The 230,686-nt window shown below is 35.8% G+C and carries 224 protein-coding genes, 4 tRNA genes, 1 pseudogene and 2 CRISPR repeat arrays (2 of these 231 cut by a window edge); of the genes and pseudogenes, 150 read left to right on the top strand and 79 right to left on the bottom strand.

Annotated features, from left to right (window positions below):
* The 5 genes in view from hisG to proB are tightly spaced (at most 36 nt apart) and all read left to right on the top strand, a layout consistent with a single transcriptional unit that may run on beyond the window.
* Positions 1-460, top strand: partial view of an ATP phosphoribosyltransferase gene (hisG, locus tag V4D30_RS05250; RefSeq protein WP_353683275.1) — the 3' portion only. Its footprint begins 419 nt before the window's first position; 460 of the gene's 879 nt are visible here — the last part of the coding sequence; its start codon lies beyond the left edge, outside the window; the stop codon is at positions 458-460.
* Between the two features lie 13 nt (positions 461-473).
* Positions 474-788, top strand: coding sequence for a 50S ribosomal protein L21 (rplU, locus tag V4D30_RS05245; RefSeq protein ID WP_353683274.1), 315 nt, complete (start codon positions 474-476; stop codon positions 786-788).
* A gap of 1 nt (position 789) precedes the next feature.
* Positions 790-1,059: a 50S ribosomal protein L27 gene (gene rpmA / locus V4D30_RS05240; protein ID WP_353683273.1), complete on the top strand. Its 270-nt coding sequence runs from the start codon at positions 790-792 to the stop codon at positions 1,057-1,059.
* Between the two features lie 36 nt (positions 1,060-1,095).
* Positions 1,096-2,094, top strand: a complete 999-nt coding sequence (gene obgE / locus V4D30_RS05235) for a GTPase ObgE (RefSeq protein WP_353683272.1) — start codon at positions 1,096-1,098, stop codon at positions 2,092-2,094.
* Entirely contained in the window at positions 2,091-3,188 is a 1,098-nt protein-coding gene (proB, locus tag V4D30_RS05230; protein WP_353683271.1) for a glutamate 5-kinase, read from the top strand. The genes obgE and proB overlap by 4 nt, the downstream gene beginning before the upstream one ends.
* On the opposite strand, the gene V4D30_RS05225 is transcribed toward proB, so the two are convergent.
* The 6 genes from V4D30_RS05225 to V4D30_RS05200 all read right to left on the bottom strand — a co-directional run bounded on the left by V4D30_RS05225 (position 3,175) and on the right by V4D30_RS05200 (position 8,521).
* On the bottom strand, positions 3,175-4,251 hold the full coding sequence (locus V4D30_RS05225; RefSeq protein ID WP_353683270.1) for a DUF763 domain-containing protein: 1,077 nt from the start codon (positions 4,249-4,251) through the stop codon (positions 3,175-3,177). The genes proB and V4D30_RS05225 overlap by 14 nt on opposite strands.
* Before the next feature lie 253 nt (positions 4,252-4,504).
* On the bottom strand, positions 4,505-4,771 hold the full coding sequence (locus V4D30_RS05220) for a hypothetical protein (RefSeq protein WP_353683269.1): 267 nt from the start codon (positions 4,769-4,771) through the stop codon (positions 4,505-4,507).
* Positions 4,737-5,162 carry a flagellar export chaperone FliS gene (fliS, locus tag V4D30_RS05215; RefSeq protein ID WP_353683268.1) on the bottom strand — a complete coding sequence of 142 codons (426 nt, stop codon included), beginning with the start codon at positions 5,160-5,162 and terminating at the stop codon, positions 4,737-4,739. Before fliS ends, V4D30_RS05220 begins: the two co-directional genes overlap by 35 nt.
* Positions 5,159-6,487 (bottom strand): flagellar filament capping protein FliD, encoded by a 1,329-nt coding sequence (fliD, locus tag V4D30_RS05210; RefSeq protein ID WP_353683267.1) that lies wholly within the window; start codon positions 6,485-6,487, stop codon positions 5,159-5,161. Before fliD ends, fliS begins: the two co-directional genes overlap by 4 nt.
* Positions 6,488-6,898 (bottom strand): flagellar protein FlaG, encoded by a 411-nt coding sequence (locus V4D30_RS05205; RefSeq protein ID WP_353683266.1) that lies wholly within the window; start codon positions 6,896-6,898, stop codon positions 6,488-6,490.
* A gap of 60 nt (positions 6,899-6,958) precedes the next feature.
* Entirely contained in the window at positions 6,959-8,521 is a 1,563-nt protein-coding gene (locus V4D30_RS05200; protein ID WP_353683265.1) for a flagellin, read from the bottom strand.
* Positions 8,522-9,054: 533 nt separating this feature from the next.
* Here V4D30_RS05200 and V4D30_RS05195 point away from each other — a divergent pair.
* Genes V4D30_RS05195 through V4D30_RS05170 form a run of 6 tightly spaced genes read left to right on the top strand, consistent with a single transcriptional unit; the run spans position 9,055 to position 14,870 of the window.
* On the top strand, positions 9,055-9,279 hold the full coding sequence (locus V4D30_RS05195) for a NifU family protein (RefSeq protein ID WP_353683264.1): 225 nt from the start codon (positions 9,055-9,057) through the stop codon (positions 9,277-9,279).
* Positions 9,280-9,283: 4 nt separating this feature from the next.
* The gene (locus V4D30_RS05190) at positions 9,284-10,489 is read left to right on the top strand and encodes an N-acetylmuramoyl-L-alanine amidase (protein WP_353683263.1); all 1,206 of its coding nucleotides are present in this window, start codon (positions 9,284-9,286) and stop codon (positions 10,487-10,489) included.
* A complete protein-coding gene (locus V4D30_RS05185; RefSeq protein WP_353683262.1) occupies positions 10,490-12,043 on the top strand; it encodes a D-aminoacylase in 1,554 nt (517 codons plus the stop codon).
* Positions 12,040-12,681, top strand: coding sequence for a type 1 glutamine amidotransferase (locus tag V4D30_RS05180; RefSeq protein ID WP_353683261.1), 642 nt, complete (start codon positions 12,040-12,042; stop codon positions 12,679-12,681). The genes V4D30_RS05185 and V4D30_RS05180 overlap by 4 nt, the downstream gene beginning before the upstream one ends.
* A gap of 4 nt (positions 12,682-12,685) precedes the next feature.
* A complete protein-coding gene (locus V4D30_RS05175) occupies positions 12,686-13,759 on the top strand; it encodes an AI-2E family transporter (RefSeq protein WP_353683260.1) in 1,074 nt (357 codons plus the stop codon).
* Positions 13,752-14,870: a hypothetical protein gene (locus V4D30_RS05170; protein ID WP_353683259.1), complete on the top strand. Its 1,119-nt coding sequence runs from the start codon at positions 13,752-13,754 to the stop codon at positions 14,868-14,870. Before V4D30_RS05175 ends, V4D30_RS05170 begins: the two co-directional genes overlap by 8 nt.
* On the opposite strand, the gene uvrA is transcribed toward V4D30_RS05170, so the two are convergent.
* Positions 14,859-17,600: an excinuclease ABC subunit UvrA gene (uvrA, locus tag V4D30_RS05165; RefSeq protein ID WP_353683258.1), complete on the bottom strand. Its 2,742-nt coding sequence runs from the start codon at positions 17,598-17,600 to the stop codon at positions 14,859-14,861. The two genes, V4D30_RS05170 and uvrA, sit on opposite strands and share 12 nt — an antisense overlap.
* Positions 17,601-17,666: 66 nt before the next feature.
* Here uvrA and V4D30_RS05160 point away from each other — a divergent pair, with 66 nt between their 5' ends.
* The 8 genes from V4D30_RS05160 to V4D30_RS05125 all read left to right on the top strand — a co-directional run bounded on the left by V4D30_RS05160 (position 17,667) and on the right by V4D30_RS05125 (position 23,889).
* Entirely contained in the window at positions 17,667-18,209 is a 543-nt protein-coding gene (locus V4D30_RS05160) for a DUF2148 domain-containing protein (RefSeq protein ID WP_353683257.1), read from the top strand.
* Between the two features lie 207 nt (positions 18,210-18,416).
* The gene (locus V4D30_RS05155; RefSeq protein WP_353683256.1) at positions 18,417-20,075 is read left to right on the top strand and encodes a tetratricopeptide repeat protein; all 1,659 of its coding nucleotides are present in this window, start codon (positions 18,417-18,419) and stop codon (positions 20,073-20,075) included.
* Complete coding sequence (gene ispE, locus V4D30_RS05150; RefSeq protein ID WP_353683255.1) at positions 20,075-20,920, top strand: 4-(cytidine 5'-diphospho)-2-C-methyl-D-erythritol kinase; 846 nt, start codon at positions 20,075-20,077, stop codon at positions 20,918-20,920. The genes V4D30_RS05155 and ispE overlap by 1 nt, the downstream gene beginning before the upstream one ends.
* Before the next feature lie 4 nt (positions 20,921-20,924).
* Positions 20,925-20,996, top strand: a tRNA-Gln gene (locus V4D30_RS05145).
* Between the two features lie 46 nt (positions 20,997-21,042).
* Positions 21,043-21,987 (top strand): ribose-phosphate pyrophosphokinase, encoded by a 945-nt coding sequence (locus V4D30_RS05140; protein ID WP_353683254.1) that lies wholly within the window; start codon positions 21,043-21,045, stop codon positions 21,985-21,987.
* A gap of 11 nt (positions 21,988-21,998) precedes the next feature.
* Positions 21,999-22,643 (top strand): 50S ribosomal protein L25, encoded by a 645-nt coding sequence (locus V4D30_RS05135; RefSeq protein WP_353683253.1) that lies wholly within the window; start codon positions 21,999-22,001, stop codon positions 22,641-22,643.
* Positions 22,644-22,648: 5 nt separating this feature from the next.
* The gene (gene pth / locus V4D30_RS05130) at positions 22,649-23,218 is read left to right on the top strand and encodes an aminoacyl-tRNA hydrolase (RefSeq protein ID WP_353683252.1); all 570 of its coding nucleotides are present in this window, start codon (positions 22,649-22,651) and stop codon (positions 23,216-23,218) included.
* Positions 23,215-23,889: a zinc dependent phospholipase C family protein gene (locus tag V4D30_RS05125; protein WP_353683251.1), complete on the top strand. Its 675-nt coding sequence runs from the start codon at positions 23,215-23,217 to the stop codon at positions 23,887-23,889. The genes pth and V4D30_RS05125 overlap by 4 nt, the downstream gene beginning before the upstream one ends.
* Before the next feature lie 9 nt (positions 23,890-23,898).
* Here V4D30_RS05125 and V4D30_RS05120 read toward each other — a convergent pair whose 3' ends face one another.
* The 5 genes from V4D30_RS05120 to atpB form a co-directional block, all read right to left on the bottom strand.
* Positions 23,899-24,753: a M48 family metalloprotease gene (locus V4D30_RS05120; protein ID WP_353683250.1), complete on the bottom strand. Its 855-nt coding sequence runs from the start codon at positions 24,751-24,753 to the stop codon at positions 23,899-23,901.
* Positions 24,750-25,217, bottom strand: a complete 468-nt coding sequence (locus V4D30_RS05115; RefSeq protein WP_353683249.1) for an SH3 domain-containing protein — start codon at positions 25,215-25,217, stop codon at positions 24,750-24,752. Before V4D30_RS05115 ends, V4D30_RS05120 begins: the two co-directional genes overlap by 4 nt.
* A complete protein-coding gene (locus tag V4D30_RS05110) occupies positions 25,214-27,301 on the bottom strand; it encodes a CHASE2 domain-containing protein (RefSeq protein WP_353683248.1) in 2,088 nt (695 codons plus the stop codon). Before V4D30_RS05110 ends, V4D30_RS05115 begins: the two co-directional genes overlap by 4 nt.
* A gap of 66 nt (positions 27,302-27,367) precedes the next feature.
* The gene (locus V4D30_RS05105; RefSeq protein WP_353683247.1) at positions 27,368-27,703 is read right to left on the bottom strand and encodes a F0F1 ATP synthase subunit C; all 336 of its coding nucleotides are present in this window, start codon (positions 27,701-27,703) and stop codon (positions 27,368-27,370) included.
* A gap of 20 nt (positions 27,704-27,723) precedes the next feature.
* The gene (atpB, locus tag V4D30_RS05100; protein ID WP_353683246.1) at positions 27,724-28,401 is read right to left on the bottom strand and encodes a F0F1 ATP synthase subunit A; all 678 of its coding nucleotides are present in this window, start codon (positions 28,399-28,401) and stop codon (positions 27,724-27,726) included.
* 110 nt (positions 28,402-28,511) lie between these two features.
* Here atpB and V4D30_RS05095 point away from each other — a divergent pair, with 110 nt between their 5' ends.
* Together V4D30_RS05095 and V4D30_RS05090 are read left to right on the top strand one after the other, a co-directional pair.
* The gene (locus V4D30_RS05095) at positions 28,512-29,414 is read left to right on the top strand and encodes a metal-dependent hydrolase (protein ID WP_353683245.1); all 903 of its coding nucleotides are present in this window, start codon (positions 28,512-28,514) and stop codon (positions 29,412-29,414) included.
* A gap of 56 nt (positions 29,415-29,470) precedes the next feature.
* Positions 29,471-30,037 carry a radical SAM protein gene (locus V4D30_RS05090; RefSeq protein ID WP_353683244.1) on the top strand — a complete coding sequence of 189 codons (567 nt, stop codon included), beginning with the start codon at positions 29,471-29,473 and terminating at the stop codon, positions 30,035-30,037.
* Here V4D30_RS05090 and V4D30_RS05085 read toward each other — a convergent pair.
* Positions 30,034-31,278 (bottom strand): replication-associated recombination protein A, encoded by a 1,245-nt coding sequence (locus tag V4D30_RS05085; RefSeq protein WP_353683243.1) that lies wholly within the window; start codon positions 31,276-31,278, stop codon positions 30,034-30,036. The two genes, V4D30_RS05090 and V4D30_RS05085, sit on opposite strands and share 4 nt — an antisense overlap.
* Positions 31,275-32,483, bottom strand: coding sequence for an HD-GYP domain-containing protein (locus tag V4D30_RS05080; protein ID WP_353683242.1), 1,209 nt, complete (start codon positions 32,481-32,483; stop codon positions 31,275-31,277). Before V4D30_RS05080 ends, V4D30_RS05085 begins: the two co-directional genes overlap by 4 nt.
* 52 nt (positions 32,484-32,535) lie before the next feature.
* Here V4D30_RS05080 and pgeF point away from each other — a divergent pair, with 52 nt between their 5' ends.
* The 3 genes from pgeF to aroF all read left to right on the top strand — a co-directional run bounded on the left by pgeF (position 32,536) and on the right by aroF (position 34,492).
* On the top strand, positions 32,536-33,210 hold the full coding sequence (gene pgeF / locus V4D30_RS05075; RefSeq protein WP_353683241.1) for a peptidoglycan editing factor PgeF: 675 nt from the start codon (positions 32,536-32,538) through the stop codon (positions 33,208-33,210).
* An 8-nt stretch (positions 33,211-33,218) separates the two neighbouring features.
* Positions 33,219-33,292: transfer RNA gene (locus tag V4D30_RS05070), tRNA-Pro, on the top strand.
* A 186-nt stretch (positions 33,293-33,478) separates the two neighbouring features.
* Positions 33,479-34,492 (top strand): 3-deoxy-7-phosphoheptulonate synthase, encoded by a 1,014-nt coding sequence (gene aroF, locus V4D30_RS05065; RefSeq protein WP_353683240.1) that lies wholly within the window; start codon positions 33,479-33,481, stop codon positions 34,490-34,492.
* Here the strand turns inward: aroF and V4D30_RS05060 are convergent.
* Positions 34,489-34,755, bottom strand: coding sequence for a SemiSWEET transporter (locus V4D30_RS05060; RefSeq protein ID WP_353683239.1), 267 nt, complete (start codon positions 34,753-34,755; stop codon positions 34,489-34,491). The two genes, aroF and V4D30_RS05060, sit on opposite strands and share 4 nt — an antisense overlap.
* Positions 34,756-34,800: 45 nt before the next feature.
* Here V4D30_RS05060 and V4D30_RS05055 point away from each other — a divergent pair, with 45 nt between their 5' ends.
* The 7 genes from V4D30_RS05055 to V4D30_RS05025 all read left to right on the top strand — a co-directional run bounded on the left by V4D30_RS05055 (position 34,801) and on the right by V4D30_RS05025 (position 40,071).
* A complete protein-coding gene (locus tag V4D30_RS05055; protein WP_353683238.1) occupies positions 34,801-35,643 on the top strand; it encodes an HDOD domain-containing protein in 843 nt (280 codons plus the stop codon).
* On the top strand, positions 35,640-36,881 hold the full coding sequence (locus V4D30_RS05050; protein ID WP_353683237.1) for a sensor domain-containing diguanylate cyclase: 1,242 nt from the start codon (positions 35,640-35,642) through the stop codon (positions 36,879-36,881). The genes V4D30_RS05055 and V4D30_RS05050 overlap by 4 nt, the downstream gene beginning before the upstream one ends.
* Before the next feature lie 131 nt (positions 36,882-37,012).
* Entirely contained in the window at positions 37,013-37,798 is a 786-nt protein-coding gene (gene rpsB / locus V4D30_RS05045) for a 30S ribosomal protein S2 (protein WP_353683236.1), read from the top strand.
* Between the two features lie 12 nt (positions 37,799-37,810).
* Positions 37,811-38,404, top strand: coding sequence for a translation elongation factor Ts (gene tsf, locus V4D30_RS05040; RefSeq protein ID WP_353683235.1), 594 nt, complete (start codon positions 37,811-37,813; stop codon positions 38,402-38,404).
* Positions 38,397-39,149, top strand: a complete 753-nt coding sequence (gene pyrH, locus V4D30_RS05035; protein WP_353683234.1) for a UMP kinase — start codon at positions 38,397-38,399, stop codon at positions 39,147-39,149. The genes tsf and pyrH overlap by 8 nt, the downstream gene beginning before the upstream one ends.
* Entirely contained in the window at positions 39,121-39,678 is a 558-nt protein-coding gene (frr, locus tag V4D30_RS05030; RefSeq protein ID WP_353683233.1) for a ribosome recycling factor, read from the top strand. Before pyrH ends, frr begins: the two co-directional genes overlap by 29 nt.
* The gene (locus V4D30_RS05025) at positions 39,679-40,071 is read left to right on the top strand and encodes a TraR/DksA family transcriptional regulator (protein ID WP_353683232.1); all 393 of its coding nucleotides are present in this window, start codon (positions 39,679-39,681) and stop codon (positions 40,069-40,071) included. It begins immediately after the preceding gene.
* On the opposite strand, the gene truA is transcribed toward V4D30_RS05025, so the two are convergent.
* Positions 40,065-40,829 carry a tRNA pseudouridine(38-40) synthase TruA gene (gene truA / locus V4D30_RS05020; RefSeq protein ID WP_353683231.1) on the bottom strand — a complete coding sequence of 255 codons (765 nt, stop codon included), beginning with the start codon at positions 40,827-40,829 and terminating at the stop codon, positions 40,065-40,067. The two genes, V4D30_RS05025 and truA, sit on opposite strands and share 7 nt — an antisense overlap.
* A 236-nt stretch (positions 40,830-41,065) precedes the next feature.
* Here truA and V4D30_RS05015 point away from each other — a divergent pair, with 236 nt between their 5' ends.
* The 4 genes from V4D30_RS05015 to V4D30_RS05000 are packed head-to-tail and all read left to right on the top strand — an operon-like array spanning position 41,066 to position 47,284.
* Positions 41,066-41,647, top strand: a complete 582-nt coding sequence (locus tag V4D30_RS05015) for a TetR/AcrR family transcriptional regulator (RefSeq protein ID WP_353683230.1) — start codon at positions 41,066-41,068, stop codon at positions 41,645-41,647.
* The gene (locus V4D30_RS05010; RefSeq protein WP_353683229.1) at positions 41,644-42,771 is read left to right on the top strand and encodes an efflux RND transporter periplasmic adaptor subunit; all 1,128 of its coding nucleotides are present in this window, start codon (positions 41,644-41,646) and stop codon (positions 42,769-42,771) included. The genes V4D30_RS05015 and V4D30_RS05010 overlap by 4 nt, the downstream gene beginning before the upstream one ends.
* Positions 42,771-45,899 (top strand): efflux RND transporter permease subunit, encoded by a 3,129-nt coding sequence (locus V4D30_RS05005; RefSeq protein ID WP_353683228.1) that lies wholly within the window; start codon positions 42,771-42,773, stop codon positions 45,897-45,899. Before V4D30_RS05010 ends, V4D30_RS05005 begins: the two co-directional genes overlap by 1 nt.
* Positions 45,896-47,284: an efflux transporter outer membrane subunit gene (locus V4D30_RS05000; RefSeq protein WP_353683227.1), complete on the top strand. Its 1,389-nt coding sequence runs from the start codon at positions 45,896-45,898 to the stop codon at positions 47,282-47,284. The genes V4D30_RS05005 and V4D30_RS05000 overlap by 4 nt, the downstream gene beginning before the upstream one ends.
* Positions 47,285-47,302: 18 nt before the next feature.
* Here the strand turns inward: V4D30_RS05000 and V4D30_RS04995 are convergent, their stop codons facing one another.
* The 4 genes from V4D30_RS04995 to V4D30_RS04980 form a co-directional block, all read right to left on the bottom strand.
* The gene (locus tag V4D30_RS04995) at positions 47,303-48,427 is read right to left on the bottom strand and encodes an ABC transporter permease (protein WP_353683226.1); all 1,125 of its coding nucleotides are present in this window, start codon (positions 48,425-48,427) and stop codon (positions 47,303-47,305) included.
* The gene (locus V4D30_RS04990; RefSeq protein WP_353683225.1) at positions 48,424-49,551 is read right to left on the bottom strand and encodes an ABC transporter permease; all 1,128 of its coding nucleotides are present in this window, start codon (positions 49,549-49,551) and stop codon (positions 48,424-48,426) included. Before V4D30_RS04990 ends, V4D30_RS04995 begins: the two co-directional genes overlap by 4 nt.
* The gene (locus tag V4D30_RS04985) at positions 49,551-51,260 is read right to left on the bottom strand and encodes an ATP-binding cassette domain-containing protein (protein ID WP_353683224.1); all 1,710 of its coding nucleotides are present in this window, start codon (positions 51,258-51,260) and stop codon (positions 49,551-49,553) included. Before V4D30_RS04985 ends, V4D30_RS04990 begins: the two co-directional genes overlap by 1 nt.
* A gap of 113 nt (positions 51,261-51,373) precedes the next feature.
* Positions 51,374-52,324, bottom strand: a complete 951-nt coding sequence (locus V4D30_RS04980; protein WP_353685143.1) for an efflux RND transporter periplasmic adaptor subunit — start codon at positions 52,322-52,324, stop codon at positions 51,374-51,376.
* A 182-nt stretch (positions 52,325-52,506) separates the two neighbouring features.
* Between V4D30_RS04980 and yedE the strand changes: the two genes are divergently transcribed.
* Genes yedE through V4D30_RS04960 form a run of 4 tightly spaced genes read left to right on the top strand, consistent with a single transcriptional unit; the run spans position 52,507 to position 55,204 of the window.
* Entirely contained in the window at positions 52,507-53,595 is a 1,089-nt protein-coding gene (gene yedE, locus V4D30_RS04975; RefSeq protein ID WP_353685142.1) for a YedE family putative selenium transporter, read from the top strand.
* Positions 53,596-53,598: 3 nt separating this feature from the next.
* Positions 53,599-53,817, top strand: coding sequence for a sulfurtransferase TusA family protein (locus tag V4D30_RS04970; RefSeq protein ID WP_353685141.1), 219 nt, complete (start codon positions 53,599-53,601; stop codon positions 53,815-53,817).
* Between the two features lie 11 nt (positions 53,818-53,828).
* On the top strand, positions 53,829-54,368 hold the full coding sequence (locus tag V4D30_RS04965; RefSeq protein ID WP_353685140.1) for a DUF3343 domain-containing protein: 540 nt from the start codon (positions 53,829-53,831) through the stop codon (positions 54,366-54,368).
* Positions 54,353-55,204, top strand: coding sequence for an NAD(P)H-hydrate dehydratase (locus V4D30_RS04960; protein WP_353685139.1), 852 nt, complete (start codon positions 54,353-54,355; stop codon positions 55,202-55,204). Before V4D30_RS04965 ends, V4D30_RS04960 begins: the two co-directional genes overlap by 16 nt.
* On the opposite strand, the gene V4D30_RS04955 is transcribed toward V4D30_RS04960, so the two are convergent.
* Positions 55,193-56,098 (bottom strand): tetratricopeptide repeat protein, encoded by a 906-nt coding sequence (locus V4D30_RS04955; protein ID WP_353685138.1) that lies wholly within the window; start codon positions 56,096-56,098, stop codon positions 55,193-55,195. The two genes, V4D30_RS04960 and V4D30_RS04955, sit on opposite strands and share 12 nt — an antisense overlap.
* A gap of 93 nt (positions 56,099-56,191) precedes the next feature.
* Here V4D30_RS04955 and V4D30_RS04950 point away from each other — a divergent pair, with 93 nt between their 5' ends.
* Positions 56,192-56,872 (top strand): glycosyltransferase, encoded by a 681-nt coding sequence (locus tag V4D30_RS04950; RefSeq protein WP_353685137.1) that lies wholly within the window; start codon positions 56,192-56,194, stop codon positions 56,870-56,872.
* Positions 56,838-58,796 (top strand): 6-pyruvoyl-tetrahydropterin synthase-related protein, encoded by a 1,959-nt coding sequence (locus tag V4D30_RS04945; protein ID WP_353685136.1) that lies wholly within the window; start codon positions 56,838-56,840, stop codon positions 58,794-58,796. The genes V4D30_RS04950 and V4D30_RS04945 overlap by 35 nt, the downstream gene beginning before the upstream one ends.
* Position 58,797: 1 nt before the next feature.
* Here the strand turns inward: V4D30_RS04945 and V4D30_RS04940 are convergent, their stop codons facing one another.
* Genes V4D30_RS04940 through V4D30_RS04925 form a run of 4 tightly spaced genes read right to left on the bottom strand, consistent with a single transcriptional unit; the run spans position 58,798 to position 64,063 of the window.
* A complete protein-coding gene (locus tag V4D30_RS04940; protein ID WP_353685135.1) occupies positions 58,798-59,877 on the bottom strand; it encodes a prepilin-type N-terminal cleavage/methylation domain-containing protein in 1,080 nt (359 codons plus the stop codon).
* A gap of 37 nt (positions 59,878-59,914) precedes the next feature.
* Positions 59,915-62,047: a tetratricopeptide repeat protein gene (locus V4D30_RS04935; protein WP_353685134.1), complete on the bottom strand. Its 2,133-nt coding sequence runs from the start codon at positions 62,045-62,047 to the stop codon at positions 59,915-59,917.
* Between the two features lie 2 nt (positions 62,048-62,049).
* On the bottom strand, positions 62,050-63,141 hold the full coding sequence (locus tag V4D30_RS04930) for a hypothetical protein (protein WP_353685133.1): 1,092 nt from the start codon (positions 63,139-63,141) through the stop codon (positions 62,050-62,052).
* 10 nt (positions 63,142-63,151) lie between these two features.
* The gene (locus V4D30_RS04925) at positions 63,152-64,063 is read right to left on the bottom strand and encodes a hypothetical protein (RefSeq protein ID WP_353685132.1); all 912 of its coding nucleotides are present in this window, start codon (positions 64,061-64,063) and stop codon (positions 63,152-63,154) included.
* A gap of 686 nt (positions 64,064-64,749) precedes the next feature.
* On the opposite strand from V4D30_RS04925, the gene V4D30_RS04920 reads away from it, so the two are divergent.
* Positions 64,750-64,911 (top strand): hypothetical protein, encoded by a 162-nt coding sequence (locus tag V4D30_RS04920; RefSeq protein ID WP_353685131.1) that lies wholly within the window; start codon positions 64,750-64,752, stop codon positions 64,909-64,911.
* On the opposite strand, the gene V4D30_RS04915 is transcribed toward V4D30_RS04920, so the two are convergent.
* Complete coding sequence (locus tag V4D30_RS04915) at positions 64,908-65,462, bottom strand: PEGA domain-containing protein (RefSeq protein ID WP_353685130.1); 555 nt, start codon at positions 65,460-65,462, stop codon at positions 64,908-64,910. The genes V4D30_RS04920 and V4D30_RS04915 overlap by 4 nt on opposite strands.
* A 356-nt stretch (positions 65,463-65,818) precedes the next feature.
* Here V4D30_RS04915 and V4D30_RS04910 point away from each other — a divergent pair, with 356 nt between their 5' ends.
* The 3 genes from V4D30_RS04910 to V4D30_RS04900 all read left to right on the top strand — a co-directional run bounded on the left by V4D30_RS04910 (position 65,819) and on the right by V4D30_RS04900 (position 70,546).
* Positions 65,819-66,055 (top strand): hypothetical protein, encoded by a 237-nt coding sequence (locus tag V4D30_RS04910; protein WP_353685129.1) that lies wholly within the window; start codon positions 65,819-65,821, stop codon positions 66,053-66,055.
* Between the two features lie 103 nt (positions 66,056-66,158).
* Positions 66,159-69,563: a DNA polymerase III subunit alpha gene (dnaE, locus tag V4D30_RS04905; protein ID WP_353685128.1), complete on the top strand. Its 3,405-nt coding sequence runs from the start codon at positions 66,159-66,161 to the stop codon at positions 69,561-69,563.
* A complete protein-coding gene (locus tag V4D30_RS04900; RefSeq protein ID WP_353685127.1) occupies positions 69,560-70,546 on the top strand; it encodes an acetyl-CoA carboxylase carboxyltransferase subunit alpha in 987 nt (328 codons plus the stop codon). The genes dnaE and V4D30_RS04900 overlap by 4 nt, the downstream gene beginning before the upstream one ends.
* Here the strand turns inward: V4D30_RS04900 and V4D30_RS04895 are convergent.
* Positions 70,526-71,116 (bottom strand): RNA ligase partner protein, encoded by a 591-nt coding sequence (locus tag V4D30_RS04895; protein WP_353685126.1) that lies wholly within the window; start codon positions 71,114-71,116, stop codon positions 70,526-70,528. The genes V4D30_RS04900 and V4D30_RS04895 overlap by 21 nt on opposite strands.
* Positions 71,113-72,426: a tetratricopeptide repeat protein gene (locus V4D30_RS04890; RefSeq protein ID WP_353685125.1), complete on the bottom strand. Its 1,314-nt coding sequence runs from the start codon at positions 72,424-72,426 to the stop codon at positions 71,113-71,115. The genes V4D30_RS04895 and V4D30_RS04890 overlap by 4 nt, the downstream gene beginning before the upstream one ends.
* A gap of 179 nt (positions 72,427-72,605) precedes the next feature.
* Between V4D30_RS04890 and V4D30_RS04885 the strand changes: the two genes are divergently transcribed.
* Positions 72,606-72,678: transfer RNA gene (locus V4D30_RS04885), tRNA-Ala, on the top strand.
* 30 nt (positions 72,679-72,708) lie between these two features.
* On the opposite strand, the pseudogene V4D30_RS04880 reads toward V4D30_RS04885, so the two are convergent.
* A pseudogene (locus V4D30_RS04880) lies at positions 72,709-72,930 on the bottom strand (tyrosine-type recombinase/integrase); the annotation flags it as partial.
* A gap of 834 nt (positions 72,931-73,764) precedes the next feature.
* Here V4D30_RS04880 and V4D30_RS04875 point away from each other — a divergent pair.
* Positions 73,765-74,088, top strand: coding sequence for a hypothetical protein (locus V4D30_RS04875; RefSeq protein ID WP_353685124.1), 324 nt, complete (start codon positions 73,765-73,767; stop codon positions 74,086-74,088).
* Here V4D30_RS04875 and V4D30_RS04870 read toward each other — a convergent pair.
* The 6 genes from V4D30_RS04870 to V4D30_RS04845 all read right to left on the bottom strand — a co-directional run bounded on the left by V4D30_RS04870 (position 74,066) and on the right by V4D30_RS04845 (position 77,382).
* Positions 74,066-74,248 carry a transposase gene (locus tag V4D30_RS04870; protein WP_353685158.1) on the bottom strand — a complete coding sequence of 61 codons (183 nt, stop codon included), beginning with the start codon at positions 74,246-74,248 and terminating at the stop codon, positions 74,066-74,068. The two genes, V4D30_RS04875 and V4D30_RS04870, sit on opposite strands and share 23 nt — an antisense overlap.
* Before the next feature lie 401 nt (positions 74,249-74,649).
* Positions 74,650-74,886 (bottom strand): protein-export chaperone SecB, encoded by a 237-nt coding sequence (locus V4D30_RS04865; protein ID WP_353685157.1) that lies wholly within the window; start codon positions 74,884-74,886, stop codon positions 74,650-74,652.
* Positions 74,887-75,095: 209 nt separating this feature from the next.
* Positions 75,096-75,545: a helix-turn-helix transcriptional regulator gene (locus V4D30_RS04860; protein ID WP_353685123.1), complete on the bottom strand. Its 450-nt coding sequence runs from the start codon at positions 75,543-75,545 to the stop codon at positions 75,096-75,098.
* A complete protein-coding gene (locus V4D30_RS04855; RefSeq protein WP_353685156.1) occupies positions 75,542-75,628 on the bottom strand; it encodes a hypothetical protein in 87 nt (28 codons plus the stop codon). Before V4D30_RS04855 ends, V4D30_RS04860 begins: the two co-directional genes overlap by 4 nt.
* A 77-nt stretch (positions 75,629-75,705) precedes the next feature.
* Positions 75,706-76,425: direct repeats of the CRISPR family, unit length 36 nt; unit sequence GTCGCAATCCCTTTTAAATGAGGTCAAGTTTCCTAC.
* Positions 76,426-76,707: 282 nt separating this feature from the next.
* Positions 76,708-76,875, bottom strand: a complete 168-nt coding sequence (locus V4D30_RS04850) for a hypothetical protein (protein ID WP_353685122.1) — start codon at positions 76,873-76,875, stop codon at positions 76,708-76,710.
* A gap of 231 nt (positions 76,876-77,106) precedes the next feature.
* Complete coding sequence (locus tag V4D30_RS04845; RefSeq protein ID WP_353685121.1) at positions 77,107-77,382, bottom strand: hypothetical protein; 276 nt, start codon at positions 77,380-77,382, stop codon at positions 77,107-77,109.
* Between the two features lie 197 nt (positions 77,383-77,579).
* On the opposite strand from V4D30_RS04845, the gene V4D30_RS04840 reads away from it, so the two are divergent.
* Positions 77,580-77,900 (top strand): tetratricopeptide repeat protein, encoded by a 321-nt coding sequence (locus V4D30_RS04840; RefSeq protein ID WP_353685120.1) that lies wholly within the window; start codon positions 77,580-77,582, stop codon positions 77,898-77,900.
* 234 nt (positions 77,901-78,134) lie between these two features.
* Positions 78,135-84,641: direct repeats of the CRISPR family, unit length 30 nt; unit sequence GTTTCAATTCCTCATAGGTAGGCTCGCAAT.
* A 451-nt stretch (positions 84,642-85,092) separates the two neighbouring features.
* Here V4D30_RS04840 and cas2 read toward each other — a convergent pair.
* The 9 genes from cas2 to tsaA form a co-directional block, all read right to left on the bottom strand.
* The gene (gene cas2 / locus V4D30_RS04835; RefSeq protein ID WP_353685119.1) at positions 85,093-85,356 is read right to left on the bottom strand and encodes a CRISPR-associated endonuclease Cas2; all 264 of its coding nucleotides are present in this window, start codon (positions 85,354-85,356) and stop codon (positions 85,093-85,095) included.
* The gene (cas1b, locus tag V4D30_RS04830; protein ID WP_353685118.1) at positions 85,356-86,348 is read right to left on the bottom strand and encodes a type I-B CRISPR-associated endonuclease Cas1b; all 993 of its coding nucleotides are present in this window, start codon (positions 86,346-86,348) and stop codon (positions 85,356-85,358) included. Before cas1b ends, cas2 begins: the two co-directional genes overlap by 1 nt.
* Before the next feature lie 76 nt (positions 86,349-86,424).
* A complete protein-coding gene (cas4, locus tag V4D30_RS04825; protein ID WP_353685117.1) occupies positions 86,425-86,916 on the bottom strand; it encodes a CRISPR-associated protein Cas4 in 492 nt (163 codons plus the stop codon).
* 5 nt (positions 86,917-86,921) lie between these two features.
* Positions 86,922-89,264, bottom strand: coding sequence for a CRISPR-associated helicase Cas3' (cas3, locus tag V4D30_RS04820; RefSeq protein ID WP_353685116.1), 2,343 nt, complete (start codon positions 89,262-89,264; stop codon positions 86,922-86,924).
* Positions 89,239-89,958, bottom strand: a complete 720-nt coding sequence (cas5b, locus tag V4D30_RS04815) for a type I-B CRISPR-associated protein Cas5b (RefSeq protein ID WP_353685115.1) — start codon at positions 89,956-89,958, stop codon at positions 89,239-89,241. Before cas5b ends, cas3 begins: the two co-directional genes overlap by 26 nt.
* A gap of 9 nt (positions 89,959-89,967) precedes the next feature.
* Positions 89,968-91,017 carry a type I-B CRISPR-associated protein Cas7/Csh2 gene (gene cas7b / locus V4D30_RS04810; protein ID WP_353685114.1) on the bottom strand — a complete coding sequence of 350 codons (1,050 nt, stop codon included), beginning with the start codon at positions 91,015-91,017 and terminating at the stop codon, positions 89,968-89,970.
* 33 nt (positions 91,018-91,050) lie between these two features.
* On the bottom strand, positions 91,051-92,757 hold the full coding sequence (locus V4D30_RS04805; RefSeq protein WP_353685113.1) for a TIGR02556 family CRISPR-associated protein: 1,707 nt from the start codon (positions 92,755-92,757) through the stop codon (positions 91,051-91,053).
* 40 nt (positions 92,758-92,797) lie between these two features.
* Entirely contained in the window at positions 92,798-93,562 is a 765-nt protein-coding gene (gene cas6 / locus V4D30_RS04800) for a CRISPR-associated endoribonuclease Cas6 (RefSeq protein ID WP_353685112.1), read from the bottom strand.
* A 20-nt stretch (positions 93,563-93,582) separates the two neighbouring features.
* On the bottom strand, positions 93,583-93,990 hold the full coding sequence (tsaA, locus tag V4D30_RS04795; RefSeq protein ID WP_353685111.1) for a tRNA (N6-threonylcarbamoyladenosine(37)-N6)-methyltransferase TrmO: 408 nt from the start codon (positions 93,988-93,990) through the stop codon (positions 93,583-93,585).
* Between the two features lie 435 nt (positions 93,991-94,425).
* On the opposite strand from tsaA, the gene V4D30_RS04790 reads away from it, so the two are divergent.
* Genes V4D30_RS04790 through V4D30_RS04750 form a run of 9 tightly spaced genes read left to right on the top strand, consistent with a single transcriptional unit; the run spans position 94,426 to position 102,142 of the window.
* Positions 94,426-94,776: a molybdenum cofactor biosynthesis protein MoaE gene (locus V4D30_RS04790; RefSeq protein WP_353685110.1), complete on the top strand. Its 351-nt coding sequence runs from the start codon at positions 94,426-94,428 to the stop codon at positions 94,774-94,776.
* Positions 94,757-96,037: a M48 family metalloprotease gene (locus V4D30_RS04785; protein ID WP_353685109.1), complete on the top strand. Its 1,281-nt coding sequence runs from the start codon at positions 94,757-94,759 to the stop codon at positions 96,035-96,037. Before V4D30_RS04790 ends, V4D30_RS04785 begins: the two co-directional genes overlap by 20 nt.
* Positions 96,038-96,050: 13 nt before the next feature.
* On the top strand, positions 96,051-96,326 hold the full coding sequence (locus tag V4D30_RS04780; protein ID WP_353685108.1) for an acylphosphatase: 276 nt from the start codon (positions 96,051-96,053) through the stop codon (positions 96,324-96,326).
* A 53-nt stretch (positions 96,327-96,379) separates the two neighbouring features.
* Entirely contained in the window at positions 96,380-97,126 is a 747-nt protein-coding gene (locus V4D30_RS04775; protein WP_353685107.1) for an outer membrane protein assembly factor BamD, read from the top strand.
* Positions 97,127-97,762, top strand: coding sequence for a bifunctional precorrin-2 dehydrogenase/sirohydrochlorin ferrochelatase (locus V4D30_RS04770; RefSeq protein WP_353685106.1), 636 nt, complete (start codon positions 97,127-97,129; stop codon positions 97,760-97,762).
* A complete protein-coding gene (locus V4D30_RS04765) occupies positions 97,752-98,699 on the top strand; it encodes a Gfo/Idh/MocA family oxidoreductase (protein WP_353685105.1) in 948 nt (315 codons plus the stop codon). The genes V4D30_RS04770 and V4D30_RS04765 overlap by 11 nt, the downstream gene beginning before the upstream one ends.
* Positions 98,683-99,783, top strand: a complete 1,101-nt coding sequence (locus V4D30_RS04760) for a DegT/DnrJ/EryC1/StrS family aminotransferase (protein ID WP_353685104.1) — start codon at positions 98,683-98,685, stop codon at positions 99,781-99,783. The genes V4D30_RS04765 and V4D30_RS04760 overlap by 17 nt, the downstream gene beginning before the upstream one ends.
* Entirely contained in the window at positions 99,765-100,895 is a 1,131-nt protein-coding gene (gene lpxB / locus V4D30_RS04755) for a lipid-A-disaccharide synthase (RefSeq protein ID WP_353685103.1), read from the top strand. Before V4D30_RS04760 ends, lpxB begins: the two co-directional genes overlap by 19 nt.
* Positions 100,877-102,142, top strand: coding sequence for a 3-deoxy-D-manno-octulosonic acid transferase (locus V4D30_RS04750; protein WP_353685102.1), 1,266 nt, complete (start codon positions 100,877-100,879; stop codon positions 102,140-102,142). The genes lpxB and V4D30_RS04750 overlap by 19 nt, the downstream gene beginning before the upstream one ends.
* Here V4D30_RS04750 and V4D30_RS04745 read toward each other — a convergent pair.
* Positions 102,132-103,100: a potassium channel protein gene (locus tag V4D30_RS04745; RefSeq protein WP_353685101.1), complete on the bottom strand. Its 969-nt coding sequence runs from the start codon at positions 103,098-103,100 to the stop codon at positions 102,132-102,134. The two genes, V4D30_RS04750 and V4D30_RS04745, sit on opposite strands and share 11 nt — an antisense overlap.
* Positions 103,101-103,349: 249 nt before the next feature.
* On the opposite strand from V4D30_RS04745, the gene V4D30_RS04740 reads away from it, so the two are divergent.
* Genes V4D30_RS04740 through V4D30_RS04705 form a run of 8 tightly spaced genes read left to right on the top strand, consistent with a single transcriptional unit; the run spans position 103,350 to position 111,262 of the window.
* Positions 103,350-103,712, top strand: coding sequence for a hypothetical protein (locus tag V4D30_RS04740; RefSeq protein WP_353685100.1), 363 nt, complete (start codon positions 103,350-103,352; stop codon positions 103,710-103,712).
* Between the two features lie 2 nt (positions 103,713-103,714).
* A complete protein-coding gene (locus tag V4D30_RS04735) occupies positions 103,715-104,401 on the top strand; it encodes a hypothetical protein (protein WP_353685099.1) in 687 nt (228 codons plus the stop codon).
* The gene (ccsA, locus tag V4D30_RS04730; protein WP_353685098.1) at positions 104,401-105,207 is read left to right on the top strand and encodes a cytochrome c biogenesis protein CcsA; all 807 of its coding nucleotides are present in this window, start codon (positions 104,401-104,403) and stop codon (positions 105,205-105,207) included. Before V4D30_RS04735 ends, ccsA begins: the two co-directional genes overlap by 1 nt.
* A complete protein-coding gene (gene hemA / locus V4D30_RS04725; RefSeq protein ID WP_353685097.1) occupies positions 105,204-106,478 on the top strand; it encodes a glutamyl-tRNA reductase in 1,275 nt (424 codons plus the stop codon). Before ccsA ends, hemA begins: the two co-directional genes overlap by 4 nt.
* On the top strand, positions 106,465-107,406 hold the full coding sequence (hemC, locus tag V4D30_RS04720; protein ID WP_353685155.1) for a hydroxymethylbilane synthase: 942 nt from the start codon (positions 106,465-106,467) through the stop codon (positions 107,404-107,406). The genes hemA and hemC overlap by 14 nt, the downstream gene beginning before the upstream one ends.
* Before the next feature lie 32 nt (positions 107,407-107,438).
* Positions 107,439-108,965 (top strand): uroporphyrinogen-III C-methyltransferase, encoded by a 1,527-nt coding sequence (gene cobA / locus V4D30_RS04715; protein WP_353685096.1) that lies wholly within the window; start codon positions 107,439-107,441, stop codon positions 108,963-108,965.
* The gene (gene hemG / locus V4D30_RS04710; protein ID WP_353685095.1) at positions 108,947-110,296 is read left to right on the top strand and encodes a protoporphyrinogen oxidase; all 1,350 of its coding nucleotides are present in this window, start codon (positions 108,947-108,949) and stop codon (positions 110,294-110,296) included. Before cobA ends, hemG begins: the two co-directional genes overlap by 19 nt.
* Positions 110,297-110,335: 39 nt before the next feature.
* On the top strand, positions 110,336-111,262 hold the full coding sequence (locus V4D30_RS04705) for an AEC family transporter (protein WP_353685094.1): 927 nt from the start codon (positions 110,336-110,338) through the stop codon (positions 111,260-111,262).
* A 30-nt stretch (positions 111,263-111,292) separates the two neighbouring features.
* On the opposite strand, the gene V4D30_RS04700 is transcribed toward V4D30_RS04705, so the two are convergent.
* Positions 111,293-113,860 (bottom strand): PEP/pyruvate-binding domain-containing protein, encoded by a 2,568-nt coding sequence (locus V4D30_RS04700; protein WP_353685093.1) that lies wholly within the window; start codon positions 113,858-113,860, stop codon positions 111,293-111,295.
* Positions 113,861-113,984: 124 nt separating this feature from the next.
* Here V4D30_RS04700 and V4D30_RS04695 point away from each other — a divergent pair, with 124 nt between their 5' ends.
* Genes V4D30_RS04695 through V4D30_RS04685 form a run of 3 tightly spaced genes read left to right on the top strand, consistent with a single transcriptional unit; the run spans position 113,985 to position 117,187 of the window.
* On the top strand, positions 113,985-114,506 hold the full coding sequence (locus tag V4D30_RS04695; RefSeq protein WP_353685092.1) for a CBS domain-containing protein: 522 nt from the start codon (positions 113,985-113,987) through the stop codon (positions 114,504-114,506).
* A gap of 18 nt (positions 114,507-114,524) precedes the next feature.
* Positions 114,525-116,237 (top strand): ArsB/NhaD family transporter, encoded by a 1,713-nt coding sequence (locus V4D30_RS04690; protein WP_353685091.1) that lies wholly within the window; start codon positions 114,525-114,527, stop codon positions 116,235-116,237.
* Positions 116,238-116,254: 17 nt separating this feature from the next.
* Complete coding sequence (locus V4D30_RS04685) at positions 116,255-117,187, top strand: universal stress protein (RefSeq protein WP_353685090.1); 933 nt, start codon at positions 116,255-116,257, stop codon at positions 117,185-117,187.
* A 50-nt stretch (positions 117,188-117,237) separates the two neighbouring features.
* Here the strand turns inward: V4D30_RS04685 and V4D30_RS04680 are convergent, their stop codons facing one another.
* Positions 117,238-117,648: a hypothetical protein gene (locus V4D30_RS04680; RefSeq protein ID WP_353685089.1), complete on the bottom strand. Its 411-nt coding sequence runs from the start codon at positions 117,646-117,648 to the stop codon at positions 117,238-117,240.
* Between the two features lie 12 nt (positions 117,649-117,660).
* Entirely contained in the window at positions 117,661-118,572 is a 912-nt protein-coding gene (locus tag V4D30_RS04675) for a sulfite exporter TauE/SafE family protein (protein ID WP_353685154.1), read from the bottom strand.
* A 196-nt stretch (positions 118,573-118,768) separates the two neighbouring features.
* On the opposite strand from V4D30_RS04675, the gene V4D30_RS04670 reads away from it, so the two are divergent.
* Entirely contained in the window at positions 118,769-119,227 is a 459-nt protein-coding gene (locus tag V4D30_RS04670) for a response regulator (RefSeq protein ID WP_353685088.1), read from the top strand.
* 1 nt (position 119,228) lies between these two features.
* Here the strand turns inward: V4D30_RS04670 and V4D30_RS04665 are convergent, their stop codons facing one another.
* The 5 genes from V4D30_RS04665 to V4D30_RS04645 are packed head-to-tail and all read right to left on the bottom strand — an operon-like array spanning position 119,229 to position 124,775.
* Positions 119,229-119,858, bottom strand: coding sequence for a hypothetical protein (locus tag V4D30_RS04665; protein ID WP_353685087.1), 630 nt, complete (start codon positions 119,856-119,858; stop codon positions 119,229-119,231).
* Complete coding sequence (locus V4D30_RS04660; protein WP_353685086.1) at positions 119,855-120,232, bottom strand: response regulator; 378 nt, start codon at positions 120,230-120,232, stop codon at positions 119,855-119,857. The genes V4D30_RS04665 and V4D30_RS04660 overlap by 4 nt, the downstream gene beginning before the upstream one ends.
* A complete protein-coding gene (locus V4D30_RS04655) occupies positions 120,229-121,932 on the bottom strand; it encodes an ATP-binding protein (RefSeq protein WP_353685085.1) in 1,704 nt (567 codons plus the stop codon). Before V4D30_RS04655 ends, V4D30_RS04660 begins: the two co-directional genes overlap by 4 nt.
* Positions 121,933-121,969: 37 nt before the next feature.
* On the bottom strand, positions 121,970-123,313 hold the full coding sequence (locus V4D30_RS04650) for a sigma-54 dependent transcriptional regulator (RefSeq protein ID WP_353685084.1): 1,344 nt from the start codon (positions 123,311-123,313) through the stop codon (positions 121,970-121,972).
* A gap of 1 nt (position 123,314) precedes the next feature.
* Positions 123,315-124,775: an ATP-binding protein gene (locus V4D30_RS04645; protein ID WP_353685083.1), complete on the bottom strand. Its 1,461-nt coding sequence runs from the start codon at positions 124,773-124,775 to the stop codon at positions 123,315-123,317.
* Positions 124,776-124,941: 166 nt separating this feature from the next.
* Between V4D30_RS04645 and V4D30_RS04640 the strand changes: the two genes are divergently transcribed.
* A complete protein-coding gene (locus V4D30_RS04640; protein ID WP_353685082.1) occupies positions 124,942-125,109 on the top strand; it encodes a hypothetical protein in 168 nt (55 codons plus the stop codon).
* Between the two features lie 23 nt (positions 125,110-125,132).
* Here V4D30_RS04640 and lon read toward each other — a convergent pair whose 3' ends face one another.
* Positions 125,133-127,136, bottom strand: coding sequence for an endopeptidase La (lon, locus tag V4D30_RS04635; RefSeq protein WP_353685081.1), 2,004 nt, complete (start codon positions 127,134-127,136; stop codon positions 125,133-125,135).
* 153 nt (positions 127,137-127,289) lie between these two features.
* Between lon and V4D30_RS04630 the strand changes: the two genes are divergently transcribed.
* From V4D30_RS04630 to V4D30_RS04610, 5 genes are all read left to right on the top strand, one after another.
* Positions 127,290-127,712, top strand: a complete 423-nt coding sequence (locus V4D30_RS04630) for a hypothetical protein (protein WP_353685080.1) — start codon at positions 127,290-127,292, stop codon at positions 127,710-127,712.
* Between the two features lies 1 nt (position 127,713).
* A complete protein-coding gene (locus V4D30_RS04625; protein WP_353685079.1) occupies positions 127,714-128,007 on the top strand; it encodes a hypothetical protein in 294 nt (97 codons plus the stop codon).
* Positions 128,008-128,029: 22 nt separating this feature from the next.
* Entirely contained in the window at positions 128,030-129,115 is a 1,086-nt protein-coding gene (locus tag V4D30_RS04620) for a sulfite exporter TauE/SafE family protein (RefSeq protein WP_353685078.1), read from the top strand.
* A gap of 80 nt (positions 129,116-129,195) precedes the next feature.
* Entirely contained in the window at positions 129,196-130,044 is an 849-nt protein-coding gene (locus V4D30_RS04615; RefSeq protein WP_353685077.1) for a universal stress protein, read from the top strand.
* Positions 130,045-130,635, top strand: coding sequence for a hypothetical protein (locus tag V4D30_RS04610; protein WP_353685076.1), 591 nt, complete (start codon positions 130,045-130,047; stop codon positions 130,633-130,635).
* Here the strand turns inward: V4D30_RS04610 and V4D30_RS04605 are convergent.
* The 6 genes from V4D30_RS04605 to V4D30_RS04580 all read right to left on the bottom strand — a co-directional run bounded on the left by V4D30_RS04605 (position 130,624) and on the right by V4D30_RS04580 (position 136,642).
* Positions 130,624-131,328, bottom strand: coding sequence for an ABC transporter ATP-binding protein (locus V4D30_RS04605; protein ID WP_353685075.1), 705 nt, complete (start codon positions 131,326-131,328; stop codon positions 130,624-130,626). The two genes, V4D30_RS04610 and V4D30_RS04605, sit on opposite strands and share 12 nt — an antisense overlap.
* Positions 131,328-132,071, bottom strand: coding sequence for an ABC transporter ATP-binding protein (locus V4D30_RS04600; RefSeq protein ID WP_353685074.1), 744 nt, complete (start codon positions 132,069-132,071; stop codon positions 131,328-131,330). Before V4D30_RS04600 ends, V4D30_RS04605 begins: the two co-directional genes overlap by 1 nt.
* 11 nt (positions 132,072-132,082) lie before the next feature.
* Positions 132,083-133,039, bottom strand: a complete 957-nt coding sequence (locus tag V4D30_RS04595) for a branched-chain amino acid ABC transporter permease (RefSeq protein ID WP_353685073.1) — start codon at positions 133,037-133,039, stop codon at positions 132,083-132,085.
* A 1-nt stretch (position 133,040) separates the two neighbouring features.
* Complete coding sequence (locus V4D30_RS04590) at positions 133,041-133,919, bottom strand: branched-chain amino acid ABC transporter permease (protein ID WP_353685072.1); 879 nt, start codon at positions 133,917-133,919, stop codon at positions 133,041-133,043.
* Positions 133,920-133,974: 55 nt separating this feature from the next.
* Entirely contained in the window at positions 133,975-135,177 is a 1,203-nt protein-coding gene (locus V4D30_RS04585; protein ID WP_353685071.1) for an amino acid ABC transporter substrate-binding protein, read from the bottom strand.
* A 61-nt stretch (positions 135,178-135,238) separates the two neighbouring features.
* Positions 135,239-136,642: an NAD-dependent malic enzyme gene (locus V4D30_RS04580; RefSeq protein ID WP_353685070.1), complete on the bottom strand. Its 1,404-nt coding sequence runs from the start codon at positions 136,640-136,642 to the stop codon at positions 135,239-135,241.
* Between the two features lie 77 nt (positions 136,643-136,719).
* Here V4D30_RS04580 and sdhA point away from each other — a divergent pair, with 77 nt between their 5' ends.
* From sdhA to V4D30_RS04555, 5 genes are read left to right on the top strand one after another with little or no spacing between them, the layout of a single operon-like run.
* Positions 136,720-138,453 (top strand): succinate dehydrogenase flavoprotein subunit, encoded by a 1,734-nt coding sequence (gene sdhA, locus V4D30_RS04575; RefSeq protein ID WP_353685069.1) that lies wholly within the window; start codon positions 136,720-136,722, stop codon positions 138,451-138,453.
* Positions 138,453-139,172, top strand: coding sequence for a succinate dehydrogenase iron-sulfur subunit (locus tag V4D30_RS04570; RefSeq protein ID WP_353685068.1), 720 nt, complete (start codon positions 138,453-138,455; stop codon positions 139,170-139,172). The genes sdhA and V4D30_RS04570 overlap by 1 nt, the downstream gene beginning before the upstream one ends.
* Entirely contained in the window at positions 139,169-139,513 is a 345-nt protein-coding gene (gene sdhC / locus V4D30_RS04565; protein WP_353685067.1) for a succinate dehydrogenase, cytochrome b556 subunit, read from the top strand. The genes V4D30_RS04570 and sdhC overlap by 4 nt, the downstream gene beginning before the upstream one ends.
* On the top strand, positions 139,513-139,827 hold the full coding sequence (gene sdhD / locus V4D30_RS04560; protein WP_353685066.1) for a succinate dehydrogenase, hydrophobic membrane anchor protein: 315 nt from the start codon (positions 139,513-139,515) through the stop codon (positions 139,825-139,827). Before sdhC ends, sdhD begins: the two co-directional genes overlap by 1 nt.
* An 18-nt stretch (positions 139,828-139,845) precedes the next feature.
* Positions 139,846-141,057 (top strand): type II secretion system F family protein, encoded by a 1,212-nt coding sequence (locus V4D30_RS04555; RefSeq protein WP_353685065.1) that lies wholly within the window; start codon positions 139,846-139,848, stop codon positions 141,055-141,057.
* Here V4D30_RS04555 and bioF read toward each other — a convergent pair.
* A complete protein-coding gene (bioF, locus tag V4D30_RS04550) occupies positions 141,023-142,198 on the bottom strand; it encodes an 8-amino-7-oxononanoate synthase (RefSeq protein WP_353685064.1) in 1,176 nt (391 codons plus the stop codon). The genes V4D30_RS04555 and bioF overlap by 35 nt on opposite strands.
* A gap of 43 nt (positions 142,199-142,241) precedes the next feature.
* On the opposite strand from bioF, the gene mraZ reads away from it, so the two are divergent.
* The 18 genes from mraZ to V4D30_RS04460 are packed head-to-tail and all read left to right on the top strand — an operon-like array spanning position 142,242 to position 162,309.
* On the top strand, positions 142,242-142,724 hold the full coding sequence (gene mraZ, locus V4D30_RS04545) for a division/cell wall cluster transcriptional repressor MraZ (RefSeq protein WP_353685063.1): 483 nt from the start codon (positions 142,242-142,244) through the stop codon (positions 142,722-142,724).
* Positions 142,714-143,592 (top strand): 16S rRNA (cytosine(1402)-N(4))-methyltransferase RsmH, encoded by an 879-nt coding sequence (rsmH, locus tag V4D30_RS04540; protein WP_353685062.1) that lies wholly within the window; start codon positions 142,714-142,716, stop codon positions 143,590-143,592. Before mraZ ends, rsmH begins: the two co-directional genes overlap by 11 nt.
* On the top strand, positions 143,589-143,882 hold the full coding sequence (locus V4D30_RS04535) for a hypothetical protein (protein ID WP_353685061.1): 294 nt from the start codon (positions 143,589-143,591) through the stop codon (positions 143,880-143,882). Before rsmH ends, V4D30_RS04535 begins: the two co-directional genes overlap by 4 nt.
* Before the next feature lie 2 nt (positions 143,883-143,884).
* Positions 143,885-145,615, top strand: a complete 1,731-nt coding sequence (locus V4D30_RS04530) for a penicillin-binding protein 2 (RefSeq protein ID WP_353685060.1) — start codon at positions 143,885-143,887, stop codon at positions 145,613-145,615.
* Positions 145,612-147,081, top strand: coding sequence for a UDP-N-acetylmuramoyl-L-alanyl-D-glutamate--2,6-diaminopimelate ligase (locus V4D30_RS04525; RefSeq protein ID WP_353685059.1), 1,470 nt, complete (start codon positions 145,612-145,614; stop codon positions 147,079-147,081). Before V4D30_RS04530 ends, V4D30_RS04525 begins: the two co-directional genes overlap by 4 nt.
* Before the next feature lie 3 nt (positions 147,082-147,084).
* The gene (gene murF / locus V4D30_RS04520; protein WP_353685058.1) at positions 147,085-148,428 is read left to right on the top strand and encodes a UDP-N-acetylmuramoyl-tripeptide--D-alanyl-D-alanine ligase; all 1,344 of its coding nucleotides are present in this window, start codon (positions 147,085-147,087) and stop codon (positions 148,426-148,428) included.
* Positions 148,418-149,503 (top strand): phospho-N-acetylmuramoyl-pentapeptide-transferase, encoded by a 1,086-nt coding sequence (gene mraY, locus V4D30_RS04515; protein ID WP_353685057.1) that lies wholly within the window; start codon positions 148,418-148,420, stop codon positions 149,501-149,503. The genes murF and mraY overlap by 11 nt, the downstream gene beginning before the upstream one ends.
* A 4-nt stretch (positions 149,504-149,507) precedes the next feature.
* Entirely contained in the window at positions 149,508-150,497 is a 990-nt protein-coding gene (locus V4D30_RS04510) for a D-alanyl-D-alanine carboxypeptidase family protein (RefSeq protein WP_353685056.1), read from the top strand.
* The gene (gene murD / locus V4D30_RS04505; RefSeq protein WP_353685055.1) at positions 150,469-151,917 is read left to right on the top strand and encodes a UDP-N-acetylmuramoyl-L-alanine--D-glutamate ligase; all 1,449 of its coding nucleotides are present in this window, start codon (positions 150,469-150,471) and stop codon (positions 151,915-151,917) included. The genes V4D30_RS04510 and murD overlap by 29 nt, the downstream gene beginning before the upstream one ends.
* Positions 151,914-153,089, top strand: coding sequence for a putative lipid II flippase FtsW (gene ftsW / locus V4D30_RS04500; protein ID WP_353685054.1), 1,176 nt, complete (start codon positions 151,914-151,916; stop codon positions 153,087-153,089). Before murD ends, ftsW begins: the two co-directional genes overlap by 4 nt.
* Positions 153,086-154,195 carry an undecaprenyldiphospho-muramoylpentapeptide beta-N-acetylglucosaminyltransferase gene (murG, locus tag V4D30_RS04495; RefSeq protein ID WP_353685053.1) on the top strand — a complete coding sequence of 370 codons (1,110 nt, stop codon included), beginning with the start codon at positions 153,086-153,088 and terminating at the stop codon, positions 154,193-154,195. The genes ftsW and murG overlap by 4 nt, the downstream gene beginning before the upstream one ends.
* Positions 154,182-155,552 (top strand): UDP-N-acetylmuramate--L-alanine ligase, encoded by a 1,371-nt coding sequence (gene murC / locus V4D30_RS04490; RefSeq protein ID WP_353685052.1) that lies wholly within the window; start codon positions 154,182-154,184, stop codon positions 155,550-155,552. Before murG ends, murC begins: the two co-directional genes overlap by 14 nt.
* Entirely contained in the window at positions 155,549-156,436 is an 888-nt protein-coding gene (gene murB, locus V4D30_RS04485; RefSeq protein WP_353685051.1) for a UDP-N-acetylmuramate dehydrogenase, read from the top strand. Before murC ends, murB begins: the two co-directional genes overlap by 4 nt.
* Positions 156,433-157,344, top strand: coding sequence for a D-alanine--D-alanine ligase (locus tag V4D30_RS04480; RefSeq protein WP_353685050.1), 912 nt, complete (start codon positions 156,433-156,435; stop codon positions 157,342-157,344). The genes murB and V4D30_RS04480 overlap by 4 nt, the downstream gene beginning before the upstream one ends.
* A complete protein-coding gene (locus V4D30_RS04475) occupies positions 157,334-158,041 on the top strand; it encodes an FtsQ-type POTRA domain-containing protein (RefSeq protein ID WP_353685049.1) in 708 nt (235 codons plus the stop codon). The genes V4D30_RS04480 and V4D30_RS04475 overlap by 11 nt, the downstream gene beginning before the upstream one ends.
* 10 nt (positions 158,042-158,051) lie before the next feature.
* Positions 158,052-159,326, top strand: a complete 1,275-nt coding sequence (gene ftsA, locus V4D30_RS04470; protein ID WP_353685048.1) for a cell division protein FtsA — start codon at positions 158,052-158,054, stop codon at positions 159,324-159,326.
* A gap of 21 nt (positions 159,327-159,347) precedes the next feature.
* Positions 159,348-160,685, top strand: coding sequence for a cell division protein FtsZ (gene ftsZ, locus V4D30_RS04465; protein ID WP_353685047.1), 1,338 nt, complete (start codon positions 159,348-159,350; stop codon positions 160,683-160,685).
* Complete coding sequence (locus tag V4D30_RS04460; protein ID WP_353685046.1) at positions 160,669-162,309, top strand: radical SAM protein; 1,641 nt, start codon at positions 160,669-160,671, stop codon at positions 162,307-162,309. The genes ftsZ and V4D30_RS04460 overlap by 17 nt, the downstream gene beginning before the upstream one ends.
* On the opposite strand, the gene V4D30_RS04455 is transcribed toward V4D30_RS04460, so the two are convergent.
* Both V4D30_RS04455 and V4D30_RS04450 read right to left on the bottom strand, forming a co-directional pair.
* The gene (locus tag V4D30_RS04455; RefSeq protein ID WP_353685045.1) at positions 162,275-163,444 is read right to left on the bottom strand and encodes a radical SAM protein; all 1,170 of its coding nucleotides are present in this window, start codon (positions 163,442-163,444) and stop codon (positions 162,275-162,277) included. The two genes, V4D30_RS04460 and V4D30_RS04455, sit on opposite strands and share 35 nt — an antisense overlap.
* Positions 163,434-164,759, bottom strand: a complete 1,326-nt coding sequence (locus V4D30_RS04450; RefSeq protein WP_353685044.1) for an MBL fold metallo-hydrolase — start codon at positions 164,757-164,759, stop codon at positions 163,434-163,436. Before V4D30_RS04450 ends, V4D30_RS04455 begins: the two co-directional genes overlap by 11 nt.
* A 165-nt stretch (positions 164,760-164,924) precedes the next feature.
* Here V4D30_RS04450 and V4D30_RS04445 point away from each other — a divergent pair, with 165 nt between their 5' ends.
* Positions 164,925-166,052, top strand: coding sequence for a cysteine desulfurase family protein (locus tag V4D30_RS04445; RefSeq protein WP_353685043.1), 1,128 nt, complete (start codon positions 164,925-164,927; stop codon positions 166,050-166,052).
* 13 nt (positions 166,053-166,065) lie between these two features.
* On the opposite strand, the gene recN is transcribed toward V4D30_RS04445, so the two are convergent.
* Positions 166,066-167,700 (bottom strand): DNA repair protein RecN, encoded by a 1,635-nt coding sequence (gene recN, locus V4D30_RS04440; protein WP_353685042.1) that lies wholly within the window; start codon positions 167,698-167,700, stop codon positions 166,066-166,068.
* On the bottom strand, positions 167,697-168,572 hold the full coding sequence (gene dapA / locus V4D30_RS04435; protein ID WP_353685041.1) for a 4-hydroxy-tetrahydrodipicolinate synthase: 876 nt from the start codon (positions 168,570-168,572) through the stop codon (positions 167,697-167,699). The genes recN and dapA overlap by 4 nt, the downstream gene beginning before the upstream one ends.
* 139 nt (positions 168,573-168,711) lie before the next feature.
* Between dapA and thrS the strand changes: the two genes are divergently transcribed.
* The 7 genes from thrS to mnmE are packed head-to-tail and all read left to right on the top strand — an operon-like array spanning position 168,712 to position 174,675.
* The gene (gene thrS / locus V4D30_RS04430) at positions 168,712-170,601 is read left to right on the top strand and encodes a threonine--tRNA ligase (protein ID WP_353685153.1); all 1,890 of its coding nucleotides are present in this window, start codon (positions 168,712-168,714) and stop codon (positions 170,599-170,601) included.
* A 17-nt stretch (positions 170,602-170,618) separates the two neighbouring features.
* A complete protein-coding gene (gene infC, locus V4D30_RS04425) occupies positions 170,619-171,125 on the top strand; it encodes a translation initiation factor IF-3 (protein WP_353685152.1) in 507 nt (168 codons plus the stop codon).
* Between the two features lie 59 nt (positions 171,126-171,184).
* Positions 171,185-171,385 (top strand): 50S ribosomal protein L35, encoded by a 201-nt coding sequence (gene rpmI, locus V4D30_RS04420; RefSeq protein ID WP_353685040.1) that lies wholly within the window; start codon positions 171,185-171,187, stop codon positions 171,383-171,385.
* Positions 171,386-171,400: 15 nt separating this feature from the next.
* Positions 171,401-171,541, top strand: a complete 141-nt coding sequence (gene rpmH / locus V4D30_RS04415) for a 50S ribosomal protein L34 (RefSeq protein WP_012545609.1) — start codon at positions 171,401-171,403, stop codon at positions 171,539-171,541.
* Positions 171,523-171,747 (top strand): membrane protein insertion efficiency factor YidD, encoded by a 225-nt coding sequence (gene yidD, locus V4D30_RS04410; protein ID WP_353685039.1) that lies wholly within the window; start codon positions 171,523-171,525, stop codon positions 171,745-171,747. Before rpmH ends, yidD begins: the two co-directional genes overlap by 19 nt.
* Positions 171,748-171,751: 4 nt before the next feature.
* Positions 171,752-173,296, top strand: coding sequence for a membrane protein insertase YidC (yidC, locus tag V4D30_RS04405; protein WP_353685038.1), 1,545 nt, complete (start codon positions 171,752-171,754; stop codon positions 173,294-173,296).
* On the top strand, positions 173,293-174,675 hold the full coding sequence (gene mnmE / locus V4D30_RS04400) for a tRNA uridine-5-carboxymethylaminomethyl(34) synthesis GTPase MnmE (RefSeq protein ID WP_353685037.1): 1,383 nt from the start codon (positions 173,293-173,295) through the stop codon (positions 174,673-174,675). Before yidC ends, mnmE begins: the two co-directional genes overlap by 4 nt.
* Here mnmE and V4D30_RS04395 read toward each other — a convergent pair whose 3' ends face one another.
* The gene (locus V4D30_RS04395) at positions 174,676-175,557 is read right to left on the bottom strand and encodes a peptidyl-prolyl cis-trans isomerase (protein WP_353685036.1); all 882 of its coding nucleotides are present in this window, start codon (positions 175,555-175,557) and stop codon (positions 174,676-174,678) included. It abuts the gene before it with no gap.
* 100 nt (positions 175,558-175,657) lie between these two features.
* Here V4D30_RS04395 and V4D30_RS04390 point away from each other — a divergent pair, with 100 nt between their 5' ends.
* The 14 genes from V4D30_RS04390 to V4D30_RS04325 all read left to right on the top strand — a co-directional run bounded on the left by V4D30_RS04390 (position 175,658) and on the right by V4D30_RS04325 (position 191,858).
* Entirely contained in the window at positions 175,658-176,428 is a 771-nt protein-coding gene (locus V4D30_RS04390) for an MlaE family lipid ABC transporter permease subunit (protein ID WP_353685035.1), read from the top strand.
* Positions 176,425-177,180, top strand: coding sequence for an ABC transporter ATP-binding protein (locus V4D30_RS04385; RefSeq protein WP_353685034.1), 756 nt, complete (start codon positions 176,425-176,427; stop codon positions 177,178-177,180). Before V4D30_RS04390 ends, V4D30_RS04385 begins: the two co-directional genes overlap by 4 nt.
* On the top strand, positions 177,161-177,604 hold the full coding sequence (mlaD, locus tag V4D30_RS04380) for an outer membrane lipid asymmetry maintenance protein MlaD (protein ID WP_353685033.1): 444 nt from the start codon (positions 177,161-177,163) through the stop codon (positions 177,602-177,604). Before V4D30_RS04385 ends, mlaD begins: the two co-directional genes overlap by 20 nt.
* Positions 177,585-178,931: a TolC family protein gene (locus V4D30_RS04375; RefSeq protein ID WP_353685032.1), complete on the top strand. Its 1,347-nt coding sequence runs from the start codon at positions 177,585-177,587 to the stop codon at positions 178,929-178,931. The genes mlaD and V4D30_RS04375 overlap by 20 nt, the downstream gene beginning before the upstream one ends.
* Before the next feature lie 14 nt (positions 178,932-178,945).
* Positions 178,946-179,554, top strand: a complete 609-nt coding sequence (locus V4D30_RS04370; protein ID WP_353685031.1) for an ABC transporter substrate-binding protein — start codon at positions 178,946-178,948, stop codon at positions 179,552-179,554.
* A 1-nt stretch (position 179,555) separates the two neighbouring features.
* On the top strand, positions 179,556-180,041 hold the full coding sequence (locus tag V4D30_RS04365) for a response regulator (RefSeq protein WP_353685030.1): 486 nt from the start codon (positions 179,556-179,558) through the stop codon (positions 180,039-180,041).
* Entirely contained in the window at positions 180,034-182,859 is a 2,826-nt protein-coding gene (locus tag V4D30_RS04360; protein WP_353685029.1) for a valine--tRNA ligase, read from the top strand. The genes V4D30_RS04365 and V4D30_RS04360 overlap by 8 nt, the downstream gene beginning before the upstream one ends.
* 9 nt (positions 182,860-182,868) lie before the next feature.
* Entirely contained in the window at positions 182,869-183,348 is a 480-nt protein-coding gene (locus V4D30_RS04355; RefSeq protein WP_353685028.1) for a hypothetical protein, read from the top strand.
* Positions 183,349-183,355: 7 nt separating this feature from the next.
* On the top strand, positions 183,356-184,213 hold the full coding sequence (nadC, locus tag V4D30_RS04350) for a carboxylating nicotinate-nucleotide diphosphorylase (protein WP_353685027.1): 858 nt from the start codon (positions 183,356-183,358) through the stop codon (positions 184,211-184,213).
* Entirely contained in the window at positions 184,210-185,238 is a 1,029-nt protein-coding gene (gene purM, locus V4D30_RS04345; protein WP_353685026.1) for a phosphoribosylformylglycinamidine cyclo-ligase, read from the top strand. The genes nadC and purM overlap by 4 nt, the downstream gene beginning before the upstream one ends.
* On the top strand, positions 185,235-186,398 hold the full coding sequence (locus V4D30_RS04340; RefSeq protein WP_353685025.1) for a PAS domain-containing sensor histidine kinase: 1,164 nt from the start codon (positions 185,235-185,237) through the stop codon (positions 186,396-186,398). Before purM ends, V4D30_RS04340 begins: the two co-directional genes overlap by 4 nt.
* On the top strand, positions 186,385-187,794 hold the full coding sequence (locus V4D30_RS04335) for a sigma-54 dependent transcriptional regulator (RefSeq protein ID WP_353685024.1): 1,410 nt from the start codon (positions 186,385-186,387) through the stop codon (positions 187,792-187,794). Before V4D30_RS04340 ends, V4D30_RS04335 begins: the two co-directional genes overlap by 14 nt.
* Before the next feature lie 250 nt (positions 187,795-188,044).
* Positions 188,045-191,104, top strand: coding sequence for a formate dehydrogenase-N subunit alpha (gene fdnG, locus V4D30_RS04330; RefSeq protein WP_353685023.1), 3,060 nt, complete (start codon positions 188,045-188,047; stop codon positions 191,102-191,104).
* Positions 191,105-191,114: 10 nt separating this feature from the next.
* Positions 191,115-191,858 carry a 4Fe-4S dicluster domain-containing protein gene (locus V4D30_RS04325; RefSeq protein WP_353685022.1) on the top strand — a complete coding sequence of 248 codons (744 nt, stop codon included), beginning with the start codon at positions 191,115-191,117 and terminating at the stop codon, positions 191,856-191,858.
* 35 nt (positions 191,859-191,893) lie between these two features.
* Here the strand turns inward: V4D30_RS04325 and V4D30_RS04320 are convergent, their stop codons facing one another.
* Entirely contained in the window at positions 191,894-192,868 is a 975-nt protein-coding gene (locus V4D30_RS04320; RefSeq protein WP_353685021.1) for a radical SAM protein, read from the bottom strand.
* A gap of 17 nt (positions 192,869-192,885) precedes the next feature.
* On the opposite strand from V4D30_RS04320, the gene hemW reads away from it, so the two are divergent.
* On the top strand, positions 192,886-194,025 hold the full coding sequence (gene hemW, locus V4D30_RS04315) for a radical SAM family heme chaperone HemW (RefSeq protein WP_353685020.1): 1,140 nt from the start codon (positions 192,886-192,888) through the stop codon (positions 194,023-194,025).
* On the opposite strand, the gene V4D30_RS04310 is transcribed toward hemW, so the two are convergent.
* Positions 193,961-195,127, bottom strand: a complete 1,167-nt coding sequence (locus tag V4D30_RS04310) for a PDZ domain-containing protein (RefSeq protein WP_353685019.1) — start codon at positions 195,125-195,127, stop codon at positions 193,961-193,963. The two genes, hemW and V4D30_RS04310, sit on opposite strands and share 65 nt — an antisense overlap.
* Positions 195,094-196,476: a tRNA lysidine(34) synthetase TilS gene (tilS, locus tag V4D30_RS04305; RefSeq protein WP_353685018.1), complete on the bottom strand. Its 1,383-nt coding sequence runs from the start codon at positions 196,474-196,476 to the stop codon at positions 195,094-195,096. The genes V4D30_RS04310 and tilS overlap by 34 nt, the downstream gene beginning before the upstream one ends.
* An 80-nt stretch (positions 196,477-196,556) precedes the next feature.
* Here tilS and V4D30_RS04300 point away from each other — a divergent pair, with 80 nt between their 5' ends.
* A complete protein-coding gene (locus tag V4D30_RS04300; protein ID WP_353685017.1) occupies positions 196,557-197,294 on the top strand; it encodes a thioredoxin fold domain-containing protein in 738 nt (245 codons plus the stop codon).
* On the opposite strand, the gene V4D30_RS04295 is transcribed toward V4D30_RS04300, so the two are convergent.
* Positions 197,284-198,174, bottom strand: a complete 891-nt coding sequence (locus tag V4D30_RS04295; protein ID WP_353685016.1) for a selenium metabolism-associated LysR family transcriptional regulator — start codon at positions 198,172-198,174, stop codon at positions 197,284-197,286. The genes V4D30_RS04300 and V4D30_RS04295 overlap by 11 nt on opposite strands.
* Before the next feature lie 67 nt (positions 198,175-198,241).
* Here V4D30_RS04295 and V4D30_RS04290 point away from each other — a divergent pair, with 67 nt between their 5' ends.
* From V4D30_RS04290 to V4D30_RS04180, 23 genes are all read left to right on the top strand, one after another.
* On the top strand, positions 198,242-199,033 hold the full coding sequence (locus tag V4D30_RS04290; RefSeq protein ID WP_353685015.1) for a hypothetical protein: 792 nt from the start codon (positions 198,242-198,244) through the stop codon (positions 199,031-199,033).
* Between the two features lie 15 nt (positions 199,034-199,048).
* Positions 199,049-199,369, top strand: a complete 321-nt coding sequence (tatB, locus tag V4D30_RS04285) for a Sec-independent protein translocase protein TatB (RefSeq protein WP_353685014.1) — start codon at positions 199,049-199,051, stop codon at positions 199,367-199,369.
* A 6-nt stretch (positions 199,370-199,375) separates the two neighbouring features.
* Positions 199,376-200,167, top strand: a complete 792-nt coding sequence (tatC, locus tag V4D30_RS04280) for a twin-arginine translocase subunit TatC (protein WP_353685013.1) — start codon at positions 199,376-199,378, stop codon at positions 200,165-200,167.
* On the top strand, positions 200,151-200,414 hold the full coding sequence (locus V4D30_RS04275; protein ID WP_353685012.1) for a hypothetical protein: 264 nt from the start codon (positions 200,151-200,153) through the stop codon (positions 200,412-200,414). Before tatC ends, V4D30_RS04275 begins: the two co-directional genes overlap by 17 nt.
* On the top strand, positions 200,411-201,460 hold the full coding sequence (gene ychF / locus V4D30_RS04270; protein ID WP_353685011.1) for a redox-regulated ATPase YchF: 1,050 nt from the start codon (positions 200,411-200,413) through the stop codon (positions 201,458-201,460). Before V4D30_RS04275 ends, ychF begins: the two co-directional genes overlap by 4 nt.
* A 16-nt stretch (positions 201,461-201,476) precedes the next feature.
* Positions 201,477-203,111 carry a methyl-accepting chemotaxis protein gene (locus V4D30_RS04265; RefSeq protein WP_353685010.1) on the top strand — a complete coding sequence of 545 codons (1,635 nt, stop codon included), beginning with the start codon at positions 201,477-201,479 and terminating at the stop codon, positions 203,109-203,111.
* A 22-nt stretch (positions 203,112-203,133) separates the two neighbouring features.
* Positions 203,134-203,224 (top strand) — tRNA-Ser (locus V4D30_RS04260).
* Between the two features lie 15 nt (positions 203,225-203,239).
* Positions 203,240-203,848: a DedA family protein gene (locus V4D30_RS04255; RefSeq protein WP_353685009.1), complete on the top strand. Its 609-nt coding sequence runs from the start codon at positions 203,240-203,242 to the stop codon at positions 203,846-203,848.
* 54 nt (positions 203,849-203,902) lie between these two features.
* A complete protein-coding gene (locus V4D30_RS04250; protein WP_353685008.1) occupies positions 203,903-204,475 on the top strand; it encodes a 2-oxoacid:acceptor oxidoreductase family protein in 573 nt (190 codons plus the stop codon).
* Positions 204,472-204,759 (top strand): 4Fe-4S binding protein, encoded by a 288-nt coding sequence (locus tag V4D30_RS04245; protein WP_353685007.1) that lies wholly within the window; start codon positions 204,472-204,474, stop codon positions 204,757-204,759. The genes V4D30_RS04250 and V4D30_RS04245 overlap by 4 nt, the downstream gene beginning before the upstream one ends.
* A complete protein-coding gene (porA, locus tag V4D30_RS04240) occupies positions 204,759-205,940 on the top strand; it encodes a pyruvate ferredoxin oxidoreductase (RefSeq protein WP_353685006.1) in 1,182 nt (393 codons plus the stop codon). Before V4D30_RS04245 ends, porA begins: the two co-directional genes overlap by 1 nt.
* Before the next feature lies 1 nt (position 205,941).
* A complete protein-coding gene (locus V4D30_RS04235; RefSeq protein WP_353685005.1) occupies positions 205,942-206,898 on the top strand; it encodes a thiamine pyrophosphate-dependent enzyme in 957 nt (318 codons plus the stop codon).
* A gap of 98 nt (positions 206,899-206,996) precedes the next feature.
* Positions 206,997-207,374, top strand: coding sequence for an NADH-quinone oxidoreductase subunit A (locus V4D30_RS04230; RefSeq protein WP_353685004.1), 378 nt, complete (start codon positions 206,997-206,999; stop codon positions 207,372-207,374).
* Positions 207,371-207,970: an NADH-quinone oxidoreductase subunit B family protein gene (locus tag V4D30_RS04225; protein ID WP_353685003.1), complete on the top strand. Its 600-nt coding sequence runs from the start codon at positions 207,371-207,373 to the stop codon at positions 207,968-207,970. The genes V4D30_RS04230 and V4D30_RS04225 overlap by 4 nt, the downstream gene beginning before the upstream one ends.
* A complete protein-coding gene (locus tag V4D30_RS04220; protein WP_353685002.1) occupies positions 207,939-208,478 on the top strand; it encodes an NADH-quinone oxidoreductase subunit C in 540 nt (179 codons plus the stop codon). The genes V4D30_RS04225 and V4D30_RS04220 overlap by 32 nt, the downstream gene beginning before the upstream one ends.
* On the top strand, positions 208,462-209,655 hold the full coding sequence (gene nuoD / locus V4D30_RS04215) for an NADH dehydrogenase (quinone) subunit D (RefSeq protein WP_353685001.1): 1,194 nt from the start codon (positions 208,462-208,464) through the stop codon (positions 209,653-209,655). Before V4D30_RS04220 ends, nuoD begins: the two co-directional genes overlap by 17 nt.
* Positions 209,655-210,656 (top strand): NADH-quinone oxidoreductase subunit NuoH, encoded by a 1,002-nt coding sequence (gene nuoH / locus V4D30_RS04210; protein ID WP_353685000.1) that lies wholly within the window; start codon positions 209,655-209,657, stop codon positions 210,654-210,656. Before nuoD ends, nuoH begins: the two co-directional genes overlap by 1 nt.
* A gap of 7 nt (positions 210,657-210,663) precedes the next feature.
* A complete protein-coding gene (locus V4D30_RS04205; RefSeq protein ID WP_353684999.1) occupies positions 210,664-211,260 on the top strand; it encodes an NADH-quinone oxidoreductase subunit I in 597 nt (198 codons plus the stop codon).
* Positions 211,244-211,756, top strand: a complete 513-nt coding sequence (locus V4D30_RS04200) for an NADH-quinone oxidoreductase subunit J (protein WP_353684998.1) — start codon at positions 211,244-211,246, stop codon at positions 211,754-211,756. Before V4D30_RS04205 ends, V4D30_RS04200 begins: the two co-directional genes overlap by 17 nt.
* The gene (gene nuoK, locus V4D30_RS04195; RefSeq protein ID WP_353684997.1) at positions 211,753-212,055 is read left to right on the top strand and encodes an NADH-quinone oxidoreductase subunit NuoK; all 303 of its coding nucleotides are present in this window, start codon (positions 211,753-211,755) and stop codon (positions 212,053-212,055) included. The genes V4D30_RS04200 and nuoK overlap by 4 nt, the downstream gene beginning before the upstream one ends.
* Position 212,056: 1 nt before the next feature.
* Positions 212,057-213,958, top strand: coding sequence for an NADH-quinone oxidoreductase subunit L (gene nuoL, locus V4D30_RS04190; RefSeq protein WP_353684996.1), 1,902 nt, complete (start codon positions 212,057-212,059; stop codon positions 213,956-213,958).
* A 13-nt stretch (positions 213,959-213,971) separates the two neighbouring features.
* On the top strand, positions 213,972-215,585 hold the full coding sequence (locus V4D30_RS04185; RefSeq protein ID WP_353684995.1) for an NADH-quinone oxidoreductase subunit M: 1,614 nt from the start codon (positions 213,972-213,974) through the stop codon (positions 215,583-215,585).
* Positions 215,582-216,958: an NADH-quinone oxidoreductase subunit N gene (locus V4D30_RS04180; RefSeq protein WP_353684994.1), complete on the top strand. Its 1,377-nt coding sequence runs from the start codon at positions 215,582-215,584 to the stop codon at positions 216,956-216,958. Before V4D30_RS04185 ends, V4D30_RS04180 begins: the two co-directional genes overlap by 4 nt.
* An 8-nt stretch (positions 216,959-216,966) precedes the next feature.
* Here the strand turns inward: V4D30_RS04180 and V4D30_RS04175 are convergent, their stop codons facing one another.
* The 7 genes from V4D30_RS04175 to V4D30_RS04145 form a co-directional block, all read right to left on the bottom strand.
* Positions 216,967-217,383: a universal stress protein gene (locus V4D30_RS04175; protein WP_353684993.1), complete on the bottom strand. Its 417-nt coding sequence runs from the start codon at positions 217,381-217,383 to the stop codon at positions 216,967-216,969.
* Complete coding sequence (locus V4D30_RS04170) at positions 217,380-218,237, bottom strand: universal stress protein (protein ID WP_353684992.1); 858 nt, start codon at positions 218,235-218,237, stop codon at positions 217,380-217,382. Before V4D30_RS04170 ends, V4D30_RS04175 begins: the two co-directional genes overlap by 4 nt.
* A 17-nt stretch (positions 218,238-218,254) precedes the next feature.
* Entirely contained in the window at positions 218,255-219,019 is a 765-nt protein-coding gene (locus V4D30_RS04165; RefSeq protein WP_353684991.1) for a TIGR02186 family protein, read from the bottom strand.
* A 1-nt stretch (position 219,020) separates the two neighbouring features.
* Positions 219,021-219,935: a sulfite exporter TauE/SafE family protein gene (locus V4D30_RS04160; RefSeq protein WP_353684990.1), complete on the bottom strand. Its 915-nt coding sequence runs from the start codon at positions 219,933-219,935 to the stop codon at positions 219,021-219,023.
* A 14-nt stretch (positions 219,936-219,949) separates the two neighbouring features.
* Positions 219,950-220,414 carry a hypothetical protein gene (locus V4D30_RS04155; RefSeq protein ID WP_353684989.1) on the bottom strand — a complete coding sequence of 155 codons (465 nt, stop codon included), beginning with the start codon at positions 220,412-220,414 and terminating at the stop codon, positions 219,950-219,952.
* A gap of 120 nt (positions 220,415-220,534) precedes the next feature.
* Entirely contained in the window at positions 220,535-221,872 is a 1,338-nt protein-coding gene (locus V4D30_RS04150; protein ID WP_353684988.1) for a sigma-54 dependent transcriptional regulator, read from the bottom strand.
* Positions 221,841-223,421 carry an ATP-binding protein gene (locus tag V4D30_RS04145; protein WP_353684987.1) on the bottom strand — a complete coding sequence of 527 codons (1,581 nt, stop codon included), beginning with the start codon at positions 223,419-223,421 and terminating at the stop codon, positions 221,841-221,843. Before V4D30_RS04145 ends, V4D30_RS04150 begins: the two co-directional genes overlap by 32 nt.
* Positions 223,422-223,550: 129 nt before the next feature.
* On the opposite strand from V4D30_RS04145, the gene V4D30_RS04140 reads away from it, so the two are divergent.
* From V4D30_RS04140 to V4D30_RS04130, 3 genes are read left to right on the top strand one after another with little or no spacing between them, the layout of a single operon-like run.
* Positions 223,551-224,639, top strand: coding sequence for an efflux RND transporter periplasmic adaptor subunit (locus tag V4D30_RS04140; protein ID WP_353684986.1), 1,089 nt, complete (start codon positions 223,551-223,553; stop codon positions 224,637-224,639).
* Positions 224,639-227,716, top strand: a complete 3,078-nt coding sequence (locus tag V4D30_RS04135) for an efflux RND transporter permease subunit (protein WP_353684985.1) — start codon at positions 224,639-224,641, stop codon at positions 227,714-227,716. The genes V4D30_RS04140 and V4D30_RS04135 overlap by 1 nt, the downstream gene beginning before the upstream one ends.
* Positions 227,717-227,750: 34 nt before the next feature.
* A complete protein-coding gene (locus tag V4D30_RS04130; protein WP_353684984.1) occupies positions 227,751-228,233 on the top strand; it encodes an adenosine-specific kinase in 483 nt (160 codons plus the stop codon).
* A 15-nt stretch (positions 228,234-228,248) separates the two neighbouring features.
* On the opposite strand, the gene amrS is transcribed toward V4D30_RS04130, so the two are convergent.
* Together amrS and V4D30_RS04120 are read right to left on the bottom strand one after the other, a co-directional pair.
* Positions 228,249-229,259 carry an AmmeMemoRadiSam system radical SAM enzyme gene (amrS, locus tag V4D30_RS04125; RefSeq protein ID WP_353684983.1) on the bottom strand — a complete coding sequence of 337 codons (1,011 nt, stop codon included), beginning with the start codon at positions 229,257-229,259 and terminating at the stop codon, positions 228,249-228,251.
* Positions 229,256-229,522 (bottom strand): DUF2934 domain-containing protein, encoded by a 267-nt coding sequence (locus V4D30_RS04120; protein WP_353684982.1) that lies wholly within the window; start codon positions 229,520-229,522, stop codon positions 229,256-229,258. The genes amrS and V4D30_RS04120 overlap by 4 nt, the downstream gene beginning before the upstream one ends.
* 233 nt (positions 229,523-229,755) lie before the next feature.
* On the opposite strand from V4D30_RS04120, the gene V4D30_RS04115 reads away from it, so the two are divergent.
* Together V4D30_RS04115 and V4D30_RS04110 are read left to right on the top strand one after the other, a co-directional pair.
* Positions 229,756-230,457 (top strand): methyltransferase, encoded by a 702-nt coding sequence (locus V4D30_RS04115; protein WP_353684981.1) that lies wholly within the window; start codon positions 229,756-229,758, stop codon positions 230,455-230,457.
* A gap of 80 nt (positions 230,458-230,537) precedes the next feature.
* Positions 230,538-230,686, top strand: the start of a protein-coding gene (locus tag V4D30_RS04110) for a 4Fe-4S binding protein (protein ID WP_353684980.1). The gene runs 514 nt beyond the window's last position; the window shows 149 of its 663 coding nt (coding positions 1-149); the start codon lies at positions 230,538-230,540; the stop codon falls past the right edge of the window.

Here is a 230,686-nt window from a genome sequence, read left to right as displayed (position 1 = left end):
TGAGGTTTACTTTTCATGGGGTGCCACAGAGGTCAAGCCTCCTTATCTTGCTGATGCAATAGTTGATTTAACTGAAACAGGTGCCTCTTTAAAGGCAAATAAATTACGCGTTATTGAAACAATTCTTGAGTCAACCACCCGTTTTATTGCCAATAAGAATGCGTGGAAAGACCCATGGAAAAAGAAAAAAATGCAGGATATAGCAATGCTTCTTCAGGGTGCTTTACTGGCTGAAGAAAAAGTGGGACTTAAAATGAATGTTCCGAAAGACTCCCTCAAAAAAGTACTCAGCTTGCTTAATTCTCTGCATTCTCCTACAATTTCCCAGCTTTATGATGAAAACTGGTATGCAGTAGAGGTTATAATAAATGAAAAAAGAGTGAGAGAGCTTTTACCAAAGCTTAAAGAGGCAGGTGCTTCAGGATTTGTTGAGTATCCATTGAATAAAGTAATTCCATGAGGAGGTGTTTTTCATGTACGCCATTATAGAAACAGGTGGGAAACAGTTTAAGGTTAAAGTGGGAGATGTATTAAAAATTGAAAAACTTAATGTTGAACCAGGAAATGAAGTAATGTTTGACAGGGTGTTACTTTTTCAGGGTAATGAAGGAGTTAAAATAGGCTCTCCCTACATTGAAGGACTGAAAGTAAAAGCTCAGGTGATCGAAACTGCAAAGGATAAAAAGGTCCTCGTTTACAGACCTCCATCAAAAAAGGCTGTTCATAGACTTAAAGGTCACAGACAATGGTATACTAAAGTAAGGATAAAAGAAATCATAGGAGGATAAAATGGCACATAAAAAAGGTGTTGGAAGCTCAAGAAATGGAAGAGATAGTCAGGCTAAAAGACTTGGTGTAAAAAGATTTGGTGGCCAGTTTGTAAAAGCTGGAAATATCCTCGTTCGTCAAAGAGGAACGAAGTTTCATCCCGGAGCTAATGTAGGTGTAGGCTCTGATTATACTCTTTTTGCATTGATTGATGGAGTTGTTAAATTTGAAAGAAAAGACAGGCAAAGACTGAAAGTAAGCGTTTATCCTGTCACAGAACCTGCCCAATAAAACTCTGGGGTGGCTAATGCCACCCTCTTCAATCCTATGCAATTTGTTGACTATGTAAAAATCTATGTGAAAGCCGGTGATGGTGGAAGAGGTTGTATTAGCTTCCGGAGAGAAAAGTATGTTCCAAGAGGAGGACCTGATGGCGGAGATGGTGGCAAAGGAGGAGATGTAATAATTCAGGCTTCCTGTGAACTCCATACACTTCTTGATCATAAATATAAAAAAACATACAAGGCACAAAAGGGACAACACGGTAAAGGCAGTAATATGAAAGGCAGAGACGGAGAAGACTTGATAATAAAAGTGCCTGTTGGAACAGTTGTAAAAGATGCTGAAACAGAAGAGATAATTGCTGACCTGGACGAGGAAGGCAAACAGGTAGTTGTGGCAAAAGGTGGCAGAGGAGGATTTGGCAATGCCCATTTTGCAACTCCTACAAATCAGGCTCCAAGATATGCTCAGCCAGGTGAAAAAGGGGAGGAAAGATGGATAATTCTTGAGCTCAAACTTCTCGCAGATGTGGGACTCATCGGACTTCCAAATGCTGGGAAATCAACATTAATTTCTGTCATAAGCTCTGCTCGTCCCAAAATTGCCGATTATCCTTTCACAACTCTTAATCCAGTTCTTGGAGTTGTAAAGTATGGTGAATATCAGAGCTTTGTTGTTGCTGATATTCCAGGACTGATAGAAGGTGCTCATCAAGGTGCAGGACTGGGGCATCAATTCTTAAGACATGTGGAAAGAACTTCTCTACTTTTACATCTTGTTGATGTATCAGATTTCTTAGAGTCTGATCCAGTGGAAGATTTTGAAAAAATTCAGAAAGAACTTGAACTCTACAACCCTGCTCTTACAAAAAAACCCTTTGCAGTGGTTGGGACAAAGATTGATATTGCATATAAGGCAGAAAGATTTGACAGGCTTAAAGAGTACTGTGAGAAAAAAGGAATTGATTTTTTTCCTGTAAGTGCTGTAAAAAAAGAAGGAATTGACAACCTTCTTAAGTATCTTTCAGAAAGGTTGAAAAGATGAGAATTGTTGTAAAAGTAGGAAGCAATCTTTTAACTGACAAAGCAGGATGCATTAATCAAAGAAGAATTTTTTGTCTTGCAAGGGAGGTAGCAGAACTCCATAATAAATTAGTAGAAATCGTAATTGTTTCATCTGGTGCCATTGCATCAGGGCTTAAAAAGCTTGGACTTAAAACAAAACCCAGAGAAATACGGAAAAAACAGGCAACTGCTGCAGTTGGACAGCCTCTTTTGATGTGGATGTATGAAAAGTATTTCTTAAAATTTAAAAAACACATAGCTCAGATTCTTCTTACAAGAGATGACCTGAGCGACAGGACTCGCTATGTAAATGCAAAGAATACGATTCTCACGCTTCTTGAGATGGGTATAATTCCAATAATTAATGAGAATGATACAGTAGCAACCGATGAAATAAAATTTGGTGATAATGATCAGCTTGCAGCTCTTGTTGCAGGGCTTGTTGAAGCAAATCATTTAATAATTCTATCAGATGTTCCAGGACTATACACTTCAGATCCAAAAAAAGACTCTGATGCCAGATTAATAAAACATGTAAAAGAATTCTCAAAAGAGCTTACTGAAATAGCAAAACCAACAAGCACGGGATATGGAACTGGAGGAATGTATTCAAAGGTTATTGCTGCCAAAAAAGCAACTTCCTTTGGAATCCCTGTTCATATTGTAAGTGGCAGAAAATATGGAAATATTAAAGCAGTGATTGAGGGAAAACAGGTGGGCACATTCTTTGAGCCTGTGAAGGAAAAGGTTACTTCAAGAAAAGGATGGATCGCCTATGCAACAAGGTCTAAAGGAAATCTTTACATTGATGAAGGTGCTGTAAAAGCTTTGCTTAAAGATGGGAAAAGTCTTCTTCCGTCGGGAATTAAAAAGGTGGAAGGAGATTTTGATGTGGGAGATGCAGTTTACTGCATAGATGAAAAGGGTGAGAAAATTGCAAAGGGACTGGTTAACTACTCGTCCTGTGAAATAAAACTGATAAAAGGGAAAAAATCCTCAGAGATTGAGAAAATTCTTGGATATAAATACGCAGATGAAGTAATTCACAGGGACAATCTTGTTATACTTGTGTAATTTTTACCAATCTTCTTAATGCTGCGAGCTTTTCACTTCTTTCTACTTTTGCTTCTTCAATTGCTTTTTTTAAAATCTCAATCGTTCTATCATAAAGGGTTCTGTCCACAGGATAAGGAGTTCTGTCCTTTCCTCCATGGGCAAAACTAAAACGGGCTGGATCTTTAAAGCTCAAAGGAGTTCCATACAAAAGCTCACAGGTAAGTGCGAGAGCTCTTAAAGTTTTTGCTCCCACTCCTTTTATCTCAAGAAGAGATTCAAAGTTTGATGGCTGTTTTTCATAGGTCTGAAGAAAGATTTTGTAAAAATTTTCAGGATTTATATCAGATAAACTCACCATATGCCTTTCTGGAAGGCTGAGTTCTCTAATTTTCTTCATCTCTTTAATAATTTTTTCAGGATTTTCGCAGGAAAGTATAGTTGCTGCTTTTCTTAAATCTGCTGCTTCCTTTGCAGTAAAATTTAATGCTGGTATTTTTACATCACAACAGACTGCCTCATGGGGTTCTTCAACAAAACTTTTAAGAGTAAAACTGAGCCAGTGATATCTTCTTGCTGTCTGGAGGGTTTCATTCATTCCCTGCTGAATAACGCACCAGTGCCCTTCTGCAGTAAAAACTATTGTATGATGATAAAGATTGAATCCATCCTGAACTGCCACATTGTCAACTTTTGCTGAAAGTCTACTTGCATATATAAATGGCTGCGGAGCAAAGCCAGAGTATTCAGCATAGTTTATTATTTCCTGTGGAGCCTGTAAGGCTTTCTTTGCTTTACCTCCTGCAATAAATAATCCAAATTCATGTTCAACTCCTCTTAATGCTTCCTTCAGTGCTCCTGTAACGGTGGTGGTCACACCGCTACTGTGCCAGTCAAATCCAAGAACACAGCCAAGACATTGAAACCAGTAAGGATCAGAAAGTCTTCTCAGGAGTTCTTCTCTCCCAAGCTCTATTATCATTAGCTCAACTATTGCTCTTGAAAGAGCAACCATTCTTTTAAATAGCCAGTAGGGTGCTTTTCCACTGTGAAGAGGCAGATTTGCTATTCCTGTTTTCTGCATAATTTATTATAAAATATAAAACAATTAAAAACTTCAAATCAGAGGTTACGGTGCGAAAAAGAATTTTGAAAAATGCTAAATGTAAATACTGCAAAAGCACCATTTTGATATTTTTTTACTGAAGCAGGATCGTGCTCTGCTGTAGTGAGTGCGGAGCAGAATTTAAAGTCTCTGAATATCTTGAAGAAATTGATGAAGAAACATGGGAGCTTATATCAAGACGCTCCTGTGATAGAGCATAAATGTATTACCTTTAACTGAGATATTCTTTTCCTGCCTGAATTTTTTTCAGTTCATCAGCTAGATTTCTTCTCTTTTCCTCAGAAAGCTCATTTAGATAAGCCAAAACCCTGTCAATTGCTTGCAGTTCTTCAAAAGGCAAGGTTTTCATATCCTCAGCATTGATCTCTTTAACAATTGAGAGAGCTTCTTCATAGCGATTCTCCTCAAGGGCAATCTGAGCCTTAATGAGGAGATTCCTTACCTTAGAAGGCTGTTGCACAGAGTTTTTCTTTTTCATACGTTGATTCCTTTAACTGTTTTTTTACATCTTCCCATGCTGCCTTGAGATTCTCTAAAATTTCTATGCATTTTGAGATTGTCTCAACATCGTTAAATAAGTTTGCCCTTACAAGCTCTCCTGCTATTGTTGTATAAATTATACTTAATTTTTCAGCAATTTCTCCACCCCGCTGTCTGTCAAGAATATCATTGAGATAATACATTATATCAGTTGCTCTGTTCAGTTCAGTAGCCTTTTTCTTTACGAGTTCTGGGTCATCAATCCCTTTAATTATTGAATCCTTTGCAATATTGAGGGAAACAATTGTTCTTTCATAAAGCATTGTTATAAGCTCAAGAGCATCTGCTCCCATAACTCTGCTCTGTAAATAGGCATCTACATAGTTCATTTACTACCTCCCTTTGTCATTTCTGAAAGTGTTGTCATAAAGTCCTGAAGTTTTGTATTTATTTGATTCATCTGGTATACAAATGATTCAAGCTGGGCATACTCCTGCCTAAGTCTCTCTTCGTATTTTGCAAGATACTCCTGCATGCTGGATATTTTGTCATCAATTGAATTAATTTGGGATTCTTCCTGAGCTTCATATGTTTTTATGGCAGAAGCCCATCCAGTAAGTGAAGTGCTGAATGAGTTTTTTATTGTGTTCATAATGTTTTTTAACTTATCAGGATCTGATGATTGCAAAGATTGAACTGCATCGCTGTTTATCGAAATTGTTCCATCTTTGTCAGAGTAATTTATTAAACCAGCACTGATAAGAGGATCAAGTAGCCTTGAAAATCCTGTTTTGATTGTTATAATTGCACTGTCGCCCTGAAACTGCGCACCTTTAGCAGTCATTGAGTTTACAAGAGATATAACTGAATTATAATAATTTGCAAAGCTATTAAGAGTGCTGCTTACCTGTGAGTAGTCTTCACTTACTGTTAATGTGGCAGAACCTGTCTTTTTTACTGTAACATTAAGTCCTGTAAGCAGTCCTGTAAATGTATTTGTTGGGCTTGTTACAGGAGTTGTTGAGCTTCCTATGGTTATTGATGCATTCTGTGCGTTTTGAATCGGACTGTCAAGGCTACCAAGCTCTGAAGGAAGCCCAGTTGCTTCAATAACATAGGAAGAAGTGGCTGTATTTGTTTCCTTTGTTGAGTTTGCAGGATTTGCTTCTGTGAGTAATAGCCTATAGTCTGTTCCAGTATAGTAAACTGAGGCTTTGATGTCGTTTTGAGCTGAATTTATACTGTTTACGAGATCCTGAAGCGTTTGCCCTGCAGAGTAATTTATACTGTATGTTACATAGTTTGAGTTATCAGTCCAGTATTTAAGTGTTAATGTTCCTGATGAGGAAAATGTGCTGGTCAGGGAGCTTAAACCAAGCGTGGTGTTTCTCATTTCTGTCTGAGCAAGCTTATTTACTGTTATATTCATTGTAAGGTCTGGAGTGTCTGATGTGGCTGTTGCTTCCAGAACCGTTGTATCTGAGGTAGTTGCTTTTTTTGTATTAAAGATGCTGTCTATGTTAAGACTGCTGAGAAAACTCTGTATATCATTGAGTGCACCATAAAGATTAGTAAGGCTTGATGCCTTTGCCTGAAACAATGCTTTTTTCTGAGTAAGCTCTGTTATAGGCTGCTGCTTTATCTGCATGAGCTTGTCAATTATTGCTCCTGTATCAAGTGTTCCTGTAAGTCCTGAAATGTATAAATCAGCCATTTATACCTCCCTGGAGTAAAATACTCCTCTTAATTCTTCCATTCTTTTTAAAATCTCCACAATCCATTCGGGTGGAATCTGACGGATCACTTCCTCTGTTCTCATATCAATAATCTTTGAAATTGGCATCTGAAGTTGCTGGTCTATGTCTATCTGTAAATACTTTTCAAGCATACTGAATTTATGCCTGATTTCGTCCATCATTTTGTTTAATTCTTCCTGCGATATTGTTACTTTCTGTGTGTTCTGACTCTGGTCAATAGCATTCTGGTTGTTAGCTCTGTTTATATTTGTCTGGAGATTTATATTTGCCTGGATGTGTAGAGGATTCTGCAAATTCATAATGTCTGCTTCTGTCTGTCTATAGGGATTTATTATTATATTGTCTTTTTCTATTCCATCCACCCTCATATCTGACTCCCCTTAAAAAAATTAAAGAGGGGGATATAATCCCCCCCTCTCTCTCAGATATTATCTCAGAAGCTGAAGCACAAGCTGAGGCAGAGCATTTGCCTGAGCAAGCATTGCTATACCTGCCTGCATTCTTATCTGCATTGTTGTAAATGTGCTCATCTCAGCTGCAAAGTCTGTGTTACGGATGACATTTTCAGCTTCCTTTGTGTTATCGTAGGATGTTTTCTGTCCATCCCATATTGCCTGGAGATTGTTGATCACAGAACCAATCTGGGTACGGACTCTGTCAACCTTTTTAATTGCAGTATTTGCAATATCAATTGCAAGCTCAGCTCCAGAATTGGTTGTTACATCAATACTGTTGAGATTATAGAAGCTTCCATTACCTGTAGCTGCAACTCCGAGTCCTGCAGTAGCAGTGCTTATACCGGTGAAATTGTAGTTATATGCATCTGTTCCAGCAATTGTCAGATTACCAACTCTAACAGCAGAGCCTGTAGTTGAGCCAGCTGCTGTTCCACTGTAAGCTACTGTTCCTGAGGCACCCTGAAGAAGCGTGGAAAGATCAACAGAAGGTCCTGCAGTAGCAGAACCAGTAGCTGTTGATATAACCTCTACTCCTATTGTTTCTCCAGTTGTTGTAAGGACAAGCTTATTTCCTGAGTTGGAAGCTGTTATATTAAGACCCAGGGTTGAAGCCTGTGTGTTTATCTGAGAGACAAGCTGATCAAGAGTAAGAGTTTCTCCAGAATTTACTGTAACAGCAATTGCACTTGCAGAATTAGTATTACTGCCTACATAAAATCGTATAGTAGCAGACTGGTTTGTTCCTGCCTGAATATTGCTGAATTGTGTGCTTGCTGTAGAGGTATTTGTTGCTCTTGCAGAAATTCCTGCTGCCTGTAATGTAGAGTTATTGTTTATTGCATTTGCTATTGCCTTTGCATCAACTGCACCAGTATAGCTAAGATATGACGAACCTGTAAGACTTACACCAGCTACAGTCACTGTATCAGCAGATGCATCATACTGCCAGTTTCCCGTGATCAAGCTTGCGTAGGCTGTTGTAGCACTTGATGTAACCTGACCACTTCCCTGAACTACATATGCACCGATGTTTGAGGCTTTTACATTTGTAATGCTTGTTGTAATTGTCTGGTCTGCTCTTGGTCCATAATGAATAACCTTGTTTGCAAATGTTCCATCAAGAAGTTTGATTCCGTTGTACTCTGTATCTGTGGCTATTTTTTGAATAGCATCAACGAGATTTCTAATATCACTCTGAAGTGCTGCACGAGCGTTCGGATCGTTGATGTCATTTGCAGCAGACTGTGCCTTCGTGTAGATTGTCTGAAGCTTGTCAACAATCTGGCCTACATTTGCTTCTGCAATCTGAAGTGCACTTATACCAGTCTGAATATTGCGATTACCCTGATCCAGTGCTGCGCCAACTGTTGCAAGCTGGTCTGCAATAAACAGACCTGCTGCATCGTCAGCTGCGCTTAAGATTCTCTGACCTGTGGAGATTCTTAAAAGGGACTTGTTCATTGCCCTTTCGTTCTGTAAAAGGGCTGTGTGTGTTACTGTTGCTTCTGCATTGAAGTTAATTCTTAATGCCATGTTTTTAAACCTCCATGTTTAGTTTTAAGGACGCCTCCTGCGTCCAGACAGGACAGAGTGAGTTTTCTACTTCACCTCCTTTCCACTCTGCTGTTTTGATTTTATATATCGGTGAATTTTTGAAAAAGTTTAACATTAGTTTTTGAAGTTTGAATTTCAAATCATTCATAGGGCAACTGCCTGAAAGATGCCTCAATCGCTGTGTGAGGTCTTTGACCATAACTTCAATGCACAGTTGAGAAAATATTTTACAAATAATGTATAATTAATAAAAAAAACAGAGGCTGTTCAATAATGAAGCTTTACTTTGTCATCCCGAGGCGAAGCAAGTGTTCCTCTTTACTAAAAAAAGAGGGGATTGTCACGCCCGACTTTGTCGGGCTCACAATGACAAAAAAAGAGTTGTCATTCCGAGCCGAAGGCGAGGAATCTCCTCCTTAGTTTGGAGGGAATTGAAACTTAAGCAGGCTTGCAAATTTTTGATTTTCAAGAGTTTGCAAGCTTTGGAACAGAAAAAACAGAGGAGGTTTTTTATGATTGACAGAGGAAAGGTTGAGCAAGTTCTTGGCAAAATCAGAGTCGGGCTTATGGCAGACGGAGGCAACATTGATCTTGTTGATATTAAAGATGACGTAATTTACGTAAAGTTAAAAGGAGCATGCGGAACATGTCCAATGGCAACACTTACTCTTAAAAACTGGGTTGAAAAGACTCTTAAAAGTGAGATTCCAGAGGTTAAAGAAGTTGTAGCTGTTTAATGGAATGTTGAGATTTTTCATAGTTCTATCCATTTTTGTTTTTTTAACGCTCACTGCTTTTTCTGCTTCTGCACAGGAAAAGATTCAAGTTAAAGATATAAGATTTTATGAGCTTTCTGAAAGATTAAGGGTAGTAATTGAAACCACAGGAATTTCTGAGTTTGTAAAGGGTGAGCTTAAAAATCCTGAGAGACTTTTCTTTGATATAAAAAATGCCTCACTTAGTAAAGAGTTAAAAAAAGAGTATTCAGTAAATAGCCCTGTCGTAAGCAAAATTCGCACAGGGCAGTTTGATGCCAATACAGTAAGAGTTGTTTTTGACCTTAAAAGAGCTGATTATGAGTTTAAAATCATTCAGCTGGAAGATCCTTTCAGAATGGTGATTGATATATATCCAAAGGGAAGCAATAAATCATCAATAAAATCTGATGATAGGGAAGCAAAAACCACACTGAAGCGAAAAATTGTTATTGACCCCGGGCATGGAGGTAAGGATCCTGGTGCAATTGGACCTTCAGGATTGAAGGAGAAAGATGTTACGCTTGATATTGCTCTGAAAGTTAAAGAACTCTTGAAAAGTGATCCCTCCTTTGAAGTAATCCTTACAAGAGACAGAGACATTTTTATACCACTCAATGAAAGAACAGAGATTGCAAACAGACTTCAGGCTGATCTTTTTATTTCCATTCACGCAAATGCCTCTCCCAATTCTTATGCTCGGGGAATAGAAACATATATTCTCAACTGGACCGATGACGAAGAAGCAATAAGAGTGGCAGCAAGAGAAAACGCTATTTCAATTAAAAAAATGAAGCAGTTAAAAGGTGAACTTGGATTTATGCTGGCTTCTCTTGAAAGAGAAGCAAAAAGGGACAGTTCTGTTCGGCTTGCAGGATATGTTCATAATTCACTAACTGAAAGTTTAAAGTCTGCCTTTTTAAGGCATGACAACGGAGTAAAAGGAGCTCTTTTTTATGTGCTTGTGGGAGCTCAGATGCCTTCCTGTCTTCTTGAAGTATCTTATATCAGCAATCCAGAAGAAGAAAAACTTCTGAGCAGTGACTCATACAGAATGCAGATAGCTCAGTCAATTGTGGAAGGAATAAAGAACTACTTTATGCATAAAGAGCAGATTAAAAAGGTAAAATACACAAAGCACAATTCATCAAAAACTAAACTAAATGGTCAAAAGCGAAAAAAGGCAATTTAAATGGATTTATTCATAGAAAAAGCTTTGATAGTTAATGGAGTTGGCAGTCCTGCCTTTGAAGCTAACATAGGAATAAAAAAGGACAGAATAGTTTACATCGGTAAAGAAAAGTACTCTGCCAGGAGAATTATAAAAGCAAAAGAGTTAATTCTTTCACCAGGTTTTATTGATACCCACTCCCATTCTGACTTCACAATTCTTGCAGAACCATCTGCTGAAGGAAAAATAACGCAGGGAATCACAACAGAAATAAATGGCAACTGCGGAGTATCAGGATTTCCAATGTTTGGTGAAGTTTTTGAAAGGAGGCTTTCGGAAATAAATCAGCTCGGGCTAAAACCATGGAATGAGTTTCAGCAGTACATTGATTTATTGAAAAAAGCATGTCCTTCAATTAATTTTGTCACTTTATGCGGACACGGTAATATTCGTGGTTATGTAATTGGCTACAAAAATTTAAAAGCACAGAAAAAAGAGATAAATAAGATGAAAAAAATTCTGAAATCCCATCTTGTTATGGGAGTTAAAGGTCTTTCAACAGGATTAATATATCCACCAGGAATTTTTGCTGACACAGAAGAACTCATTGAACTTGCAAAAACCTTAAAACCCTTTAAAGGAATTTATGCCACCCATATGAGAAGTGAAGGCGAAAGGCTTCTTAGTGCAGTAGAAGAAGCAATTTTAATCGGGATGAAAGCTGGAATTCCGGTTCATATATCTCATCTAAAGACATCAGGTAAAGAAAACTGGTGGAAGCTCAGCTCAGTTTTTGAGATTATAGAGAAGGCACAAAATCAGGGAGTAAGAGTAACTGCAGATAGATACCCATACATCGCTTCACAAACAGACCTTGATGCTTTTCTGCCCTCATGGATAATTGAAGGAAGCCGGGATGAGATCATGCAGAGACTGAAAAATAAAAATGTAAGGCATCAAATCAAAAAATATCTTAAACAGCGGGGAGTGGAATTTCTAAACAGTCTTTTAATTTCTGATGTTGCCTTTGATGGTGACAGAGCTCTGGAGGGCAGGAGGTTGGGAGAGCTTGTAGATATTGAAAATGCTTCTCAGTTTATATGCGATTTACTGATTCGCTCCAATCTTCAGGTGGGAGCAATATACTTTGGAATGAGCGAGGAAAATCTTGAAAAAATTCTTTCCAGACCCTATGTTATGATAGGAACTGACAGCTCTGCAAGAAGCTCAAAGGGGATTACAAGACAGGGAAAACCTCATCCAAGAGGTTTTGGGAGTTTTCCAAGATTTATAAAAAGATATATTTTTGATAAAAAGATATTAAGCCTTGAAGAGGCAATAAGAAAAATTAGTTTCCTGCCAGCAAAAACTTTCAGAATAGAAAAAAGAGGGGCTATAAAGGAAGGCTACTTTGCAGATATTGTTATTTTTGATCCTGCTGAGATTGAAGACAGAGCCACCTTTGAAGATCCTTTTAATATTTCAAAGGGGATCAAATATGTAATTGTAAATGGAGAAGTTGCTGTAATTGAAGGTTCTTTAACAGGAAAAAGAAGTGGAAGAGTTCTTTTATGAAAGTTGTTGGAGTCACATGTAGCATTGATGAAAAAAAGATTTACTTAAACAGGGATTACATACAGAGCATTGTCAGAGTCGGACTTACTCCATTAATAATCTCACCTGATATGACAGAAAAAGTAATTGACAGTATTGATAAAATTTCAGGACTCATAATATCTGGTGGTGGAGATATAAATCCAGAATTTTATGGAGAAAAAAATACTGCCTGTAAAAGTCTTGTTCCTGATGAGAGGGTTATGGCAGAGATGAAGCTTCTTAAGATATTTATTCAGACTAAAAAACCTGTTCTGGGAATATGCTATGGAATGCAGCTTATGAATGTTTTTTTAGGAGGAAATCTCTGGCAGAATATTGAAACTGATATAAATCATACAGAAGGCGGTCATGAAATTCAGGTAATTGATGATTTTTTATTGAAAAAAGGCATTTATAAAGTAAATAGCGCACACCATCAGGCAGTTAAAACTCCTGGTAAAGGTCTTGAGATATTCTGCATTGCAAAAGATAAAGTTATTGAAGGAATCTATCTTAAGGGGCATCCTTTTTTTGTAGGAGTTCAGTGGCATCCAGAAAGAGATTCATCTGAAGCTTCATGGAAGATTTGGCAGAGTTTTTCAAAAAAGATAAAATAAAAATATGAGCCCTTCAAAAAAATACAGACTCTCTCTTGAAAGAAGCTTTTATATCTGGATTTTATTGTTTTTTATCGGTATTCTTGGTTATCTTAATTTTCAGATACTTAAGTCTTTTTTTGCTTCCCTTGGCTGGGCTACAGTTATTGCCCTTGTATTTCATCCTGTTTTTGATTTTGTAAAAAAATTTTTAAAATATCAAGGATTGTCAGCATTTGTAACAATTCTGCTCATAATACTCCTCTTTCTTTTTCCTTTTGTTTTTATATCCTATCAGATAATAGTTGAAGCAGGAGAGCTTATAAAAAAAGTAAATCTTCCAGAACTTGTAAATAATATAACAACAAATCCTATGCTGGCAAAAATAGTTGAAAAACTCAGTTTTATTACTGCAGGAGATGTCTCATCTATGGAGAATTTAATTAAAAATGAAATCGGAAATTTAATGAAAGAAGGAGCCTTAAGAATTGCACACGGATTTGGTGATATTGTAACTCTGTTTATCAATCTTATCTTAACTTTTTTTATTGCCTTTTTCTTTTTAAAGGATGGAGAAAGTTTTGTAAAAAAAATTGGCGAGTTTTTACCCTTTGCTGAGACAGATAAAGTCACCATAAGAAAACAGATAAAAAACATAATTTATACTACCTTTTATGGAGGTATTCTTATAGCAATGCTTCAGGGCACAATTATTGGAATAACCTTTTATCTTCTCGATATTCCTTCAGCAACGCTGTGGGGATTTGCGACTGCTGTAGCATCTTTTATCCCTGTGCTGGGAGCTTTTGCTGTATGGGGTCCTGCTTCTGTTTATTTGCTGCTTAAGGGTTATATTTTAAAAGGATTAATTCTTGTAGTTGTTGGAGCACTGGTAATAAGCTCAATTGATAATGTTTTGAAACCTGTAATAATAAAAGGCAGAGTAAGATTACCACTTATTTTTATATTTCTCTCTGTTCTTGGTGGTATCAAGGTTTTTGGACTTATTGGATTTATAATTGGACCGCTTGTTTTTAGCCTTTTTGTTTCCCTTCTGGAGATTTTAAAGAACTTTATAGGAGGTGCTGAAAATGTTTGAGAGAAAGGATTTAGAAAGACTTGAAAAGTTCAGATTTGAAGATGCCTTTGTTGTAAGTCTTTTTCTTAATGTTTCTCCACAGGAGAGAAAAAAACAGGCTTATCTGTCAAAATTTAAAAATCTTGTAAAAGCTTTACCAGAAAAAACTCAGAGCTCTGTCAAAGAAGACATAGAAAAAATAGAGAGTTTTCTTCAGAGCGAAAGAGAATCTTTTAAAAAGTCTCTTGTTATTTATAGCTGCAGTAAAAAAGAGCTTTGGGTAAGGTATGATTTAAATGTGGAGCTTAAAGAGGATTTAATAGTTGATAGAACTCCTTACACAAGCCTGCTTTTTGATTTACTTGATAATTATCAGAAATATGGCGTTGTTCTTGTTGACAAACGCACAGCAAGAGTTTTTTTAGTTTTTCTTGGAGACATTGAAGAGTATGGCGTGATTGAACATGAAGATGTTCCTGGTAAGCATAAGAAAGGTGGATGGTTTGCATTGGCAGAGAAGAGATATGAAAGACACATTGATTACCATGTAAAAATACATCTTAAGGATGTTGTGGATAAGTTCGGAGATTTTCTTAAAGACAAAGAGATTAGAAGACTTATTGTTGCAGGTCCTGATGAAGCAATTTCCCATTTGATGAATATGATTCCTGATGAAGTGAAACTAAAAATAGTAGGAAGGGCAAACATTGAAAAACATGCTTCAAAGGAAGAAGTTTTGAAAAAAGTGCTTCCAATCATTGAAGAATATGAAAAATCTAAGGAAAAAGAGACAGTTTCCGAGCTTATTACAAGGGCATTGAAAAATGACAACTCTGTCACTGGAATTGATGATACTCTGAAATATTTAAGAGAAAGAAGAGTGATGAAACTTGTTATAGCTAAGGATTATGAAGTAGAAGGTTTTGTATGTGAAAACTGCGGTTTTGCAACAACTCAGCCTGTTGAATGCTGTATGGAATGTGGTGACTGCGTAATGAAATCTGATAACTTACTGGAAAAGGCTACAGAAATGGCAATTGAGCAATCTGCCCTTGTTGAGGTTGTAAAGGATGAAAAAGACAGACAGAGACTTATTGAATATGGTGGTATCGGTGCCTTCTTAAGATTTTAAGTGTTCTCTTAAATATTTTGCAGTGTAGGAGTTTTTGACTTTAAGGAAATCATGGAGGTTACCTTCATAGATGAGGTAACCTCCTTCGTCTCCGCCTTCAGGTCCAAGATCAACTATCCAGTGAGCCTCTGCTATTACTTGAAGATTGTGTTCAATTATAATTACTGTAGCTGATTTATCAATGAGTCTTTTCACGATGTGGAGAAACTTCTTTATATCTTCATAATGAAGTCCAACGGTTGGCTCATCAAGAATGTAAATAAAACCTTTAAGGCTGGACTTTCTTGATGTGATTGAATTAAGAATTTCTTCACAGATTTTAATTCTCTGTGCCTCACCACCTGAAAGAGTTGTAGCAGGCTGTCCTAATCTCAGATAACCAAGACCGAGTTGTCTCACAATATTTATTTTTTCTCTTAATGTAACATCATCACAAAAAAATTCATAGGCTTCATCAAAGCTCATTGATAAAACTTCATGGATGTTTTTGTCTCTGTATTTTACTTCCAGCACTTCTTTTTTAAATCTTTTCCCTCCGCATTCCTCGCATGGTAAAAATAAATCTTCAAAAAAATACATCTGAACTCTTATGAATCCTTCACCTTTGCAGGTTGGGCATTGACCTTCTGCACTGTTTACAGAAAAGGCACCAGAGGACAGTCCTCTTACTCTGGCATCTCTTTGAGAGGCAAATATGTCACGAATTTTGCTGTAAAGCCCGAGATATGTAACTGGCATTGATTTTGGTGTTTTTCCAATGGGAGATTGATCAATGAGTTTTATTGTTTTAATATTTTTTATTCCTTCAATACTATCAAATGAAAGGGGCTCTTCATTGTCAAGACCGAGCTTATTTGCTATTGCTTTATAAAGGGTATCAACAACAAGAGAGCTTTTTCCTGAGCCTGAAACTCCTGTTACCACTGTAAGAGCATTCAGTGGAAAATGAACTGTGATGTTTTTGAGATTATGACCCCGTGCATTTTTTAAAGTGATGAATTCTTTGTAAAGCCTGGGAAATTTGCTAATCCAATGCTCACTATTTTCTTTAAGATAATTGGCAGTTGGTGTATTCATTTTTAAAAAATTCTTCATTTTTCCAGAGTAAACTACTTTGCCACCAGAACTACCACCTCCTGGACCGAGTTCTACTATCCAGTCTGCTTGTTTTATTACATCTCTGTCATGTTCCACAACTATTACTGTATTTCCATAATCTGTAAGCTCTTTCATAACTTTAATAATTCTATCAGTGTCTCTTGGATGAAGTCCTACAGTTGGTTCATCAAGAACATAAAGCGTTGCTGTAAGCTTATTGGAAAGCTGATTTGATATATTAAGTCTCTGGTACTCTCCCCCAGAAAGAGTTTTAATCTGCCTGTCAAGAGTTAAATAACTGAGCCCAACTCTTTCAAGAAAATCAAGCTTTTCAGAAATCTGTTTTAAAGGTTCTTCTGCGATCTTTGCCTGTTCATTAGAAAGTTTAAGTGATTGAATCCATTTTTTAAGCTCCTTTACAGACATAAAGTTTAAATCACCGATGTCAACTCCATCTATCTTAAACATCAATGCTTCTTCCTTTAATCGCTTTCCTTTACAGACTGGACACAAAGAAGGCTTTCTAATTCTTGAGAGAAAAACTCTTACATGAACCTTGTATCTTTTTCTTTCAAGTTCCTCAAGAAAATCATTAACTCCGTAGAAATACTGATTCCCTGTAAAAATAAGATTTTTGTGCACATCTGGTAAAGCTCTGTAGGGAATATTTACATTAATTCCTGAAAGCTTTGCTCCTTTGATAAGCTGCTGTTTCCACCATCTTAGTGATGGTCTTTCCCATATTTCAATAGCTCCTTCAGAAAGTGAAAGCTCTTTGTCAGGAATAATAAAGCTTTCATCATATTTGAGTACGTAACCAAATCCTTTGCATTCAGCACAGGCACCATGTGGATGATTGAAGGAAAAAAGAAGCGGAGAGGTTTCTGGAGCTTTTATACCGCATTGAGGGCATACTGCCTCAGAGGGGAAACTAAGCAATATATTGTCTGGGGCAATGTAAACTTTAACATTCCCCATCTTGCAAGCTATTTCCACTGAATCATTAAGTCTTGAAATATCTGAAATGCGCAGCCTGTCAACAATCACCTTTTTCAATTTTTCATGAAATTCTGAAAGCTCTTTTACCACTGGATTACTATTTTCATATGTGAAAACTCTTGAAAAACCAAGTTGAATAAGTTTTTCCACGGATTCTTCACTTTCAAATATTATAAATGCTCTTTTGCCAGAGTAGTTTTCTAAGAGTTCCTGAACGATCTTTGAAGGGCTCCATGCTTTTATTTCTCTTCTACATTCTGGGCATATGGGAATTGCTATTTTGGAAAAGATTATTCTCAAATAATCGTAAATTTCAGTATGAGTTCCAACAGTTGCTCTTGAGCCTTTAACAGGATTCCTCTGCTCAAGAGCTATAGAGGGTCTTAGATTGTCAATTAAATCAACATCCGGTCTTGGAAGTTTTTCTATAAAAACTCTTGCATAACTTGACATGCATTCAATAAATCGCCACTGACCCTCAGCATAGATTGTGTCAAAGGCAAGAGATGATTTGCCAGAACCTGAAATTCCTGTAATTACAGTTAATTTATTGTGAGGTATGGTTAACTCTATGTTCTGCAGATTATTCTGTCTTGCTCCCTTAATTATGAGATAATCCTCCACTTTGCTCATGAGCATCTTTTATTTTAACTGTATGATAAAATATTTAATCAACATTAACTTGAAGGAGGTATTACAATGAAACTTAATCCAGAAAAAGAAGCAGTGGAAGCTGTAGCAAAAATAATGCTAATTTCAGCAAGAACAGCACCTAAAGCAAAGGGAGATGATGAGATTGTTACAGGAATTGTTACTCAGGAAGAAAAGGAAGCGATTGCCAGAGAGATGGAACTGCTTGGAGAGAAAGAAACTCATAAATTTTTCAAAAGAGATGCTCAGAATGTAAGGGATGCTGAAGGATTAATTCTTGTTGGGCTGAACTTTAAAAAACCTGCTGGAGTAAACTGCGGTGCCTGTGGTTATGACTGCAGTTCAATCCTTAAGCAAAAGACATATGAGGTTGAATATTCAGGACCTGTATGCACAATCAGGGCAATTGATCTTGGTATTGCAATAGGCTCACTTGTTTCAGTTGCCAAAGAATTGGGAGTTGACAACAGGGTAATGTATTCTGTGGGTGTTGCCGCAAAAAAACTTGGAGTTATGGAGGCACAGATTATACTCGGTATCCCGTTAAGCATAAAGGGGAAAAATATTTTCTTTGATAGAAAGCCTGTATAAAATGGTATAATTAATTTAGAGCATGAAGCTCTAAAAAACCTCATGAAGAGGTTTAAAATCCCTATGAAAGGGAGGTGCCAAGATGATTAAGAAAGTTTCAGGAAAGGCAATGCCTACCTGTAAATGCAAAGGTTCCTGCTAAGTTTAAAAAAAGGGGGAGAAAGTCTCCCCCTTTTTTTATTGCTTCAGAGTATGCCATAATATTTTATGCGATATGTTTTATTTCTAATTTTTATTTTTTTTCTTTTTATTTCCATCCCAGCAAATGGAGAAGTTTATTTTAATTTCATGGCTGGATATTATGCCAGCATAAACGGAGACTTAAATAAAGCAATTGACTTTTACAAAGAAGCATTAAAAGAAGACCCATTATCAAAACTTCTTAAAGTACTTTTAGCTGATTCATATCTAAAGATTGACGAACTGGAAACAGCAAAAAACTACATCAATGAAGTATTAAAGGAAGACCCTGAAAACACAAAGGCTTTACAGGTTCTTGCTTCCATCTATGTAAAGGAAAAAAAAGTTAATGAAGCTATTGGAGTATATGAAAAGATTCTAAGTCAATCGCCAAACAGGATTGAAATGCTTTCAAAAATCGGGAATTTATATCTTATCTCCCAGAAGTACGATAAAGCTATTGAAACCTTTAAAAAAATACTGAAAGAAGACCCTGACAACACGATGGCTTTACACTTTCTTGGAGTAATTTATATTGAAAAAAAGGATTTTCAATCAGCCCGGGAGACTTTTAGAGCGATTCTTCAGCTTAATCCTGATTATGAGCCTGCATATACAAATTTAGGAGCAGTTGAGGAGATTTCAGGAAACTTTAAAGAAGCTGAGAAATATTTCAAAAAAGCATTAGAACTTAATCCTGAAAATCTTTTTGCAAGAGAACGCTTGATAAATCTGTATCTTTCCCGGAAATCATACGGAGAAGCAATAAAAGAACTTGAAACACTGAAAGAACAAAAATCAGAGGCAGAGCAGATCCATGAAAAGCTTGCTATTCTTTACTTGCAGACAAAACAGTATGAGAAAGCTCAGGAAGAGCTTGAGTATCTCCTGAAAAAACATCCAGATGATCTGAATCTTATGTATTATCTTTCCTTAGTTTACATTGAAACAGGAAAACTATCAGAGGCTGAAAAGATACTGAAAAGAATTATTTCAATCAATCCAAGGCAGATAAATGCCTTTTTAAATCTTGCTACAGTTTATTTAAAACAGAAAAATCTTAAAGAAGCCTTAAATATTTATGATGAAACTCTTCGGTTTGCAGATAATGTGCCGGAAATTTATATTTATGCCACAGAAACTGCTATGGATTTAAAGGATTATCAAAAAGCAAGACATTATATTGAAGAAGCGCTCAGTAAATTTCCTGATAATGTTGATGTGAACTTTACTGCAGGGGTTGTTTTTGACAAACTTGGTAGATTTGAGGAAACAGAAAAATTTATGAAAAAGGTTATTTCTTTTAATCCAGAGCATGCCGAAGCTCTTAATTATCTTGGATACAGCTATGCTGAAAGAGGCATTAATCTGAAAGAGTCTCTATCAATGATAGAAAAAGCAGTAAAACTGAAACCCAACAATGGATACTATCTTGACAGTCTTGGATGGGTTTACTTCAAACTTGGAGACAATAAAAATGCTTTAAAGTATCTTCTTGAAGCAATAAAATATGTAAAAGATGACCCAGTAATTCTTGAACACCTTGGAGATGTTTATAAAGAACTCGGAGATTTTAAAGAAGCTCTTCAGAGTTGGCAGGAAGCATTAAAACATAATGAAAAAGAAGAAGGTTTAAAAGAAAGAGTAGAAAAAAAGATAAAAGAAATTCAGCTTTTAATTAAATAATGCTTACCTTTAAAGCATTTGCTAAAATAAACTGGTCGCTTTCAGTTTTAAGAAAAAGGCAGGATGGTTACCATGACATTATTACATTAATGCATGCCATAGATCTGCATGATACCCTGATTTTTAAATCTTCGGAAAAAATAGAAATTGAAACAAACCTGCCATTAAAAAAGGAAAATAATCTTGTATACAAGGCAATTCAGGCATTACGGGAATACACTGAAATAAAAAAAGGTGTTCATGTTATTCTAAAAAAGGAAATCCCGATAGGTGCAGGTCTTGGTGGAGGCAGTTCTGACGCAGCTGTTACTCTTAAAGCTTTAAATGAACTGTGGCAGCTCAATCTGGACATAAAAACACTCCATGAGATAGGAAGCTCAATTGGCAGTGATATTCCTTTTTTCTTTTATCTTCCAGTATGTATTGTGGAAGGAATTGGTGATATAGTTAAACCTTTAAAAATTCAAAAATCTTACACGCTTTTACTGGTTAAGCCAGATTTCAGCATTTCTACAAAGTGGGCTTATGAATCTTTAAATCTGGAAACTCAATTGACAACAGAATACGAAAAAATAAATAATAATATTTGGCAGTTGTATAATCTACTCTGTAGTGGCGATATTAATAGTTTTCAGTTGTGGAATGATCTTGAAAATACTGTTTTAGGAAAGTATCCTGAGATAGAAAAAATTAAAAGAAAATTGATTGAAGCTGGCGCTAAAAAAGCTCTGATGAGCGGAAGCGGCTCTACAGTGTTTGGAGTGTTTAACAATGAGGCTGATGCTAAAAAAGCATTGAAAAGTTTTGAAGGATACTGGTGTAAAGTGGTGCAGACCCTTTGTTGACTTTTGGGGAGTCGCCAAGCGGCAAGGCAGCGGATTTTGGATCCGCCATTCGCAGGTTCGAATCCTGCCTCCCCAGTAAAAAGCCCTCAGAGAGAGGGTAATTTTATTTTAAGGAGACGGGAATGCCTGATGGTATTAAGTTAATAACTGGAAATGCAAATCCTGAACTTGCTAAAAAGGTTAGTGATTATTTACAAATTCCTTTAACTGAAACCATTGTTAGCACTTTCAGTGATGGTGAAATAATGGTTCAAATCAAGGAAAATGTGAGGGGTTCTGATGCCTTTGTTATTCAGTCCACCTGCACACCTGTAAATCACAACATCATGGAGCTACTTTTAATGATTGATGCATTAAAAAGAGCTTCTGCTGGAAGAATTACAGCGGTTATTCCATATTACGGCTACGCAAGACAGGACAGAAAAGCTCAGCCAAGAGTTCCCATATCAGCAAAACTTGTTGCAAACCTTATTACAGTTGCTGGAGCAAGCAGAGTTTTATCCATTGATTTACACGCTGGTCAGATTCAGGGATTTTTTGATATTCCTGTGGATCATCTTTTAGCTACGCCTGTAATCCTTGATTATTTAAAGAAAAACAATCTTCTAAACAATATCATTGTTGTCTCACCTGATGCAGGTGGAACAGAAAGAGCAAGAGCCTTTGCTAAAAAGATTAACGCACCTCTGGCAATAATAGACAAAAGGCGTGATGCTCCAAATGTCTCAAAGGTAATGCATGTAATAGGAGATGTAAAAGATAAAGATGCTTTAATAATTGATGATATGATTGATACAGGTGGAACATTGGTTCAGGCTGCGGAAGCATTAAAAGAAAAAGGTGCAAAAAGAGTCTTTGCTGCATGCACTCATGCAGTGCTTTCAGGTGCTGCAATTGAGAGACTTAATAATTCAGTGCTTGAAGAAGTTATAGTTACAGACACAATTCCTGTTCATGACAAAAAAGATAAGTGCTCAAAAATAAAAGTTCTCACTGTTGCTCATCTTTTAGGTGAAGCGATAAAAAGAATACATGAAGAAACTTCTATAAGTTCACTATTTGTGTAAGGAGGAATAGTATGGAAAGATTTGTTCTAAATGCAGAAAAAAGAGAAAGGACAGGAAAGGGAGTAGCAAGACAGTTAAGGAATAAAGGTATAATTCCCTGCGTTGTTTATAAAGGAGGGTATTCTGTTCCTGTCCAGATAAGGGCAAAAGAGATTCTTCCATTTATGAACATTGCCACAAGAGAAAAATTATTCGTTACTCTTAAACTGAATGGAGAAGAAAAACAGGCAATACTTCAGGACTATCAGATTGATCCAGTTAGTGGAAAACTTTTACATGTTGATTTTTTGGAAGTAAGTGCCACTGAGAAAATCAGAGTTACTGTTCCTGTTGTTCTTGTTGGTGAACCAATAGGAGTTAAACAGGACAAAGGTGTGCTTCAACACGGAATTTCAGAAATTGAAATTGAGGCAATTCCTGAGAAGATACCAGGTCATATTGAAGTTGATGTCTCTAACTTAAAAGTATGGGATGCAATACATGTTAGAGATATCAAGTTTGAAGAGGGAATAAAAGTTATTTCAGATCCAGATGAAGTTATTGCTACAATTACATTAGAAGAGGAAGAAATAGAAGCAGCTGCGCCTGTAGAAGAAACACCTGAACCTGAAGTTATAAAGAAGGGCAAGAAAGCTGAAGAAGAGGAAGAAAAATAAATTGAATGATTATAATTGTTGGACTGGGAAATCCTGGAAGAAAATATGCAAATACACGACACAATGTGGGTTTTATGATAGTTGATGAACTTGCCAGAAAGCTTAGTGTAAAGTTTAAAGAAAAAAATGATTACTTAATAGCAGAGACAAAGATTAACGATAAAGATATAGCAATTGTAAAACCACTAACCTACATGAATTTAAGTGGAAGAGCTGTAAAAAAGCTGGTAGATGAAAAAGTTTTACAGTCTCTTCCTTCTTCCCTGATTGTTGTCCATGATGATGTTGATCTACCCTTAGGCAAAATAAAAATAAAAAGGAATGGTTCGTCAGGAGGACATAGAGGAGTGCAATCAATCATTGAAAACATTGGAACAAAAGATTTTATTAGAGTAAAACTGGGAATAAGTAAAGACCCTGATCAGGATACATCGGATTATGTTCTGAGTCCTTTTAAAAAAGAAGAAACGGCAATACTAAAGGAGAGAATTGCTTTAGCAGCAGACTCAATTATTGCTATAATTACTGAAGGTGTTAATAAAGCAATGAATATTTACCATCAGGCTGACAGATGAGATGGCTTTTTTTAATTATTATTTTTATATTTTTACCTGAGCCTTCCTATGCATGGGGACCGCTTACTCATACTTATCTTTCAGGGCAGATACTTTCTCTTTCAGGATTGGTGACTGCAGAGGTTTTAACAATTATAAAACTTTATAAAGATTATTTTATTTATGGCAACATTATTCCTGACACAGTAATTGGCAAAAAATATCTGCCTCAGGAAAAAAATCCCCATTCGTGGAAAACAGGTTTTATGCTTTTAAACAGGGCAAAGACACCTGAAGAAAAATCTTTTGCCTACGGATTTTTAACTCACTTAGCAGCAGATGCAGTGCTTCACGATGAGATCAGAGAATTGAATTCCTTTCAACATATTATTTTTGAAATAAAAGCAGATAGAATAGTTGACAGATTTTACTGGCTTCAAATAATGAGCATTAACAAGAGAGTTAAAAAGATAAGTGAAAGATTTTTTGAACAAACCCTGGTGAATCCTGTTTCTATGAAAACTTCAAAAAAAATATACAAGTCATTGATTTTCCTGTCAGCGTTCAATACAGGCGAATTAAAAAATCCTGAAGCATTTGATATTTTTCATTTAAAGTCTTTGACTGCTATGGTAGAAATTCTCAATCATGGAGAAAATTCAAAAATAATAAGCCTTCCACCATATAACTAATTTACAATTTCAGTTTTTTACAAAAGATCTGAATCTCTGTGTTCTTTTCTTAAAGAGATTTAAATCTACACTCACTGAAGTAAGTTTATCTTTGAGATTATTTATTCTATCATCAGGTTGCGGATGTGTTTTGAAAATCCCTGTTCCATAGGCGGTAGTGTATTGTTTCAATCTCTCAAGAACATTCATTAATGCATGAGGATCATATCCTGCTTTTGAAAGATATAGCAAAGCAGCTTCATCTGCTGAATACTCCTGTGTTCTGCTATAACCATTTACAACAAGAGTTTTAACTATATCGTCCACTGAGCCTTCAAAGATATTTACAAGCCTTACCAGTTCTTCAGAACCAAACTGTCTTGCTGCTTTTGTGCCAATAATTGTGAGTGCCTCTGTCCATCTTGCCTGTTTAATTGAGTTTATTCCATCACGATGATTTATATGGGCAATTTCATGTGCAAGTATTGCAGCAAGCTCATCTTCATTCTGTGCAAGCTTAATCATTCCTTCTGTAATCAATATTATGCCTCCTGGGCAGGCAAAAGCATTTATTTCGTTACTGTTTAATACTGCAAAGTGATAACCTCCATATGTAAAAGGCTTTTCAGAATGCAAGGCGATTGTCTTGCCGATTAAATTTATATATCTCGTTAGTTCCAGATTCTCATAAAGGGGATAGGACTGTAAAAGTCTTGCTGCAACAGCTCTTCCCACATAGTATTCTTCTTCATCAGATATGGGTCTTGCTGCTTTTTCAGTTGCCTGAATAGTGGTAAATGTCATATCCAGAACTTTATTTATATCAACATTCTGACATGAACACAGGCAAAACAGTAAAACTAATACAATGATAAACTTCTTCATTGTGGTTCTGAGAGTCCTCCGTTTTTTATGAAAGATATTATTTCCCTTTCAGGAATGCTGTATTTTTCAATTCTATCAACAAGGTCATAGGGCATCTTCGGATGATTGCTTCTGTATTGCCTTTCAACCTGAGGATTAAAGCCTTTTCCAGCAAGAGTTATCTCGCCCTCTGAAGGAGTTGTGGAAGTAGTATAAGTTTCATAACTCGTAACAGTTCTTTTTTCAACTGCGGTTTTATGTATGTATCCTGATATATTTTTAAACTTAACCCTGTACCAGTCCTTTTGTCTCCCGATTACATTGAGTATATCTCCATATCTTACATAGGCTTTTACAGGTGCAAAAAATTTTGGAGACTCCCTTATTGCATTTTCCTTTGTGATAACAGTAATTGTTTCAGCCCATGACAGGGTAGTAAACAGAAAGAATAAAGCAGCCACATTGAATACTATTCTTGACTTCATTTTTCTTCAATTTTAATAATAAACCAATCTTTTGTCAACTGTTGAGCATCGGCAATTTCTTCTATTCTGTTTAAATAAAACCTTGATGGAAAATCTTCAGGAAAATCTTTTACAAGAGAAAGAAAAACTTCCTTTGCTTCATCCCATCTTTGTTGTCTGAAAAGTAAATATCCGGTATTATAGTTTTCAACAAGTAGTATTTTTTCAGGGCTTGAATTTCTTCTTTCGCCTAAAATTTCAAATATGCCTATCGGTTTAGCCCTTCCTTTAACTGTTATCACTCCAAGTTGCCTTGCAAGAAAAATATCTGATGTTTTTAAGTATGTCTCCTCACTGATTACAATATTTGTTTTAAAAAACTTGTTTACTCCCTCAAGTCTTGATGCTATGTTTACTGTGTCTCCAACTACAGTATAGTTAAAAAGTCTATCACTACCTATATTACCTACGATTGCATCTCCTGTATGGATTCCTATTCTGATTTTAATTTGTGGGAAACTTTTTTCTGAAAACTCTTTATTTAGCTCACGGAGAGATTCAATGCACTCTAAAGCAGCTCTGCAGGCATTAATCTCATCTAACTCGGTTTTTAAAGGTGCTCCCCAGAAAGCCATAATACAATCGCCAATATATTTGTCCACCACTCCTCCATGTTTAATAACCACTGAGGTTAATGAATTAAGCACTTTATGAAGCATCATTGCTGTGTCTTCTGGTGATAGTCTTTCTGATATAGAAGTAAAGCCTGCTATGTCTGCAAAAAATACAGTAACAGTTTTTTTCTGTCCACCTGGTATTATGGTTTCAGGATGTTCAAGCAAATAATTAACAATTTTTTTATCCATGTACTGGGTAAAAGTTTTTTTTATAAAGCTTTTTTCTCTTCCCTCTGTAGCATAGCTATAAAAAAGCGTGATTATTGAGCTTGACAAGAGGCATACAAAGGATGGTAAAAGCTGTAGATATAAGGAAAATCTGAATAAAATTATGCTAACTGAAAATAAAAATACTGCTACACATAAAAAAACTGTAAGATTTATTTTCATGGAATGCTGTTTCATGAAAGCATAGGGAATTATCAGGGATATAAAAAAAATCAGAACAAAAATATAAAATCTGGGAATGATTTTAATAAAATCCTTATTAACCAGATTTTCAAAAGCTGTGGCATGAATAAATACACCGGGTGTTTTTGAAGACAGAGGTGTAGGCTTGAGATCAAAAAGCCCTGCAGCTGTAAGCCCAATAAAAACGGTCTTTCCTTTAAAAAAATCCTTTTTAATTTTTGAGTTTTGATTTTCTGAGACTGATGCATTAAGAAGCTCTACAAATGAGAAAACATAAAAAGGTTTTTTATCGCTTGAAAACTTTAAAACTAAATTTCCATCATTCAGAGGAATAACCATATTGTCTATTGAAATCTCTTTATTTTTAACAGAAATGCTACTTTTTTGAATAAAGTAACTCATCACAAAACCAGGAATTACATAGTCTTTAACCTTAAAAAATAGAGGCATTCTCCTGTAAATTCCGTCTTCATCAGGAAGAATGCTTACATTTCCAAACCCCTTAGCAGAGTTTTTGAACTCTTCTATCGGAAAGATTACAGAGTTGTATTCATTTTTTAATGGTATCAGATCTTGATAGGCTATTTTCTTCACATATTTTTCATCAAAATTTCTTTTTTCTTTTGATAAAACAACAGGCAGATAAACATTACCTGCTTTCCTGATTGCCTGTGCAAGAATTTTGTCATCTTCAACACCATAAGAGGAGTTCTCAGTAAAAAGTATATCAAGGAAAACAGCATCAGCCTCTGAAAGATACTCAATAACAGGAGCATAAATCTGTCTTGGCCAGGGCCATGTTATTTTTTGTTTGCTTAGTTCATCAATGCTTAATTGATCCACATAAATAAGGCAAATACTGTCAGATTTTTTAGAAGGGGTTAAGTAGTTTGAAAGTAAATCATAAACTTTAAATTCAAAGGGTTTCAAGATGTCTAACAGAAAAATGAAGGAGGAAATAAGAAAGGAAAGAATTGAAAGAATAACCATATTTTTTAATAAACTTTTTCCTTTCACCACTAAGCTCAAAAATAAAGAAGGAGAAGCAAATGCTCCTCCTTCTTTGAAAAAATGAAAGAAAAATTACTTTACAAAAGGATTTGCATAGTAAGTTATAAGAACTATGACAAGTGTGTAAATAACGAGAGTTTCAATCAATGCCAATCCAATGATGAAAGTGGTAAGAAGTTTACCTGCCACTCCAGGATTTCTCGCAGAGCCTTCCATTATTCCTCTCAATCCATGACCCATTCCAATTCCTCCACCAGCTGCTGCAAGACCAATTCCAACCAATGCTCCAAGGCTGGCAAAACCATAGTAATTTAACTTAGCAGCATCTGCAGTAGCTTCTGCAGCAAATACCGTCCCTGCAAAAAGAATTAAGCTAAAAAGTACTAATGCTACCAAAACTTTTTTCATTCCTCACACCTCCTTTCTTTTTAATGATGCTCTTCTACAGCACCGCCAATATAGGCTGCTGTAAGTATCATAAATATATATGCCTGAATAAAGCTAACTGCAGTTCCTAAAATTAAAACAAGAGTAGGAACAAGCAAAGGTGTTAAAACTCCAAGAACCATTAATAAGAGATGTTTACTCATCATGTTACCGAAAAGTCGGACAGAAAGTGTAATAGGTCTTGCGAGATGGCTGATCCATTCTACAATAAACATAAAAGCCATAAAAGGAATTGCATAAATGCTTCTTATAGGACCTAAAAAATGCTCAAGATATCTTATTCCATGAACTTTAAAACCATAAAACTGGTAGATTAAAAATACTGGAACAGCCATTGAGGCATTTGTATTGAGGTTTCCTGTAGGAGATTCAAAACCTGGAATAAGTCCAAATAGGTTGCAGGTAAGAATGTAAAGAAATAAAGTTCCAAGAAGGGGAATAAAAGTTTTCGCATACTTACTCCCAACTGCATCTCGTGCCTGACTTGATAAAAATTCCAGAATAACTTCCATAACATTCTGAATTCCCGAGGGAATTAAAGATAACTTTCCTCTGACAATTAAAGAAACAATGATAAGAAATATAATTGCTAACCAGGAATAACTAACATACGGTGGGATTGAGGGTAACAACATTCCTAAAAAGGTTGGTGCTTCCACTTTATGCCTCCTTTCTCATTTTTGATTAAGTTATAATACATAAATTTTCTTCAAATGTCAAGCACAAAACAAAACTTCTTTTATTTATTTAATTTCTGTTACAATTTTTTATGGATCCCGTTACCCATACCCTTTCTGGATTTGTAGTTGGTAAGACAATAACTAAAAACAAAACCATTTTTGCAATTATTCTTGTTGCATCCATCCTGCCTGATATTGACATTATTTTAAGGTTTCACAGTAGAGAGCTTTTTCTTATGTATCACAGAGGAATTACTCATGGAATTGGAGCATTGTTTTTGTTTCCTCTTTTACCAGGGATAATTTTTCGCAAAAAATTAGGTTTCTTAAAAGCCTATGCCTCTGCATTCATAGCCTATGCAGTTCATCTTTTTCTTGACCTTACAAATCAATACGGAACAAAGATTCTTTCTCCCTTTGACTGGAACTCATACAGTCTTTCTTTAACATTTATAGTTGACCCTTATGTTTTACTGCCTCTTTTGACAGTGGTGGTTCTGTCAATAAAGTTTAAGAAGCATGCAAAATTTTTATATATTTTTTCAATTGTTTTTATTGCTTTATACATTGCAACAAAGGCATATCTTAAAGCAGAGGCAAGAGCTTTTCTTAAACAAAACATTGAAGCACATCAATACAGGGTTTATCCTCTCCCCAATGATTTTTTAAGATGGTGGTTTGTGACAAGGCATTCAGATGAATACATAACTGGATTTGTTGACCTTTTTACAAAGCGAGTTTGTGTTGATGAAAAATACAGAATTAAAAATGACCCTGCCATTATAAAATCAAAAGAAGCTGAAGCAGTAAAAGCTTTGCTTTCCTTTGCAAAACATCCTATAGCTCAACTGAGACATGAAGGCGATGTAACTGTGGTGATCTGGAAAGAGCTTTCCTATGGATTTTTACCTAATGATAGATTTACTGCAAAAGTATGGCTAAAGGAAACCCCGCAGGGTTATAAAATAATAAATGCTACTTTAAAGATATGAAAGTCTGCGAAATCTTTGCAAGCATTCAAGGAGAAAGCTCTCTCGCAGGAATACCTATGATTTTTTTAAGACTTACAGGATGTAACCTTAGATGCACCTACTGTGATACAAAATATGCCTATTATGAAGGTGAGGAGCGTTCAATTGATGAAGTTTTAAAAAAAATTCATTCCTTCCCATTTAAATATGTTGAGATTACAGGAGGAGAGCCCCTTTTGCAGGAGGAAGTTTACGAACTTATGAATGAGCTTGTAAAAACTCATATTGTGCTTCTTGAGACAAATGGCTCTGTATCTCTGGAAAAAGTTAATCCTCAGGTAAAAATAATCATGGACATAAAAACTCCTGGAAGTGGAATGAGTGAGAGAAACTTTCTTGAAAATTTGAATTTTTTAAAAAAAACTGATGAAGTTAAATTTGTTTTAACTGACAGACAAGACTATGAATGGGCAAAGAATTTTATAAAAACCCATAGAATAAAAGCTAAAGAGATTCTTTTTTCTCCTGCCTGTGGAATTCTAAATCCTAAAGAGCTTGCTGAGTGGATAATTAATGACGGGCTTTCAGTAAGGCTGAATCTTCAAATTCATAAATATATTTTTGGTGACAAAAGAGGATTCTAAGGCTTATAATACTTTTTCTTCTCAGGAAGATAGTGCTGCTGCACATAGCCACCATAATCATGGGGATATTTATAACCCTTTCCATGACCAAGCCTTTTAGCTCCCTTGTAGTGAGTATCTTTCAGATGCTCTGGAACTTGAAGGGTGTGCCCTCTCTCAATATCTTTTAAGGCTTCTTCTATTGCCATGTAACAGGCATTACTTTTTGGCGCAAGGGCAACATAAATGGCAGCCTGAGCAAGAATTATTCTCGCCTCTGGCATTCCTACAAATTCAACTGCCTGAGCTGCTGATGTGGCAACAACCAGAGCCATTGGATCAGCATTTCCCACATCCTCACTTGCTGCAATCACTATTCTGCGAGCAATAAAACGGGGATCCTCTCCTGCATAAATCATCTTTGCAAGCCAGTAAACTGTTGCATCAGGATCACTTCCTCGCATACTTTTAATAAAAGCTGAGGCTGTATCGTAGTGTTGATCTCCTGCCCTGTCATAGACAATGTGCTTTTTCTGAATACTTTCTTCGGCAATTCTGATATCAATTCTTATAACACCATCTTCATCAGGTTCTGTGGTTAATACAGCAATTTCAATGGCAGAAAGTGCCTTTCTTGCATCTCCATCTGAAGACTTTGCAATATGAGACATTGCTTCATCAGTAATCTCAATTTTTAAATCTCCAAATCCACGCTCTTTATCAATCAAAGCTCTTTTAAGAATAGTTATAATCTCTTCTTCAGTTAAAGGCTTTAGTTCAAATACATGGCTTCGGGAAACTAAAGCAGAGTTAAGATAAAAAAATGGATTCTCCGTTGTTGCTCCAATAAGGATTATGTTTCCTTCTTCAATATCTGGAAGCAGGGCATCCTGAGAAACTCTATTAAGTCTGTGAATTTCATCTATAAAAAGAATTGTCTTTTCCCCTTTACTGAGCCTTTGTTTTGCTGCAAAAATCTGCTTTCTTATCTCTTCAATATTCAGGGTTGTTGCATTAAGCCACTCAAAATGAGCCTTTGTCTTATTTGCAATAATTCTTGCAAGAGCTGTTTTGCCTGTTCCTGGAGGTCCATATAAAATAAGCGAGGTTATTCTGTCTGAATCAATTGCTCTCCTGAGAAGCTTTCCCTTAGAAATAATATGACTCTGTCCCACATACTCATCAAGATTTCTCGGAGTCATTCTGTAAGCAAGAGGCTCTTTTTTTAAGGGCTCTGAGAGTTTATCAAATAAATCAGTCATTTTATCTTTCCAAGCATCTTTATAAAAGTTTTTAAAAGCTCAGGGTTATAATCTCCTTTTTCTTTAACAATTATGGAAAGAGCAAAATAGGGAGTTAGCGGAGGCTTGTATGGTCTTCGGGTTGTTAAAGCATCATAACAGTCTGCAATTGCTGTAATTCTTCCAAAAAGCTTTATTTCTTCTTCCTTCAAACCAAAAGGATATCCTCTTCCAGAAAGCTTTTCATGATGCTGAAGCACTGCTGTGAGAGATTCCTTAGGAAACTCTTTCTGATTTTCAAGAAGTTCATAACCGAACAAAACATGCTGTTTTATAATATTGTATTCTGTATCATTAAGTTTTCCCTGTTTATTAAGTATTTCATGAGGAATCTGACTTTTTCCTAAATCATGTAAAATTGCACCCATTCCAAGTTTAAACAAAGCATCCCTGTCAAGTCCTATCTGTATCCCCAGCCCAGTAGATAAAACTCCCACATTAACTGAGTGAGTGTAGGTATAGTAATCATAACCCTTTAAACTTAAAAGACTATAAATTGAATCAGGCTCATCAAGAATTGTTTCTATAATATTAGCGACAACTTCGCCTGCCTTTTTTATCTTTTCTCCGCTTCTTGGTTCATTTAAAAGCTCATTTATTAATACTTTGGCGGATTCTTTAATTATCAGCTCTTTTTCTTCAACTCTTTTACTCAGAAATTCAAGGTATTCTCTAAATAAAGGCAAATCCTTTTTTTCAATTAAAATATCTCCTTCCTCAGGAATTGTATCCCCATAAATCATGGATGGCTTTTCCGGTGATGCTTCAACGATTTTTTTGAAGTTAAAATCTTTTAATTGATAAATAGAAAACTCAACTTCAACACCCGGGATTAAAAGATTTCTGTCAATTTGATAGAAATTTTCTTTAAAAAAAGAATAATTTTTAAAAGCTACAGGGGAGTCTAAAACTGATTCTGGCAATGCTCTTGATTTATAAGTATCCAGATCAGACTCTTCAACATAAACATGACTTATTCCTTTTTCTTTTAATACTTCAAGAAAACTGTTTGAAAGAATCGTTGCTTTGTTGAAAATTTTTTTATCTATTCCTGAGTCACGGATGTAGACATCAAATGGTAAAGCTCTGTTGATTTTTAATTCCTCAACAGGGATTTTAATTAGCTGTTTTTCGTTGATCTTTTTTATTTTTGTTGCATAGCCCATTAATTAATTATCTCAAAAAATTCTTAAAAAATGGAACATGCTTTTGTTCTGAATGTATAATAAAACAATGCTCATTTATCCAGAAATATTTAAAGGACTACAGATTGAAGCATTTTTTACAAAAAGGATAGAAAAATTTGAAGATTTTAAAGATTCGCTTCCATTTAAGCTTTATCTTCCTATTCAAAGACATACAGATTCTATAGCAATTTTGAATTCTTACGCTGAGCCATCCATAGCAGACGCAGTGATTACAGATCAAAAAAATCTTTTTATAGGCGTAAAAACAGCAGATTGTCTGGCAGCGCTAATATTTGATCCAGAAAAAAAAGTAATTGGAACAGTTCATGCTGGATGGCGTGGAACAGCAAAGGGAATTTTAAAAAAAACAATCTTCAAAATGAAGGAAATTTGCGGATGTGAGCCAAAAAATCTATTGATTGCTTTTGGACCATACATTAAAGGATGTTGTTATGAGGTAGGGCAGGAAGTCATTGAAGAATTAAGAAAAGAAATTCCTGAAAAAGAATATATTTTAAGAGTAAATGGCAAAAAACATGTTGATATCGGAATAGCAAACCTTCTTCAGGCTATTTCAGCAGGAGTAAAAAAAGAAAACATCTGGATTTCAGAGGACTGCACATATTGTAAAAACAATGAATATGCTTCGTACAGATTTCATGGTAAAAAGGCAGCAAGACAATACGGAGTCATAGGAATGTTATAATATTAAAACGGGGTGTAGCGCAGTCTGGTAGCGCGCACGGTTCGGGACCGTGGTGTCGGAGGTTCAAATCCTCTCACCCCGATAAGGAGTTAAAGGAGAGCTTGAATGGCAGAGAAAATCTATTATTTCTGGTTTGGCTTTTACTTTAACTAATCTGCCTCTGACATTTTAGTCTGGCAGAAAAATTCAAGGCAGACAGGTCAGGGGCAGAGGAAGCCCCTGTTCTGTCTGTCTTTTTTATTTAAAAACTTTAATGGAGGTTTAAAAAATGGTAATCGTAATGAAACCAGAAGCCACAGAGGAACAGCTTAAAGAGGTAATATCCAAAATTGAAGAACTTGGCTACAAACCCCATGTGATCTACGGCACCACAAGAAATGTAATTGGAGCTGTTGGAGATGAAAGGGGCAAATTTATACTTCAGAGCCTTGAGAGTCTTGATGGAGTAGAGGCTGTTATACCGATTCTTAAACCCTACAAGCTTGCCTCAAAGGAAGTAAAAAAGGAAAAAACTGTTATCAAAGTGGGAGATGTGTCAATTGGAGGCAAAGAAGTTGTTATAATCGCTGGTCCCTGTGCTGTTGAAAATGAAGCGCAGATTATTAACACTGCAAAGACTGTAAAATTAATGGGTGCTCATATTTTAAGAGGAGGTGCTTACAAGCCAAGAACCTCTCCATATTCCTTTCAGGGACTCGGCAAGGAAGGGCTTGAATTACTCAAAAAAGCAGGAGAGATCGCCAGAATGCCTGTGGTAACAGAAGTTGTTAATCCTGAACATGTTGACCTTGTCTGCGAATATGCAGACATTCTCCAGATTGGAACGAGAAATGCTCAGAATTTTGAACTTTTAAAAAGAGTGGGACAGGTTCAGAAACCCGTAATACTTAAAAGAGGAATGTCAATGACCATCAAAGAATGGCTTATGAGTGCTGAATATATTCTGAGCGAAGGTAACAGAAATGTTATTTTATGCGAGCGAGGAATCAGAACCTTTGAAACTGCCACAAGAAACACTCTTGATCTTTCAGCTATAGCAGTGCTTAAAGAAGAGACGCATCTTCCTGTAATAGTTGATCCAAGCCATGCAACAGGTTATGCAAAATATGTTCCTTCAATGGCTTATGCTGCTGTTGCTGCAGGAGCAGATGGATTGATGATTGAGGTTCATCCACAGCCTGAAAAAGCCTTTTCTGACGGACCACAATCTTTGAATTTCAGCTCTTTTGGCAGATTAGTTGAAAATCTGAAGCTTTTTACATCGGTTGTAGAAAAGATTTAACCATAGCGGATTTTCATAAAAATAATTGAAAAAATTAAAATTAAAGAAACAAAGTTTGCTAAAATTACAGGTAATTCTTTAATCAAAACTCCATAGAAAAACCAGAGAGTGATTCCTATTGCCAAAAAAATAAACATCGTAAGGGAGACATCTCTGGCGGATTTTGTTTTATAAATTTTCAATGCCTGCGGAACAAGAGCACCTGTTGTTATTATTCCTGCTACAATTCCAATAATGTTATTTAAATTGATTGAAAACTCCATAATTTATATTGTATTATTTAGAATAATTTTAAGCAAGCAAGAACAATGAACTCGACAGGTTATGACATAAGAATTGATATTCAGAAACTTAAAAAACTTCCTACGCTTTCCTATACTGCAGAAAAAATACTTAATTTAACATCAAGACAACTAACGCATCTTGATGAACTTGTCAGCATTATTGAAAGAGACCCACCAATTATGTCAAAGGTTTTAGGTGTTGCCAATATAGTTTATCTTGGAATGTATAAACCTATTACAACTGTTAAAGACGCTCTTCTTAAAATAGGATTTAAAGCTTTGAAAAATATTGCTTTAAGTATATCCATATTCAGCCTTTTTAAGTCATCTCCTGAAAAAGAAAAAAGTTATAAAGAGCTTTTTAAGCATTCTATTGCTACAGGCATAGTATCTCAGGTTATTTCAGAAAAATTTTTGAATGAGCCTTCAGAAGATAATTTCACAGCCGGTGTTCTTCATGATATTGGACTCTTTGCTCTTCATTATGCTTTTTATGAACAGTTTCAGAAAATAGAGGAAGCTTTCAGACAAGTAGATTCTCTTAAAGAAGCAGAAGAAAAAATTATTGGAACAACTCATTCAGAAATAGGAAAGTGGATTGCTGAGTTTTGGGGACTGCCAGAGATAGTCCTGGAGGTGATTCTCTATCATCACGACTTTCCTCAGAAATCATTAAAATATGCAAAAACCGTTGCTATTGTTCAACTCTCCAATTTTATTGCTGAACAGCTTGGTTACTACCCATTTCAAGTTAAGAAGGAGTCTGAATTCTACAAGGAAAGGGTTTATAAAATTTTAAACCTTCCAGAACCAGAGGAGTTAATTCTTGAATTAAAAGAAATTGTCAAGGATGTGGAAAACTTATGAGAGAATTCTTATTAGATCTCGGAAGTCTTTTTAAACTTAAAAATCTGGATAGCTACAGTGATGAAGAGCTAAAACAAATTATTTTAGAACACATTAAAAAACATTCATTTATAGAAGAATCTCTCCTTGAACTGACCGAAGAGTTTGCCTGCAGTACAGAGTTTTCTGTAAGGGTTATATCTTCTATTAATCGGATTCTTGACAGAATTTACAATGACAAAGAGATCTACAGCTTCATATCGTACTGTTTTGATGAGTTTATAAAACTGCTTCCTGTTGAAAATATATCCTTTATGGAAAAACATCCTGAACTGAATCTGCTTGTTTTAAAAGTTGCCTCAGGTAAAATTAAACTGAAAGATTTCAAAAAGAAAATATTCAATATTGAGAATACTCTGGCAGGCGCGGCTTTCAGAGATGGTAGTTTTATTTACGCTCCTGATGTAAAAAAAGACGAAAGATTTGATCCAAAACTTTCCACACTTCCTATAGGATCAGTTTTATCCGTCCCTGTAAAATTCCAAAACAAAATAATCGGTGTGATTAACTTTTCCCATCCTGAAGCCAATGCTTTTGATGAAGCATGCATCTTCTTTCTTGTTTCAATGGTGCAACTTTTCTCTGCAGTGATAACACTTTTCAAACTGTACAATGAAAATTTAAAATTTAACGAGCAGCTACAAAAAGAAGTCAACAGGAAAACAGCAGAGTTACAGAAAATAAATAAGAAGCTTTACAAAGCCTCCATAACAGACTCTCTTACAGGAATACACAATAGAAGATTCTTTTTCCAGAGACTTGAGGAAGAGTATGCAAGGTCTTTAAGATATGGAAATAGCTTCTGTTTAATTCTTTTTGATCTTGACAGTTTGAAAAAAGTCAATGACATGTTTGGGCACCCTGAAGGAGACAGGCTTATAAAGCTTTTTGCAACGATTTTAAAAACTGTGAAAAGAAAAGAAGATATTATTGCCAGAATTGGAGGAGACGAATTTGGATGTATTCTAATAGGAGCTTCCCTGGATGGAGCTAAAAAATTTGCTGAAAGAGTAAAAGAAGAATTTAAAAATAGATATAAAAAAGCCTCTGTCAGTACCAGTGGTGCTGTGGGCTGCATTGGAAGGGGTGAGAATTTTAAATTTTACAAGGACTATAAAGATTTTTTCAAAGAAGTTGATAAAGTTTTATTTAAAGCCAAGAAATTAAGGGATACAATAGAGGTAATTGAAACAAACTGAAAAAATATGATAAATTTTAAACTTAATGTAGAGTCTTTGACTCTTTAAAACACACGCCCTAAAACTTCTCCGATGGTCCCCGAAAGGGTTAAGGAGAAAGGGCGGAGGTAAAACCATTTGAGGAGGTTTTTATGTCAGTAATTACAATGAAAGAGCTTCTTGAAGCAGGCGCTCACTTTGGACATCAGGTTAAAAGATGGAATCCAAAAATGAAAAAGTACATCTTTGCAGAGAGAAACGGAATTCACATTATTGACCTGCAGAAGACTGTAAAAGGCATTGAAGAGGCTTATGAATTTTTAAAAACCGTTTCAGCTGAAGGAGGAAGCATTCTGTTTGTGGGCACAAAAAAGCAGGCACAGGAAGCAATTCAGGAGGAAGCCAGGAGAGCAGGAGTTTTTTATGTAAATCATCGCTGGCTTGGAGGAATGCTTACCAACTTTTCCACAGTGAGAAAAAGCGTTGAAAAATGGCAGAGAATTGAGCAGATGAAAGAAGACGGAACACTTTATTTACATACAAAAAAGGAGATTTCAAAATTAGAAAAAGAGAGACAAAAGCTTGAAATAAACTTAATTGGAATTAAAGATATGATGGAGCTCCCAAAGGCAATTTATATTGTGGACATAAAAAAAGAAAAAATAGCTGTTGAGGAAGCAATAAAACTTGGAATTCCTATAGTTGCCATAGTTGATACAAATTGTGATCCTGATCTCGTTGATTATGTTATTCCAGGGAATGATGATGCAATAAGAGCAATAAAGCTGATTACATCAAAGATGGCTGATGCAGTGCTTGAAGGCAGAGAGATTTTCATGAAACGCCTTGAGGAAGAAGCTGAAAAGGCAGCAATAAAAGAAAAGATACTTCAGGAAGAGGAGTATCAAAAATCAATGGATGAATACATTGAACAGTAAAGGAGGAGAAAAATGGCAATAACCGCTCAGATGGTGAAAGAACTCAGAGAAAAAACAGGTGCTGGAATGATGGAGTGTAAAAAAGCACTTGAAGCATCAGGAGGAGATTTCAATAAAGCAATTGAATATTTAAGGCAGAAAGGACTTGCAACTGCTCAGAAAAAAGCATCACGTGAAGCCAGAGAAGGAATCATAACATCTTACATTCATATGGATAAAATTGGAGTAATGCTTGAACTTAACTGTGAGACAGACTTTGTTGCGAGAAATGAGGAATTCCGTCAGCTTGCTAAGGATATTGCAATGCAGATAGCTGCATCAAACCCTCAATACATACAGAGAGAAGATATTCCTCAGGATGTGATAGAAAAAGAAAGGGAAATTTATAAAGCTCAGATAAAGGGAAATAAGCCACCTCAGGTTGTTGAAAAAATTATTGAAGGAAAGCTTGAGAAATTTTATGAAGAGATGTGCCTTCTTGACCAGCCTTTCATTAGAGAGCCTGACAGAAAGATAAAGGATCTTATCAATGAAAAAATTGCAAAATTCGGTGAAAATATTGTAGTAAGAAGGTTTGTGAGATTTCAGGTAGGTCAAAGTGAATAAAACTATTTACAAGAGGGTTTTGCTGAAGCTCAGTGGTGAAGCCCTTATGGGAGAAAAGGGTTATGGTATTGACCCTTTTACTGTAAAATATATGGCAGAGGAGATAAAAAAAGCCTATCAACTGGGAGTTGAAATTGCTGTTGTAATTGGTGGTGGTAATATATGGAGGGGATCTGAAGCCGAGGCACAGGGAATTGAAAGAGCAACAGCGGACTATATGGGAATGCTTGCAACTGTAATAAATGCACTGGCGCTTCAGAACGCTCTTGAAAAACAGGAGGTTGACACCCGTGTTCAATCGGCAATTGAAATGAGAGAACTTGCTGAGCCATACATAAGAAGAAAAGCAATAAGACATCTTGAAAAAGGCAGGGTGGTAATATTTGCTGCAGGCACGGGGAATCCCTATTTTACAACTGATACAGCAGCAGCCCTCAGAGCAATTGAAATCGGTGCAGATGTTATCCTTAAGGGAACAAAGGTGGATGGAATTTATTCATCGGATCCAGTTAAAGATTCAAAGGCGAAAAAGTTTGATATACTTACCTATATGGATGTAATAAGAAATTCCTTAAGGGTGATGGATTCTACTGCAATCACGCTATGTATGGATAATAATCTTCCTATTGTGGTATTCAATATCCGCAAGCCAGATAATTTAAAGAAAGTAATCTTAGGTGAGAAAATAGGAAGCATTGTTTTAAAAGAGGTGAAAAATGATGCAGGAATTCAAGAAGAAAGCTAATGAAAAAATGAATCAGGCACTGGAAGTATTTAAAAAAGACCTATCCACATTCAGAACTGGTAGAGCTTCCCTTGGTATTCTTGACAACATCAAGGTTGATTATTACGGAAGCATGCTCCCTCTTAATCAGGTTGCCACACTGGGAATACCTGAGCCAAGAATGATTACAATTCAGCCATGGGAACAGAGAATGATATCAGAGATAGAAAGAGCCATAATGAAATCAGATCTCGGGCTCACTCCAATTAATGATGGAAAGATAATCAAAATCGTTATTCCACCTTTAACTGAAGAGAGAAGAAAGCAACTTGTGAAAGTGGTCCGTAAAAGGGCTGAAGAAGCAAGGGTAGCCATAAGAAACATTCGCAGGGACATAATTGAAGAGATTAAAAAAGCAGAAAAAGAAAAGAAATTAAGTGAGGATGACTCTCGCAGACTTCAGGAAGAGATACAGAAAATAACGAATTCCTTTATTGAAAAGGTTGATAAGGCTCTTGAACAGAAAGAGAAAGAAATCATGGAGGTTTAAATGAAAATAGATCAGGAAAGAAAAGATAGATTAAAAAAGATGCTCAATAAAATGAAAGAGCAGATTCTTCGGGAAGCTCGTGAAGAGATGAAGAAGTTTCAAACAGGAGAAAAGAGACAGATTGTTGAAGCAGTGATGGATGATGCTGATTTAAGTGTGATTGACCTTTCAGAGGACATAAGCTTAAAACAGTTAAGCACGCACAGAGACATCTTAAAAAAAATTGAAGAAGCTCTAAGAAAACTTGAGGAAGGCACATATGGAATATGTGAGATGTGTGGCGATGAAATTCCTGAGGAAAGGCTTAAGATTCTTCCATTTGCCATATACTGCAGAGACTGTCAGGAAAAGATTGAGATGATAGAGAAATTTGAAGGCGAGGAAGGTCAGTAGTATATTTTCTCTAAAAAAAGTCCACGGGAAGGGGCTGTCTGCATTGGAGAAGGTCTCTTCCCGCTATTAAAAGCTTCACAGATTGATTCAACACTGAGCTTCTCTCTTCCCAATTCCACAATGCATCCAACAATGTTTCTAACCATGTATCTTAAAAATCCGTCTGCTTCTATCCTAAATTTGATAAAATTACCAATCATGTTCATGTCCATGAAACAGAGCCTGTCAAGCCTCTCCATGGTAAAATCATAAACAGTTCTTATTTTATTTTTTACCTCAGTACTGCCTGAAAAAGCTGTAAAATCTCTGGTTCCTTTAAACAAAGATAAGGATTCTTCCATTAAAGATAAATTAAGCTTTCTTGGATAATGCCATACATATCTTTGAATGAAACAGGAACATTCTTCATCAATGCACAAGTAGTAAACATAAGATTTTCTTTTTACTGCATACTGAGGATGAAACTCAGCATCTACCTCCTCAATCTCAACTACTCTTATATCTTCTGGCAACAAAGAATTTAAAGCTTTTTTAAGGTTGTTTAAAGGCATTTTAATCTGCCATTTAAAGCTTGCAACCTGTCCAAGAGCATGAACTCCTGCATCAGTTCTGCCAGCTCCACGAATCTTTATTTCTGTTTTACATATCTTTGAAAGAGCCTGTTCAATTAATGCCTGAATAGAATAGCCTTTTTTCTGCCTCTGCCAGCCAGAATAATTAGTGCCATCATATTGAATGGTCATTTTGAGATTAACCATAATTTAGAATTATAACACATCAATAAAAGAGGAGATTCCTCGCTAACGCTCGGAATGACAAAGTATGGGCAAGCTCGGAATGACAAAGTATGGGCAAGCTCGGAATGACAAGTGAAAGGGGGAATGACAGAAAAAAGTAGGGGCTAAAATTTTTTACTCCTACAGCTTTTTTGAAGGAAAAATAAATACCTCTTGACAAATTTCTTTAATCTTTTATAAACTGAACATTAGTTCACATGAACAGGCGTTCAGGACATGAATCAAGGAAGAGAATAGTAGATGCTGCTGTGAAGTTATTTTCTCAGAGTGGTTTCAATGGCACAACAATGAGAATGATTGCAAAAGAAGCAGGAATAAGCGTGGGAGGGCTTTATCTTTATTTCAAAAACAAGGAAGAACTATCACTTCATTTAATAAAAGAAAAGCTAAATGAATTTTACAGCAAAGTCTTGTTACCCCTTAAAGAGATTCAGAGTCCTTCTCAGGCATTAAAGGAATATTTCACAAAAGCACTGGAATTTGCAAAGGAAAACAGGGAGCTTATCATCATTCATGCAAAGCAACAGGGATTTACATTTGGAATTGAAGTAAAAAGGGAGTTTTTTAAAAAAGAAAGAGAGATACTTAAAGAGATAATTTCCAGAGGCATTGAATCTCATGAATTTAACAAATGTGAGCCTGAAGAAGTAGCAAAACTACTCATGAATATCATAGGAGGTTATGTTCTTTCAGTTGTTGTTGAGCCTGAAAATCTTTTTAAGCCAGAAGTCTGCATTGATGTCCTATTAAAAGGCTTATTGAAAAGGAGCAATTTATGATTGCTAAGTTTAAACCCATTTTCATTTTATCTGTCATGTTTTTTATTCTTACATCATGCGGTAAAAAACAGCCTCCAGCCCAAACTCCTGAAGTATCAGTAATAACTGTTCAAGCCGAGAAAGTTCTTCTTACAACAGAGCTTCCCGGAAGAACCAATCCTTACAGGATAGCTGAGATAAGACCACAGGTAAGCGGAATAATTCTTAAAAGATATTTCACAGAAGGAAGCAATGTAAAAGCAGGAGACCTCCTTTATCAGATTGATCCAGCACCGTATAAAGCAGCCTATGACAATGCTTTGGCAGCATTAAAAAGAGCTGAGGCAACCCTTCAATCAGTAAAAGCAAGATATGACAGATATCAGGAGCTTATAAAGGTAAATGCAATAAGTAAGCAGGAGTTTGATGATGTAAAAGCTCAGTATGAGCAGACTCTCTCAGAGATTGAGGCATTAAAGGCACAGGTAAGGAATGCTCAGATTAATCTTGGATATACGAAAATAACAGCGCCAATTTCAGGTAGAATTGGTAAATCAAATGTAACCGAAGGTGCTCTTGTCACAGCCTATCAGCAAATGGAGCTTACACGAATTCAGCAGCTTGACCCAATTTATGTTGACATACCTTATTCAACAAAGGAATTAAGAGAGCTTGAAAAAAGACTTGAACAGGGAAGGCTTAAATATGCTGGTAAAGAGCAGAATAAGGTAAAAATAATTCTTGAAGATGGAACAGTCTATCCAGTGGAAGGGACACTTCAGTTTAAGGATGTAACTGTTGATCCAACAACTGGTTCTGTAATTTTAAGGGTTATAGTTCCAAATCCAAAGGGAGTGCTTTTACCGGGAATGTTTGTTAGAGCAATAGTTAAAGAGGGAATAAACAGGCATGCAATTCTTATTCCTCAGCAGGCAGTGTTTCGTGATCCAAAAGGAAATCCTTTTGTTTATATCGTTGATAAAGAAAACAAGGTTCAGATAAGACCAGTTAAGGTTGACCGCGCTATAGAGGATAAATGGCTTGTCTCAGAGGGAGTTTCAGAGGGAGAGCAGGTTATAGTTGAAGGAGTTCAGAAAATTATGCCAGGAATGCCTGTAAAAGCCGTTCCTTATGGAAACAAGTAATGCTATACAGATTTTTTCTTGATAGACCGGTTTTTGCATGGGTTATTGCCATTGTTATAATGGGAGCAGGATTGCTCTCCATTTATAGCCTTCCTGTTGCGCAGTATCCGTCACTTGCTCCTCCTTCAATTTACATTCAGGCATTTTATCCTGGTGCTTCTGCGGAGACAGTGGAAAACAGTGTTACCCAGATTATTGAAGAGAAGATGACAGGACTTGACAGGATGATTTACATGTCTGCATACAGTGACTCATCTGGCAGCTCCCGCATTGAGCTTACATTTGAACCTGGAACTGACCCTGACCTTGCATGGGCAAAGGTTCAGAACAAGCTTCAACTTGCCATGCCAAGTCTACCTGAGGCTGTTCAGAGAACAGGAATATCTGTTGGTAAAGCAACAAAAAACTATCTCATGGTAGTTGCTCTGATTTCAGAAGATGGTCGTCTTGACGCAAATGATTTAAGAGACTACATGCAGTCAACTCTTCAGAAGGTTCTTGCAAGAATACAAGGAGTTGGAGAGGTAGAAGTTTTTGGTTTTCCCTATGCAATGCGCATATGGGTTGAACCCCACAAGCTTGTAAGTTACGGATTAACATTTGATGATGTAATAGCTGCAATAAAAAGCTACAATGTAGAAGTATCTGGTGGACAGCTTGGTGGTGCACCAGCAAAGCCAGGTCAGAGGCTAAATGCACCTATAATTGTTCAGAGCATGCTTAAAGAACCAGAAGAGTTTGGCTCAATTCCTGTAAGAGTAAATCCTGATGGCTCATCTGTAAAAATAAAGGATGTGGCAAGGGTTGAGCTTGGAACAGACTACTATGATATAAATGCCTACTATCAGGGAAAGCCTGCTGCAGCACTTGCAATAAGACCTCTTCCCGGAGCAAATGCACTTGATGTGGCAAAAAAAGTTAAAGATAAAATGGATGAGCTCAGCAGACACTTTCCATCAGGTGTAAAGGTTGTTTATCCCTATGACACAACTCCTTTTACAAAGGTTGCAATAAATGAAGTTGTAAAGACTCTTGTTGAAGCAATAATTCTTGTCTTCTTCATAATGTGGTTATTTATGGGCAGCCTTCGTGCAACTTTTATTCCCACAATCACTGTTCCTGTTGTTTTACTTGGCACATTTGCTGTCCTTGGAATTGCTGGCTACTCAATAAATATGCTTACAATGTTTGCAATGGTTCTTGCCATAGGGCTTTTAGTTGACGATGCCATTGTTGTTGTTGAAAATGTGGAAAGAATAATGAGGGAAGAGGGTCTTTCTGTAAAAGAGGCTGTAATAAAATCAATGGAGCAGATTACATCAGCTCTCATCGGAATTGGAGTTGTTCTATCTGCAGTATTTGCTCCGATGGCATTTTTTAAGGGTTCAACAGGCATTATTTACAGACAGTTTGCAGTAACAATAATTTCTGCCATGCTACTTTCAGTCTTTGTTGCTTTAAGCCTTGCTCCTGTTTTATGTGTAATGTTCCTGAGACCTCATAAAGCTTCAGAGGCAAAAGAGGGAATTCTTCACTGGTTTAACCTGATTTATGAGAAGTTTTACAGCATATTTTTTAAATCAAGGCATCTCTACACAAAGGCTGTTGAAAACTCCTTCAGAAAACTTCCCCTTTACATTTTGATTTATGTGATAATCGTTGCAGCATTGGGCTTTATTTTAATGAAGCTTCCAACAGCCTATCTTCCAGACGAAGATCAGGGAATTCTTCTTGCTCAGGTAATGCTTCCATCAGGCTCTACACTTGAACAGACAGAGGAAGTCTTAAAAGAAGTCCAGAATTATTTTTTAACAAAAGAAAAAGACGCTGTGGATACTGTAATGACGGTCTCTGGAATTAGCTTTGCTGGAAGAACTCAGTCAAATGGAATGGCATTTATAAAGCTAAAAGACTGGCATTTAAGGGACAGAGCAGAATTAAGAGTTAAGGCAATTCAGGAAAGGGCAATGAGATACTTTCTTCCAAATAAAAAAGCCATGATATTTGTTTTTCCTCCTCCATCAATTATTGAACTTGGAAATGCAACAGGCTTTGACCTTCAGCTTATGGACATGGGAGGGCTTGGACATCAAAAGCTTATGGAAGCAAGAAATAAACTTCTTTATATGGCAAGTCAGGATCCAAGACTTAAAAATGTAAGACCAAATGGAATGGATGACATACCAGAATACAAAGTTGATGTGGACTGGGAAAAAGCAGGTGCACTTGGAGTTCCAATTACATCAATTAATAATACAATTTCAGCAGCTTTTGGAAGCGCCTATGTAAATGACTTCATAAAAGGAGGTAGAGTAAAAAGGGTTTTTGTTCAGGCAGACATACCATACAGAATGCTTCCTGAGGACATGAACAGGCTTTATGTAAGAAACAATGAAGGCAAGATGGTCCCATTTTCATCAGTTGCCCAAGGTAGATGGATTTATGGCTCACCAAGGCTTGAGCGTTACAATGCCTTTCCTTCAATAAACATCTGGGGAGAGCCTGCGAAAGGATACAGCTCTGGTGATGCAATGAAAGCAATCGAGGAAATTATATCAAAGCTTGGTAAAGGAATAGGATATTCATGGACAGGTCTCAGTTATCAAGAAAAGCTTGCAACAGGGCAGGCTCCGATTCTTTATGCATTCTCTGTTTTTGTTATATTCCTCTGTCTCGCAGCACTTTATGAGTCATGGACAATTCCGATTACAAATCTTATACTTCTTCCTTTTGGTATATTTGGTGCAGCTCTGGCAACATGGTTGATGGGTCTTAATAATGATGTTTACTTCCAGATAGGATTTCTTGTTACAATGGGACTTTCGTCAAAAAATGCAATACTTATTATTCAGTTTGCAAGAGACAGAATAAGGCAGGGTGTAGAGCTTCATAAGGCAACAGTTGAGGCTGCAAGAATAAGATACAGACCTGTTATTATGACTTCCCTGGCGCTTTTCTTCGGAGTTCTTCCTCTTGCCATTTCAAAGGGAGCTGGCTCTGGAGCAATGAACGCAATCGGCGTTGCCATTGAAGGCGGAGTTATTGCAGGAACATTTATTAACATTCTGTTTGTTCCACTGTTTTTTGTGTTGATTTTGAAAATTTTTAAAGTCAGGGAAGTAAAATGAAAAATCTCATTATTCCTATAATGCTTTTACTGCTTACATCATGCACGATGATACCTGAGTATAAAAGACCTGAAGTTCCTATTCCAAAGGAATGGCCTAAGGGAGAAGCTTACGAAAGCCTTAAGTTATCGGAAAAATCTACAATCCTTAAATGGAATGATTTTCTCGTAGATGAAAAACTGCAGGAGATTGTTAAAAAAGCCCTCTCAAATAATCGCGACCTGAGGCTTGCAGCATTAAATGTTGAGAGAGCAAGAGCATACTACGGAATTCAAAGAGCAGAGCTTATTCCAGCAGTTGATACAACTGGTTCTGGATTAAGGCAGAGAGTTCCAGTAGAACTGTCAAACACAGGAAAAGCAGAAACATTATCTCAGTATAGTGTTACTTTCGGAATCACATCATGGGAGATTGATTTTTTTGGAAGACTTCAGAGTCTAAAGGAGATGGCTTTAGAGCAATACCTTGCACAGGAAGCCACATACAGAGCTGTGAGACTTTCTCTTATTTCAGCAGTTGCTATTGCCTATTATACATATGCAACAGATAAAGAAAATCTTAATCTTGCAAAACAAACCCTCAAAACTCAGGAAGAAAGCTATGAATTAATTAAAAAAAGATATGAAGTGGGAGTTGCTTCAGAGATAGACCTTCACAGAGCAAAAACACAGGTTGAAACTGCAAGAGAAGCTTTGGCAAGATACACACAGGCTTTAGCTCAGGATAGAAACACACTGGAACTTCTATCAGGTGAGCCTCTTAAAGATGAGCTTTTACCTGAAGGACTGAGTAATATTAAACCACCCAAGGACATATCTCCAGGACTTTCCTCAGAAGTATTGCTAAATCGTCCTGATATTATTGCAGCAGAGCATACACTTAAAGCATACAATGCTCAGATAGGTGCTGCAAGGGCAGCATTTTTCCCGAGAATCTCACTTACAACAGCTATTGGAACAGCATCCAGTGAACTTTCAGGGCTTTTCGGAGGTGGTTCAAGAATATGGACATTTCAGCCTCAGGCAATAATGCCCATATTTGATGCAAGGGTATGGGCTGCTCATGAGGCTGCAAAAGTTGAAAGAGAAATTGCTGTTACAAACTATGAAAAAACAATACAGACAGCTTTTAAGGAAGTTGCTGATGCACTGGCAGTGAAAGGAACAATTGATGAGCAGATAGATGCATTGAACGGTCTTGTTAACTCATTAAGAGAAACATACAAACTTGCAAAGATAAGATATGAGAGAGGAGTTGACAGTTACCTGAGTGTTCTTGATGCTCAGAGAGCACTTTTTCAGACAGAACAACAGCTTAACAATCTCAAACTTGCAAAATATGCAAACTTATCAACGCTTTATAAAGTCCTTGGAGGAGGAGAATAAAATTAGATTTATTCCATGCTACTTTGCAAAAATTTTTCTGAAACGGTAAACTGAAAAGCTAAACAGTATGCTGCCAAGAATAATTATTCCAAAAATATCATACCAGACATACTTTATTCCATTACCTTTAAAAAGAACGCTGTAACCAAAGTCAATAAAATATCGCATTGGAGAGATAAGGCTTAAATAGCGCATAAAAGGTTGCATTGACTCAGGTGGTGTCCATGCACCTGAGAGCATGAGCATTGGTGTAAGAATTACGAGCATGAGCATCATTGATTGCGCAAGATTTCTTGCCACAGTAGCAATTGCTATTCCAAGAGAAGACATGGTAAAAACATAAAAAATCATAACAGGATAAAAAAGCAGCAAGCTTCCTCTTATTGGAACTTTAAATACCCCTTTAATCATCAAAAATATGCTTAAAAGGGAAAGGACTCCTACTGCAAAAATTGTTGGAATTATTTTAGCAACAAATATCTCCCATGTTCTGACAGGTGTAACAAGAAGTTGTTCAACTGTTCCATATTCCTTTTCTCTTACAAGTGCTGCCGCAGTTACAAGAAGAGAAACCATTGTTGTTACGTTGAAAAGCTCAAGCAAACTCATAAACCATGATGTAAGTATGTTTGGATTGAATTGAACCCTTACTCTTTCATCAATGATCGGGATTTCATTAAAAAATCTACTCGTTATACCCATCTTTCTTTCAAAAACTTCTATTGCATAGTTATATGTTATTGATGATACATAGGCAACAGCCATTGTTGCAGACATGGACATTGTTCCATCAATTATTACCTGTATTTTTGCTCCTGAACCTTTAAGCTTTCTTTTGAAATCTGGAGGAATAACAATAGCCATTGATGCTTTACCGCTGTCAAGCCATTCTACCACTTCCCTGTCATTATCAACAAAGGCAAGGATTTTAAAGTAAGGCTTTTGAAATCTGCTGACAATTTCTCTGCCTTCAGGGCTATGACTCATATCATATATAATTGTTGGGAAGTTCCTTACTTCCATAGAAACTCCATGACCTGCAGTGTAAATCATTCCAGTAAATCCCCACAAAAGAATGAAAATTAAAACTTTATCTCGCATAAGCTGAGTCATCTCTTTTTTTATGAGTGAAAACAACCTCATCCTATTCTTTTCCTGAAAAATAACATTGAAAGCGAATATACAATCAAGGCATAAAGTAAAAGAGATAGAATATTAGGCAGATAATAACCAAGCCCGAGCCCCTTAAGATAAACCCCTCTTACAACGCCTATAAAATATGTTGCAGTAATAAATTTGCTCATTATCTGTCCTATAATCTCCATACTCGTTACAGGTGAGAAAAACCCTGAATACATAAAAGATGGAGTTATTGTGCCTAAAAATGCCATAAGCATTGCTGTTATCTGAGTTTTTGCTATCATTGATATAAATATTCCTATTCCAATTGTGCATGTTAGATAAAGCAAAGTAGCAATTGTTAGAACTAAAAAGTTGCCGATAAACTTTGTTTTAAAAAAAACAACTGTAATGATAAAAAGAATTATGTAAGTGGTAAAAGATATGGTTATATAAGGAATTGCCTTACCTAAAACAACCTCCCAGGCTTTAACAGGTGAACAGTAAAGATTAAATATGCTGCCTGATTCTTTTTCCCTTACAACAACCAGAGACGCAATCAAAACAGGATAAAACATCAAAGTTATAACAAGCATCCCTGGTAGTACAAAGTTTTTGCTTTCAAGTGCAGGGTTATACCAGGCTCTCATTTCAGTTTCTACTGGAAAACTTATGTGTCTGCCCTGCATTGAGGTGAAATCTTCAAGAAGTTTTTGATTGAACTGATTATTGATTGCAGAGACATATCCCTTTATTATCTCTGCACGGGATGGGAAAGAGCCATCAATGAGAAACTGAACTTGAGTTTTCTGCCCGCTATAAAGCTTTCTTGAAAAATCAGGAGGGATTACAACAATGACTCTACATCTCCCTGATTGAATCAGTTCATATGCTTCATCATAGCTGTTTATCATTGAATAAAATCTGAAATACTCAGAGTTTGTGAATGAGTGTCTGTAATCCCTGCTTAAAGCTGAACGGTCAAAATCAAGAAAAGCCACAGGAATGTTTTTCACATCAAGTATTAGTCCATAACCCATAAGTATCAGTATAATTACAGGAACGATAATAGTAAAACTAAGATAAAGAGGATCTCTCAGCAGTTCCCTGAATTCTTTTTTAATTATTGTAAGAAGTCTTTTATTCATTAATTCTTTTCCCTTTCCCTTATATAGTTAACAAAAGCTTCCTGAAGGGGAATTGGAGTCTGGGTAATTTCAAACTGTTTGATTTCTGCATTAATTAATATTTCGCTTAATTTTTGCTTTGTCTTTTCTGGCTCAAAGCTTCTTATAAATATCTTGCTTCCGTAAATTGATATGTCTTTGAAGTTCTTTATAAGCAAATCATAGATTTCTGTAAACCTTTCTGTTTTCACCTGAATAAGACTTCCTGAAAGCTTTTCAGAGTTTTTCTTAATTTCTTCAGGGCTTCCTAATCCAATAACCCTTCCATGATGCATAAGACAGAGTCTGTCACAGTTTTCAGCTTCATCCATGTAGTGGGTTGATACAATTACTGTTACATTTTTATTCCTTGATAGCTCAAAAATTATCTTCCAGAAACTTCTTCTTGCAACAGGATCAACTCCGCTTGTCGGCTCATCAAGGAATAAAATAGGTGGCTCATGAACCAGAGCGCAGGCAAGGGCAACTCTCTGTCTTATTCCAAGAGGGAGGTCTTTTGTGATTCTTCCCTCAACTCCTTCAAGTCCGAGCAGTTTAATTATTCCTTTGAAATCACCGCTTTTTACACTGTAAAGTCCAGCATAAAGCTTCATGTTTTCCATTACTGTCAGGTCTCTGTAAAGGGAAAATCTCTGTGACATGTAACCGATTGTTGACCATATTTTTTTCTTTTTCTTCTGAACATCAAATCCATTTATGGTGATACTTCCCTCTGATGGTTCAAGAAGTCCGCACATCATTTTTATTAGAGTTGTCTTGCCTGCTCCATTCGGACCAAGAAGTCCTAAAATCTCTCCTTTTTTTACATCAAGCGTAACAGAGTCAACAGCTTTAAATTTTCCAAAGAGTTTTGTCACTGATTTGCATAAGATAACAGGAGATTCCTCGCGGAGTTTACCCTGAGCATAGACGAAGGACTCGGAATGACAAAGAAAAGGTTCGGAATGAGAAGTTGATACTTTTTCTATAAAAACTTCCTCTAAATTGCCAAGTTCATCAGGGCTTCCCTGAAGAAGAATTCTTCCTTCATGCATGAGTGCAACCCTGTGGCATCTTTCTGCTTCATCCATATACGATGTGCTAAGTAAAACAGTCACGCCCCTTTGTCTTACAAGTCCGTGAATGATGTTCCAGAAATCCTGCCTTGAAAGGGGGTCAACTCCCGTTGTAGGCTCGTCAAGCAGAATAATATCTGGAAGATGTAGCAATGTGCAAACAAGAGCAAGCTTCTGCCTCATTCCTCCTGAAAGAGCTCTTGCCTGTCTCTGAAGAAATGGTGTGAGCCTTGTTATATCAAGAAGTGTTTTTTTATTTTTTTCAAATACTTCATCAGGAATAAGCCTTAAGCCTCTGAAAAATTCAATATTCTCCTCAATAGAGAGAGAATCATAAAGATTAAGTCCAAGACCTTGAGGCATATAGCCAATGATTGATTTAACAGCCTCTGGATTTTTTGTAACATCTATGTTATTTATAAAAGCCTTCCCTGAGCTTGCCTTAAGTACTCCTGCAAGAATCTGTATTATTGATGTTTTTCCAGCACCATCAGGACCAATAAGACCAAAAACTTCACCTTTGTTTACAGAGAAGGAGACATTGTCAACTGCTTTGATTTTTTTATAGTTTTTGCAGAGATTTTCAACTTTTATAATGAATTTTTCATTTATCATGATATGCTTTTTATATCAGCTAATAATACAAACCCTAAGAATCCTTTCTCATGAGAGATTCCTCGGGGCATTGAGCCCCTCGGAATGACATTTTCCGGTATTATATCTAAAAGCTATTGTGGCTTTATCCAAGGTGCTTCATCTTTCCATTTTATTACAACGTCAGCAGGCATTCCGGGTTTAAGAAGTCCCTCTGGATTATCTACTGAAATCTCCACGCCGAATACAAGTTTAACTCGCTCTTCTTTTGTTTCCACATTTTTTGGAGTAAACTCAGCCTGCTCATAAATCTTTGTAACCCTTCCGTTGAAAAACTTATCAGGATAGGCATCAATGTAAACTCTTGCAGGCAGTCCAAGCTTTAACTTGCCAATATCGGGTTCAGGCACATAAACTTTAACATAAAGTCTGTTTAAGTCAACTATAACATACAAAACAGTTCCTGGATTTACAACCTCTCCCAATTCAACAGGTCTGCTGAGAATAATTCCTTCAATGGGTGAAAAAATCTTTGTTTCATTTAAATCAGCCTGTGTCTCCTTCAGCCTTTGCTGTGATGCTCTGAAGTTTGCCTCTGCCTGAGATATAGCCTTGGAAGCAGCTTCAACCTCAGCCTGTGCTGATTCATACTGCATCTTAATTCTATCAAAATCGCTTTTTGAGACAAGTTCTTCTTTAAGAAGGTTTGTGTATCGCTCATAATCTTTTTTTGCTTTATCATATGTGGCATGGGCTTTCATTAGATTTGCCTGAGCCTGAGCAATTGCAGAATAGGAAGCCTCTGCAGTTTCAAATGCAGCTTTGTATCTTGCAGTTAGTTGCTCTGAATCAATCTCACATAGAATTTCTCCCATCCTTACAGTATCTCCTTCATCTTTGTAAAGTTTGATAATTCTGCCCTGAATTTTTGGAGATACATTCGTTTCTCTTCCTTCAATTCTTCCGCTTAAAATAATGATTCCCTGAGTAGTTTTTTCAGAGCCTTTGATTATCAAATATGATAAAACAAACACAAGAATTAGAATAACGACAACTATTATCAGCTTTTTGAAATTAATTTTCACTGCTTTTATTATAGAGTTTGTTTTTCAAGGATTTCAATAACCTGAGAAGGTAATCTTTTTACTCGGAACAGCAAAAAGTGCATTGGAAAAATCTATCAATATCCAATGATTTATTGAAAAAAACAATTTTACATATCGCCATTACTAAAGTAAAATATTCAAAAAATTCTGGAGGAAGGCAGATGGAGCTTAAGAATTTCTTTGCCACAAGAAGTGGCATTATTTTTGTTGGTTTAATTATCGGTGTACTTGCTCCTGTGCTTCAAAAGCTCGGAAATCCACCAAACATGGGTATATGTGTTGCCTGTATGGAAAGAGACATTGCAGGCGCTCTTGGACTTCACAGGGCAGCAGTTGTTCAGTATATGAGACCTGAAATTATAGGCTTTGTTCTTGGAGCTTTTCTTTCTGCCCTTGCCTTTAAAGAATACAGACCTCGTGGAGGCTCAGCACCTTTTATAAGATTCATTCTTGGTGTTTTTGCAATGATAGGTGCACTGGTGTTTTTAGGGTGTCCGTGGAGAACAATTCTAAGGCTTGCAGGTGGAGACGGAAACGCTATTTTTGGTTTACTTGGTTTGATTTTTGGTATATGGATTGGAACGAGGTTTCTTAAGGCTGGTTATTCACTGGGAAGAACTCAATCAGCTCCATCAAAGGCAGCTGGAGTTGCCTTCCCTCTTTTAATGCTTGGATTTCTTTTACTTTTACTTATTGACCCTCAGCCAGCAGGTGAAGGCAGAGGAATGCTGCTTTTTTATAGCATAAAAGGTCCTGGCTCACAGCATGCTCCTTTATTTATCTCTCTTGGAGTTGCCATGTTAATCGGTGTTCTTGCTCAGAGAAGCAGATTCTGCACAATGGGAGCCTTCAGAGACCTGATACTTTTCAAGCAGGGGCATTTATTTTCAGGCGTGGCTGCATTTTTCATCGCTGCTTTAATTACAAATCTTATACTCGGACAATTTAATCCTGGCTTTGAAAAGCAACCAATTGCCCATACAGTGCAGCTGTGGAACTTTCTTGGAATGACGCTTGCCGGGCTGGCTTTTACTCTTGCAGGGGGTTGTCCTGGCAGACAGCTTTTCATGTCAGGTGAAGGAGATGCAGATGCTGCAATATTTGCCTCTGGTATGATTGTTGGTGCAGGAGTAGCACATAACTTTGGATTGGCAAGCAGTCCCTCAGGAATTGGTCCAAATACAGCTGTAGCAACAATAATTGGATTAATAGTTTGCATAATAATTGGCTTAACAATGAGAAGGAGGTAAAAGATGGCTGAGATTGTTGATGCAAGAGGACTTTCATGTCCTGAGCCTGTTCTTTTAACACTTGAGGCAATTAAAAAATTTGGTAAAGGTGAGATAGAGATTCTTGTCGATACTGATACATCAAAGGAGAATGTGTCCCGTGCTGCCACTTCAATGGGATGGCAGATTATAGAGATAGCTGAAGAGACAACGGGCTACAGAGTGAGAATTAAGAAGGAATGAGCAGGTGAATAATGAAGATATTGAAAAAATTATTCAAACAAAAGACTGCTTCTACTTACAGAGGAATTCTTATCTTTGAAAACACATCAGAAGTAATAAGAGCAGAAAACATCTTAAAAGAGCACGGATATGAGATAAAAGTTGTAGGACCGCCTCCACATGTAAGAAAAGGATGTGATCTCGCAATAGAATTTCCTGTTGTGGAAGCAATGGGAATCTTGAATGTTCTTGAAGCTCAGGGGCTTATCCCCCTTGATTTTTTGCCTTCCAATGATGGCAACTTAAAACCTGTTGACCTCTTTCATGTTAAAGACTACGGAAGATTTATCATGGTAAGAGCAGCAAACATGAAGATAACTGTTCACAAAGGTAGCCTTACTATTGTTAATATTTCAGGCGGAGGCTGCCCGGATGTTCCTTATTTAGCTGCCTGCCTTGTGGGTAAAAAAATTAATGAAGCAACACAGCCAAGAATGCTCGGGCATACTCTTTGTGGATATGCCCTTCAGTTGGCCTATGATAAAATAAAAGAACTATGCTTGCAGTCATAGGAACTGTCCCAGAAGAGGATTTTTCTGTTATTTCTGGAAAGGCTCAGCTGGAAGATAATTTTTTAATTGTAAAGGGTAGAAAAATTTCCATACAGAGGGGCACACCTGCTCTGATTGCATCAGCATGCAAACTCCTTGAAATATCAGGTAAAGCTGAACCATATGTTTATCTTGCAGGAGATACAGGAAAAGGCTATGGAAGCAGAAGATTATATGAATTTTTCGTCAGAGAGATTAAAAATCATGAGTTTGATACACTGACATTTCACTACTTAATGCCAGATGCTGACTGGTGTAATAAAATTTTGCTTGCCATCCGAGAGTTAAACAAACAACCTTTTTTGATAGCTGATGCAGGATTCATGTATGCAGCAAAGATGAGCGGGAACGCCAGTTGTTTTGACCTTTTTACACCAGACCCTGGAGAGCTTGCCTTTTTAGCTGACGAAGAAGCACCCCATCCCTTTTACACAAGAGGTTTTCTTCTTCATGATGAAAGCAGAGTAGAAGAACTCATTGAGAGAGCCTATAAACATGAAAATGCAGCAAAATATCTTCTTGTTAAAGGCAGGGCAGACTACATTGTAAAGCAGGGCAGAATCATAGATATTGTATCAGAACCATGCATTGAAGCTCTTGAACCAATTGGTGGAACAGGAGACAGTCTCACAGGTATAGTCTCTGCTTTAATTGATTCAGGATACGAAGTAGAAAAAGCATGTAGCATGGCAGCCATGATTAACAGAATTGCGGGACAGCTGTCAAATCCAGAACCATCAACTCAGATATCAGAGATTATAAAATTCATTCCCGATGCATTCAAATTACTTATATAACCTTACCCGCTGAATTGCCTCTGCAGCCTGAGAATCACCAAGCTGATAAAGCCTCTCATATAGTTTCAGTGCCTCTTCGTATTGTTTTTTCTTTTCTTTTAAAAGGGCGAGATTATAAAGCGCTGTTTTGTTTTCAGGATTCATAGAAAGAACTTTTCTAAAACATTCTTCAGCCTTTGTGAGATTCCCCGTCTTTGCCTGAATTACGCCATAGTTAATAATTATTGAGACATTATCAGGAGCTTGATTCAGGCTCAGCTGAGAATAGTGGGAAGCTTCTTTAAGGTCACCAATCATGAGATAAAGGGTTGCAATTTTATCAAGAATTTTTGGCTCCTGCTTTCCTGTAATTCTAAGATATTCCCTGTATTCGGAGATGGCATCAGAGTAATTTCCCCTTGCTTCAAAATCCTGAGCTCTGTAAAGATAATCCGCTGCTTTGACTGTTTCTGTATTAAACTGCTCAAATGGAATTTCGGCAGATTTGTTGGACTGCTTTTTTGTTGAGGACTGCAGATTTTCCTTAGCCATAGATTTCTGTTTTTCCTTAGATTTTGTTACTTTTTTAGGAATTTCAGCAATCTTTGTTTCTCTTGACTGATCGGAAGGTTTTACTGCTTCAGGTTTTGTATCTGAAAAAGGTCTTTCACTCTGAGCATAAAAAGGCTGGGTTTGAGACACAGAAGCCTGTGGTGTAGCAATAGGTAGTGTTTGTTGAGAAGCTCTTTGTAATTCCGGCATAAGATAATGATTATAAAGCAAAACTGAAACAAAGCCTAAAGCAACAATCAATGCAGATAATGCAACTAAAACAATAAACTTTTTTGAACCTTTCTCTTTTCTTACAGCTGTTATAAGTCCCGGTGGTATATCCTTTTTCGTTATGAATAACATTGTAATATTGTAAAACAATTTTAGTAGTATTGTAAAACAATTTTAAAATTTTATTTGACAACCTCAGGCTCTACAAAGCCATACTATAATACTATGGAAAAACCTGAATTTTCAATCATAATTCCTGTTTACAATCAGGGAAATTTTTTAAAGAAAACCATAAAAAAAATAGTTGAAACCTTCGGAAACAGTTGCGAAATTATAATTATAGACGATGCAAGCACTGATAATCCTGAAAAAGCAATTGAGTACTACAGAGATCAGATAATATATATTAAAAATTCTGAAAACATGGGCAAAGGATACAGCGTAAAAAAAGGTATTTTGATGGCAAAATCTTCTTATAAAATCTTTACAGATGCTGATCTTCCCTACGGAGTGGAAGGTATTAAAAAAGTTATTGAAAAACTTAAAACTGAATGTGAGATTGCAGTAGGGCATAGAGTAAATCCCTATTGTCAAACTCCAATAAGATTTCTTGGCCACAAAATTTTTAATCTCTTTATAAGAACCTATTTAAAAATTCCATTTAAGGATACTCAATGTGGACTTAAAGGTTTTAAAGCAGATATAGCAGATGAAATATTTAAAAGTTTAACTATAAATGGATTTGCCTTTGATCTGGAAATTTTCTGTTTTGCCTTGAAAAAAGGCTATAAAATCTGTAAAGTAGACGTAAAACAGAAGTTAGCAGGGTTTTCAACCATAAATATGAAAGCCTTACTGAGAATGTTAATAGATGTTAGAAAAATTAAAAAAGCTTATCTTTCATAATTTGTCAACCTTTGTTGTTTTTTGCATCCTGTATCTTTATCTTCTATACATTTTCAAACCTTCTTTAATTTTTCTTGATACAACGGTTTCAGGAGGAGATACAGGCTCTCATAACTATGTTTTTTACTATCTTAAAAGAATTTTTCCATCAATTCATGGCTGGTCAAATGACTGGTACTGTGGCTTTCCATTTCTTTATTTCTATCCTCCTCTTCTTTATGTGCTTTCTGTTCTTTTAAGTTATTTAATCCCTGCAAACATTGCCTTCAAAATTGCTACATTATTAGGAACCTTTATTCTACCTTTAAGCAGCTACTTTTGTTTAAAAACAATAGGTAAAGAAAAAGTAATGCCTGAGGTTGCAGCAATCCTGAGTCTATTTTTTCTATTTCTTGAACAATACAGTATCTACGGAGGAAACATTCCAAGCACACTTGCAGGAGAATTTTCTTATTCTTTTAGTTTTTCTATTTTCTGGCTTTTTATTGCCTTGATGAAAAAAGGCATGGAAGATAAAAAATGTTTAATTTCAAACACTTTCTTACTTTTATTAATGGTTCTTTCTCATCCCATACCTGTTATGGTTTCTGTTCTGATTATGCCATTTTTTGTTCTTTTATATTTCAAAAAAAATTTCTCCTATATCCTGAAAGTTTATGTTCTTGCATTTATCTTTACTTCCTGGTGGTCCTTGCCTTTTGTTCTTTATTTTGATTATACCTCTGCCATGATATGGAGGAGATTTATAAGAGTTTCAGATCTTTTTCCTTCCACTTTCCTTCCCATTCAGATTGTTGCACTGGCTGGTACTGTTTATGGCCTAGTTAAAAGGGATAAAAATATTATGCTTTTTTTATTTGTTGCGATTATTAGCTTTTTTATCTATCTTTTCCTTGATAATTCAAAAATATGGAATACACGATTTCTTCCATTTTTTGCAATGAGCTGTGTAATGCTGGCAGCATATTTTCTGGGATGTGTATTAAAAATCACTCTTCTGAGTCAAAAGCCTTCAGCTCTGTCTCTCAGCCATTCAAACTTCAAAATTCAAAGTTTAAGGGTTAAACTTCTTGTTGTTCTCACATTGATTGCCACGGGTTCAATTTTTTTCATAAATAGCCAACTTAAATATATTCCTTCATGGGTAAAGTGGAATTATGAAGGCTTTGAAAAAAAGCAGGCATGGAATGAAGTAAATGAACTTTTTGAGTTTTTAAAATCTCTTCCTTATGGAAGAGTGATGTGGCAGTACACATCTGATTACGGAAGATTTGGTACACCAAGAATTCTTGAATTAATTCCTTTTTTTTCTGGCAAGCCAACAATGGAAGGACTTTTAATTGAATCTTCAGTATCAGCTGCATTGCATTTTATTGTTCAGGCAGAGACAACTCATACTCCCACATCTCCTGATTTTGGCTTTCAATATCCATCCTTTAATATGAAAAAAGCAGTTGAGCATATGAAGCTCCTTGGAATAAGATATTTTATTGCCTATACAGACGATGTAAAAGAAGAGGCAGATAGATTTTTACAGGTTATTGGTTATGTTGGAAGATTTAAAATATATCAAATTCCTGATGTAAAACTTGTTGAGCCAATTTTTGATTTTGAAATTCAAAAAAAAGAAGACTGGCTAATTAAATCCGTTGAATGGTTTAAAAAAGGAGAATTATGGAAACCTATAATTTTTACTGAAAAAAATTTTAAGAAGCCTGAAATTAAAAATGTAAAATGTGTACTCATAAAATTTGAACATAATGAAATAATCTTTTACACCGAAGGAATAGGTATACCCCACATTATAAAGGTTTCATATTTCCCGAAATGGAAAGCAGAAGGTGCACAGGGTCCCTATCTTATTTCTCCTTCTTTTATGGTGGTTTTTCCAGAGAAAAATTATGTAAGGGTAAAATGGAAGTAAGTTAAGGAACACATTGCCAGCACCAAAGTGGGCCACAATAAGCAAAAACACAGCTCCTTCCTATTCCTCTGCAATTACTCCTACATTGTCCGTAAGTGTTATACATTCCACAGGAGGCACAGGACAATGTTGTGGTAGTAGTTGTAGTAGTTGTAGTGGTAGTAGTGGTAGTAGTAGTAGTTGTTGTTGTTGTTGTCGTAGTTTCAGACGGATAAATGGTTAATGAAAGTGTTTTTGATGCAATCTGATTTTTACTGTCTGTTACATTAATTGTAATTGGAAATGTTCCATAATTTAAAGGAGTTCCGCATATGCATGGAGAGGCATTACTGCATGGCAGGCTAACAGCATCATAGGTGCAGCTTCCTGAATCCTGTAAAAAAAGTCCTGAAGGAAGTCCTGTTATATTCCAAGTAAAATTTGGAAATCCTCCTGTAACACTTATCTGAGCACCATAACGCAAACCCTGATAACCATAATGTAAAAACTCTGTTGTTATTCTAAATTTTGGACATCCTACCAGATCTCTTATCTCATCAAGAGATACATAGGCAACAACATCATCATAATAATACTGAGGATTTGTTGGAGTATAGGTGCAAGGGCTAATATATGGCATCCCCTGTTCTCTTATATAAAAAGGGGAGCTCACTCCTGTACAGCTTCCATCAGAATCCTCACCCTTTGAATACACAATAAAAGCAATATTTGACTTTGTATTGTATGTTGAGCATTGAGTATCAGTGCATTCTCTGACTTCATAAGATGTTGAATTTACAGCACAAACATATTTTGAAGAACCGAGAAGTTCACTCACTGGATAATACTGCAAAGCCCTTCCCCATGCATCAAGTTTTCTTGCACCTGCAGAGTCAAGATCTGATGGAAGATAACCGTTTTTCACTGCATATCCAAGAACTGCTTCTTTTGCTTGCTTTACTGTTTCCCTCGTTTCAGTTAACTTTGCTCGCTTTGTGAGAGGTCCTATAAGACTTACTCCAAGCCCTAAAAGCAAGCCTAGAATTACAAGGACTATGGCAATCTCTACCAGGGTTAGCCCTTTTTTTGATTGAATTAGCATACTTTTTTATACCATAAAAGATTTATTTTTTCAACATTTAAAGCTCTTTTTCAAGAATAAACTTCCATTTATAAATCTGATCTCTGATTGTCTGTGCCTGAGGATGATTGGGCTGTAACTGCAGAACTATTTCCATATTTTTTATTGCGCAGCTGTAATCACCCAACTTTTCACAAACAAGAGAAGAGCTGAAATAAATCTGAGGATTAAAGGGGATGTAAGATTTTGCCATTTCAAGTTCCTGTAGAGCTTCTTCGTATCTGCCGGCATTGTATAAAACTTCAGATTTCAAGAAGTGCTCTCTTGCAATGCCTGAAATTTCAATAATGGATGGATTCTTGGCAATGATTCTTGCTATTTTACTTCTTATCGATGAAGCTTTTTCTTCTGAGACTATACCTAAAATTCCTGCATAGATTTTAAGGGCGGATATAGCATCGCCTGATTTTTCGTAATTTAAAGCCTCCTTTTCCATCTCCTCTACATATGGTTTCATAGCTTCGTAGAAAGCTTTAAGTGTGTTATCCGAGATTGGCAGGTCTTTTTTGTTGAGATTTTTATAAACTTTGATTGCGTTTTCATACATGCCTTTTTTAGCATAGGCAATGGCAACCATAAGCTGCAGATAACCTTCATTCCGTTTTGAATAATTCTCAATAACTCTGTCATATTCATTAAGAGCCATTAAAAGACAGGCATGAGCTTTCAGTGTGCTTGCATATACATTGGTAGATTTTGCTATATTTAAAGCTTCATCCATTGCTCTTTTTGCTTCATTGATATTTCCTTTCTGGATTTCAGCCATTGCAATAATTGCCATATAATCTGCTACAAGGGCTGGATTACTGTAAAATTTCTGTCTTTCAATGACTATTTTAAATGGCTCTTCAACCTCTTTTCTTTTTATGGTTAGAGTAACATTTGTGCCTTCGCTGCCTCTTAATTTCTTTATTACATCTTCAAATTTTAATTCCTCAGTTGATCTTCCATCTATCTCAGTAATTTCATCTCCTGGTTTTATCCCTGCTTTTTCTGCAGGACCTCCTGGCTCAACGGAGGTGATAACTATAGAGTCATCCTTCTTTACAATGGGGGCTCCAATTCCATAAAATTTTAAAGCATCAATCATCTTATTAGCAATGGATACGGCATCGTCATATTTCCCTGCTTTCAGGTAAAGCAGTCCAAGACGAACTGCTGCATTTTTATCATCAGGTCTTGCTTCCATGTACCTCTTCAATGCATTAATAGCCTTATCAAATTTATCCTGCTCAATGTAGAAATCATAAAGATGAACAAATAAAATGGCATTACCCGGATTTAAACTCACTGCATGTTCAAGTTGAGTTACTGCATCCTTAATTTTTTTCTGGGCTTTGTAAATCTTATAAAGCAGAAAGTAACCATCTGTATCCTTTGGAGCAAGCTGAGTGAGCATCTGAGCTGCAGCCAGAGCTTCAGCATAATCACCAGTCTTTAATGCACGATTAGCTATAACTTTATATGCACCGGTATTTGATGGATTTTTATTAATTATTTGCTTTGCATCAGCGATTACTTTTTTAGGATTGTTTATTGCATCGTAGATTACATCAACAGAGTTTTTAACTGCTTCTCTAATTGATTGATAAGCTACCTGAGCATAATCTTTATCACTCATTGTTGCAAAAAGCCCTGGTTTTGAAAGGCTTCCCTTTCCATCTGAATAAACAGGAAGAGACAACATTATAAAGTCATTATCATAGAGAATAAACTGAAGCGTTGTATTTGCATTAAAAACAAGAGGAAGACAACAATCAAACCTTACATCCATACTGCTCACATTAGCATTGATTACTAAAGCGTCTTTATCGGGTATTGTGGAAACAGAAGGTTCAATCCTGAATTTTTCAAAACATGATGAAATAACTGGAAGAGCTTGCTTAATGTAGTGTCCTGTGGGAAAAACAAAATCATGTATAACTCCTGCAGAGTAATTTGCGTGAGTTGCTTTATACTTTTTTGTATCATCTACAATGAATAAGACTTCACGAGAGATCTTTTTTGCTTGCACTGTCTCCTTTGAAGTTTCCATGTCCATTAGTTCAATTGTATGGGTTATTCTTATTGGTTCGCATCCTGAAAGATAAGCAACAAGAACTAAAAAAAGAAAAATTCTTAAGAGTCTCATCGTCAGTCTCCTTTCAGCCATTTATATATTGTTTTCTGTCCAAAGGTCATGTCATTTTCAAAATTGTTCATAAACTCGTCTTTGCTGAAGTTAAAACCAAAAGCCTCTGCTGCTTGTTCTGTCTTGGTTAAAAATTTATCAAGTGCTGAAAATGCAATCTCCGTGTATATTTTCCTACTTATATCTGCCACTCCAGCCTGAAGGGGTGACATGGGCTTTGTTATAAAAGAAACAAGATATTCATCAGTAGCCTGAGCACTTGCTGAAGCTGCACCTTCTGTTTTTGCTGTCACTGCAATTTTCAAAACCGGCAAAGCGTGTTCACTTATCTTTGATCCCCATGTTTTTTTGTATTTCTCATCAAGTTTATCAAAAAGTTTTTCACCCATGTCATCAATCTTATCCTCTATTGCCTCAGTAACTTTGTCCTGTATGACATTGCCTAAGATCTGATTCAAATCAGAAGCATTCAACTCTGAAGAAGCTCTAATCTGTTCTGTTGAATCATTTGAGTTGAACTGAGCTTGAGAGGGATTTTGCCACTGAAAAGCTGTAAGCTGTCCTCCAAGAGTTGGAAAAGAAAATGGACTCTGGGCAGGATTTGATGGTTGATTCTGAACTTGCTGTTTTGCCTGTGTAATCAGCTGATTATACTGCGCAAGAAGCTGTTTTTTTCTTTCTTCCTCTTTTTTCCTCTCTTCAGCTATTCTTTTTTGCTCTGCCTCGTATTGTGCCTGTCTCTGTGCAGAGTTATCATCCATATCAAACATTCCACTGAAAAGACCGCTGAAAAAGCCGCTAAGAAAAGCACCCATTATTCCAACTGCCATCTGCTGAGATGGTGATAAACCTGATGAAGGAGAGTATGAAGAAGAGCCACTGCTTATGGGAGTGCATCCACCACAGCCAACACACCTGTATCTTACACCATTGATTGTTACTTCTTTAACCTGTCCTTTTGGAATGAATGTTCCATCAGCAAGCTGGCTTCCATCACATGACATCCCTGTGGGCATAGGAATACTTCCAGCATAAACTTGAATACAAAAGAAAAAACATATGATAATAATTGATAAAACTATTTTTTTAGCCATCTATTACTCCCTAAAAAGTTCTATTTATGTCAATTAATCTTTCAATCTTAAAACTGTAATTCTTTAGATCGTCAATGTTGGCAAACTCTGCTACTGCCATAGCATGCACGAAAAAGACATAAATGCTTTTTGCTTTAAGAAATGCTTCAAAATTCTCACTTTGAAGGAACTCAAGGGCACTGCCGTCTTTTACAAAGCCTATGCCATTTTCGGTTTCATAGAGAAGTCCAGCTCTTTCTGAATAGAAAATCTTTTTTATGCTCTGTCTTGGATGTTCATAAACAATGTTGAGTCTGCCATTTTTATATTCTCTAATCTGTCTGCCAATGCTGAGGAAGATATGATTTCCTTTTCCACTTAAAGAAGATACCTGCTCGCTTAAAGAAATGATTTTTTCAAAGGCTTTTTTTACTGGATTAAAAAGATATGCTTCATATTTTTTTGTCTTAGGATTTAAGGAAAGCGCATAAATGCAATCATCTCCTTTAAATATTCTTGAATTATTATGAGGTAGCTTTGCAATCGGTTTTAATGAAACAACTGGAAGATTTTCATTGCTTTTTTTCTCCAGTTCAGCATAACCAATACTTTTACCGTCAGAAAAAAGCAAAATCCCGTTGTCAAGGCATATTATATCCCTGATATTCTGTTTAAATTTAACTAAGTAAGCATTGATAGGTTTAAAAAGCAGTTTGCCATTATACATCATGATAGGCTTGTTCTCATAATCAATCACAAACTGAACATTTTCATTGGAGACCTGAGGAGGGCTGTCTTTTTGACCGGGGAGCAAAATCCAGTTAATCTTTACGGCACTCTGTTCAGGCAAAACAAGAACAGTTTTTGGAATCATGTAAAGGGTCCCGGCTCCTGAAACAGTAAGAAACACTGCAACTGTTAATATCAGTTTTTTAATGTTCATGCCTAAGTTTATCACATGAATCTTTAGTCGTCAAGTGAAAATTACCTGAAGAATCTTCAATGAATTTATGCAGCAGTCAACACTTTGTCCTCCAGCCTTTGAATTCTCAATCTCATATAATCAATAGTCCGTCTTATGTCTTTTAGTTCTGACTCAATATTTGCCTGCCTTGACTCAATTGAATTCATTCTTGTATTGATTGATTCAATGGCAATTGCAAATCCCTGAAGCTGCCCTGATACTGTTGCCTTAAAATCCCTTAACTCCTATTTTATCTCCCCTAAAATCAAATCTCTTGTTTTGTCTACTACCTTTTCCCACTTTTCAGGAGAAAACCCTTTGCAACCCGAGGAATCTCTGACTACTTACAATGCCGAAAGAAAAGAAGGAGATTCCTCGCTCGCGCTCGGAATGACACATTGAAAGCTCATAATGGCAAATTGAAAGGTCATTCAGAGGGTAGTATTATATTATTCTGTCATCCCGAGGGGCTCAATGCCCCGAGGAATCTTTAAGTCTTTAATACAGAAAAAACGAAGGAGATTCCTCGCCTTCCGAGGGTGGAATCCCACCCGAGGAATCTCTGAAATAGTGAGAAAGGAGGAGATTCCTCGTCGCTAACGCTCCTCGGAATGACAAAAAAATGTCGGAATGACAGAGAATGGAATGCCAGGAGAAGGTTTGGAATGATAAATAAAAAGCAGGATTGGTGCCAAATAAAAAAGGATTGGAATGACAAGGGAAAGAGGCTTGGAATTACAGTTTTAATCGGCATTTTCAGGAACTCGTTTAATTGTGAAAAAAAGAGAGCCCCACCCCCCCAGAGGCTCTCTTTAAAAGTTTTTTAAAATTGTATATCCTGTACTTTGCCTTCTCTGTTTACTACAACTTTTATTTCTTGAATTCCATTTTTTGTGGTCACTTTGCCTATGTAGTGATAGGTCATCATGTTATCGTTTTGGCTGATTTTTATTGGTTTGCCCCAGAGGTTTTCAATCTCAAAAACTGTGGTTTTACCTTTTTCAAAAAGTATTCCTGATTGCTTTTTCTCATCAAGTTTGATATTTACAGGATCAATTGTCATAGCTCCACCTGAAATGGCATCAATGACAACACCAGGGAGTAACCACAGAATATTTCCAAGAATTGTAGCACCAGCATTAAAATGTTTTGAAAGATCATAGGTTTTCTCAAAGCCATCCTTTTTAATCGTAATCTTTTCAGCTTTTCTTGATACTGTCATCGTGCATGGAGTTACACAAGATTGAGTCTCAACAATAGCCGTTGCACCAGGTGGTTCGGTGTTGATAGAGAGCTCCTGTTTCGTTCCATGAACAATCGTTCCACAACCCGAAGCTATTAATGTTAGTCCAATAAGTCCTGATAAAACTTTTCTCATACACTAACCTCCTTTTTTTATTTTTATTGTAATCTCTCAAAGGTAAGGTTGTGATAAAAAACAATATTGCAAAAATATTGCAGACCATCACTGTCGTATAGAAAAAAATCAACAAATTCACAAATCTTAGGAACTTTTCTCAGAAGCTCTTACTTTCCTTTTAGATTTTTGAGGCAAAGCATTGACTTGAAATTATCATGAGATAGTTGATAAAATAGTTTTTGTATAATTAAATGTTTATTCAAAAGGATTTGAAAGCGAAAAAATTCCCTTCCAGGATGCTCCACACGAGAAGGAACCTCCTGAGGATTTAAAGGATTCCAAAATAATTAAAAATTAAAAAAATATCAGGCAGTATGCCTGAGAAAGGAGGTTTTATGGAAGAAGAAAACAATTTATCCGTTAACCTCCGTGTGCTTGTTACATACTTTCCAGAGATCGTTGAATGCCTTCATACTCCTAAGCTCGGTGGTAAATGTACAGGATGTGAATTTAAAGATGAATGCAGGATAGTTGAAGTAGTCGGATTCCTTATCAATAAACAAATAATGGGATTATCCACAGGGAAGTCTGATGCAGAACTGATTAATTAAAACTATGAAGGGGAGGGGACATAACCCTCCCTTTATATTGTATACCAGCTTTATAAACTGCTGAAATTGACTTAATAGAGAACAAAATTTTAACATTCATAATATGAGCATTCAGGAGTTTGTCCATCTTCATGTGCATACAGAATATAGTCTCCTTGATGGAGCAATAAGAATTGATGAATTAATTGAACAGGCAAAAAAATATAAAATGCCTGCTGTGGCAATAACTGATCATGGAAATCTTTTTGGAGTGGTGGAGTTTTATAAAAAAGCCACAAAGGCAGGTGTAAAACCTATTATAGGCTGCGAGGTATATGTAGCTCCTCAAAGTCGTTTTGATAAAACAAAGATAGATAAAGACCCAGGAATGCCAGAGGAAGCATCATTTCATCTTACTTTGCTGGTGGAAGACGAGGAAGGATACAGGAATCTTACCCGGCTCGTTACTCTGGCTTATACTGAAGGATTTTACTACAAACCAAGAATTGATATGGAACTTTTAAGCCAACACTATAAAGGGCTTATTGCTCTTTCTGGATGTCTTAAAGGAGAAATCCCATACAGCATTGTTCGTGAAAACATTGAAAGGGCTGAAAATACAGCAAAAAAATTAAAAGACCTATTTGGAGAGAATTTTTTTCTTGAAATCCAGTCAAACAGCCTTGCTGAGCAGGAAATTGCAAATAAAGGATTAATTGAGATTTCAAAAAAATTTAACATTCCTCTGGTTGCTACCAATGACTGTCACTATCTTTACAGGTCAGATGCAAGGGCACATGAAATTCTGCTTTGCATTCAGACCGGCAAAACCATCAAAGACGAAAAAAGACTGAAGTTTCAGACAGATGAGTTTTACTTTAAATCTCCAGATGAGATGTATTCAGCATTTATTGAAATCCCTGAGGCACTGAAAAATACTCTTGAGATTGCAGAGAGATGTAACTTCCATTTTAAACTTGGTGAATACAAGCTTCCAAAATACCATGTTCCCGATGGATACTCAGCAGAAGAATATTTAAAACGACTTGCTCAAGAAGGATTAAAAGAGAGATTTAATGGCAATCCTTCTGAAGATTATATAAATCGTCTGGAAGAAGAACTCAAAGTTATAACAGAAATGGGTTTTGCTTCATATTTTCTCATTGTATGGGATTTTATAAATTATGCAAGACGAAAAAAAATCCCTGTTGGACCGGGAAGAGGGTCAGCAGCAGGAAGTCTTGTTGCTTATGCACTCAAGATTACCGATATAGATCCCATAAAATACGGGCTACTTTTTGAAAGATTTTTAAATCCTGAAAGAATAAGCATGCCTGATATTGATGTTGACTTTTGTAAGGACAGAAGAGAGGAGGTAATTAAATATGTTACAGAAAAATATGGGATTGACAGAGTTGCACATATTATAACTTTTGGAACAATGGCTGCAAGAGCGGTTGTAAGAGATGTGGGAAGAGCCTTAAACATTCCCTATGGCGAGGTAGACAAAATTGCAAAAATGATACCATTTGCATGTCCATCTTTGCAGCAGGCTTTAAATTTAGAACCAAGACTCAAGGAACTTTACGATAAATCTGAAACGGTAAAAGAATTAATTAACATAGCTTTAAGACTTGAAGGACTTGTAAGACACGCATCTCAACATGCTGCAGGAGTTGTTATATCTCCTGAACCTCTTGAAGACATAATGCCACTTTATAAAAATCCAGGTGAAGATACTGTAATAAGCCAGTTTGATATGAAAGCTCTTGAAGATGTTGGACTACTTAAATTTGACTTTTTAGGTCTTAAAACCCTCACTGTTATTGATGATACGATAAAATATGTTAAAGCTCAGGGTAAAGATCTGAGACTGGAAAACATTCCTCTTGATGATGAGGAAACATATCAACTTCTTTGCTCAGGGCAGACAACAGGAGTATTTCAGCTTGAAAGTAGAGGCATGAGAGAATTACTCAAGAGAATGGAGCCTCAGAGATTTGAAGACCTCGTTGCCCTTGTAGCCTTATACAGACCCGGACCCCTTGGCAGCGGTATGGTTGATGATTTTATTAAAAGAAAAAAAGGAGTCGTTCCCATTCAGTATGATTTACCGCAACTCAAAGAAATACTTGATGAAACCTATGGAGTAATTCTCTATCAAGAGCAGGTTATGAAAATTGCTAATAAAATTGCAGGTTTCACAATGGGACAGGCAGATGTTTTAAGAAAAGCAATGGGTAAAAAGATTCCAGAACTGCTGATGAGTCTTAAGGAAGAGTTTGTTCAGGGAGCCCGAAGAAATGGAGTTCCTCAGGACAAAGCAGAAGCTTTATTCAATATAATGGCAGCCTTTGCTGAGTATGGTTTCAATAAATCCCATTCTGCAGCCTATGCTTATTTAGCATACATTACAGCTTACTTAAAAGTTCATTATCCTAAGGAATTCTTTGCCGCAAACCTTTCAAATGAAATGGGAGATACAAACAAAATTGTTAAATTTATCAATGAATGCAAAGCCTGGGGCATAGAGATCAAAGGACCTGACATAAATGAAAGCGACAGAGTCTTTACTGTAAGGGAAAATTCTATAAGATTTGGACTTGAAGCTGTAAAAGGAGTAGGAGGCTCTGCTCTTCAATGTATTCTCAATGAGAGGAAAAAGAAAAAATTTACATCAATGACTGATTTCCTCAGTAGAGTTGATACAAGAAAAGTTAATAAAAAAGTGATAGAATCCCTAATTAAAGCAGGAGCATTTGATTCTCTTTATCCTCAATATACTGCCAATCAGGCAAGAGCTGTTGCAATGCATGAACTTTTATCCTTTAAAGGCAATAAACTGCCGGGTGGATTATTTCTTACTGAACAAATCATAGAGCCATGGGATAATGAAACTTTACTGAGTGAGGAAAAGGCAGCGCTTGGTCTTTATCTTACGGGTCATCCCATGAAACCGCTCAGAGCAGTTTTGAATAGGATGGGAATCTGCACAATTGCTGAAATTTTTGATACTGCGGAAGATGAGATTATTGAAACTGAACAGGAGCAGGAGATAAAAATAGCAGGCATTGTGGAGGAAGTAAAGAGTAAAGCAAAGGAAAAAGGTGTTACTGCTTACATAACAATAGAAGATGAGACAGGTAGGGTTGAGGTTGTAATTTATCCTGAACTTTTTAAAAAATGTAGCAGTATTCTAACAGAAAAAAACTCAATTATCATTAATGGCATTGTATTTAAATCTCCTGATTCTACAAAATTTCTTGCAAGACAGATAGAAGATATGAAAAATCTGGATTTAAAAATAAAGTATGAATTAAGTATTGACTGTTCAGACACTGAGAAAGCTTACAAAACTTTGAAAGAAATAAGACAATGTCTTGAAGAAACCCGTAATGGAGAAGGTAAAGTATATATATGTTTAAATCTCCCTGACTGTCATGTTATAATTTTAAGTCCCTTTGAACCGTGTCTTGACTTTGAAACAAAAATACAAAAAATTGAAAACTGTCAGGTGAGAATACTATGACCTATTATCTTGATTTTGAAAAACCCATACAGGAGTTAGAAACAAAAATTGAAGAGCTAAGAAAACTTTCAGATGGTAGTGATATTGATCTCAGTCAGGAGATAAAAAGGCTCAATAAAAAATTAAAAGAATTAAAATCTGAAGTTTACTCAAATCTTACAGCATGGCAGAAGACCCAGATTGCGAGGCATCCTGAAAGACCTTACACTCTTGATTATATTTCAATGATTTTTGAAGATTTTATTGAGCTTCACGGAGATCGCCGTTTTGGAGACGATCCTGCTGTAGTAGCAGGAATCGGGAAAATTGATGGTGCTTCTTATGCAGTTATTGGGCATCAGAAAGGTAGAACAATAAAAGAAAGAATTTACCGAAACTTTGGTCAGGCTCATCCTGAAGGATACAGAAAAGCATTAAGAGTTATGAAACTGGCAGAAAGATTTTCAATGCCTGTCATTACAATGATTGATACTCCGGGTGCTTTTCCAGGTATAGGTGCTGAAGAAAGAGGTCAGGCTGAGGCAATTGCAACAAATCTTATGGAGATGTCTTTGCTGAAAACACCTTTGATTGGAATTGTAATAGGCGAGGGTGGAAGTGGAGGTGCGCTTGCGCTCAGTGTGTGTGACAAAATTTTTATGCTTGAACACTCTGTTTATTCAGTTATCTCTCCTGAAGGATGCGCGGCTATACTGTGGAAAAAGAATTCTGATGTAGGAGTGGAAGACTACATGAGAGCAGCGGAGGAACTCAAGCTTACAGCCCAGGATTTGAAAAAATTCGGAATCATTGATGACATAATTCCTGAACCACCTGGTGGAGCTCACAGAGAACCGCAGGAAACAGGTAAAAGAATTAAAAACAAAATAATCAGCACTGCAGAAGAATTAAGTAAAATACCAGTAGAAGAACTTATTAGAAAAAGATACGAAAAATTCAGGAAAATTGGAAATTTCTGGAGTTCAACTCATAGCAGAAAGTAGAAACTCTTTAAATTTTTCCGGTACAATCCATTCAATTCCGAGTTTATCAGCCCATTTAATTAAACCTTGATCTCCCGTTACTAATGTTGCTTTAAGTTCCATAGAAAGAAATATGAGATCAACATCTTCTTTACTGTCAATAATACCTTCACGGAGTGCTTCCCTATATTTTTTTCTTAAATCTTTAATTACTTCATCAGGCTCTTTCTGTGTAACATTTCTTACAGCATTCTCTGCAACTCTCAAGCCTTTGTTTATTCTATGCCTCATCTCTTCAACGAGCTCATAAAAAAATATTGCTGGGCACTGACTTCTGTGTTTATCAGGAGATTTGATTCTGATTAAAAAATAGAAATCTTTCGGAATTTCTTTTTCATCAACAAAATACATTAACTCCTTAAAAACAGTGGAAGGGATATAGAATTCAAGATTTTTAGCTTTTTTAGCTATCTTTATAAATTCTTCAACTGCCTGCCGAGGAGTTTCGCCAAAAAAATTTCTTATATCAGGATTGACAAAAACGCTTGTATCAAGAACTATTTTTCGTTTTCTACAAAAAAAATCAATCATTTCAGGATTTCACAGCCTCTCAGGTCAACATCAAAGCTGCTCCAAGTTCCGCAAACAGGGCATCTTCCTGCCCATTCTTCAAATTTTGAATGACATTCCCTGCATAGATAAGACAGAGTTGATACCTTTGTTTCAGGACAGAGTTCTTTAAATTCAGAGACAGCTTTCGGTATCTGATTTCTTCTAAGATAAAGATATCCTTTGATGCAATGTAGTTTTGGAGTTGAACATATGGCTGGATCTATAGAAGACAAAATTTCTATAGCATCATCAATCATTTCCAGACGATAATAAAGTCTGCCAAGGAGGAACTTAAGCTCCACATCATCTGGCTGCTCATTTATTGCTTTTAGATAAAATTGAATTAGTCTTTTAGGATCACCTATGCTGATAAGTAAGTCTTCAAGTCTTATGAGCAAAATCTTTGATTTTAAATCCTCGTATGATTTCTGAAGAAACTCAATTGCTTCCTCAACCCCCTCTTTTGAAAGAATGACCTCTGTCATTCCAAGATAAGCAGGCACAAACTGAGGATAATTACTAATAAGGCTTGAAAAAACCCTTTCTGCCTGTTCAATCTCACCTGATTCAATATTTATTCTTCCGTACTCGTATGTATATCCTACAAGCCTTTTTTCTTCCTCTGCTTTTTTATATGCAGGAACGAGTTTTAGAATCTTTTTCTGAAGACTGATCAGATCTTCCCATTTTTCAAGTCGTTCCAGAATATTTCTCATTTTGTAGTGTGCCAGAGGGCTATCTGGTTCAAGATTTATGATCTGTTCAATATATTTAAGGGCAAGTTCATTTTCATTCATTTTTTCCATAACGTTTTCCAGAGAAAAAAGAGGAACAATATTTTTAGGATCAAGTTCATAGGCTTTTTTGTAATATTTAAGTGCAGTTTTATAGTCTTCCTCCTTCATTGACAGGTCTCCAAGCCTTATGAGAGCATCTACATGTTCTGGTTCTTCTTTTAATATTTCCTGTAATGCCTCCTTTGCCTCTTGCACTTTATCTCTCATAATGTCTCTTAAAGCCTTTGCATAGTAGTCCTTTATTTTTTCTTCTTTCTTCTGCTTTTTCTGCAACTGAAATTTACTTATTAAATTGCTCGTGTCTCTGATAAAAAAGACGATAAAAACAAAAAAAGCTCCAAAACTTAGAGAAAGAAGCATTAATCCTATTTTAGGCATTTCATAGGATGCACCAAATGGCAGTTTAAGAATTACCATCTCTTTATTTTCCATGGCAAAAAGTCCGATAACTGTGAGAAAAACAAGTAGCAGAAAAATCAAAAGCTTTGACATTTCAAATACCTCTCACCTGTGCAGTTTTTTAATTATACCTTAAAAAAGCAAGAAAAATTAATCCTGAAATTGCCGATATAAGTTTTCATCCCGATGAAGCAGTAGTTTTATATCGGCAAATTCGGGAAATTAATAGGAATTGACAAAATAACATATGTATGTGTTATTTTTAAAAAATCGGGGCTGTAGCTCAGTTGGGAGAGCGCTTGAATGGCATTCAAGAGGTCGGGGGTTCGACTCCCCTCAGCTCCATAAGTAAAATCAAGGCTTTGTGAAAGTCTTTTATCTCTGATTTTCCCTTACTGTGATAAATTTGTGATAAATTGTGATATTTAGCTTATTTACTGCATTTTTTTTATGTGCTTTTGATAAGTGGCTGTATTTTAAGGTCATTTTGATGTCTTTATGTCCTAACAGTTCCTGAACTGTTCTAAGGTCAACACCGTTCATAACAATTTGGCTTGCAAACTTGTGTCTTAGGTCGTGGAATCTGAAGTTTTGAATTTCGTTTTGCATATCACTCATAGTCCAAACAGGAATCCATGACGTCAGGGGCTGCGACTTGTAATCACTCTACTTTATCAAAAATTTCCAGAGTAATAGTTTTTATAAAACTACCCTTATTTTTGCATATATAAAATCAATTTTTATTCATCTTTTTATCACAGTAGCCCGACACTCTTTAGTATCTTTGCTACTCTGGAGTCAACCTTTGCAATTTCTTTTAAAGCTTTCTCTAACTTGTCTTTCCTCCAGTTCCTTATCCCCAAAGAATAAAGATTTTCATATCATCCAGTTGTTCTTGTAAGGATTTTTGCCCTTCTTCAAGCCTTATAAGCCTGTCCCTGTCATTTTGAGGAAATGGAACTTCTTTTGCAAAAGAGGCTACTGCTGTAAGTAAACTCAACAGAATTGAGGTTACAATTAGTATTTTATTTTACAATAGCACAAAGGGAAAATCAATAGATGAGATTTTTTAAAAAGAAGTTAATCCAAGATTTTCCCCAAACCCTCATCTGTTAAAATAAAAATAAACAGAGGCTGTTTAATATGAATAAAGGGTTACTTTGTCATTCCGAGGGGCTCAATGCCATTTTCATTGTCATTCCGAGGGTGGCATCCCACCCCGCGGAATCTCTGAGTCTTCCGATGCTGAAAAAAGTGGAGGGGATTCCTCGCTTCGCTCGGAATGACAGAGAAAAATACATGGAATGACAGAGAAAAGAACTTGGAATGAAGAGTAGAGGCAATTGAAAATTAAAGAAACTTGCAAGTTCTTGATTTTCAAGAACTTGTAAGTTTTTAAACAGTCTCATAAACAAAATGGTTAGGTAAAATATGAAAATTAAACTTTTGCTTTTCTTGGTTATTTTGAATATAAACCAGATGCGGTTGCAGTATATGAAATTAATGTATCTTGATGTGGCAAACAGTATTGTAGATTTGCTTATTAAAGAGTCTGATGTTAAGAAAGCTTTTGTGATCGCACTGCCTGCCATTGCAGAAATTAACCTAAAATATGTAAAATATGGCCCTGATGCTGTGATTGGAGTTGAAAATGGAGACAATGAAAAAGAAAAAGTGAGTAAAAATGACCCTGAACAAAATGTAACATCATCAGAAACATATAAAACAGCAATCACAGATAAAAACTCCAACTAAAGCCCGAGTTTACCCCTTCAAGGTTTTTGAGGCGTTTTGCTTCAGAGGCATTCATGCCTTTGTATTTCTGTCTCCATTGGTATGTGGTGTTTGGTGCGATACCGTATTTTCTTGCCACAGAACAGACAGAGCTGCCAGGCAGGTCTGCCTTAGCAATTATCTTAATTATAAAGTAGAATAGATTTTTATCTATTTTATATTACTTCTGGTTTAAGCTATTCTTAGACAGTTTGAGTAATATTTAATATGAGTAATATTTAATACATGAAAATTTACTGGTTAAATTTATACTGCCCTAAAACGAGTTTACCTAATGGGTTTGATGTTTCTTTTGGTTTCCCTCCAAAAGGTAATGATTATCCATTTGTTGTTGAGATAAGCTATTTAAACAAAAAAATTTATAAACTTTTACCCGATTATGACTTCATTGTGTTTTGTAACAAGGATGTTCAAGAGTTTTCTTACGATGACTTATTCTTTTTCGTTTCGCCTTTGCTGTTACATGGGGTCCCCTTTTTTTATCAACTTAAGACTGACAGTTTTACTATAGAAATAATTTTGTCAAGTTAACCTCTGCTTTTTTTTAAGTTTTTTATCGTAATTTTTCTCCTCTTTTTCTTTTGATGATTCATACATGGCAACAAAATTTACAGGATCAAGAATTAATGGAGGGAGTCCTGCTTTTATGGTTAAATCTGCTATAGATTCTCTAATAAATGGAAATATAATTGATGAACAGTTGATATGAACTATTCTTTCAAGTTCATCTTTTTCTGGTATTTTATCAAAAACAAATATTCCCTCAAAAATAACTCTGAAAACAAAAGGCTGTTTTTTATCCTCAGACGAAAACTTTAAAATTACTTTTACCTTTCCCCCTTTTTTATTATATGTTCAAACTTAAACCAATGTTATACTCTTTATCTTTTTCAGGTTTAAAATTTGGATTTAAAGAAAAAAAACATTCAATCTGTCTGATAGTTTCTATGCTGAATTTAGGATTAAAATTAGGCTGCATTCTCTTTTTTTATTTGATATTTTTGTGAATGTTTATCCTTATTGATTAACCTGTTTATTTTAAGACTGTAATCACTTCTATTCTTTGGTATCCAGGTAATATAATAAAAATTTCCTGTAGACTCATAATCATCCAGTTCAATTTTTTCTTCTTCAATATTTTTTTCTCTTAAAGATACAACAAGTTCAAGATTAAGTATTTTTGCTATTTTTCTTAAAGTTTTCACTGAATAATTGTGATAATTAGGATTTTCCAGTCTTGCAATTGTTGATTGGGAAGTATTAAGTAACTCTGCAAGTTTAGACTGCGTAAGTCCTCTTTTTTCTCTGTAATAGGCTATCTGAGCTGCAAGACGGGTTTTTTCAAGTCCTCTATAAAATTCAGCCTCAAAATCCTTATCTTGAAATTGTTCCTTTAAAAAATCTCTGAAATTTTTCATATTTCATCTCTCCTTTTTCTGCCAATTTCAATTTCTTTTGAAGGAATTTTCATTCCTTTTTTAATAAAAATATGCAAAATTATAAAATTGTTCTTTTTTATTGATTTTCATGATTTCTAACTCACTAATTCACTAACTCACTTCACGCCGAAGGCGTGCGGTCGCAATCCCTTTTAAATGAGGTCAAGTTTCCTACTGATCTAACTAAAGCAGAAGCGAGCAAAGTAATAGATAGTCGCAATCCCTTTTAAATGAGGTCAAGTTTCCTACATTCTGGGACTGGGCAGACGAGGACTTTGCTGCTGGTTGGTCGCAATCCCTTTTAAATGAGGTCAAGTTTCCTACAGGTGGGTGGAGTGGATCTTTGTCCTGTTTGCGGGAAGTTTGGTCGCAATCCCTTTTAAATGAGGTCAAGTTTCCTACTTTTTATTACCCCGGCAATTAGAAAATTGCCGGGGTTTTTGTCGCAATCCCTTTTAAATGAGGTCAAGTTTCCTACTAAACGAAGGGTGGGAAAAATTGAAAAACGGGAGGAGGGCAAGGTCGCAATCCCTTTTAAATGAGGTCAAGTTTCCTACTTTGAAAAATGATAATATCAGAGTCTATCGAAAAAAGTCGCAATCCCTTTTAAATGAGGTCAAGTTTCCTACGAAAAGACAACAGTAGGATATTTCAGGGTGAATCAGGTCGCGTCGCAATCCCTTTTAAATGAGGTCAAGTTTCCTACAAGCAATCATTCGTATTTAATATCTCACAATGCTAAGTTTGAGTCGCAATCCCTTTTAAATGAGGTCAAGTTTCCTACATGTTAGTTTTAAGCGGCAAACTGCTGCAAGTGTTCAAAGTCGCAATCCCTTTTAAATGAGGTCAAGTTTCCTACTGAGTCGCTTACTTTTTTTTTATTTTTCAATAAGTTATAAGGAAGGTTGTGCAAATTTTTTAATACATTCCTATTACCGATCAAGTCAAAAAGTGTTATTAATGCAAGATTTTTAACGTTCTTAAAATCAAGATTTTTCAATAAATTTCCATTCCCTTAAAGTAAAGCTCGCATTGTCAAAGATCAGTATTTTTAAAATTAAAGCATACAGTTGTTGAAAAAGTCAACTTTATCATAATCCGTAATGACATTTTACAATCAACATAAATCTCTCTATGTTATCTATACATTCTCCTCAAGAAATAAATAAACTAAGAAAACAGACTCTGCAATCTCATTTGCTCTGTCAATATCTCTAACTTTAAAAATTATCTCATTTACCTCATTTGGTTTGTTGAGAATAGTTTGAAGCATTTTCAAATTCATATATACTCTTGTTTGATCAGGCATTGTTATACTTGAATCAAAAAAAATCTACTGCCTTAAAAAGATGGATAACACCATTCCTAAGTCCCTGGCAAGCAGTTTTCCTATGATAACGCTATCTCTGTCATAGATAAGGACATCAAGTTTTTTATTTGAGACAAATTTATCAATAACAGAGGCTTTTCTTTCCAGTTGTGGGTCTATACCTACAATAGAGGCAGATTTATCAACTGTTCCGTATCTTACTATTCCCTGTCATGTAAGATGAGGGGCAATACCAATTATTTCGGCATCTTTTTCATATTTTGCTATTAAAAACTTATAATCTACCACTTTGTTTTTCAACTCCTTAAGCTTTGCACCATAAACATGAAAATAGACTTCTTCGCCATAGACTTTCTTCAGTATTTTTCCTTTGTCAGTTTCATCCTTTACTTTTAGGGTTACATGAGCATTTAAATCTAAAGCTTGTTCAATAAAATACTTCTGGAATCCATTCATAAGAGATGCCATTGCAATAAATGCAGCCATACCAAAACTTATAACTAAGCATCTCAAGATAAAAAAGAGGAAGACGGGCAAATACAGTGAAAGTGATTATATAAAGAGTCTTTTTAGTTGATTTATTTCTTAAGGAGAATTTATAAGTAACAACACTTTTTGAGTTGAACTGAAAAATTGCAGGAGGACAGCTATGAAAAAAATCCTTTTAGCCATTGCAAGTTCTGATGATGGCAGGTATAAGCCTGGCACAAAATACTCCGGAAGAAAGATGCTTAAGTCTTGTAAATGCAGGAGAATACCAAAAAGCTATAGAAATCGGCAATAAATTAATAAAAAGAAATCCTTCAAATTTCCTGGCTTACAGCTGTCTTGCATATGCGTACTACTCACTGGGTGACTTAAAAAGCTCTTTAAAGTATGCACAGAAAATGGAAAGGCTGGCTAAAAATGATGATGAGCTCGGGGTAGCATATAACCGTTTAGGTTTAGCATATCACAAGATTGGGGACCTGGATAATGCATTTTTTATTATAGCAAACAATTGAACCTTGCAAGAAAACTCAATGATAGAGATGCAGAAGCAATTGCATTAAACAATATAGCAGAAGTGTATAAAGACAAGGGAGATTACTAAGGTGCTCAGGCAGAAGCTCTGTCGGGTATTGCCTTTTTGCAATCTTTTCAAGATGCCACCACCAATGCCCTAAGGGTGTCTGTTCTGGTCTCCAAATTGGGGTATCAGAACCTTTATTTAATAAATACCTAAGAAATTGGCAAGGGTTTCAATTCCTCATAGGTAGGCTCGCAATTTTCCACAATTCTCAATATCCCTCCTGTTTCCACTCGTTTCAATTCCTCATAGGTAGGCTCGCAATGAAAAGACTAGCTGGAACATGGGAAGGAGAGTTTTTGTTTCAATTCCTCATAGGTAGGCTCGCAATAGAATCAACAGCATAAAAATAACACTGCTGTTCCATGGTTTCAATTCCTCATAGGTAGGCTCGCAATCCTCCTTTTTTATTATTCCCCAAAAGGGGCATTGGGGGGTTTCAATTCCTCATAGGTAGGCTCGCAATACAAGAAGAACATCTGACTGGACTATATACGCAACATAGTTTCAATTCCTCATAGGTAGGCTCGCAATAGAAATCACTGCTCCCATTAATCACTCCTTTTAAAGAGTTTCAATTCCTCATAGGTAGGCTCGCAATGCACACCACGAGACTGAAATTCTAAAACCCAGAAATAAGTTTCAATTCCTCATAGGTAGGCTCGCAATGTCTATTCCTTTTGTGAGATGGTGATATGCTTCGTAGTTTCAATTCCTCATAGGTAGGCTCGCAATCTGGGGCTTCCCCCAAATCCCGAATTATTTCCTGAACGTTTCAATTCCTCATAGGTAGGCTCGCAATATAAGAATAAAATAGAAGGATATGGTACATATTTTGAGTTTCAATTCCTCATAGGTAGGCTCGCAATCCATTTCAATTATTTCTATCATACTTAATTATAACAGTTTCAATTCCTCATAGGTAGGCTCGCAATTATCACACACCAAAATTATCCTGCTCTTAGAATTGGGTTTCAATTCCTCATAGGTAGGCTCGCAATTCACCAAAGCAAATACGAGCTGAGTTGAAGAGGCTCAGTTTCAATTCCTCATAGGTAGGCTCGCAATTTACATATATCTCTATCTCATGGTTTGCCACTGCCTCGTTTCAATTCCTCATAGGTAGGCTCGCAATTCTGAAGCCTGATATAAACTCTTGTTCTACTACTTGGTTTCAATTCCTCATAGGTAGGCTCGCAATCCAAAAAGAAAGCCAGACCGAAGCAAAAGAAAACCTAGTTTCAATTCCTCATAGGTAGGCTCGCAATCAAGTATATCTGCCTTGTATTTAGTCAGAACACCTTGTTTCAATTCCTCATAGGTAGGCTCGCAATTTACTTCACCCGTATCCATATCAACTACTTCTTTCTGTTTCAATTCCTCATAGGTAGGCTCGCAATCTGTACTAATTGCCACAAGCAACACTGGCAGGTTTTTTGTTTCAATTCCTCATAGGTAGGCTCGCAATTCATATTCATATATATATCACATTCTCAAAAAAAAGTGTTTCAATTCCTCATAGGTAGGCTCGCAATTAAATGATTGATCTATTTTATACGGGGTTCAACTTCAGTTTCAATTCCTCATAGGTAGGCTCGCAATGCGCCAGTATGTCAGAGGAAAATAGAAAAAAAGTATAGTTTCAATTCCTCATAGGTAGGCTCGCAATACTAAATCACCTAATATCTCAGCATTCACAGCATTCACGTTTCAATTCCTCATAGGTAGGCTCGCAATGCAATGTAATATTTTCCATAAAGCTAAAAAAATCTGAGTTTCAATTCCTCATAGGTAGGCTCGCAATTACATACGAACCATCGCATAAATTTCTCCAATCGTCAGTTTCAATTCCTCATAGGTAGGCTCGCAATTTCAACAACAGACTACTCAAAATAAAGAAGAGAAACAGTTTCAATTCCTCATAGGTAGGCTCGCAATGCCTTCATGTTTCCTGCGATTTACTAAACTACCAGTGTTTCAATTCCTCATAGGTAGGCTCGCAATGCCTTCATGTTTCCTGCGATTTACTAAACTACCAGTGTTTCAATTCCTCATAGGTAGGCTCGCAATGCTTCAAGAGAGAATGGTTCTCCAAAATGTCCATGGTTTCAATTCCTCATAGGTAGGCTCGCAATTTGTGTATGGCTCTTGACATTTTATTAGCATTTATGTAGTTTCAATTCCTCATAGGTAGGCTCGCAATCACACTTTATATCTTTGTTTATATTTTTCTCTTCTTGTTTCAATTCCTCATAGGTAGGCTCGCAATACACACTTTATATCTTTGTTTATATTTTTCTCTTCTTGTTTCAATTCCTCATAGGTAGGCTCGCAATCCAAAAGAACATCGGAATTAACTATATACGTATTAGTTTCAATTCCTCATAGGTAGGCTCGCAATGGAAAAAGCTCGCAGATCGCATTATATCGGGACGAAGTTTCAATTCCTCATAGGTAGGCTCGCAATCCCTTTTCAATCCAGAGAACCCCCATTTCCAGTATGAGTTTCAATTCCTCATAGGTAGGCTCGCAATAGAATTAGCTATAGCTGACAAAGAAAAAAGAGAGAAAAGTTTCAATTCCTCATAGGTAGGCTCGCAATAAAATGTGATAATGTGGAACTCCACGAGATTGAGTCTCGTTTCAATTCCTCATAGGTAGGCTCGCAATGAATACCTGAAAGTTCTTGAATCTAAAGGAGCTACAGTGTTTCAATTCCTCATAGGTAGGCTCGCAATCAGTTTTCATTGCAAGATAATGCCTGCTAAAAACGAGTTTCAATTCCTCATAGGTAGGCTCGCAATAAAAAAAGGTAGATTTTTCAATAACTTAGCTTTTTTCTGTTTCAATTCCTCATAGGTAGGCTCGCAATAAAAAAAGGTAGATTTTTCAATAACTTAGCTTTTTTCTGTTTCAATTCCTCATAGGTAGGCTCGCAATTAGTTAGGCGGGGTAAGTTTTGGTTGAGTTAGTCACGTTTCAATTCCTCATAGGTAGGCTCGCAATGGAGTTCCCGTGTTTCTCTCTGCACACGGGAACTCCGTTTCAATTCCTCATAGGTAGGCTCGCAATCAGTTTAAGACTTTTCAAGATACCCCTGACCACGACGGTTTCAATTCCTCATAGGTAGGCTCGCAATGGAGTTCCCGTGTTTCTCTCTGCACACGGGAACTCCGTTTCAATTCCTCATAGGTAGGCTCGCAATTCAAACTTACAAACCGTTCTTAAACCTGTTTCTGAGTTTCAATTCCTCATAGGTAGGCTCGCAATTGTTGCTTCCTTACTAAAGCAGCAAGGAGTTCCATACTGTTTCAATTCCTCATAGGTAGGCTCGCAATTTCCCCTACTTCGGATATATTACATCTCAGTGGTCTATGTTTCAATTCCTCATAGGTAGGCTCGCAATCAAAACCCATCAAGGTATGCGGTTTTTTACATCATGTGTTTCAATTCCTCATAGGTAGGCTCGCAATGAGTTCCATATTGGCAAATCTCAAAAAGTTATTTGTCGTTTCAATTCCTCATAGGTAGGCTCGCAATGACTTTAAGCATCTTTTGATGTCTTTATATTTTTCTTCGTTTCAATTCCTCATAGGTAGGCTCGCAATTCCCTGTCCAAATTCCGAGAAACTTTTTATTTGAAGAGTTTCAATTCCTCATAGGTAGGCTCGCAATATGAGAAAGAGAGAAAGCCCAACAAGCCATTTCTGGTTTCAATTCCTCATAGGTAGGCTCGCAATCCAACACTATTTTGGTAGCCAAAAAATGTTGAGATAGTTTCAATTCCTCATAGGTAGGCTCGCAATCAGGACATACAGCTACCTGTACACCCCTTTGCCCCAGTTTCAATTCCTCATAGGTAGGCTCGCAATTTTTCATTTCAACCCCACTATAAGAGATATAAGAAAGTTTCAATTCCTCATAGGTAGGCTCGCAATTATGAGAATTAGTCTTTTATAGTTATGTGCCTGCATAGTTTCAATTCCTCATAGGTAGGCTCGCAATTATGAGAATTAGTCTTTTATAGTTATGTGCCTGCATAGTTTCAATTCCTCATAGGTAGGCTCGCAATTAGCCTTCATTAACAACACTTCTAGAATCTCATACATGTTTCAATTCCTCATAGGTAGGCTCGCAATTTCATTTGTTCTAAGAAGCATTCCGCTGGTGAGGTGGGTTTCAATTCCTCATAGGTAGGCTCGCAATCAGACTCAGGATAAACAGGAAAAACATGAGGAAAAAGTTTCAATTCCTCATAGGTAGGCTCGCAATAATATTTGGCAAGATTTTGTGAATATGAAAAACTCTAGTTTCAATTCCTCATAGGTAGGCTCGCAATTTCTCCAAGGAAGCTCTCAAGGACTTTCAGGGTGACGGTTTCAATTCCTCATAGGTAGGCTCGCAATCTTGATATGTTGTATACACCTGCCCATCCCATTGACAAGTTTCAATTCCTCATAGGTAGGCTCGCAATGCGATGAAACCTGTGGAAGCAGTAAAAAACATAGCTGTTTCAATTCCTCATAGGTAGGCTCGCAATGTATTTGCCACATAATACGAACTCTCACTCTTTCCAGTTTCAATTCCTCATAGGTAGGCTCGCAATCCTGCACTAATTGAGCCTCTGACTCAATATCTCTCCTGGTTTCAATTCCTCATAGGTAGGCTCGCAATCCACTTTTCAAACTTTCACCTAAAAATGTCAATCCCTGTTTCAATTCCTCATAGGTAGGCTCGCAATAGGGGATATTGATATCCCCTTTTCTCGAAATTATTTGTTTCAATTCCTCATAGGTAGGCTCGCAATTTTGGAGTTGATTTTACTTTGGATTTTGGGGATTGTGGTTTCAATTCCTCATAGGTAGGCTCGCAATTTTCTATACTTCTATCATATCACATATGCTGACAATTGTGTTTCAATTCCTCATAGGTAGGCTCGCAATTTACATACTTTGACGGGCTTGATTCAAGCTCAAAAAGTTTCAATTCCTCATAGGTAGGCTCGCAATTTACATACTTTGACGGGCTTGATTCAAGCTCAAAAAGTTTCAATTCCTCATAGGTAGGCTCGCAATTGGGGGACGAGGACAATCCCGTAGAGGTCGGCACGGGTTTCAATTCCTCATAGGTAGGCTCGCAATATATTGTTAAATGGCACAACACATTAAGATTGCCAATGTTTCAATTCCTCATAGGTAGGCTCGCAATGTGTATATATAGTATGGCTTTTTGTTTGTATTTGGATGGTTTCAATTCCTCATAGGTAGGCTCGCAATGTTGGATAAAATAATTCCATAAATGTTTTCAAAATTTTGTTTCAATTCCTCATAGGTAGGCTCGCAATACGGATCACAGGCATTGTTACAGATTGATTGGATATGTTTCAATTCCTCATAGGTAGGCTCGCAATATAGCAGTAAGGATTTACCCCCTGTGCAAAATAAAGAGTTTCAATTCCTCATAGGTAGGCTCGCAATAAATTTTCCCGCTCTGGAAAATAAAAACGTAATCCTTGTTTCAATTCCTCATAGGTAGGCTCGCAATGATGTCCAAGTCCATCCTGCTGGTAACCAAAGACATAGTTTCAATTCCTCATAGGTAGGCTCGCAATAGGGCACTTATCAAAAAAGCAGTTGAGTTGCACAGGTGTTTCAATTCCTCATAGGTAGGCTCGCAATCATACAAATACTAACAATAAATTCAAATTAAGCTTACGTTTCAATTCCTCATAGGTAGGCTCGCAATTTATAACTATCAATTACGTTTTCTATAAAATTGTTAGTTTCAATTCCTCATAGGTAGGCTCGCAATAAATGATACCAGGGCGACTTTTTCGCCCTGATACTGTTTCAATTCCTCATAGGTAGGCTCGCAATTTTAACTAAATAACTTGTAATAATTTTTCGCCACCGGGTTTCAATTCCTCATAGGTAGGCTCGCAATATAAAAACCCCTGCAGCATTTGCTGCTGCAGGGGTTGTTTCAATTCCTCATAGGTAGGCTCGCAATAAAGCTACGGATTGCTTTCATTGCGAAATTTTATACGGTTTCAATTCCTCATAGGTAGGCTCGCAATCTTTCCTAAATTGGGAAAAAAGCCGTTGCGGGCATAGTTTCAATTCCTCATAGGTAGGCTCGCAATCAAATGATATCAGGGCGACTTTTTCGCCCTGATACTGTTTCAATTCCTCATAGGTAGGCTCGCAATTTCCTCCCCCGAACCTACGCAGAGCAGGTCGGGGGGAGTTTCAATTCCTCATAGGTAGGCTCGCAATCAATCCACATCATCCACTTGATAGTAGTCCACATAATAGGTTTCAATTCCTCATAGGTAGGCTCGCAATCTGTATCGAGGGACCGAATCTGTCATATACCTCTTTGTTTCAATTCCTCATAGGTAGGCTCGCAATTCCTCGAATTCTGCTGTCAAATCAACTCCAAATTTGGTTTCAATTCCTCATAGGTAGGCTCGCAATGAGGGTTGAGCAGATGCTCCTCCCCAGGGCCCCCCGGTTTCAATTCCTCATAGGTAGGCTCGCAATAACCAAACGTATAAAAAAAATAAATATATGTATAAAGGTTTCAATTCCTCATAGGTAGGCTCGCAATGTAAGTGCAGTTACTTGTCTAGCCATTTCTGCATAAAGTTTCAATTCCTCATAGGTAGGCTCGCAATCCGTGTAAATATAATAAAATCAACAAAGTAGCCTTGTCAATGAGCGTATGAATTTTTATTGATTTTATCAAAATTATATTGATTTTGCAAGAAAAATTTTGTCGTCGTACCTCAGGGATTTTTGCATTATTTGAGGTAGCCGAAAAATAAATTTCTCAAAGGATGAGATTCCTCAGCTGCTCCGCAGGCTCGGAACGACAAAGGAAAAGTTTGGTAGAAGCCTATCAACTCTGCTATCTCTTGTTCTGCTATATCAGAGCTCGTAACGACAAAGGAAAGGTTTGACAGCTAAGTTGTCTTGCCTGATGAAAAAATGAAGCCTTTCTCATAATTACAAATAATTACAAATGAAAAGTCAGGAATGAATTTGAAACTACCACTGCTAAACCGACGCCTTCGGCTTATTCAAAATTCAAACACCTTCGGGGATTCAAAGTTCAAAATTCAAAGTTTAAATTATCAGCTCCTGTACACCCTTTTTAACTCCTATTGTTTCCCTGTTTGTATACCATGCAGACCTGAATGTGTAAATTATTACTGAGTCCTCATCTTCGTGAATTATTTTTTTAAGCTCCATCTTGAGCTTTACAAGCTTTGCCTCTGAAATCTCTCCTTCAAAAACAGAGTTCTGAACCCAGTTAAGATATTTTCTGCAGGTCTTTAACACCTTTGTCACCCTCTTTTCATTTATATCGTATACGAGAATAACCTTCATCACCAGCCACTCTGAAAAGGTCTGTATTCTTCCTCACCAATTAGATGTTTCTGAATTTTGTAAAGCTCAAGCCTTATTAGCTGCCGATAGGATACGTGTCTACCAATTCTTTTATGCTGAATTGTGCTACGAAGTCTTTCATCCATATGCTGAATAAGGAGTTGTTTACCTTTGTCGTTGAGAACAATTCCATCAAGTTTTTTTTCAAAGTGATTAGGTTTTATAATAGATTTATTTACAAGGTTGAATATAACTCTGTCTGCAATTATGGGCTTGAAGATTTCAGCTACATCAAGATTAAGGGTGAATCTCCTGAAATTGGTTGTATGTAAGTATCCTATTCGTGGGTCAAGATGGGTATGATAAATCTCACTTAAGACTGTTGTATAGACAAGTGAGTTTGCAAAACTGATGAGAGCGTTGAGCCTGTTTTTGGGTGGTCTTTTTGTTCTTGCCTCAAATACAAAGTGTTCACTGTCAAGGATAATGTCAAAGGCTTGATAATACTCATCACGGATATTTCCCTCTACTGCCATAAGCTCTTCTGTGCTTTCGCAATCTTTGATTGACAGGGCTATTGAGTTTATTTTATCAATGGTTTCATTGAGAGGCTTTCCCCTGTTTGCATAATATATGAGCACCCTTTTGATGTTTTCAATCGCACCAGAGACAAAATTTTCTGCAAGGTTTAGTCTTTTTTTATGGTCAAGATAATGCTCTGCCTGCTTGAGAATCATATATCCTGAATTGAGATGTTCTCTTGGATAAAAGGAGCCCACATAATAGCCATAGTAGTTAAAGAAGTGAAGTATTATTTCAGATTCTGTAAGAAATTCAAGCAAACGCTTGTTTATTGTTACTTCGCCAAATATCAATATCTCATGAGTGTTTTCCACCGGGATGTATTTTTTACCTTCCTTTGTTTCAAAACAAAGGGTTTTGTCTTTTCTTTTCAGTTCACCATCTGAGAATATGTAAATGCTTCTTTTCATGACTATGCTAATTATACTCAAAAAGCCTGTAGAAGGGCATGGTAATAACTTTGGTATCCAAAATTATCGTATAAAATCATGACCAGCAAAACTCCTGATAGCCGCATTTTGAGCAAAATTTTATTCTTCTTGCAGGCGGTGGTGTTTCCATTTGAACGATTGAGATTATTTTCTGCTGAGCCTCCTCAAGTTCATCTTCAATCTCCTTAGTGAGCATCACAGTGATTTTTTTCTTTTCTCTTGGAAAAAGAAGTTTTCCTGTTGCTTCAATACCAAGATGGTTTAGTTTCCATAGGTAAAAGGCAAGTTGCATCCTTGCACTCTTTTCAAAACGAGAGCTCTTCTTGACCTCACCAATCACTACATTTTCACCTTCGGTTTTTAAGAGGTCTATAACAATGTTTTCAAGACGAATCTCTTTCCTATCCCTCTGGTAGGATTCCTTTGAGATAAGTCTTCCAATTTCAATGAATGGATTTTCCTGCCACGGTGTGAGATGCCTTGACATAAGCCACACTTCCCGAGGGCAGATGTAGTAATACCAGATGAGGGTTCCAGTGGGGTGCATTGAACTCACCATAACAATACCTCTGCTTTAGTTTTAAATCCTGTTTCCTGATCATAATAATCTTCAATTTGATTTTGAGAGATGTAATAAGTATCCATAATTTTCGGTGGTAGATTTTCAGTATTTACTGGAATAGAGATTATATAATCATAAAAATTTTTGCGTATTTGCAGGAATTCTTTTTTGCGTTCAAAGAAGTTTTTTATCATTTTAATTTTTTCAAATTCTTTCCAGACTTTCACTGCGGTTTCATCATATTCAACAAATACATCTATTTTTGGATAGTCTTCCTGTATCAATTTAAAATCAGAGATTGCTAATCCATCTGAGTCCTGTCTGTCATATCTAAGCCTGGAAATCGCGTCTAAAATTTCTGCAGATTCTGTTTGGTTCAGTCTTTCAGAGGTTTGCTGAAAATATTTATCAAGTAGCTGGTAAAGCTCCTTCTCATTAAAAATTTTTTGGGTAGATATGAGTTTCTCTGTAATGTCGATCAAAACAATATCATAAATATAAGATGCGTAGCGCCTGTTCTTTTCGTCTATTAAAGTGAATACCCTTACAGTCCCTTTTTTATTAGCTGCATTTCTATTACATCTTCCAGCAGACTGTATAATACTGTCTAAGGGAGCAATATCTCTGTAAACCATGTCAAAATCAATATCCACCCCGGCTTCCACAAGCTGGGTGGAAACAACCAATTTATATTTTCCTTTTCTAATCTCATCAATTCTTTTTTGCCTTTCTACTGGAAGAATATGGGTGCTTAAGAAGGTTTTTGGTAAAGGGGTGTCTTTGATAAGATAATAAAATTCTTTAGCTGATGAAATTGTATTGAAAATAAAAAGTTTAGAATACCCTTGATTTTCATTTACTTGATTTGCAAGGTCTTCAATTTTAACAGGATTGTCTACTTCTGAAATCAGTTCTATTCTATCAATTCTGTCATAATATTTAGACGACTCTGTCATGCTCAATATCTCATTTTTATTAAATATCAACGGTTCTGTAGCTGTCATTAGAATAATATAAGAGTTAAATTTCTCTACAAGAAGCATTAGTATGGTCTTTATTAGTTTCCAGTATTTGATCGGTATGGTCTGTATTTCGTCAAGTATGATAATTGAGTTGGCTAAACGGTGAAATTTTCGTAAACTGCTATTTTTATTAGAAAACAGTGTATGAAATAGCTGAACGAATGTAGTTATTATTATTTCTGAGTTCCATCCCTCTATTAATATTTCCGCCTCATCAGGTTTATACTCTTTTTCTTGCGTTTTGTAAAAAATTTCTGCAAGATGATGATGCTTTAAAACAATATTAGAAGTTGATGCAATTCCGTTTATTTCAAGCACCTCTTCAATGACCTGAGAATTTTGCTCAATTATGCTCAGGAAAGGTAAGGAATAAATTATCCTTGGATTGACTCCACCTTTTTTAAGCTCGTTTTTTAATTTTAAAGCGAAGGAAAAACCCGTTAGAGTTTTTCCGAATCCAGTTGGAAGGTTGATAGAATAAATCTTCTGCTTAGGATCAAAGTTTTTTTCATTTACTTCCCTGTAAGCATTATTCCTGAGCTCATTTATTTGAGAGCTTATTGGGTTAAGGTAAGTTATATATTTATCAACCCAGTCTTTCTCATTATAATCTTTTCTTTCTGGAAAGTTTGAATTTCCGAGGACAACTTCGTTTTTATCGGCATCAAGAAGTATTGAATAAAGGATGTTTAAAGTGAGATATGGTATAAAGTCTTTTATCTTTCTTATGGACTTCCTGTATTGTTTCAATTCACTTTCAAATTCATTAAACCAAATCTGGAGAATCTGTTTATTAATTAAAACAGGAATTCCCTGCTGATAAAGGGTCTCACATAGCATAGAAAAAGAATTATCATCAATACTTTCCAACTGTTTTTGAAGTATTTGAAGATTTTTATCATTAAACAGAGATAATTCATCCATCACATCTATAAGGTCATCGTGATGTCTTCTTACAATAATGTAAGCAAAAAGAGGCAAAAGTTCGTTATTATTGCCCGTCCTTTGACAAAACTCTTTTACTGAAAAATAAGTGCATATAGAAGAAAAAAGGCTGTGGGCAGAATATTCAGATTTTAATTTTAACTTTTCTGATTCTTCTGCAAAGAGATACTCCTGAAAATATCTGGTTGCTTTACCTATATCGTGTGTGAGTCCGATTATACGTGCAACTCCTTTAAGTTCATCTTTGATAAACTGAGGTTTTTCCAAAATAAAAGATTCCATCAAATTAGCTACATTTATAAGATGGTCTTCAAGCAATTTATCTGGATGGGAGTATAAATTAGAAGAAGGAAATGTGTTCTCCATTTTCAAGCTGGCAGAAAGTTTTTAGAATAGCCTTAATTGTTTTACCATCTGGTTCATATATAACATCGTCATAGATTTCAACCACTCTTCCCTCAGTCATTTTTATCGGTATTTTTTCTTTAAAATATTTTCTTTCTGGCTGTATTTCTATGCCTTTTTCAATAAGTTTACTAATAGAGACCACAGTTGATATTTCAGATTTTTCATTTGATATCTCCTTACCTTCATAGACTCCAATAAAACTGAAATCAGCAAGAAGCTCACTTAACCCTAAGGAGACTGTGTAGAAAGATTGATGAGATTGAATCATAGAAGCAAGTTTATTGAAAACATCTGCATCAGGATGCCAGAGATAAATTCTGTATTTTGGCGATTTAACAAATTCAGTCAGTATCTGAGTCCGAGGTTCATGATTTTTCTTCTTGAGAAGAAGAAAGTACCTATTGTCTTTGGTGTTAATGAGATTTATTCCCAAACGCATTTTTTTAATTGGATTTAGCACTCTCAAGGCTACTTTGCAATTATCATAACCAAAAACATTTAAATATTCATCCTTCTGAGCTCCATAGATAGCACCCAAAATTCCAGCAATTGTAGGTGGCGGAGGAAAAGAGAAGGTTAATGGAGAGGTAGTAGTGTAATATTTTCTAAAATGGGCAAAATCTCCGTATATATCAAAAACAAGCACCTTCATGGTAAGACCCTAAAAAGTAAGTTCTTCTATAGTAAATCCGTTTAAGGCAGTCTTTAAATCGGTTTCTTTATCATCTTTGATAAATTGGACTCTATCGTCAACCTTTATTCTGATTTTTTCTATTTTATCCTTGTGCTTATTAATAACATTCAAGAGCTCTGACACATCTATCTTTACATCTGAAATGTCCCTTATGGCTTCATCAGGAATCTCTGATTTTAGAGAAATAAGCTTATCAAGTTCTCCAATATGAAAATTTTGACCTTCTTTGTAAACAATTTGCATAAGAAATCTTGGCATCTGACCGAATTTGCTTCTACTTATTAGATTTTTTGTTCCTATCCATATTCCTTCAAGTAGTAACTCGATGTCTGACTGTTTTAATTCTGTATTTTTTGCCACGTTTTCATTAACAATTCCATAAAAGCAAATAAGTGAATAGGGCAAGACATACTCTTCTCTAAAAGTAAACTGCAACTTCTTATTTTTCTCGTCATATTTATCAGCGAAAGCTCCGGTTCCTTTTATAAATACAGGGCCATCTACCTTATGAATTGAGCGTCCAAATTTAAACTGGACGGGTCCAGTAAGAGTTATTGAACCGCTTTTTTCTTTTTCTTTTTCTTGTTGTTCACTATTTGCTTCCATTTTAGATCCTTTTTGCACCTTCAAATCTAAAGGGATAACTGCGCCAAAAAGCCTGACATCTATGCATTTCTTACAAATATCCTCTTTTATAAAATCTCTCATTTCTTGAAACTTACCTTCTTTATGTAAAAATTCTTTTGCTCTCGTTTTTGCGTCATACAGAAATCCCTCCTCATCTCTTCGTTCTTTTACAAAGATATCTTCATCTTTTAACCGTACATCTTTGTTTTCAACGAGAGATAAGAAATAATCCCTTATAGTTCTTTTTAACCTAACATCTGTGACAATGTTTACCCCTGTTTCCTCATCAATCCTTGGCTTGTTTTCATCAACAGGATCTCCATTTGGATTAGCGTCCTTGACATCATAAAGAAATAAAATTTCTGAACGGTTTTTGATTATTTCTGACATTTTAACCTCCTTGTTAATTTAGTTTTATTAATTTTATTTTTTCTCATCCTCAACAGATGGCGAAATTCGATATACTATTTTAGCAACTTCCTCACTCATATTCATTCCGCAAGCAAAGTAAAAATTTATTTCATAAACAGACATTTTCCAGCCATCTCCAGCTTGAAGTAAATACTTTGAGGCTTCCTGAGCAATTAATCTTTTTCCTTTGTCAAAGGCTTCATACTCCTCTAATTTATTCTGAACCTCAGGCAACAGAGCCTTTATGTCTTTTTCATCCATTTTAAGGCTTTTTAACTTTTTCATAAATGGTTTTGACTCTCTTTCAGAATATTGTTTATTTAATAACATCTGTGTCAGTGCACCAAGTAAAAATATACCTCTTTTTTCAGGAGTATTTAAAGACTTGCCATATTTGTTAAATACTTCTTCAAAAATATTTTGCTCCATAGGAACCTCCTTAAACTTTATTAAACCTAAATTTTCAAAAAAAGATACACACATCATGGCATCACGTATTTTTAATTTATAAAAGTTATCATTAATAAAATCTTTTCTTATACCATTCATAAAAAACTTTAACAAAAAATTAAAATCAATCTTTTTATCTTTAAAAACAGAATTAACTATTTCAAGAAAGTATTTATCAAGATCAGTTTCTCTCTTTTCATCATCAGATTTGGAAAAAAATACCCTAATTTTGCCAAAATTAAATTCTTCATTAAAAAGTTCATCAACATATCTTTTTGCATTGAAAATTTCACGCAATCTGGATGGAAAAACATCCTCTATAAGAAGTAAAATCCTCTCAGCGCTTTGCTGCCTTCTAAGAAAAAGAAAGTTTAAAGTTAAGGCGTCCTCCTTTTCAGAGATATATTCAAGTATTTCCTGTTCATCATCTGTCAGTCTATTTATCTTTCTTTCTTTAAGAGAAATATTTTTATGAGTATCCGATAAAATATCCAGTATTTCTTTTATAATATCCTGTCCACCTAATAAAAATTTTGGTATCAGTTGATATTTTAGTCCATAAAACTTAAAAGTGAGTTTATCCTCAATAAAATTTCTTCCTCTTTGTAGGAGATCACGACAATCCTGACAAACTGGAATATTTTTCCAGTAATTCTCTTTTTTAAATCCTGTAATAAAACCAGGCTTATCGTCAGTATCAAACTGATAAACATATGTTCTTGCAGATACTGTATCTTTTACTTCACCACAGATAGAGCAGGTTTTGTCCCTGGATGATGATTTACCGATTCTTTGAGAAATCTTTAAGTTGAATATGTTTTTAAAAAGATCAAAATCTCCAAGATATTTATCTCCTATTTTCAAACCAAGAAACAATGATGTTTTCTTTGATATTTCTTTTGACTTATTGCTTATTACTTGTAAAATCTTTACTTTTTCTCTTTGAAGGGTATCGTTAATCTTTTTCACTTTATCAAGTTCTTGCTCAGTAAGATTTATAATTTTTTCAGAGTTTTTGAGCCACTTAGCAATTTTTTCAAAGCTCTTTTCTGGTTCCTTACGGTTAATTGGTGCAAAAGGAGAAGGTCTGTTTCCTTTGCTTTCTCCGGGTTTGTAAAGATATCTGTCTATTTTTTCTGGAATGAAATCTTCAATTTCTATTCCTTTAAACGAGAAATCAGAACATAGAACTAGAAAAATAATTTTTCCTTCTATTTTTAATGTCGGTTGAGCTACCAAATTACCTATTTCTTTAACCGCTGAAAGCATTTTATATACCTCCTTTCACAAATTATATCAAATCTCAAATTCACTTCCCACCTCTCTCACTTCTCCAAAGCTCAATGCATCCAAAGCCGAGGGAGTTTTTTGCTCCAAGCCCTGTGTCAAAGGCAAGGGCGAATAGCTCAGGTGGCAAAGCCAGCTCAAAAACTCCATCCCAGCCTTTGATTACGGTATGTTTATACATTACAACTCTCTGATTTCCGGAACTTACTCTGAATGGCTTTACAGAGCCTGACTGAGCTGTCTTTTCCATTAATGTTCTCATTTTTTTGTTTAAGTTATCAATAATAAGCTTTTCAAACTCCCTTTCAAAGGGGCTGTAGTAGTAGGTTTTCTTCCTTCCATCGGGTGTATTAAGGGTGCTGTAAACAGTTATTGGCGAAAGAGTTTTTACATAGATCTTTTCTCTGTATTCAGGTAATGCTTCAACTTGCACAGAGGCAAGAATCATTCTTTCTCCAGCAAGCATAAACTCACCAGATTTCATTAAATTCATTGCAAAGGACTGTATAAAATCGTTCAATGGAGATGAAATAACGAGGTTTATATTACCATGCAAGTATATTCTTCCATCTTTAATCTGAGAGCCATCCTCAGGTATAAGCCTTGAAAATGTAAAAAATTTAAATCTTCGCTTTGTCTCTGGGTCTTTAAAGCCTCTGTCGTGAAGTTCTCTTGCAATGTGAACTTCAAGATGATGATAAATAAATCCCTGAACAGCTTCGTTGTAATGGCAGGGTAGGGTGATGAAGGATTTTTCAGGATGATAGAAATTAATTTTTAGCCGCATTTTTAACTCCCTGATTCATTTTATCCTCCCACTGGTCTGTATTCAATGTAGGGTTTTATATCAAGAATCGGTGTTCCATCGTACATATCAAGTCTTCTTACTTTGATTATGTTGTCTCTTACATCAATAACCTCAAGCACAGAAAGTCCAATTGGATTTGGTCTGTGAGGTGAGCAGGTGCTGAAAACTCCTCTTGTTTCATTTAAATGCGGAGGCTTTTGAATAAGTTTTTCAGGGCTGAATGCAGAAGCCTTATGAAAGCAAAATATGACAACGATTTTATCTCCTGGCTTTATATCTCTTAAGCCGAGTTTGTATTCTGGCTCAATAACAATCTCTCCTTCTATGTCTGAAACACTCCAGTGTCTTGGCAGGCTTTCCGCTTTCGTTTTTACATACCCGATTGGCTTGAACTTATACTCTTGCATAAATCTCCTCCTGTTCAAGCATTAAAAATTTTTAATTCCAGTATATCATTTTTAAACATTTTAAACAATCTCAATGAAAATCTTAATCTCACCAGATTTGCAAGGAGAATAAGACTATTGTCTCACTGGTAATTGAAGAGGACCCGTAAGTTGCGTGGCAGTATCATTACTGTTTTTTATTAAGTAGGAGATTCCTCAGCTAATGCCTCGGAATGACACACTGAAAGCTAAAGGAGAGGGGATTCCTCGCGGAGTTTACCCTGAGCGTAGCCGAAGGGCTCGGAATGACAAAGTAGAGAGGCTTGGAATGACAGAGGAAAAAGGCTTGAAATGATAAAGGAGACAGGCTCACAGTAACACTTTCTATCGGCAATTTCAGGATTTTCTATCTGACTTTAAAGCTTCATTATTTTTGTGATAATATATTTTATCAAAATGATTGAGAACTGGATTAGTGAAATAAAAAGACATCCTGAGAGCAGTTCCATAGGAATGATTCTTATCCATAATGGAATTGTAAGGGCAACTTCCAAGTGTGGAAAGCTTGTGAAGGGTATGCGTCTTTCTTATAATGCTCAAAAATTAAATGTAATCATTGAAGAGATTAAAAAGCGACAAGGAATTGTAGAAGTTAAGGTCTGGATAAATGAGGGAGAATTAAAAATTGGGGATGATATAATGAAGGTGCTCGTGGCAGGCAGGCTTCGCACTGATGTTTTCCCTGCGTTACAGGAGCTTGTAAGCAAAATAAAAAACGAAGTTGTCTATGAAGAAGAGATTTTTTAAGTTTTTTATTCTCTTTTTACCTTTTTTAGTTTTTGCCTGTATTCAGGAGATAGATCCTCTTTCTGGTAAGAAAGTTTATACCCTGCTTTCTACTGACCAGGAGATATCCATTGGACATCAGATCATTCCCTCTGCAATAAATGAAAATGATGGTTTATATCCTGACAGAGAAGTTCAGAGCTATATAAGAGAGATTGGAGAAAAGATTGCCTCAGTTACACCAAGAAAAGTTGACTACCGTTTTTATGTTGTAAACTCTTCTGAGGTAAATGCCTTTGCCCTGCATGGAGGACCTGTTTTTATAACAAGAGGGATTTTACTTAAAATGGATAAAGAAAGTGAGCTCGCAGGAGTTCTTGCCCATGAACTTGGACACATCAATGCAAGACATCATGCCAGATTTCTTGAAAAAACTTATGGAATGAATATACTTTTAAACATTCTTGGTATAGCATTGCATGAAACTAAATATGCTGGTGCAATAATGAGCCTTGCTGAGGTTTCATCAGGACTTCTTCAGCTCAAATTTAGCAGGGAGCAGGAAAATGAAGCAGACTCACTTGGAGTAAGATTCAGTTATCATGCTGGATATGATCCAGAAGGTCTTATAAGTATGTTTAACAAGTTTAAAGCAATGGAAAGAGTTGGAACCGTGGAATGGCTTAGCACCCATCCTCTGCCTGACACAAGAATAAAAAATGTTCACGAAATAATTTCAAGACAGTATCCTGATTCTTATAGACTGAGGCAAGACAGTGAGAGTTTTCACAGGATTCAATCAATTCTTAAATCTACTAAAGAATCCTATGATTATGTTGAAAGAGCAAAGAAATACATAAAATCCCGTAATTACTCAGAGGCTTTAAGTCTCCTTGATAAAGCAATATCTCTTTATGGAAGCAATCAGGCATACACTTACAGAGCAGTTGTGAATTTAAACTTAAAAAGATACTCTGACGCAATAAACGATGCCAATAGAGCTATAAAACTTGACAGTCTTTATTTCTATCCATTGCTCATAAAAGGAGTTGCTCTGATGCAGACAGGAAGATTGAATGAAAGCATAAATACTCTTGAAAAAGCAAAGAAATTGGTCAGTGAGAATCCAGATACTTATTACTATCTCGGTGTTGATTATCAGGCAGTGGGAAATAGAGCTAAAGCTGTAGAAAATCTCTCCACAGCACTGCAGCTTACTGATGGGAAGCGTGGCTGGGAGGCAGATGCACAGAGACGATTGAGAGTTTTAAGAGGATATTAAAAGGAGTAAAACTATGAAAAGAGCTCATCTCTTTATAAGCGGAAGAGTTCAGGGAGTATTTTACAGAGCATTCACACAGGAAGTTGCTCACTCTTTAAAATTAAATGGATGGGTGAGAAATTTAAGAGACGGAAGAGTTGAGGCAGTGTTTGAAGGTGATGAAAATGCGATCTCTTATGCCATTCAAAGATGCAAGGAAGGACCACCTCATGCAAGGGTTGACAATATTGAGATAGTATGGGAAGAACCTGAAGGATTGAAGGGATTTGAAATAAGAAGAACAGCTTGACTAAATTGAAACTTAAGAGTTTTAATAAATGCTAAAGAACAAGAGGTATCCCAATGAAAACACTCACTAAATTATTTGTTTTTATTGTTATTTTTTCTTTACTCCTTAGCTGTGGTGGGAAAGAAGCTGTTAAAAAAGAAGAGTTTGATCCTGTGGTTTATCTTAAGAAAGCCGATGAACTTATAAGTAAAAAAGAGTATGAAGAGGCAAGAAAACTTCTTCTTGAGATAAAAAATAGAGAATCAGCTAAGGAGTATGCTCCACTTGCTCAACTCAAGATAGCTGATTCGTATTTAAAGGAAGATGAACCTGAGCTTGCAATTACTGAATACAGAAGATTCTTGGAACTTTACCCTGAATCCACCTATGCTCCCTACGCTCAATACAGCATCGGAATGGCATATTTCAGACAGATAGAAGGTCCTGAAAAAGGAGCAGGCACTGCTCAAAAAGCACTGAATGAATTTTTAAAGCTTGAAAAGATGTATCCAAGACATCCTTATGGAGAAATTCTTCCTTTGAGAATTCAGAAATGCAGGAACATTATTGCAGAGGGCGAGCTTTTAATCGGTAAATTTTATTACAAAAAAGGCTCTTATAAAGCTGCTATTGGAAGATTTGAGGGAATCTTGAAAAACTATCCAGATTTTAAAAATCTTGATGAAACCCTTTATTTACTTGCAGATTCATATAAAAATCTTAATATGATAGATCTGGCAAAGCAGTATGTCCAGCTTTTAAAGGAAAAATTTCCAGACAGCCATTTTGCAAAAAAAGCAGAAGGACTTAAAATTCAATAGATGGCTAAGCTTTTTCCAGCTTTTATTGACATAAAAGGTAAAAAGTGTGTTGTAGTGGGTGGTGGAAGGGTTGCTGAAAGAAAGATAAAAACACTGCTTCATTATGGAGCCAGAATAACATTAATAAGTCCTGAGATTAATAAGAATATCAGAAAAATCGTTGAAAAAGGTCAGATAGAATATATAAAAAAACAATTCAGTAAAGAAGACATTGAGGATGCGCTTTTAGTTGTGGCTGCTACATCAGATGAGAAACTTAATACGCAGATAGCAAAGAATGCTAAGTTTTTGGTAAACTGTGTTACTGCTACAGCTGTCTCAGAAATTAACGGTTTGTTGTATAATGTTCCAGCGATTTTTAACAAAGCAGATTTAACCATAGCTATTTCCACTGATTTTCCTGCATTGAGTAAACTCCTCAGGGAGGAAATCTCAAAATCATATGGCAAAGAATTTGCATTATATTTGAGATATCTTAAAAGGCTTAGAAAAGAAATTCAGAAAAAAATCCCTGAAACTAAAAAAAGACAGCAACTTTTTAGAAAGATTGCTTCAAAGGAAGTTGTGTCAATTTTGAAACAGTATGGTTTTAAAAAAGCAAAACAGGAGGTTGAAAAAATCCTGAATGAAATTTAAGGTAGCAGTGATAGGTGCTGGATATTTTGGGCAAAGACATATAAAAATGCTTACTCAAATGCCTGATGTAGAAATTGTTGGTATTGTGGATAAAGATTTAGAAAAAGCTAAAGAAGTTGCACAGCAGTATAAATTGAAATATTATGTGGATTATGCGGATTTGTTGAAACTTACTCCTGTTTTCTTTGTTGTAACACCAACAATAACTCATTTTGATATAGGAATGGATTTAATAAAACATGGTAAAGCAATTTTTATAGAAAAGCCTTTAACTGAAAGACCTGCCTTTGCAGAGATGCTTCTTGATGAGGCAAAAAAAAGAGATGTAATAATTCAGGCTGGATTGATAGAAAGATATAATCCTGTGGTGCAAACTCTCTTTGCATATTTAAAAGAGCCTCTTTTTATTCAAACAAAAAGAGTATCTCCCTTTCTTGGAAGGGCAACTGATACAGATGTTACTTATGATCTTATGATACATGACCTTGATTTAATATGGATGATGCTTAAAAAATCTGGAGATTTTGAATTGAGAGATCTAAAAGTGTTCACACAAAGCATTATCACTTCAAGAATTGATTATGCCTCTGTCTGGATGGAGTTTGAGACGCAGAAAGGAATTATTAAAGCTCATCTTACAGCAAGTAGAGTTTCCTCGGAGTTTTGCAGAGAAATCTCTGTTGTGCAACAAAACAGTGTAGTTTATGCTGATTTGATAAATAAAAAATTAAGAGAAGTTGATAAAGATGGTAAGATTAATGAAATTCCTGTAAAGAATGTAGACAGTCATCCTCTGTATGAGGAAATAAGAGATTTTTTAAACTCAGTAAAACAGAGAAAGCCTTCTCAACAGGCAGCATCTCCGCAGGAAATAATTGAAGTGCTGAAAATAATAGATAAAATAAACGAAGGGAGACAGGATGAAACCATTTATTGACCTGCAAACACAATACAGAAATATCAAGGATGAGGTCATCACATGCATAAATGAAATTCTTGAAAGTTCCCATTACATTCTTGGCAAAAATGTAAAAGCCTTTGAAGAGGAAGTTAAATCATATCTTGGCGTAGAGAATGCAATTGGAGTTGCCTCAGGAACAGATGCCCTTCATCTTGCTCTTAGAGCTTTAGACATAGGTCATGGAGATGAAGTAATAACAACTCCTTTTACTTTTTTTGCCACAGTTGAAGCAATTCTTTATGTAGGAGCAAAGCCTGTTTTTGTTGACATTGAAGAGGATACTTACAATATTGATCCTGAGAAAATTGAAGAAAAGATTACTCCAAGAACTAAGGCAGTCATTCCAGTTCATATATTCGGAGCTCCAGCAGATATGATAAAGATAAATGAAATTGCCAGGAAATACGACTTAAAAGTAATTGAAGATGCTGCACAGGCTTTTGGCGCAAAAATTGGCAATAAAAAGGTAGGAAGCTTTGGTGATGCTGGTTGTTTTAGTTTCTATCCAAGCAAAAACCTCGGATGTTTTGGCGATGGTGGAATGGTTGTTACAAATGATATAAAAGTAGCAGAAAAAATAAGGATACTCAGGAATCATGGTTCCAGAGGAAGATATCTCCATGAAACCATCGGTTTAAATTCAAGGCTTGATGAAATTCAAGCAGGAATTTTAAGAATTAAAATGAAACACATAGAAGAATACAACGAGCAAAGAAGAAAAAAAGCATCTCTTTATACCAAACTTTTAAGTGATGCCGTAATAACGCCGAAAGAGAAGGATAATTTCTATCATGTATATCATCTTTACAGTATTCGCTCTTCAAAGAGAGATAAAATAAAAGAAACTTTATCAAATTATGGAATTCCTTCAGTAGTTTACTATCCTCAACCAATGCATTTGCAGAAAGCCTTAAGTTTTCTTGGTTATAAAGAAGGAGACTTGCCTGTTGCAGAGGCTGTTGCAGGAGAGATTCTCTCTTTGCCCATGTATCCTGAACTTCCAGATGAGGAAGTTTATGAAATATCCCAGATTATATTGAGATGTCTCCAAAACTCTTAATAGTTGCAGGTGAATCATCAGGAGAGCTTTACGGCTCTTTGCTTGCTTCATATCTTAAAGAAGATTTTGAACTTATCGGAATAGGCGGCAAATACATGGCTCAATCTGGAGTTAAGCTTATCGGAGAGATTACGCATTCTTTTGGTGGCTTTGAGGTGCTCGGACATATAAAAAAATTAAGAAAAAATATGGAAGCTGCTACAAAAGCCTTGAAGGAAGTTCAGGGTGTTATATTAATTGATTTTCCTGACTTTAATCTCACTCTTGCCAGAAAAGCTAAGGAAATTGGGAAAAAGGTTCTTTATTATGTGAGTCCTCAGATCTGGGCATGGAGACAGGGAAGAATAAATATCATCAAGAAAGTTGTTGATTTTATGGCTGTTGTCTTACCATTTGAAGAAACTATATATAAAAAAGCATGTGTTCCTGTGAAATTTGTTGGTCATCCCATGTTTGAAGCCATGATAGAGGAATTGCAAGATAAAGAACCTACACAGTGTAAAAGATTTTTAAGAGAAAAATACGGAATTAATCAGGATACAGTAGTAACGTTAATGCCTGGTAGCAGACCTTCTGAAATAAAGAAAAAAATGCCATTAATGTTAGAACTTATAAAGATTTTCCCTTCCTATCATTTCATTATTCCAAAAGCACCAAATATTGAATTCAGTGAAAGCATTCTTAAGAAAATCACATCTTCAGGAAATGTAACAATTTTGAAAGAAAAATCTTTTACTGCACTGGCAATGAGCGATGTTGCAGTAATTACATCAGGAACATCCACACTTCAGGCAACTTTGCTTAAAACTCCCATGGTTGTTGTTTATAAGTTAAATCCTCTATCATACATTATTGGTAAAGCTATCATTAAAGGCGTGAAACACATTACTCTGCCCAATGTGATTGCTGATTTTATGAATCTGGGCGAGGTCAGAGTACCTGAATTTATTCAGAAAATTGATGTGGAAAGAATTGCACAACAGGTTAGTCTTTTACTTTACGACGATGTTTACAGAGAAAAAATTATTAATTTTCTTGACAGCATTAGAAAATATTTTGTTGGGAAAAAAGCTTCCCAGGAAGTTGCAGAGATATGCAAGCAACTTTTTTAATTTACAGTTTTTTATATTTAATCGTTCTGATATTTCTGCTTCCCTTTGAATACTTTAAAAGACCTGCTTCTTTAAGAAAAAGATGGATAAGAGAAAAATTTGGCTTTTTTAAGAAAAATGAGCAAATTGAGACATTTAAGCCTAAAATATGGATTCATGCTGTCTCAGTTGGAGAAGTAGTGGCTGTATCAAGACTGATTAAAGAGCTTTCCAGTAAATGTGAGATAATTCTAAGCACAATCACTGACACTGGACAGAAGATAGCCAATGACAGATTCAAGAACTACAATGTGAAAGTAATTTATATCCCTTTTGATATTCCATTTGCAATTAATAAAGCTTTAAAACATTTTAAACCTCTTGCAGTGATTCTTACTGAAACAGAACTCTGGCCTAATTTAATAAGAATCGCTTCAAAAAAAATGCCTGTAATCCTCGTAAATGGAAGAATGAGTGATAAATCTTTTAACGGCTACAGTAAGATTAAGTTCTTCATGAAGCCTTTACTTAAAAGATTGACTCTACTTTGTGTTCAGGAAGAGCAATACAAAGAGAGATTTTTCAATCTTGGCGCAGAGGAACAAAAAATCCATATCACAGGGAATATGAAGTTTGACATAGAGTTAAGAGAGATTCACTTTCCCTGGGAAAATGCTATTGCCCAACCTGTTATCCTTGCAGGAAGCACCCATGAGCCAGAAGAGGAAATTATTTTAGATGCTTTCCTCAAGCTTAATATTACCGGCAGTCTTATAATTGCACCAAGACATCCAGAAAGATTTCAAGCAGTTGAAACTCTTATAAAGAGAAAAATTTCTGAATCAAGTAGAGAAATCTCTTTTTCAAAATTAACTGAAATGCCTTCAGCCTTTAGCTTTAAGTCTTCAACCTCTGTTGTCCTTGTTGATCAGATGGGAATACTCGGCAGTCTTTACCGTATCTGTGATATTGCAATTATAGGAGGAAGCTTTATTGCACATGGAGGACAAAATCCACTGGAGCCAGCTTACTGGAGGAAACCTATAATCTGCGGTCCCTTTATGTATAATTTTCCATTTATAGAAGAATTTTTAAATCACGAAGCATGCATAATGATTGATAAAGCTTCTTTATTAGAAATTTTGAAAGAATTAGCAGAAAATTCAGAACTAAGACAAACAATAGGCAATAGAGCCTATCAGCTTTTTTTGAATAAATCAGGTGCTACAGAAAAAACCTTAAGGTTGATTGAGAAAGTTATCCCTTAGCAAGTTTTTCAAGCAGGGCGAGTTTGTCAATCTGTCCTATTACAATTAATGTATCTCCTTCTTTAATCAGAGTTTGCGATGTTGGATTGAATTTCATTCTTCCATCTGCTCTTTTTATTCCAAGTATGATTACTCCAATGTCTCTACCTATACCACTCTGGGCAATTGTTTTTCCAATAAGACTTGAACCTGAAGAAACTTCTATTTCCTCTATCTGAATCTCAATGTGTTCAGAACGGGTTGCAAATTCAAGAAAATCTACTACTGTTGGTCTTAAAACTGTATGTGCAATTCTGAGTCCACCGATAAAATATGGAGATACCACTCTGTTTGCTCCAGCTCTCTTAAGTTTAGGTTCTGCTTCTTTGTCAACTGCCCTTGCTACTATAAATAGATCAGGGTTTAGTTCTCGTGCACTTAAAACTACATAAAGATTTTCTGCATCTGATGGCAGCACTGTAATAAGTCCCTTAGCTTTTTGTATACCTGCAGATTTTAAAATATCGTCATGAGTTGCATCACCTTCAACATATGTAAACTCTTCATCTTCCGGGAGATTAACTTTATTTTTTTCAATAACTACCACTGGCATATTGTTAGTCTTGAGTTCTTTAACTATGATGCTCCCCATTCTTCCATAGCCACATACAATGTAGTGTTGTGCTAATCCCTCAATCTTTTTTCTCATTTTTCTTTTTTTGAAAACCTCCTTTATTTCTCCTTCAATTATTATTTTAGCCCCTGTTGTAAGAGTATAGGTAAAGACTCCAAAACCACTCAAAATCAGAATAATTGTAAAAATTTTACCGGGCTCATCAAGTTCTTTAACCTCTTTAAAACCAACTGTTGCAAGAGTGATTACAGTCATATAAACTGCATCAATAAAATTCATATCTTCAATAATGATGTATCCTACTGTTCCGAAAACAAGCACTATAAGAAGAAGAAGTAAAATCAAAAGAAATTTCCTGCGAATGAGATTCATTATATTCCCTTTCCTCTTCCTGAACGGAACATCAGGCTTCAAAGTCTGGATGATATTAACGATGATAAGTTAAATGAATTCTCCAGAAAAAATCAAGATTTAGGATTAAGTGAAAATAGAGGATTTAAATTAGGAGGGATGAATAACGTCCCCCACCATTGACGATTTATAGCATGACTTTATTATAATTACGTAGTCTAACTCTAATTCAAGGAGACTGTCATGGATGAGAAAACCTTATCAAATTTAATAAGAGAGGCAGTAAGGCAGGGAATCAAGCTTTTAAAAGAGGAATTGAGGGAGAATCTGAAAGCCTTTGCCACCAAGGAGGACTTTCTTGAGTTTGAAAGGCGATTGAGTGATGCTATTGAAAAAATAAGAGAAGGAGTAAGGCTTTATCTGTATGAATTGGAGAGACAGATAGTTGAAATAAAAAGTAAATTAAGATTCTATGACTTTGATTACATAGCAAGACAGAATGATACGATAATAAAGATTTATGAGGAAAAAACGGTCATATCAAATAAACTTAAAGAACATGAAACCAGATTAGAAGAGATCGGGGCTATGTTAAAGAGTTCATAAGAATGTTTTTTCCTCTAAGCATAGGAGTTAGTGGAAGTAAAAGCGGGATTGGTAAGACCTCTTTCATAGAGAGTTTTATAAAGAGTATAAAAAAACAATTTTCTGCTCAAATTAATATCATTGCAATAAAATACACAAAAACATCTCTCTATTCCTCAATCGTAACAGAGCCTTCAATTATTGAAGAGGAAGGAAAAGATACGTCCCGATTAAAAAAAGCTGGAGCAGACAATGTTTACTGGTTAAAGGCTACAGAAAATGATCTGCCAGAGATTTCTGAAAGGTTAAAAGAGGAGTTTTTTGGGCATATGTCTCAGAATAATAAAAAAAAAGCGGTTGTCATCATTGAGGGTAATTCTCTGGTAAGAATTATGCAGCCTGATGTTATAATATTTCTTAAAGGTCAAAATGATGAGCACATAAAACCTTCAGGTAAGGCTATTTTAGAGATAGCTGACATAGTTATTGAAGGAAAATACTCTATGGAGGAAGTTATGGAAGAGATTGAAAAAATTCAGCAGAAAAAACTTATTGAAAAACTTCTTAAAGAAAGAAGTAATAGCGGAAAGATTACATGTGCAGAAGCAAGAAAGATTGCTGAAGAAGTAGGAGTTCCCTACATTGAAGTTGGAAGAGCAGCGAATGAACTCAAGATAAAAATCCGTAAGTGTGAGCTTGGCTGTTTCTGATGGGAACTATTTTTTTTGAGCTTGCACTTACGCTTTATTTCGCTGGTTTTCTTTTAAGCCTTGCTGGAATTGTAAGAAAAAAGGATGACCTTGACGAGGCTGTTTTCTTACTGAGCGTGGGAGGTTTGGCACTTCATACGGTTTATCTTGCCGTAAGATACATAAAATCAGGGCAGGCACCTGTTTTTTCAATGCATGAGGCAACCTCATTTTTTGCGTGGAGCATTCTTTTAATATCTCTCTGCATCAGATTTTCATATAAAGCAAGGGTTTTGAATTTTGGAGTGATTCTGAGTTTTGCCTTCATGTTTGTAAGTGCCTTTTTCCCGAGAAGCATTCCTTCTGTTAAACCTGAGTTAAAAAGTCTTTTAATTGATTTTCATGCTCTGATGGCAGTTTTTGGCATAGCTTTATTCAGCATAGCATTTATTTTCAGCGTTCTTTATCTTATTCAGGAAAGGGCAATAAAATACAAAAAATTCGGAGGCATTGACAGAATCTTGCCAAGCCTTGAGATTCTTGACAGAATAAACTACCGTCTTGTATTCTGGGGATTCCCAATTTATACCTTTGCCCTTGTCATAGGTATGATTAAATATGTCAGTTTACTGGGTTTTCGTTTTGATCCTAAGGAAATATGGAGTTTCTTAATATGGATTGTTTATCTTACAATTTTTTATCTCAGGGTAAAGGGTGACTGGAGAAAGAAAAAAGCAGCCTATCTTACAATAGTGGGTTTTCTTCTTGTTATATTTGGCTTTTTTGGTATAAATCTTTTAACAGAGAGTTTTCATAAACCGTTATGAGCTTAATAGTTTTAGGACTGAATCATAAGACAGCACCTGTTGAGATAAGAGAAAAGCTTGCCTTTAATACACAGGAAACTATCAGGGAAGGTTTAAAGAGATTAATTCAGACTGAGGGCATTAATGAAGCTGTAATTTTTTCAACATGTAACAGGGTTGAAGTCTATGCTTACTCTAACGAGGAAAATGAAAGCATTATAGAAAAGATAAAGCATTTTCTCTCAGATTTTCACAATATTCCTATAAAGGATTTTGAAGAGTATCTTTACATTTACATTGACAGAGATGCAGTAAGTCATCTTTTTAAGGTCGCATCAAGCCTTGACTCAATGATTGTTGGAGAGCCCCAGATTACAGGACAGGTGAAAGACTCTTATGAGATAGCACTTTCAGAGAGGGCTACTTCCTTAATACTCAATCACTTAATGAACAGAGCACTTTTTACAGCTAAAAGAGTGAGAAATGAAACAAGAATTGGAGAAAACCCAGTATCTGTAAGCTATGCAGCAGTAGGACTTATTAAAAAAGTCTTTGATGAGCTTTCAAAGAAATTCATACTTCTTGTGGGAGCTGGTGAGATGGCAGAGCTTGCAATACGTCATCTCATAGGAAGTGGAATAAAAAATGTTTATGTTACAAACAGAACATATGCTCGTGCAGAAGAGCTTGCAAGAGAGTTCAGCGGCACAGCAGTTCCATTTGAAAACCTTAAAGAGCATATTGCAAGGTCTGACATCATTATATGCTCCACAGGTGCTCCCAACTATGTTATAACAGAGCAGATGATTAAAGAAGTTATGCTTTTAAGAAAGCATAAGCCTCTTTTCTTAATTGATATATCAGTGCCAAGAAACATTGATCCTGCATGTAATGAGCTTGATAATGTCTATCTTTACAACATAGATGACCTTCAGGATGTGGTGGACTCCAACATTCTTGAAAGAAAAAAGGAGGCAGATAAGGCTTTAAGTATTATAGAGGAAGAAACAGAAAAGTTCTTTCAATGGCTTAACTCACTTCAAAGCGTGCCAGTTATTGTTTCAATCAGAAATAAGGCTGAACAGGTAAGGCAGGAAGAACTTGAAAAATTTAAAGCCCGTTTTAAAGAACTTTCACCAGAGGTTTTAGCCTCTGTGGATTATCTCACTCAAAGCATAATAAACAAGATAATGCATTCTCCAACTGTTGCATTGAAAAACAACTGTGATAGCAAGGAGATTCTTATTTTTGCAGCAAGGAGGTTATTCGGACTTGACAGTGAAGAGGAATAAGTTAATCATTGGCACTCGGGGTAGTAAACTTGCAGTGTGGCAGGCAAACTGGGTTAAGGAAAAGCTTGAAAATCTTTATCCAGATTTAAAGATTGAGATAGAAAAGATTAAAACAACAGGAGACAAAATACTTGATGCACCTTTGGCAAAGATTGGTGGCAAAGGCTTGTTTGTAAAGGAGATAGAGGAGGCATTGCTTTCAGGCAGAGTTGACATCGCAGTGCATAGCATGAAAGATGTTCCCGTAGAGATTCCAGAAGGATTACATATTTCAGCCATATGTGAGAGAGAGGACCCGAAAGATGCCTTCATAAGCATTGATGGGAAGTCTTTAAAAGAGCTTGAAGTGGGAGCTACTGTGGGAACAAGCAGTCTCAGAAGAGCTGTTCAGCTTAAAGCATTAAGAAGTGATTTAAATATAGCTTCACTGAGAGGCAATGTGGATACAAGATTAAGAAAGCTTAAAGAAGGCAAGTTTCATGCAATTATTCTTGCTATGGCTGGCTTAAAAAGAATGGGCTTTGAGCATTTGGTTACAGAGAGTCTTTCAGAGGATTTAATGATTCCTGCCATAGGTCAGGGAGCAATCGGCATTGAAACAAGAATTGATGATGATTTTGTAAATGAGATTATAAAACCCCTTAATCATGAAGAGACAGCAATCTGCGTTATTGCAGAGAGAGCTTTTTTATCTGTTGTGGGAGGAGGATGTCAGGTTCCTCTTGCCTGTCATGCAAAGATTATACATGATGATGGAACAAAATTTATAAAAATAGCAGGCATGATAGGTGACCCTGAAGGTAAAATCCCCATAATAAGAGGATTTCGTGAAGGGAGCATATCTCAGGCTCAAAATCTCGGTGTAGAGCTTGCAAAAGAACTACTTGAAAGGGGCGGAAGCAGGATACTTGAAATTACAAATTTTTAAACAGTTTCATTTGAAAAAGCGGAGGTAAACAAGTGAAAGGTAAAGTTTATCTTGTTGGTGCAGGACCTGGAGATGCTGGATTGATTACCCTTAAAGGTATAAGGGCAATTCAGCAGGCAGACTGCATTGTTTATGATTTTCATATAAATCCAAGACTTTTAACCTATGCAAGGAAAGATGCGGAGTTTGTCTACGCTGGGAAAAGAGGCGGACACCATGAGATGACTCAGGATGAGATAAATGCTGTTTTGGTGAATAGAGCAAAGGAAGGCAAAACCGTATGTAGACTCAAAGGTGGTGACCCCTTTGTATTTGGCAGAGGTGGTGAAGAGGTAGAAATTCTTGTACAAGAGGGAATTGATTTTGAGATAGTTCCGGGAATAAGCTCAGTTATTGCGGTTCCAGCATATGCAGGAATTCCTGTTACCCATCGCAGAGTTGCTTCAGCCTTTACAGTTATCACAGGGAATGAAGATCTTTCAAAACAGCATAGGATTTTCACACACATAAGGGCATCAAATCAGTCTGAAACCATGATTTTTCTCATGTGTGTTAAGAATCTTGATACAATTACGAATAAATTAATTGATGAAGGATTGTCTGCAGAGACACCTTCAGCTATAATTCGCTGGGGAACAAGACCTGAGCAGAAGGTGATTACTGGAACAATATCAGAGATTGCATCACTTGCAAAGGAGCATAAAATCTCACCACCTGCAATTCTTGTTATTGGTGATGTTGTAAGACTCAGGGAGAAACTCAACTGGTATGAGAAAAAGCCCCTTCACGGGCAGAGAATTCTTGTTACAAGGCAACTAAGTGATGAGTATCTGAAACTGGAAGACATGGGAGCAGAGTTGTTTGTTTTCCCTACAATTGATTTTTTGCCTCCTGAGGATTTTTCAGAGCTTGACAGAGCAATAAAAGAGATAGAGACTTACAACTTCATAGTATTTCCATCACCACGGGCAGTTAAATTTTTCTTTGAAAGATTTTTAGCTATTGGCAGGGATATGAGAGATTTAAAGGGAATTACAGTCTGTGCAATTGGCAGAGAAACAGAAAAGAGCTTAAAAGCTTATGGAATAAATGCTGACATAGTTCCTGATGAGTATAATTCTGAGGCTCTGACAAAAATTTTTAAGGAGGAGATTTCTCAGCTAATGCCTCGGAATGACAGGATAAGAATCCTATATCCCCGGTCTGATATTGCACTTAAAGGTTTTGTTGAAGAGATGGAATCTCTTGGAATAAAAGTGGATGCCCCAATTACATACAGAACAGTAAAACCAACAGAGCATGGGAAAAGGCTTGTAAGATTTTTAAGAGAAGGCAGAATAACGATTGCCACATTTACATCTCCTTCAAGCTTTATGAATTTGATTGATATTCTTAAAGATGATGCAAAGGAGATGCTTAAAGATGTAACGATTGCAGCAATTGGAAGGACAACTGCAAAGGCAATTGAAGATGCTGGCTACAGGGTTAGCATAATGCCTGAAAAATCAACAATAAAAGACATGGTGGAGGCTATAATTAAATGGGTAAGGCAGAAGTAGTTATCGTTGGTGGAGGCATTTCAGGATTAAGCCTTGCATACTTTTTACTGAAAAGAAAGCCTGAAGTTGATATTAAACTAATTGAAGCAGAAAAAAGAGCAGGCGGGAAAATAGTCACTGAAAATGTATCTGGTTTCCTTTGCGAAGGTGGAGTTAATGGGTTTCTCAGCAATAAGCCTTCAACAATTGCACTTTCAAAGGAATTGGGCATTGAACCATTAAAAGGAAGTGAGGATTCAAAACTTAGATACATTCTCATAAATGGCAGGCTTATAAAAGTTCCTGATAATCCTGTTAAGTTTTTCCTGTCTCCAGTACTTTCCCTTTTAGGGAAATTAAGAATGATAGGAGAATACTTTATTCCTGCACTTAAAGAGGAAAAGGATGAAACAGTGGAAAGCTTTGTATCAAGAAGAGTGGGAAGGGAGTTTTACGAAAAGCTCATTGATGCCATGTCAACGGGAATATATGCTGGAGACCCTTCAAAGATGAGTATGAAAAGCTGTTTTCCTAAGGTTTACTATCTTGAAAAAAAATACGGTGGTCTTATAAAGGGATTGCTTGCTCTAAAAAAAGAAAAGAAAGATGTAAAGGCTCAGCCTGAAGCTGTCCTGATGTCCTTTAAAGGCGGCATGTCAGAGTTAATAAAGGCTCTTGAAAGTAAACTTTCATCAATAATCATAAAAGGTAAAACGGTTGTAAAAATAGCTAAAAATAACGGCTTTTATACTGTCTATTTTGATGACGGAAAGATTGAGGCAGAAAAGGTTATTCTTGCATGTCCTGCCCATGAGGCATCAGAGATACTGAAAGAGCTTGACAGGGAAGTCTCAGATACTTTAAAAACCATTCCCTATCCACCCTTAAGTGTAGTTGCCTTCGGATTTAAAAAGGAAAGAGTAGGATTTGGCACATCTCTTTATGGATTTTTAATTCCTTACAGAGAAAAGAGAAAGATTCTCGGCACACTTTTTGACTCAACTATCTTCCCAAACAGAGCGCCAGAGGGTTATGTTTTATTAAGAAGCATGATAGGTGGTAGAAGAGCACCAGAGCTTGCAATGCTTCCTGATGAAAAGCTCATTGATACAGCTCTGACGGAATTAAGGGAAATTCTTCAAATCAAAGGAGATCCTGATTTTGTAAAGATATTCCGATGGGAAAAGGCAATTCCCCAGTATGAACTGGGACATGAAGAAAAACTTATGAAGATTGAGCAAAGGCTGCAAAGATTTCCAGGACTTTATCTTACAGGTAATGCTTACAGGGGTGTTAGCGTGAATGACTGCATTGAAAACTCTCTGAAGCTTTCCGAAAGAATCTGTATATAACTTAAAAGAATGAAAGCCAGCTTTTGCTTATAGGATACTATGCTTTTTGAAATTTTTCTGTTTATTTTCGCAGGTTTAGCCCTGAGATTTTTGCTTACAGTTTCAGGTATTTCTCCTGAAAAGATTGATTCAATCCGTGATAGAATCAACTACTTTGTTTTTTACTATATAATTCCCTTTGTCTGTTTTAAAACCACATACACAATGCCATTCAGTCTAAGTCATTTAAAGATTTCACTGGTTGCAAATTTCACGATACTAAGTTGCGTTGCTCTGTCATGGCTGATTTATAAAAAAATAGCTTCCATAAAAGATATAAAGCCTGAAGTAATTGGTTCTCTGATAATGTGTTCTGCCTTTGGAAATGTTCTTTACATTGGTTTGCCAATTTTAACAAAGCTTTATGGAGCAGAAGGTATGAGCTATGCCTTTAGTTATGACTTTCTGGCAAGCACACCTCTTACATGGACAGTTGCTGTTGCGGTATGCATGAAGTATGGCAAGGCAAAGAGTTTTAAGCTGAAAGATTCTTTTTTAACAATTCTTAAGATTCCACCTATCTGGGGATTGTTAATTGGTCTTAGTTTTAGAGAATTAAACATACCTTTGCCGGATTTATTAATCGTTACTTTAAAAGCGATTTCAAGCTATGTCACTTATTTAATGCTTGTAATTGTTGGTATTTCAATTAAAGCAGTTCCACCCCAAAGGTTTGCTCTACTTTTGCCTGCTATAATAATTAAGATAATAGTATCTCCCTTTCTTGCTCTTTCTTTTGGTAGTCTTACAGGACTTTCAGGTGTACCACTTAATGTTTGTATTATAGATGCAGCAATGCCTTCAATGATTCTCAGTATGATTTTCGCAACAGCCTTTGGTGTAGATTTAAGAACAGCCATTGAGATGATTTTTCTTACTACGGTTAGTTTTTTATCATTTTTTGTAATATTTGCAGGAATTTTTTAATTATTTCTTTGTTTAAAATGGCTTTTTGACTTATACATCCTTCATATGTTTTTTTATAAATTCATCTATGTACATCTGAGTAACTATATCATTGAACAGTACCATATCAAGCTGTTTTGTATAAGCTGTTAGTTTCCCGAGTATTTCAAGTTTTTTTTCAATTGTAGGGATGTCATATTTTGTTAATATGGCATCTATAATGTCTTCTTTTATAGAAATCCTGAATCCCATTTTTTTGAGAATTTCAGTTATAAGTTTTACTCTTCTTAGTCTTCTATCAAGTCCTGAGCCTCCACCTTTAAAGAAAAATTTAATATAGTTGTCGTTTATATTTTCTCCTGTATAGGCTTCAATCATTGATAGATGATAACCAAGACGAATGCTGAAGTTCATATAGTTTTTTGTAACAATACAAAAGCTTTTTTTCCCTGTTTCTTTCAGTTCGTCTTCAGGAATGGAAACTGTATGGGCAACCATCTCAAGAAATCCCTTTGCATCAACAGGAGGAGGACCGGGCCACTGCATTGATTGCATTCCTCTAAGCAGTGCTTTAAGAGGAATTGAAGTTATATCTTCTGGGGTGGCTTTTTTTAGACCTTCTTTTAAACCTTCCTCTATATCAAGAACTAAAATCCCGATTGGAATTCCTGCCAGAAGTGGAACAGCATGGATTTCGCTGTTTTCATACTTCTCCCACATTGTAAACATCTCATGCATGACCATTTCATGGCAAAATCTTGTAATATCGTGATAGGTTTTGCAGTTTTCAGGTTTAAAATCCTCTGAGTTTGGGTCAACAAGATAAAGAGGAACAATGAATTTTAAAACTTTTTCAAGAGTTTTATAAATTACCGTTTCTTTAAACGGTTGTTTTTGTTTTTTGTAGGCTTCAATAAGTTTTGTAACTTTTCCTTCATAAATTATGCGATTAATTGCATCAACAGTTATTTCCTGTCCATGTTTTATTGTTTTTGTTGCAATCTCAGTATTAATTAGTGTTGGCACATTATATTCTCTTGAAAGAGAAGCCATATGACCTGTTGGACTTCCCACATCAGTAACAATTGCTGCTGCTTTATTCATTATGACTACATATTTTGGATTTGTGTGTCTTGCCACAAGCACATGCCCTTCAGGAAAATCATTAAGTTGTTCTTCTGATTGCAAAATAAAAGCTTTTCCATATCCTACACCTTTGCAGGCAGTAATTCCTCTGTCAAGGAGAACCTTATAGCCATCTACACGGGCTGGTAATAATTGCTTTTCCTGAAAGAGTTTTTTTTCAAGTAATTTTAATGTACTTATTTTTAAGGGTCTTGCCTGAAGAATAAAAATATTGTCTTCTTCATCAATTGCCCATTCAATGTCCTGGGGAGATTCATAATATTGTTCAATTTTTGTTGCTATTTTAGATAATTCTATAACCTGTTCATTGCTTAAAGAAAGCTGCGTAGCAGTGTCAGGTAAAGGAACTTCTTCTATACCTCCCTGTTCTTTACATATAAGCATTTTATTTTGTCTGCCAGGAAGTTTTTCTATAATTTCGCCTTTTTTACTAACTACATAGGTTTCTGCTGTTACTGTTCCATCAACTGCTAATTTACCGAGTCCTTTAACTGCATTAATTATAATGTTATCACTTTCAGGATTATCTGGATTTTTTGAATAAATGATACCAGCTACCTTAGCATTTATCATGGAGAGAACTCCTGCTGCCATCACCATTTCATTTTCAGAAAAACCCTTTGTTTTATAATAAAAAATTGCCCGCGTATTAAACAGGCTTGCAATAACTTTTTTGTAATGGTTGATAATTAATTCTTCAGGAACATTTAAAAAAGAGGAGTACTGACCTGCAAAGCTGAATTCAGAGTCTTCATGGATTGCGCTGCTTCTTACTGAAACCTTACATTTTCTGCTAAATTTTTTACATAAGTTTTCATAGGCTAATTTTATTGAATCTTCAATTTCTTCAGGAATTTGTGAATTTACAATCAATTCCTGAATTTTTCTGCTTCCTTCATTCAGTTCATCAATTTTAGCAAGGTTGATGTTTCTTAGAATTTCAGATATTTTTTCTTTTAACCGGGCTTTTTCAAGAAATTTTATGAATGCATGTGAAGTGATTGCAAATCCTTCAGGTGTGGGTATTTGAAGAATATTTTTAAGCTCTGCAAGATGAGAAATTTTACCACCTGCAATTAATACAGAATCTTTATCAAGCTTTTCAATTGGAATTGTAAAATCAGTTGCTGGAATTTCTATTTTAGGAGTTAAAATTTTTTCTATTTTTTCTCTTAGCTGAATATAAACCTTTTCTAATTCAGAATATTTCCCATCAGAAAGTATATTTAAATTTTTTATTATTTCATAAACTGCTTCTGAGACTTCATTCACATTCGTCTGGATATAATGTCTATCAAAAATGTATTCACCACTGAGTTTTTCTTCAAGGTCCGCCATTATACTTAGAGCATGGTTATTTTCATTAAGGACTTTTTTAAAATAAAAGTATTTTTCTTTTAAAACTGCTCTCAGTTTTTCTTTCTCCTCTATTTTTTTAGATTTTGATTTAAAAACTCCGAAAAAATCCATCATTTTAAATTATAAATAATTTCAAATTAATTTGTAAGTATGATACATTAAAAAGTAAGACGACTCAATTAATAAGCCGATAAAATAGTTTTCAGAGGAAAGCATTATAAAACTCAGGAGGTGGAAAATGACAGACAAAAAATTAGTAAAAGATGTTATGTTGGAAATATTTGAATATCCTCATATCCCTTACTGGTTTAACATTGAGCAGGTTATTAAAGTTGTTAAAGCTTCTTTTATTCAAACTAAGAAGCACACAGATCCGCTTGCTATACTGGTGTTTGATGAAAAGTATAATCTTTTAGGGACTGCAACACTTAAGGATATTTTAAAAGGAATTGAACCTGTATTGCTTAAACCTTTACCAGAAGTGTCGGCTTTAGATGAGGGAAAAACAGTTTTCGCAGTTGTCTGGGATGATCTCTTCAGAGAAGAATCAAAAAAACTTGCCCAGAAACCTGTAAGCGAGATAATGGTTCCTGCAAAGCATTTTGTTGACCCCAGTGACCCTGTTACAAAGGCTGCTTATCTGATGATTCATTTTGATTTAGCTTTGTTGCCAGTTATTGAAGACAACAAAAAACTTGTCGGAATTGTAAGAATGGTTGAAGTCTTTGATGCGATTTCGGAAGAGATAATTAAAGAATAACAAAAAACGGAAATTACGATGAAGAGACTATTTATATTTTTACTGCTTACAGTGCTTGTTTTAAGTGGTTCTGCTTTTGCTTCTAATGATGCAGACAACATATTTTACATATCAGGAACAATACTGAATGCACACGGAGAGCCTGTAAAAGGAGCTGTGCTGAGGTTGCTTGTTAATAGCAGTCCTTATAAATTAAAAAACAATAAAGAAAAAATTCTTAGTTCTTCTCACGGAACTTTTCAAATAGCCTTTAGTCTTCCAAAGGGTCTGGTTGATACAGCAAAAATACAGATTGAGATTGTAAAAAGTTCTTACAAGACAACCACTGTAGATTTCAAAAAAGAGGATTTTGCAGTTAAAGGAAATGAGTTCTATATAAGCAAAGACATAATCATTCAACGTCATCTCGGACCTGCTTTCTGGATTGCCACAGCTGTTTTCTTGATTGCCTATGCCCTGATTTCCTTTGAGCTTCTCCACAGAACAGTGGCTGCCATGATTGGTGCAGCAACAATGCTTATACTTACCTATACACTTGGAACTTTTAATCCAGAGTTTAAGATAATATCCTTTGAGAGAGCAATTCAGGCAATTGATATGAATGTCATACTTCTTCTTATGGGAATGATGATCATCATCGGAGTTTTGAAACACACAGGAGTTTTTCAGTGGTGTGCTTACATCTCCTATAAGATTGCAAGAGGTAATGTAATGATTCTTGCTGTAATATCATGCTTTTTTATTGCAATTACCTCTGCTTTTCTTGACAATGTCACAACAATGCTTCTTTACACTCCTGTTCTTATAGAGATAGCAACTGCATTGAAGATTAATCCTTTATCACTCTTAATTCCCGGCATTATGGCATCAAATGTTGGTGGAACAGCAACTCTTATCGGTGATCCCCCAAACATAATGATCGGCTCCTACACAGGGCTTACATTCATGCAATTTGTATATGCCCTTACTCCAGTTGTACTTATAAGTATGATTGCCCTTGTTTTCTACAACAAATTCTTTTATTCAAAGGAATACAAAAAAGGAAGAGCTGATGATATCAATGCCTTCATAAGCTATCTCAGGGAAGAATACAAAATTACTGATAAAACACTTCTTGGCTATGGACTCTTTATAATGGCAGTTGTGGTATCCTTCTTTGCAACTCATGGAATATGGCATATGGAGGTAAGTATTCCAGCACTCTTTGGTGCAGGGCTTCTTTTTACATATGCAGTAGTAACAAAGAAAGTTAAAATGCTTGAACTAATTGAAAAGGACATTGAATGGACAACTCTTCTATTTTTTATATTCCTTTTCATAATTGTTGGTGCTGTTGAAGAAGCTGGACTTCTTGCTGTTATTGCAGACTGGGTTCATCAGCTTTCAGCGGGAAATCTTACTGTTGCGATATGCTTGATTTTGTGGGTTTCTGCAATAATGAGTGCCTTTGTTGACAACATTCCATTTACTGCTACCATGCTTCCCATTGTTGCCTATCTTACAAAGGTTATCCCTGGAGCAGAAAGCAATGTTCTGTGGTGGGCACTTGCTCTTGGAGCATGTTTTGGTGGAAATGGAACAATGATTGGTGCTTCTGCAAATGTGGTAACAGTAGGAATTACGGAGGCAGCTGGTTACAGAATAAGCTTTTTTGGTTTCTTTAAGTATGCTTTTTTGTATATGCTAATAAGTGTGGCAATATGTAATGTATGGCTTTTGATTTTTTACTAATTTGAGGAGGTTAAGATATGATAAGCAGTCCTTTTGAAAGGGTTTTACTGCCTGTTGATAGAAGTGACAACTCAAGGAGAGCTATAAAATTTGCTGGAGCAGTCCTTTCTGAAGTTGAGGGTTCAGGCATTACAATTCTTTATGTAATGGCTGGAGGATATCTTAGTGAACATATGAAAAACATTGATTTTAGGGCGGAGCTCATAAAAGGCACAGAAGTTTTTAAAAAGATCAGAGCGAAACACATTGAAGAAAATATCACTCCTTTTTTGAATGATTATGAGAGCATTCTTAAAACTGCAGGAGTAAAAGGAGAGATAGTAAAGAGAATAGAAGAAGGTGACCCCGGTAATAAGATAATTGAAATTGCCCTTAAGGAGGGCTTTCAGACAGTGATTCTTGCTCGTAGAGGCATGTCAGAGCTAAAAAGCTTAATTATTGGCAGTGTGTCAAATAAAGTTATTCATGGCTTGCTGAATCAGAACATCTATCTTGTTGGACAGAAGATTTCAGAACAGAACCCTGTTTCAAGGATTTTAGTTCCCGTTGATGGTTCTCAGTACTCAATGAAAGCAGTGGAACATGCAGTATGTCTTGCAAAAACAGTAAAAGGCATAGAAAATATCACAGTTTTAAGAGTAATAAATGTTTCCCTTTATCTTGAAAGAGTAAGACAGGGAATAGACCCTGAGGCAGAGGCAGAAGAGATTCTTAATAAAGCAAAAAGAAGATTTTGTGAAGAAGGTATTCCTGAGCAGTTAATATCGACGAAAAGCAGAGCAGGATTTCCAGTTGATGAAATTTTAAAGGAGATTGAAGAGGGTGGCTACAGTCTGATAATTATGGGAAGAAAGGGACGAACTGCAATGAAAGACCTTGTTCTTGGTGGTGTAAGCTCATCGGTGATAAATAAATGCCTTGAACCAACAGTGGCAATAGTTAACCAGTAGTGATATAAAAAATTTTTAATCCACAGGAGGCTTGCCTCCTGTGGATTTTACTAATGCCCCACATGTAAAAATCCTGATGCTGCAAGGAGCAAAATTAAACACTCAACAAAGGCAAAGATAAAGTAAGCTATATCTTTTTGCTTTAAGAAAATAGGTAGAATTCTTATATAACAAAAAATTGTAACAGCACCAAGCAAGGCAATAGGCAAAAAGTTTAAAAAATCTCCTTTAGTAGTCATACTTAACCATGCCCAGCCAGGTTGAAGTCCTGCTGAAGATAAATATTTATAGGCTTTGAGTTTCCAGTATTTTGGAAGCTCAGATATGGGTATCTGAGGAGGAAGTATGCCTGTAATGTAAATTATAAAAGTAATGATGAGCAAAAGAAGCCCAATTTTCATTCCCCAGTCAAGCCATTTTGCATATGCAATCTGTTCTTCTTTAATTTCATGTTTTGTCATTTTTGACCTCCTTTATTTCCATACTCCGAGTCCTTTAAGTAGGGCTCTTAATCCAGCAAAAAGCAACATTCCAATAACAACATATCTGACTATTTTTGGTTTTGCTATTGCAAGGATCCTTACACCAACAACAGAACCAAGCATAATTCCAATAATACTTGGCACAACAATCATTGGAAGGACTGCGCCGTTATTAAGATAAATCCATGCAGCGGATGTATCAGTTATTGAAAGAAGAAATTTACTTGTTGCAACAGAGACTTTTAAAGGAGCACCCATTAAGAGATTCAATACAGGAACATTTGCCCATCCAGCACCAAGACCAAACATACCTGCCATTATTCCAATAACTATAAAAAGAAAAAGTGCCTGTGGAGTTCTGTGAACCTTCCACTCAATCTCTTTTCCCGTTGATATTTCATGGTAAATACCACTTATTTTTAATGCCTGTGATAAAGCATCAGCTTTTTTTACTTCTGGATACTCAGATTTTTTAGCGAGAAGCATTATTGCCACAATAAATAATATTGTAATGCCAAGTGCTATATTTACTATATTTGATGGAAGAGCAAGACCTATCATCGCACCAACTATTGAAGATGCAGAGGCTATCAATGCAAGAGGCATGGCTAATCTTAAATCAGCAAGTCCTCTTTTTAGCAGTCCGGGTCCTGCAGCCAGAGCGCCTGAGAGCGCTACAAATAAACCAGCGCCTCTGACAAAGTCCATATTAAATGGGAAAAATCCACCAACAATTGGAACAAATAAAACACCGCCCCCAACTCCACCAAGCACTGCTAAAATACCGAGGATAAAAGTTGCGATAAACAAAATCAGTGGCCAAGCCCACCATGGCATTGAACTGTCTGCAGGTGTTGCTGTTTCAGCAAAGGCAGAGGGAGCAGAAATCAGCGATAAAACCATGAGAATAAGCAAACTAAGGCATCTTATTTTCATCCTAACCTCCTGACTTTTTAGATGTAAGATTATAAAATTATTACATAAATGACCCAAAAAATGGTTATTATAATTTTTTATAAGCAAATAATTTATAATTTCTTTACATTTTTTTGGATTTTTTTTAATATTTTAAAAAGACCTAAAAATTTTGGAGGTAAGTATGGGAAGACAGATGAGAGTTTTGCTGGTAGATGATGAAGTTGAGTTTGTAAAAACTCTTGCTAAAAGACTTGAAATGAGAGAGCTTAAGCCAGATACGGTATACAGCGGAGAAGAGGCAATAAGTTATGCAAAAGAGCAGGAGCCTGATGTTATTGTTCTTGACCTAAGAATGCCTGGTATGGATGGAATTGAGGTTTTAAGGCAGATAAGGCAGGCATATCCTACAACACAGGTTATTATTCTTACTGCACATGGAACTGAAAAAGACAAGGAAGAAGCAGAAAAGCTTGGAGCTTATGAATTTCTGAGAAAACCTGTTGATATTGAAACCCTGGTGGATAAGATTAAAGGTGCTTATCAGAGAAAACTTGAACTCACAATGTCTGCGATTGCCTTTGCTGAAGAGGGAGAGTTTGACACAGCAAGAAAAATTATGGAAAACAAGGAGGAAAAATAGTTTATACTGGTATCTCTATTGTAGCTGTTTTGTCCTCTAACGAAATTTTTATGTTGGCGAGGGATGTTATTTCCTGAACAGTTGAAATATTCCATATTTCGGATGTTGTATTTTCTGTAAATTCACCATTGTATTTTATTGTTATTGTAATTAAATTATTGTTTGCATTTGCTGTAAGAAAAATATTTGTATCTGGTTTTGATTTTTTCAAAAAGCTATCTATTACATAAAATATTGCGAACTCAACTATAAATGGAGAACTTTCAATATCAGGTAGGTCTGCTGATAAATCATATTTTAAAGATACTTTTTTTCTGTTGGAGTATCTTCTTAGAAGTTCAAATAATTCCTCAATAGCATAGTTCAATTTAAAGGAGCTTTTTAAGTTATCCATTCTGTGTGCAAATCTGTTGAAATAGTTTATAAAATTTACGCTTTTGTTTATCTGATTCTCAATTGCCTCAATGCTTTCCATGACATAAGGCATTTCCTTTTTATCAATTGATTTTTTACCCTTGCATATGTCACTTATAAGCCCTGCAGATTCTTTTATTAATGCAAGATGATTATTGATTTCATGAGTGAAGTCTGCAATAATTTTTCCAACAAAAGCTAAAGGTTTTTCAATCATTTCATCTCCTCCTTTTTAAGTTTTGCACTTTCAATTTTTGATATTAACTCTTCAATTTCTACAGGTTTTATTAAATAATCGTATGCTCCGTACATGAGGCTTTTATTTACTCTTTCATCATCTCCATAGCCTGAGAGCATTATTACCTGAATGGAAGGATTGATTTCTTTTATCTTTTTTAATGCTTCCAGTCCATCCATATCTGGTAATCCGATGTCTAATATGACTACATCAGGCAATTTCTTTAAAAATTTAACTCCATCAGTAAAATTTGTAACACCATTTGCTTCATATCCTCTGAGAGTCAGCCTTTCAGTAAGTGCAGATACCAATTCAGATTCGTCATCAATTATTAAAAGTTTTGCTTTTTTCATTTAATTTCCTCCATTTCTGGATTGATTGGTATTTCTATTGTGAAAATTGTTCCTTTTCCAACTTCGCTTGATACATAAATTTCACCACCAAGTTTTTTAATAATTCCGTAGGAAATGTATAATCCAAGCCCTGTTCCTTTTTTCTTTGTAGTATAAAAAGGCTCAAAAATATGTTTCAATTTATCTTTTGGTATTCCGTGTCCATTGTCCTTAATTGATATTGCTATATGATTTGAGTTGCTCAATTTTGTTTTAATCTCAATTGTTCCGCCCTGATCTACCGCGTCCACTGCGTTGTTAATAATATTTAATAGGACCTGCTGAAGCTGTCCTTTATCTGATATAATTTTGGGCAAATCTTCTTGAAAATCGTAAAACATATTTATACCTTTTGTTCGGATTTCTTTCTCTATAAATCCAACTACTTCTTTTATTGCTTCATTTATATTGAAATCTTCTTTGCCTCTATCAATTCTTTTTGAGAAACTTAAAAGCCTGTGAGTTATACTCCTGCATCTTGCAACATTATCCTGAATTGAACTGACAAGTTGAAGAAATCTATCTTTGTTTTGAGATAAATCAGTGTATTCAATAAGGTCTTTCATAAGTCCTGCTTTTTCATTTATAATTGCAAGAGGATTGTTAATCTCATGAGCAACTCCAGCAGCAAGCCTGCCGATAGAGGCAAGTTTATCAGCGTGTTCGGCATTTGCAATAGCGATTTCTCTTTCGTGGTCTGCTTTCTGTATTCTGTTAATTAATGAAGTTATTGATTTTGTTATCACAAAAAAAGTGATAATAATGCTCAGAATACTTATTAATATAACCTCTTTTGTAAAAAAAGAAGGAATTTTTTCGTAGGGTCTTGAACATATGGCAGTTACAAGTATCCACGGAGTATCTTTCACAGGCACATATGCTATGTAAGCCTGCTTTTTATTTAATTCAATGTTATAAATTGTAATATTTTTTCTATCTGTCTGTATCGTGATATTGTTTAATTTCAGAGGTTCAAGCACATTACCGAATAATTTTGAATTTGTTTGAAGAATGCGTTGTTTATTGATAAAAAAAGCATCATCATTGTTACCAATTTCAAGATTTGAAACAAATTTCTGTAAAATGTCCATATTTAACGAAACCCTGATGAGCCAGAATTTATTATGATAGTTTGATTCCTTTTTTACTATAATAGAAAAATGTGGGATTTTTCTGTAACCAAGAAAAACATCTGTTACATATTCTGTTCTTAAAAACATTTCTTTAAACCATTCTGCCTGTGAGTAATCTTTTCCTTTAAGTTTATAAGGACCTGTATATAACATCTGAATTCCTCTCTCATCCACTATACCCATATCTACAATGCCTTCAAATTCTTTTTTAAAATTAGAAAATAACCGGGAAAAAATTTTTTCGTTTGTAAAATACTCCTCAGGATAAGAACTTACGAGGAATCTTAGAGCAGAAATTCTTTCAGAAATAAAAAATTCAAGGGAGTGCCTTGTTTCTTCCATCTGCCATTTAAGGTTATTTTTAAATTCATCATGAGCTATTTGATGGATCCATAAGTATGTAATTGTGATGACAATAATAAGAGGTATCACAGAAAAGAAAGTATTTAATAGAATTAGCTTAAATTTAAAATAAAAATATCTTTCTTCCGATAGTTTTGTAATAAATTTCTTAATCAGACCTGGCATCTGTTAAATTATAAACAAAATAAAAAAACAAAACAAATTAATCTTCAAGTCCATAATTTTTCATCTTTCTCCACAAAGATACTCTGTCAATGCCAAGTATCTGAGCAGCTACTGTTTTATTGCCCACTTCTTTTAAAACCCATTTTATGTATTCTTTTTCTAATTCTTCCAGAGTCATAAATTTACCTTCTTTTTTAACAAAAACTTGAATTTTTAACTCCTTAAGATCATCTGGAAGATGTTCGACTTCCACTTGAGATGAATTGCAAAGTACAACTGCTCTTTCAATGATATTTTCAAGTTCTCTTATATTACCGGGATAATCATAATTTATAAGTAAATTTAATGCCTCTTCTGAAATTTTAAAAACTTCCTTTTTCATAATTGAAGAATACTTTTTTAGAAAATATGCAACCAGTAAAGGAACATCATCTTTTCTTTCTCTTAGTGGAGGAATTTCCAGATTAACCACATTTAATCGGTAATAAAGGTCTTCTCTGAATTTTCCTTTTTTGACCTCATCACGAATATCCCTGTTTGTTGCTGCTATAAATCTTACATCAACACTGATTGGTTCTGTTCCTCCCAACCTGAAAAATTCTTTTTCCTGAATTATTCTAAGAAATTTAGCCTGCATTGTTTGAGACATCTCTGTAATTTCGTCAAGAAATAAAGTGCCTGAAGAGGCCATTTCAATTAGTCCTTTTTTTAGTGTTGTAGCTCCGGTAAAGGCTCCTTTTTCATGTCCGAAAAGCTCATTACTGAGAAGTTCTTCTGTAAAAGCTCCGCAATTGACAGCTAAAAAAGGTCCTGATTTCCTTAAAGAATTTAGGTGAATATATCTTGCAAAGAGTTCCTTTCCTGTGCCAGATTCACCAGTAATTAAAACGTTGCAATCTGTTGGAGATATCTGTCGGGCAATCTCTAAAAGTTTGAGCATTTTAATGTTTTGAGTAATTATGTTGACTTTTTCACGAAAATCCAGTTGCTCTCTGAGTTGTTTAACCTCTTTTTTAAGATTCACCTTTTCAGAGGCTTCTTTGACAATTTTGCGAATAATTTCCAATTTGAAAGGTTTTGAGATATAGTAAAATGCTCCTTCCTTCATTGCTTCAACCGCGTTTTCTACTGTAGCATAACCTGTTATCATTATTACTTCGGTATCTGGATAGAGACTTTTGCACCTTCTTAATATTTCAAATCCATCAACTTTTTCCATCTTTATATCAGTTAAAACTATGTCAAATGGTTGTTTTTCAATAAGTTTTAAAGCCTCCACACCGCTTTGTGTAGCTGTGACATCATAACCTTCTTTTTTCAGGACATGTTCAAGATTTTTTAAAGTTATTTTTTCATCATCCACTACCAGAATTTTTGTCATTTTACTGTCCCGGGAGCATTACCACGAATGTTGTTCCCTGTCCAAGAACACTGTCCACACATATACATCCGTCATGGTCTTTAATTAATTCCTGTGTTATAAAAAGTCCCAATCCTGAACCTTTGTTTTCTTTGGTGGTGAAGAATGGTTCAAAGATCTTTGAGAGGTTCTCTTGAGGGATTCCTGGACCATTGTCTTTTACCTCTAAGACAACGAACTCTTTATTAAGAGAAATTTCTCCTACACACTTTCCTTCTTTTTTAAGAAACAGATATTTATCAAGAGCTTCCTGGCTGTATGAGTAAGCCCTGATTTTTACCTCTCCTTCTGGTTCAGATGCCTGGATTGCGTTTTTAATGAGATTTAAAAGAACCTGCTGAATCCGTTGTTTATCAGCATATATTGTAAGGTTTTCTTCTACATCAAAATCTAAGTTAATTTTTGTTGGAATTTCACCTTTAATTAAAACAATTGTATCTTCAATTAAGTTTCGTGCAGAGATATTTTCTTTTTGCAGTTCTTTTCTTCTTGAAAAATCAAGAACTGTTTTTATGATGTTTTTAGCTCTCTCTGTCTGAGATTCTATTGCCTGAAGTAGCTCTTTTTTATATTCATTATCTGCTTCTTCAAGCTCTTCAATAAGTATCTGACAGGAAGTTGAAATGTTTGAGAGTGGATTGTTTAGTTCATGGGCAATTCCTGAAAGAAGTGTGCCAAGTGAGGAGAGTTTTTCAGCCTGAATCAGTTGCTTTTGTTTTGATTCAAGTTCTTTTAAAACCTTATTAAAAGTATCCACAAGCGAAAGAATCTCTTTATCATGAGATTTAACTTCAATAGAGTATATTTTGCCTTCAGCGATTTTTTTCATTTTCTCTTCAAGTTCTTTCAACGGTTTGGAGATCAATCTTGTGAGTCCTAAACCAAAAGAAATAAAAGGAATAACAAAAAATATAATTATTAGAAAAATGCTGTATTTCAAAATGTTATTAAGACTGTCTTTTATTAACTTGCGTTCTGTTGTTTTAATATCTTCTGCTATATGAGTAAGCATTTTACCTTTTTCTCTTATTGACTGTTCAAGATTATGACCAGAGGGAGAATTTATTTTTTCTCTTAATTGTAACATTAATGATTCGTAACTTTGTAGAGTATCTGATAATTTTTTTATTGATTTTTCTATCTTTAATCCTTCAAATTTTTGATCAGTGATAAAATTTTTAACAGTCTTAATGTACTCTAAGTTGTCACGATAGTCTGTTTCATTTCTGTAAAGAAAAAAATTCTTCTCTGTTCTTCTTATTTCCTGAATTGTTTCAAATAAATTAAAGATACTTTCTTCCACCTCTATTTTTTGTGTGATTAGCCATATATCATACAGAACAACTACTGATAAACCGACAGTAACAAAGATTCCAGTAATGTAAAAAAGCATTATTTTTTGTGCAATGCTTTTAGGAAACATAGTTTAATTTAAAATATACAAATTGCAAAATGCAACAATTAGTTTATTTCTGAAACAATTAATGAGAATTATTGATATTAAAACCTTAGGTAAATTAAGAAGATTTTTTCTGGCATAAAAAATGCTAATTTATTTATTAGAAAATTTAAATAAGGAGGTTTAAAAAATGTTTAAAAGAATTGCACAACTTTTTGAAAATTTATTTTTAGCTATTAGTTTTGCTGAGGCAGGAGAGTTTGATACAGCCAGAGAAATTCTTAGACAGCAAGATATCCATAGAAAGAAAGACAGGGTAAGACCTCAGCAGCATATAAGACCCCGTATGAGAGCTTAGTAAAAGGGGCTACACGCCCCTTTTTAAATCAACACTATATCAACAACATCTTCAATCTTTTCCATAAATATAATTTTCAATCCTTTTTTAAAGTCCTCTGGTAGATTATCAATATCTACTTTGTTTCTGTGAGGAACTATGACTGTTTTTACTCCTGCTCTCTTTGCTGCTAAAATTTTTTCTTTAATACCACCAACAGGAAGTATTCTTCCACTTAAAGTAAGTTCTCCAGTAATTGCCACATCCCTCTTTGCCGGTCTGTTTGTAAACAAAGAAATCAAAGCCATTGCTATTGTTGCTCCGGCTGATGGTCCATCTTTTGGAATTGCTCCCTGGGGGACATGAATGTGTATGTCCTGATTTTCAAATATCTCTTCTGAAATGCCAAACACAGAAGCATTGCTTTTTATATAGCTCAGCGCTGCCTGGGCAGATTCTCTCATTATGTTTCCAAGAGAACCAGTAAGAATTAGCTCTCTTTTACCTTTCATTTTAGCTGCTTCTACGAAAATGATATCACCACCTGTTTCTGTCCATACGAGTCCTGTTACAACTCCTACCCTATTTTTTGCATCCGCCACTTCAAAGTAATATCTTCTTGGACCAAGATATTTTTCCACCATTTCTGGAGTTATTTTTACTGGAGTTTTTGGTTTACTTCCTTTTACAACTTCAGTTGCCAGTTTTCTGCATATTGTTGCGATCATTCTTTCAAGATTTCTTATCCCGGCTTCTCTTGTATATTCCTGAATAATTTTTAAAATAGCCTCATCAGTGAACTCAGGAGGAAACTCAGTAAGACCCTGCTCAGTTGTCTGTTTAGGAATTAAATGTTTTAATGCTATGTTTTTCTTTTCTTCTTCTGTGTATCCTGAAAACTCTATGACTTCCATTCTGTCAAGGAGAGCTGGTTGTATATTATCAGGTATATTTGCAGTTACTATGAACATAACTCCAGAAAGGTCAAAAGGAACATCAAGATAATGGTCAATAAATGCATGATTTTGTTCAGGATCAAGAGCTTCAAGGAGCGCTGAAGCAGGGTCTCCCTTGAAGTCCTGACAGATTTTATCAATTTCATCAAGCATTAAAACAGGGTTGGCAACTCCTGTTCTGCGAATTTCCTCTATTATTCTGCCGGGTTTTGCACCAGCATAGGTTCTTCTGTGTCCTCTTATTTCTGCCTCATCTTTTATCCCACCGAGTGAGATTCTTGCAAATTTTCTTCCAAGAGCATCTGCAATTGATTTTCCGAGAGATGTTTTTCCCGTTCCAGGTGGACCTGCAAAGCACAGGATGGAGCCTTTTGTGGAGATTGTTGAAACTCTATCTTCTGATGCCTGTTTTATTGATAGTTTTATTTCTTCTATTTTAAAAGGTTTGGCAATATAGTGAAAGGCTCCTTTTTTTATTGCTTCAACGGCATTATCAACAGCGGCATAGGCTGTTATCATTATAACTTTTGTATTTGGATATTTTGCCTTTACTTTATCCAGTATGGCAAAGCCATCTAATCCCTCCATTTTGATATCAGTAAGCACTATTTCAAATTCTTGCTCATCAAGAAGTTTGAAAGCTTCTGCTCCATTTTTAGCACTAACCACATCATAGTTTTCTTTTCTTAAAATGTGTTCAAGATTTTTTCTCGCTATTTCTTCATCATCAACTATTAATATTCTTGGATTCCTATTTGAAGACAGAATTTTTACTGCAAGATGTTCAAGAATTCTATTTTTAACACCATAAAGACCATAATGCCTTTCATTCAAAATTCTTTCTGCTCTTTCCAAGTCAAGATTATCAGCTGTTTTTTTATTCCATGGAAGTGTTGTAAGGTATTCTATGTAGGTTAGAGTAATAGTGTATTCTGCTGCTGCAGGATTCATCTTTGAAAGCAGATCAAGCTCTGCAAGAGCAATATCTCTTACCTGAGAAGGCATTCCAGATTGAAGAATTTTTCTTCTCAGTTCTTCAACTATAGTACTCCTGGTTTCATCAATCTTATCTGTTTTTTTGAAAAGTTTCATTTTTGTTTTCTTTATTGCATTTTACAAATATGGCGATGCAATTTGCAACATAAAAATTTTTATTCTGAAAAATTTCTTAATAAGATCAAATAATTTACTCAATAAAATTTCTGGCATATTAATTGTTTATCTAAAAAAGTGGAGGAATTTAAGATGAGGATAAAAGATTTAATAAGTAAATTTGAAACCTACATGTCAGCCATCAGTTTTGCCGAGGCAGGAGAGTTTGATACAGCTCAGCAAATTTTAAGGAAAAAGCCTGATATTGTGGTAATTATTTCAGGAACTCAAGAGGATGAGTATTCATTAAAGTACGCTTTAAATTTAACCAAAAGAGTAAATGCTCTATTAAGAGTTTTGTTGAAAAAAGAAGTCTCAGAAAATCATATGAAAAAATTAAAGGAGGGTGATGTGGACTATGAGATTTTGCAGTATGATAGCTTTTCAGAACAAAAGATAAGAAATCTTTTAGAGAGAGCTGATCTTATAGTTACAGCAGATGAAAAAATCTTGGGAAGACTTTCAAATGGTTATGTAGTTTTTGTTCAACCAAATAAAAATTTAATAGGAGGTTAAGATGCCAAGAAAAAACAAATCTTTATTTAAGCTGTTGTTTTATGGTGCAATTACCATAACTCTGTATGCAGGTTTATTTCTGAATGAGCCAATAGTAAAGTCATTATGTTCAAGAGGAGGACTTTATGCTTTGTTTCCAGTGGCAACTGCTTTTATTTTCTCCTTTGCTCATGGTAACTTTACAAACTACTTCTGGCAGACGCTTGGAATTGAGGCAAAGAAAAAGAGAGTTGAATTGACAGAACATGACAGACCTGTTGAGAGAAAAGAGATCAGAACTCAGTTACGAGCATAAAGAACAGGGAAAGGAGGACAAAATGATTGAAGTTACAACAAATTTTGTTGACTTAAACTGGATGAATGTAATGTATCTATTCTTTGTAGGACTTGTAGGAGGACTTGTAAGTGGATTTATTGGTTCAGGTGGAGCTTTTGTTCTGACACCCGGAATGATGAGTATGGGAGTTCCAGGGCTTGTGGCTGTTGCATCAAATATGTGTCATAAGTTTCCAAAGGCACTTGTAGGAGCTATAAAAAGAGCTAAATTCGGTCAGGTTGATGTTAAGCTTGGTATCGTGATGGGAGCCTCTGCTGAGGCAGGAGTTTTATTCGGTGCTCATATTCAGGAATACATAAAGAAAACATTCGGTGATGCAGGTTCGAATCTCTATGTAAGTATGGCTTTTGTTGTTGTTCTTGGTATCGTAGGCACATATGTCCTTTTAGATGCGATGAAGACTAAAAATAACGATAAATTAAACAAACCTGAAGGAACTACAAAAATTGCAAAGTGGATTCAGTCAATCCACATTCCAGGAACTATGGTTTATTTCAGAAGCCTCAATGCAAAAATTTCTGTTCTTTTTACAATTCCACTTGGTTTTGCAACAGGCATGCTTGCGGCAACAATTGCAGTGGGAGGATTTATTGGAGTTCCTGCTATGATGTATGTGCTTGGTGCACCAGCAATAATGGCATCTGCAACTGAGCTTGTCATCGCCTTTGTTATGGGTCTGGTTGGTTCATTTAAATATGCGATGAGCGGATTTGTAGATATTAGACTTGCAATGATAATTCTGGCAGGTTCTCTTTTCGGTGTCCAGCTTGGCGCAATAGGAACTACCTATGTTAAAGATTATATGATTAAAATCGTCATGGGAGTTATCATGCTGATTGTGCTTGTTAGCCGAGGCTTAATGGTTCCAGTTTATCTCGGTCAGCTTGGAATAATATCTCCTTTATCAGGTGCTACAGTTACCACTCTTAAAACTGTAAGCTTCGCTATTATGGTAACAGCTCTTGTAGTGGGAGCAGGAATTATATGTACAGCGTTATTTAAGGGCCTACGGGCAGAGAGGAAAACACAAAAGATTGTTGCAACCTCTTCCGTTGCTGTTAAGTAGAATATAAAATTGAAAAAACGGGGTGAGATAAATTCTCACCCTTTTTTATAATAATTTAAAAAATTACACTGGAGGTAAAGATGGCACTTTACAGAAGAATCCTTGTATGCATTGATGGCTCAGAGGAGAGTTTCCATGCTTTTGAAGAGGCTGTTAGATTTGCAAAGGAAAAAAACATTTTTGTCCTAACTGTTGCTCCATCCTATCATGGAGATCTAAGTCTTTTAGGTATTGGAGTATCTGTTGAGGAGATTAGTAAACCTTATAAGGAAAATCTTTCAAAAGCTAAGGATATAGCTGAGAAACATCAAGTTCTCGTGAAAACTCTTTATGAAGAAGGAGAACCCTTTGAAAAGATTATTGATGTATGCGAGGAAATCTCAGCAGACTTAATAGTTATGGGCAAAAAAGGGATAAGTGCTCTTCAGCAGGTTTTAATGGGAAGTGTGACAGAAAGAGTGATTGGTTATAGTAACACTGATGTTTTAGTTGTTCCAAAAAATTCAACGATTAAGTGGAATAGATGTCTTGTGGCTGTTGATGTTTCAAAATATGGTGAAAAAGTTTGCAGTAAAGCAATAGATATTGCAAGAGATTATCAATCAGAGATAAACCTGATTTCTGCAGTAGAAGTCCCTTCAGCAGTTTTTGCAGTTAAGCCTGAACTTTACGATGAACAGGTAAATAAAACAAAGAAATACTTAAAAGAGCTTGAGCTTAGATTTCATGGTGAGAACATATCTACCAGAATTTTCATAGAAGAAGGAGAGCCTTACAAAAAGATTCTTGAGAAAGCAGAGCAGATTCAGGCTGATATAATTGTTGTTGGTTCTCATGGCAGAACAGGGCTTAAGAGGCTTCTTATGGGAAGCACCTGTCAGAGAGTAATCGGGCTTTCAAAGGTGCCTGTCCTGGTCGTAAAATCATAAATGAAATATTTCATATCAGGATGGGCAGGATTTAGAGAAGCACTGGATGTGCCTGAGGACTGGTATTTTATAGTTCCTTTTATTGATTTAGATGAGGAAGGGATTTTAGATTTTTTTAAAGATAAATCAGGGAGCACACTCATTGGCTGGTCAACGGGCGGACATATTATACTTAAAAATCTTAAATTTTTCTCATTAAGATTCAATGAAATAGTTATTGTGGCAGGGTTTAAGAAATTCACAGATTATGTCCATCCAAGAATTATCAGAAGAATGATTGATAAGATGGAAATACAACCAGAAACAGTTATAAAAGAGTTTTTGCTGAACGCAGGATGTAAGCCAATTTTATCTGAGAAGGCTGATAAAAATGCTTTAAAAGAAGGTTTAAAATTTTTACTTTCTTCTGAGTTTAATTATATTGATTACCCTAAAAATAAGCTCATTCTTATACACGGAAGCGGTGATAAAATTTTACCAATTAAAGCTTTATTTGACCTTAAAAAGATATTTTCCTTTGCTCAGATGCATACTATTTCAGGTTCTCACTGGATTCCTTTTAAGGTCTTAGATTCTATTTTACATTCCTAAGTAAGCTTCTTTTATTTGTGGATTTTCAAGAAGTTCTTTTGAATTTCCCGAGATTGTTATTTCTCCAACTTCCATAACATATGCTCTGTCACTTATTTCCAGTGCCATATGAACATCCTGTTCAACCAGTAAAATACTTACTCCGGATTTGTTAATTTTTTTCACCACATCAACAAGAATTTCAATTATTGTAGGAGCAAGCCCCAAAGTAAATTCATCTATTAAAAGAAGTTCAGGCTCGTTCATTAGTGCTCTTCCAATTGCGAGCATTTGTTGCTCACCACCAGAAAGGTCTCCACCAAGATGATTTTTTCTTTCATAAAGTCTTGGGAAAATGGAGAAAACTTTTTCCATTCTTTCTCTTAATCCATTTCTTCTCTGATATGCTCCTATTTCAAGATTTTCTTTTACGGTCATACCAGAGAATATTCTTCTTCTTTCTGGACAAAGGCTTATTCCAAGTTTAACAATTCTATCAGGTAAAAGATTGGCAATATTTTTGTCTTTAAAAATGATTTCTCCATTCCATACTCTCAGTCTTCCTGCAATTGCTCGCATTAATGTGCTTTTTCCAGCTCCATTTGAGCCAAGAAGAGCAACTATTTCTCCTTTATTGATTTCAAGAGAAACATTTCTTAATATCTGCAGATCACCATAACCTGTATTGAGATTTTTTACCTCGAAAAATTTCATTATGCCACCCCTCTTTGTGCAAATTTATTTCCTAAATAGGCTTCAATTACTTGAGGATTATTACAGACTTCATGAGGTTTTCCCTCGCAAATAAGCTCTCCCAAGTGTAAAACAACAACTCTATCTGATATTCCCATGATAACTTTCATAACATGCTCAATTGCTATTATTGTTATTCCTCTTTCTTTCAAAAGCAGAATCTCTTTCATTATATCATCAAGCTCTTTTGGATTAAGTCCTGCCATAACCTCATCAAGTATTAAAAGCTCAGGGTCCATTGCCAGTGCTCTTGCAAGTTCAAGTTTTTTACGCTGAGCGATTGGTAGAATGCTGGGCTCTCTGTCTTTTTCATTTAAGAGTCCAACTATTTTTAATGCTTCCATTGCTATATCTTTTGCTTCTGCTCTGGTTTTTGCATTTTTTCTGCCATAAAATGCTCCAACCATAACATTTTCCAGAACTGTTAGTCCCTTGAAAGGTTTAACAACTTGAAATGTTCTTGCTATTCCCATTTTTGAGATTTCGTATGTTTTTTTATTGTTTATTAATTCTCCTTTGTAATAAATTTCACCCTTTGTTATGTCAGTCAGGCGACATATAAGATTCATTAAAGTTGTTTTTCCAGCACCATTAGGACCTATTAATCCGAGAATTTCTCCTTTGTATACTTTGAGATTTACATTGTTTAAAACCTCAAGTCCACCATATTTTTTTGCAAGATTTTTTGTTTCAAGTATTATCATTTTTCAACACCTCATAGTTTGTTTTCTCTCAAGTTGATAATAATTCTTTTAAATGAAAAGCCTCCTTTAAATGTCTCAAATAATCCCTTTGGTATAAATATGACAATTAATATAATCAACAGTCCGAGTATCATTCCGTGAATTTCTATAAATTTGCTCCATACCAGTTCTGAGACAAGCTCAAGAATAAAAGCTCCTATCATTGGACCCAGGACAGTTGTTCCACCACCAAGCAAAATCATTGCAAACATTTTTACAGAATAGGAAGTTTGAAAAACTGTAGAAGAGTCAATATATGTTAACCAGTAAGCATATGCTCCACCAGCTATGCCGACAAGAGCTCCACTTATAGCCCAGGATATTGTTTTAAAAAGTGATGTATTTATACCCATTACAGATGCTGCATCTTCATCAATTCTGATTGCTCTTAAAGCATATCCAAATTTCGAACGAAATATTAAAAAAGCTATTACAACAGTAAGCAGCATTATTGAAAGAATTGCATAGTAGAAAAATTTATATATATAAGCAGGATCACCTTCCATAATAGGCAATGTAAGTCCCATGCCTCCGCCTGTTATTTCTGTCATATTGTCTACGATTTCTTTTATTGCTTCCATTACTCCAATTGTAGCAATTGCAAAATAGTGTCCTTTAAGTCTTAAAAGCGGTATACCTAAAAGTGTAGCAATCAGAAATCCTGACAATGCACAGAAGGGAAGAGTAAGTATAAAAGACAGATTATACTTTGTCATTAATACTCCAGTTACATATGCTCCTATTCCAAAAAATGCTATATTTCCAAAGGCTGGATATCCTGTAAATCCTATGATTATATTACTTCCAGTAGCTATGGCTGCAAACATGAAGGTCTGAGTAAGAACTCTTAGCCAGTATCCTGACACTAAAAATGGAAGTAAAATTAATATGGTAATAAATACAAAAAATAAGATAACACTTTTTTTCATATCAATGCTTTACCTCCGCAAAGTATTTTTTCCCCAAGATTCCTGTTGGTTTTATTACAAGAACCAAAACCATTATTGCCAGAGTAATAGCATTTTTATAACTTTCTCCAATAATGTAAGAACTCAATGTTTCCACAATTCCAAGGATGATTCCACCTAAAAGAGCTCCTTCAACTCTTCCAAGTCCGCCAAGAATACTTACAATAAAAGCTCTTAAAGTTAGAGCGCCTGCAACAGATGGAGAAAATGCCTGAGTTAATGAGAAAAGACTTCCAGCAACTCCTGCCAATCCTGAAGCAATTGCAAAGGTTATAGCAAAAATTTTTGCTGGGTTTATTCCCACCATCATTGCAGCATCAATATCAAGAGATGTGGCTTTAATTGCTTTTCCTGTCCATGTTTTATTGAGAAATAGACTTAAAAGTAATGTAATTAACACGCATATCGCAAATACACCCAATCTTATATACGGTATAACAATATTTCCCACTATTAAACTTTCTCCTGCATAGTCAGGAGTAACAGATCTGAAGTCTGCCGAGAAAAAAGTTGTCATAAAGTTTACAAGAAATATTTCTATGCCAAAGGTTAAAATGAGAAGCATAAAAATTTGAGCTTTTACAACCAGATTGAGTAAAAACCTTTGCAAAATGTATCCAAAGATAAAAAGAGGTATAAAACTGAATGGAAGACTTAAGAAAGGATCAAACCCATAATGCTGAAATAAAAATAAAGTAATATATGCTCCTAAAAGAGCTATTGCTCCGTGAGCAAGGTTAATTATATTTGTTACTCCCCAGACAAGAGAAAAACCAACACCAATAAGAGCATAAAAACCACCAAGAAGAATACCATTCAGAAGAATTTGTAATATTATCATATCCTCCCTCGTATAAATTTAGTAAAAAGCCCGGAATTACTCCGGGCTTTCAGGATTATCTCCATGCTGGCTTTGGATATACTGGTTTAGCTTCAGCAGCTGCCTCAGGATATACTGTTTTTTGTTGCCCTCTCAGTATCTGGATAACAGGCATTCCTTTACCAACAACTTTTCCTGTTGCATCAAATCTGATTTTTCCAAAGAGTGTTTCTTCATTAAAGCTGGCAAGGGCTTGTCTTATTCTGTTTATATCTGTGAAACTGCCAGCCTTTTCAATAGCTCTCTGGAATATAACTGCAGCAGCAGCACCACCAGCAGCATGATAATTTGGTTCCACGCCAAATTTTGCTTTAAAGGCTTTTACAAAATTTGCATTTGAACCAAAAACAGGATCCTTATATTTCAAGGTTGGAGTCCATTGAGCTGAACCAAAAATGTATTCAGCATCACCTTTAAGTGCTGTTATAAAATCTGGTAAAGTTGGACCAACTGAAAAGGCAATTGCCTTTGGATTTAATTTATAATCTTTACTTTGTTTAACTATTACAACAGTATCTTGGAAATGTCCACATCCTATTAGAATATCAGGATTTTTAGCTTTAATTTCCACAATAACTGTTGATAAATCCTGTGTTCCCTTTGGATAGTCCTTGTAATATACTACTTTATAACCATATTTCTGAGCTGAAGCATATGCACCTTGTGCAACCTGTGTGGAGAAAAGGTCGTTTGAATAAACAATTGCAACAGTATTTGGTTTAGGAGTTTTATTCCTTAGCATTTTTAAAGTATCATCCATGTATTCAGTGGCTACTGTATAAATTCCAAATAGATTTTTAAAGCCTCTTGTGTAAAGTTTGTCTGCAGCAGCACCTCCCTGAACCATTAAAGCTCCGTATTTCTCAGTAATCGCAGATGTTGAAAAAACTGATTCACTGCCGTATGGACCTAAAATGAGTTTGATGCCATCTTCGGTTATGAGTTTTTCCACAAGCTTTGCTGCTCTGTTTGGATCACTTTCGTCATCGTAATATTTAATATCAACCTTATAATACTTATTTCCTACTCGTATTCCTCCCTTTTTGTTTACAGTTTCTTTCCACAGTTCGTAACCGTTTTTTACAAGATTTCCTTCTTTTGCAAGTTTTCCTGTAAGAGACAGAGCTGCGCCAAATCTGATCACATCAGCAGAAAAAGCCTGAGCTACAAATAAAAAAATCAAGCTTAATACCAAAATCATTAAACCTGCTCGTTTCATTTTGCCCCTCCTTTTTTAAGTTTTAATGATGATATTAAAAATTTTTAAAAAATTTCAACATCTATCTCGCTAATCCAAGCTTTTTAGCCTTTTCTGCCACTGCATGGGATACTGCCTGAGCAACCTTTTTGTTAAATATGCTTGGAATTATGTAGTCTTCGTTCAACTCTTCATCTTTAATTATGTTTGCAATGGCACTGGCTGCTGCAAAAAATATTTCCTTTTCAACTCCCTTTGCACGGACTTCAAGTAACCCTTTGAATAATCCTGGAAAAGCAAGAACATTGTTAATCTGATTGGGATAGTCAGACCTTCCTGTTGCCATTATTCGGACAAGGGGCATTGCAAGCTCCGGTGCTATCTCAGGGTCTGGATTGGCAAGGGCAAATACTACTCTGTCCTTTGCCATTTTCTCAATGTCTTCAGGCTTTAAAATATTTGGTGCAGAAAGCCCAATAAATACATCAGCATCTTCAAGGGCATCACTGAGCTTACCTTTTATTTTTCTCGGATTAGTTTTCCTTGCAAGCTCCTCTTTATGGGGATCCATGTCCTCTGTTCTTCCTTCAAAGATAGTTCCTGCTCTATCACAAACAGTAATCTCTTTTACTCCGTAGTCAAGAAGCATATATGCAGTGGCAGTTCCCGCAGCACCTGCTCCAGCTATAACTACTTTAAAATTTCTAATGTCTCTCTTAAGAATTCTTCCCACATTTATCAATGCAGCTAAAACAACAATCGCAGTTCCATGCTGGTCATCATGAACTACTGGAATATCAAGCTCCTGCCTGAGTCTTCTCTCTACTTCAAAACATCTGGGTGCAGCAATGTCTTCAAGATTTATTCCACCGAAGGGAGTTGATATTTTTTTGATTATATCCACAAGCTCATCCACATTAGTTGTTCTTATTGCTATTGGAAAGGCATCTACACCGCCAAACTCCTTAAAAAGCATACATTTTCCTTCCATCACAGGCATTGCTGCATCAGGTCCTATATTTCCAAGTCCAAGCACTGCTGTTCCATCAGTAATTACTGCAACAGTGTTTCCTTTAATGGTGTACCTGTAAACATGCTCGGGATTTTTTTTAATATCAAGGCATACTCTGGCAACACCTGGAGTGTAGACTCTTGAGAGGTCCTCTCTACCTTTAACATTAATTTTATTATATGTTCCAATTTTACCACCTTCATGGACGAGAAATGTTTTGTCCATTACCCTGAGGATTTTAATTCCTTCAATGTGTTTGAGTGCCTTGATAATTTTCTTTTCATGCTCTTCATCTCTTGCATTCACTGTTATGTCTCTTATTATTTTTCCTTTTTCCACTTTTACAATATCAATTGAACCAAGATCTCCACCTGCTCCACTTATGGCTGAGGCAATTTTGGCAAACATTCCTATTCTATTTTCAATCTCAACACGGACCGTTATACTGTAACTTGGACTTGGTACATATCCCATTTTTCTCCTCCTATGCTTGACATTGTGCTATAAATTATACAAAATAAAATAATTTTTGCAAATAGGGAGGAGTATAGGTGGAAATTAACAGACACTACTTTGACACAGTTATTATTGGTTCAGGGCTTGCGGGTTGTCGTGCTGCCATTGAATGTATCAATCACGGAACAGTTGGAGTTTTAAGCAAACTTTATCCAACTCGTTCCCATTCAACAGCAGCACAGGGAGGAATTGGTGCTGCTCTTGGCAATGAAGAAGAGGACTCACCAGAATGGCATACCTATGATACTGTTAAGGGAAGCGATTTTTTAGGAGACCAGGATGCCATTGAAATTATGTGCTATGACGCCATTCCCACAATAATTGAGCTTGAACACATGGGTGTGCCTTTTTCCCGAACTCCTGAAGGCAAAATTGCCCAGAGAAGATTTGGGGGGCATACAAAGGAGTTTGGTAAAGCACCTGTTCGTAGAGCCTGTTATTCTGCTGACAGAACAGGTCATGCCGTGCTTTTTGCTCTCTATGAGCAGTGTCAGCTTAAAGGTGTAAGATTTTTTCAGGAGTTTGAGGTTCTTGATATTGTTATAGAAAACAATGCTGTTCAGGGAGTTATTGCAGTAAACATAAAGGACGGCTCAATTCATGTATTTGAATCCAAAGCAGTGATAATAGCCAGTGGTGGGTATGGGAAAATTTTTAAAGTTACCTCCAATGCCTATGCAAGCACAGGTGAATGTTTAAGCATGCTTTTCAGACAGGGACTTCCTCTTGAAGATATGGAGTTCTTTCAGTTCCATCCTACAGGACTTTACGGACTTGGAATATTGATCACTGAAGGAGCAAGAGGAGAAGGTGGAATTCTTATTAATGGTAAGGGTGAGAGATTTATGGAAAGGTATGCACCGACCATAAAAGACCTTGCACCCAGAGATATGGTATCCAGAGCAATTCTTACAGAGATAAGACAAGGAAGAGGTATTGATGGAAAAGACTATGTTTACCTTGACTTAAGACATGTGGACAAAAAAATTCTTGAAGAGAGGCTTCCAGAGATAACCACCTTCTGCAAAATCTACATGGGAATCGATCCTTCTGAGTCACCAATTCCTGTTGTTCCCACTGCTCATTATGCGATGGGTGGAATTCCAACAGATAATGATGGCAGAGTTTTAAGAGATGTGGATGGCTCAGTGGTTTACGGACTTTATGCTGCTGGTGAGTGTGCCTGTGTATCTGTTCACGGAGCAAACAGGCTTGGATGTAATTCCCTGCTTGATACTGTTGTATTTGGAAGAAGAGCAGGAAAAGCTGCTTCAGAAATTCTTAAATCAAACACAAGAGGCAGGGTCAGCAAAGAGAGAATTCAGGCAGTTTCAGACTGCATCAATATGCTTAAAAACTCAACTGGCAGGGAGACTGTTGCCTCTGTAAGAAAGGACCTTCAATCAGTCATGATGGATAAATGCTCAGTATTCAGAACTGAGGAAGGATTAAAAACAGTAATTGAAGAAATTCAGAAGTTAAAGGAGCGATATAAAGAGATATCCATTACTGATAAATCAAAGACTTTCAATACAGAGCTTCTTGAGGCAATAGAGCTCGGACACATGCTCACCCTCGCAGAAGTAATAGCCTGCAGTGCTTTACAGAGAACAGAAAGCAGAGGTGCACACTGTAGAGAGGATTATCCAAAAAGAGATGATGAAAACTGGCTCAAGCATACTTTTGCTTTTCAGACAGACAAAGGTATCACCTTCAAATTTAAACCTGTTAAAATTACAAGATTTAAACCGGAGGAGAGAAAATACTGATGGAAAAATATTACACCTTCAGAATTAAAAGATATTTACCCGATAAAAATCCTTCCCAAAGATGGGATGAGTTCAGAATTAAGCTTAATAGCATGGAAAGGGTATTAGATGGACTTATTAAGATTAAAGAGACAAGAGATGGAACTCTCACATTCAGAAAATCATGTGCTCACGGAGTATGTGGTTCCTGTGCAATGAAGATTAATGGTAAAAACAGGCTCGCCTGTCAGACGCTGGTAAAGGATCTGCCAGAACTTATAGTGATTGAGCCTTTGCCTTCCCTGCCTGTGATAAAGGATCTTGTGGTAGATATGACTCTGTTTTTTGAGAAAAATGACAGAGTTTTACCCTATTTGATAAATGACGAACCTCCACCTGAAAGGGAAAGGATTCAATCACCTGAAGACCAGCATAAAATTCTTGAGTCAATAACATGCATTATGTGCGGCAGTTGCACCACATCATGTCCTGTATTCTGGGCTGACAAAGAATATCTTGGACCAAGTGCGTTGCTTAAAGCATATAGATTTCTTTTTGATACCCGTGACAGAGCAACAGAGCAGAGACTTGAGAAAATCACAGGAGAACACGGAGTCTGGCGCTGTCATTCAATTTTTAACTGTGTGGAGGTATGTCCAAAGGAGATTGACATTACAAAGCACATTCTAAAATTAAAGCGAATGGCTGTTAAGAAAGGCTTTACAGGAGGTGAAAGATGAGATATAAATGGAATACAGGCTCAATTGCCTGGCTCGTTCATAGAGTTACAGGAATTATTCTTACACTTTACTTAATCGCTCATATTTATGTTTTGAGCCATTTAAAAGATCCAGTGGCATATGATAAATTAATGGCATTGATGAAAAATCCCATTATTAAGATTGGCGAATTAATTCTTTTCGCTATAGTTCTAAAACATGTTTTTGCAGGCATAAGAATCACACTTCTTGAGATAGGGGTATCAACGAAGTATCAAAAACAGATAGCTTATGCTGGAGCAGCAGTTGTAGCAGTTTTATGGTTTATTGGTGCTTTTTACTTTTTAAAGGAGGTGTTCTAATGTGGAGCTGGCTTTTACATAGAATAACAGGTGTGATTCTTGCTTTTGGGCTGGTTTATCATTTTTTTATGATGCACTTTATTCAACCTGAGGCATATTCCTATGAAGCAGTAATTCAAAGATTGAGTGAGCCGTCATGGAAGGTTTTTAATATTGTTTTTCTTCTGTCAGCTTTATATCACGGTTTTTATGGATTAGATGGGCTGGTTACAGAGTATGTAAAAAACAACTCATTGAAAAGATTCTTGAAAGTTATGGTATTTATTATTCCATTAGGACTTGCTTTCTTCGGGTTTAAAATTGTATTTTTATAAAAAATTGTGAGGTTTGAAATGCCTACAACTTTTATCTGGAAGGGTAGAACAGAAGAAGGACTTCCAGTAACAGGTGAAACTGAAGCTGAGAATGAAGGAGAATTGCTTTTAGCCTTAAGGAAAAAGGGAATAATTCCAAGGTATGTAAAAGAAAAGGAAGAGAAAAAATTTTTTGGTTTTGCAAGAGTCTCTCAGAAAGATATTCTGTTTTTTACCCGTCAGTTTGCAACTCTTTTTTCTTCAGGTGTGCCTGTCCTTCAGGCTTTTGATGCATTAATTGGTCAGATAAAGAATAAAAGCTTCAAAAAAGTTCTTATTCAATTAAGAAATGACATAGAAAAAGGCTCCTCCTTAGCTGATGCCATGAAAAAGCATCCAAGAGTATTCAGCTCACTTTTTGTAAATATGGTTAGAGCAGGAGAGGAAGGTGGAATGCTTGACAAGGTGCTACAGCGTATGGCTGATTATTTTGAAAAAATGATAAAGCTCCGTAGAAAAATTATTGGTGCCATGATCTATCCCAGTCTGGTAATAGCTGTAGCTGTTCTGGTTGTGGCAATTATCATGATATTTGTTATTCCAACATTTGCTAAATTGTTTGCTGAAATGGGAGTTGATCTTCCTCTTCCTACAAGAGTCACAATTGCTATGAGCAATTTCATGGCAAGGTCAGGAATTTTTATACTTTCAGGAGTTATTGGATTTTTCATATTTATAAAATTTTTGCGAAGGTCTGCTAAAGGTAAAAAAATAACAGATGCCATTTTTTTGAAGATTCCTCTTTTAGGAGTTATTTTGCTCAAAGCTTCTCTTTCAAGGTTTGCAAGAACACTTGGAACACTTCTTGGTAGTGGAGTCCCTATACTCAACAGCATGGAGATTGCAGCAAGAGCTTCAGGAAATAAAGTTATAGAGGATATTGTTATTGAAATGAGAGAGGATGTAACTGCTGGTAAATCTCTTACAGAGGTTTTAAAATCAAAACCTATAATTTTTCCGCCAATATTTGTTCAGATGGTAAGTGTTGGAGAGTCTACTGGTAAAACCGATGAGATGCTCAATAAAGTAGCAGATTTTTATGATGAAGAAGTTGACAATGCTGTTGCTAATCTTATGAGCATGCTTGAGCCTGCTTTAATAGTATTTCTTGGCGTTACAATAGGATTTATTGTCATATCCCTTTATCTACCAATATTTAAACTCGGTGAAGTTGCCGGTAGAGGAGGTTAAAAGCCTCAATAAGTCTTTCAATATCTCTGTCTGTGTGCCCCGCACTTATTGTGATTCTTATTCTTGGTAGTTTTACTGTTGGAGGTCTTATAACAGGTGCATAGATACCTAAATCATTAAAGATTTTTGAAGCCTCTGTTGCCTCATGTATGGTATTAAAGACAACTGGAATAATGGGCGTTTGCGTATCTGTTGTTTTTATATTAAGATTTTTCACAACTTCCATAACTTTCTCTGTATTTTGCCACAGTCTTTCAATAAGAGTTTTATCATCCATAATAATTTTTAAGGAAGCAAAGGCAGAGGCAATAATAGTTGCTGGAAGCGCAGTGGAAAAAATAAATCCTCTTGCTGAGTTTATAAACCATTCTATTAAACTACTTGCTCCACATACAAATGCACCAAAACAACCTATTGCTTTTGAAAGAGTTCCCATTTGCACTACGAAATTTTCCTTAGGAAGATTAAAATGTTTCCATGCACCATGTCCCTGTCCAAGAACACCTGTTCCATGAGCATCATCAATATAAAGAATTGCACCTTCAGATTTGCAGATTTCATAAAGCTCTTGAAGTGGTGCAATATCTCCATCCATACTGAAGACAGTGTCTGTTATTATAATTTTTTTGCCATTACATGAAGTTTCTTTTATCTTTTTGTATAAATCATTCATATCAGCATGTTTATAAATAATTTTTTTTGCTTTACTGAGCCTCACTCCGTCAATTATGCTTGCATGATTAAGTTCGTCACTGAAGATTATATCTTCTTCATCAGCCAGTGCTGGTATTAAAGAAGTATTTGCCGTATAACCAGAGTTGAGAACAATGGAGCTTTCAGTGCCTTTAAATTCACATAAAAGCTCTTCCAGTTTTTTATGCAAAATCGTGCCTCCACAAAGAAGCCTTGATGCCCCTCCAGCACAGCCAAAAATTTCAACTGCTTGCTTTGCTGCTTGTTTTACCAGTGGATGCTGACTCAGTCCAAGATAGTCATTGGATGAAAAGTTTATGTAGTTTTTCCCCTCAATTGTAATCTTCATCCCCTTCCTTGATTCCATATCTTTTATTGAGCGATAGAGATTTTCCTGTTTAAGTTTTTCAAGCTTTTTTTCAAAAATTTCAAAAATTTTTTCACTCATATAAATAACCTCTTGACAAAAATTTCACCTTAGTATAATATTGGTGGTAAATAGTGGTGCAAAGTGGAGTATGATATCTTTCATAGGAAAATATTACCATAATCTTGATCAAAAAGGAAGAGTTATTCTGCCAGCTCCTTTTAGAGAGGTTTTGGCAACAAAGTATGCTTCAGGCAAACTTTATCTTACAAATGCTCCATTTGATAAGGCTTTGCATCTTTATCCTCTTGAAGAATGGCTAAAGCTTGAAGAGAAAATAAGACAGCTTCCCAAATCAGATGAGGCTGTAATGTACTTTTTAAGGAGAGTTATAGCAGGAGCTATACCTTGTGAGCTTGATAAACAGGGGAGAATACTGATCCCCTACGAACACAGACAGGATGCTGGAATTAATTCAGAGGTTGTTATTGTTGGGCAGATTGACAGAATAGAAATATGGGATAAACCTACATGGGATAGCATCACTGATCCATCAAAGGTGGATATAAAGAGGATACAGGATGGCCTTGCCAGGTATGGATTATAAAATACATATTCCGGTAATGGTTAAAGAAGTAATGGAGCTTCTTAATCCAGTTTCTCATGGAACTTATGTGGATGCTACTGTAGGTTGTGCAGGACATTCACTGGAAATACTTAAAAGGCTTGACCATCAGGGAAGACTAATTGGCATTGACAGGGATGAATCAGCAATAGAGATCTCAAAAGAAGTTCTTAATGATTCAAGGGTGATTTTAAAAAAAGCAAAATTTTCTCAATTAAAGGAGGTTTTAAAGGAATTAAATATTGACAGTATTGATGGTATTATTTTTGACCTCGGAGTTTCAATGCTTCAGTTAAAGGATTTTTCAAGAGGATTCAGTTTTTATTCTAATGAAAATCTTGATATGAGAATGGATCAAACAGGTGCTTTAACAGCCTGGGATGTGGTAAACAAATATTCAGAAAAGGAGCTTGAAAGGATTTTTAAAGAATATGGTGATGAACCCTTTGCAAGAAGAATAGCAAGACAGATCGTGAGACAGAGAGTCAAAAAAACAATTGATACATGTAAAGAACTGGCAGATTTAATTGAAAGAGTTATTCCAAGACATGGAAGACTTCATCCCGCAACTCAGGTTTTTCAGGCAATAAGAATAGAAGTGAATAAAGAAATTGACGAATTAATAGAAGGACTTTCCCAGGCACTGGAATTATTAAAATCAGGTGGAAGGATATGCGTTATTTCCTACCATTCAGGTGAGGACAGGGTTGTAAAGAATTTTTTCAGAGAAAAACAACAGAATGGAATTGTCAGGGTTCTCACTAAGAAACCCATTTTACCATCTCTTGAAGAGGTTTCTCAAAATCCTTCATCAAGAAGTGCAAGACTCAGGGGAGGTGAAAAAGTATGAAATATTTTATCTCAATAGTTTTTATTCTTTTTGCAATTTTTGCCATTTTATGGGTAAGGTCAAATGTAATTTCTGTAGAGTACAGATTAAGCAGTCTTGAAGAGAAAAAAAAGGCTTTGTTAAGGGAGAACAAGAATTTAGTTGCTCAAAAGTCAAGCTTAACCTCCTTTGTAAGAATTAATAATGCTGAGGAGCATTTGCTGGTATTTCCAGACAGGAAGAAAGTTGTTTATATAGAAGGGAGTCCTGAAAATTTAGTAAAAACAATAAGTTTTAACAAAAAGAATTGAAAATGCAGAAAAGGCTTATTTTGCTGAAAATAATCCTTTTAATCTGTTTTGCTTCTGTTATTTTTCGTCTTGGTTTAATCATGTTTGTTGAACACAAGGCTTATTTTGCAAGAGCAGAAATTCAACAAATAAAAAAGGAAGAAATTATTCCGAAGAGAGGCAACATATATGACAGAATGGGCAGGGAACTGGCAATCTCTCTTGAAAAAGAGTCTCTGTTCATTGATCCTGCATCTTTAAAGTCAGTTCAGGCAGTTAATCTTTTAAAAAACTATGTTAAAGTTGATCCTGAGCAGATAGAAAGATTGTCAGAGAGAAACATAAGATTTTTATGGCTTCAGAGAAAAGTTGATTCAGCTCTGGCAGAAAAAGTGAAAGCTTTAAAGATTGAAGGAGTTGGTTCTGTCACAGAAGGAGCAAGATTTTATCCAAAGGGTTTTTTAGCTTCTCATGTGATTGGATTTGTGAATCTTGATGAACAGGGTATAGAAGGACTGGAAAGGCAGTATGATAAATATCTTAGAGCAGAAAAGGCTTTAAAAACAGTCTCAGTGGATGCTAAGGGGAAGAAGCTTTCTCAGGGAGATTTAAAGGATGTAAAGGGAAATGATGTTTTTGTAACAATTGATGAAGGGTTACAATACATTGTTGAAAAATACCTTGATGAAGCAGTAAAAAAATGGCAGGCTTCTTCTGCTACTGCAATAATGATGGATCCCTTTACAGGAGAGATTCTCGCTCTTGCAAACAGACCCACATATGATCCCAATAATTTAAAATCCATAAAAAATATTGGTATAATAAGAAATCGTGCAATAACAGATCTTTATGAGCCAGGCTCTACTTTTAAAATAGTTACCGCCACTGCGGCACTTGAAGAAGGCATTGTAAAGCCATATACTAAGTTTGATTGCTCTCAGGGATATATAGAAGTAGGGGGTAAAAAAGTAAAAGATGCTCATAGACATGGAGTTCTTACTTTTGAAGAGGTTATTCAGAAGTCTTCAAATGTGGGGACAATAAAGATAGCAATGATGCTTGGAAAGGAAAAACTTTATCAATACATAAAAAAATTTGGCTTTGGTGAAAAAACTGGAATAGACCTTCCTGGAGAGATATCAGGCTATATAAGAGCCACACAAAAATGGTCTGGCACATCAATAGGCGCGATTCCAATTGGACAGGAGGTAGGAGTTACAGCATTGCAAATACTTAGAGCTTACTCTGCGATTGCCAATGGAGGTTATCTTGTAAAGCCTTTTGTGGTCTCTGAAATTCGCTCTCCTGAAGGAAATATTTTATATAAAAGCGTTATTCAGAGGGAAAAGATAATTTCTGATAAAACAGCAAGGATAATGAGAGAAATCCTTAAAAAAGTTACAGAAGAAGGAGGAACTGCTACTCAAGCAAAGCTTGATGGAAATGATGTGGCAGGTAAAACAGGCACTGCTCAAAAATATGATCCAAAAACCCACAGATACTCAAAAGATAGATTTGTAAGCTCTTTTGTTGGATTTATTCCTGCTGATAATCCCCGTATTGCCATGATAGTTGTAATTCATGACCCAAAAGGTGCTCATTATGGAGGAGTTGTTGCAGCTCCGGTATTTAAAGCAATAGCTGATGAGGCACTGTCTTATCTGAATGTTCCAAGAGATGATGCCAGACAAAAAGGTCTTGTTGTTAACTTTGATAGTCAAACAAATAGAAAGGTTTCGGTGGCAAGACGATGATCTTAAAAGAGCTTTTAAGAGAGGATTTTGATGTTAAAGGAGATATAAACAGAGAGATTGCTTATATAAGCTATAATTCAAAAGATATACAAGAGTCAAGCCTTTTTGTAGCCATATCAGGAGAAAATACTGACGGACATCTTTTTGTTGAAGAGGCAATAAAAAAAGGTAGCGTTGCAGTTGTTTATGAAAAAGATCGTTTCACGCCTTATAACAGCTCTGTTACGTGGATAGGTGTTAATGATACGAGAGACGCTCTTGCATGGCTTAGTTCAAGATTTTATGGAGCAGGTGAAAAACTTAAAATTATCGGGATAACAGGGACAAATGGAAAAACAACCACATCGTATTTAATCAGACAGATACTGAAAAAATACGGTAAAAAAACAGGAGTTATAGGAACCATCAAATATCTAATTGATAACGAAGAAAAAGCAGCAATTCATACAACTCCAGAAGCTCCTGAATTTCATAGACTTCTCTATGAGATGCTTCAAAGAGGAGTGGAATATGTTATTTCAGAGGTTTCTTCCCATGCTCTTGCTTTAAAAAGAGTTGATTACACTCAGTTTGATGTGGCGGTCTTTACAAATCTTTCAAGAGACCATCTTGATTTTCATAAAGATATGGAAGATTACTTTCAGGCAAAAAAAAGACTTTTTACTGATTTACTTAAGAAAGAAGGTATTGCAGTAATAAACATTGACGATGAATATGGAAAAAGACTTGCCGAGCAGGTAAAAAGTGAAAAAATTCTATATTCTCTGCAAAATCCTGAGGCACACATTTATGTAAAAAATTATAGATTGAAGTTTAAAGAAACAGAGATTGTTTTTTCCCTTCAGAATGAAGAATTGTTTGTGAAAACACCTCTTTTAGGAGTTCCAAATATTTACAATGTTACATCTGCTGTGTCTGTTGCTTTTGGCTTAAACATACCACCTGATATTATTGTTTCTGCTCTCTTAGAGGCTAACTCCCCGGAGGGAAGATTTGAAAGAGTTGATGAAGGGCAGGACTTTCTTGTTTTTATTGATTATGCACACACACCTGATGCTCTTGAGAGATTGCTTCTAAGTGTAAAAAAATTGAAAGAGGATTTATCAAACGATGGCAGAATAATAACAGTCTTTGGTTGCGGTGGTAATCGTGATAGAGGTAAAAGACCCCAGATGGGAAGAATTGCTACAGAGTTAAGCGATATGGTTATTCTTACTTCTGATAATCCGAGATGGGAAGAACCAGGAGAAATAATTAAAGAAATTGAAGACGGTATCCTGAAGGATAACTATATTGTAGTTCCAGATAGAGCAGTAAGTTTATGGATTGCAACAAAAATATGCAAAAAAGGAGATATTTTAATTGTTGCCGGCAAGGGTCATGAAGACTATCAGGAAATAAAAGGGAAAAGATACCATTTCAGTGATAAAGAAGTTTTGATAAAGGCTTTGAAAGGAATGCATTAAGCCATGTTTACTCTTGAGGATTTAATAAAAGCCACACGAGGAAAATTAATTTCCTCAGGGATGCAGATATTCAGAGGAGCATCAATTGATACAAGAACAATTGCAGAGAATGATTTATTTTTTGCTTTAAAAGGCTCTAAAAGAGATGGTCATGATTTTTTAATTGAAGCATTACAAAAATCATATGGTGCTGTGATTTCTAAACAAGAAGACATAAATTTTCAAAATAAAACAGTAGTTCTGGTTGATGATACTCTAATAGCATTACAGAATCTGGCAAGATACTTAAGAAAAAAATTTAGAGGAAAAGTTATTGCAGTTGTTGGAAGTAATGGTAAAACTACAACAAAGGAATTAATTGCTGGTATGCTGTCAAAAAAATATAAGATTCTTAAGACAGAAGGAAATTTCAATAACAATATAGGAGTTCCTCTCTGCCTGAGTAAGATTGAGCACGATACGGAAATAATGGTTCTTGAGCTTGGCACAAACAGACATGGAGATATAAAGGAACTTTGTGAAATAGTTTATCCAGATTATGCAATGATTACCAATATTGGATATGAGCATATTGAAGGATTTGGCTCAATTGAAGGCGTAAGAGAGGGGGAGCTTGAGATACTTCCCTTTGTTAAAACAGTTTTTGCCAATGGCGATGATGAGTTTCTTATGGAAGGACTTAAGGATTTTAAAGGAAATATTCTGAGATTTGGTTTGAGCAATGAATGTGACTATAGGGCTGAAAACATTAAATTTTATGATGAGCATGTGGAGTTTGATTTTCATGCTGATGGAGTAAGTTTTCCAGTGAAATCCTCTTTAATGGGCATTCACAATGTTTACAACATAACAGGTGCCTTGGCTGTTGCCACTTTCTTTGGTGTCTCTAAGTGTATGCTGCAGCAAGCAGTAGAATCCTTTAGTCCTGTAGCCATGCGTGGAGAAATAATAAAAATCAATGGAATTGAAATATTTTTTGATGCTTATAACGCCAATCCTTCTTCAATGAAGGCAGCTTTACAGGAGCTTGCAAGAAGAAAAAAAACGAGAAAAGCTATTGCTGTGCTTGGAGACATGCTTGAACTTGGTGAGCTTACTCAACCAGCTCATGAGGAAGTTGGTAGATGGATTAAAGAGATGGGGATTGATTTTTTTGTTGGAGTTGGTAAGTTTATGAAAAATGCTTTAAGATATGTTGATGGAGAGGTTTTTGATGATGCTCAGCAGGCAGCTGTTTTTTTGAGAAAACAACTTAATGGTTCTGAAATTATTTTAATAAAAGGCTCAAGAGCTATGAAGATGGAGCAGATTCTTGACATTTTATTAGAGGGCAGAGATGCTTTATGAAATTCTCTACAGTTTAAGTGATCAGATCTCGGTATTTAATGTTTTCCGTTACATTACTTTCAGGACAATGCTTGCTATACTTACATCTTTCTTTTTTACATTCCTTATTGCTCCTTCGTGCATAAGATGGCTTAAAAATTTAAGTTTCACCCAGCATATTAGAGATGACGGACCAAAGACACACCTTAAAAAAGAAGGCACTCCTACAATGGGTGGAATAATAATAATTGCATCAGTTCTGATTTCAGTATTTTTATGGGGAAATTTAAGGAATCACTACATGTGGATAATGATTATATGTTTTTTGGGCTTTGGTTTGATAGGATTTATAGATGATTATTTGAAAATCACGAGAAAAAACTATAAAGGTTTACCTGGCAGGTATAAATTAAGCTTTCAGTTTTTACTTGCTCTGTCGGTAACTCTTTTTCTTTATTTCAATCCAAAAGACCCGTATACAACTGTTCTAAGTATTCCCTTTTTCAAGCAGTGGCTTATAGACCTTGGAATTTTTTATCTACCGTTTGCAATATTTGTAATTGTTGGGACTTCAAATGCTGTTAATCTTACAGATGGAATGGATGGTCTTGCTGCAGGTCTTGTTGGGATTGCTTCTATTGTGAATGCTGTTCTTCTTTACATATCAGGTCATGCAGTCTTTGCAAAATATCTTTATGTTCTTTATATACCCGGAAGTGGAGAACTGTCTGTTTTCTGCGGAGCAATGCTTGGAGCATGTCTTGGTTTTTTATGGTATAACTGTTATCCTGCAGAGGTTTTCATGGGAGATGTGGGTTCTCTGAGTCTTGGAGGAGCACTTGGAAGTCTTGCAGTTATAACAAAACATGAGATAGTCCTCGCTGTTGTTGGAGGAATATTTGTTGTAGAGGCATTATCAGTTATTATTCAGGTTGGCTATTTTAAATTAACCAATGGCAAAAGAATCTTTCGTATGGCACCACTTCATCATCATTTTGAATTGAAAAAATGGCCAGAGTCAAAGGTTATAGTAAGATTCTGGATAATAGGAATTATACTTGCTCTTTTAAGTCTTTTAACTTTGAAACTGAGGTGATGCAATGAGAAATAAGGCTAAAGGCTTAAGAATCAAGGCAGAACTAAAATTTTTCATCTTTATTGTCTGTTTATTTGTTTTGAATTCCTATGCTTTAGCTGCTGATATTGACGCACCTAGTGCAGTTGCAGTGGATGCTCAGACAGGGAAAATTCTTTACGGTAAAAATCCTCATATGAAACTTCCTCCAGCAAGCACAACAAAACTTGTAACAGTAATGGTTGCTCTTGAAAAACTTGATCCTGAGCAGAAGGTAATCATATCAAAAAAAGCAGCTAAAACTCCCAGTGTCTCACCAAGACTTCTGAATGGAGAAGTTTATACTGTTCGGGACCTTGTTTACCTTGCTTTAATGCGTTCTGTAAACTCTGCAGCAGTTGCTTTGGCAGAAGCCACAGCAGGAAGTGAGCAAAATTTTGTAAAACTCATGAATGAAAAGGTGCAGAAAATAGGAGCAAAAGATACAAGATTTATAAACGCCAGTGGATTACCTGGAAAAGGACAGTATACAACAGTTTATGACCTAACAAAAATTATGTCTCATGCGCTTTCTTATCCGCTGATAAAGGAAGCCATAAATACCAGGGTTTATTTAGTAAAATCTGGAAACGGTAAAGAACACTTCATTCAGAATACCAATCATTTATTATGGTTAGAAGATAACATGATAGGAGGCAAAACAGGATACACAAGAACTGCAAGGCATTGCTTTGTCAGTGCCAATAAAGTAAAAGGGAGAGTTGTTTATACGGCAATTCTTGGAGACAGCAACAGAGAAAAACTCTGGGAAGATACTCAACAACTAATAGCTCGGGCGGAAGATGTTCTTTCCGGTAAACAGGAGCCTGTTGTTAGGCTTTCAGAGGAAAAATCAATAATGCCTGTGTCCTACAAAAGTAATCAAAAATTAGCTAAAAAGACAACTAAGAAGAAAGTGAAGAAAACTTTTAATAAGAGGATAAAAAATGCAAAGAATAATAAAAGAACTATCTGAACTGAAAGATAAAAAAGTAGCAATTGTCGGGCTTGGCAAAAGTGGCTTAGCTGTAGCTCAACTGCTAAGCAGTCTTGGTGCAAGATTAATTATAAATGATAAAAAAAATGAAGACGAAATCTTAAAAGAGATAACGCAGATAAAAGAGAGTGTGGAAAGAATAACAGGAGGTGGGCATCCATCAGAAGCTCTTGAGGATGCTGAAGTCATAGTGGTAAGTCCAGGAGTTCCACTGAACACTCCTTCAATTGTTTCAGCGATCTATAAAGGTATTCCAGTTATTGGTGAGATAGAACTCAGCTGGCAGATTCTAAGTTTAATAAAACCAGAGATAAAGATAACAGGTGTTACAGGTTCTAATGGAAAATCTACGACTTCTACACTGGTTTATGAATTTTTGAAAAAAGATGGCAAAAAGACTTATCTGGCAGGAAACATTGGATATCCTATGGCAGAGGCTGTTTTGAAAGTTTTAAACAAAGAAATTGATATAGACTATCTTGTGCTTGAGCTTTCAAGTTTTCAGCTTGAAGGAATAAAAAGTTTTAAACCAGATTTTGCAGCAATACTTAACATTACACCTGATCATATGGATAGATATTCAGGTATGAAGGAATATATTGAAGCAAAGGCAAAAATTTTTCAGAATCAGGGCGGAGAGGACTATCTTATACTTAATATGGATGATAAAAATACAGTCTCTGCCATTGAACATTTAAGAAATGTTTATTTGAGAAAAGGTAGACTTCCACATGTTTTTTATTTCAGCAGATTTCAAAGCGTTTATGGAGCCTATTTAAAAAATAATGAAGTTCGGTTCAACCCAAGAGAAGAGATTCCAGAAAGCATCTTTTCAGAGATGGAAAATACAGTTCTTCCTGTAAGCAGATTTAAAATAAAAGGGGTTCACAACATTGAAAATATAATGGCAGCAGCATTACTTGCTCTTTGTGCTGGATGTAAAGGAGAAAGCATAAAAGAAGCTGTTAAAGAATTTTCAGGACTTCCTCACAGAATGGAGTATGTAAGAGAAATAGACGGAGTAGTCTATGTAAATGATTCAAAGGGAACCAATGTTGATGCAGTAGCAAAGTCCCTTGAAAGTTTCCCCGGAAATGTGATTTTAATTGCCGGAGGAAGAGACAAAGATGGAGATTTTTCCCAGTTAAGGGAGATTGTAAAAAATAAACTAAAGGCTTTAGTGCTTATTGGTGAGGCAAAGCAAAAAATAGCAGATGCTCTTGGAGATTTAGTGCCCTATTATTTTGAGGATGATATGAAATCTGCTGTATTGAAAGCAAAAGAAATTGCTAGTGTAGGAGATGTGGTGCTTCTTTCTCCTGGATGTGCAAGCTTTGATATGTTTATGAACTTTGAACATCGTGGAGAAGTATTCAAGGATATTGTGAACTCATTATGAAAAGAGGCTCTATTGATAAAACACTTATAGTTGTAGTGACTTTGCTTGTTGTAATCGGACTTGTTGCAGTTTACAGCTCTACTTCTGTTTTAGCCTCTGTTAAGGCAAAATACGCAAATAAGGGAGGAATGATTTATTTACAGAGGCAGTTTTTTACATTGATTGCAGGTTTTTTCTTTATGATTGTTTTTACTTTTTTATCACCAGAAAAATTAAGAAAACTGGTTTTCCCACTGCTTATTATTTCCTTTATAATGCTTGCAGCAGTTTTTACTCCTCTGGGAGTAACTGCAGGAGGCGCCAGAAGATGGCTCAGACTGTGGCCCAGTTCCTTTCAGCCTTCAGAGCTTGTAAAGCTTGCAATGGTCTTTTTTCTTGCATGGTATATGAGTAGAGATGGCTACAATAAAGAAAGTATCAAGCATTTTATAATTCCCTTAGGATTGATGGCTATTTTCCAGTTGATTTTTCTAAAGCAGCCTGATTTTGGTGCAGCAATGACGCTTGGAATAATTAGTTTTGTGATGCTTTTTATAGGAGGTGTAAGCTTAAGATTTTTGGGGGCTACTGTTTTGCTTGCCATTCCTGTTGTATTCTATCTTGCTAAGGAGCCTTACAGATGGAAAAGAATTACTTCCTTTCTTGATCCATGGGCTGACCCTCAGGGTAGCGGGTTTCAGCTTGTTCAGTCATTGATTGCTCTTGGAAGTGGAGGACTTACAGGACAGGGACTTGGAGAAGGAAAGCAGAAACTTGCTTTTTTACCTGAGATACATACAGATTTTATATTTGCTCACATTGGTGAAGAGATGGGATTTATTGGAGCAGCTACGGTGGTTGTTTTGTTTTTTTTGATATGTGTCAGAGGATTAAGCATTGCTATGAGACAGTCTGAACCTTTTTATTACTTTCTCGCATCAGGGATTACAACTATGATTTCTATTCAGGCATTGATAAACTTTGCTGTTGTAACAGGCATGGCACCAACAAAAGGTCTTCCACTGCCTTTTATCAGCTATGGGGGGTCTGCTTTGGTGGTTAATCTCATAGCTATTGGAATCTTACTTAATCTTTCAAGATTCAATTCAGCTAAAGGCTTGGTAGAGGTATTACCTCAGAGAAAAACAAAATTAAGAAAATACAACTACTGGAGAGGTAAAAGATTCTCATGAAAGTTATCATAGCTGGTGGTGGAACAGGAGGACATCTTTTCCCCGGAGTGGCTCTTGCAGAGACAATTCAAGAGAGACATCCAGAGGCTCAAATTATTTTTGTAGGAACTCAAAAGGGACTGGAAGCAAAGGTTATTCCTAAAACAAAATACGAGTTGAAATTTATATCTATTCAGGGGTTTGTTGGAAAGTCTGCAACACAGAAACTTAAGGCTGTCATTAGTCTTTTTAAATCAATCTCTGAATCAAAAGAGATTATAAGTTCCTTTTCACCTGATGTGGTGTTTGGAGTAGGAGGATATGCTTCCTTTCCTGTTGTTTTAATAGCGGCTTTAAAAAAAATTCCTTCAATTATTCTTGAACAGAATACTGTTCCAGGACTGGCAAATAAAATACTTGGAAGGGTTGCTTCAGCAATTGCTATAACCTATCCTGAAACCATTGATTATTTTCCGAAACAAAAAGTTTATCTCACAGGAACTCCAATAAGGAAGAAGATTCTTGAAGCTGATTCAGAAAAAGCAAAAAGGATTTTTAATATAGAAGAAGGAAAACTCACTATACTGGTTTTTGGAGGAAGTCTTGGCGCAAGAAAAATAAACAAAGCTATGACAGAAGCTCTTTCATATTTACTTCCATTGAAAGACAGAATCCAGATAATACATCAAACAGGTGAGTATGATTTAAACTGGGTTTCTACTGAATATAAAAATCTTTCATTTAAGGCAACTGTTTTGCCCTTTATATATGAGATGGCAGAGGCTTACAGTGTAGCAGATTTAGTAATTTCAAGGGCAGGAGCCTCCACTGTAGCAGAGATTACAGCCATTGGTAAAGCATCAATTTTGATTCCATATCCTTATGCTGCATACAATCATCAGGAGATGAATGCCAGAAGACTTCTCAGCCGTGGTGCCTGTGAACTTATTCTTGACAGGGATTTAAATGGAAAGAGCCTTGCAAAAAAGATCAACGAGATTTTAAATAATCCAGAAGTCATAAAAGAGATGCAGAGAGCAAGTCTTGCATTTGGGAAACCAAAAGCAGGAGAAAAAATTATAGAGATTGCTGAAACCCTGATAAGGAGGAGAAATGTATCAGTATAAAAGAATTCATTTCGTTGGTATTGGTGGAATTGGAATGAGCGGTATTGCTGAGGTTCTTCATAACCTGGGTTATACAGTAACAGGTTCTGACATAAAAGAGTCTGATACTGTTAAAAGATTAAGAAGTCTTGGAGTAAAAATATTCATTGGACACAGCAAAGAGAATCTTGATGAAACAGATGTGGTCGTATTTTCTTCAGCAGTAAAGCCTGATAATCCTGAAATTGTCAAAGCAAAGCAGCTTGGTATTCCTGTCATTCCAAGAGCTGAGATGCTTGCTGAACTCTGCAGACTGAAATATTCAATTTTAGTTGCCGGTGCTCATGGAAAGACAACAACTACTTCGTTAATTGCTACTGTTTTAACTGATGCAGGATTTGATCCAACAGTAGTTGTTGGTGGAAAGCTGAAGTCAATTGGCAGTAATGCAAAACTTGGCAAGGGTGAGTTTCTTGTGGCAGAGGCTGATGAAAGTGATGGAAGTTTTTTAAAGCTTACTCCGGCTATTTCTGTCATAACAAACATTGATAGAGAACATCTTGATTATTTTAAAAATCTCAGAAGAATTAAAAAGGCTTTTGTTGAGTTTGCAAATAAAGTTCCCTTTTACGGTCTTTCAATTCTTTGTGGAGAGTGCAGGCACATAAGGGATTTAATTCCTCATTTAACAAGAAGATATGTGACATATGGATTTGATGAGAGCTTTGATTTTTATGCAAAAAATATTGAGTATTCACCACCAAAGGTTTCCTTTAATGCTTTTTTCAGAGAGAAATCTCTTGGAAGATTTACTATTACTGTTTTAGGAAAGCATAATGTTTTGAATGCTCTGGCAACAATAGTTGTGGCAAAGGAACTTTCAGTGCCTCTGGAAAAAGTGAAAGAGTCTTTTGAGAGTTTTAAAGGAATTGGCAGAAGATTTGAGTTTAAAGGAGAAAAAAGAGGAATAAAATTTTATGACGACTACGGGCATCATCCAACAGAGATAAAGGCTGTGCTAAAAACTGCTTTATGGTTAAAACCTGATAGACTTTGCATAGTTTTTCAACCGCACAGATACACAAGAACAAGAGATTTAATGGAAGAGTTTATTAAGGTATTTAAAAGCACACTGCGAAAGACTGATGTTTTATTCCTTATGGATATATATCCTGCCAGTGAGCCTCCTATTGAAGGAGTGAGTGGTGAAATTTTATACGAAAAGCTAAAAGCTGCGCATGTTAATGTTAGATTCAATCCTGATAAAGAAAAAATTAAAGATGATATTTTGAAGGAGCTGAAAGAAGGAGATGTGGTTTTCACCATTGGAGCAGGAGATGTTTATAAAATTGGTGAAGCTCTGCTGGAAAGGCTATGAGAAATATTGAAATTTTCTGCAAAGAAAAGGGAATTATTTATAAAAAAAATGAGCCGCTCTCTGAGTATACCACTTTGAGAGTTGGAGGACAGGCTGATTTAATAGTATTTTCAGAGGAAGACAGTATTGTGGAATTGATTGAAGTAATAAAAAACGAGGGATTAGCCTATTATGTTATAGGAGGAGGTAGTAACTTACTCGTAAGTGATAGTGGATTTAGAGGAGTGGTAATCAATACAAAAAGAATGAACAGAATAGATATTGAAGAATTTAAAATCAGGGCTTCAGCTGGAGTAAAGCTTCAAAGGCTTGCTGCCTTTGTTTTGAAAAGAAGTCTTTCAGGTATGGAAGGACTTGTTGGTATCCCAGGAACAGTCGGAGGTGCTGTGAAAGGCAATGCAGGCTCTTTTGGATATGAAATAAAGGACAGCCTTGAGGAAGTGGAAGTTATTACTGATGACCTTGAGATAAAGGTTTTAAAAAAGCAGAATATGAATTTTAAATACAGAAGTTCAGGACTGCCTGAATCATGGATTATTAAATCTGCCAGATTTAACTTAAAAAGTGGTGAGCCTTTTCAAAAAATGAAGGAGTTTCTTAAGAAAAAAATGGAAACACAACCTTTAAAAGAGAGGTCTGCGGGTTGTGTATTTAAGAATCCTGAAGGACACTCAGCAGGTGCTTTAATAGATAAAGCAGGATTAAAGGGAATGAGAATTGGAGATATAGTTGTAAGTTCTGTTCATGCTAACTACTTTATAAATGCTGGCAGTGGTAAAGCAAGTGATTTTCTGAGATTAATGGATATTGTTAGAGAAAAAGTATTCAAGCTTTTTTCTATTGAATTAGAACCTGAGATAAAAATTTTAGGGGGGATTTTATGAGAGTTGGTGTAATAGCTGGAGGAATATCATCGGAAAGAGAGGTATCTCTTAGAAGTGGACAGGCAGTTTTTAATGCTTTAAGGGAACTCGGATTTAATGCGATTTTTATAGATGCAGGCAGTGACCTATGTGAGAAAATAAAACAGGAAAAAATTGAGGTGGCCTTTCTGGTCCTTCATGGTGGATGGGGAGAAAATGGCGGAGTTCAGGGAATGCTTGAAGTTATGGGGATTCCGTATACTGGTTCAGGAGTTCTTGCATCAGCTCTGGCAATGGACAAAGAAGCAACAAAGAAAGTATTTCTATATCATGGCATCCCTGTTCCTCCATTCAAAACAGTTTATAAAATTGATTATCTTTCTTCAGCCTTCAGCCTTCAGCCTCTCAGTTTTCCTCTTGTTGTAAAACCTGCACACGAAGGCTCTTCAGTAGGAGTAAATATTGTCCGAAGCGAAAAAGAGCTTGATGAAGCTCTTAAAGAAGCCTTTCAATATGGAAACAGGGCAATTTTAGAAAAATACATTGAAGGTAAAGAAGTTCACATTGGTGTTCTTGGAAACAAAGCTCTTGGAGGAGTTGAGGTAAGACCTAAAAAGGGCTTTTACAGCTACGAAGCAAAATATACAAAGGGACTCACTGATTATATACTTCCTCCAGAGATAGATGCTTCTCTTTATGAAAAACTTAAAGAGCTTGCACTGAAAGCTCATCAGGCATTGGGCTGTAAGGGTGCTACAAGAGTTGACATGCTCGTTGATAAGGAAAATAATGTTTATGTTCTTGAAGTAAATACAATCCCTGGAATGACAGAGACTTCACTTTTACCCAAAATAGCGTCTCTTGCAGGTTATGATTTTAAAAGTCTTGTTAAAGAAATCCTTGAGCTTGCACTGAAAGATGAAGAATAAGAAGTGGATAATTCTCGTGGGAGTTTTTTTCGTTTTAATGGTAGCATTTTTATATTCTGAAGGACTTACTGTAAAGCGTATTGTAATTATTGGCAACAAACATCTTAATGAAAAAGAAATCAAATCAATCATAGGCATAAAAGAGGGAAGTTCTGTGATTTATCCATCATCTAAGAGCTTATACGAAAGACTAAAAAAAACGCCGTGGATAAAAGATGCGATAGTAAGGAAAGATTTAAATGGCACAATAACTATTTATATAAAAGAATCCAGTCCAGTTGCTGTTGCCATTTTTAATGAAAAAGCCTATTTAATTGATTATGAAGCTCAGGTTCTTGAGGATTTTACGCAAGAGATTCAGGCATCACAGAATCCTAAGCCTTTGTTACTGCCAGTTATAAAAAATATTGATCCCTTTAAAAACAGGGAGACTATTGAAGAAGCTGTGAAGTTACTGAATTTTATTAACAATAAGGGCTTTATAAAACCTGAAGATGAAGTAACCATAACAGGCAATAATCCAGATACTCTTACTCTTTACATAAATGATTTTCCAATTATTGTAGGTAAGGGAGACTTTGAGATAAAGTTTGCCAAGTATCTCATTGTTAATGCTGAAATTCAAAAAAGAGGGTTACAGGTGCAATACGTTGATTTAAGGTTTCCTGATAGAGTAATAGTAAAGCCAGTTCAGTAGGATTTGAAGAATGAGTGAGATTGCAGTAATAGATATTGGAACGACAAAAATAGCTTTTGCTTCAGCAAAAATTGAGAATGCAAAGCTAAAGATCAATTTTCTGAGAAGTTATTCTTCTGCTGGTTTAAAGAAAGGTAAAATAGTGGACATGGAAGCAATGAGTACTTCTATTAAAAGGGCTTTACAGGATATAGAAACCACTACAGGATTAAAGGTGAAAAAAGCTTATGTCTGTGTCTCAGGAAATGATATCAAAGGTATGTATAGTAATGCAGCAGTCAGGGTAAGAAAAAAAGAAGTGACAGAGCAAGATATTGATTTAGCTATTGAAGCAGCAACTGCTATGAGAATCCCTTCTGACAGACAGGCAGTTCATATTTTGCCTGTTGAGTTTATTGTAGATGGAGTAAATGGGATAAAAGACCCAGTTGGCATGAAGGCATTGAGGCTTGAAGCAAGGGTTTATATTATAACTGCTTCATCATCTCACATTCAGAATATTGTTACTTGCTGTAATAAAGCAGGAGTTGAAGTTGAAGAGATAGTGTTACAGAGTATAGCATCCTCTGAAGCTACTCTTACAGAACATGACAGAGAAATAGGAACTGTGGTTGTTGATATTGGTGGAGGAAGTACTGACATTGCTGTGTTTCAAGATGGCTATTTAAAGCATGTTGCAACATACGGTATCGGAGGTAATCACATTACAAATGATCTGGCAATAGGCTTAAAAATACCATTTAGAGAAGCAGAGAGAATAAAAACCCAGTTTGCAGTTGCGATGCCTGATGTAAGTTTTGGTACCTTGAAATTCAAAGAGAATGAGAAGGAGATAGAAATTGTTGGGCTGGATAAGCATTCTATAAAAATTCCTCTGAATGTAATAAAAGAAATAGTTTACGCAAGATGTGAGGAAATCCTTGAAATCATTAAAAAGGAGATTGATTCAATTCCTCTTGATTCAATATCTTCAGCAGTATTTACAGGTGGAACCTCTCTTTTGCAGGGTTTTATTTCTCTGGCTGAAGGATTTCTATCAATTCCTGCAAGAATAGGTAAACCTGATGCAGGACTCATGGAAATGGCTTATGAACTTGGTTTAGATGAGACTCCTTTTAATGAAGAAGAAATAGAAGGAATTTATCACCCTGAGTTTTCTTCAACCATAGGCAGTTTTATTTATGCAATAAAAACAAGAGATTTTAATGATTCAACTTCAGGCTTTGAAAGGGTATTTAATAGAATTGCAATGTGGTTTGAAAAAGGATTGAAAAAATTTATATAAAATCAAAGAAGGAGGGAAAAGATGTTTGAAATTGAAGAAGTGGAAAGACCTGTGGCAAAAATAAAGGTTATAGGAGTTGGAGGAGCAGGAACAAACGCAGTAAATACTATGATTTCTTCAGGGGTTTATGGAGTTGAGTTTATAGCAGTCAATACAGACATACAGCACCTTGAAATATCCCTGGCTCCTGTAAAGGTTCAGATTGGAAAGGAGCTTACCAGAGGTCTTGGAGCAGGCTCTGACCCTGAACTTGGTAAGAAATCAGCACTGGAAGACAGAGATACGCTTCTTTCCTGTATTGAAGGTTCAGATTTAATTTTTATAACAGCTGGGATGGGTGGAGGGACAGGAACAGGTGCTGCGCCTGTGATTGCCTCTTTAGCAAAAGAGCTGGGAATATTGACAGTTGCTGTTGTTACAAAACCATTTTATTTTGAGGGTAAAAAGAGGCTTCACAATGCAGTTGTGGGAATAAAAGAACTGAAAAAATATGTGGATACAATAATTATTATCCCCAATGATAGAATTCACATGGTTGTTGAAAAGGGAACTCCTCTTGTAAAGTCTTTTGCAATTGCCAATGATATTTTAAGGCAAGCAGTCCAGGGAATTTCAGACCTGATTTTAAGTCCCGGATTTATAAACAGAGACTTTGCAGATGTAAGAACCATTATTGAAAACTCTGGGAAGGCTGTAATTGGGCTTGGAACATGCACAAAACAGGAAGGTGCAGCTGAGGCAGCCCGTAGAGCAATTAATAATCCCCTGCTTGAAGAAACATCAATAGAAGGTGCAAAAAGAATACTGATAAATATCACAGGAGGATTTGACCTCACTCTTGATGAAGTTCAGGAAATTGCTGGAGCTGTTTATGATGTTGCCCATGAAGAGGCAAACATTATTTTTGGAACTGTTATAAAGTCAGAAATAGAAAACGAGATATATGTTACAGTTATTGCAACAGGATTTGAAGACAAAACTGAGGAGATAAATTTAAGCTCCACTGAGAAGTGGATGCCAAAAAGTAGCAACATTTCCTTAAAAGAGACAAAAAAAATCATCTCAAAAGATATTAATTCTCTTTCTTCATTGAAAGTTGATTCTACAACCAGGACTTCTGAGAATCAATCAGATTTAGAAAAAAGCTTATCTACTTCCTCTATCAATAAAGAAGTTGATGATACTTTTGAGACCAGCAGAAAGGAGACTGTTGATGAAAAACAAAAAACCCAGGAGCCTGAAAACTCTATAATTCTAAAAGAGCCTTCAAAAGAGATTCCTACAGATATTGAGGATGAGATTGATATCCCTGCTTATTTGAGAAAGAAATATAAAATCCTGAATGAAAAAAATATTTGACAGAATTGATGCTTTTCTGAAAAAAGAAAAGGGTACGATTTTTAAGGAGCATGGTGGTAGAATAAAGATATGTCTCATATATCCAAATCTATATCAGATTGGCATATCAAACCTGGGCTTTCAAGCTGTTTACAGGCTTTTTAATCAAAGAAAGGATGTTGTCTGCGAAAGAGCTTTTCTTCCCGAGAAAGAGCAGGATTTTATAAATCATCCCATTGTGTCCTTTGAATCAAAAACGCCGCTTTATGAGTTTGATATAGTGGCTTTCAGTCTCTGTTTTGAAAATGACTATCCAAATATTTTAAAAATATTAAAACTCGGCAGAATTCCTCACTACACTTTACAGAGAGGCTTTAATCATCCCCTTGTTGTGGCAGGTGGAGTTGGAGCTTTCAGCAATCCTGAACCTTTGGCAGAAATTTTTGATGTTTTATTTATTGGAGAGGCTGAAGAACTTATTGATAAATTCATAGAAGCTTACAGAACTGTTAAGGAAGGTTGCTATTTGGAAGATTTTAAGGATAGTTTAAAAAAAGAGCTTCTGAAGTTTGATGGTTTTTATGTTCCAGAAGCATACGAAGAGGTATATTTTCAGGGAAAATTAAGAGGAAGGAGAGTTTTGTGGGAAAATGCTCCAGAAAAAATTAAGAAGGTTTACTGTAAAAATTTTGCAGAAAAATTCAATTTTTCCCAGATAATTACTGAAGAGGCTGTATTTTCCAGCATATTTCTTTTAGAAAGTATGCGTGGATGCCCTTTCAGTTGCAGATTCTGTCTTGTGGGACATGTTTATAAGCCTGTAAGGAAAGCTTCTTTTGAAAAATTAAGACAGATAATTGAAAGTTTAAAACCCGTTAAAGCAGGAATAATAGCTCCTTCTCTGACAGCTTACAGTGAGCTAAAGGAATTATTCAAGCTTGAGGGCTTTGAACTATCCTTTACTTCCCTACGAGCAGACAAAGCAACCATTGAAATTTTAAAAAATCTTGCATCACAGAAAACCGTTACTCTGGCTCCAGAGGCAGGTTCTCAGAGATTACGAAAAATAATAAAAAAAGAAATCAGTGAAGAAGACCTAATTACTATAGCAGACAAACTTAAAGAGACCAGTGTGGAAACTCTGAAGCTTTACTTTATGATAGGGCTTCCTTTTGAAAAAGATGAAGAGATTAATGAAATAGTTAAACTCATTAAAAAAATCAGAGATGTTTTCCCTCGCAGGATAACGGCAAGTATAAGCATATTTGTTCCAAAGCCTTTTACTCCCTTTCAATGGCACAGGATGGAGGAGCATGAGAAAATTAAAGAGAAATTGAAAAAATTGAAAAAAGATACATTACAGATTAAGGGATTCAAGCTTGTTCATGAAGTTCCAAAATACTCTTACATGGAGGGATACTTTGCAAGAGCATCAAGAAAGGCAATTTCAGTGATTGAAAGGATTTCAGAGGGAGAAAACTTCGGGAAAATCTTTGATGAGGTCAAGGACAGCCTCTATGAAATTAAATCTTTTAAAGACCATCTACCATGGGATTTCATTGAACATGAAGGATTAACTAAGGAGGCTTTATGGAAGGAATATGAAAGGGCTAAGGATTTAGCCTTCCAAACTGATAACATTTAAATAAATCTGGAGCATTTTTTCTGCCAGTTAACACAGTGGCTCTGAATCTACAACCTCCTCTGCATTCCTGAAGAAAGGGACATTTGATTTTTGCACATTCAAGCTCTTTTAATATAATTTGTTTTTTCTTTTTCCATAGATTCTCCAATCCTTCATCAATGCTACCTATTGGTTCATCTTCATAGAAAGAGCAAAAGGTTACAAGACCGTTTGAAAGCACAGTAAGCAAATGAGCACCGCATCCGTACTCTTCTGTTCTTGGATGGTCTTCCACAGAGAAACCGTATCTCTGCATGATTTTATATGCCTGTTGTGGAGGAACCCACAGTTCCTGATGAAGCCTTAAATTTCCTGTTATTGTGAGAGCATCCACTGTCCATTCCCTTATTTCTAAGGTTTTAATAAGGTTTTCCAGCTCCTCAAACTCTGTAAGATTACCTTTATGAATTACTGTTGCTACAGATACCTGAAATCCGTATTCAATTGCCCTTTTTATTGCATGCAGAGTTTTATCAAATGTTCCTTTACCTCTTAATATTTCATGCCCTTTTTTCATTCCGTCAAGGCTTATCTGGATTTCCTCTACATTCAGATTTTTCAATACATCATCATTAAGGAAAACTCCATTGGTAAAAAGAATTTTTCTTATTGCAAGCTCTTTTAAAAAATCATTGATTTTTTCAAATTCAGGGTGCAGCAAAGGCTCTCCACCGGTAATTAAAACTCTCAATCCCTGCATCTGTTCAAACTCTTTTAGAATTTTTTTAATTTTTTCAAAAGGGAGAGCCTGAGGTTTGTCTCTATCAACAAAACAGTGTTTACATCGGAGATTACATTGATTTGTAATCTGTAACTCAAGATATCTAAGTGAAGGAATTGGTGATTGTTTAATCTCGGTTTTAACTCTTTTTTGAGGCTTTTCAGTAAGGATTCCTTCGTTTAAGCAGTAGGTTATGAATTCTTTTTCATCTTTTCCATTGATATTTAAAGGCTTGCCTTCTGCAACATCTTTAAGTATTTTTAATGCTCTTTCATCAAGACTGTAAAGCTCGTCTGTTTTTATATTATAAAGTGCTGGAAATTCAATAAGTTTTATAAAGAAATTTTCATTGAGGAAGTATCTGTCAGATTTCATAAACGGAGAGTCTTTCTGGAATCCTGCATTGAAATCCTAATTTTTCTTCTATGGAGTTCTTGAAAGCTTCAATAACTTTTGCTTCACCATGGACGAGAAAGATTTCCGGTTTTGTTTTTATTGACTGAAGCCAATTGAGAAGCTCATCTCTGTCAGCATGGGCTGAGAAACCACCAATCGTGTAAACCTTTGCTCTTACAGGTAGAATTTTACCGAGGATTGAAACTTCTTTTTCTCCATCAACGATTTTTCTTCCTAGTGTTCCTTTAGCCTGAAATCCTGCAAAAATAATGCTACATTCCTCTCTATCAATATTATGATAAAGATGATATACAATTCTTCCGCCCTGGCACATTCCACTTCCAGCAATAATAACAGCATTTGATTTTATTGAGTTTAACTTTTTTGATTCTTCTACAGTTTTAACAAAATGGAGTTTTATAGCTGAACGATTGGGACTTCTCATTTCCCTTAAAGCTTCATCATCAAAAAGCTCTGGATGGGAGAGATATATTCTCGTTGCTTCCTCTGCAAGAGGGCTGTCAAGATAGACATTTACAGGCTGAAGAAGCCCCTGTCTTACTGTTTTGTTAAGAATATAAAGCAGATCCTGAGTTCTTCCTACAGCAAAGGCTGGAATTATTACATTTCCTCCTTTCTGAAAGGTCTCTTTTATTGCCAGAATGAGTTCTTTAATACTTTCATCAAGAGTTTTATGAACTCTGTTTCCATAGGTTGACTCTAAAATGAGATAGTCTGCTTCCTCTGGAACTTCAGGGTCTCGCAAAATAGGATAACCACTTCTTCCAATGTCTCCTGAAAATGCTATTTTTTTACTATTAATATTTAATTGAACAGTGGCTGATCCAAGAATATGTCCTGCATCAAAGAGTTTTATATCTATTCCGTTGAAGTTTAAAGTTTTTTGATATGACAGTGTTTCTATTTGTTTTAAAGCTCTGTATATGTTTTCTTCATCGTAAAGAGGCTGTTTGTAGTTTTCGTTTTTTTGTACCTTTAATGCATCAAAAAGCATTATTTCAAGAAGGTCTTTTGTAGCAGGAGTTGTTATAATTTTGCCTCTAAAACCCTCTTTTATGAGTTTTGGCATCAGAGCAGAGTGGTCAAGATGGGCATGGGTAAGAATCATCAGCTCTACTTTCCTTGGATTGAAGGGGAAGGGCTCGTAGTTTAGGTATTCCTTCTCATCTTCCTGAAAAAGTCCACAGTCAATGAGAATGTTGTGTTTTTCAGCTTCAAGGAGAAAACACGAACCTGTAACAGTCTTTGTAGCTCCGAAGAATTGAATTTTCATTAAACTATGTTAAAATAAATTAAAATTTTAAGTAAAGGAGGCAATATGCCTGCTATTTTATCAAAAAAAAGATGAGTTAAAAAAACTTAACATTCAGTCTTTCAGAGTTAGAGGAAATGATTAAATGAATATAAAATTTACCCAAAAGGGATTCCAAATTAACTTATGATTTATCTTGACTACAATGCAACAACACCTATAGAGCCAAGAGTAAAGGAAGAAATAGTAAAAACTCTGCAAGAGTTTGGTAATCCTTCAAGTTCCCATGAATATGGTAAAAAAGCAAAACAGATTATTGAATCTGCAAGAGCAAAGGTAGCAAAACTTATTGATGCAGACCCAGAAGAGATAATTTTTACATCAGGAGGCACAGAATCAAACAATCTCGCCATATTTGGTAGAGCCCTTTGTTTTGAGCGCGGGCACATAATTACATCTCAGATTGAGCATCCTTCAGTTTTCAATACTTGTAGACAACTTGCCCGGATGGGATACGAGGTTACTTTTTTACCCGTAAGCTCCAGTGGAATGATTGAGCCTGATGATGTTAAAAGAGCAATCAGAATGGATACAGTCCTTGTAACAATAATGCATTCAAACAATGAAACTGGAGTAATTCAGCCAATCAGGGAAATTGCTGAAATTCTTATGGAAAAAGAAATACCCTTTCATACAGATTGTGCTCAAAGTATTGGAAAGGTGAGAGTCTCTGTGAAAGAGCTTAAGGTGAGTATGCTTACTTTAGCAGGACACAAGTTTTATGCACCTAAGGGAATAGGAGCACTTTATCTCAGGAAAGATTTTTTTATAAAGCCTTTGCTTTTCGGTGCATCCCATGAAAAGGGATTAAGACCAGGAACAGAGAATACTCCATACATTGCAGGATTAGGGAAGGCAGCAGAGATAATCTCAGTAGAGTTTGATACAATAACCGAGCATCTTAAGCATGTGACAGAGTTTTTGCTTAAAGGACTAATTGAACTCCCAGGTATTAAGCATAATGGAGCAGAAGCACCGAGACTACCAAATACGATAAATGTTTCTATAAAAGGCATAATTGCAGATGAATTCATTGAAAGGCTTTCAAAGAGAGTGGCAATTTCAGCAGGTTCAGCCTGCCATGCAGGCATAAGAAAACCAAGCCATGTTTTGCTTTCAATGGGACTGTCTGAGGAGGAAGCCCTCTCATCAATAAGAATAAGCACGGGAAAATTTACAACACCTCAGGAAGTTATGGAGGCGATTGAAATAATAAAGCAAGAGCTTAAGAGAATTTATACCCTGCGGTCTTAAATCTTAACTTATTTCAATCCTGAAGAAGTTCTTCAGCGTGAAAAAGGGAACTCTCTGTGATCCGTCCACTCAGCATTCGGGCAATTTCCTCTTTTCTCTTTGCCTTGTTTAGCAACTCAACCTTTACAACTGTTTTTTCATCCCATATGACTTTTTCCACTTTCAGATGATGCTGAGCCTTTGCTGCAATCTGGGGAAGATGAGTTACGCAAAGAACCTGATAATACCTTGCAAGCTCACGAAGTCTTCTGCCAACATTTTCTGCCACACTTCCTCCAATCCCTGCGTCAATTTCATCAAATATCAAAGTCATTGATTTTATATGTTTTTTTGCTTCCTTAAGTTCAACACATTTAAGAGCAAGCATTAAACGGGAGAGTTCTCCTCCTGATGCGACCTTGCTTAAAGGTTTTGGAGGCTCTCCCGGATTTGCCGAAAAATAAAACTCAACATCGTCCTTACCTTTTGATGAAATCTCTTTTTCGCTGATTCTTATCTCAAATTGAGGATTACTGAATCCAACTCCTTTAAGCTCTTCATTAACCTTAGCTTTGATTCTTTTTGCCAAATTTTTTCTTTTTTGTGAAAGCTCATCTGCTTTTTTATTCATCTCTGTTTGAACAGTGTCAAGTTCTTCCTCAAGTTTTTTAATTTCTTCCTCTGAAATACTGACAATACTGAGTTCTTTCTCAATGTTTTTTGCGTATTCAAGAATTTCTTTTATTGAGCCTCCATATTTTGACTTAAGTCTGTTCAGAAGTGTAAGCCTTTCTTCTATCTTTTCAAGAGTAAATGGGTCTGGTTCATAGCTTTCTTTAAGTTTTCTTAGGGAGTAAATAGCTTCGTCAATCTGGGCAAGAGCTGACTCAACGAGATTTTTTATTTCCTCTGCTTTTGAGTCAAAACGGACAAGCTCTTTAAGAGTTGTTAGCGTTTGAGAAAGATTTTCTTGAACCGAGTTTTTTCCATCATAAAGAAGACTGAAGGCGTTTTCAGCAAGCTCTTTAAGCTTTAAAACATTTTTAAGTATTTTTCTCTGTTCATTCAGTTCCTCTTCCTCTCCTTCTTTGAGTTGAACAGATTCAATCTCTTTCAATTGAAACTCCATAAGCTCCTTTTTTTGCCTTTTTGTTATGAGTTCATGCTTAAGTAGCTCAATTTTTTCTCTTAGTGTAAGAACTTTTTCGTAAATTTCAGCAAAGGCATTTACTTCTTCATTTAATCCCGCAATTGTGTCAAGAAACTCAATGTGATTTTCTTTTTTTAAAAGATAGGTATGCTCATGCTGTCCATGAATGTTTATAAGCTGAGAAGCAATTTTTACAAATCCCTGAGATGTGTAAATTGAATCATTTATGTATGACTTTGTCTTTCCCTGAACTGGAATAACTCTTTTAAGAATTATAAGATCATCATCTGTTCCTGAAAGTCCTACATCACTGAATACCACCTCTATGACAGCCTCATTTTTACCGTGTTTTACAAAATCAGAGGCTGATAGTTTTTCTTTGAGTAAAACTCCTATGGCATCAACAATTATAGATTTTCCAGCTCCTGTCTCACCTGTAAGGACATTAAACCCCTCTGCCAGTGGAATTGAAAGACTTTCAATAATTGCAAAGTTTTTAATCCTAAGCTCTTCAATCATTTAATAAGACCGGCGTTAAGCAAAGCCTCCGCAAGTTTTTGTTTGTTCGCTTCCGACATCTCACATAGAGGAAGCCTGAATTCTTCTTTTATTTTACCCATCATTGCAAGGGCTGTTTTAACTGGAATTGGATTTGTTTCAATAAACATTGCTTTGTTAAGAGGCTCCAGCTTGTAGTGGAGTTGCCTCGCAAGATTAATGTCTCCTCTTTCCCATGCATTAAATAGCTCTGCCATGTCTTTTGGGCAGATGTTTGCAGTTACCGATATAAAGCCTTTTCCACCAAGAGATAGGAGAGGCAGATTTGTAAAATCATCTCCTGAAATGACATCAAAATCAGGTCCACATAGTCTTATAAGTTCGCTTACCTGCTTCATATCTCCTGTAGCTTCTTTAATTCCAACAATTCTCGGATGCTCAGCAAGACGAGCCACTGTCTGCGGTAACATATTCACTGAAGTTCTTCCAGGAACATTGTAAAGAATCATCGGCAGTCCTGTTTTGTCTGCGATTTCTTTAAAATGTCTGTAAAGTCCTTCCTGAGTGGGTTTATTATAGTAGGGAGTTACTGAAAGAGAACCGTCTGCGCCGAGTTTTTCTGCTTTGCGGGCAATCATTATTGCTTCTTCTGTTGAGTTTGAGCCTGTTCCTGCAATAACAGGAATTCGTTTGTTTACCACTTTTACAGTAATTTCAATAACTCTATAATGCTCTTCATAATCAAGAGTTGATGCTTCACCAGTTGTGCCACATGGAACAATAGCATGAGTTCCTTCCTTTATGTGCCATTCTATAAGCTTTTCAAGAGCCTTCTCATCCACCTTACCTTCCTTAAAAGGTGTTACGATTGCAACCATTGAACCTTTAAACATCTTCAGCCTCCTTATTTAGTTTTTTGTCTAATTCTTTTATATCTGACCAGACTTTGTCAAGTGAAATCTTTTTGAGGTATTGATTATTAAAAGGGTTTTAGATTAATATAAAATTTGAAAAAATTCAAGGAGGTTGAGCATAAAAGTAAAAGTCAAGGACAGTATTTTTGAGTTAGAGCCTGAGCAATTAGAGAAACTCTTTAAGGAAAAGCAGGCAATAGCAATCAAAATTAATGGACAGTCTAAGGATTTGTCCTCTTTATCCTCACTCAATGAAGATGAAGAAATTGAATTAATCACACCTGAAAGCAAGGAAGGACTTGAAATTCTCAGGCACAGCACTGCTCATATAATGGCTCATGCTGTAAAAGATTTATTTCCTCAGGTGAAAGTCACGATAGGACCTGCTATTGAAGATGGATTTTACTATGATTTTGACAAAGACGAGCCTTTTACTGAAGATGATCTTCAAAAAATAGAAAAAAGAATGCAGGAAATTATAAAAGCAAAAAATCCCTTTATACGAAAGGAAATCTCAAAACAGGAAGCAATTAAACTTTTTGAAAGCCTCGGTGAGTCCTATAAAGTTGAGATTCTTAATGAGATAGAAGATGACAGGGTTTCAGTATATGAAGAAGGTGGGTTTATTGATCTTTGTAGAGGTCCTCATATACCTCATACCGGAATGGTTAAAGCCTTTAAACTTCTCAGTGTTGCAGGTGCTTACTGGCGTGGTGACGAAAGAAATAAGATGTTACAGCGAATATATGGAACAGCCTTTCAAACAAAACAGGCACTTGATGAGTATCTTAAGTTTCTTGAAGAAATTAAAAAGAGGGACCATAGAAGACTCGGGAAACAGTTGAGACTTTTTGAAATTAGTGAAGAAGTAGGTCCTGGTCTCATAATATGGCTTCCCAATGGAGCAATTGTTAGAAAAATCATTGAAGATTTCTGGAAAGATGAACATTTAAAAGCAGGATATCAACTTCTTTATACTCCCCATATTGCAAAGCTTGAACTATGGAGTAAAAGCGGGCATCTTGATTTTTACAGAGAAAACATGTTTTCGCCCATGCAGATTGATGAAGTTGCCTACCAGCTTAAGCCGATGAACTGTCCTTTTCACATTCAGGTATATAAATCGGAACTTCGCAGTTATAGAGACCTTCCACTAAGATTAGCAGAACTCGGAACAGTTTACAGATATGAGAGGTCAGGAGTGCTTCATGGACTCTTACGGGTTAGAGGATTTACTCAGGACGATGCTCATATATTTTGTACAGAAGAACAGCTTGAAGAAGAGATCCAGAAAGTTCTTGATTTTACTATATTTGTTCTGTCAACATTTGGATTTGATAACTATGAAATATATATTTCCACAAGACCTGAAAAGTATGTTGGAAGCCTTGAAAACTGGGAAAAAGCAACAAATGCTCTTGAACAGGCACTTAAAAAAAGAGATTTACCATATCAGATTGATCCTGGAGAAGGAGTTTTTTATGGACCAAAGATTGATATAAAAATAAAAGATGTATTAAACAGAGCATGGCAGTGCAGTACAATTCAGGTTGATTTTAACATACCAGAAAGATTTGATATCACATATAGAGGAAAAGATGGTAAACAACATAGATCCATTATGATACATAGAGCTTTGATGGGTTCTCTTGAGAGGTTTATGGGAGTGTTGATTGAGCATTATGCTGGTGCCTTTCCATTATGGCTTGCTCCTGTGCAGGTGGAGGTCATGTCCATTTCTGAAAAGCATGTTGATTACGCAAAACAGGTCTATGATAAGCTTATACAAAAAAGTGTTAGAGTAAAACTTAATACTGAAAATGAAAAAATAGGTTATAAAATAAGACAGGGAACTTTAAATAAAGTGCCCTATATGGTAATAGTTGGTGATAAGGAGATGGAAAGTGGTAAAATTACAGTAAGATTGAGAGAAGGAAAGAATCTTGAACTTATAACGATTGATGAGTTTTTACAGCAGCTTTTTGAAAGAATACAGCAGAGAAAATAAATTGAGGAGGTGAGAAGATAGCAACAAAGGAAATTAGAGTAAATGAAGGTATTAAAGCAAAGGAAGTAAGATTGGTTGATGAAAATGGTAAACAGATTGGAGTGGTAAGCACCAGAGAAGCTATTCAGATAGCGAGGGACAGAGGTTATGATCTTGTAGAAGTAGCACCAAATGCAAATCCACCAGTTTGTAAAATAATGGACTATGGAAAATATAAGTATCAACTTGACAAAAAGAGCTCCTCAAAGAAGACTTCTACAGTAAAAGAAATAAAGATAAGACCACAGATTTCAGATCATGACCTTCAACTAAAAGTAAAACATATTAAAAGATTCCTTGAAGACGGAGATAAAGCAAGAGTAACACTTTTTTTCAGAGGAAGAGAAATTGTTCATCCTGAACTGGGAATGAAAGTTTTTGATAAAATAAAGGCTCTTCTTATAGGTTTTTCTCACAGAATTGAGCAGGAACCCCGCCTTGAAGGTAACAACATGAGTATGATTATAGCTCCAGGAAAAGATTGATAATTTCATTAAATTTTTATTAAAATATCCATCTAAACTCAGTGAGGAGGAGATTGTTTATGCCAAAACTAAAAACACACAGAGGAGCGGCAAAAAGATTTAAAGTTACAGCAACGGGCAAGATTATGCGCAGAAGAGCCAATAAAAGCCATTTACTTACAGGTAAACCTTCAAAGAGGACAAGACATTTAAAGCATCCAGCTCAGGTTGACGAAACTCAGTATAGGGCTATAAGAACTCTTATTCCTTACAAATTTTAAAAGGGAGGTTAAAAATTGGGAGCTTACACAACCTATCATCCCCATAAGCTTAAAAAGAAAAGAACGCACGGTTTTCTTAAAAGGATGAGCACTCCAGGGGGAAGAAGAGTAATAAAAAGAAGAAGAGCAAAGGGTAGATGGAGACTAACTCCTTAATATCCAGAGTTTTTTTAATTTTAATAAGATTTTACAGGAGGTTTATATCGCCATTTATGCCTCCTGCATGCAGATTTTATCCAACATGTTCAGAATATGCAGAGCAGGCTATTAAAAAATATGGTGCAAAGGGTATTTTTCTTGCAATTAGAAGAATACTTAAATGTCATCCTTTTCATCCAGGAGGATATGATCCATTAAGGTGAGAGTATGGAAAACGCAGGATTAAGAGCATTTTTAGCAGTGATTTTAAGCATGGTTATACTTTTTGGTAGCCAGTATTTATACACAAAGTATTATAAGCCACAAAATCAACCAGTTCAGCAAAAACAAGAAGTTAAAAAAGAGGAAAAACCTGTTGCTCCGCAAACTCTTTATTTTCCTTCTGACAAAAAAGAAGAAACAAAACCTGCAGTCAAAGATGTCAAGTATAAGGAAGTGGTTGTAGAAAATGAAGTCTTCAAAGTGGTTCTTTCAAACGAAGGTGCAACTATTAAATCAGTGGAATTGAAAAAATATAAAGATTCAAAGGGTAATCCCATTAAACTTTCTTCCAGTCAAATTCCAGCAATTTCAATAATTAAGGATGGTAAATTTGATTATGCAAAGATTATTTTCAATGTAGACGATTCAAAGGCAACATTTAAAAATTCCAGTGAAGCAGTGGTGGTATTTAACTGGAGTGATGGGAGCAGTTCAATTAAAAGAAGTTTCATTTTTAATAAAGCTGATTACTCAATTGATTTAAAAGAAGAGATAAGTGGTGTTGGTTCTTATTATGTAACACTGGGGGAGGATTTTGGAATTTTTGATAAAACAGGTGCACCTCACTGGGGTCCTGTGATTTTAAAAGAAGCTGAGAGAGTTGAGCTCAATCCTTCAAAAATAAAGGAACCTGTTACATACAGAGAAGGTGTAAAATGGATTGCGCAGGAGGATAAATACTTTTTTTCAGCCATTGTTCCTGTAAGTAAAGCTCAACAATTCGTTGTTTTACCTTATAATGGAAATGCTTTAACAGCAGTTGAATTTCAGGATGGAACAAATCAGTATAAAGTATTTACTGCGCCAAAAGATTATGATTATCTCAAAAAATTTAATGTTGGGCTTGAGCACATAGTGGATTTTGGATTTTTCTCAATTATAGCCCGTCCTCTTTTTTGGTTTTTAAAGCTTCTTTATAGCTTCACTGGAAATTACGGAATTGCCATAATAATTCTCACAATACTTGTAAGAATTCCCTTTATTCCTATAGTTAATCGTGGGCAGAAGTCAATGCAAAAGCTCAGTGAGCTTCAGCCAAAATTAATGCAATTGAAAGAACAATACAAAAACGATCCCCAGAGACTTCAAAAGGAGATGATGGAACTTTACAAAAAATACAAAATCAATCCAATGAGTGGATGTCTTCCCATACTTCTTCAGATTCCTGTATTTTTTGCTCTCTATAAAATCCTTACAATAGCCATTGAGCTCAGGCAGGCTCCATTCATGTTATGGATTCAAGACCTTTCAGCAAAGGACCCCTACTATATTCTACCCATTTTAATGGGTGCTACAATGTTGATTCAACAAAAGATGACTCCTTCAACTGCCGATCCAACCCAACAAAAAATAATGTTACTTATGCCAGTAGTTTTTACATTTTTATTTCTGAGTTTTCCTTCAGGACTCGTTCTTTACTGGCTTATAAATAACATATTTGGAATAGTCCAGCAGTTTTATATTAACCAGAAGATAAAAAAAGCTAAGTGATTTCTTCAGAGTTTGACACAATTGCTGCCATAAGCACGCCCTTAGGAGAAGGTGGAATTGGAATAATCCGTATAAGTGGAAAAGACGCCATACCTATTGTAAGCAAAATATTTCATAGCCCAAGGGGAGTAAAACTTTCAGATGTAAAGAGTCATACGATTCACTACGGTTTTATAATTGATCCTAAAACAGGGCAGAAGATTGATGAAGTTTTGGTGACTGTTATGCGAGCTCCAAATACTTACACCAGAGAAGATGTGGTGGAAATTAACTGTCATGCCGGATATGTGACATTAAAAAAGATTCTTGACCTTGTTGTCTGTCTTGGTGCTCGTCTTGCTGAGCCAGGAGAGTTTACAAAAAGGGCATTTTTAAGAGGTAGAATTGACCTGAGTCAGGCTGAGTCAGTAATTGACCTAATCAGAGCAAAAACTGAACAGGCTCAAAAAATTGCATTAGAGCATTTAAGTGGAAAGCTTTCCGAAAAAATCAATGAATTGAGAGACTCTCTTATGAGGGTTTGTGCTCATGTGGAAGCTTATATTGATTTTCCTGAGGAGGATATTGATGGATTAACCCATGAGCAGATTCAAAGTGAGATAAATCGTATAAAGGAGGAGATTAAAAGACTCATTGAAGGATATGAAGAGGGTAAAATCTACAGGGAAGGACTAAGAGCTGCAATTGTGGGTAAACCAAATGTTGGAAAGTCTTCATTGCTTAATGCTTTGCTGATGAAAGACAGAGCGATTGTAACAGAAATTCCAGGCACTACAAGGGATATTATAGAAGAATACATAAACATTAAGGGAATGCCTCTTAAGATTGTTGATACTGCAGGTATCCGTGAAGCCCATGATCTTGTAGAGGCAGAGGGTATAAAAAGAAGTTTAAGGGCAGTTGAATTAGCTGAGCTTATTTTACTTGTCCTTGACAGTAGCAGACCCATTGACAGTCTTGATGAAGAAATAATAAACAAGGTAATCCATAGGAAAGTCATTGTTGTAATAAACAAAAAAGATATAAAAAGTAAGGAATTCCAGTTGCCAGAGACTCTTAAAGACAAGCCTGCTGTTGAGATCTCCGCTTTAAAGGGTGATGGAATACAACAGTTGAAGGAGCTTATTTTCAATACAACAATTTCAGGGAAGTATGAGCAAGAAGGAGTGATTGTGACAAAATTGAGACATAAAGTAGCACTTGAAAATGCCATTGAAGCCCTTGAAAATGCCCTTAAAAGCTTTGAAAAAAAAGAGCCTCTTGAGATAACTGCCATGTTTCTCAGAGAGGCTCTGAGTTTTCTTGGTCAGATTGTGGGTGTTGTTACCACTGAAGAGATATTGAATTTAATCTTCAGTGAATTCTGCATTGGTAAGTAATTATTTAGCCTGCTTAGGCATTTCTTCAGGTTTACTTCCAATCAAAGCCTGATTAAGTATTTCCTGTAAAGCCTTTTCATTAACCTCTACTTTGTGTTTCTTTTTGAGTTCTTCAATATAGCTGTTAAACCAGTCCTGCTGTTTTTTTGCTCTAAGCTGTTCAATCAACTGGGATTTAATTTGCTCAAACTGAATAGGCGTTCCCTTCACATCAGTAACTTTAAATATATAAAGCTGTCCTTTTAAATTCAGAGGCATGCTTACCTGACCTTTTTTCAGGCTGAAGGCAATATTTTCTATTTGTGGGTTGAGTTGTCCTTTTTTAAAGAATCCCATGTCTCCACCAGAAGCTTTTGTTTTTTCATCCTTTGAAATCTCCTTAGCTATTTTCCCAAAATCCTCACCTTTGTCAATTCTTTCATAAACTTTTTTAGCTTCGTCTTCATTTTTTACAACTATCTGGCTCAATCTTACTTCAGTTGGTCTAATAAACTGATCTTTATTTTTTTCATAATAATCCTCTGCATCTTTTTCACTAACCTGGGGTAAATTTTTCAACTCCTGCTCAAGCAACATGTTAATAAGTGTAATTTTTTTGAATTCTTCAACTCTTCTTTTAAATTCCTCTGACTTTGCCAGGTCTTTTTTCTTTGCTTCTTCATATAAAATCTCTCTTTTAATCAATTCATCTTTTAAACGATTAACACCTTCAGGTGAAGCAAGAAAGACTCTTGTTTGAGGAGGAAGACTCTTAAGGTCTTCCTGAAGTTCTTTTTTGGTAAGCTTTGATGAACCAGCTTTTACCACCACTTCGTCACTTTTACTACAGGCAAAAATAAGTGAAAAACTCAACAGAAAGATAAGAATTTTCAAATATTTCATATATAGCTCCTTTCAAAAAATTTTTTCTAATTTAACATTAAATGATAGTTTTAAGCAAATGTTGACAAAAAAAAGCTAAAATGGATATCTTAAAACTTCAATGATAGCATTTATAAAATTTATTGGCAGATACACCATAGAGCTTTTAATTTTTTTAGGAAGAATGTTTATCTTCCTCGTTGATTCAATTTATCATATTTTTACTCCTCCGCTTAAATTCAGAAATTTTCTCAGGCAGGTAAGATTTTTCGGCAATAAATCAATGATTGTTGTAGTCTTTACAGGTGCCTTTAGCGGAATGGTTTTAGCACTTCAGGGTTATCATGCACTAAATAAATTTGGCTCAGAGGCACTTTTAGGACCTGTTGTTGCCCTTTCCCTTATAAGAGAACTTGGTCCTGTGCTTTGTGCTTTGATGGTAACAGGAAGGGCTGGTTCTGCAGTAACAGCAGAAATTGGAATAATGCGAATTACTGAGCAGATTGATGCCCTTACCGTCATGGCAGTTAATCCAATGAAATATGTGGTGGTTCCCAATATTCTTGCTGGTATTGTTACTTTTCCTCTGTTAACGGCAGTTTTTGATGTGGTGGGTATCTATGGTGGATATCTTATTTCAGTTCATGCTCTTGGTTTAAGCGAAGGAACATACTTTTCTCAGATGGAGCTTCATGTTGATATGGAAGATATAAAAATCGGACTTTACAAATCTCTGAGTTTTGGTCTTCTTGTTACCTGGATATGCACATTTATGGGCTATAATGCTGGTTATGGAGCAAGAGGAGTCAGCAGAGCAACAACAAACGCAGTTGTGCTTTCAAGCGTTGTAATACTCATCTGGGATTATATTCTTGGAGCATTTCTCCTATGATAGAAATAAAGGAGCTTTACAAGTCTTTTGGAAAACAACAGGTTTTAAAGGGTGTTAATTTAGTTATAAATGAGGGAGAAGTTACTGCTGTTATTGGTAGAAGCGGAGGCGGCAAGTCTGTTTTGCTTAAACACATTGTTGGACTGTTAAAACCAGACAGAGGAAGTATATTCATAAAAGGACAGGATATAACAAAGCTAAAAGGAAACAAGCTTGATGAGATTAGAGCAGATATTGGAGTTGTTTTTCAGGGAGGTGCTCTTTTTGATTCAATGACAGTTTATGATAATGTGGCATTCCCTTTAACAGAGAAAACCAGATTAAATAAAAAAGAGATTCATGAAAGAGTTATTAAAGCTCTGAATGATGTTGGACTTCTTGGCATGGAGTATAAATATCCTGCCGAACTCAGTGGAGGGATGCGTAAAAGAGTCGCCCTTGCAAGAGCATTAATAGCCCATCCAAAAATAATCCTTTTTGATGAACCTACAACAGGACTTGACCCAATCCTGGTTCGTTCAATTCACAGTCTCATACGGGAGACTCAAAAACAGTATGGATTTACTGGATTGATAATAAGCCATGAAATCCCTGAAATTTTTGAAATTTCAGATAGAGTTGCCATGCTTCATGATGGAAGAATTGTAGCGATAGGAACTCCAGAGGAGATTCAGAAAAGTGATAATATGGTTGTAAAAAGTTTTATAATTGGCATAGAAAATGGAGGGAGCAATGAAAAGAGAAAGTCTTGAAATAGCAGTGGGCATATTTGTTTTAATTGGAATTCTGGCACTGGGCTATCTCTCTTTCAGGCTTGGCAAGATTGATATGTTTCAGACTGGCTATTATACTGTTTACGCAGAATTTGATAAGGTAGGAGGAATTAAAAAAGGCTCTGTTGTGGAGATCGCAGGAGTTCCGGTTGGTTCTGTTGAAAAGGTAACGCTTAATAGTAAATATCAAGCAGTAGTTGAATTGAAAATTCTTAATTCTATTAAGCTTCCAGAGGATTCAATTGCTTCAATAAGGACAAAGGGGTTGATAGGTGAAAAATATGTTCAGATTACACCTGGAGGTTCTGAGCAGTATATTGCTCAAAATGGTAAAATTAGAGAAACGGAATCAGCAATAGATATAGAGGAGGTGTTGTCAAAATATGTATTCGGCAAAATTTAGAATTTTAATCATTTTTGTGATGATTCTCTTTTCATCAGTCTGTTTTGCAGAAGACAAAATAGTGCTTGACCTTAAAGGATGTATTGATAGAGCAGTTAACTTTCATCCAGAGCTCGGTGAATATAAGCAGGATATTGAGATTTATAAAGCAAAACTCAGCGAAGCACAATCAGCAGCTTTTCCACAGATTGAGCTCATGGCTTTAGGAGGTCCATCTCCTGAAGCACGCAGAGATGCTATATCTCCAGAGATTAGAACTGATGTTAAATCCACCACAATAAACGGTGTTTTTGGTATGATTACAATGCAGGTGCTGCAACCAATTTATACCTTTGGAAAGATTTCAGGATACAGAACAGCTGCTCAGGGAGGTATAAAGGTTTCAGAAGCAGAACTTGAGAAGAAGCGTTCTGAAGTTATTTTAAAAACCAAAGAGCTTTACTGGAGTCTTGCCATGCTGAGAGATTTAAGAAACCTTGTCAATGAGATTAAAGATGAGCTTGAAAAGGCAATTAAAAGAACACAAGAGGATTTGAAAAAAGACATTCCCTCTGCTGATGAACTTACTCTTTATAAACTTAAAACCTACTTTGGTGAGGTCAAAAGAAACTTGAATGAGATTGACAAAAATGAAGCAATCATAATAGAAGCCTTAAAGTTCATGACAGGAACTCCTCAGAATACAAAGCTTGAGATAACTACAGAACCCTTAAAATATGAAGAAATATACATGAAACCGGATGAGTTAATTGCAAAGGCTTTTCAGCTCAGACCTGAGATGATTCAGATAAAAGAAGGTCTCAGAGCAAAACAGGCTCTTGTTGATGTTGAAAAGAGTAATCTTTATCCTCAGATATTTTTCCTCGTTAAAGGTTCTCTTTCTGGAGCTACAAATAGGGACAGAATCCACAACCCCTATATTTATGATCCTCTTAATGATTCAATGCTCGCTGCTGTGCTCGGAATGAAACTCAATATTGATTTTGGCATAACAAAGGGTAAAATAAGAGAGGCTGAGATTGAGTATCAGAAGGTGCTTGAAAAGAAAAAACTTGCTGAAAGCGGAATTCCGGTTCAGATTATGAAAGCTTACTATGAACTTCAGGAAGCAACAAAGTCTGCTCGGGATATGGATGAGGCCTATCAAAATGCAAAGAAATGGCTTGTAACTGCAGATGCAAACATTGATATGGGAGTTGGAGAGACAAAAGACCTTGCAGATGCGGTTTTAGCCTATGCCACGACAAGAGTAAATCATTTAAAAGCACTTTATAATCAAAAAATGGCTATCGCAAACTTGCTTCAGGCATCTGGACTTGATAGATAAAGGGAGGTTAAATAATGAAAAAATTAACGGTATTTTTATTAATATTTGTTTTTACAATATCCAGCGCCTTTGCTGTTTCCTCTCCAAAGGAACAGATTAAGAAAACTGTGGATAAGGTAATAGGCATTCTTAAAGACCCTAAGTACAAAGGAGAAAAAAAGACACAACAGAGAAGAGCTGCATTGAGAACAGAGATCAGCAAAGTTTTTGATTTTGAAGAGATGTCAAAGCGTTCCTTAGGTGTTTACTGGAAGGATAGAACTCCACAGGAAAAAAAGGAGTTTGTGGAGCTTTACAGGGACCTTCTTGAAAGGTATTACGCAGGAAAGATTGAATCATACACTGATGAGCAGATAGTTTATACAGATGAAAGAATTGAAAACGGTAGGTATGCTGAGGTAAAAACGAAAATAATAACAAAGGACAAAAAAGAGATTCCCATTGATTATAAGCTTTATTTCAATGGAAAAGAATGGAAAGTTTATGATGTTGTTATTGAAGGAGTCAGTCTTGTGAGTAATTATCGTAGCCAGTTTAATAAGATAATTCGTACTCATTCCTATCAGGAGCTTGTAAAAAGAATGAAAACCAAGCAAGCAGAAGAATTGATGAGGGAGAAGTAAGATGAAAATTTTTTTACTGGAAAAATCACCTTTTTTGTGGGATTATTTGAGCAGTTTTAAGGAGGATAATTTTTCAATTATAACCTTTTCAGATACTGATAATGCTTTGCAGAGCATTGAAGAGCACAGTCCTCAGGTAATAGTTTCAGGTGTTGATATAAAAGAGTCAGATTTAATAAATTTTCTTCAAAGAATAAGAGAAAAATACTCTCTGTTAATCCCTGTTTTAGCGGTGCTCAATTTTTACTCTTCCATAAATCTTGAACAATTAAGAAACCTGGGAGTGGATTTTATTGTTAAACCATTTACTTTTGAAGAATTTAAGCAGAAATTACAATCTCTGCTGGGCATAAAACATCAGTCAATTTCTATTGAGGAAGATGAATTAATTAATAAGCTCAGACCTTACATAAGCAGCGAAGTTAAAAGGGAAATGCAAAATATTTTCAAGCAAATTCTGGAGGTTATGCAGCAGAGACATGTTTAAAGAAAAGCTTATAAGTGAGATCTATCAACCTCAGGAAATTGAAACCAAGCTTTACAGCTTCTGGGAAGAAAATGGTTTCTTTAAACCAGACCCTAACCCTAAAAAAACGCCTTACTGCATTGTAATTCCTCCTCCCAATGTAACAGGGACTCTTCATATGGGACATGCTTTAAATGCTACGCTTCAGGATATATTAATCCGATGGAAAAGAATGCTTGGTTATGCTGCTTTATGGGTTCCAGGAACTGACCATGCTGGAATTGCCACTCAAAATGTTGTGGAAAGAGAACTTTTAAAGGAGGGACTGGATAGATATCAACTTGGTAGAACCGCTTTTCTTCATAGAGTATGGCAGTGGAAGGATGCCTGTGGAGATAAAATTATACAACAGCTTAAAAGAATAGGTGCTTGCTGTGACTGGAGCCGTCTTCGCTTTACAATGGATGAAGGGCTTTCAAGAGCTGTTAAAGAAGTTTTTTTAAGACTTTTTGAGGAAGGATTGATTTATAGAGATTTAAGACTTATTAACTGGTGTCCGAGATGTCATACAGCTCTTTCTGATCTTGAGGTAGAGCATGAAGAAATAGACGGGAAGCTTTACTACATAAAGTATCCATTAAAAGACGATTCTCGGCAATTTATTACAGTGGCAACAACCAGACCTGAAACAATGCTTGGTGATACAGCTGTTGCTGTTAATCCTGAAGACAAAAGATATAAAAATTTGATTGGTAAGCTACTCATTCTTCCTTTTATGAACAGGGAGATTCCCTTAATTGCAGACAGTGCTGTTGATATGGAGTTTGGAACAGGTGCTGTAAAAGTTACTCCATCCCATGACTTCAATGATGCTGAGATTGCTCAGAGACACAATCTTCCCTATGTATGTGTGATTGATGAAGAAGGAAAAATGACAGAGAAAGCTGGTAAGTATAAGGGACTTGATAGATATGAAGCGAGAAAACGAATAATTGAAGACCTTGAAAAGGCTGGACTTCTTGAAAAAATAGAAAAGCACAAACATGCTGTTGGACATTGCTACAGATGTAAAACAGTTATTGAGCCTTTGCAGACAGTTCAGTGGTACGTGAAAATAAAGCCTTTAGCTGAGGAGGCAGTAAGGGTTGTACAGGAGGGCAAAATAAGATTTATTCCTGAAGGATGGGTTAATAACTACTATGCCTGGATGCGTGATATAAAGGATTGGTGCATATCAAGGCAGCTTTGGTGGGGACACAGAATTCCTGTGTGGTACTGTGCAAAATGCAAATCAGAAAAAGGCGTTGAACACGGCGATCTGATAGAAATTTTATTCTATAAACCCTTTATCTTTGATGGAAGAGAAATTTGGAGCGGTACTTACAATGAATTAAGAAGGCTTGGCATAACTAAGGAAGAAATTGAACAGAGAGCAAAGATGATCAAGATTCCAAAAGAGGTATCCCATTTTGCAAGCAGAAATGAACCCCGTGTTTGTCCATTATGTGGCAGTGAAGAGATAATACAGGACCCTGATGTTCTTGATACATGGTTTTCTTCAGCTCTTTGGCCCTTTTCAACACTTGGCTGGCCAGAGGAAACAGAGGATTTAAAAAGATTTTATCCTACCAGTGTTCTTGTTACAGGCTTTGACATAATATTCTTCTGGGTAGCAAGGATGATAATGATGGGGATGAAATTTATGAAAGATGTTCCTTTCAGAGATGTTTACATTCATGCTCTTGTGAGAGACTCAAAGGGACAGAAGATGAGCAAATCAAAGGGTAATGTAATAGACCCTCTTGTTATGATAGAAAAATACGGAGCAGATGCCTTTAGATTCACTCTTGCAGCATTTGCAGCACAGGGCAGAGACATAAAGTTTTCAGAAGAAAGAGTTGAAGGATACAGGCATTTTATAAACAAAATCTGGAATGCCATGAAGTTTATAATGAGCTTTGTTTCTTTAAGAACAAAGCAAACCGTTACAATGCAAGAGTTGAGTCTCAAAAATAGATGGATTCTGTCAAGACTCTCAAAAACTATAGAAGAAACAAATCAATCGCTTAAGGCATACAGATTTAATGATGCAGCAAATTCAGTTTATCAATTTCTCTGGCATGAGTTCTGCGACTGGTACATAGAGCTAAGCAAGGTTGTGTTATACTCTGAAACAGAAAACAAGGAAGAAACTGTTAATTGTCTTTTTTACGTTTTTGAAAATGTCTTAAAGCTTTTACATCCCTTTATGCCATACGTAACTGAGGAAATTTGGCTAAATATATTAAAAAAAGATCAATCAATAATGATTTCTTCCTATCCAACCACTGATCTAATAGGCATAGATGAAGAGTCAGTTGAAAAAATGGAATACATAATGCAGGCAATCTCTGGAGTAAGAAGTATTCGTGGAGAACTAAACATATCTCCTTCAGTAAGTCTTGAGGTATTTATAAAACCAGCGTCTTCAAGGGCTGAGCAGGTTTTAAATGAAGGATATCAATTTATTTCAAAACTTGCCAGAGCAAAAACATTAAAAATCAGCAAGGACATTGTCAGGCAAAAAGGCTCAGCAGTTTCAGTAAAAAAAGAGTTTGAAATTTATATTCCTGTAAAAGAAATGATAGATATAGCCCAGGAGAAAAAGAGGCTTTTAAAGGAACTTCAGAAGACTGAAGCAGACATAAAATTTCTTAACAAAAAATTGATGAATGAAGATTTTATAAAAAACGCACCCAAAGAAGTAGTTGAGAAAGATAGGGAAAAGTATGAGGAGCTTTTAGTTAAAAGTGATAAAATAAAAGATAATCTTAAGATTCTTGAAGAATTATCAGATTAGGAGGAAAAGATGGAAGAAAAAATAGAAATTGAAGGGGAGAGTATGGATATAGTTGAAGCTGAATTTATCAATATAAAACAAAGCACAGCAAGGGCTATTGAAGCAGGCACCGCAGAAATGCAGCAAGTTTGTGCATTAAGTATTGATTCAGAAAGAGCTGAAATTACTCAAGGAGCAATAGGATTTGTAAGAGCTAATGAATTGAGCATGAATCAGTGCATAAGTGGAGTTTCAATGGGAGAGAAAACTGATGTTAATTTTTCTCTATGTCCTGTTGCCATTGGTAGAGAAGAAGCTGAAGTGAAAAGATCAGCAGCAGGTATAGTTATAGGAAGTAATGTGGAGGTTAAAAACTCTGCCAGTTTTATTTTAATAGGCAAAAACATTCAGGGAAATGTTACCACCCTTTTTAACTGGAAGAGTGCTCTTGCCATTACAGCAGTTGCAGGAGGCATTTACGGACTTTTAAGAATTTTTTTAAAGAGATAAGAGATAAATGTATAGTTCACTGATTGATGAAGTTTTCAGAATAGCAATCTTAGAGGATATTGGAAAAGGTGATATCACTTCAGAAGTAATTGTCCCTGAACAATGTAATGCCATTGCTCATATAATATGTAAAGAAAATTTGATTCTTGCAGGAATACCTTTTGTAAAAAGATTTTTCAGTATTCTCTCTTCATCATTCAGCATTCAGCCTGATAGCTTATGTTTTGAGGAACACTACAGAGATGGTGATTTCATTGAAAAGGGCGATACAATTGCCACACTTAAAGGCAATGCAAGATTGCTTCTTGCAGGAGAGAGAACTGTATTAAATCTTTTACAGAGACTTTCAGGAATTGCCACTTTAACAGGAGAATTTGTTAAAAAAGTTAAAGACCTTCCAGTAAAAATTCTTGATACAAGAAAAACAACTCCTGGATTAAGATTTATGGAGAAGTATGCTGTAAGAATTGCTGGAGGACATAATCATCGTTTTGCTCTTTATGATGCGGTTTTAATAAAGGACAATCATATTAAAATTGCAGGTTCTGTAGCAGAGGCAGTGCTTAGAGCTAAAAAATCTTGTATTTATCAGAAAATTGAAGTTGAGGTCAAAACTATTGAAGAGCTTGAGGAGGCAGTTAATGCAGGAGCAGACATTGTGATGCTTGACAACATGGAGATTGAAACAATGAAAAAGGCTGTATCCATTGCAAAAGGCAGAGTCCTGATTGAAGCCTCAGGTGGCGTTAATCTTGAAAATGTAAGAGAGATTGCTTTAACAGGTGTAGATTTTATCTCTGCTGGAGCCTTAACTCATTCTGCCAGAGCTGTTGATATAAGCATGAAGATAAGGGAGGTTTTATGAGCATTACTTATAAACAGGCTGGAGTTGATATTGATGAAGCAGAAAGATTTGTAAAAATGATTTCTCCTGTGGTGAAGACAACTTTCCGTAAAGAGGTTCTTACTGATATAGGACTTTTTGCAGGATTATTCAGGCTGGAGATAAAAAAATACAGAGAACCAGTGCTTGTTAGTGGCACTGATGGAGTGGGAACGAAGCTAAAAATAGCCTTTGAAGCAAACAGACATGATACCGTTGGAATAGACCTTGTTGCCATGTGTGTGAATGACATTCTGACAGTTGGTGCTGAGCCTTTATTTTTTCTTGACTATTTCGCTACAGGAAAGCTTAATGCAGAAAAGGCATCGCAGGTGATAAAAGGCATTGTTGAAGGATGCAGACAGGCAGGCTGTGCGCTTATAGGAGGTGAGACTGCTGAGCTGCCTGGCTTTTATAAAAAAGAGGAATATGACCTTGCAGGTTTTGCTGTGGGAGTGGTTGAAAAGAATGAAATAATTGATGGAAAGGAAATAAAAGAAGGAGATGCAATAATAGGCGTTGCTTCATCAGGACTTCACAGCAATGGTTTTTCTCTTGTAAGAAAAGTTCTTTTTGAGAGAGCAAAAATGAAAATAGACCAGTATGTTTCAGAACTGGGTTGCAGTCTTGCCGATGAATTACTGAAGCCCACTCAGATTTATGTTAAAGCCTACTTTGCTCTTAAGGGGAAAGTTAATGTTAAAGGCATGGCACATATAACAGGTGGTGGAATTCCAGGAAATCTACCAAGAATTTTCCCTGAAAATAAAACTGCTGTAATATATAAAAATCAATGGCAGATTCATCCAGTATTTCAGCTTATTCAGAAAGAAGGAAAGGTTAAAGAATCAGAAATGTTTAAAGTTTTCAATATGGGAATAGGCTATGTTTTTATCATTGACAGTAAAGATGTGAAAAGGGCATTGAATATTTTAAATAAAAAAGGATATAAAGCTTACTCAATTGGTGAAGTAATCAGAGGTAAAGGAAAAATCAAAATAGAATGAAGATATTTCATAAAGAAGCCCAATTAGGAGAAGTTCTTTTAAGATTTGTAGATTCCTATTCAGAGCCTTTGATTCTTTTTGATCCTGAAAGAATGGAAATAATCTACATGAATCAGCCTGCAAAAGATTTTTGGGGTGAGCATTCAGAGTTATCAGAATTTTTTGAACAACAGGAGTATAGAAATTTTATTAAATTAATTCATGATTGTCATAGCATAGAAGAGCAAAGGGTTATAAGTTATAGAAAAGATAATGGCAGTAAAGGAGTTTTGCTTTTCAGTTTATATCCAGTGGCTTGGGAAGACCAGAGGGTTGTGTTTCTTAAATTTAATGATATAACTGAAAAAATAAAGAAAAAAGAAGAAAAAAGAAGAAGAAATGCCCAGTTGATACTGCAGGATAAGTTAAAATCAATTGATCTGGTTACTTCAAGCATATCACACGAAATAAATAACATCTGTAATTTTATGGTTAATAATCTCCGAATTACATTTCAGGCATGGCAGGATGTTTTTAATCTTGTCAGAGAGTATGAGAATGAAAATGGAGAATTCTTACTTGGAGGAATCTCATCTGCAGAGATTGAAAAAATTATTCCAAAACTTATGCTGTCAATCATGGAGGGTATAACGAGAATTTCAGATACAATTGACGACTTTAGAAAATACATTAAAGAAGGTTTAAAATCTGAATCCTCAATTATTGATGTAAATGAATTGGTAAAGAGAGTAGTAACAATACTCAATCATCATATTTTTATGCATACAGAAAATTTTAATCTTAATCTTCAAGAAGGATTGCCAGAAATAAGAGGCAATACGCAAAAGCTTGAGCAGGTTATAATAAATCTGTTAATTAATGCCTTACAGGCATTACCAGATAGAAAAAGAGGAATTTTCCTATCTACAGGGATAAAAGGGGATAAGATATACATTGAAATCAGAGATGAAGGTATTGGAATCTCTAAGGATATAATGCCTTATATTTTTGAACCATTTTTTTCAACAAAATATTCATCAGGTGGCTCAGGTCTTGGACTTTATCTTTCAAAGTCCATTATAGAAGAGTTTGGTGGCGAAATCACGATCAAATCAGAAGAAAGCAAGGGTACGCAAATAATTATTTATCTGCCCTGTTATAAAACAGATGGAAAACTTTAATTACTCTGTTGCAATAATAGACGATGAGAGAGAGTCTTTATATACCTACTCATTAATTCTAAAACAGTCTGGAATTAATGATGTTGTTTTAATTGAGGACCCACGAGAACTTCCTGTTGTTTTAAAAGAAAGATCATTTTCTATTTTACTTCTTGACCTTTCAATGCCCCATATCTCAGGTTTTGAACTTTTAAAATACTTATCAGTGGAATATCCAGAAATTCCTGTAATTGTCTTAACAGCAATAAAAGACATAGAAACAGCTGTTGAGTGCATAAAAATAGGTGCTTCAGATTATCTGGTAAAGCCTGTTGAAAAAAATAAGCTGATTTCATCAATAAAAAAAGCACTGGAAATGAATCGCCTTAAGGAGGAGATTTCAGGATTAAAGCATCGCTTGATAGAGGATAGACTCGAACATGAAGAGGCTTTTTCAGAAATTATCACTGTAAATCAGAGAATGAGAGGTATTTTTAAATACGTAGAAGTAATATCCAAAACAGAGCAACCTGTTTTAATAACAGGTGAAACAGGAACAGGAAAGGAACTTGTAGCAAGAGCAATTCATAAAATAAGTGGCAGAAAAGGTGATTTTGTAGCAGTAAATGTTGCAGGGCTTGATGATAATATGTTTTCTGATACACTTTTTGGTCACAGAAAAGGAGCTTTTACAGGAGCTATCTCAACCAGGGAAGGACTTATTTCAAGAGCAAAGGGAGGAACTCTTTTTCTTGATGAAATCGGAGATTTATCTGAAGCCTCTCAACTTAAGCTTTTAAGGGTTATTCAGGAGAAAGTTTATTATCCTCTTGGTTCAGATATTCCAAAAAGCAGTGATGCAAGAATTATAGTTGCCACAAATCAGGATATACATGATATGGTTAACAGAGGAGCCTTCAGAAAGGATCTATTTTACAGACTTAAAGCACATCATGTTCATCTTCCACCTTTAAGGGAAAGAAAGGATGATATACCTGTTTTACTTGACCATTTTATTAAAGAGGCTGCAAAACAATTGGGGAAAAAACCTCCCAAGTATCCAGAAGAGTTATTAATACTTTTAGTGAACTACTCCTTTCCGGGCAATATAAGAGAATTAGAGATGATAGTTTATGATGCAGTAGCTCGATGTAAATCCTCTATTCTCTCACTGGAAGTCTTCAAAGACATGATAGACATAAGCAATTCCATTGATAAAGAGCTTAAAAGTGAGATAGTAAAATTTTATATACAGATGAGATTTCCCGATAAACTTCCCACATTAAAGGAGATGGAAGAACTCCTTATCCATGAAGCCTTAAGAAGAGCTAAAGGTAATCAGGGTATCGCAGCTAAAATGCTTGGTATAACAAGGCAGGCACTTAATAAAAGATTGCATAAACTGCATAAAAAATAGTCCCCTGAAAAAATTTTTTCTAAATTAAAGTCTCAGCAAATATGGTTGCACCCTTTTTATTTAAAAAGTCTCTGAATTATTTAGAAATTTTATCTGGCATATATATTGTTAATAGATGAAATAGATGAACCGATTAACTTTTCCATACAGCCCCCTGATAAGTTTAATCGGTGGACAGGGGAAGCAGTTGAGGTATGAAACCTCAAAGCTTCCCTTTTTTTATTTAAAAAACTAAAGAAGGAGGAGGTTTATGGAACTTACAAGACGAAGTTTTCTGAAAATCTCCACAGGCGCTCTGCTTCTCAGCTCGCTGGGGCTTAATCTTGAGCCTGCAAAAGCCTATGCAGCAGAGCTGAGAACAAAGGGCGCTAAGGAGACAACCACAGTGTGTCCTTACTGTTCAGTTGGTTGCAGCATTATTGTTTCTGTTAAGGATGGTAAAGTAGTAAACACAGAAGGTGACCCTGATAGTCCTATTAATGAGGGAGCACTATGTCCAAAGGGTGCATCAATCTATCAGATTGCAAACAATCCTTATAGGGTTACAGAACCACTTTATCGTGCACCTGGAGCTACAGAGTGGAAAAAGATAAGCTGGGAGGAGGCTTTAAACAAGATAGCACGGCTTGTAAAGAAGACGAGGGACAAGTATTTTATTAAAAAGAATGATAAGGGACAGATTGTAAACAGAGTAGATGCTATTGCTCATGTTGGTTCAGCTGCTATGGATAATGAAGAATGCTATCTTATTCAAAAATTAATGCGTTCCTGGGGGCTTGTCTACATTGAACATCAGGCGCGTATATGACACTCCGCTACTGTAGCGGCTCTGGCAGAGTCGTTTGGTAGAGGAGCAATGACAAATCACTGGATTGATTTAAGAAATGCGGATGTTATTTTAGTAATGGGTGGTAATCCCGCAGAAAATCATCCAATCTCAATGAAATGGATAATGAAGGCTAAGGAACAGAGAGGTGCCAAACTCGTTGTTGTTGATCCAAAATTCACGAGAACAGCTTCAAAGGCAGACCTTTATGTTCCAATTCGTTCTGGAACAGATATTGTATTTCTTGGTGGATTGATTAAATATATAATTGACAACAATCTCTATTTCAAAGACTATGTAGTAAACTATACAGATGCGTCATTCCTTGTTGATCCAAACTTTAAAACTGCTGAAGAGCTTGATGGCGTATTCTCAGGATATGATGAGAAAAAGAGAGCTTATGACAAATCCACATGGAAGTATCAGCTTGATGAAAATGGAGTGCCAAAGAAAGATCCAACACTTCAGCATCCAAACTGTGTTTTTCAGTTACTAAAGAAACAATACTCAAGATACACAATTGATACAGTAGCACAAATTACAGGAGCACCAAAGGAAAAGATTGAAGAAGCATACAAAATTCTCGCATCAACAGGTAAGCCTGACAAAGTCATGACAGAATGTTATGCAATGGGCTGGACCCAGCACACAGTAGGTGTTCAGAATATAAGAGCTTTTTCTATTGTCCAAATGTTACTTGGCAATATCGGAATGGCTGGCGGAGGAGTAAATGCTCTGAGAGGTGAGTCTAATGTTCAGGGCTCAACAGACCATGGAATTCTTTTCCATATCCTTACAGGATACAATCCCACACCGGTGGCGAGCGATGTAGACCTTAAAACATACATTGAAAAATACACACCGAAAACAAAAGAACCGAAGAGTGTTAACTGGTGGTCCAATAGACCAAAATACATTGTCAGTTATCTTAAGGCATTGTACGGTGATAAAGCCACAAAAGAGAATGACTTCTGTTACAGTTATCTTCCCAAGAGAGATGATGGACAGAACTGCTCATGGCTTATGATATTTGACCAGATGTACAAAGGTAATATTAAAGGATTCTTTGCCTGGGGACAGAACCCTGCATGTTCAGGTGCAAATTCCAACAAAACAAGAAAAGCTCTTGCTAAGCTTGACTGGCTCGTAGTAGTTAATCTCTGGGATAATGAAACAGCTTCATTCTGGCGTGGTCCTGGCATGGATCCGAAGAAGATAAAAACAGAGGTATTTTTACTACCATGTGCAAGCTCAGTGGAAAAAGAAGGAAGTATCACAAACTCAGGACGACTTGCCCAGTGGAGATACAAGGCAGTTAATCCTCCAGGCAAAGCAATGCCAGATGCAGAGATAATGAATGAGCTTTACTTCAGAGTAAAGAAACTTTATGAAAAAGAAAAGGGAGCATTTCCTGAGCCAATTATTCATCTTACATGGAACTATGGTGAAAAGGATGTAAATGGAAAAGTAAAACACATTGATACAAAGCTTATTGCAAAGGAGATCAATGGCTACTATCTTGAGGATGTGTATGATAAAGACGGCAAACTCATAGGTAAAAAAGGTGAACTTGTCCCGAGCTTTGTCTTTCTAAGGGATGATGGCAAAACCTCTTCTGGAAACTGGCTTTACTGCGGAAGTTTCACAGAAAAAGGTAATATGATGGCAAGAAGAGGGAAAGAAGATCCAACAGGACTTGGGCTTTATCCAAACTGGGCATGGTGCTGGCCTGTAAACAGAAGAATACTTTACAACCGCGCAAGCGTTGACCCACAGGGTAATCCATGGGATCCAAAGAGAGCTGTAATTAAATGGGATACAGCAAACAAAAAATGGGTAGGAGATGTGCCAGATGGACCTGCACCACCACTTGCAATGCAAGGTGGAAAGCTTCCATTCATAATGAAACCTCTTGGAGTTGGTGCAATATTTGGTGCTGGATTAGCAGATGGACCATTCCCGACTCATTATGAGCCACTTGAGTGCCCATTCTCTGAAAATCCTATTTATAAGAAACACAGAATAAATCCAACAGTAAAACTTTTTGGCACAGAGGCAGATGCATTTGTATTTTGTGACACAAGATACCCATATGTGGGAACAACTTATAGATTAACAGAGCACTGGCAGACAGGAGTAATGACAAGACATACAGACTGGCTACTTGAACTTGAGCCACAGGTATTTGCAGAGATTGATCCAGTGCTTGCAAAGGAAAAGGGAATAAAGAGCGGAGATAAAGTGATTGTCTCATCAGCAAGAGGAAAGCTCTGGGCAATTGCAATTGTGACACCGAGGTTACAACCTCTTAAGGTAATGGGTCAGACCATTCATGTTGTAGGACTCCCATGGCACTTTGGATGGCAGTGGCCCAAGGACGGTTCTGGTGGAGACAGTGCAAATCTTCTCACGCCATCAGTGGGTGATCCCAATACCATGATACCTGAGACGAAGGCATTCATGGTAAACATAGAGAAGGCATAGGAGGTGAAAAATGGCACGTAAAGGACTGTTAATAACACCAGATATATGCATAGGATGCAGAGCCTGTCAGGTTGCGTGCAAGGAGTGGAATCAGCTTCCTGCAACAAAGACAAAAAACAACGGAACCCATGAAAATCCACCTGACCTTGATGGGAATACATACAACAGAATCAGGTTTATTGAGACATCTGACTCTAAAGGAGTAAAATGGCTTTTTGTAAGCCAAAGATGCATGCACTGTGGTGAACCTGCATGTGTTCAGATATGCCCTGTTGGTGCACTTCAGAAAGAAAAAGAAACAGGCATTGTTTACTATAACAAGAACAAATGTATAGCCTGTCATGCCTGTCGTTCTGCCTGTCCATTTGACATACCGAGATATGACCAGGGTGGAAAAGGAAAGATATCAAAGTGTCACATGTGTATTGACAGAGTTCAGGCTGGACTTACTCCTGCTTGTGCAAAGACCTGTCCAACAGGAGCTATTAAATTCGGTGACAGAGACGCGCTTATCAAAGAAGCAAAGGCTAAGGGATTCAAGCTTTATGGTGAGACAGACCTTGGAGGACTGGGAGTTGTATTTGCCCTCAAGGATTCACCAAAGGTTTACAAGCTTACAGAGAATCCAAAAATATCTGAATCTGTTGCATTCTGGGGCTCTGTTTTAAGAACACTTGTTGGAAGAAGTGGTTCAACAACTTCAAGCTTCATCAAATATCTCGCTCAGAAAACAACAGAAGAAGTAAAGAAATAACTTTTACCGAGGGGAGGTTAAGTCCTCCCCTTAATTTACAATTCTAATATCCTGCGTTTTGGACAAATATTGCATGCAAGAGTGGAATTGTTTGAAATAAACTTCTTCCTGAAATCCTTTGAGTTTCTTAAGATAGATGGTAGGGTTTTTTCAGTTATTCGCCCAAAATAAATACTTTTAAATCCTTCTGCCGGGACCCCTGTGAATACGCATGGAGAAACATATCCAAGAGAGTTTATAAAAACTGAATTCAAAGGATTTTCAGAGCAGGTTTTTCCTTTTCTGAATGGATGAGGTATGTTAAAAGATATTGATAGATCAAATTTTTTCCCTTCTTTTATAACATTGAGTGCTTTATTTTTTAAGATATTAAATTCTTCCTCCGTCTGAGGGACAAGAGATTCATTGCTAAGAAAAGACTCAGGAATAAAATCAAGAAGACTTACCACAACATGGTCAATGCCTCTTTTGCTGAAACTCTCAGGAATTTCTTCCAGCTCCTCAAGATTTGACCTTAAAAGCATGTAAGCAATGTGAATCTTTGGATTTGAAACTCCTTTTTTTATTTTCATTTTATCTAATTGCTCAATTACCTTAAAAACCCTGTCAATCTTTGTTCCAGAACGCAATGTATCATTTTGCTTTATTCCTGTAAGGGAAAAAGCTATTACATCTATCTGAAGGTCAATTATTCTTTCTATGTGGAATTGCTCAATTAACATTCCATTCGTTGTTGTGCCAACTTTGCATCCATGTTTTTTTGCAATCTCTACAAATTTAAAAAAATCGGGATTACAAAAGGGTTCACCCCATCCCTGAAGATAAAGGAGTTTCACTTTTTTAAGATATGGTTCAATAAGAGAAAATTCATAAAGACTGAGATTTTTTCCTTTCCACGATCTTCTGTGCGTTGTATGAGGACAGTAAAAGCAGGAAGCATTACATAGCCCTGAAATCTCAATTTGAATCCAGTCAAGCCGGGGCATCAGGATTTTTTCAATGAATTTCATTTGAGTTATTATAAACTATGACTGCATTTTTTTCATCTCTTTATGTTCATGTTCCTTTTTGTATAAAAAAATGTAAATACTGCAGTTTCTATTCATTGCCCTATGATGAAGATTTAGAAAAGCTTTACATTAAGGCAGTTCTGAAAGAAATGGAAATGACAAAAGAGTTTCCCCATTTTCTTAAAACAGTATACATAGGTGGAGGAACGCCTTCATGTTTGAGCATGGATGGCTTGAAAAGTCTTCTTTCAGGTTTGAGAAAAAATTTTAAAACATCCCGAGATGTGGAGTTTTCAGTGGAGATAAATCCTAAAACTCTTGGCAGTGAGAAGCTGGATTTATTAAAAAATTATGGAGTTAATAGATTAAGTATTGGAGTGCAGTCATTTAATGATAAAGAGCTTTTAGTTTTAGGAAGAATTCATACAGCTGATGAGGCAATGAAAACAGTTGAAACTGCATTTAAAAAAGGCTTTGAAAATATATCAATTGACCTGATTTATGGAATTCCAGCACAGAGATTGAAAAGCTGGAAGGAGACTCTTAATAAAGCAGTGAATACAGTTGTAAGCCACATTTCAGTATATGAATTGTCAGTGGAAGAAACTACTCCACTTAGAAAAGAGCTTAATGCTGGGAAGATTTCACTCCCTTCACAGGATGATATTGCTCTAATGTATGAATTTGCTTCAGATTTTCTTAAGGAAAAGGGCTTTAAAAAGTACGAGATATCAAACTTTGCCCGGGCAGGATTTGAATGCAAACACAATATTTCATACTGGTTAAGAAAACCATATCTCGGAGTTGGTCCTTCAGCTCATTCATTTATTGATAGAAAAAGGTTTCACAATCCTTCTGATTTATTTCTTTATGCCAGTTCTTTAACTGATTGTAAAGCAGGATGGGTATATGATTATTCTGTTGATAAGGTGGAAGAATTAAAAGAAAAGATTTTTCTCGGGCTGAGGATGACAGAAGGCATCACTCTTAAAAAAAGATGTTTACTTGAGTTTTTAAAGAATTTTGAAAAGGAAAAACTGCTCACCATTTCAGACAACAAAGTGAAACTTACGGATAGAGGAATGCTTGTTTCTAACGAGATTTTTGCCCGGGTATTATTACATATTGAAAACTGTCCTGTCTGTAAACAAGAATAAGAAGATCAGAGCCTGTTGCCTTTGAAATGATATCATTAAAATCATTTATGGAGTTTACCGGTTTTTTGTTAATCTCAATAATTACATCATCCTGTTTCAGGACTCCTAATGCTGGACTGTCTTCTTTAACTTTATTTACATAGACACCCTTTATAGATTTTTTTAAATTTGTTTTTAGTTTTTCAGGAATTTCAGTAATCTCAACGCCTTTTATCTGAGATTTATAAGAAGAGCTTGCCTGAAGCAGAGTTTCTGGAGGTTCTTCAAGGATTACTGGAAAATCCTTTTGAATTCCGTCTCTTAAAATCTTTAAATTGAGAGTGTCTCCAGCAAACTTTGCTGAGATTATGTTTTGCAGGTCTTTTAACTCTTTAATCCTGTAGCTGTCTGCTTCAACAATTACATCTCCTCTTTTTAATCCTGCTTTGTCTGATGGACCAGCTTCATAAATATTTGTAATTACCACTCCTTCAGAAGCATTAAATATTTTGCTAAGCTCTGCAGTTAATGTCTGCCCCTGAAGTCCTAACCAGCCTGGTTTTCTTTTTATCAATTTGTTGATCTCTGAATAAACAGGCTTAATCAACAGAGCTTCAGAAACATTGTCGCTTTCTGTGACAACTCCAATAGGTTTTAAATCAAGGGAAAGAACAAGAGAGCCTGGAATCTGTTTACCCCGGATCTGGATTTTACTGTCTTTAATTTCTCCTTTTACAATCAGCAAAGAGGGTTCTTCAAAAACCGTTAAGAGAAAAAATATTTCATCTTTTGTTGCCGGCAGATCAAAATTTACTGGATTGAAATCTCTATTGAGTTTTATTACTGCTATATTTAATTTTGAATCTACAGCAAACACAGGATTTTTTACTTTTTCAACAATTGTGGCGGGAAGTATGGCATAGTTATTATCTATTGCAACTGCCACTCCTTCCTGCAGAGGAATTATAGAATCTGAAAATCTCTGATATATTGTATCAAATTTGTTTTTTATTGATGTGGAAAAGCTTTCTTCCGAATACAGAGTAGCAGTGGAAAATAAAATAGAGGTTATTAAAATAAAAACAGTGATTACAACTTTGGCATAATTTTTATCTGTAAACATCTCTTTGTATTATCATCAATTTTAAATCTGTCGTCAAGTCTGTATCCCGCGATACACACAATATCTCCATTGCTTTCAATTACCGGGACAGTGTCTCTTTCATCTCTTGGAACTTTTTCATCAACAAAGAAATCCTGAAGCTTTTTCTTCTTGCCAAAGCCAAAAGGATAAAAGTAGTCTCCTGCTTTTCTTGCTCTTACAATCAGCGGGAATTTAATTTTATCCATGTCAATATAAATAGTGCTTTTTCCATTACCGAAATCCTGAAGTTCTTCTCTTTTTATTTCCTTTAGACTCAGAAAAATATTTGCTTCTTTAAGATAAATATCCATAGGCTTGGGTATTTCATAAGTAGAAAGTTTTTTTGGAGACTCTGCTGTTACTGTTAAAGTTGAATATCCCTTTATAGCCCTAATGCCTTTTGGAAGGTATAATCTGTCGCCAGGTTTACCAGTTTTTATAAGTTTTATGATCTCTTCTATGTGATCAAAAGTTAAGCCTTTTAGATCTTTCACACTGTCAATGGCAACTCTTAAAGCTCTTCTTAATACAACAATATTAAGCACTTCCATGGGATTACAAAAAAGTTCAACTTTTTTGTCCGTTTTTCTGCTCATAAGTCGCATTAAAGCCTTTGTTACTGCTACATTTATGTAGTCATTTTCTTCTCTTAAAATATCAGCAGTTCTTGAAATAATCTTTGTAGCCTGTGGAGAGATTGATTTTACAACTGGCATCAAGGTTTTTCTTATTTTGTTTCTTAGGTACTTTAAGCTCTCATTTGATGGATCAGTTATGTAAGAAATGTTTTTTTCTGAGAGAAATTTTTCTATTTCTGCTCTTTCAACTTCTATAAGAGGTCTTATGATTTTTTTTCTTACAGGTGGAATTCCACTCAATCCAGCAGGTCCTGCTCCTCTTAAAAGTCTCATTATAACCGTTTCAGCCTGATCATCAGCATTGTGTGCTACTGCAATTTTGTGTGCCTTAATATTAATACTTATTTGCTCCAGTGCTCCATATCTCAGGATTCTTGCTGCTTCCTGGATATTTATTTTTTCATTTTTTGCGAAACTTTTGACATCTATTGATTGAGTATAAAAGGATATATTGAGGGATTCACATAAATACTTACAAAATTCAATTTCTTTCGGAACATCCTCAGGTCTTAATCCATGATCTATGTAAGCTGCCGAGATTTTTAATTTGTATGCAGGTTTAAGCATGTGTAAAATCTGAATAAGGCAAACAGAGTCAGGTCCTCCTGAAAGACCAACAAGAATATGGTCTTCCATTGAAATCATGTTGTATTTCTCAATTGTATGTTTGACTTTTTTGATGATATCCATCTGTTAATTTTAACAAATCTATCTTGATTTTTTTAAACCATTTGTTTTTAAACTAATTTTAAAAATAAAAAGGAGATGAGATGACAAAATCAGGATTTTTTTCAATTTTTTTGTTTTTAATCTTCATAATTTCATCTTGCAATATGTCCACTAATCCTTGTTCAAGCATCAAAGAAAAGAATTTAAAAGAAACATTAAAAATTGATTTTGACAGCATTGTTGAAAAAAATGAGATTAAAGGAACAAATTTATGCCAGATTGTAATTCAAAGAGGTGGTGGATTGAATGTGTTTTATGCATATCCTGATGGTAAAACTTTCATATTTGGAGACATTTACAAAGATGGTGTATTTTTAAGTAAAGCAACCTTAGAAAGAATTCAGGAAAAGAGTTTTAAGAACTTTCAATCAGAAATTGAAAAAATTGTCGCTTTTTCCTACAAACCAGAAGGTGCTAATAAATATGTTTACATGATTACTGATCCAGATTGCCCATTTTGTGAAAGAGCAAAAAGCTCAGTTAAGCAATGGGCAGATTCAAGAAAAGTGGAAGTGAAAGTTATATTTTTCCCTCTTGAAAGACTTCATCCTCAGGCAAAAGACAAGGCTGTGCGAGCAGTCTGTTCAGGAATGCAGTTCAATGATTATCTTAATTCAAAATGGACAGGGCAGCAGTGTTCTGAGGGAGTAAAAAAGATAGAAGAATCAATTGCTCTTATGAGTAAGATTAATATAAATGGCACGCCTTCTTTTATTTCCTTTAATGGAAAACGCATAATAGGTTTTTCACCTGAGGGACTTGACAGTATTATAAACTGAAGGCGTTTTCCTGCAAAAATTCGAAAAAAAGCCTGTATATGTAAGGTAAACTTCTTTTTGCATGGGTAGCTATGTAAAAGGTTCTACTCATTGTGTAGTTTTTTATTCTTACAACTTTAAGTTTTCCACATTCTGCTTCATCCTTAATTGAATGGATTGAAAGTATTGATATACCTATGCCATTTTTAATTGCCTCTTTTACGGCATCTGTGCTACTCAGGGTGCATACTACATTGAGTTTTTCTATATCAATTCCTATCTCATTAAGCCATTTTTCCATTTCTTTTCTTGTTCCAGATCCTTCCTCTCTCATTATAAATGGAAGTTTAAGAATCTCTTCTGGTTCAATAAAAGAATCTTTTATAAAGTCAGGGCTGGCAATTATAAGTTCGTCATTCATAAAAGGAAGATAGTTGATCTTTGATTTATGAAGTTTTGTTCCTACAACTCCCAGTATACTCTGTCCTGAAACTAAGCTTTCTATAACTAATTTTGAATCTGAGATGTCTATCTGAACTGAAATATGAGGATAGATTTTTTTAAAAGATGATATCAATTTTGGTAAAATATATGTCCCTGGAATACTGCTTGCTCCAATATGGAGATTGCCTGATGGTGCAGATTTTATTTTTTGCAAAACCTCTTTTAAACTTTCCAGCTTTTCCAACACTCCACAGGCATGTTCATAAATTACTTCTGCTTCTTTTGTGGGAATAATGAGTTTGCCGAATCTGTCAAACAATTTGCAGTTTAATTCTTCCTCAAGGGTTTTTATATGTTCACTTATTGTTGGCTGTGTGAGAAAAAGTTCTTTAGCAGCTTTTGAGAAACTTTTATTTTTGAATACGGAAATAAAAATTCTTAGTTGATGAATATCCATAGAAACATTTTAGCAAAATTAATAATTAATTTGACAGATTTTGCTTTTTTTGATATTCTTTCTTTAAATGAAACAATTGGTAATTTTTTCAATTTTTATTTTCCTATTAACTCCTTGTGCCTATGCCTTTGACAGAAAAGGATTTTCACCTACTGCACCATTTTGCGTAATCTCCACCTTTTCTGCAGATTCTCCAAGACAGAATCAGGTAGCTATTGATCTTAGTTATGAAATGACGAACGATCCTGATATAAAAAGAACGAATCTGAATGTCTCTTATGGATTAACCAATAATGTGGAAATTATTGCTAATCTTCCATATAACCTTTCATACCATAATTCTCTTAATGACAATGGTGCAGAGGATATTAATTTTGGCTTTAAACACAGGATAATTGATGAAACAACCTATTTACCAGCTTTTGCATATATGCTCTATGTTTCAGGAGATTTTGGAAGTGAAGAGTTTTCAACAGAAGGAGGCATTGGAGGAGGAGTTATTCTGACAAAAAAAATAGGACCTGTAAAAGCTCACGGAAATGTAATCTATTTTAGACCGAATAAAGAAGGATTAAAAGAGACATGGAACATGAATCTTGGTTCAGAGCTTAAAGTAAGTTATAACTCCTCTATTCTCTTTGAAATAATCGGAAGAAAAGCTATTGATAAAAATAAAATAGACCTTGTAGAATGGAGACTTGGTTACAGAGTTAGTGTAACAGATTTTTCTTATACCACTGTAAGCACTGGTTTTGACATAAAAAACAGGAATCCTGATGTGAGATTTATTTTTGGTATAAGTGTAGTGCTACCTGGAGAAAAACATAAGATAAAAAGAATTGTAGAAGATGTTGAATAATGTTATAATAGTTTCATGTTTGATTTAGGTTTTCAGGAACTCATTGTAATATTTATCGTTGCCTTGCTTGTATTTGGTCCAAAAAGACTCCCTGAGCTCGGATATACGCTTGGTAAAACAATTAACGAAATCAAAAAGGCTTTTCAGGGTGCAAAATCTGAGATGGAGAAGGAGTTTCAGGAAGTAAAAGAGACTGTTGAAGAAGCTAAAAAGGACATAAAAGACCCTCTCCAGCTAAAAGAAGAAGTTTTTAAAGATTTACCATCTCTCTCCGATCTCAGAATAGATAAACATATTGAAAATATTGCCAGAAAAGAGATTGAAAAAAAGGAGTAATAATGGATGGAAGAACAGAAGATGTCTTTAATAGAGCATCTTTCAGAGCTAAGAAAGAGAATTCTCATATGTCTTGCAGCTCTGGTTATAGCTTTTATTTTTACATTTAGTTATTCTGAATATATTTTTAAGCTCCTGCTTTTTCCTCTTGAATTTACTCCCCAGTTTTCATTAAAAGAGGGGTTGGTTTTTGTTCCTGACCATAAGCTTCATAATACAAAGCTTGTATTTTTAGGACCTGCTGAAGCTTTCTGGATGAACATGAAGATAGCGCTTGTATCAGGATTTGTCCTTACAATTCCAGTAATTTTTTATCAACTCTGGAGATTTGTCTCTCCCGGGCTTTATTCTCATGAAAAAAAATATGTCCTGCCCTTTGTTTTAAGTGCAACAGGTCTTTTTTTAACTGGTGTTGCTTTCTGTTATCTGATTGTTCTTCCTTTTGCTATGGGATTTTTACTTAACTACAAAGTAGGAGACTTTTTAATGCCCATGCTTTCTGTGGGGCTTTATATAGATTTTTTATTGAAGTTTCTTCTTGCCTTTGGGCTGGTTTTTGAATTGCCAATTTTGATTGTGATTACAACAAGAATGGGATTGATAACTCCTCAGACACTGAAAAAATACAGGCGTCTTGCTATAGTTCTTGCTTTTGTGGTTGCAGCGATAATAACACCAACTCCTGACGCTTTCAATCAGACACTCATGGCAGTTCCCATGATCATACTTTATGAACTTGGGATATGGGTTTCAATAATACTCAATAAAAAAGGTAAAAACGATGGAGGGCAGAAGTAAATCACTTTCAGCCATAGCCTCTGACATTGCAGAAGGATTTATCACGGTAAATCCTTTGTTTTTGAAAAAATTTTCAGAAAAAGAGTTAAGACAACTTCATGATGTGATAATTAAAAAAGAGCGGCAGATAAGAGCAGAGCCTTTCCCCTTTAATGAGCCTTTGCAAATAAGAAAAAGAAATATGAAGCTTCAGAGACTTCATCAAGCCATGGTAGTTATCAAAAATTTTATAGAAGGGAAAATATGAAGATTGCTTTAACTGGATTTTTTAATTCAGGTAAGACCACAATTTTCAATGCAATGACCCACCAGAAAATTGAGACTTCTTCATATTCAGCGCAGGCAGATAAAGTTCATGTAGGAGTTCTTCAGGTAGATGATCCGAGATTAAGGAAAATCAGTGAAATTGTAAATCCTAAGAAAACAACTTTTGCTCAGGTTGAATGTATAGATGTAGCAGGATTAATAAAAGACAATCCCTCACATAATTCAAAAGTTATAAAACAACTGATAGATGCCGATGCTTTAATATACATTTTGCGTGGATTTGAAGACTTATCAGTGCCTTATCAATTCAATACCATTGATCCTGTAAGGGATTTTAATGAACTTGAATATGAATTTATAATGATTGATTTAGATCTTGTAACTAAAAGAATTGAAAGAATGTCCGAAAGTAAAAAGAAAGGGCAGAAGATAAATGAGGCAGAGATGAAGATTCTTCAGTTTTTAAGAAATCATCTGGAAGAGGGCAAACCTTTAAGAACAATGAAACTTAAAGAGGAAGAGATTAAACAGATAAGGCATTTAAATTTTTTAACTCTAAAGCCTGCTTTCGCTGTTATAAACGCAGATGAAAATTCTTTTAATGAAGGAAGATTTAAAGATACAGGCTTTTTAACAATATGTGGCTTACTGGAAAGTGAAATCATTCAACTTCCTCAGGATGAAATCTCAAATTTTCTTGATGCTATGGGAATAGATGAACCTGTCAGTAAAAAAATCATAAGAAAAGCCTACGAAATTCTTGATTATATCTCTTTTTTTACAGCAGGACCTCAGGAAGTAAGAGCATGGAGCATTAAAAAAGGAACATTGGCAGTAGATGCGGCAGGAAAGATTCACTCTGATATTCAAAGAGGATTTATCAGGGCAGAGGTAATATCTTATAATGATTTTCTTACTTTAGAAGGTGACCTTAATTTAGCAAAGCAAAAAGGAGTTTTAAGACTTGAAGGAAAGGAGTATGAAGTAAAAGATGGGGATATTATAACTTTCAGATTTAAAGTATAATTTTGGGGGTGGGGAGATGAAAAATTTTTTAAGTGAGCTTGACAGAAGGGTGAAGTTACGCTGGAAGATGGTTATTCCTCTATCTTTAGCTATTGCCTTTGGAGTTATTGCAACAGTTATTGTTACTGGTTATGGTGCTTATAAGATTGCTTATGATGCATCAATTCATTTTGGTGCCAAAGAAGTCCCTGTGGAGATAATGAATGAGGTAAGAACACTTCAGCTTGTTTTTGCTGTGCTTGGTTTTCTGGGTCTTATTTCAGCTTCAGCAATAGTTTACATAACTTACTTAGTTACTCACAAACCTGTTAATCTTCTTGCCCAGACATTACAGAAAATAGCTGATGGAGACTTAACTGTAAGCGTTGGTTTTAAGGACAGAGTGGATATCGTGGGAAGACTGGCAAAGAGTATTGATAAGGTTTTGCAAACTTTTATAAATCTTACTGACAAATCTTTTGAGTATTCTCAAAAACTTGCTGAAAGTGTTGACAGATGTAACAGAGTAATAGACGAAACAATTGAAGGAGCAAAGAGACAAACACAACAGGCAAATCAGATCGCGACAGCTGCTGAAGAAATGACACAGACGATAACTGATATAGCCAATAATGCATCAAAAGCTTCTGAAACTGCTCAGGAAACAATGGATATTGCTAAAAAGGGGCAGAATGTGGCTCAGAATGCGGTTCAGAAAGTTAATGTTGTCTATGAAACAACAAACGAGCTTGGTAGGATGGTAGAAAAACTTAATAGTTCTGCCTCTGAGATAGGAGAAATTGTAACAGTAATTAAAGACATTGCAGATCAGACTAATCTTCTTGCTTTGAATGCAGCAATTGAGGCAGCAAGGGCTGGTGAGCAGGGAAGAGGCTTTGCAGTTGTTGCAGATGAGGTTCGTAAACTTGCAGAGCGAACAATAAGAGCAACAGATGAAATTGCTCAGAAAATCAATATGATTCAAAGAGAAACTTCAGATACTGCACAATCAATGAAAAAGGAGCTTAAAGAAGTCACGGAAGTTACTGAATCTGTTAAAAGCATAGGAAATGCTCTTGGAGAGATTGTATCTGCTGTTACAAAGCTTAAGGATCAGATAACACAGATTGCCACTGCAGTGGAGGAGCAGTCTGCAGCAAGTGAGGAAGTAACAAGAAATATTGAAGAGTCTGCAAAGATAGCATCTCAGATAGAGCGACTCGCAGAGACAATAGTTAAAGATTCCTATGAGATACTGCATGTTTCATCAGACTTAAGACACACAGCAAGTGCTGTAAAAACAAAGAGAACACAGCAGATGCTTTTTGACATATTCAGGGGAGACCATGAAAGACTAATGATAAGAGTTCATGCCCATGTAAGAGGAATTGACAGACTTGATCCAGACAGGCTTGCTGATTATCGCTCCTGTGGAATAGGTAAGTGGTATTACAGTGAAGAAGGACAGAAATTTAAAGACCTTCCAGGATTTTCAGAGCTTGAAGATGTTCATAAAGCATGTCATAGTCTTGGTAGAGATATAGTTTTAGCCCATAATGCAGGAGACCATGAAAAGGTAAGGAAACTTTTTGATGAAGCTAACAGAAACTTTGAAAAATTAAACAGGCTTTTAGAACAGCTTAAAAGTGGTTATCTTGCAAGATTGAGATAAAGAGTGTTATTATTAAAGAGTTGGAGAGGTGGCCGAGTCGGTCGAAGGCAGCCGCCTGCTAAGCGGTTGTGGGGCCAAAAGCTCCACCCAGGGTTCGAATCCCTGCCTCTCCGCTCTTTTATAAAAGAATGAATTCCTACTCAATCATAGAGCAGTTTTCCTATCCGGGTTTATTTTTTCTATTAATTCTTGGCGGACTTGGTATTCCTCTCTTTCCTGAAGATTTAATTCTCATTGCTTGTGGAGTAATGATTTCAATGGGAATCATCAAACCTGTTCCTGCAGTCTTGATTTCTTACGCAGGTCTTATTTTGTCTGATTTTATGCTTTACTGGGCTGGAAGAAGATTTGGTAGAAAAATAGTAACGAATCATAGATTTGAAAAAATTCTTTCTCCTGCTAAGTTTTTGATAATTGAAAAAAAATTCCGTAGACACAGCACTCTCATAATGTTGCTTGGCAGACTTCTTGTGGGATTCAGGACTCAGGTTTTTTTACTTTCCGGAATTGCAAAAGTTTCAATAACAAAATTTTTGATTATTGACTCCTTCGGTTCTGCAGTTGTTCTGACTATTATGGTTACAGCAGGATATCTTGGAGGAAAATTCTTAGAAAGAGTGCAAAAAGGTATGTTGTACATGGAATACATTGTTGGCTTTTTAGCTGTAGTTGCAATAATTTTAGCTTTAATTTATCTGTCTTATAAATACTTGATGAAATCCAGTGATATATCGTGATAAAAATTTTTTCTTTTTGTTAAAATAATTAAAAAATTTTTTAAGAGGTGGTTTATGGAAAGGGTAGAAATTAGATGGCATGGAAGGGGAGGGCAGGGAACTGTAACTGCTGCAAAGGTATTTGCAGATGCCTGCCTAAGTGGAGGCAGATATGTTCAGGCTTTTCCTGAATATGGACCAGAAAGAGCTGGTGCACCACTGAGAGCATACAATAGAATAAGCTCAAAAGAACTGAGAATGCATTGTCCTGTTTCAAATCCTGATGTCGTTGTAGTCGTTGATCCTACACTAATAGAAAGCATTGATGTTACTGAGGGAGCAAAAGAGGATGCTAAGTTTATAATTAATACTTCCAAAGAGCCTGCTGAATTAAGAAAAAAGCTGAATCTCAAACCCACTCAAAAAGTTTACACCGTAGATGCTACAAAAATTGCCATTGAGTGCTTTGGAAGACCCATGCCTAATTCTCCGATGGTAGGAGCATTAAACAGAGTGACAGGACTTGTTGATCTTGGCACACTGCTTGAAGATGTAAGAAAAAGTTTTGGTAAGAAATTTTCTCAAAAAATAATAGACGGTAACCTTCTTGCAGTTAAAAGAGGTTACGAGGAGGTGAAAGAAGGATGATAGGATGGAAGGATATACCACCAGGAATGGTTCTGCTTGAAGCAGGAAGTGCTCTTAAGTTTAAAACTGGCTCATGGAGAGCTTTCAAACCAAGATGGATAGAGGAAAATTGCATTCAATGCCTTCTTTGCTGGCTTTACTGCCCGGATAATGCAGTCAAAGTTAAGGATGGAAAGAGACAGGATTTTGACTTTGATTACTGTAAAGGCTGTGGAATCTGCGCTATGGAATGCCCGGGTAAAAAAGGCAACAAAGCAATTGTAATGGAAGAGGAGGTGAAATAATGACAAAGGTTGTGGCAGTAACAGGAAATGAAGCAGTAGCAAATGCTTTTCGTCAGATAGAGCCAGATGTTTGCGCAGCCTATCCAATAACACCTCAGACAGAGCTAATGCAGAGATTTGCTGCTTTTGTATCAAATGGACAGGTAAAGACAGAGATGATTCTTGTAGAAAGTGAACATTCTGCTATGAGTGCATGTGTTGGTGCTGCAGCTGCAGGTGGAAGAGTGGCAACTGCTACATCCTCTCAAGGACTTGCTTTAATGTGGGAGATTTTGTTTATTGCATCAGGATTAAGACTTCCCATTGTAATGCCTGTCGTAAACAGGGCTCTTTCTGCACCAATAAACATTCACTGTGACCATTCTGATGCAATGGGTGCAAGGGATAGTGGCTGGATTCAACTTTGGAGTGAGAATGCTCAGGAAGCCTATGACAACACAATTCAGGCATTCAGAATTGCTGAGCACATGGATATAAGGCTTCCTGTAATGGTTTGCTATGATGGCTTTATAATTAGCCATTCAATAGAGAGGATTGAGTATCTTGATGATGAAGTAGTTAAAAAGTTTGTTGGCGAATACAAGCCTCTTTATCCACTTTTAGATGTGGACAATCCAAAAAGCTACGGTCCATTGATTCTTACTGATCTGTATCATGAAGTAAGAAAAGCCCATTCTGAAGTATATAAAAAAGTTCCTAAGGTGGTAGTTGATGTGGCAAAGGAGTTTAAAAAAATATCAGGAAGAAGCTATGGACTTTTTGAATCCTACAGACTTGATGATGCTGAGATAGGAATTGTAATTTTAAACTCTGCAGCTGGAACAACAAAGGATGTGATAGATGAATATAGAGAGCGGGGTATAAAGGTTGGACTTCTTAAGCCAAGGCTTTTCAGACCGTTCCCCTATGAAGAGGTTGGAAATGCTCTTAAAAACTTAAAAGCAGTTTGTGTTCTTGATAGAGCAGATGCTTTTGGAGGTTCATTTGGACCCCTTTATCTTGATATTGCTGCAAGTCTGTGTAATTTCAAGGAAAAACCAGTTTTAATTAACAGAATATACGGACTTGGTGGAAGAGACTACATGCCAGAGCATGCTCAAGGCGTAATTGATGAACTTATTGAGATTGCAAAGACTGGAAAAGTAAAGGTTTTAAAAGAATACATTGGAGTGAGGGAGTAAAATGGCAACACCATTAAACTTAAAAGAGCTATCAAAAAAAGAGTTAAGATTTACATCAGGACATCGTCTTTGTGCAGGATGTGCAGCTCCAACAGTGGTTAAAATGATACTTCTTGCTGCCTGTGACTGGCCTGTTGTTGTAGCATCTGCTACTGGATGCCTTGAAGTTTCATCATGTATATCAACATATACTGCATGGAAGGTGCCATGGATACACAATGCCTTTGAGAATGCTGCAGCCACTCTCTCTGGTGTTGAAACAATGTATAGAGCACTTAAAAAACAGGGCAAGATTGATAAAGATATAAAATTTATAGCAATTTCAGGTGATGGTGGAACATATGACATAGGTTTTCAGAGCCTTTCTGGTGCTATGGAACGATGGCATGACATGCTTTATGTATGTTATGACAACGAAGCATACATGAATACAGGAATACAGCGCTCTGGTGCGACTCCAACATATGCTGATACAACCACATGTCCTGCAGGAGCTGTAATACCAGGTAAACCTCAACAAAGAAAAGACCTCACAAAAATTATGGCAGCTCATGGAATTCCTTACGTTGCCCAGGCATCTCCAAGTCACTGGCCAGACTTAATGAAAAAGGTTAGAAAAGCTCTTGAAATTGAAGGACCAAAATTTATAAATGTTTTTACCCCATGTAATCGTGGATGGAGAACCAGAACTGATGATGCAATACTTATAAGTAGACTTGCTGTTGAAACATGTTTCTGGCCACTTTATGAAGTTGAAAATGGAGTTACAAAAGTTACTTTTAAACCAAGAGAGAAAAAACCAGTTGTTGAATTCCTTAAAGCACAGGGAAGGTTTAAACATCTTTTCGAACCTGGTAAGGAAAAGCTCATTGCTGAGATTCAGGAAATGATTGATAAAAACTGGGAAAGACTTTTAAAAGAAGAGGAGATGTTTGCTTCAAAAGAAGAAAGTCAATAAAACTTACTGGCTCTCTGTAAAAACTGGCAGAGAGCCATTCCTTTTTTCATCATTTTTTGTTATAATATTCGCTATCATTTTTGAAGGATAGTAAATAAATGGACTTGAATGCTTTAACGCAAAGATATTTACCTGTTCTTATAGTGATAATTATTTCAATTGTTATTGGACTTTCCATGCTTTTAATTAGCAGTTTACTTCGTCCAAAAAGAGCTTATACCCTGAAACTTACTCCCTATGAATGCGGAATTCCTTCCATGGAAGATACATGGGAAAGATTTAATGTTAAATTTTACATTGTTGCGCTGATTTTTGTTATTTTTGATGTAGAAGCTGTTTTTCTTTATCCCTGGGCAGTAGTTTATAAAAAGATTGGTTTTTACGCTTTAATAGAGATGTATCTTTTTATTTTTATTCTTTTAATCGGTTATTTTTATGCAATTGGCAAAAGAGTTTTTAACTGGAGTAAAGAATGATTCATGTTATTGACACAACAACAGAGCCTGTAGAGGTAGAGGAAGGCATTAAAGTTATTCCAGCAGCTAATACAATCATCACGACCCTTGATAAAATAGCAAGCTGGGGAAGGCGTTCTTCTCTATGGCCTCTTACATTCGGACTTGCCTGTTGTGCAATTGAAATGATGGCTACGGGTGCTTCCCATTATGACCTTGATAGGTTTGGTGTAATTTTCAGGGCTACTCCGAGGCAGGCTGATGTTATGATTGTAGCAGGAACAGTTACTAAAAAGATGGCACCTGTAATAGTTAATCTATATCATCAGATGCCGGAGCCAAGATATGTTATTGCAATGGGAAGCTGTGCCTGTAGCGGTGGAATTTTCAATACCTACAGCACTGTTCAGGGGGTTGATGAAATTCTACCAGTTGATGTTTATATTCCAGGCTGTCCACCAAGACCAGAGGCATTAATTGATGGATTATTAAAATTACAGGAAAAAATAAAAAATGAACCCCATAAAAAAAGAGGTTGCATTTCAGGAGTTTGTTTAATTGATAAATCCCAGAGAAGGTGCAGTTATGAATCATGCAGAGATAGTAAAAAAGATTAAAGAACGATTTCCTGAAGAAATTTTGTGGTTTGTATGTTTTAGAGATGAATGTTCAATTACAGTAAAAAAAGAAAAAATAAAAGAAATTCTTGGTTATTTAAAAAATACTCCTGGATTGGATTTTGACTATCTTATAGACATTACAGCAGTTGATTATCTTGGTTTTAGAGAGCCTCGTTTTGATGTGGTTTATCATCTACAGTCAATTAAACACAGACATAGAATAAGAATAAAGGCACAGGTGCCAGAGCAAGGATGTTGTATAGATTCTGTTACTGATATCTGGGCAACTGCAAACTGGTTTGAAAGAGAATGTTTTGATATGTTTGGTATACAATTTATAGGACATCCAGACCTCAGGAGAATTCTTATGCCTGAGGACTGGAATGGATTTCCTTTAAGAAAGGATTATCCTGTAAGAAGTGACTTGGGAGATAAAGAATGGGAAGCATATAAAGAATTAAAAGAAGCTGCAAAGGCTTGGAAGGAAAATGCAGAACAGAGTTAAAACAGTAAAAGAACTTGTGGTAAATATGGGACCTCAGCACCCAGCAACTCATGGAGTTTTGCGGCTTATTCTTGAACTTGAAGGAGAGGTGATTAGAAAATGTACTCCCTATATTGGTTACTTACATAGAGGAGTTGAAAAACTCTCTGAGGATTTAACATATGTTCAGTCTCTTCCACTTACTGATAGGCTGGATTATCTTTCAAGTATGGTAAACAATGTGGGTTTTTGTATTGCCGTTGAAAAACTTGTTGGTATTAATGTTCCAGAAAGAGCAAAGTTTATAAGAACAATGATGTCTGAGATGGCAAGAATATGCAGCCACCTTGTCTGGATTGCAACACATGCACTTGACATTGGAGCAATGACAGTATTTTTATATGCAATGCGAGACAGAGAATCACTTCTTGAACTATTTGAAATGGTAACAGGTGCAAGACTAACTGTAAGTTATCCAAGAGTTGGCGGTGTCAGATGTGATGTGGATAATGAATTTCTTGATAAACTTTACAAATTTACAGAGGAATTTCCAGGAAAAGTTGAAGAGTATGAGACATTAATTGACCGTAATAGAGTGTGGTTAAAAAGAACAAAGGGAGTTGGAGTAATTACTGCAGAAGAAGCTATAAACTGGGGACTTACAGGTCCCACACTGAGAGGTTCTGGTGTTTACTATGATGTGAGAAAATTTTTCCCATACGATGCTTATGATAAAGTGGAGTTTGAAGTTCCAGTTGGTAAAAATGGTGATATCTATGACAGGTATCGTTGTAGAATGCTTGAGTTCAGACAATCAGCAAAGATCATAAAACAGTGCATTGAAAAACTTCCAGAAGGTCCTATTCTTGCTGAGAATGCTTTAAGAATAAGGATGCCTGAATCTCCTCTTAAGATTGATAAAAAAGATATTATTTTTGAGATATACACTGAAGATAAACAAATTCAGGAGTTTATTCAAAAATTTACAGAAGTTTATGCCTCAGTAGAGGCTCCCCGTGGAGAGCTTGGATTTTACATTGTTTGTGATAGCTCTTCAAAGCCTTACAGAATGAGAGTTCGTGCACCTTCTTTTGTTCATGCAGGAGTGTTGCCAAAATTATGTGAAGGCTCTTTAGTAGCAGATGTTATAGCGAACATAGGCTCAATAGACATAGTTTTGGGAGAGTGTGATAGATAATGGAAACCGTTTATATTATTTTAATAACGACTTTCAAGACATTAATTTATTTTGGAATTCTTATGCTTCATGTTGCATATGCTACATATGCTGAAAGAAAGGTGATAGGACATATTCAACTGAGGCTTGGTCCCATGCTTGTTGGTCCCCATGGATTACTCCAGCCAATTGCAGATGTTGTTAAGCTTATATTTAAGGAAGATATCATTCCGACAAAAGTAGATAAAGCGATTTTCAGAATAGCGCCTCTCATAAGTCTCACTGCAGCTTTGAGCACCTTTGCTGTAATTCCTGTGAATAAAAACTGGGTTATTTCAGATATAAATGTGGGTTTACTCTATGTGATTGGTATTGCAGGAATTGGAACTTATGGAATAATTTTTTCAGGATGGTCATCAAACTCAAAGTATGCTTTCTTAGGCAGTCTTCGTTCAGCAGCGCAGATGATAAGCTATGAAGTTGCTCTTGGTTTAAGTCTTGTTGGTGTTATTTTAATGGCAGAGTCCTTTAATTTAACTGAAATAGTTAATAAACAAGGTGAATACTGGTATGGGATGTTTTTATTTCCGCAGATTATTGGATACTTTGTTTTTGTTGTTGCTATGCTTGCAGAAACTAATAGACTTCCCTTTGATCTACCAGAAGCAGAAACAGAACTTGTCGCAGGATATTTTGTTGAATACTCTGGAATAAGATTTTCCCTGTTTTATCTTGCTGAATACCTTGCAATGTTTTGTATGTCTGCTCTTGCCACAATATGCTTCTGGGGAGGATGGACAATACCACCAGTTTTATTAAAAGCTTTACCAGCTCTTGGATTGATTCCAGGCATTGTGTGGTTTCTTTTGAAGGTTTACTTTCACATATTTCTGTTTTTCTGGCTGAGAGGTACTTTGCCAAGATACAGATATGACCAGCTAATGGCAATTGGATGGAAGGTTTTAATTCCCCTGGCTTTATTTAACATTTTGGTGACTTCAATTTTCAAGTATTATTTGTGAGATGCCTATGAAACTGAGAGAAATTATAAATAAGATTTTTCTGATTGAAATATTTAAAGGACTTTTTCTTACATTGAGGATGCTTTTCAGTAAACCTGTAACAATTCAGTATCCTCTTCAAAGAAGAAAAATTTATCCCGGATTTAGAGGCAGACACGCTCTTGTAAGAGACCCTTTTACAGGAAATGAAAAATGTATTGGATGCATGAGATGTACCAGTGTATGTCCGTCAAGATGTATTTACATTAAAAGAGAAAAAACAGAAAATAAAATGATTGTAACAGACTATGTTATTGATGCCTCAAGATGTATATTCTGTGCCTATTGCGTGGAAGCCTGTCCAGTATGTGCTTTGGTGCTGACAGAGGATTTTGAATATTCTGACTATATGAGAAAAAATCTGATTTTTAACAAAGAACAGCTCCTTAAAAACTGGGATGAATTTGCAAGTAAGTGGCCCTATGATGTTTATTTCAATAAGTTTTGGCAACCTCCAGGAATAGACCCATCAAGGTGGCCCAAGACAAAGAGAGAACAAAAACCTATTCCAATTAAAAGGTTTGTTGAGATAAAAAAGGAGGAATCGGATGAATCCAGCAGTTGAGCATGCTTTTTTCATATATTTTTTTGTAAGCCTTTGTATTTTAAGTGTCGCTGTAATTGCCTCCAGAAATATCATTCACGGTGCTTTTTATTTATTGATTTTTCTTCTTCATGTGGCAGCAGTATTTCTTTTCTTAAATGCTGAGTTTTTAATGGTTATTCAGATTATTGTTTACGTAGGAGGAGTTCTGGCTTTGTTTGTTTTTGCTATAATGGTAATGAATATCAAGGAAGAGCTGAGACATAAAAGATTTGTAAAATTTTCTACTGCTGGACTGGCTACAGGTATCATATTTTTTGTGAGTCTTTATATTTTTCTAAACCATGTAAAATCCGGGGAAAATGTTTTAATTAAGTCTGATACGACTTCACTTGGTAAGCTTCTATTTTCTTATTATCTTTTGCCATTTGAGATACTTTCTTTAGTTTTACTCGTTGCACTTATAGGTGGAATTATTATTGCCAAAAAGACTCCTGTTGACAGGGAGGGCAGATGACGCCTCTTAGCTGGTATTTAATCCTGAGTGCTACAGTTTTCAGTATAGGTTTAATAGGTTTTATCATAAGGAGAGACCTGATTGTAATGCTCATGTGTCTTGAAATTATGTTTAATGCCGTAAATATTGCTTTTGCTTCTTTTAGCTTTTACAATGCTAATCTCCAGGGTCAGATTTTTGTTTTATTTTCAATAGCTATTGCTGCATGTGAAGCTGTTGTTGGTCTTGCCATTGTTCTTGCTCTTGTCAGAAATACAGGAATAAATCACTCTGATGAGATTAATAAATTGAGGGACTAAGATGAAAGAATACTATATTTTGATTCTTTTACTTCCTCTCTCAGGCTTTCTTTTTAACATTCTTTTTGGAAGATTTGTCAGTACCAGATGGGTAAGCTGGGTAGGAACTCTCTGCATACTTGGCTCTTTAATTGTTTCACTTTTTGCAATAGCAGAGGTTTATCAGGGGAAAGCAATTGAATACAATGTTTATACATGGATTTTATCTGATGATTTAAAAATAAGTTTTGGATATCTGATAGACCAGCTTACTGCTGTAATGCTTTTTGTAGTATGCTTTGTTGGCTGGCTAATTCACATTTATTCTGTTGGATACATGCACGGAGATCCGGGATACGCAAGATATTTTGCCTATCTCAATCTCTTTGTGTTTTCAATGCTTATGCTTGTAATGGGAAACAATCTTGTTATGCTTTATTTTGGATGGGAAGCTGTTGGACTATGTTCATACTTTTTAATCGGTTTCTGGTATCAGAAAAAATCCGCCTCTGATGCAGGCAAAAAAGCATTTATTGTAAACAGAGTTGGGGATTTTGGTTTTGCTCTCGGTATATTTCTTCTTTTTATTAATGTACATGCTTTAAATTACACAGATATATTTCCTAAAATCCCGGGGCTTCAGGGACAGACTGTAAACCTGCTTGGCTGGAATGTTGACCTTATAACTTTAATTGCCCTTCTTCTTTTCTGCGGTGCTGTTGGAAAATCAGCTCAGATTCCACTGTATGTATGGCTTCCCGATGCCATGGAAGGTCCAACACCAGTAAGTGCTCTTATTCATGCTGCCACAATGGTTACTGCTGGAGTATTTATGGTAACAAGGCTAAGTCCTCTATACAGTCTTTCAGAGACTGCCCTGACAGTTGTAGCAATCACAGGTGCTGTAACAGCATTTTTTTCAGCCACAATAGGAGTTGTTCAGAGGGATATGAAGCGAATCATTGCTTATTCAACAATTAGCCAGATTGGATACATGTTTGCTGCCTGTGGAGTTGCTGCGTATGGTGCTGGTATATTTCATCTTTATACCCATGCTTTTTTTAAAGCTCTGCTGTTTCTTGGTGCAGGAAGTGTAATGCATGCAATGGCTGGTGAACTTGACATATATAAGATGGGCGGATTAAGAAATAAGATGCCAATTACATACATTACATTTTTAATAGCAGCTTTAACTATTTCAGGAATTCCGGGACTTTCTGGATTTTTTAGTAAAGATGAGATTCTGTGGTATGCCTTTGCCTATGCTAAGCCGTATGGAAAATTTGTCTGGATTCTTTTAACAATCACTGCTGCATTGACTTCATTTTATACATTCAGAATTGTTTTTGTTGCCTTTCATGGGAAGTTCAGGGGTTCTGATGATGAATTCAGGCATGTCCATGAATCACCTCCAATAATGACTGTTCCTCTGGTAGTTCTTGCAGTTGGTTCAATTTTTGTTGGATACTTTTCAGTTCCTCACTTTCTTGAACCTCTGGTTAGCGAGCCAGGGATTGCAGTGCCTCATGGATATGAAAAATTTGTAATGGCAGTCTCAATTATTGCAGGTTTATCGGGAATATTCATCGCCTGGTACATGTATATTTTAAAGCCTGATGTCCCGGAAAAGCTGACAGAGTCTTTCAAAGGAGTATATAGAATTCTGTGGAATAAATACTATGTTGATGAAATTTATAACTTCATTTTTGTAAGACCAACTTTATGGATTGCTGATAAAATAATTGAAAAATTTACAGACATAAAGATAATAGAAGGAATTGTAAATAGTCTTCCCAATTTAATTTATAAAGCTGGCTCTTACATAAGACCTATTCAAACAGGACAACTTCAACAGTATGCCATATTTATGATTGCAGGATTAATTGTTTTTGCTCTGATAGTTTTCTGTTTTGGAAAATTTTGAAGGGAGTTGAAATATGCATGAAGACGCAGTAATTAAAAATGATATTAACACAGAGCTCAGAAAACATCTCTTAATTTCACTTTTGCTTATTGGACTTTTTGGTGGAGCTATTTTAATGTTTGGAGCTGCAGTAAATAATTTACATTTTCCAGTTCTTTCAACTCTTATTTTCTTCCCAATTACTGGTGCTGCCTTTATAGCAGTGCTTCCAAGACAAAAAGAGGAATTAATCAAATTTTCGGCTCTTGCTATATCAATTATTGAGTTTGTCCTCAGCATTCCTTTATACATTTCCTTTAACAAAGCCACTTATGAGATGCAGTTTAGGGAAGAATATTTATGGATTCCGCAGTGGGGAATTAAGTTTTCTCTTGGCGTAGATGGAATAAGTGTGTTGTTTATTTTACTCAGCAGTCTCCTTACAATCCTCTGTGTAACAGTTTCTTGGAGAGAGATTGATAAAAAAATAAAGGAGTTTTATTCTGCAGTGTTACTTACTCACTCTGCTATGATTGGTGTTTTCATGAGCCTTGACATTTTTCTTTTTTACATCTTCTGGGAAGCAATGCTCATTCCCATGTATTTAATCATTGGAGTATGGGGTGGACCAAGAAGAATTTACTCAGCCATAAAGTTTTTTTTGTATACCTTTGTTGGCAGTGTTCTCATGCTCGTTGGAATTATGGTTCTTTATTTGCATACAGGAACATCAGATATTCTTACGCTTATGAAAACATCCTATCCTTACAAAATGCAACTCTGGTTATTCTGGGCATTCTTTGCTGCCTTTGCAGTCAAAGTTCCCATGTGGCCTGTGCACACATGGCTTCCTGATGCTCATACTGAGGCACCAACTGCAGGAAGCGTTATTCTTGCAGGAATCCTGATCAAAATGGGAGCATACGGATTCTTGAGATTTAATCTTCCAATCTTTCCAGAAGCTACATTGGCGATGAAGCCTTTTATGATGATTCTTTCAGTTATTGCAATTATTTATGGTGCACTGATATGTCTCGTCCAGAAAGACCTTAAGCGTCTTATTGCCTATAGTTCTGTAAGTCATATGGGATTTGTAACACTTGGAATTTTTACCCTTAATCAGCAGGGTATTCAGGGAGGAATTCTTCAGATGATCAATCACGGAATTGTTACAGGAGCTTTGTTTTTATGTGTTGGAATTGTCTATCAGAGAACCCATACCCGTCAGATAGCTTACTATGGAGGGGTTGCCACTGTGATGCCTGCTTATTCGGCATTTTTTATGGCTTTTACCCTCGCATCTATTGGACTTCCTGGAACAAATGGATTTATTGGTGAGTTTCTAATACTTCTTGGAGCATTCAAAGCATGGAAATTAATGTGCGTTCTTGCAGCTACTGCATTAATCATAGGTGCAGCCTATATGTTGTGGCTGTATCAAAGAGTTTTTTTTGAAAAAACCAATCCAGAGTTTCTTCATCACATACAGGGTTATGGAGATTTAAACGCAAGAGAGATGTTCACTCTTTTTCCACTTCTGGTAGCAGTGCTCTGGATAGGATTTTATCCAAATGCTTTTTTAAGTTTTATAGATCAATCAGTTAAAGAGCTAATTAATCATGTGATGACTCAGGGGGCTATGAGATGAATATACCGCAGATTTCTTTGAATTTTACTGCTCTGCTACCTGAAATAGTTCTTACAGCTTTTGCATCGGTGATTTTACTTACTGGTTTGTTAAAGATTAGAAATGAAATTTTAGTGTGGAGCTCTGTAATATTTTTACTTATTCTTGTTTTGATTGTCCCGGGCTTTGAAGGTAAGGCATTTGGGGAGATGTTTTTGAATGATTTTCTGGCAGTTTATTTAAAGTTAATAATAATTATCGGAACAGTTCTCTCCCTTCTTGTTTTTAATTCCTATTTAAAAGAAAAATTAATTCTGCTTAATGAAAGCATAGCCCTTATTCTCTTTTCTGCTCTTGGTATGATGCTTCTTGTATCTGCAAGAGAGTTGATAAGCTTTTTTGTTTCTTTTGAGTTAATGTCACTGAGTATATATGTTTTAGTAGGGATAAGAAGATACGATAAGAGATCCAATGAAGCAGCAGTTAAATACTTCATGCTTGGTGGAGTATCTTCAGCAATTATGCTTTTTGGAATAGCTTCTCTTTATGGTGCTACAAATACCACAGATTTTTCAGTTTTGATAAAAGCGCTTTCAAATCATGTTGTTCTGGCTTATACAGGTCTTGGACTTTTCATAATCGGGCTTTGTTTTAAAATAGCTCTTGTTCCATTTCATATGTGGGCACCGGATGTATACGAGGGTGCACCAACTCCAGTAACTGCTTTTATATCCACTCTACCAAAAGTAGCTGTACTGGGTGCTTTCGGTAGAATTTTAATTGAAATTTTTAAAGACTACTACATTGACTGGAGCAGTTTTCTTATAGTCCTTTCTATCGCCACAATGGTAATGGGGAATCTTTTTGCCCTTGTTCAGAGAAACATAAAAAGAATGCTTGCTTACTCCAGCATTGCTCATGCAGGATACATTATAATTGGATTGATTGTAGGAACACAGACAGGATTTAATGCTGTTGTAGTTTATCTATTGATTTATACTTTCATGAACATTGGAGCTTTTGCAATGGTCATTGCTTTTAACGAGGAGGATATTGAAAGCTACAAAGGACTTCACAGATTTCATCCTGCCCTTGCCCTGGCAATGCTAATTTTTATGTTTTCACTTACAGGAGTGCCTCCAACAGCTGGATTTATAGTTAAATTCAACATACTTCTTCAGGCTGTAAGAGGAGGATTTACATGGCTTGTAGTGATTGCTGTGCTTTTTACAGTTGTTTCAGCTTATTACTATCTGAGAATTGTGATGTATATGTATATGAAAGAGCCTGTGAAATCGCCTGTGCCAATTTATTCAAAAGACCTTGAGATAGCCATTGTTATCTGTGCAACAGGTATAATATTATTTGGAATTTTGCCAGTGTTTCTAATATAAAATGAAAATTACCTCACAACAAGAACAGGACAGGGTGCTTGATTTATAATTTTACTTATCAGGTCTTTACCAAAAAACTTTTTAATTGGATTGGTTTTTTCTGCTTGTAGAATTATTAAATCAACATTTTCCTCAACTGCAGCTTCCAGAATCTTTTCCTCAATATCACCTTCTTGCACTTTTATTTTCACTAAAGCTCTTTCAGATTCAGCAACATCTTTTACTTCATTAAAAAAAATCTTTACATTGCTGTTTATTACATCGGAAACATTTTTAATTCCCGTTAGATGTAAATCTCCATCATATGGTGGAATTATTTTTAAAATAGTTACCCAGCATCCTTCGTCTTTTGCCAGTTTTATTCCGTATTTTAAAACATCATTTGAACCATTTACTGCAATTAATAGTTTTCTGTAACCTTTCATTTTACAATTATTACAGGTACAGATGAATTAATAATAACTCTTTCTACATTGCTACCCATGATTGCCTTGTCAACACCTTTCCATCCATATGTTCCCATAATGATTAAATCGCAAAGCATTAAATTAGCTATTTGAACGATTTTTTCCGATATAGAACCTTCATGAACAATCTTTTTTACAGGAACATTAAATTTTGAAGCAATTTGCTCAGCTTCTGAAAGAATTTTTTTTGCCTCATCCATTAAAGCATGTTTTATAGATTCGGTACTGAAAAACTCAACCATTTCCTGGTATTTTGGAATTACATAAATTACAGAAATTGTAGCATTCTCTATTTTTGCAAGTTCACACGCCCTTTGAAGAGCCTTTTTACTGTATTCAGATTCGTCAAAGGCAACAAGAATTGATCTATAACTCAATTCATCAGATGTAGAAGTCTTTTTTACCGCCATTACATCTACAGGGGACTCAACAATAACTTTATAGGTAGTGCTACCTAAGATAAGCTTCTTGAGTCCTTTTTTACCATAAGTTCCCATAATTATTAAATCTGCTTTTTTGTCTTCTGCTACTTGTAAAATTACATCAGGAGCATCTCCTTCACATATTATAAGTTCTGCTTGTATGTTATACTTCTCTGAAACTTCCTGTGTCATCTGATAACAAACCTGTTTACCCAGCATTAATCTTTGTTCCCTCTGTTCAGGACTTATAATGAATTCTTCTTCGTCAAAATATACTGCATGAACCATTATTATGTGACCACCATGATTTTTTACCCATCTGATAGCTTCAAACAAAGCAGCTTTGCTGAAATCTGAACCATCAAAGGCTACTAAAATATTGCTATACATTAATTTGCCTCCTTAAATTAATGAGCTTTTCCAGCTTTCTTAAACAGTACACCTACTGAAAAACCAGCCAGTATTGCAATTAATATACAAACAATTCCATAAAACAGCGAGTTATTTTTTGCCATATTTGAAAGCATTTTTAATATTCCAACTTTTTCTACATTAATCTGGGTTTGAGCAGTATCAATAACTTTTCCATCTTTTATTTCATAAGCAGTAACATTGTATATGCCAGGCGGAGCCTGATAGGGCCACTGAATCAAAGTATAATAATGAGTCTGTCCGTTTTCCTCGCTTTTTGCAATATCCGCTTTCACATTATATAACTTTGACTTTTCTTTGAATTTAATAAATTCATTCCACAATTCTTCTTTTTCATTTTCATTTGAAACTGGAGTAATCTGTGCAAAGTTTTTAAGTGCTGAGTAACCTATTTTATTTTTAACTGCTTCCTGTTCTTTCAAGATGTCTTTTAATTCTTTCGTGCTTCTTAATATATAAAGATTTGGAACATTGTCAAATTGAAGATTTTCCACGCTCATCCATACAAGATCAAGAACTTTCCCTTTTTTTCTTAACACCTGCGATCCATCAGGAGATGTTATTTTAACAACAATATCTGAGCCAGGTTGAGCTTGCCCTTTCACACTTACTGTAGAACCATGATAAAACAAATCAATAGTAATATGATCGTGATTTGCAATCACTGAAATTTTAGCCCATGCATTGTTTGATATTACAATTAAAAAAATTAAGGCAAAAAAAATCATTAATTTTTTCATTTTAATGCCCTCCTGCAGGTGATAATAAAATTGATGGTGCTGTAATTAATTCAATAATTATTTTTACTGTAACCATTAATACAAGGATCGCCATCAGAATTCTTAATTGTTCACCCTTTATTTTCTTTCCTATAATTGCACCGATCTGGGCTCCAAAGCTTGAACCAATCAAAAGGAGTATGGCAAGTAAAATATCCACTGTATGATTTATGTATGCTTGAAGAAATGTTACCTCAACGCATGTAAAAAAAATCTGAAAAAGACTCGTTCCTATAACAATGTTCATGGGCATTTTAAGGAGATAAAACATCACTGGTACCATTAAAAATCCTCCTCCAACGCCCATTATTGCTGCAAGAATTCCCACAATATACCCAACTGTAGCGGTTACTAATATGGAATGGGTAACACCTGATTTCTTATAATGAATTTGAAAGGGAAGAGATTTGAAAAATTTTGTAATACCTGACTCTTTCTTATCTTTTTTTTCAACGGTTTTATTTTTGAGTTTACTAAGGCTTTCTATAAACATGAAAGTCCCTATTACACCAAGCATTATTACATAAGTAATCTTAATTAAAAAGTTTACATTTCCGATTACCCTAAGAATTTTAATTATTTCTACACCTGTTAATCCACCAAGGAATCCTCCAATTAATAGATGAAATCCCATTTTAAAATCAACATTCCCCAGCCTCCAGTGAGCATATGTTCCTGAAGTGGATGCTCCTACAATTTGAGCTGCGTCAGTTGCTGCTGCTACGGCAGGTTGAATTCCTAACATCATCAAAAGAGGTGTCATAAGCCAGCCTCCTCCTACACCAAACAATCCTGAAAGTAATCCAACAGCCAATCCGAGACATACAGGCAAAAATACATTAATACTCGTTAATGCTACAGGTAAGTAAATATACATATCTCCTCCTCTTTTTATTTCTTTGTCATTGTTACAATCGGACAACAAGCATGTTTTATAAGATTTTTCAATTTTCTTGCTGATAGTTCGCTATTTACAGTAATTTCTGGACTCAGCAGTACCATTTCAATATGCTCGTTTTTTCTTAAAAAGTTATCAATTGCGTTGTAGACTGTATTTTCTGTGTAAACTATATCAACCTTAATTCCTGACTGGTTGTATTTTTCTTTTAAGTCTTTGAGATTCTTTTGAATTATTTCATTCTGGTTCGTTTGCAGCAACTCCACTGCAGTATTTGATTCACTCGCTTCTGCAAATGTAACTGCAGTCATTAAATCTTCAAATTTTCTTTTTTTAGGATGGATTAACAGCATAGTTATGTCCTTATTCATAATTTTTGCCAGTTCTTTAGTGTACTGAAAGATTTCATCCAGTCTTTCTCCCCACAATGCTGTTAGCAAAAGATGTTTTTTGTTCATTTTATTTTCTGGATATTTAGAAAAACAAAAATTGTGCCACTTGGATTTTTTTGATATTATTTAATTTTTAAAAGAAGGGAGTTATAGATACTGTTTTATTTTGAAACAATGATGAACAATTTATTTATTATCCGATTTCAGTATTCTCCACAAACTTGTTCGTGAGATGCCAAGAAGTTCTGCAGTTTTAGTTTTATTTCCTCCTGTAATTTCTAAAATTTTTTCTGCATATTCTTTATTTAATTCATCTATAGTCTTTATATTACCATGCTGTATTGTTTCTATTTTAAACAGTGAAAGAGTAGGAGGGAGACTTTCTACGGTAATGTATTGAGTTTTTTCAAGTATTATGGCTCTTTCAATTATGTTTTCAAGTTCTCTTACATTGCCTGGAAAACTGTAATGTATCAGAATATCCATTGCTTCTTTTGTAAATCCTTTGATTTTTTTGTTGTATTTTGGTAGATGTTTTTGTAAAAAGAATTTGCTTAACGGCTCAATGTCTTCTTTTCTTTCTCTTAAAGGTGGTATATAGATTTCCATCACATTAAGACGATAATAAAGGTCTTCACGGAATCTTTTCTCCTGTATGGCTTTTTTTACATCCTGATTCGTTGCTGCGATAAATCTTACATTAACCTTTATGGGTTTTGTGCCTCCAACTCTGAAAAATTCTCCTTCTTCTATAACTCTAAGAAGCTTTGCCTGGAGATTGGGGCTCATTTCAGCAATCTCATCCAGAAAAAGACTGCCTCCGTCAGCTACCTCTATTAATCCCTGTTTCTGTTTTATTGCTCCTGTGAATGCTCCTTTCTCATGACCAAAAAGCTCGCTGCTGAGTAACTCTTCTGTTAAAGTAGCACAGTTGATGGATAAAAAAGGCATATCTTTTCTTTTACTTGTATAGTGAATAAGTTTTGCTATGAAACTTTTACCGACTCCACTTTCTCCTGTGAGAAGAACATTGCAATCTGAGTTTTTTATCTGTTCAATAATATTTAGAATATTTTTCATGCTTTCGCTTTTACCAATGAAAGAGGTTTTTTTGTTTATTTCAAGAAATGTTTTTAATGCTACATTTTGTCTTTCAAGAATTTTTTTTTCCTTAATCTTGGAAATTTTGAGAATTAATTCATCCAGATCAAAGGGTTTTGTAATATAATCATATGCTCCTTTTTTCATGGCTTCAACTGCTGAGGCAATGCTTCCAAAACCTGTAATTATAACAATTTCAATATCTGGCTCTTTTTTCTTGGCTATTTCAAGAAGTTGAATCCCGTCAATCTCAGGCATTTTAATATCTGTTATGAGAACATCAAATTTGTCTTTTTCAAGCATTCTGAGAGCTTCAAGTCCGTTGGTAACTCCTTCTACTTCATATCCTTCTGCCTTAAGAGCGTATACAAGATGTTTTAATGTGATTTCTTCATCTTCTGCTACAAGAATTTTGAAATTCATAAGATGTTCCCGGCAATAAAATTCTAAAGGTTGTTCCTTTGCCTTCTGTACTTTCTACAAATATTTTACCATTGTGCTTTTGAATAATGTTATAAACTATTGCAAGACCGAGCCCTGTTCCTCTATTCTTTGTAGTAAAAAAAGGTTCAAATATCTTTTCCAGTTTATCGGCAGGAATTCCGATTCCTGTATCTGATACAGAGATTTCCACAAAGTCGTTTTTCTCTAAAAATTTTAATTTTATCTGTCCGTCCTCATGCATTGCATCTATTGCATTATCAAAAAGATTAAAAAATACCCTTTCCAGCTGATCCGGGTCAGCATTGATTACAATTTCTTCTGGAATCTCTTTTAAATCTATATTTTTAAAGTTTCTCTGTTTGATTATTGAATTAGAGGCTTTTGAAATAACATCTTTTATTTTTACCTTTTTAAAAACTGGCTCTTTACCTCTTGCAAATTCAAGTAAATCTTCTATAATTCTTTTTACTCGTGCGGTTTCATGGGATATATCATTTAAAATCTCATTAATAAATGGAGAAGGTTCTTTTAACTCTTTTTGCAAAATTTGTACTGAAATATAAATATTGTTCAAAGGATTGTTTAATTCATGAGCCACTCCTGTAGCAAGCGTGCCAATTGCAGCAAGTTTTTTTGATTGAAAAAGTTGTTTGTTTTTCTCTTCAAGTTCTATTTTTCTTTGTATAAGCTTGTTTTCCATTTCATTGATTTTTCTGATAAGTAAATCAATTTCATCTTTGTTAGAACCATTAGAAATCTGAATAAATTTACCCTCACCAACCTTTTCCACCACAGAAGTTACTAAATTTAATCTTTTTATGATATTTTTTCCCACTATCCAGAAAATTCCATTACCACCTAAAAAAAATAATGTAAGGAATAGAAAAAACATTCCATATGATCGCTTCATTACTGTCTCAATATTGTCCCTTGAACTTTGATCAATTTTCCTTGATATATTTACAATTTCTTCTCCCGTTTTTCTGAGCTCCTGGATATTGTTATCAAGTTTTTTTAATAAAACAATCAGCCTTTTATTGTCTTCTGTGCTGGATTGCTTTAGAAAATCTATTACTGCACTTGGATTTTCTACCAGTGCAGAGTTTATAAGGATTAATTCTTTATTTTTAAATATCTTATTGTTGTCAAGTTCTTTTTTAATCTGGTTGATCAAAATTAATAATTCATTGAACTTTTGCCTGTAATGAGCAATTAAATTTTTAAGATTATGTAAATATCCTGAGTTGTCGTATGGAAGATTCTTGTTTACGATATCGTCCAGTTCATCAAGATAGTTGTATAGTATTTTCACTTCTTTATCAGCTTCTCTATAACCGAAAAGAAAAAAGTTTTTTTCATGTCTTCTTATCTGCAAAGATTTACTTTTTATTACATCAGATACTTCCAATTGTTGAATTTCTTGTATTATTCTGGAAAAATTTAAAAATTCAAAAATACTTAAAATTATTACAATTGAAACGCTAATTCCCAATCCAATAAAAATTTTCTTTTTAATAGTAAATTGCATCTGTTTTATTTTATAAATACCATTAAACTTAAAACAAGATGTTTGTATAAAATTTTAAATCATTGACAAAATCCTTGTTTTTCTTTTATCTTAGTAAGTGCTTACATGCTGATATTCTGAGGGGACAAAATGAACATATTTAAAATAATCTCATTAATTGGTTGCTTTTTTATTCTTTTTTCCTGTTCAAAATCTACGCCCAAAAAGCAGGCACCTGCTGTTCCTGTTATTGTTGCCCAGGCAGTTATGAAAGATGTGCCAGTTCAGATTACAGCAGTAGGAAATGTGGAAGCCTATTCTTCAGTAACAATAAAATCAAGAGTTGAAGGACAGCTTATCAAGGCAAACTTCAAAGAAGGTGATGAGGTCAAGAAAGGACAGCTTCTCTTTGTGATTGACCCAAGACCGTTTGAAGAAGCAGTAAGGCAGGCTGAGGCAAATCTTCTCAGAGACAAAGCACAGCTTGATTTTGCAAGGGCAGACCTTGAAAGGTATGACGAACTCCTAAAGGAAGAGCTTGTATCAAGACAGCAGTATGAGAAGATTCGCACAAACTATGAATCTCTTAAGGCAACTGTAAAGGCAGATCAGGCAATTTTAGAAAATGCAAGACTGCAACTTAGTTACTGCTATATCTACTCACCCATTGATGGCAAAATAGGAGCATTGCTTGTTCATCCGGGAAATATGATAAAGGCAAATGATACTCAGATTGCAACCATTAATCAGATAATACCTATATTTGTTCGCTTTTCAGTGCCAGAGCAGGAACTCTTTAGAATTAAAAAAGCAATGTCAGAGGGAATGCTTAAAACTGAAGCAATTGTCAAAGGTGTTGATGCAAACTATGCTGCACAGGGCAGGGTTGTATTTATTGACAATGCTGTTGATGTAGCAACAGGAACAGTAAAGCTTAAAGCAGAGTTCCCTAATAAAGACAAAATGCTTTGGCCCGGTCAGTTTGTTAATGTTGTTTTAACCTTAGGAATTAAGAAAAATGCCGTGGTTATTCCATATAGGGCTCTTCAGACAGGACAAAATGCTCAGTATGTATGGGTTGTTAAAGATGATAAAACTGCTGAGATGAGAGAAGTTATACCAGGGCTTAGAATAGGCGATTATGTAACAATACAAAAGGGATTGAATGTAGGGGAAGCTGTTGTTGTTGATGGACAGTTGAGACTTACACCAGGAGTAAAGGTGGAGATTAAAAAGTAATGAATTTCTCCCAGATTTTCATCCAGCGTCCCGTAATGACAACTCTTTTAATGGTTGCTATTGTTGTTTTTGGATTGGTGGGATATCGTTATCTTCCAATCGCTGAACTGCCTAATGTTGATTTTCCAACCATACTCGTTTCTGCTTCACTTCCAGGTGCTTCTCCTGAAACAATGGCATCTGCTGTTGCCACTCCACTGGAACGAGAGTTTTCAACAATTTCAGGATTGAAGTCAATGAATTCTGTTAATGCGAAGGGGCAAACTCAGATAACCCTTGAGTTTGATTTAAACAGAGACATAGATGCAGCAGCACAGGATGTGCAGACAGCAATTGCAAGAGCAAGCCGCCAACTTCCCACAAACATGCCAAATCCTCCAACTTATAATAAAGTTAACCCAGCTGATATGCCAATTCTTTATTTTGCAATTACTTCTCCCACTATGCCGCTCTACAGGCTCCATGAGTATGCTGATACACTTTTAGCTCAGAATATCTCAATGGTAAATGGAGTGGCACAGGTTCAGATATTTGGAGCTCAAAAATATGCTGTAAGAGTAAGAATAGACCCGAGACTTATAGCAAGCAAGGGAATTGGAATTGATGAGGTTGAACAGGCAATAAAAAAGGGGAATGTGGAACTTCCCACAGGCACGCTTTATGGTAATTATCAGGCATTTACCATTGAGGCAACAGGCCAGCTTTTCAATGCTTCCCACTACAATGAGCTGATAGTAAAAAGTAAAGAAGGCTCTCCTGTAAGAATTAAAGATATTGGAGAGGCTATTGACAGTGTTGAAAACGATAAACTTGCTGCATGGTATGGAAGTGAGGGAAAGCTTCAAAGAGCAATGGTTCTTGCCATTTACAGACAGCCCGGAACAAATACTGTTAAGGTAGCTGATGATGTAAAGAGGAAAGTGGAAGAGCTGAGGAAACAGATGCCACAAAGCGTTTCCCTCCATCTTCTTTATGATCGCTCTCAGTCAATAAAAGAGTCTGTAAGAGATGTTCAGTTTACTCTGCTTTTTACCGTGTTTTTAGTGGTTATGGTAATATTTGTCTTCTTAAGAAGACTTTCAGCTACTGTGATACCCTCAGTTGCCCTGCCAATCTCAATAATTGGAACATTTGCTGTTATGTATCTTCTTGGATACAGCCTTGATAATCTCTCCCTTATGGCACTTACTCTTTCCATTGGATTTCTCGTTGACGATGCTATTGTTATGCTTGAAAACATTGTCAGACATGTGGAAAAAGGAGAAAAATCCTTTGAGGCAGCTTTAAACGGCTCAAGGGAGATATGGTTTACAATTCTCTCAATGACTCTTTCACTTGTTGCAGTTTTTATTCCTGTGCTTTTTATGGGTGGAATTGTGGGAAGGCTTTTTAAGGAGTTTGCCGTAACCATCTCAGTTGCAATTTTGATTTCAGGCTTGGTCTCATTAACACTTACACCAATGATGTGTAGCAGATTCATTAAAGTAGAAAATCAAAGACATAGTAGACTTTATAATGCCTTAGAAAAAGGCTTTGAGTGGATGGTTAATCTTTATAAAGTGAGCTTGAGCTGGTCTTTGAGAAATCATAAATTAATAATGATTGGTTCTGCTTTGATTTTGTGTCTTACAATCTATATTTTTATAAAAATTCCTACAGGTTTTCTTCCAAGTGAAGATAAAAGCCAGATTTTCGTAATTACAGAAGCCTCAGAAGACATATCCTTTGATGAGATGGTGAGGCATCAGCTTCAGTTAGCTCAGATTGTTTTAAAGGAGCCAGCAGTTCAGGATTTTATGACAGCTGTGGGACCTGGTCCTGCCTCTCCTGCTCCAAATAATGGGAGAATGTTTATGCATTTGAAACCTCTTTCAGAAAGACCTCATGTGGATAAACTGATTGAGCAACTCAGACCAAAGCTTAACTCAATTCCCGGACTTAAGGTATATCCTCAAAATCCTCCAACAATCCGTATAGGAGGCACTCTAACAAAAGCCCTCTATCAATTTACCCTTTCAGGAAGTGATCTTCAGGAGCTTTATCATCATGCTCAGATTTTAGAAGAAAAGATGAAGCAGATTCCAATTATTCAGGATGTTTCATCAAATCTTCAGATAAAAACACCTCAGTTAAACATAGAAATTGATCGCTCTAAAGCAGAGTCTCTCGGTGTTACAGCAGACCAGATAGAGAATGCACTATGGGATGCCTTTGGAAGCAAGTGGATTTCAACAATTTATGCTCCAAATAATCAGTATCAGGTTATTGTTGAGTTAAAGCCTGAGTATCAGAAAGACCCTTCAGCACTTTCAATGCTTTATATTCGCTCTTCAAAAGGTGAGCTCGTACCCCTTAATTCTGTTGCCACTGTATCCCAGAGCATTGGTCCTTTGACAGTCAATCATACAGGTCAGCTTCCTTCAGTGACAATATCATTCAATCTTAAGCCAGGTGTCTCGCTTGGTGAAGCAGTAACTGAGATTCAAAAGGTTGCGAAGGCAACTTTACCAGATACAATAATGACAAGCTTTCAGGGTGCAGCTCAGGCATTTAAAGAGTCCTTCAAGGGACTGTGGTTTTTGCTTATTGTGGCAGTATTTGTTGTCTATTTAGTTCTTGGAATTCTTTATGAAAGCTTTATTCATCCATTAACAATCCTTTCAGCACTTCCCTTTGCTGGATTTGGAGCTCTTGTTACTCTGCTTGTCTTTGGAGTTGAATTAAATATTTATGCTTTCGTGGGAATAATAATGCTCATAGGACTTGTAAAGAAAAATGGAATAATGATGATAGACTTTGCCCTTCATGCTCAGAGAAATGAAGGTATGAAACCTGAGGAAGCAATCTACAGTGCCTGTCTTATAAGGTTTCGTCCAATAATGATGACAACTGCTGCAGCACTCTTTGGAGCTTTACCAATTGCTCTTGGAGTTGGCGCAGGTGGTGAGGTTCGTCAGCCACTTGGACTTGCTGTGGTAGGAGGCTTGCTTTTCTCCCAGATGCTTACACTTTTTGTTACTCCTGTGTTTTATCTTTACATGGATAGACTTCAGAGATGGCTTGGCAGGAAAAGATAAATGTGATATAATTTGAAAAAAATGGAGGTGGCATATGGAACTTAAATCAATAAAAGTTGAGATTCCTGAAGGATGTAACATAATACTTGGGCAGACTCATTTCATAAAAACCGCTGAAGACCTTTATGAGATACTTGCAACCCATATTCCCCATGCAAAGTTTGCAGTTGCCTTTACAGAAGCATCAGGTCCATGTCTTATTCGCTCTGAAGGAAATGATGAAGAATTAAGAGATGTATGCATTAAAAACCTGCAAAACATAGGCGCAGGTCATGTATTCTGCATTCTCATGAAAGATGCTTTCCCTATCAGTGTTTTAAATGCAATAAAGATGTGTCAGGAAGTATGCGGTATTTACTGTGCCACAGCAAATCCTCTTGAGGTAGTGGTTGCAGAAACAGAGCTTGGAAGAGGCATTCTTGGTGTAATTGATGGTTTTTCACCTAAGGGAGTTGAAAACGAAAAAGACCGTCAGCACAGAAAAGATTTTTTGAGAAAAATTAAGTATAAAATTTAATAAATAATCTCAGATTCATGGCAATCCAACTCCTTCAACAGCAGTCCCGCAGTTTGTGCATCGGGACTGTTTTATGTTTATTTTATTGATAAAAAATCCAAATCGCTCAATGAGAAGCTTTTTACAATTAGGGCAGTATGTGTTTTCTCCTCCTTCACCAGGAATATTACCGACATAGACAAACCTGAGCCCTTCTTCAAAACCAATATTCCTCGCTTTTCTTAATGTCTCAACAGGAGTTCTTGATTTATCTGTAAGTTGATAGGTTGGATAAAACTGTGTTACATGCCATGGAATGGAAGGATCAATGGAGGCGAGAAAACGGGCTACACTTCTTAAAAATTCTTCTGAATCATTTAAATCAGGAATAATCAAGGTTGTTACCTCAACCCATACTCTCAGTTCTTTAAGAAGTCTTATATTTTTCATTACAGGTTCAAGCCTTGCTCCGCAGATTTTTTTGTAAAAATCATCATCTCCTTTAAGGTCAACATTTATTGCATCAAGATATGGTGCAACAAATCTCAGAGCTTCCTCTGACATGTAACCATTGCTTACCCATACATTTTTAATTCCTTCCCTATGAGCTAAAACCATGCAGTCATAGGCAAACTCGAGAAAAATCGTTGGTTCAGTATAGGTGTAGGAAATACTCTTACAGCCGCTTGCTCTTGCCTCATTTACCACATCTTCAGGAGTAAAATCCTCACCCGGAATATCTTTGTAAAGCTTTGGATACTGTGAGATTGTATAGTTCTGACAATGAAGACAGCGGAAGTTGCATCCAACTGTAGCAATTGAGTAGGATACAGAACCGGGATAAAAGTGAAAAAGTGGCTTTTTTTCAATCGGATCAATGTGGTAAGCAATTATTTTTCCATAGACAAGGCTGTAAAGCACTCCTTCTCTGTTTTCCCTAACTCCGCAGATACCTCTTGCATCATGAGAAATTACACAGTGGTGATTACAGAGTCCACATTTTACCTTTCTGTCCTCAAGCTTTTCATAAAATAAAGCTTCCTTCATGATTTTTTGCCTCTGCCTTTTGATTTTTTTGTTGCAGAGCCTTTCTTACAAACTCTTCTGCCTCTTTTTTTAGGTTTATCCTCCTTTTCTGCTTCAGCAGTCTGAGGCTCTTTTTCTTGTCTTGTAAATCCGTATTTAACCATAACAATTCTTTCAGCCTCAAGCCAGTTATCAAGGTCTCTTCCAGGAATGCATCCGCTTTTAACATAAAGCTCATAGGCAACCTGTCTTATTTCCTCCTCAAGTTTTTCCCTGTCAATCATTTTTACACCTCCATTTTTTTAATTATTGAGGCTGTTCAAAAATTTACAAGCTCTTGAAAATCAGAAAATTACAAACATTTTTAATTTTCAATTACCTCCACACTAATAAGTAGATTCCTCGCTAACTCTCGGAATAACAGAAAATTGGCTCCTCATGACAGCTAAAAAATTAATAATCTTTTTTAAAGTATATCAAATTTTTCTGATTTTGTCTGTATGTTATAATTTTTTCTATGCAATACACAATTGACTCTATAGGAAGTATAAAAATCTGCCAGCCTGAGGAAGGTTATCGTTTCAGCGTAGACGCTCTGATTCTTGCTCATTTTGTTAATTTAAAAAGAGTATACAAAATTGCAGACGTTGGTGCAGGAACCGGAATCATTGGAATTATTCTAGCAAAAAGATATCCAGAAGCTTATGTTACAATGATAGAAATTCAGGAAGAGCTTGCAGTGCTTGCTCGTATAAGTTCTAAATTAAACAATGTTGAAGATAGAGTCAGAATACTATGTTCTGATGCAAAAGAATTTCATGACTCCGGTTATGATCTCGTAATTTCCAATCCCCCATTCAGAAGACCGGGAACAGGTAAGATGAGTCCTATGGAAAAAAGGGCTATGGCAAGGCATGAATTGAGTCTTACGGTTAAAGACATCTCCCAACTAAGTCAGAGAGTATTAAAACATAGAGGTAGGCTTTATATGATTCATCTGCCCGAAAGACTGACTGAAATTATTAAAATAATGGGGAATTACTCTCTTGAGGTAAAAAGGCTTCGTTTTGTTCATTCAAAAATAAAGGCAGAGGCAAAAATGGTTCTCATAGAGGCAGTCAAAGGAGGTAAGGTGGCTCTTAAAGTAGAGCCTCCACTTTTTATTTACAGAGAAGATGGAAAGTATACAGAGGAGATGGAGTTAATATACAAACTATGATTTACATCATAGATCCTGCCTGATTTTATGCTATAGAATTAATCACATAAATTAAAAAATGTTGAAAATAGGAGGAAAAAATGATTAAGAGGCAAATTGTTCAAATTGATGAGGATAAATGCGATGGATGCGGAGTTTGTGTTAATGCCTGTGAAGAAGGTGCTATTCAGATTGTTAATGGAAAGGCAAAGTTAGTTAATGAAATTTACTGTGATGGATTAGGTGCTTG

The organism is Thermodesulfovibrio sp. 3907-1M, from assembly GCF_040450955.1.
GTDB classification, from domain to species: domain Bacteria; phylum Nitrospirota; class Thermodesulfovibrionia; order Thermodesulfovibrionales; family Thermodesulfovibrionaceae; genus Thermodesulfovibrio; species Thermodesulfovibrio autotrophicus.
Note: the sequence above shows the minus strand (reverse complement) of the source record. Positions and strands in the feature narration are given on the sequence as shown.

Bases quoted from the DNA above. Each gene is read 5' to 3' on its own strand.
- rplU (WP_353683274.1), top strand. From the start codon at position 474: ATGTACGCCATTATAGAAACAGGTGGGAAACAGTTTAAGGTTAAAGTG.
- rpmA (WP_353683273.1), top strand. From the start codon at position 790: ATGGCACATAAAAAAGGTGTTGGAAGCTCAAGAAATGGAAGAGATAGT.
- obgE (WP_353683272.1), top strand. From the start codon at position 1,096: ATGCAATTTGTTGACTATGTAAAAATCTATGTGAAAGCCGGTGATGGT.
- proB (WP_353683271.1), top strand. From the start codon at position 2,091: ATGAGAATTGTTGTAAAAGTAGGAAGCAATCTTTTAACTGACAAAGCA.
- V4D30_RS05225 (WP_353683270.1), bottom strand. From the start codon at position 4,251: ATGCAGAAAACAGGAATAGCAAATCTGCCTCTTCACAGTGGAAAAGCA.
- V4D30_RS05220 (WP_353683269.1), bottom strand. From the start codon at position 4,771: ATGAAAAAGAAAAACTCTGTGCAACAGCCTTCTAAGGTAAGGAATCTC.
- fliS (WP_353683268.1), bottom strand. From the start codon at position 5,162: ATGAACTATGTAGATGCCTATTTACAGAGCAGAGTTATGGGAGCAGAT.
- fliD (WP_353683267.1), bottom strand. From the start codon at position 6,487: ATGGCTGATTTATACATTTCAGGACTTACAGGAACACTTGATACAGGA.
- V4D30_RS05205 (WP_353683266.1), bottom strand. From the start codon at position 6,898: ATGAGGGTGGATGGAATAGAAAAAGACAATATAATAATAAATCCCTAT.
- V4D30_RS05200 (WP_353683265.1), bottom strand. From the start codon at position 8,521: ATGGCATTAAGAATTAACTTCAATGCAGAAGCAACAGTAACACACACA.
- V4D30_RS05195 (WP_353683264.1), top strand. From the start codon at position 9,055: ATGATTGACAGAGGAAAGGTTGAGCAAGTTCTTGGCAAAATCAGAGTC.
- V4D30_RS05190 (WP_353683263.1), top strand. From the start codon at position 9,284: ATGTTGAGATTTTTCATAGTTCTATCCATTTTTGTTTTTTTAACGCTC.
- V4D30_RS05185 (WP_353683262.1), top strand. From the start codon at position 10,490: ATGGATTTATTCATAGAAAAAGCTTTGATAGTTAATGGAGTTGGCAGT.
- V4D30_RS05180 (WP_353683261.1), top strand. From the start codon at position 12,040: ATGAAAGTTGTTGGAGTCACATGTAGCATTGATGAAAAAAAGATTTAC.
- V4D30_RS05175 (WP_353683260.1), top strand. From the start codon at position 12,686: ATGAGCCCTTCAAAAAAATACAGACTCTCTCTTGAAAGAAGCTTTTAT.
- V4D30_RS05170 (WP_353683259.1), top strand. From the start codon at position 13,752: ATGTTTGAGAGAAAGGATTTAGAAAGACTTGAAAAGTTCAGATTTGAA.
- uvrA (WP_353683258.1), bottom strand. From the start codon at position 17,600: ATGAGCAAAGTGGAGGATTATCTCATAATTAAGGGAGCAAGACAGAAT.
- V4D30_RS05160 (WP_353683257.1), top strand. From the start codon at position 17,667: ATGAAACTTAATCCAGAAAAAGAAGCAGTGGAAGCTGTAGCAAAAATA.
- V4D30_RS05155 (WP_353683256.1), top strand. From the start codon at position 18,417: ATGCGATATGTTTTATTTCTAATTTTTATTTTTTTTCTTTTTATTTCC.
- ispE (WP_353683255.1), top strand. From the start codon at position 20,075: ATGCTTACCTTTAAAGCATTTGCTAAAATAAACTGGTCGCTTTCAGTT.
- V4D30_RS05140 (WP_353683254.1), top strand. From the start codon at position 21,043: ATGCCTGATGGTATTAAGTTAATAACTGGAAATGCAAATCCTGAACTT.
- V4D30_RS05135 (WP_353683253.1), top strand. From the start codon at position 21,999: ATGGAAAGATTTGTTCTAAATGCAGAAAAAAGAGAAAGGACAGGAAAG.
- pth (WP_353683252.1), top strand. From the start codon at position 22,649: ATGATTATAATTGTTGGACTGGGAAATCCTGGAAGAAAATATGCAAAT.
- V4D30_RS05125 (WP_353683251.1), top strand. From the start codon at position 23,215: ATGAGATGGCTTTTTTTAATTATTATTTTTATATTTTTACCTGAGCCT.
- V4D30_RS05120 (WP_353683250.1), bottom strand. From the start codon at position 24,753: ATGAAGAAGTTTATCATTGTATTAGTTTTACTGTTTTGCCTGTGTTCA.
- V4D30_RS05115 (WP_353683249.1), bottom strand. From the start codon at position 25,217: ATGAAGTCAAGAATAGTATTCAATGTGGCTGCTTTATTCTTTCTGTTT.
- V4D30_RS05105 (WP_353683247.1), bottom strand. From the start codon at position 27,703: ATGAAAAAAGTTTTGGTAGCATTAGTACTTTTTAGCTTAATTCTTTTT.
- V4D30_RS05095 (WP_353683245.1), top strand. From the start codon at position 28,512: ATGGATCCCGTTACCCATACCCTTTCTGGATTTGTAGTTGGTAAGACA.
- V4D30_RS05090 (WP_353683244.1), top strand. From the start codon at position 29,471: ATGATTTTTTTAAGACTTACAGGATGTAACCTTAGATGCACCTACTGT.
- V4D30_RS05085 (WP_353683243.1), bottom strand. From the start codon at position 31,278: ATGACTGATTTATTTGATAAACTCTCAGAGCCCTTAAAAAAAGAGCCT.
- V4D30_RS05080 (WP_353683242.1), bottom strand. From the start codon at position 32,483: ATGGGCTATGCAACAAAAATAAAAAAGATCAACGAAAAACAGCTAATT.
- pgeF (WP_353683241.1), top strand. From the start codon at position 32,536: ATGTATAATAAAACAATGCTCATTTATCCAGAAATATTTAAAGGACTA.
- aroF (WP_353683240.1), top strand. From the start codon at position 33,479: ATGGTAATCGTAATGAAACCAGAAGCCACAGAGGAACAGCTTAAAGAG.
- V4D30_RS05060 (WP_353683239.1), bottom strand. From the start codon at position 34,755: ATGGAGTTTTCAATCAATTTAAATAACATTATTGGAATTGTAGCAGGA.
- V4D30_RS05055 (WP_353683238.1), top strand. From the start codon at position 34,801: ATGAACTCGACAGGTTATGACATAAGAATTGATATTCAGAAACTTAAA.
- V4D30_RS05050 (WP_353683237.1), top strand. From the start codon at position 35,640: ATGAGAGAATTCTTATTAGATCTCGGAAGTCTTTTTAAACTTAAAAAT.
- rpsB (WP_353683236.1), top strand. From the start codon at position 37,013: ATGTCAGTAATTACAATGAAAGAGCTTCTTGAAGCAGGCGCTCACTTT.
- tsf (WP_353683235.1), top strand. From the start codon at position 37,811: ATGGCAATAACCGCTCAGATGGTGAAAGAACTCAGAGAAAAAACAGGT.
- frr (WP_353683233.1), top strand. From the start codon at position 39,121: ATGATGCAGGAATTCAAGAAGAAAGCTAATGAAAAAATGAATCAGGCA.
- V4D30_RS05025 (WP_353683232.1), top strand. From the start codon at position 39,679: ATGAAAATAGATCAGGAAAGAAAAGATAGATTAAAAAAGATGCTCAAT.
- truA (WP_353683231.1), bottom strand. From the start codon at position 40,829: ATGGTTAATCTCAAAATGACCATTCAATATGATGGCACTAATTATTCT.
- V4D30_RS05015 (WP_353683230.1), top strand. From the start codon at position 41,066: ATGAACAGGCGTTCAGGACATGAATCAAGGAAGAGAATAGTAGATGCT.
- V4D30_RS05010 (WP_353683229.1), top strand. From the start codon at position 41,644: ATGATTGCTAAGTTTAAACCCATTTTCATTTTATCTGTCATGTTTTTT.
- V4D30_RS05005 (WP_353683228.1), top strand. From the start codon at position 42,771: ATGCTATACAGATTTTTTCTTGATAGACCGGTTTTTGCATGGGTTATT.
- V4D30_RS05000 (WP_353683227.1), top strand. From the start codon at position 45,896: ATGAAAAATCTCATTATTCCTATAATGCTTTTACTGCTTACATCATGC.
- V4D30_RS04995 (WP_353683226.1), bottom strand. From the start codon at position 48,427: ATGAGGTTGTTTTCACTCATAAAAAAAGAGATGACTCAGCTTATGCGA.
- V4D30_RS04990 (WP_353683225.1), bottom strand. From the start codon at position 49,551: ATGAATAAAAGACTTCTTACAATAATTAAAAAAGAATTCAGGGAACTG.
- V4D30_RS04985 (WP_353683224.1), bottom strand. From the start codon at position 51,260: ATGATAAATGAAAAATTCATTATAAAAGTTGAAAATCTCTGCAAAAAC.
- yedE (WP_353685142.1), top strand. From the start codon at position 52,507: ATGGAGCTTAAGAATTTCTTTGCCACAAGAAGTGGCATTATTTTTGTT.
- V4D30_RS04970 (WP_353685141.1), top strand. From the start codon at position 53,599: ATGGCTGAGATTGTTGATGCAAGAGGACTTTCATGTCCTGAGCCTGTT.
- V4D30_RS04965 (WP_353685140.1), top strand. From the start codon at position 53,829: ATGAAGATATTGAAAAAATTATTCAAACAAAAGACTGCTTCTACTTAC.
- V4D30_RS04960 (WP_353685139.1), top strand. From the start codon at position 54,353: ATGCTTGCAGTCATAGGAACTGTCCCAGAAGAGGATTTTTCTGTTATT.
- V4D30_RS04955 (WP_353685138.1), bottom strand. From the start codon at position 56,098: ATGTTATTCATAACGAAAAAGGATATACCACCGGGACTTATAACAGCT.
- V4D30_RS04950 (WP_353685137.1), top strand. From the start codon at position 56,192: ATGGAAAAACCTGAATTTTCAATCATAATTCCTGTTTACAATCAGGGA.
- V4D30_RS04945 (WP_353685136.1), top strand. From the start codon at position 56,838: ATGTTAGAAAAATTAAAAAAGCTTATCTTTCATAATTTGTCAACCTTT.
- V4D30_RS04940 (WP_353685135.1), bottom strand. From the start codon at position 59,877: ATGCTAATTCAATCAAAAAAAGGGCTAACCCTGGTAGAGATTGCCATA.
- V4D30_RS04935 (WP_353685134.1), bottom strand. From the start codon at position 62,047: ATGAGACTCTTAAGAATTTTTCTTTTTTTAGTTCTTGTTGCTTATCTT.
- V4D30_RS04930 (WP_353685133.1), bottom strand. From the start codon at position 63,141: ATGGCTAAAAAAATAGTTTTATCAATTATTATCATATGTTTTTTCTTT.
- V4D30_RS04925 (WP_353685132.1), bottom strand. From the start codon at position 64,063: ATGAACATTAAAAAACTGATATTAACAGTTGCAGTGTTTCTTACTGTT.
- V4D30_RS04920 (WP_353685131.1), top strand. From the start codon at position 64,750: ATGATAAATAAAAAGCAGGATTGGTGCCAAATAAAAAAGGATTGGAAT.
- V4D30_RS04915 (WP_353685130.1), bottom strand. From the start codon at position 65,462: ATGAGAAAAGTTTTATCAGGACTTATTGGACTAACATTAATAGCTTCG.
- V4D30_RS04910 (WP_353685129.1), top strand. From the start codon at position 65,819: ATGCCTGAGAAAGGAGGTTTTATGGAAGAAGAAAACAATTTATCCGTT.
- dnaE (WP_353685128.1), top strand. From the start codon at position 66,159: ATGAGCATTCAGGAGTTTGTCCATCTTCATGTGCATACAGAATATAGT.
- V4D30_RS04900 (WP_353685127.1), top strand. From the start codon at position 69,560: ATGACCTATTATCTTGATTTTGAAAAACCCATACAGGAGTTAGAAACA.
- V4D30_RS04895 (WP_353685126.1), bottom strand. From the start codon at position 71,116: ATGATTGATTTTTTTTGTAGAAAACGAAAAATAGTTCTTGATACAAGC.
- V4D30_RS04890 (WP_353685125.1), bottom strand. From the start codon at position 72,426: ATGTCAAAGCTTTTGATTTTTCTGCTACTTGTTTTTCTCACAGTTATC.
- V4D30_RS04875 (WP_353685124.1), top strand. From the start codon at position 73,765: ATGAAAATTAAACTTTTGCTTTTCTTGGTTATTTTGAATATAAACCAG.
- V4D30_RS04860 (WP_353685123.1), bottom strand. From the start codon at position 75,545: ATGAAAAATTTCAGAGATTTTTTAAAGGAACAATTTCAAGATAAGGAT.
- V4D30_RS04850 (WP_353685122.1), bottom strand. From the start codon at position 76,875: ATGCCTGATCAAACAAGAGTATATATGAATTTGAAAATGCTTCAAACT.
- V4D30_RS04845 (WP_353685121.1), bottom strand. From the start codon at position 77,382: ATGGCTGCATTTATTGCAATGGCATCTCTTATGAATGGATTCCAGAAG.
- V4D30_RS04840 (WP_353685120.1), top strand. From the start codon at position 77,580: ATGATGGCAGGTATAAGCCTGGCACAAAATACTCCGGAAGAAAGATGC.
- cas2 (WP_353685119.1), bottom strand. From the start codon at position 85,356: ATGAAGGTTATTCTCGTATACGATATAAATGAAAAGAGGGTGACAAAG.
- cas1b (WP_353685118.1), bottom strand. From the start codon at position 86,348: ATGAAAAGAAGCATTTACATATTCTCAGATGGTGAACTGAAAAGAAAA.
- cas4 (WP_353685117.1), bottom strand. From the start codon at position 86,916: ATGCACCCCACTGGAACCCTCATCTGGTATTACTACATCTGCCCTCGG.
- cas3 (WP_353685116.1), bottom strand. From the start codon at position 89,264: ATGGAGAACACATTTCCTTCTTCTAATTTATACTCCCATCCAGATAAA.
- cas5b (WP_353685115.1), bottom strand. From the start codon at position 89,958: ATGAAGGTGCTTGTTTTTGATATATACGGAGATTTTGCCCATTTTAGA.
- cas7b (WP_353685114.1), bottom strand. From the start codon at position 91,017: ATGTCAGAAATAATCAAAAACCGTTCAGAAATTTTATTTCTTTATGAT.
- V4D30_RS04805 (WP_353685113.1), bottom strand. From the start codon at position 92,757: ATGCTTTCAGCGGTTAAAGAAATAGGTAATTTGGTAGCTCAACCGACA.
- cas6 (WP_353685112.1), bottom strand. From the start codon at position 93,562: ATGCGGCTAAAAATTAATTTCTATCATCCTGAAAAATCCTTCATCACC.
- tsaA (WP_353685111.1), bottom strand. From the start codon at position 93,990: ATGCAAGAGTATAAGTTCAAGCCAATCGGGTATGTAAAAACGAAAGCG.
- V4D30_RS04790 (WP_353685110.1), top strand. From the start codon at position 94,426: ATGATTGAGAACTGGATTAGTGAAATAAAAAGACATCCTGAGAGCAGT.
- V4D30_RS04785 (WP_353685109.1), top strand. From the start codon at position 94,757: ATGAAGAAGAGATTTTTTAAGTTTTTTATTCTCTTTTTACCTTTTTTA.
- V4D30_RS04780 (WP_353685108.1), top strand. From the start codon at position 96,051: ATGAAAAGAGCTCATCTCTTTATAAGCGGAAGAGTTCAGGGAGTATTT.
- V4D30_RS04775 (WP_353685107.1), top strand. From the start codon at position 96,380: ATGAAAACACTCACTAAATTATTTGTTTTTATTGTTATTTTTTCTTTA.
- V4D30_RS04770 (WP_353685106.1), top strand. From the start codon at position 97,127: ATGGCTAAGCTTTTTCCAGCTTTTATTGACATAAAAGGTAAAAAGTGT.
- V4D30_RS04765 (WP_353685105.1), top strand. From the start codon at position 97,752: ATGAAATTTAAGGTAGCAGTGATAGGTGCTGGATATTTTGGGCAAAGA.
- V4D30_RS04760 (WP_353685104.1), top strand. From the start codon at position 98,683: ATGAAACCATTTATTGACCTGCAAACACAATACAGAAATATCAAGGAT.
- lpxB (WP_353685103.1), top strand. From the start codon at position 99,765: ATGTCTCCAAAACTCTTAATAGTTGCAGGTGAATCATCAGGAGAGCTT.
- V4D30_RS04750 (WP_353685102.1), top strand. From the start codon at position 100,877: ATGCAAGCAACTTTTTTAATTTACAGTTTTTTATATTTAATCGTTCTG.
- V4D30_RS04740 (WP_353685100.1), top strand. From the start codon at position 103,350: ATGGATGAGAAAACCTTATCAAATTTAATAAGAGAGGCAGTAAGGCAG.
- V4D30_RS04735 (WP_353685099.1), top strand. From the start codon at position 103,715: ATGTTTTTTCCTCTAAGCATAGGAGTTAGTGGAAGTAAAAGCGGGATT.
- ccsA (WP_353685098.1), top strand. From the start codon at position 104,401: ATGGGAACTATTTTTTTTGAGCTTGCACTTACGCTTTATTTCGCTGGT.
- hemA (WP_353685097.1), top strand. From the start codon at position 105,204: ATGAGCTTAATAGTTTTAGGACTGAATCATAAGACAGCACCTGTTGAG.
- hemG (WP_353685095.1), top strand. From the start codon at position 108,947: ATGGGTAAGGCAGAAGTAGTTATCGTTGGTGGAGGCATTTCAGGATTA.
- V4D30_RS04705 (WP_353685094.1), top strand. From the start codon at position 110,336: ATGCTTTTTGAAATTTTTCTGTTTATTTTCGCAGGTTTAGCCCTGAGA.
- V4D30_RS04700 (WP_353685093.1), bottom strand. From the start codon at position 113,860: ATGATGGATTTTTTCGGAGTTTTTAAATCAAAATCTAAAAAAATAGAG.
- V4D30_RS04695 (WP_353685092.1), top strand. From the start codon at position 113,985: ATGACAGACAAAAAATTAGTAAAAGATGTTATGTTGGAAATATTTGAA.
- V4D30_RS04690 (WP_353685091.1), top strand. From the start codon at position 114,525: ATGAAGAGACTATTTATATTTTTACTGCTTACAGTGCTTGTTTTAAGT.
- V4D30_RS04685 (WP_353685090.1), top strand. From the start codon at position 116,255: ATGATAAGCAGTCCTTTTGAAAGGGTTTTACTGCCTGTTGATAGAAGT.
- V4D30_RS04680 (WP_353685089.1), bottom strand. From the start codon at position 117,648: ATGACAAAACATGAAATTAAAGAAGAACAGATTGCATATGCAAAATGG.
- V4D30_RS04675 (WP_353685154.1), bottom strand. From the start codon at position 118,572: ATGGTTTTATCGCTGATTTCTGCTCCCTCTGCCTTTGCTGAAACAGCA.
- V4D30_RS04670 (WP_353685088.1), top strand. From the start codon at position 118,769: ATGGGAAGACAGATGAGAGTTTTGCTGGTAGATGATGAAGTTGAGTTT.
- V4D30_RS04665 (WP_353685087.1), bottom strand. From the start codon at position 119,858: ATGATTGAAAAACCTTTAGCTTTTGTTGGAAAAATTATTGCAGACTTC.
- V4D30_RS04660 (WP_353685086.1), bottom strand. From the start codon at position 120,232: ATGAAAAAAGCAAAACTTTTAATAATTGATGACGAATCTGAATTGGTA.
- V4D30_RS04655 (WP_353685085.1), bottom strand. From the start codon at position 121,932: ATGCCAGGTCTGATTAAGAAATTTATTACAAAACTATCGGAAGAAAGA.
- V4D30_RS04650 (WP_353685084.1), bottom strand. From the start codon at position 123,313: ATGACAAAAATTCTGGTAGTGGATGATGAAAAAATAACTTTAAAAAAT.
- V4D30_RS04645 (WP_353685083.1), bottom strand. From the start codon at position 124,775: ATGTTTCCTAAAAGCATTGCACAAAAAATAATGCTTTTTTACATTACT.
- V4D30_RS04640 (WP_353685082.1), top strand. From the start codon at position 124,942: ATGTTTAAAAGAATTGCACAACTTTTTGAAAATTTATTTTTAGCTATT.
- lon (WP_353685081.1), bottom strand. From the start codon at position 127,136: ATGAAACTTTTCAAAAAAACAGATAAGATTGATGAAACCAGGAGTACT.
- V4D30_RS04630 (WP_353685080.1), top strand. From the start codon at position 127,290: ATGAGGATAAAAGATTTAATAAGTAAATTTGAAACCTACATGTCAGCC.
- V4D30_RS04625 (WP_353685079.1), top strand. From the start codon at position 127,714: ATGCCAAGAAAAAACAAATCTTTATTTAAGCTGTTGTTTTATGGTGCA.
- V4D30_RS04620 (WP_353685078.1), top strand. From the start codon at position 128,030: ATGATTGAAGTTACAACAAATTTTGTTGACTTAAACTGGATGAATGTA.
- V4D30_RS04615 (WP_353685077.1), top strand. From the start codon at position 129,196: ATGGCACTTTACAGAAGAATCCTTGTATGCATTGATGGCTCAGAGGAG.
- V4D30_RS04610 (WP_353685076.1), top strand. From the start codon at position 130,045: ATGAAATATTTCATATCAGGATGGGCAGGATTTAGAGAAGCACTGGAT.
- V4D30_RS04605 (WP_353685075.1), bottom strand. From the start codon at position 131,328: ATGAAATTTTTCGAGGTAAAAAATCTCAATACAGGTTATGGTGATCTG.
- V4D30_RS04600 (WP_353685074.1), bottom strand. From the start codon at position 132,071: ATGATAATACTTGAAACAAAAAATCTTGCAAAAAAATATGGTGGACTT.
- V4D30_RS04595 (WP_353685073.1), bottom strand. From the start codon at position 133,039: ATGAAAAAAAGTGTTATCTTATTTTTTGTATTTATTACCATATTAATT.
- V4D30_RS04590 (WP_353685072.1), bottom strand. From the start codon at position 133,919: ATGATAATATTACAAATTCTTCTGAATGGTATTCTTCTTGGTGGTTTT.
- V4D30_RS04585 (WP_353685071.1), bottom strand. From the start codon at position 135,177: ATGAAACGAGCAGGTTTAATGATTTTGGTATTAAGCTTGATTTTTTTA.
- V4D30_RS04580 (WP_353685070.1), bottom strand. From the start codon at position 136,642: ATGGGATATGTACCAAGTCCAAGTTACAGTATAACGGTCCGTGTTGAG.
- V4D30_RS04570 (WP_353685068.1), top strand. From the start codon at position 138,453: ATGGAAAAATATTACACCTTCAGAATTAAAAGATATTTACCCGATAAA.
- sdhC (WP_353685067.1), top strand. From the start codon at position 139,169: ATGAGATATAAATGGAATACAGGCTCAATTGCCTGGCTCGTTCATAGA.
- sdhD (WP_353685066.1), top strand. From the start codon at position 139,513: ATGTGGAGCTGGCTTTTACATAGAATAACAGGTGTGATTCTTGCTTTT.
- V4D30_RS04555 (WP_353685065.1), top strand. From the start codon at position 139,846: ATGCCTACAACTTTTATCTGGAAGGGTAGAACAGAAGAAGGACTTCCA.
- bioF (WP_353685064.1), bottom strand. From the start codon at position 142,198: ATGAGTGAAAAAATTTTTGAAATTTTTGAAAAAAAGCTTGAAAAACTT.
- rsmH (WP_353685062.1), top strand. From the start codon at position 142,714: ATGGATTATAAAATACATATTCCGGTAATGGTTAAAGAAGTAATGGAG.
- V4D30_RS04535 (WP_353685061.1), top strand. From the start codon at position 143,589: ATGAAATATTTTATCTCAATAGTTTTTATTCTTTTTGCAATTTTTGCC.
- V4D30_RS04530 (WP_353685060.1), top strand. From the start codon at position 143,885: ATGCAGAAAAGGCTTATTTTGCTGAAAATAATCCTTTTAATCTGTTTT.
- V4D30_RS04525 (WP_353685059.1), top strand. From the start codon at position 145,612: ATGATCTTAAAAGAGCTTTTAAGAGAGGATTTTGATGTTAAAGGAGAT.
- murF (WP_353685058.1), top strand. From the start codon at position 147,085: ATGTTTACTCTTGAGGATTTAATAAAAGCCACACGAGGAAAATTAATT.
- mraY (WP_353685057.1), top strand. From the start codon at position 148,418: ATGCTTTATGAAATTCTCTACAGTTTAAGTGATCAGATCTCGGTATTT.
- V4D30_RS04510 (WP_353685056.1), top strand. From the start codon at position 149,508: ATGAGAAATAAGGCTAAAGGCTTAAGAATCAAGGCAGAACTAAAATTT.
- murD (WP_353685055.1), top strand. From the start codon at position 150,469: ATGCAAAGAATAATAAAAGAACTATCTGAACTGAAAGATAAAAAAGTA.
- ftsW (WP_353685054.1), top strand. From the start codon at position 151,914: ATGAAAAGAGGCTCTATTGATAAAACACTTATAGTTGTAGTGACTTTG.
- murG (WP_353685053.1), top strand. From the start codon at position 153,086: ATGAAAGTTATCATAGCTGGTGGTGGAACAGGAGGACATCTTTTCCCC.
- murC (WP_353685052.1), top strand. From the start codon at position 154,182: ATGTATCAGTATAAAAGAATTCATTTCGTTGGTATTGGTGGAATTGGA.
- murB (WP_353685051.1), top strand. From the start codon at position 155,549: ATGAGAAATATTGAAATTTTCTGCAAAGAAAAGGGAATTATTTATAAA.
- V4D30_RS04480 (WP_353685050.1), top strand. From the start codon at position 156,433: ATGAGAGTTGGTGTAATAGCTGGAGGAATATCATCGGAAAGAGAGGTA.
- V4D30_RS04475 (WP_353685049.1), top strand. From the start codon at position 157,334: ATGAAGAATAAGAAGTGGATAATTCTCGTGGGAGTTTTTTTCGTTTTA.
- ftsA (WP_353685048.1), top strand. From the start codon at position 158,052: ATGAGTGAGATTGCAGTAATAGATATTGGAACGACAAAAATAGCTTTT.
- ftsZ (WP_353685047.1), top strand. From the start codon at position 159,348: ATGTTTGAAATTGAAGAAGTGGAAAGACCTGTGGCAAAAATAAAGGTT.
- V4D30_RS04460 (WP_353685046.1), top strand. From the start codon at position 160,669: ATGAAAAAAATATTTGACAGAATTGATGCTTTTCTGAAAAAAGAAAAG.
- V4D30_RS04455 (WP_353685045.1), bottom strand. From the start codon at position 163,444: ATGAAATCTGACAGATACTTCCTCAATGAAAATTTCTTTATAAAACTT.
- V4D30_RS04450 (WP_353685044.1), bottom strand. From the start codon at position 164,759: ATGAAAATTCAATTCTTCGGAGCTACAAAGACTGTTACAGGTTCGTGT.
- V4D30_RS04445 (WP_353685043.1), top strand. From the start codon at position 164,925: ATGATTTATCTTGACTACAATGCAACAACACCTATAGAGCCAAGAGTA.
- recN (WP_353685042.1), bottom strand. From the start codon at position 167,700: ATGATTGAAGAGCTTAGGATTAAAAACTTTGCAATTATTGAAAGTCTT.
- dapA (WP_353685041.1), bottom strand. From the start codon at position 168,572: ATGTTTAAAGGTTCAATGGTTGCAATCGTAACACCTTTTAAGGAAGGT.
- rpmI (WP_353685040.1), top strand. From the start codon at position 171,185: ATGCCAAAACTAAAAACACACAGAGGAGCGGCAAAAAGATTTAAAGTT.
- yidD (WP_353685039.1), top strand. From the start codon at position 171,523: ATGGAGACTAACTCCTTAATATCCAGAGTTTTTTTAATTTTAATAAGA.
- yidC (WP_353685038.1), top strand. From the start codon at position 171,752: ATGGAAAACGCAGGATTAAGAGCATTTTTAGCAGTGATTTTAAGCATG.
- V4D30_RS04395 (WP_353685036.1), bottom strand. From the start codon at position 175,557: ATGAAATATTTGAAAATTCTTATCTTTCTGTTGAGTTTTTCACTTATT.
- V4D30_RS04390 (WP_353685035.1), top strand. From the start codon at position 175,658: ATGATAGCATTTATAAAATTTATTGGCAGATACACCATAGAGCTTTTA.
- V4D30_RS04385 (WP_353685034.1), top strand. From the start codon at position 176,425: ATGATAGAAATAAAGGAGCTTTACAAGTCTTTTGGAAAACAACAGGTT.
- mlaD (WP_353685033.1), top strand. From the start codon at position 177,161: ATGAAAAGAGAAAGTCTTGAAATAGCAGTGGGCATATTTGTTTTAATT.
- V4D30_RS04375 (WP_353685032.1), top strand. From the start codon at position 177,585: ATGTATTCGGCAAAATTTAGAATTTTAATCATTTTTGTGATGATTCTC.
- V4D30_RS04370 (WP_353685031.1), top strand. From the start codon at position 178,946: ATGAAAAAATTAACGGTATTTTTATTAATATTTGTTTTTACAATATCC.
- V4D30_RS04365 (WP_353685030.1), top strand. From the start codon at position 179,556: ATGAAAATTTTTTTACTGGAAAAATCACCTTTTTTGTGGGATTATTTG.
- V4D30_RS04360 (WP_353685029.1), top strand. From the start codon at position 180,034: ATGTTTAAAGAAAAGCTTATAAGTGAGATCTATCAACCTCAGGAAATT.
- V4D30_RS04355 (WP_353685028.1), top strand. From the start codon at position 182,869: ATGGAAGAAAAAATAGAAATTGAAGGGGAGAGTATGGATATAGTTGAA.
- nadC (WP_353685027.1), top strand. From the start codon at position 183,356: ATGTATAGTTCACTGATTGATGAAGTTTTCAGAATAGCAATCTTAGAG.
- purM (WP_353685026.1), top strand. From the start codon at position 184,210: ATGAGCATTACTTATAAACAGGCTGGAGTTGATATTGATGAAGCAGAA.
- V4D30_RS04340 (WP_353685025.1), top strand. From the start codon at position 185,235: ATGAAGATATTTCATAAAGAAGCCCAATTAGGAGAAGTTCTTTTAAGA.
- V4D30_RS04335 (WP_353685024.1), top strand. From the start codon at position 186,385: ATGGAAAACTTTAATTACTCTGTTGCAATAATAGACGATGAGAGAGAG.
- V4D30_RS04325 (WP_353685022.1), top strand. From the start codon at position 191,115: ATGGCACGTAAAGGACTGTTAATAACACCAGATATATGCATAGGATGC.
- V4D30_RS04320 (WP_353685021.1), bottom strand. From the start codon at position 192,868: ATGAAATTCATTGAAAAAATCCTGATGCCCCGGCTTGACTGGATTCAA.
- hemW (WP_353685020.1), top strand. From the start codon at position 192,886: ATGACTGCATTTTTTTCATCTCTTTATGTTCATGTTCCTTTTTGTATA.
- V4D30_RS04310 (WP_353685019.1), bottom strand. From the start codon at position 195,127: ATGTTTACAGATAAAAATTATGCCAAAGTTGTAATCACTGTTTTTATT.
- tilS (WP_353685018.1), bottom strand. From the start codon at position 196,476: ATGGATATCATCAAAAAAGTCAAACATACAATTGAGAAATACAACATG.
- V4D30_RS04300 (WP_353685017.1), top strand. From the start codon at position 196,557: ATGACAAAATCAGGATTTTTTTCAATTTTTTTGTTTTTAATCTTCATA.
- V4D30_RS04295 (WP_353685016.1), bottom strand. From the start codon at position 198,174: ATGGATATTCATCAACTAAGAATTTTTATTTCCGTATTCAAAAATAAA.
- V4D30_RS04290 (WP_353685015.1), top strand. From the start codon at position 198,242: ATGAAACAATTGGTAATTTTTTCAATTTTTATTTTCCTATTAACTCCT.
- tatB (WP_353685014.1), top strand. From the start codon at position 199,049: ATGTTTGATTTAGGTTTTCAGGAACTCATTGTAATATTTATCGTTGCC.
- tatC (WP_353685013.1), top strand. From the start codon at position 199,376: ATGGAAGAACAGAAGATGTCTTTAATAGAGCATCTTTCAGAGCTAAGA.
- V4D30_RS04275 (WP_353685012.1), top strand. From the start codon at position 200,151: ATGGAGGGCAGAAGTAAATCACTTTCAGCCATAGCCTCTGACATTGCA.
- ychF (WP_353685011.1), top strand. From the start codon at position 200,411: ATGAAGATTGCTTTAACTGGATTTTTTAATTCAGGTAAGACCACAATT.
- V4D30_RS04265 (WP_353685010.1), top strand. From the start codon at position 201,477: ATGAAAAATTTTTTAAGTGAGCTTGACAGAAGGGTGAAGTTACGCTGG.
- V4D30_RS04255 (WP_353685009.1), top strand. From the start codon at position 203,240: ATGAATTCCTACTCAATCATAGAGCAGTTTTCCTATCCGGGTTTATTT.
- V4D30_RS04250 (WP_353685008.1), top strand. From the start codon at position 203,903: ATGGAAAGGGTAGAAATTAGATGGCATGGAAGGGGAGGGCAGGGAACT.
- V4D30_RS04245 (WP_353685007.1), top strand. From the start codon at position 204,472: ATGATAGGATGGAAGGATATACCACCAGGAATGGTTCTGCTTGAAGCA.
- porA (WP_353685006.1), top strand. From the start codon at position 204,759: ATGACAAAGGTTGTGGCAGTAACAGGAAATGAAGCAGTAGCAAATGCT.
- V4D30_RS04235 (WP_353685005.1), top strand. From the start codon at position 205,942: ATGGCAACACCATTAAACTTAAAAGAGCTATCAAAAAAAGAGTTAAGA.
- V4D30_RS04230 (WP_353685004.1), top strand. From the start codon at position 206,997: ATGGACTTGAATGCTTTAACGCAAAGATATTTACCTGTTCTTATAGTG.
- V4D30_RS04225 (WP_353685003.1), top strand. From the start codon at position 207,371: ATGATTCATGTTATTGACACAACAACAGAGCCTGTAGAGGTAGAGGAA.
- V4D30_RS04220 (WP_353685002.1), top strand. From the start codon at position 207,939: ATGAATCATGCAGAGATAGTAAAAAAGATTAAAGAACGATTTCCTGAA.
- nuoD (WP_353685001.1), top strand. From the start codon at position 208,462: ATGCAGAACAGAGTTAAAACAGTAAAAGAACTTGTGGTAAATATGGGA.
- nuoH (WP_353685000.1), top strand. From the start codon at position 209,655: ATGGAAACCGTTTATATTATTTTAATAACGACTTTCAAGACATTAATT.
- V4D30_RS04205 (WP_353684999.1), top strand. From the start codon at position 210,664: ATGAAACTGAGAGAAATTATAAATAAGATTTTTCTGATTGAAATATTT.
- V4D30_RS04200 (WP_353684998.1), top strand. From the start codon at position 211,244: ATGAATCCAGCAGTTGAGCATGCTTTTTTCATATATTTTTTTGTAAGC.
- nuoK (WP_353684997.1), top strand. From the start codon at position 211,753: ATGACGCCTCTTAGCTGGTATTTAATCCTGAGTGCTACAGTTTTCAGT.
- nuoL (WP_353684996.1), top strand. From the start codon at position 212,057: ATGAAAGAATACTATATTTTGATTCTTTTACTTCCTCTCTCAGGCTTT.
- V4D30_RS04185 (WP_353684995.1), top strand. From the start codon at position 213,972: ATGCATGAAGACGCAGTAATTAAAAATGATATTAACACAGAGCTCAGA.
- V4D30_RS04180 (WP_353684994.1), top strand. From the start codon at position 215,582: ATGAATATACCGCAGATTTCTTTGAATTTTACTGCTCTGCTACCTGAA.
- V4D30_RS04175 (WP_353684993.1), bottom strand. From the start codon at position 217,383: ATGAAAGGTTACAGAAAACTATTAATTGCAGTAAATGGTTCAAATGAT.
- V4D30_RS04170 (WP_353684992.1), bottom strand. From the start codon at position 218,237: ATGTATAGCAATATTTTAGTAGCCTTTGATGGTTCAGATTTCAGCAAA.
- V4D30_RS04165 (WP_353684991.1), bottom strand. From the start codon at position 219,019: ATGAAAAAATTAATGATTTTTTTTGCCTTAATTTTTTTAATTGTAATA.
- V4D30_RS04160 (WP_353684990.1), bottom strand. From the start codon at position 219,935: ATGTATATTTACTTACCTGTAGCATTAACGAGTATTAATGTATTTTTG.
- V4D30_RS04155 (WP_353684989.1), bottom strand. From the start codon at position 220,414: ATGAACAAAAAACATCTTTTGCTAACAGCATTGTGGGGAGAAAGACTG.
- V4D30_RS04150 (WP_353684988.1), bottom strand. From the start codon at position 221,872: ATGAATTTCAAAATTCTTGTAGCAGAAGATGAAGAAATCACATTAAAA.
- V4D30_RS04145 (WP_353684987.1), bottom strand. From the start codon at position 223,421: ATGCAATTTACTATTAAAAAGAAAATTTTTATTGGATTGGGAATTAGC.
- V4D30_RS04140 (WP_353684986.1), top strand. From the start codon at position 223,551: ATGAACATATTTAAAATAATCTCATTAATTGGTTGCTTTTTTATTCTT.
- V4D30_RS04135 (WP_353684985.1), top strand. From the start codon at position 224,639: ATGAATTTCTCCCAGATTTTCATCCAGCGTCCCGTAATGACAACTCTT.
- V4D30_RS04130 (WP_353684984.1), top strand. From the start codon at position 227,751: ATGGAACTTAAATCAATAAAAGTTGAGATTCCTGAAGGATGTAACATA.
- amrS (WP_353684983.1), bottom strand. From the start codon at position 229,259: ATGAAGGAAGCTTTATTTTATGAAAAGCTTGAGGACAGAAAGGTAAAA.
- V4D30_RS04120 (WP_353684982.1), bottom strand. From the start codon at position 229,522: ATGATTGACAGGGAAAAACTTGAGGAGGAAATAAGACAGGTTGCCTAT.
- V4D30_RS04115 (WP_353684981.1), top strand. From the start codon at position 229,756: ATGCAATACACAATTGACTCTATAGGAAGTATAAAAATCTGCCAGCCT.